Here is a 183990-nt window from a genome sequence, read left to right as displayed (position 1 = left end):
CGGTGTGATCGGCGGCAACGGTGATGTTTCGATCCAAGGCGCAAACGTTGTCAATCGCGGCGCGATTACATCCAATACGAATCTGCGGGTATCGGGGCAGTCAGTCGACAACGGTGGTGGCACGCTGCAGGCCGCGCAAAAGGTGGCTGTCGACGCGGGCGCGCGCCTGATCAACAACGGCGGCTCGGTCGTCGGTCGGACCGCCGCACTGACTGGTACGACGCTCGACAACAGCGCCGGCACCGTGCAGGCGGACCAGATGTCGTTGAACGCGACCGACCTCGTGAATCACGGCGGCACGATCACGCAGACCGGCGCCGGCGCGATGAGCGTGAACGTGTCGGGCACGCTGGACAATTCGAATGGCGGAACGCTGCAAACCAACAGTACCGATCTGACGCTGGCGCCGACGACGATCGTCAACGACGGCGGCACGATCACTCACGCCGGCAACGGCACACTGGCGCTCGGAGGTGGTTCGGGATCCGTATCGAATGTGGGCGGTTCGATCGCGAGCAACGGGCGCGTCGTCGCGCAAGCCGGCACGCTGAACAACACGGCGGGCTTGATCAACGCGCAGAACGGATTGACGGCAACGGTCGCGGGTACGCTGAACAATGCGAGCGGCAAGCTGTTGTCGAACACGGACGTCAGTGTCACAAGCGGTACTTTGTCGAACGACGGCGGCCAGATCGGTGCCAGCACGAACGCGACGATCCACACCGGCTCGATGACGAATCAGGGCGGCTCGATCGTCGCACCGAACCTGTCGCTCACCGCCGATTCGACGCTCGACAACAGCGGTGGCAAGCTCGAAGCCAATCAGCTTGCGCTGACGGCCGCAAACCTCGTGAACCACGGCGGTACGATCACGCAGTATGGATCGTCAGCGATGGCGATGAACGTCAGCGGCACGCTCGACAACTCGGCCGGCGGCGTAATCCAGACCAACAGCACGGACCTCACGCTCAAGCCGGCCGAGCTGAACAACGCGGGCGGCACCATTACGCACGCCGGCACGGGCACACTGACGATCGCACCGGGCAACGGATCGAGCGCGCTGAACAACACGTCGGGCACCATCGTGACGAAGGGACAAGCCATCGTCAACGCGGCTTCCTGGAACAACGCGAGCGGTATCCTCGCCGCGCAACGCGGCATCAACGCGACCATCGCAGGCGACGTGAACAACGCGCAGGGCTTGTTGCGATCGGATGCATCGTTGTCGTTGAAGAACGGGGGCGCTCTGTCAAACCGGGGCGGCCACATCCAGGCGGGGCAATCGGTTGCGGGCGACACCAGCACGCTCGACCTTCAATCGGCTTCGATCGACAACGCGGACGGCGCCATCGTCGACCTCGGCGCGGGCCGGATGTCGGTGCAAGGCGGCAGCCAGATCGCGAACAGCCACGCCGGCGGCGTAGCGGGCATGGGTGCGATTACCGGCAACGGCGATGTGACGGTCAGCGCAGCGTCGATCAGCAACACGCAAGGCGGTCAGCTCAGTGGTGCATCGCTGCGTGTTCAAGGCAAAACCCTGGACAATAGCGGCGGCACCATTGGTAACGTCACGAACTCGAACGGCGACGTGAATGTCACGACGACCGGCGCGATCACGAACACGAACGGTCAGATCGGCTCGACGCATGACCTGTCCGTCGCCGCGGCCACGCTGCAAGGCGGCGGTACATACAGCGCGAAGCATGATGCGAACGTGACCCTGCAGGGCGATTACACGGCGGCGGCCGATACGCAGTTCAACGTCGGTCACGATCTCGCCTTCACGTTGCCCGGCACTTTCACGAACAACGCGAACATGCAGGTGGTGAACGACCTGAGGGTGAGCGCGGGCAACATCGTCAACGTGGGTGCCCTGACTGCCGGTGGCCTGCTGCACACGCAATCGACGAACCTGACCAATATGGGCGCGCTCGTGGGCGCCAGCGTGTCGCTCAACGCGACGAACACGATCTCGAATCTCGGGCCGACCGCACTGATCGGTGCATCGGACAGCAACGGCACGCTCGAGATCCTCGCACGTGACATCGAAAACCGCGACGACGCGACTGCAACCGACTCGATGGCGACGACCGCCATCTTCGGGATGGGCAAGGTCGTGCTGGCTGGCGGCAAGGACGCGAACGGCAACTACACGAACGCGGCGCTGGTCAATAACGTGTCTGCGCTGATCCAGTCCCAAGGCGACATGGAACTGCACGCGGACAAGGTCACGAGCACGCGGCGGGTGATGAAGACGTCGACACGCACGATCGATCCCTCGCTGCTCAGCCAGTTCGGCATTCCGATCAGCGGCCGTACGGGCCAGATCGGCGTGAAGGATCCGGACAGCATCGGCGGCGTTTACACCGAGCCGCCTCACGGCGGTCAGTGGAACAGCACGTATCAGTTCACGACCTACTACGCGGACAGCGCGACGGCGACGACCGTGACGGACATCAGCCCGGCCGCGCAGATCGTGTCGGGCGGCAAGATCGATGCGTCGTCGGTCGGCACGCTGCAAAACTACTGGAGCAACATCGCGGCGGTCGGCGACATCAAGATGCCGGCCCGCTACGATGCCGACGGCTGGGCAGCGTCGGGGCAGAAACTGCCGGGTGTGTCGGTTTCCTACTCCGGGCAATATCACTACAACAACTACGACAATTCCGAACACGACTGGCAACTGCCGTTCGGCAACGCGCCATTCGTGACGGGGCGCCCGGGCGGTTACACGCAAGCCGCGCCGGCATCGATCAAGGATTACACGCTGCCCGGCTACTTCTCGACGATAAGTTCGAACGGCACGATTTCCGGCACGGGTGTCAGCGTCAACAACACGGCCGGCAACGCGTCGATTCCGTCACTCGGCTTGCTGCCGGGGCAGTCCGTGCCGGGTCTCACGCCCACCGACCTGAGCGGAAACGCGAGCGGAGTGAAGTCGGGGGCATCGTCGGTGCACGGCGGTCCGCCCGCGCCGGTCGATCCGATCATCGCGAGTGCGAGCGCGCTGAACGTGCTCAACAACCTCACGATTCCGCAGGGCGGGCTGTACCGGCCGACTACCGCGCCGAACGCGAACTACGTGATCGAGACGAACCCGGCGTTCACGAACCAGAAGAATTTCATTTCGAGCGACTACTTCTTCGGCCAGCTCGGCGTCGACCTCACGCATATTCCGAAGCGTCTCGGCGACGGCTTCTACGAACAGCAGCTCGTGCGCAACGAAGTCACGGCGCTGACCGGAAAGCCGGTGCTGGGGCCGTACGCGGACTTGCAGACGATGTATCAATCGCTGATGGCAGCTGGAGCGGATCTGTCGAAGTCGCTCGATTTGCCAATCGGCGCGAGCCTGTCGGTTGATCAGGTGTCGAAGCTGACCAGCAACGTGATCATCATGGAAACGCGCGTGGTCGACGGTCAGGCGGTGCTCGTGCCGGTCGTGTATCTCGCGCAGGCCAGCCAGCAGAATGTCAATGGCCCGCTGATCAGCGCGACGAACATCGATTTCCAGAACGCGCAGTCGTTCACGAACAGCGGCACGATCAAGGCGGACAACACGCTGGCGATTCAGGGCAAGCAGATCGACAACGCGTTCGGTGCGCTGCAAAGCGGCGGGCTGATGTCGCTGAAGACAGAGAACAACATCGATCTGACGTCGGCGAACGTGAAGGCCGGAAGCCTGCAACTGGATGCCGGTAAGGACCTGATTCTCAACACCGCGACGAACACCAGCACGCGCGTGAGCCGCGATGGCGCGACGAGCGTGACGACCACGCTCGGGCCGACTGCGAAGCTGGATGTCGCCGGCGATGCATTGATTGTGACCGGCGGCAACTTCCAGCAAAACGCAGGCACCCTGTCGGTGGGCGGCAACCTCGGGATGAACGTCGGCGGCAACTGGGATCTCGGAGCGGCGCAGACCGGCGAGCACAAGATCGTGCAGCGCGCGAACGGTGTGTCGAACACCGATATCAACAAGGTCACCGGTAGCTCGGTGCAGGTTGGCGGGCAATCGATGATCGGCGTGGGCGGCGACCTGACAGCCAAGGGCGCGCAGATCGAGCTCGGTCAGGGCGGCACGATTGCGGCCAAGGGCAACGTGACCCTCGGCACGGCAAGCACGACGTCGACGGTGAACAGCAACAGTTCGGGTAGCGACAGTCACGGCAGTTACGCGGAGACCCTGCACACCTCCGATCAGGCGCTGACCGGGACGACGCTCACGGGTGGTGACACGGTGAATATCGTGTCGGGTAAGGACATTACGCTCTCCGGCAGCGCGATCAGTCTCGACAAGGGCAACGCGAACCTGCTCGCGGCTGGCGACGTGAATATCGGCGCGGCAACCGAGACGCACGAATTGAATTCACACGAAACGCACAGCCACAGCAATGTCGTGAGCGGCGTGAAGGTCGCGAGCGGGATCGACCAGACGATGACGCTCAATCGCGGCAGTCTGGTGTCGGCGGACGGCGTGAACATTGTCGGCGGCAAGGACGTCAATGTTCAGGGCAGCACCATCGTCGGAACGAATGACGTGACGCTCACGGCAGCGCGCAACGTGACGGTTACGACGTCGCAGGATACGTTGCAGTCCTCGAGCTATTACGACAAGAAGGAGTCCGGGCTGATGTCGGGCGGGGGACTGTCGGTGTCAGTGGGCAGCAGTTCGCTGAAGACGACCAGTCAGACAACCGAGGTGTCGAACAACAGCAGTACGATCGGTTCGCTGAAGGGCAACCTCAGCATCACGGCTGGAAACGACCTGCACGTGACGGGCAGCGACCTGATCGCCGCGAAGAATCTCAGCGGGACAGGCGCGAACGTGACGATTGACGCGGCGCAGGACAAGAACCACCGCGGTGAAACGCAGGAAGTCTCGAAGAGCGGTCTGACGCTGGCACTGAAGGCGCCGGTGATCGACGCGGTGTCGAACGCTGTGGATCAATCTCGTGCGTCCAGCCGTAGCCAGGATGGCCGTGCGGCAGCGCTGCACGGGATGGCTGCGGCAAGCGCTGCGTGGGACGCGAACATGGCCGCGGGCGATCTGGTCAGGGCGCTCGGAGCGGGCGAGACGCCTCAGTTCAAGGTCGAAGTCAGCGTCGGCAGCAGTCACAGCAAGAGCGCGTTCTCCGAAGACAGCGTGACGAATCGCGGCTCGAATGTGAATGCGGGTGGGACGGTGGCGTTCGCGGCGACCGGCAATGGTCAGGCTGGCAGCGGCAATGTGACGATCGCCGGCTCGAACGTGAACGCGAATGATGTGATCCTGGCGGCGAAAAATCAGGTCAATATCATCAATACGACAGATACCGACTCGACGCGCAGCACGAACGAATCGAAGAGCGCGAGCGTGGGCGTGTCGGTCGGCACGGGCGGGTTCGGTGTTTCCGCTGCGATGTCGAAGGCCAACGGCGACGGCAACAGCGATCTGGCCACGCAGAACAACAGCCATGTGAATGCAGCAAACGGCGTGACGATCATCTCGGGCGGCGATACGAACATCATCGGCTCGAACGTGAAGGGTAATCAGGTGAACGCCGATGTGGGCGGGAATCTGAACATCGTCAGCGTGCAGGACACGCTGACGAGCGCGGCGCATCAGTCGAGTGCGGGCGGCGGTTTCAACATCAGCCAGGGCGGCGCCAGCGCGAGCTTCAGCCAGAGCAAGGGCAATGCGTCGGGCAGCTATGCGGGCGTCAATGAACAGGCTGGCATTCAGGCGGGTGATGGCGGCTTCAATATCAACGTCACCGGGAATACCGACCTGAAGGGCGGACTGATCGCGAGTGATGCGGATGCGTCGAAGAATTCGCTGACGACGGGTTCGCTGTCGTTCTCCGACATCCAGAACCAGTCGCACTACGATGCGAGCTCGAGCGGCTTCAGCGCAGGCGCGACGACCGGCGACGGCGGGATGAACTACAGCACGCACGGCAGCACGTCGGGCAAGAATGCGGGGGGCGCCGCGCCCATGCTTGGTCAGAACGACAGCGGCAGTGATAGCGCGACGACGAAGAGTGGTGTCGGCGCGGGAACGGTCACGATCACGGATTCGGCCAACCAGAAGCAGGATGTGGCGAGCTTGAACCGCGATACGACAGACACGAACGGTACGGTGGCGAAACTTCCGGACATGCAGAACCTGTTGGCCAAGCAGTCGGACATGATGGCCGCGGCGAGTGCGGCTGGGGAAGCCGTGTCGCGCCGGATCGGGGACTACGCCGACGAGATGAAACGGCAAGCAGAGAGGAACGGCGACCAGGTCGGCGTCGACGCGTGGAAGGAAGGCGGGGCGAACCGCGCACTGATGCAAGGTGCCGGTGCGGCGCTGGTGACCGGACTGGCGGGCGGCAACGCGGTCGGTGGCGCAGCCGGTGCGGCAATTGCATCAATCGCGTCGGGCAAGCTGAACGAACTCAGCAGGGCGATTGCAGGCAGCGACCCGACCGGGAACGCCAATATGAATCAGGCGCTGGGCAACATTGTGGCGAATGCGCTTGCGACGGGGGCGGGTGCGGCTGTGGGTGGGGAGTCTGGAGCGTTCTCTGGATACAACGTTGATCGGTTCAATCGGCAGTTGCACGATAATGAAAAGAAGGCGATTGCCGAGAAGGCTGGGAAAGACAATGTGGAACAAGAGAAGCTGACGCGCGCGGCGTGCTATGCGGTGAAGTGCTGGGCGGAATACCCGGAGGGAAGCGCAGAGCGGAACAAGAACTTTGTAAGTGAAGTCGAGGTGGCCTCGCTGGGTCCGGAATTGGATTGGGTAAATCGGCAGAAGGAATCGGGTTTGTTCGATTACAAGCCGATGCAGAAGGTTGGCGATGCGTTGAAGAACGATCCGGTTGGGGTTGCGAAGGATACTGCCAAGATCGTGATTGGTGGCGTGACGGTAAAGACGGGAGCGGGTCTTTGTACAAGCGGTCTGGGTTGTGCTCTCGGCGGTGGAGGAATGATCGCTTTTGGATTGGGTGATATGGCAGAAGGTGCGGATGGTCTTTACAATCGTTACAACGGCACTAGCTCTCCTGGTGTGAATCCTTTACGGTATGGGTTTAATGAGGCTTTGCCTGCTGGTTGGGGGAGCGTTGTATATGATGGGTTGAATTTGGCAGTCGCGATTGCGGCTTTGAAAGCGCCAGTCCCGCTCAAGATGGGTAATGCTGATGGTCTGAATCGTCCAGGGTCGATGTTTGGTGTGACCGTGCCGCGTGTCAATAACAACACATTGGTTCCATTCATTAACCAAGCGGCACCATACGGGACGACGCAGGGCATTCTGCTGTTTGGTGTTGGTTCGAAGGGGGCAACGGTTATCAACGATGTTCACCGTGCAGGAGAGCAGAAATGAATTGGCGGCGACTCTATGCGACGGCTCAAATATGGTTCATGGTTTTCCTGGTGTCGGTTTTTAGTACGGGGTGCTATACGGTCGTCGTGATTGGTATCTGTCGAAAACTGATGGGGCTGAGTGATGGCATCTCTGTATTTTCTATAGGTCTTCCATTCTTTATTGTTCTTCTGGTTTTACACATTCGATTGTTGCCGAACCCATTACGCAAGGCTGGGATGTTGAGCGACGATCCATCGAAATTTGGTCCCTGGTTCAAGTCTGAGAGCAAGAGCTGAAGCTAAAGCGACGGGGCCGACGAATGGCCGGGTTTTGACGATTCGAAGGTGTGCGCACTGATGCAAGGTGCCGGCGCGGCACTGCGGACCGGCGAGCGGCAACGCAGTAGGTGGCGCAGCCGGCGCGGTGATTGTATCAATCGCGTCGGGCAAGCTGAACGAACTGAGCAGCGCAATCGCAGGCAGTGATCCGACTGGCAACGCCAATATGAATCAGGCGCTGGGCAACATCGTGGCGAATGCGCTTGCGACGGGGGCGGGCGGTGTCGTGGGCGGTCAAGCGGACGCTTTCTCAGGGTACAACGTCGATCGGTTTAACAGGCAACTGCGATAGTGGCAGCGCCATGATTTCAGATCGCCTCTCTACAAAGCCTCCGCTAGCTAGTCCCGCGATCAATGAGGCTGCAAACAAGTTCAACGACAGTGGTTTTTCTAAATCTATTCAAGATTTCATAAATTCTTCTTGGAACCGCATCAGTAACCAATCGGCAAAAAAATGAAATTTATCGACGATGGCAACCTGACCGGATGGGTGTGTACGACCTTGATTGTGGTGGGTATTGGGATATCGTATGTGACATTCAAATATGCGCCTCCTTCGATTTGGAGTGTTTTTTTAGCGTTACTTGGATTCTTGATTATGGCTATCGGTGGTTTAAGTAGCCGTTCCCGTTTACTGAAAATAAAGCCTTTCGAAAATAGCTACAAGAAGGCACGGGATAGCTACAAAGTAAAGGAGGACGAATCAGATCATCCGAATTAGCCGCTAGTGTGAAAACAGAGCTCGATAGTTGCCGGGCTGGTTGTGTACGTTTCCATCATAGGCTGGAGGTGCTTTGGGCGGTGCTGCGCAAGAGAAGATCGGTGCGTGAACTTTCCGCAGGTCCCACAGAGCTCTGGTTGTTTAACGACATTCCATATCAATTACCGACATGGAACCGTGCGGGCTGAATGGCAGTGTTTGTAGTGCTGTTTAGTTTGTTCGCGGGCACTGTGACGTGGTTCGTCGAAAAAAAGAGATCGGGACGCTAGTATGAAAATGGATTGCGCGAGTTGCATGTAATTATGTGTTATCGAATTAAATAATGGGGTCGAATTTATGCGGAAATTTAAGATATTTGTTGCGTTGAATGCTTTTATTTTGATTGCTGCGTGTTCATCTTTTCCGGACACCCGGATGGAGTGGATGAAGAGAAAATATTCCGAGGTAAATACGGTGCTTTCTGGTACCGCGGAAGGTGATTTGCAGCGTCTTTATGGAACATATAAGGTGGTAGGGAAGTCGTCGAAAGCCAACCCCAATATTTCAATATTGAAATTGGTGCGTAGTGACCAAGGAAATCCTGTGCTGAGATTTTTTGATAAAAATGAAAAGGAATTTGAATTTTGGAGTGCGCCGCAAGAGTGTCGTGGATTACGGGCCAAGGATGGAGAATTTTCGTCGTTAACGTGCGGGAATCTGGAAACTCTGAAGGGGGTGGGGCAATTTACTCTTTCAAAAGAGTCAAAATTTGGTTTGAATGAAATTTATCCAAAAAATATTGAAATTACAGAAAAATCATATCACTACTCCTCATATGAAGGATACGGCAGACCTATCATCGATTTTTCGTTGCTGAGAGTTGAATAGATGATCGGTTTAACCGGTGGCTGCATCCGGAAGAAAAGACGCTCGCGAAGCAGCTGGTGGGTGGTTGTGGCATTTAGGCGATTTCGATAAAAAATCGCAGTTCGCGATTGAACGTATAGAAAAATATGAGAGCTAGTCGTCGGAGTAATTCTGCAGCGGTACTGCTGTTTATCGCGACCAGTGTGTCGGCACAAGAGGCTCCGCGCCCGATCATTCCGGGCAACGACCAGCAAACCCGACAGCAGGAAGAAGCACGAGAGCGGGAACGAGCAGTCTCCGCGCCCGGGGTGCGCTCGGAAGTGGTGGCGAATGCAGAATATCCGACGCTGCCATCGGAAACGCCGTGCTTTCGGATTGAGCGTTTCACCCTTGGCGTACCCGATGCGCTGCCCGCTTCCCTGAAATCGCAAGGCGCATCGGCATTACCCATGGATCGCTTCGCCTTCGCGCGCGAATGGCTCGACCATTCCTCGGGCGCGTGCGTCGGCAAGCAAGGCATTGACGTGTTGGTCAAGGGTCTGTCGCAAGCAATCCTGGCGCGCGGATATGTCACGACGCGGGTGCTGCTGCCCGAACAGGACCTGTCGACCGGCACTCTCAAGTTTTCGCTGATCCCCGGCGTGATCCGCCACGTGCGTTTCGCCGACGAGAAGCTCCGAGGCACGTGGAAAACCGCCTTCCCGACGCGCGACGGCGAACTGCTGAACTTGCGCGACCTCGAGCAGGGCCTCGAACAGATGAAGCGCGTGACGAGCCAGGACGTCTCGATGCAAATCGTCCCAGCCGACGTACCCGGCGAAAGCGACGTGGTACTCGACGTGAAGCGCAGCAAACCGTGGACAGTCGTCGCCTCGATCGACAACTCGGGCACGCGCGCGACCGGCCGCCTGCAGGGCAATCTGTCGCTCGGCATCGATAACCCGCTCGGCCTGAACGACATCTTCAACATCGGCGTGAGCCAGGATCTCGAATTAGGCGACAAGCGGCTCGGCTCGCATGGCTGGAACGGCTTCTACTCGATCCCGTGGGGCTACTGGACCGCGACGCTCTCCGCGTACACGAACACGTACTACCAACAGATCGCCGGCGTGAACCAGACGTTCATCGCGAGTGGCAATTCGAAGACGGTCGATTTCAAGCTGAACCGCGTGCTGTCGCGCAGCCAGAACGACGTGTTCGGCGCGCAGTTTCGCCTGTCGCGCCGGTTCGGGCAAAGCTTCATCGAAGACACGGAAATTCCGCAGCAGCGCCGTAACAACACGTTCGTCGAGTTCGGCCTGACCGATCGCCATTACTTCGGCAACGCGCAATTCGACGGCACGCTCGCGTACCGGCAGGGCATCGGCGCATTCGGCGCGCAGGACGACATTCTGGCGGCAGATGGCGGTCCGACCTACCGCTACAAAATGGCCGTGCTCGACGCAAATCTGTCGGTGCCGTTCGTAATCGCCCAGCAGCCGTTCCGCTACGTGACGACGTTCCACGGCCAGTACACGGGCAACACGCTGTACTACATCGACGACATGACGATCGGCAGCCGTTACACCGTGCGCGGATTCGACGGGGAGACGATGCTGGCTGCCTCCCGTGGTTTCTACTGGCGTAACGAACTGCAGGCGCCGATCGGTCAGACCGGGCAGGCGGTGTATGCGGGCATCGACTACGGCCGCGTGTGGGGCCCGCAGCCGGTCACACTCGTAGGCACGCAACTGGCAGGCGCGGTGATCGGCGTGAAGGGCAGCGTCGCGACGCGGTTGGGCGCCTACGGTTACGACCTGTTTGCCGGCACGCCGATCTACAAGCCGTCCGGGTTTCCTACGGCACGCGTGACGGTTGGCTTTCAGGTTACCGCACAGTTCTGATGAAGCAAGCGCAATCCGGTACTCGACCCGCCGTCGTCTGAGACGACGGCGGCGAGGATCGAGAACTGACGGCTTTTCCGACCGCATGGAACATGGCGCTCTTGTCGGAGAGCCACGAACGGCGACCCTGCTATCCAGACTGCGGCGGCGAAGCCCGAAACCGCCGCCTCACACCCCAATCCCGTAAACATCCCGCGCTGCCGCCCGAATCGCCTCCGCCATCACCTCGACGGCCGGCGAATGCAGCCGATCCGTGCGCGTGATGATCCCGAAATCGTCCATCCGGCAGTCCATCTCCAGCGGCAGCACCGTGACCATCCCGTGTCGCGCGTAGTACCGCGCGACGTCCTCCGCGAGCACCGCGATCATGTCGCTCTGCTCGATCAACTGCGTGATGAACAGCAGCGCGGCCGTCTCGACGACGTTCGCCGGCGGCGCGAGGCTCGCGCGCTGGAACACGAGCTCGAAGCGATGGCGCAGTACGCTGCCGGCCGGCGGCATTACCCACGCGGCGCGCTGCACGTCGGCCAGCGACAGCGGCGCCTGCGCGAGCAGCGGGTGGCCGGGCCGCACGACCGCGGCGACCGGCTCGCCGGTCAGCGGCTCGTAGCGCAGGTGCAGCTTGTCGTGTTCGGCGGACAGTCGGCCGAGCACGATGTCGAGCCGGTCCTGCGCGAGATGTTCGAGCAGCGCGTTGCTGGTGTCGATCGCGACCGACACGCGCACGTTCGCATGCGTCCCCTTTACGGCGGCCACGGCCGGCGGCACGAGCCGCAGCCCCGGCGACGTGATCGCACCCACCGCCACATGGCCAAGATGGCCGGCCTTCAGCGCGGCCAGTTCCTCGCGCGCCTGGTCGAGGCTGCCGAGCGCCGCGCGCGCGTGGCGAATCAGCGCGTCGCCATAGAGTGTCGGCCGCATCCCGCGCGGCAGGCGCTCGAACAGCACCGCGCCGATCGATTCCTCGAGCTCGCGCAGCAGCTTCGACGCGGCCGGCTGCGTCATGCTCAGCGCGGCCGCCGCGCGATGAATGCTGCCTTCGTCGGCGAGCGCGACGACCAGCAGAAGCTGGCGGGTCTTCAGGCGGTTGCGGTTTCCCCACGGGCTGGCTTCGGTCATCGTACGGGTTTATATCGATATCGGAATCGATATCGTAATCGCCTAAAACGTCATTAGCGAGTTATCAAAATTCTGCCCATACTGCGCCGGTATCCCGTCACCACAGGACTGACGATGTCGGCAACAAAACCCAGGCTGCGCTCCACCCAATGGTTCGGCACCAATGACAAGAACGGCTTCATGTACCGAAGCTGGATGAAGAACCAGGGCATCCCCGATCACGAGTTCGACGGTCGCCCGATCATAGGCATCTGCAACACGTGGTCCGAGCTGACGCCGTGCAATGCGCACTTCCGCAAGCTCGCAGAGCACGTGAAGCGCGGAATCTCCGAGGCGGGCGGGTTCCCGGTCGAGTTCCCGGTGTTCTCGAACGGCGAATCGAACCTGCGGCCGTCGGCGATGCTCACGCGCAATCTTGCCTCGATGGACGTCGAGGAAGCGATCCGCGGCAACCCGATCGACGCGGTCGTGCTGCTCGCCGGCTGCGACAAGACGACCCCCGCGCTGCTGATGGGCGCGGCGAGCTGCGACGTGCCGGCGATCGTGGTGTCGGGCGGCCCGATGCTGAACGGCAAGCTCGAAGGCAAGAACATCGGCTCGGGCACGGCCGTGTGGCAGCTGCACGAAGCGCTGAAGGCGGGCGAGATCGACGTGCACCACTTCCTGTCGGCCGAAGCCGGCATGTCGCGTTCGGCCGGCACCTGCAACACGATGGGCACCGCGTCGACGATGGCGTGCATGGCCGAGGCGCTCGGCGTCGCGCTGCCGCACAACGCGGCGATTCCGGCCGTCGATTCGCGCCGCTACGTGCTCGCGCACATGTCGGGCATCCGCATCGTCGAGATGGCGCTCGAAGGGCTCGTGCTGTCGAAGGTCCTGACGCGCGCGGCGTTCGAGAACGCGATCCGCACGAATGCGGCGATCGGCGGCTCGACCAATGCGGTGATCCATCTGAAGGCGATCGCGGGCCGCATCGGCGTGCCGCTCGAACTCGAGGACTGGATGCGCATCGGCCGCGACACGCCGACGATCGTCGACCTGATGCCGTCCGGGCGCTTCCTGATGGAAGAGTTCTACTACGCGGGCGGGCTGCCGGCCGTGCTGCGCCGGCTCGGCGAAGGCGGGCTGCTGCCGCACCCGGACGCACTGACGGTGAACGGCAAGTCGCTGTGGGACAACGTGCGCGAAGCGCCGAACTACGACGAAGAAGTGATTCGCCCGCTCGACAGGCCGCTGATCGCGGACGGCGGGATCCGCATCCTGCGCGGCAATCTCGCGCCGCGCGGCGCGGTGCTGAAGCCGTCCGCCGCGAGCCCCGAGCTGCTGAAGCATCGCGGCCGCGCGGTGGTGTTCGAGAACCTCGAGCATTACAAGGCGACGATCAACGACGAAGCGCTCGACGTGGACGCGAGCTCGGTGATGGTGCTGAAGAACTGCGGGCCGCGCGGCTATCCGGGCATGGCCGAGGTCGGCAACATGGGGCTGCCGCCGAAGCTGCTGCGCCAGGGCGTGAAGGACATGGTGCGGATCTCCGATGCACGGATGAGCGGCACCGCATACGGCACGGTCGTGCTGCACGTCGCGCCGGAAGCGGCCGCGGGCGGCCCGCTGGCCGCGGTGCGCAACGGCGACTGGATCGAACTCGACTGCGAGGCCGGCACGCTGCATCTGGATATTCCCGATGAAGAGCTGCAGCGCCGCCTGTCGGACGTCGATCCGACCGCCGCGCCGGGCGTGGCCGGCCAGCTCGGCAAGGGCGGCTACGCGCGGCTGTATATCGATCACGTGCTGCAGGCGGATGAGGGGTGCGACCTCGACTTCCTGGTCGGCACGCGCGGCGCGGACGTGCCGAGCCATTCGCATTGAGCGGCTGGCCGGCCGGCTGGCTGGCAGGCGTTGCGCGGGCAGCGATCCGCGCAACGCGAACGAAGTGGTGATGTGAAACCGTGAACGCTTGAGGGCCTCCCTTCGAGGCCGACGCAGGACCGAACCATGACATCGAGCAGCACGCCGCGCTATCGCGGCATCTTCCCCGTCGTTCCGACGACGTTCTCCGACAGCGGCGAGCTCGACCTCGCGAGCCAGAAGCGCGCGGTCGACTTCATGATCGACGCGGGCTCGGACGGGCTGTGCATCCTCGCGAACTTCTCCGAGCAGTTCGCGGTCACCGACGACGAACGCGACGTGCTCACGCGCACGATTCTCGAACACGTCGCCGGCCGCGTGCCGGTGATCGTCACGACGTCGCACTACAGCACGCAGGTGTGCGCGGCGCGCAGCCTGCGCGCGCAGCAGCTCGGCGCGGCGATGGTGATGGCGATGCCGCCGTATCACGGCGCGACGTTCCGCGTGCCCGAAGCGCAGATCTTCGATTTCTATGCACGCGTGTCGAATGCGATCGACATCCCGATCATGATCCAGGACGCGCCGGCGAGCGGCACCGCGTTGTCCGCGCCGTTCCTCGCGCGGATGGCACGCGAGATCGAGCAGGTCGCCTATTTCAAGATCGAGACGCCCGGAGCCGCGAACAAGCTGCGCGAGCTGATCCGGCTCGGCGGCGATGCGATCGAAGGGCCGTGGGATGGCGAGGAGGCGATCACGCTGCTCGCCGATCTGCATGCGGGTGCGACCGGGGCGATGACGGGCGGCGGGTTTCCGGACGGTATCCGGCCGATCCTCGAAGCGTTCCGCGAAGGGCGGCACGACGATGCGTTCGCGCATTACCAGACGTGGCTGCCGCTGATCAATCACGAGAACCGCCAGTCCGGGATCCTCACCGCGAAGGCGCTGATGCGCGAAGGCGGCGTGATCGCGTGCGAGCGGCCGCGGCATCCGATGCCGGAACTGCACCCGGACACGCGTGCGGAGCTGATCGCGATCGCGCGCCGGCTCGACCCGCTCGTGCTGCGCTGGGCGCATTGAGCCAATGGCGAATGGCAAAGGAGATACGCAAATGAGCAAGGTGATTTCGCTGGGCGTGGTCGGGATCGGCAAGATCGCGCGCGACCAGCATTTGCCGGCGATCGCGGCCGAACCGGGCTTCGCGTTGACCGCCTGTGCGAGCCGTCACGCGGAAGTCAACGGCGTACGCAATTATCCGGACCTGAACGCGCTGCTGGCCGCCGAGCGCGAGCTCGACGCGGTGTCGCTGTGCGCGCCGCCGCAAGTGCGCTACGCTCAGGCCCGCGCCGCGCTCGAAGCCGGCAAGCACGTGATGCTCGAAAAGCCGCCGGGCGCGACGCTGGGTGAAGTCGCCGCGCTCGACGCGCTCGCGCGCGAACGCGGCCTCACGCTGTTCGCGACCTGGCACTCGCGCTGCGCGAGCGCGGTGGAGCCGGCGCGCGCGTGGCTCGCGACGCGCACGATCCGCGCGGTGCAGGTGCGCTGGAAGGAAGACGTGCGCCGCTGGCATCCGGGGCAGCAGTGGATCTGGGAGCCGGGCGGCCTCGGCGTGTTCGATCCGGGCATCAACGCACTGTCGATCGTCACGCGGATCCTGCCGCGCGAACTCGTGCTGCGGGAAGCGACGCTCTACGTGCCGAGCGACGCGCAGATGCCGATCGCGGCCGAGCTCGATTGCGCGGATACGGACGGCGTGCCCGTGCGTGCGGAATTCGACTGGCGCCACGGCCCCGTCGAGCAGTGGGAGATCGCGGTCGACACGTCGGACGGCGTGCTCGCGATCAGCCGCGGCGGCGCGCAGTTGTCGATCGGCGGCGAGCCGGTCGAGATCGGGCCGGAACGCGAGTATCCGGCGCTGTATGCACATTTCCGCGCGCTGATCGCGCGCGGCGAAAGCGATGTCGACGTGCGGCCGCTGCGGCTCGTCGCCGACGCGTTCCTGTTCGGGCGGCGCGTCGGGACCGACGCGTTCGGCCGCTGATACCGTGCCGGCGCGCGCCGCAGCGAGCGCGGCCCGACACGACGGAAGTTGAAGACCCAAGCCAATAGACAAGGAGACACCGCATGAACCGCACGAACCAAACGATCCGCCGACACACGCTGCGCGCGCTCTTCGCCGCGCTTTGCATCGCGCCGCTCGGGATGCAGGGCGCCGCCCACGCCGACGCGCCGCTGAAGATCGGCTTCCTGGTGAAGATGCCGGAACAGGCATGGTTCATCAACGAACAGAACGCGGCGTCCGCGCTCGGCCAGAAGGAGAACTTCTCGGTCGTGAAGATCGGCACGCCGGACGGCGAGAAGGTGCTGGCCGCGATCGACAACCTCGGCTCGCAAGGCGCGCAGGGCTTCGTGATCTGCGCGCCCGACGTGCGTCTCGGGCCGGCGATCGCGTCGCGCGCGAAGCGCTACAACATGAAGTTCGTGACGGTGGACGACCAGCTCGTCGACTCGACCGGCAAGCCGCTGCCGAACGTGCCGCACCTCGGGATGTCGGCGACGAAGATCGGCAACCAGGTCGGCCAGGCAATTTCCGACGAGATGAAGCGGCGTGGCTGGAAGCCGGAAGAAGTCGGCGCGCTGCGAATCACCAACAACGAGCTGCCGACCGCGAAGCTGCGCACCGACGGCGCGACGCAGGCGCTGCTCGCGAACGGCTTCCGCAAGGACAACATCTTCGACGCGCCGCAGAAGACGACCGACGACGAAGGCGGCTTCAGCGCGGCCGCGCCGGTGCTCGCGCGCCATCCGAACATCAAGAAGTGGGTGGTCTACGCGCTGAACGAGGAAACCGTGCTGGGCGCGGTGCGTGCGACCGAACAGCTGCACATCCCGGCGGCCGACGTGATCGGTGTCGGCATCAACGGCGCGGGCGAGGCGTTCGCCGAATTCCAGAAGAAGGAGCCGACCGGCTTCTACGGGACGATCGCGGTCAGCTCGACGAACCACGGCAAGGACAGCACGCAGAACCTCGTCGAGTGGATCCGCAACGGCAAGACGCCGCCGGCGGATACGCAGACGAGCGGCAAGCTGATGACGCGCGCGAACTGGCAGGCCGTGCGCGCCGAGCTCGGCATCTGAGCGTGCGGGGCGACGACGCGATGACGATGCAGACGATCACGGCCGTATCCCGCGACGCCGCCGCGGCCACGCTGGGCGCCGCGGCGCCGCCGCCCGGGGACGCGCTGCTCGCGCTCGACGGCATCACGGTGACCTTCCCGGGCGTGCGTGCGCTCGACGGCGTGTCGCTGTCGGTGCGCGCGGGCGAGGTGCACGGGCTGATGGGTGAAAACGGCGCGGGTAAATCGACGCTGCTGAAGGTGCTGTCCGGCGTGAATCAGCCGCAGGCCGGCACGCTGACGCTGAACGGCACGGTGCAGCGCTTCGCGTCGACGCGCGCCGCGCTCGAGGCCGGCATCGCGATCATCTACCAGGAACTGCATCTGGTGCCCGAGCTGACGGTCGCCGAAAACCTGATGCTCGGCCAGTTGCCGAGCCGGCTCGGCGTGGTCGACGAGCGCGCCCTCGCGGTGCGCGCGCTCGATGCGCTGGAGCGGCTCGGCGAGCACATCGATCCCGACATCCCGGTGAAGTATCTGTCGATCGGTCAGCGCCAGATGATCGAGATCGGCAAGGCGCTGATGCGCGACGCGCGCGTGATCGCGTTCGACGAACCGACGAGCTCGCTGTCCGCGCGCGAGACGACGCAGCTGTTCCGCATCATCCGGTCGCTGCGCGCGGACGGGCGGGCGATCATCTACGTCACGCACCGGATGGAGGAAGTCGACGCGCTGTGCGATCGCGTGACGGTGTTCCGCGACGGCCGCCGCATCGAGACGTTCGAATCGGTCGCCGATCTCGATCGCGACCGGCTGATCGGCTGCATGGTCGGCCGCTCGATCGAGGACGTGTACGGCTATCGGCCGCGCAGGGCCGGCGACGTGCTCATCGAGGCGAAGGGGCTGACCGGGCCCGGCTTGTCGGAACCGGTGTCGTTCGCCGCGCGGCGCGGCGAGATCGTCGGCTTCTTCGGGCTGGTCGGCGCGGGCCGTTCCGAGCTGATGAAGCTGCTGTACGGCGCCGCGCGCCCGAGCGGCGGGCACGTCGAGCTGGGCGGCAAGCGCGTCGCGTTCGCGAGCCCGCGCCACGCGGTGCGCGCCGGCATCGCGCTGTGCCCGGAAGACCGCAAGCAGGAAGGCATCGTCGCGATCGCGTCGGTGGCCGACAACCTGAACATCAGTGCGCGCCGTCATTTCAGCCCGGCGCGCATGCTGCTCGACGCGCGGCGCGAACGCGAGCTCGCACAGAAATACATCGAGCGGCTTGCAATCAAGACGCCTCACGGCGACACGCCGATCGGCGCGCTGTCGGGCGGCAACCAGCAGAAGGTCGTGCTCGCGCGCTGGCTGGCCGAGCGCATCGACGTGTTCCTGATGGACGAGCCGACGCGCGGCATCGACGTGGGCGCGCGCGCGGAAATCTACAACCTGTTCTACGAACTCGCGGAAGCGGGCCGCACGGTGATCCTCGTGTCGAGCGATCTGGCCGAGGTGATCGGCGTGGCGGATCGCATCATCGTGATGAAGGAAGGACGGATCGCGGGCGAGGTGACGAAGGCGCAGGCGACGCCCGACGCACTGATCAAGCTCGCGCTGCCGCGCTAGCGGCGTGCAGTCAACCGGAAAGCAACTGAACTGATATGAGCCAGGCAATGCAACCCCAACGCACTTCCCCGTCCCCGGACGCCCCGGCCGTGCCCGCGCGCGCGCGCGGCGGCATCTGGCAGCTGATGAACCGCTCCGGCATCGTGATGGTGTTTCTCGTGCTGTTCGCGACGCTGTCGCTGACCGTGCCGGACTTCCTCACGCCGCGCAACATCCAGGGCCTGCTGCTGTCGGTCACGCTGATCGGCTCGATCGCGGTGACGATGATGTTCGTGCTCGCGCTCGGCGAAGTCGACCTGTCGGTCGCGTCGATCGTCGCGTTCTCCGGCGTGGTCGCATCGACGCTGATCACCGCGACGCACAGCGTGCTGCTCGGCACCGCGGCCGGCATTCTCGCGGGCGGCGCGGTCGGGCTCGTGAACGGCGTGCTGATCGCGCGCTGGCGGATCAATTCGCTGATCGTCACGCTCGCGATGATGGAAGTCGTGCGCGGGCTCGCGTTCATCACGTCCAACGGCGACGCGGTGATGATCTCCGAGGAGCGCTTCTTCGAGCTCGGCGGCGGGTCGTTCCTCGGCATCTCGTATCCGATCTGGAGCAACATCGTCGGCTTCGTCGTGTTCGGCTTCCTGCTGCGCAAGACGGTGTTCGGCAAGAACGTGCTGGCCGTCGGAGGCAACGGCGAAGCCGCGCTGCTCGCGGGGCTGCCGGTGATGCGCATCAAGATCGCGGTGTTCGTGCTGCAGGGGCTCGTGACCGGCTTCGCCGGCGTGATGCTCGCGTCGCGGATGAGCCTCGGCGATCCGAAGACGTCGGTCGGCCTCGAGCTCGGCGTGATCTCCGCGTGCGTGCTCGGCGGCGTGTCGCTGACGGGCGGGGTCGCGACGATCTCCGGCGTGCTGGTCGGCGTGCTGATCATGGGCTCCGTGCAGGACGCGATGAGCCTGCTGAACGTGCCGACCTTTTACCAATATCTGATACGCGGCGGAATTCTGTTGCTCGCGGTGCTGTTCGACCAGTATCGTCGCAACCAGCGCCGCGCGATGAAGATCTGACTTCGCCCCCCGCGCGGCCGCCTGTACATACGACCAATATCGGGAGACGGCATGCAACAGACTCAACCGGGCACGGCGGCGTCGCTGCTGGTCGACAGCCGCAATACGCTCGGCGAAGGCGCGACGTGGTGCGACGCGACGCGCGCGCTGTACTGGACGGACATCGAAGGGGCGCGGCTGTGGCGCTGCCGCGCGGACGGCTCGGCCCTCACGCAGTGGCCGATGCCTGAACGGCTCGCGTGCTTCGCACTGACGAACGCGCCGGACGTGCTGCTCGTCGGGCTGGCGACGCATCTCGCGTTCTTCGATCTGCGCAGCGGCGCGTTCACGCGGATCGTCGACGTCGAACCCGACCTGCCGACGCGGCTGAACGACGGCCGGTGCGATCCGGACGGCGCGTTCGTGTTCGGGATGAAGGACGAAGGCGGCGATCCGCCGCGCGCGGTCGGCGGGTTCTACCGGCTCAATCCGGACCTCACGCTCGAGCGGCTCGCGCTGCCGGCGGCGGCGATCGCGAACAGCATCGCGTTCTCGCCGGACGGCACGCAGATGACGTTCTGTGATTCGATGGTGCGCGAGATTTTCGTCTGTGATTACCGCGCGGGCGGCGACGTGTCCAACGTGCGGGCGTTCGCACGGCTGACCGATGCGCACGGCGATCCGGACGGCTCGACGATGGATCGCGACGGCGGGCTGTGGAATGCGCAGTGGGGCGGCTTGCGCGTGGTGCGCTATGGGCCGGACGGCATCGAGACGGATCGCGTGGCGGTGCCGACCGCGCAGCCGAGCTGCGTGGCGCTCGACGGTGACGGCCGGCTTTATGTGACGAGTGCGCGCGTCGGGTTGAGCGACGAGGCGCTGGCGAGCGATGCCGATGCCGGCGGCGTGTTCGTCGCGCAGACGCGCTACGCAGGGTTGCCGACTGCGCGGTTCATGGGCGCGCCGCGCCGCTGACCGCGGCTTCACGTACCGGGTGGGTCCCGTTCATGGGATCCCGCTCGAGCGCCGCGGGCCTCGTGGCCCGGTCCGCAGTCTTCCGCGCATGCATGAGCGCAGGGTGACGGTCCGGCTTCCTCGAACACCCCGACACCCCTGTTCTCCCCCGACCTGCTGGTAAGATGGCCCGCAATTCCATCCCGCCCGCACCATGAGTTCCGCACCGACCAAGCCCGCGAATTCGAAGAACGCTGCGAAGACCACCGCGAAGAACGCCGCCCGCGCCACGAGCGACAAGCCGAAGGCGCGCGCGCCGCAGCGCCTGACCTACGTGATCGGCGGCCTCGACCGGCTGCTGCGCCGTCACATGACCGACGCGCTCGCGCCGCTCGGCATCACGCTCGCGCAATACACGGCGCTGTCGGTGCTCGAGGCGCGCGGCGCGTCGTCGAACGCGCAACTGGCAGAGCGCTCGTGGATCACGCCGCAGTCGGCGAACGAGGTGATGAGCGTGATGGCCGCGCGCGGTTTCGTCACGCGCGAAGCCGACCCGTCGCACGGCCGCATCATCCTGCTGACACTGACCGACGCAGGCGCGGCGATGCTGCGCGAATGCGAAGCCGTGCTGCGCCCGCTCGAGGCACGCATGCTCGGCGACATCTCGGCCGACGACGCCGCGCACGTGCAGCGCGCGCTCGAACTGTTCTCGCGCAACCTGCGCGGCTGACCGCTTTCCACGATCTTCACGCGACGCGGGTGCGGGAGCAGGCCGCTCCGGCCGCGTTCGCTTCACAGGCGCCCTCGACGGGCGCCCCACCGTTCCCCGATTCTTCCGACGTTTCTCCGCGTTCCGCTGCGGGTTTACACCGGCGTTCGTGCCGCTTGCAATATCAGGTAGCCTGATATTAAATGAAGTCGTCCGCAGCAGGAATGCTGCGCACCGAATCGCATTGGATCGCACTGAAAACGAACGACAGGAACAGACATGAGCAAGTACGACAACCGCTGGCAGACCGTTGAAGTGAAAGTGGAGGCCGGCATCGCGTGGGTCACGTTGAACCGCCCGGAGAAGCGCAATGCGATGAGCCCGACGCTGAACCGCGAGATGCTGGACGTCCTCGACGCGGTCGAATTCGACGACGAAGCGAAGGTGCTGGTGCTGACCGGCGCGGGCGCCGCGTGGACGGCCGGCATGGATCTGAAGGAATATTTCCGCGAGATCGACGGCGGCTCCGACGTGCTGCAGGAAAAGGTGCGCCGCGACGCGTCGGAATGGCAATGGCGCCGCCTGCGGATGTACAACAAGCCGACGATCGCGATGGTGAACGGCTGGTGCTTCGGCGGCGGGTTCTCGCCGCTCGTCGCGTGCGACCTCGCGATCGCGGCGGACGACGCGGTGTTCGGGCTGTCGGAGATCAACTGGGGCATCCCGCCGGGCAACCTCGTCAGCAAGGCGATGGCGGACACGGTCGGGCATCGCCGCGCGCTGCACTACATCATGACCGGCGACACGTTCACCGGCGCGGAAGCGGCCGAGATGGGCCTCGTGAACAGCAGCGTGCCGCTCGCCGAGCTGCGCGACGCGACGATCGCGCTCGCCGCGCGGCTGATGGACAAGAACCCGGTCGTGCTGCGCGCGGCGAAGCACGGCTTCAAGCGTTCGCGCGAACTCACGTGGGAACAGTGCGAGGATTACCTGTATGCGAAGCTCGACCAGGCGCAGCTGCGCGATCCGGAGCGCGGCCGCGAGCAGGGTCTGAAACAGTTCCTCGACGACAAGACGATCAAGCCGGGCCTGCAGGCATACAAGCGCTGATACAAGCGCGGACGCAGCCGCCGGCGTCATTGCAGGTGCAATCGCCGGTGTAATCGCAAGAGAAAGGCAAGGCAGGAGACGACATGACCGACAGACGGATGCTGATCGCCGGCGAGTGGTGCACCGCCCGCGACGGGCGAACCTTTGACCGATTCAGCCCCGCGACGGGCGCGCTCGCGTCGCGCGCGCCGGCGGCCGGCGTGGCCGACGTCGACGCGGCGATCGATGCCGCGCACCGCGCATTCCCCGCGTGGGCCGCGCTCGCGCCGACCGAGCGGCGCCGCCGGCTGCTGAAGGCGGCCGACCTGATGGACGCGCGCATCGACGAGATCATCGCGACGGGTGTCGCCGAAACCGGCGCGACGCCGGGCTGGCTCGGCTTCAACGTGACGCTCGCGGCGAACATGCTGCGCGAGGCGGCGTCGATGACCACGCAGATCGACGGCGACGTGATCCCGTCCGACGTGCCCGGCAATTTCGCGCTCGCGCTGCGCGTGCCGTGCGGTGTGGTGCTCGGCATCGCGCCGTGGAATGCGCCGGTGATCCTCGGCACGCGTGCACTGGCGATGCCGCTCGCGTGCGGCAATACGGTCGTGCTGAAGGCGTCGGAAGCGTGTCCGGGCGTGCACGCGCTGATCGGCGCGGTGCTGGACGAAGCGGGGCTCGGCGCGGGTGTCGTCAACGTGATCACCCACGCAGCGGCCGATGCACCCGAACTCGTCGAACGGATGATCGCGCATCCGCATGTGAAGCGGATCAACTTCACCGGCTCGACGCACGTCGGGCGCATCATCGCGCGTCATGCGGCCGCGCACCTGAAACCTGTGCTGCTCGAACTCGGCGGCAAGGCACCGGTGCTCGTGCTCGACGATGCGGATCTCGATGCGGCGGTCGACGCGATCGCGTTCGGCGCGTTCTTCAACCAGGGGCAGATTTGCATGTCGACCGAGCGCGTGATCGCCGCGCGGCCGATCGCCGATGCGCTCGTCGAACGGCTGACCGAAAAGGCGCGCACGCTCGTTGCCGGCGACCCGCAGGCCGGGCATCCGCTCGGCACGATGGTCGATGCGTCGGCTGCCGCGCGCGCGGCGTCGCTGGTCGAGGATGCGCGTGCGCATGGCGCGCAACTGCCGCTCGGCTGCCGTGTGGAAGGCGCGACGATGCAGCCCGCGATCGTCGACGGCGTCACGCGCGACATGCGGCTGTATCGCGAGGAGTCCTTTGCACCGGTGGTGGCGATCCTGCGCGCGGACAGCGACGACGAAGCGGTCGCGCTCGCGAACGACAGCGAGTTCGGGTTGTCGGCGAGCGTGTTCAGCCGCGATATCGCGCGTGCGATGGCGGTCGCGCGCCGGATCGAATCGGGGATCTGCCACATCAACGGGCCGACCGTGCACGACGAAGCGCAGATGCCGTTCGGCGGCACGAAGGCGAGCGGCTACGGCCGCTTCGGCAGCCGTGCGTCGATCGCCGAATTCACCGAGCTGCGCTGGATCACCGTGCAGACCGCGCCACGGCATTACCCGATATGAGCGAGCCGACGATGAATGCAGAGAAGGCGCCGCCTCAGGTCGGACAACATGCCGACGCCGTGCGCTATCGCGCGGCCGCCGTCGCGGTCGGCGCGGCCGAGATTCGCCGCGACGACGACGGGACCTGGTACCTGCGCTCACGCGAACCGCTCGGCGCTTACCCGACGCGTATCACCGACTGCCTCGTGCGCGGCGCGCACGCGCATCCGGACCGCGTGCTGGCCGCGCGGCGCGGCGCCGACGGCCGGTGGATCGAAGTCACCTACGCGCAGATGCTCGAACGCGCCCGCGCGATCGGGCAGGGCCTCGTCGATCTCGGGCTGTCGGCGGAGCGTCCGCTCGCGGTGCTGTCCGGCAACGATCTCGAGCACCTCCAGATGATGTTCGCGGCGATGCTGGCCGGCGTGCCGTACTCGCCGATCTCGCCCGCGTATTCGCTGGTGTCGACCGATTACGGCAAGCTGCGTCACACGCTCGGCGTGCTGCGCCCGGGCGCGGTGTTCGTCGCCGAACGCGCGCCGTTCGCGCGTGCGCTCGACGCGACGTTGCCGGCCGATGCGGTGCTGATCGTCGCAAGCGATGCGGATGCCGATGCCGGTGCCGATGCCGATGCGAACACGGCCGGAAAGGGCCGCACGGTGCCGCTGTCGCGCCTGCTCGCCAAGGTCCCGCGCACGATCGACGACATCCACGCGGCGGTCGGCCCCGACCATCTCGCGAAGATCCTGTTCACGTCCGGTTCGACGAAGCAGCCGAAGGCCGTGCCGACCACGCACCGGATGCTGTGCAGCAACCAGCAGATGCTGCGCCAGACGATGCCCGAGCTCACGCGCGAGCCGCCGGTGCTGGTCGACTGGCTGCCGTGGAATCACACGTTCGGCGGCAGTCACAACCTCGGCATCGCGCTGTACAACGGCGGCACGCTGTACATCGACGACGGTCGCCCGGTGCCGGGCCGCTTCGACGAAACCGTGCGCAACCTGCGCGAGATCGCGCCGACGATCTACTTCAACGTGCCGAAGGGCTGGGAAGAGCTGACTACCGCGCTGGAGCGCGATGCCGAACTGCGCGACACGTTCTTCTCGCGCGTGAAGCTGTATTTCTTCGGCGGCGCGGGGCTGTCGCAGGCCGCGTGGGACCGTCTCGACCGCGTGACCGAAGCGCATTGCGGCGAGCGCATCCGGATCATGGCCGGCCTCGGGATGACGGAGGCGTCGCCGTCGTGCCTGTTCACGACCGGCCCGCTGATGCGCTCCGGCTATATCGGGCTGCCCGCGCCCGGCTGCGACGCGAAGCTCGTGCCGTGCGGCGGCAAGCATGAACTGCGCTTCAAGGGGCCGAACGTGATGCGCGGCTACTGGCACGCGGACGTCGATCCGCGCGACGTGTTCGACGACGAAGGCTATTACCGCAGCGGCGACGCGGGCGTGTTTGCCGATCCGGAGCGTCCGGAACTCGGGCTGCTGTTCGACGGCCGGCTGACCGAGGATTTCAAGCTGAGCAGCGGCACGTTCGTCAGCGTCGGGCCGTTGCGCGCGAACGCGGTGTCGAGCGGCGCGCCGTACGTGCAGGACGTGGTGGTCACCGGGATCAATCGTGACGACATCGGCTTGCTGGTGTTTCCGCGCGTCGATGCGTGCCGTGGGCTGGCAGGGCTCGGCGCCGATGCATCCGTGACCGACGTGCTGCGCGCGCCGGCCGTACGCGCGTCGTTCGCGGCGTGGCTGGCCGCGCTGAACCGGAACGCGAGCGGCGGTTCGACGTTCGTCGCGCGCATCCGGTTGATCGACACGCCGCCGTCGCTCGATCTCGGCGAAGTGACCGACAAGGGTTCGCTGAACCAGGCGGCCGTGCAGAAGCATCGCGCGGCGACGATCGATGCGCTGTACGACCCGGCGCGGCGCGATCCCGATGTGATTTACGCGTAACGCAGGTCCAGGCAGCAACCAGCAGCAAGCAGCAAGCAGCAACAAGGAGCCACAACGACCGGCCGGTCACGATACCGGCAGGCGCTTTTGCGGCCAGTGAATCAGGCTTCCTGATAAAGGAAGCCGTTCCGACGACACCTCGCGCGCCGTTTCGCCGTTGGCCGGCGGCGGCGCGCGGTGGTCGTTGCATGGCCGACCGACTACAAGACATCGGACTGGAGACAAGATGAACACCTACGTTGCCGAAAAACCCACGGTCGCGACCACGCTCGCGCTGTGTTTCGCGATCGCACTTCTCGAAGGGCTCGACCTGCAGTCGGTCGGCGTCGCCGCGCCGCGCATGGCGCGCGAATTCGGGCTGTCCGTGTCGCAGATGGGCATCGCGTTCAGCGCGGGCACCTTCGGGCTGCTGCCGGGCGCGATGCTCGGCGGCCGGCTCGCCGACCGGATCGGCCGCAAGCGCGTGCTGATCGCGTCGGCCGTGCTGTTCGGCCTGCTGTCGATCGCGACCGCGCAGGTATCGACGTTCGCGATGCTCGTCGTCGTGCGCGTGCTGACCGGCATCGGCCTCGGCGGCGCGATGCCGAACCTGATCGCGCTGTCGTCCGAAGCGGTCGAGCCGCGCTCGCGCAGCAGCGCGGTCGCGACGATGTATTGCGGGATCCCGTTCGGCGGCGTGATCGCGTCGCTGATCGGCGTGCTGCTCGCGGGCGACACCGAATGGCGGCACATCTTCTACGTCGGCGGCGTGGGGCCGCTGCTGCTCGTGCCGCTGCTGGTGTGGTTCCTGCCGGAATCGCGCGCGTATCTCGACGTCGCCGGCACGCAGGCCGCGCGCACCACCGTCGCCCGCACGCTATTCGGCGACGGCCGCACGACGTCGACGGTCGCGCTGTGGGTCAGCTACTTCTGCACGCTGATCGTCCTCTACTTCCTGCTGAACTGGCTGCCGTCGCTGATGGCGTCGCGCGGGCTCGATCGCGCGCACGTCGGCTTCGTGCAGATCGCGTTCAACGTCGGCGCGGGGCTGGGTGCACTCGGCATCGGCGCGGCGCTCGACCGGATGCGCGCGTCGCGCGTGGTCGGCGGCATGTATGTCGGGATCGTGCTGTCGCTCGCCGCGCTCGCGGCCGCGCCCGGTTTCGCGTCGCTCGCGGCGGCCGCGTTCGCGGCGGGGATGTTCGTGGTCGGCGGGCAGTCGGTGCTGTATGCGCTCGCGGCGATCTACTACCCGACCGCGATGCGCGGTACCGGCGTCGGCGCGGCGGTGGCCGTCGGCCGGCTCGGTTCCGTCGTCGGGCCGCTCGCGGCCGCGACGCTGCTGGCCGCGGGCCGCAGCGCGCCCGTCGTGATCGGCGCGAGCATCCCCGTCACGCTCGTCGCGGCCTTCGCCGCCTTCGTGCTGATTCGCCGCCCGCAAGCCGGCGACTGACGCTTCGTTTTTTCAATGCGCGCCGTCAGAGCGCGCTTACTCAAGGTCTGGAGACGCAACGACATGAAGACGAAGACAAGGAACGGCCTGCTGGCCGCCGGCGCGTGCTGCGCGCTCGCCGCGCCGGGCGCGCACGCGCAGTCGAGCGTGACGCTGTACGGGATCATCGATACGGGCGTCGAGTTCGTGTCGCACGCGAACGCGGCCGGCGATCACGTCGTGCGGATGCCGGGCGTGACGGGCGAACTGCCGTCGCGCTGGGGCCTGCGCGGCGCCGAGGATCTCGGCGGCGGCTACCAGGCGGTGTTCACGCTCGAAAGCGGCTTCAACGTGCGCGGCGGCGATCTCGGGCAGGGCGGCCGGCTGTTCGGGCGGCAGGCGTTCGTCGGGCTGAAGGGCGGCTTCGGCACGCTCGCGTTCGGCCGCCAGTACACGATGACCTATCTCGCGTTGCAGGGCGCGGACATCATCGGCCCCGACATCTACGGGCTCGGCTCGTTCGACGCCTACGTGCCGAATGGCCGCGCCGACAACGCGGTGACCTACATCGGCACGTATCGCGGCGTGACGCTCGGCGCCGCGTATTCGTTCGGCCGCGACGGCGCGGGCACCGGCAACTCGCCGGGGCAGGGCACGTGCGCGGGGCAGGTGCCGGGCGATGCCACGCAGTGCCGCAACTGGTCGGTGATGCTCAAGTACGACAGCGCGTATTTCGGTGCGGCGGCGTCGTATGAGGAACAGCGCGGCGGCACCGGCGCGGCCGCGAACTTCTTCGATGGCGTGGCGCCCGTCCCCTTCACGAGCAGCGGCGGCAAGGACGCGCGCACGCACGTGAGCGCGTATGCGCAGGCGGCCGGCGCGAAGATCGGCGCGGGCTGGATCGGGCGGCGCGTGTCGACCGGCTCGCCGGCCGCGCCCGGTGCGCATTCGGACTTGTTCTTCCTGGGCGCGTCGTATGCGGTGAAGCCCGACTTCATCGTCGACGGCGAAGGCTATCGGATCGTCAACAGTGCGCACGACACGCGCGCGACGATGGCCACGCTGCGCGCGACCTACCTGCTGAGCAAGCGCACGGCCGTCTACGCGCAATCGTCGTATCTGTGGAACAGCGCGCATGCGCGCTACGCGGTCAGCGGCGGCGGGGCCGGCACGACGCCCGGCGCAGGAATGGGACAGCTCGGCGCGATGGTCGGCGTGCGGCACATGTTCTGATCCATCGGCGCGACGAACTGAACGGGAGATACCGTGAACAGAAAATCTGCGTTCCTCTGTATTGCGCCGCTGTCCGCTGCGGCCGTGCTCGCCGGATGCGGCGGCGACGATTCGGTCAGCTCCGCGCCGACCCACCTCAGCGCCGCGACGCCGGCCGCGATGACGCAGACCTGCGACGCGCTCGCCGCGAAGCTGTCGTATGCGAACACGTCGTTCACGTCGGTGACGACCGCGGCCGCCGGCGCGCTGAAGGTGGCCGGCAAGCCGATCGCCGAGCACTGCGTGATCGAAGGGAAGATGAACGAGCGCGTGAGCGCGGTGGACGGCAAGACCTACGCGATCGGCTTCGAGATGCGGCTGCCGAAGGCATGGAACGGCCGCTTCTTCTACCAGGCGAACGGCGGGCTCGACGGCAACGTCATGACCGCGACCGGCGAGATCGGCGGCGGCGGGCCGCTCACCGACGCACTGAACATGGGCTTCGCGGTGATCAGCTCGGATTCCGGGCACAGCGCCGCGCAGAATCCGCTGTTCGGCCTCGATCCGCAGGCGCGGCTCGACTACGGCTACGGCGCCGTCGACGCGCTCACGCCGATGGCGAAGCAGGTGATCCGGCTCGCGTACGGGAAGACGCCCGATCGCAGCTATTTCGGCGGTTGCTCGAACGGCGGCCGGCACGCAATGGTCACGGCCGTGCGCAACCCGGGCGACTACGACGGGATCGTCGCGGGCGATCCGGGCTTCCATCTGCCGAAGGCGGCGATCGGCGAGATGTACGGCGCGCAGCAGTTCGCGAAGATCGCGTCGGCGACCGGAACGAACGGGCTGCCCGATATCCGCAGCGGCTTCACCGATACGGAGCGCCAGTTCGTCGGCGCGAAGATCCTCGACAAGTGTGATGCGCTCGACGGCGCGACCGACGGGATGGTGCAGGACGTCGCCTCGTGCCAGGCGCACTTCAGCGTCGAAGCGGACATCCCGACCTGCGCGAACGGCACGCGTACCGGCGCGTGCCTGACCACCGCGCAGAAGAGCGCGCTCGAGAACGTGTTCGCGGGCGCACGCAACAGCGCGGGCACGGCGCTCTACGCGAGCTTTCCGTACGATCCAGGCATGTCGGGCCCCGGCTGGGCCGCGTGGAAGCAGTCGAATTCCGTCGTGCTCGACCCGGCCGCGATGGCGTTCACGTTCATGACGCCGCCGAAAACCGCTTCGACGCTCGCGAACCTCGCCGGCTTCGCGCTCGGCTTCGACATGGACAATGACGCGCCGGCGATCTTCGCGACCAATAGTGACTACACGCAATCGTCGTGGTCGTTCATGACGCCGCCCGACGAGACCAACCTCGCCGCGCTGAAGTCGCGCGGCGCGAAGATGCTCGTCTATCACGGCACCGGCGACCCGGTGTTCTCGTTCAACGACACCGCCGACTGGTACGCGCGGCTCGCGCAGGCGAACGGCGGCGATGCGTCGAGCTTCGCGCGCTTCTATCCGGTGCCGGGGATGAACCACTGCTCGGGCGGGCCGGCGGCCGACCAGTTCGACATGCTGACGCCGCTCGTCGCGTGGGTCGAACAGGGGCAGGCGCCGACGGCGGTCGTTGCCACCGCGCGCGACACGACGAACGCGGTGCCGAACGCGGACGTGCCGTCGTCGTGGGGCGCCGGACGCACGCGGCCGCTGTGTCCGTATCCGCAGGTCGCACGCTACAACGGGTCGGGCGACGTGAATTCGGCGGCGAGCTTCAGTTGTCGTTGATGTAGAGGAAGGGGGATGTACCGATGCGCGCACGCATCGGTACATTCGCTGTGGCGGGCGGGAAGGTTGGGGAAGCGGCGATGTCGCACGCTCGACCACGGCGTTTTCCGGGTGGTGCCGCATCCGGATGTACTATGGCGCCTCTCCGTCGGAGCGACGCGTCCTGACCGACGTGCCGCGCCACGCATCTTTCCTCCGATTCGACCATGCAAACCGTAGCGGTACTCGACTTCGAAACAACGGGGCTTTCTCCGAACATGGGGGACAGGGCGACCGAAATCGCCGTGATTCTTCTCCGCGACGGCGAAATCGTCGACCGTTACCAGAGCCTGATGAACGCAGGGCGCCGCATTCCGTCCGACGTCGTCGCGCTGACCGGCATCACGAACGAGATGATCGCGTCGGCGCCGCCGGTGGCGAAGGTCATGAAGGAAGCCGCCGCGTTCGTCGGCAGCCATCCGGTCGTCGCGCATAACGCCGGCTTCGACAAGCGGTTCTGGCAGGCCGAGCTCGGGATGCTCGGGGTGGCGGCCGAGCATGCGTTCGCGTGCACGATGCTCGTTTCCAGGCGCATCTATCCGGACGCGCGAAGCCACCGGCTGTCGAGCCTCGCCGACATGCTGCGCTTGCCGCAGACGGGCCGCGCCCACCGGGCGATGGTCGACGCGGAGATCGCGAGCCACCTGTGGTGCCGCTTGCAGCGCGACATCGGCGAGACCTACGGGCTGCGGCACGTCGATCACGGGCTCATGTCGCGGCTGCAGACGACGAGCAAGGCGAAGGTCGCGACGTTCTTCGGTTCGTTGACCGCCGGCGCGCGCTGATAGCGGCTGACGTCGGCCGTCATTCGCCGGGATCCAATCGGCACCTTGAGTCGGTGCTCGCTTGCCCGGATTCACCGGCACCTCGAGCCCGACCTTCACGCGGCTCATGTTCACCAGCGTCTTGAACCGCTTCACGTTGTTGTTCGCGAAGAACAGCTCGCGCGCGAGCGGCGCGCGTTCAAGGCGGCATAGCAGGGCATGAGGCCGCCGGAACACGGCGGCCCTGACGAAACATCGCCGAAGCGTTACGCTTCGGCGGCGCGCTTGCCCGGCGCGTCGGCCGTGCTGGTGCGATCGAGGATCGCCAGCACTTCGCGCGCGGTGTTCTCCGAATGGCTGCGCAGCACCTGCGGCAGCAACGCATGGTCGGGATCGGCGAGCGCGGCCATGATCTCGTCGTGCTCGTGCAGCGATTCGGCCCAGCGCAGCGTGTCCGCGTTCGCGGCGCCGCGCGCGCGGTGCACCTTCGACATCAGCGATGCATAGACGCCCGACAGCACCGGGTTGCCGGCCGCGTCGATAATCATCTGATGGATCTGCTGGTTCAGCCGGAAATATTCGACCCGCTTGCCGGCTTCATGGCACTCGACCATCCGCCGGTGCTTCGCCTGTAGCGAGGCAAGCGTCGACGCGCCGATCCGCTTGCGCAGCAATTCTCCCGCCATCGCCTCCAGCCCGTGCAGCAGCTCGAACGTCGACACGAGATCGTCGATGTCGATCGACGCGACGCGATAGCCGATGTACTGGCGATGCGTGACGGCGCCTTCCGCGACGAGCACCTTCAGCGCTTCGCGCAGCGGCGTTTTCGACACGTCGAACGCGAGGCTCAGTTCCTTTTCGTCGATGCGCGCGCCGGGCGGCAATTCGCCCTCGTCGATCATCACGCGCAGGCGCGCGGCGATCTCGGCGGCCATGCCGCGCGTGCGCAGAAGCAGGGGATTGCGGGGTGTCTGGCTCATGGTGTGTGGAAGCTTATCACGATATCGGGGCTTACCCTGCGTCATCATATACACACAACAATCTCAATCAAACCAAGCGTTTACGCTAACGGTAATTATAAATTTCTAATCCTATACTCGACTCAACGTTGCGCGACGTCCCGACCATCCTCGTTCATCTGTGGAGTCCGTCCATGTCTTCAACCTCCGGTGTCGCCGGCCTGACGGTCGGCAAGTCCGCCGTCCGCTGGAAGATATTCGTCGTCATGCTGAGCCTCATCGCGATCAACTACGTCGATCGCGCGTCGCTGTCCGTCGCCATGCCTTACATCTCGCAGGAGTTCAACATCGGGCCAGCGATGGAGGGTCTGATCCTCAGCTCGTTTTTCTGGACCTACGCGGTGATGCAGATCCCGGGCGGAATGCTGGCCGACCGGTTCAAGCCGCGCATCGTGATCGCGACGGCGACCGTGTTCTGGGGCTTCTTCCAGGCGATCGCCGCGCTGTGCACGAACGCGCCATCGCTGCTACTCACGCGCCTCGGCCTCGGCGCATCGGAAGCGCCGATCTACCCGGCCGGCGGCAAGCTCAACGCGATCTGGATGACGCAGACCGAGCGCGGCCGCGGCGCCACGCTGCTCGACGGCGGCGCGCCGCTCGGCGCGGCCCTGGGCGCGGTGCTGATCGCCGGGCTGATCGCGCTGCTCGGCTCGTGGCGGCTCGCGTTCGCGGTGGCCGGGGTCGGCACGGTGCTCGCCGGCTTCCTCGCGTGGTACTACATCCGCAACACGCCGCGCGAGCATCCGGGCGTCAACGATCTCGAAGCCGACTACATCGAGGCGTCGCACGCGAGCGACCTCGCGGCCGAGCCGGCCGGTGCGTCGGGCCGTTCGCGCGACTTCTTCGAGTACCGCTCGGTGTGGTGCATGTTCTTCGGCTGGATGTGCTTCAACAGCGTGTTCTACGGGCTGCTCACGTGGATGCCGAACTACCTGCACAAGGTGCACGGCTTCGACATCAAGCAGATGGGCGGCTCGACCTTCATCATCTTTTTCTGCGGCTTCGTCGGCGAACTGCTCGGCGGCTGGATCGCCGACAAGTGGAAGGCCGCGGGCGGGCGCCCGAACGTCGTGATGCGCACGCTGTTCGGCATCGCCGCGGTGATCGCGACCATGTCGATCTTCTCGGTCGCGTATGTGAAGGATCCGGTCGTGTGCGTCGCGCTGCTGTCGACGACGCTGTTCTTCCTGCGCTGGTGCGGGCTGTACTGGTGCATCCCGTCGTCGCTCGGCACGCGCAACAAGATCGGCTTCCTCGGCGGCTTCATGAACCTCGGCGGCATCACCGTGCCGATCCTCGTCGGCGCGATCGTGCAATTCACCGGTTCCTACTTCCTTGCGCTGATGGTGTTCGCGGCGGCGGGCATCGGCCTGCTCGTGTGCTCCAGCGCGATCGACTACGAAAACAAGCTCCCGGTCTGACCGCCCCTTTCACGGCATTAATTGCATTCATTGGTAGAGAGAAACCCACATCATGAAGAAACGTACCCTGCTCGGCATGCTCACCCCTTCGTCCAACACGTCGCTCGAACCGCTGACGAGCGCGATGGTCGCCGGCCTGCCGGGCGTGTCCGCGCATTTCGCGCGCTTTCCCGTCACCGAGATCTCGCTGTCGGGCCAGGCGCTCGGCCAGTTCGACGACGACAAGATCATCCAGGCCGCGCTGCTGCTCGCCGACGCGAAGGTCGACGTGATCGCGTGGAACGGCACGTCGTCCGGCTGGCTCGGCTTCGAGGCCGACGAGCGGCTGTGCCAGCGGATCACCGCCGCGACCGGTATACCCGCCACGACTTCGGTGCTCGCGCTCAACGAGATCCTGAAGAAAACCAACGCACACGAGTTCGGCCTCGTCACGCCGTATCTCGACGACGTGCAGACGAAGATCATCGACAACTACGGCCGTTCCGGGCTGAACTGCATCGCCGAGCGTCACCTGAACCTGAAGGTCAATTTCTCGTTCTCCGAAGTAACCGGCGACGAGATCGGCGGGATGGTGCGCGACGTCGCGAAGGCCGGCCCGCGCGCGATCTCGATCTTCTGCACGAACCTCAACGCCGCGCACCTCGTGCCCGCGCTCGAGGAAGAGACGGGCATTCCGATCTACGACACGATCTCGACCGTCGTGTGGAAGTCGCTGCAGCTCGCCGACTACGACACGCGGCAGGTGAAGGGCTGGGGGCGTCTCTTCAGCGACGTGATCTGAGGCGCGCGCCATGTCGAACGATCTCGATTTCGTGATCCGTCACGCGGACGTCGTGACGGCGTCGGACCGGTTCTCGTGCGACATCGGCATTCGCGCGGGGCGCGTGGCCATGCTCGGCCACGGGCTGCCGCGCGCGCCGCGCGAGCTTGATGCGACCGGAATGCTCGTGATGCCGGGCGGCGTCGATGCGCACTGCCATCTCGACCAGCCGATGCCCGACGGGCTGAAGATGGCCGACGACTTCCTGTCCGGCACGCGTTCCGCACTGTGCGGCGGCACGACCACGGTCGTGCCGTTCGCCGCGCAGGCGAAAGGGCAGTCGCTGCAGGCGGCCGTCGACGACTATCACCGGCGCGCGGAAGGGCGCGCGCTGATCGACTACGGTTTTCACCTGATCGTCGCGGACCCGACGCCGCACGTGCTGGCAGAGGAATTGCCGCGGCTGATCGCGAACGGCTATACGTCGTTCAAGGTGTACATGACCTACGACGACCTGAAACTGAACGACCGGCAGATGCTCGACGTACTGTCCGTCGCGCGCGAGCACGGCGCGCTCGTGATGGTGCATGCGGAGAACTCGGACTGCATCGGCTGGCTGACCGAACGGCTGCTCGGCGATGGTCACACCGCGCCGCACTTCCATGCACACGCACGGCCATCCGTGGTCGAGCGCGAGGCGACGCATCGCGCGATCGCGTTCGCGGAACTCGTCGACGTGCCGATCCTGATCGTGCACGTGTCGGGCGCCGAGGCGATCGAGCAGATTCGCTGGGGGCAGTCGCGCGGGTTGCCGATTCTGGCTGAGACGTGCCCGCAGTATCTGTACCTGACCGCCACCGATCTCGGCCACGGCGGTCACGACGGCTACGAAGGCGCGAAGTGCGTATGCAGCCCGCCGCCGCGCGATCCGGCCAACCAGCAGGCCGTGTGGAAGGCGTTGAAGCAGGGCGTGTTCTCGGTATTCTCGTCCGACCACGCGCCGTTCAACTACGACGATCCGTGCGGCAAGCATCCGGGCGGTCATGCCGTGTCGTTCGACCATATTCCGAACGGAATTCCCGGTCTCGAAACGCGCCTGCCGCTGCTGTTCGACGGCGTGCGCAAGGGGCACCTGTCGCTGCATCAGTTCGTCGAGCTGACGTCGCTGCGGCCCGCGAAGCTGTACGGGCTGTATCCGCGCAAGGGGACGATCGCGGTCGGCGCCGATGCGGATATCGTCGTGTGGGATCCCGACAAGCGCGTGCGGATCGCGAATGCATCGTTGCATCATGCGGTCGACTACACGCCTTATGAAGGGATCGAGGTGACGGGCTGGCCGCGTCATTGCCTGTCGCGCGGCGACCTGCTGGTCGAGGACGGCCGGCTGCTGGCGGCTCCACCGGGGCGCGGGCAGTTCCTGCCGGCCGGCAAGCCGTGCCTCGATTGACGTCCATCGATGTGAGCGGCCGCTCCACGCAGCGGGCGCGGTTTCAACAGGAGCAAGCATGAGCGTTTCCCACGCAATGCGCGGCATCGCGGCTGCCGCGATCGTCGCCGGAACGTGCGGCGGCCCGGCGCTCGCGGCCGGCGGCACGCCGCGAGACCCGCCGAGCGTCGTGCCCGAGTCGGTCGGCGTCGATTCGGCGCCGCTCGTGCGGCTGTCCGAATGGCTGCGCCGCGACCAAATGGACGTGCGCAGCCTCGTCGTCGTGAAGGACGGCAAGATCGTGTTCGAGCGCTACGGCGACGGCCTCGCGCGCGACAACAACTACGAGCTGTATTCGGTGACGAAGACGATCACCGCGCTGCTCGCCGGCATTCTCGACGGAGAGGGCAAGCTCGGCCCGTCGACGAAGGTCGCGCCGCTGATCGCGGCCGCGCGCCCCGACCTCGCGAGCGAACTCGCGGACAAGCAGCACATCGAGTTGCGGCACCTGATGTCGATGTCGAGCGGACTGCGCTACACGACGCGCGAAGGCACCGATCCGCTGTACTACGACGCGCCCGACCGGCTGCACGTCGCGGTGACGAGCCGCGCCGCGCAGCCGCCCGGCACGCATTTCGACTACATCGACGTGAACCCGGTGCTGGCCGGCACGGCGGTATCGATCGCCGCGGGCGAGCGCGAGGACGACTTCGCGCGCAAGCGGCTGTTCGAGCCGCTCGGCTTCGCGCATTACCGCTGGAGCGGTGCGGACGGCACCGGCGCGGTGGCGGGCGGCTGGGGGTTGCGGCTGCGCGCGCTCGACATGGCGAAGCTCGGTATGCTGCTGCTCGACCAGGGCCGCTGGAACGGCCAGCAGATCGTGCCGGCCGGCTGGGTCCGGCAGATGACGACGCCGTCGCCGGCCGCGGCCGATTACGGTTACTACTGCTGGATCAGCCACGTCGTCGAGCATGGCACGCCGGAATTCGGCGCAATGGGCTTCAAGGGGCAGTTCATCACGGTGCTGCCCGCGCAGCGCGCGGTCGTCGTGATGACGAGCCTGCTGCCGACCGACGGCGGCTTGCGCGACGCGACCTACCTGAACCTGTATCGGCGAATGATCGGCGATTACATCCTGCCGGCGCTCACGCCCGCGCAGCCGCCGGTCGAAAGCGCGGCTGCCACGCAGGCGCTGCGCGACGAACTCGCGCGCAGCCGGCAGACGAAGGGCGTGCCCGGGACCGTCGCAGCATTCAATGATGCACCGGAGCTTTGATGAGGATCACGAACGTATTCGATCGCTCGCCTGCATGGCATCCCGATGCACGGCGGCCCGCCGCGCCTTTCATGCGCCGGCTGCTCGCGCGGGTGGCGGCGTTGCTGATCGGCGGCGGTACGCTGGCGTCGGCATCGGTGCCGGTGCTGTCCGCGGCGCACGCGGTCGACGCGTTGCCGCCGCTGCATGAAACCGGTATCGCGGCCGCCGCGCCCGAAGACGCCGGCGTCGATTCGCGCAAGCTCGTCGACCTGTCGCGCTGGATCCGCGAGCAGAAGCTCGACGTGTACAGCCTGCTCGTCGTGAAGGAGGGGAAGCTGATCTTCGAGCGCTACGGTGCGAACGCGTCGCGCGATTCGACTTTCGAGCTGTACTCGGTGACGAAGGCCGTGACGTCGCTCGTCGCGGGCATCCTGGTGGATCAGGGCACCGTGCAGCTCGACGAGCCGGTGGCCGTGCGGCTCGCCGCGTTGCGCCCCGACCTCGGCGGCATGCTCGCGGACAAGCACGGCATCGCGTTCAAGCACGTACTGTCGATGTCGAGCGGCCTGCATTACGACTTCAGCCCGAAGGACGATCCGATCTACTACACCGCGCCGGACCGGCTGAAGCTCGCCGCATCGGCCACGCCGAAGATCGCGCCGGGCAGCGCGTTCGAGTACACCGACGTGAACCCGATCCTCGCGTCGGCGATGTTGAGCGCCGCGGCTGGCGAACCCGTCGAGCGCTATGCGCAGACGCATCTGTTCGCGCCGCTCGACATGAAGCGCGCGGCGTGGGAGCGTGCGGACCGCACGGGGCTCGTGTCGGCCGGCTGGGGGCTGCGGCTGCGCGCGGTCGACATGGCGAAGATCGGCATGCTCGTGCTCGAAGGCGGGCGCTGGCAGGGCAAGCAGGTCGTCCCGCAAACGTGGATCGCGCAGATGACGGCGCCGCGCGTGTCGCCGCATTTCGGCTACTACTGGTGGATCAACAACATCGTCGATAGCGAGCCGGAATTCGACGCGATGGGCTTCAAGGGGCAATTCATCACGGTGCTGCCGAAGCGCAATATGGTGATCGTGATGACCGGCGTGCTGCCGGTGGACGGCGGGCTGCGCGATGCGGAGAACGTGAAGCTGTTCCGCCGGATGGTGAATGGCTACATCCTGCCGGCGCTCGATGGCGGGCGGGCGTCGGGGCAGGGTGCCGGTGGCGGCGATACGCGTGCGGCGCTGCGCGAGGAACTGGAAGTGAGTGCGCGCACTGCGGGTGTGCCCGGTACGCAAGTCGATCCGACGGATCTGCCGAAGTAGCCGCGGCGATACGCGCGGGGGCGCGGCGTGTGGAGCTGGAAGTGAGTGCGCGCTCCGCGGGTGTGCCGCGCATGCGGATCGATCCGACGGATCTGCCGAAGTAGCCGCGGCGATACGCGTGCGGCGCTGCTCGGCGAACTTGAAGTGAGCGCGGGCTCCCGGGGGCGTGCGTCCGGCACCGCCGCTGCGGGCGAGCCGGACGCGCGGTGCATCGCGTCACACCAATTCCCCCGCGCACGCGTCGAACTGCGCGACGAGCGTGTCGACGTTGTCGGCCGTCGTCTGCGGACACACGAGCATCATGTTGTGGAACGGCGTGATCAGTACGCCGCGGTTCAGCAGATACAGATGCACGATGTGCTCCAGCTCGCTGTCGAGCTGTTCGCCCGCGACCGTGCCGTTGCGCGGCGGGGTCGCGCTGAACTGAAACTCGGTGCGCGCGCCGATGCGCGTCACGCACCACGGCAGCCCGTGTTTCGCGATCGCCTGTTCGAGCCCGGTCGCGAGCCGCGCGGCCAGTTCGAACATGTGCGCATACGCGGCATCGGTCGCGACTTCGGCGAGCGTCGCGCGCATCGCATGCATCGCCAGCATGTTCGCGGTGAGCGTGGTGCCGATCCCGGAATGGCCGGGCGGCGCGTTCAGCTTCGCCTGCTTCGCGCGTTCGGCGAATTTGGCGCTGAATCCGTACACCGCACACGGCACGCCGCCGGCGATCGGCTTGCCGACCACCAGTGCGTCCGGTTCGAGGCCGTGCACGGCCGCGTAACCGCCGGGCCCGCTGCTGATCGTGTGCGTTTCGTCGATCACGAGCAGCGTGCCGTAGCGGCGCGTCAGTTCCCGTGCGGCATCCCAGAAGCCGGGCTCCGGGAGCACCATGCCAATGTTCGTCATCGCGGGCTCGGCGAGCACGCATGCGACGTCGCCATCCTTCAGCGCCGCTTCGAGCGCGTCGAGATCGTTGAACTCGACCACGCGCGTGTTCGCGAGCAGGTCGTACGATTGTCCGAGCAGGCTGTCGCGCTGCACCGGGCGGCCGTCGACGAGATCGACGAACACGTCGTCGACCGTGCCGTGATAGCAGCCGTTGAACACGACGATCGTGTTGCGGCCGGTGGCCGCGCGCGCCCAGCGCAGCACGAAGCGGTTCGCGTCGCTCGCGCTCAGCGCGAACTGCCAGACCGGCAGCTTGAAGCGGCGCGCGAGTTCACGCGACACCCAGGCGGAATCCTCGCTCGGCAGCATCGTCGTGTAGCCGCGCGTCGCCTGCTCGGCGAGTGCGCGCGCGACCGGCTCGGGCGCATGGCCGAACATCGCGCCGGTGTCGCCGAGGCAGAAGTCCGCGTAACGGTGCCCGTCGACGTCGATGAACGTGGCGCCGCGCGCTTCCTTCACGACCAGCGAGAACGGCGTCGACCAGTCCTGCATCCAGTGCAACGGCACACCGAAGAGCAGGTGCTCGGCCGCTTCCGCGGACAACGCGCGGGATGTCGGCATGGCTTCGGTGAATGCACGGCGCTCGCGATCGAACAGTGCGCGGGCGCGGGTGAGGTCGACTCCGTGGCGGGTCTGCAATTGTGGCTCCTGTGACGGGGATTGAATGGACGGGCAAGGCCTCCGCGAGCTTGTCATATTCCCCGCGCGCGGTCGATTCGGACTCGACCGCGTATTTGGTGGACATGAAGTTTGTGCGCATAAAGATACGACAACTTATGTCTTGGTTCCGCGCCAAGAATGTGAGTGTGCGCCCACATATGTCGCATTGCTTCATGAGAGCAGGGTAAAACGACAAATGCATCCGAGGCTTCGATCGCGTCCAGACTGCGCAAATGTAGTACGACGACGTATGAACGGGGGCCCATCTGGCGCGGCGCATCGATACCCCAACTACTGAAGGCGTGCCCCATGGCCGTCCACCGTCGCCGTTCGTGAATTCGGCACGCCGGTCGCGTCGGGCACGCCAGCCGTCACGTCGCCGGGGCCGGTCTATGCGTTCAACGTGAGCGCGATGACGCTGACGAACGTGACGATTACCGGGCAGGTGGTCAACACGACGATCACCGACAAGCGGTGACGTGACGTGACGGGGCGGGGCGCGCGAGCGTTCGCGTGCGGCCGGCGACGCACGCGAACGCGAAGCGGAAGACGGACGCGTCAAGCCAGCGTCTTGACCATGTGGTGTTCGTCGTAGAAGCGGCCGTCGACGAACAGCGAGCGCGGTTCGGTGCCGAACCGGACGAACCCTTGCGATGCGTACAGCCGTTCCGCGGTGCCGTTGATCTCGTTGACGCACAGCATCAGTTGCGTGCATTGCCACGCTTGCGACGCATGCGCGGTCGCGTGATCGAGCAGCGCTTGCGCGATGCCGTGCCCGCGATACGCGGGGTCGACGAAAACGCCCCAGATCGTCGCCTTGTGCGCGACCTTGGCCCGCGCATCGCGGCGTACGCCGGTGATGCCGACGAGCGTGTTGCCGTCGAAGGCGCCGAACACGGCCTGCATGTGCGTGGGCGCGATGCGCGTCGCGAATTCGTCGACCGACACGCCGGCTTCTTCGTCGCGCGTCGGCAGGAACGAAGTCGGCGACGTGTCGACCGCGCGCAGGCGGACGGACTGGAATTGCGCCGCATCGGCGGCGTCGAGCAGGCGGATCGTGGTCATCGGTCGGGTTGTTGTTGGCTTGCCGGGATTGCGAATCTGCGGCGCGATGGGCGGCAGTGCATCGACAATGCTAAGGGGAAACGCGTGCATTTGCTTGTGCGATCGACGAGCCGCATCGGCACCCGTGAAGCACGTTACCGACGTGTGAATGGCAGACGCGATGCCGCACGGGCCATCGATGAGCGTGGGTGTGACGAACCGGTGGCAATCGCGCGCGCGGCGCAGCACATAGGCACATGGAAGCGAACCGGACGAGCGCATACCTGTTGCCGCGTTCGACGCGCGGCCGGCCCGGGGGCGAAATGCGAGATGCGGGAAGTGATGGTGCAGTGTCGTGCGCGACAGCGATGCGGCGCCGACCGACGAGACCGAAGATGAAGCGATGCGCGCCAGCTGCCGCGCCGGCGCGCACGAAGTGCGCGTGATACGTGTCGCGCCTGCGGTGTGTGTGATGGAGCCCGCCGAGATACGGCAGCGCCGCACCGGCCAGCTCGACAATCGCGCCGATGGCCACGCCTTCCGGCGCGCCGATGCCCGATCAGGTCAGGCGCGCGCGACTCGCATCAATACCGCGACAGCTGATTCCCGTTGATCTGCACGCGATCGCCCGGGCGCAGGTCGCCGGGCGACTGCACGTCGAACGAGCGCGTCGAGCCGTCGCTGACCCGCACGTCGATCCGGTAGCTGCTCGGCGGTTGGGCCGCGCCCATCTGCTGGCCGATCTGGTTGCCGGCGACGGCGCCGCCGAGCGCGCCGATCACGGTCGCCGCATCGCGGCCGTGGCCGCGGCCGAACTGGTTGCCCACCAGGCCGCCGACCAGTGCACCGACGACGGTGCCGGCGACCCCCGACGTGCCGACCGAGCCGTTGACCGGCTGGATGTTCGCGACGGTGCCGTATTGCGTGCCGTAGCCGTTGCCGTACTGGCCGCCGTACGGCTGCGGGTTGCCGTACTGATCGTACTGCGGCGCCTGGTTCGGATACGCCGGCTGCTGCGGCTGCACGTAGCCCGGTTGAGAGTACGCGGGCTGCGCGTAGCCGGGCGTCGCGTATTGCTGCTGCGGATAGCCTGGTTGCGCGCCGTAGTAACCCGGCGCGACACAGGCGGTGAGCGGAAGCGCCGCCACGGCGACGAGCGAGGCGAACAGAACGGTCTTCGTGGAAGGCATGCGCATCATGATTGTTCCTGCATCGGCAACGTGTTCGCCGACGAATTCCGGGACGGGTGGCGAACTCGGCGTGAGTATAAGGAAAGGGTGAATGCGCGTCCGGTGCGGCCGGGTAACAACGTGTAAAGTCTGTTGCCGCGCAAATCGGCGTGCGAGTCGACGTGCAAATCGCTGCGCAAATCGCCGTGCAAATCCGGCCCGGACGGGAGCGCGGAGGCGGCACGCGGCAGCGGCGGAGCTCGCATTTGCACGCCCGCGTTCCGGCGCCGCGCCCGTTGTGCACACGCGCGCTGGACCGCGAAAGCGGCGTTCTGCAGCGGCACAAACGGGCCTTCGCACGCCACGTTCCAGCGCCGCAGCCGTTGCGCAACCGTCGGCGTTTCCGTCGATTCCGCGGCGATTGCGCCCCATCGCGGCTCCAGCCCACGCGGGCATCCGCGCCGCACATCGCGAAATCGAATGCGCGGCATCGCGACATTTAATTGGCCACTGGCCGGCCCGTCCGATATCGTGGCCGCATTCCCTGCCAACGGTCGCGCCGTGCCGCCCGCGGTTCCTTCCCGTGTCCGCGCCTGCGTCGCGCAGCGACCGCACCACCTCCATTTCGATTCATGACCGATCGTTTTTTCACCAACGCCGTCGATGCCGGCGGCCGGCCCATCAACCTCGTCGTCCATGACGGACGCTTCGTCGCGATCGGTGCCGACTGCACCGCCGCGCCCGGCGCGCAAACGATCGATCTCGGCGGCCGCGTCGTGCTGCCTGGCTTCGTCGACGGCCACATCCATCTCGACAAGAGCTTCGTCGGCGATCGCTGGGTGCCGCACGAACCGGTCGGCTCACTGCGCGAGCGGCTCGCGGTCGAGAAGCGCCAGCTCGCGGCCGCGCCCCCGATCGTCGAGCGTGCGAACGCGCTGATCGAGCAGGCCGCCGCGTTCGGCACGATCGCGATGCGCAGCCACGTCGACGTCGATGCAACGACGGGCCTGTCGAACATGCATGCCGTGATGGCCGCGCGCGAACAGTGGCGCGGGATCGTCGACATCGAACTGGTCGCGTTCCCGCAGGCCGGCGTGGTGACGTGCCCGGGCACCGCCGCGATCCTCGATGCCGCCGTGCGCGAAGGCGCGGACGTGGTTGGCGGGATCGATCCGACGACGCTCGACGGCGATGCGGATGGCCAGCTCGACATCGTGTTCGGCATTGCCGAGAAGCGCGGCGTGAAGATCGATATCCACCTGCACGAGCCGGGCGACACCGGGATCGAGCAACTGCTGCGGATCGCGGCGCGCACGCGTGCGACGGGCCTCGGCGGACGCGTGAACGTGAGCCATGCATATGCGCTCGGCCAGGTCGATCACGGCGACGTCGAGCGTGTGGCCGCGGCACTCGCCGACGCCGGCGTGTCGATCCTGACCAACGCGCCGGGCGACTGCGCATTCCCGCCGGTGCGGCAGCTGCGCGATGCGGGCGTGCACGTGTTCGCCGGCAACGACAACATTCGCGACGCGTGGTGGCCGTACGGCAACGGCGACATGCTGCAGCGCGCGATGATGGTCGGCTACCGCTCGGGCTTCTACACCGACGAAGCGCTTGGCATCGCGCTCGACATGGCGACGCACGCCGGTGCACGCGCGATCGGCAAGGCCGACTACGGCATTGCCGTCGGTTGCGACGCGAGCTTCGTCGCCGTGCGCGCGCCGAACGCGGCGGCTGCCGTCGCCGGCGTGCCGGCCGAACGCTGGGTGTTCCGGCGCGGCGAAAGCGATACCGGCGCGCCGTTTGCACCGGCGCTGCGTTTCAATCGATAACGGACGACCGCCGTTGCGGTGCGTGCATCGCGACGGCCTGGAACTGACCGACTCACTGACTCACCGACTGACCGACCACCCCGGAACCGACATGACGAACCTGCTGATCCGCAACGTCCGCACCCACGCCGACGAATCGCTCGACATCCTGATCGAAGGCGACCGCATCGCGCGCGTCGGCCCGTCGCTCGACGCGCCGGCCGGCTGTGCGATCGAGGAAGGCGCGGGCGCGCTCGCGCTGCCCGGCCTCGTCGAAGGCCACACGCACCTCGACAAGACCCACTGGGGGATGCCGTGGTATCGCAACGCGGTGGGGTCGCGCCTCGTCGACCGCATCGAGAACGAGCGAAGCTACCGCGCGACGAGCGGCCACGATGCGGGCGCCGCGTCGCTCGCGCTGTCGCGCGCGTTTCTCGCGGCCGGCACGACGCGCATCCGCACGCACGTCGACGTCGACACCGAAGCCGGGCTGCGGCACCTGCACGGCGTGCTCGCGACGCGCGAGACGCTGCGCGGCCAGGTGGAAATCCAGATCGTCGCGTTTCCGCAGTCGGGCGTGTTGAAGCGGCCCGGTACGGCCGCGCTGTTGTCCGACGCGCTGGCGGCGGGCGCCGACCTGCTCGGCGGCCTCGACCCGTGCGCGATCGAAGGCGATCCGGTCGAGGCGGTGGACGTGCTGTTCGGGATCGCCGAGCGCCACGGCCGCGGGCTCGATCTGCACCTGCACGAGCGCGGCTCGATGGGCGCGTACTCGCTCGACCTGATCCTGCAGCGCACGGCCGCGCTCGGCATGCACGGCAAGGTCACGATCAGCCACGGCTTCTGCCTCGGCGATATCGCCGACCGCGAGCGCGATGCGCTGCTCGCGCGAATGGCCGAGCTCGGCATCGCGATCGTCACGACCGCGCCGGCCGCGGTGCCGGTGCCGTCGGTCATTGCGTGCCGCGCGGCCGGCGTGACCGTGATCGGCGGCAACGACGGCGTGCGCGACACGTGGACGCCGTACGGTTCGCCCGACATGCTCGAACGCGCGATGCTGATCGGCATGCGCAACGATTTCCGCCGTGACGACGCGCTCGAAGTCGCGCTCGACTGCGTGACGCACAGCGCGGCACGCGGTTGCGGCTTCGGCGACTACGGACTGGAAGCGGGCAAGCGTGCGGACGTCGTGCTCGTCGATGCGCTGACGTTCGCCGAGGCCGTCGTCGCGCGGCCGACGCGACGGCTCGTGGTGTCGTCGGGGAAGATCGTCGCGCGCAACGGCGCGCTCATCTGAGCGCTGCATTGCCCCGGAGATGATCGGGCTGCTTTCAGCCTGATCTTTCGAGAGACGACGCATGCGATGCATGCGCACGTTGGCGGCGCGGACGGCGTGAGGGGGTGCCATTCCGAGCGAACGCAATGCGCGCGGTATGACCGGATTCCTTCAGTCTGGTCTCGCCACTCCGTTGAAGCAGCTCCGCATCGCTGCGCTCATTCCTGCTCGTCCTCGTGCTCCAGCAGCGCAGCGAGCGCTTTCGTCAGTTCGCTGACCATCGGATCGGCGGTCGGCCGATGCAGGATCGCGATGTCCATGTTCTCGATCGGCGCGAAGCCGCCGTGCGCCTCGGTCAGCACCACGTGCTCGTCGGTCACCACTCGCGCGGGCAGCACACTGATGCCGAGGCCGTCCGCGACGGCCGCCTGGATCCCGCTCAGGCTCGACGTCGTGAAGCTGATGCGCCAGCGGCGCCCGCGTTCCTCGATCGCCTTGATCATGTCGTCGCGATAGAGGCCGCGCGGCGGAAACACCACGATCGGCACCGGGTCGAGGTCGATCGTCGGATGCTGCGCGCTATCAATCCAGCGGAGCTTCTCCGGCCAGCGCACCACCGCTTCGCGGCTGTCGCGCCGCTGCTTGATCAGCGCGAGATCGAGTTCGCCGCGATCGTACGCCGCGCAGATGTCGCGGCTCAGCCCGCACATCACTTCGAGCTTCACCTGCGGATGATCGCGCTTGAACGCGGCGAGCGCGTGCGTTGTGCGGCCCGCCGCGAAATCGTCCGGCACGCCGAGCCGGATCGTCAGCGCGACGGTCGCGCCCGACAGCGCTTCCAGCATCTCGTCGTTCAGCGCGATCATGCGCCGCGCGTAGCTGAGCACCGTCACGCCGGCGTCGGTCGGCCGCACGTCGCGCGTGCCGCGATCGAGCAAGCGATGCCCGGCGATCTCCTCCAGCCGCCGCACCTTCTGGCTGACCGTCGACTGCGTCGAATGCAGGCGCGCGGATGCGGTCGTGAAGCTGCCGCAGTCGGCGACCATCACGAGCGCGCGCAACAGGTCGAGGTCGAATAAAGGTCTATTCATTTCCGCACTTTTTCGGATTCGAGCATTTCGTTTTCAAATGTGTGCGACGACTTTTAGCATGGCCCGAGCCGGCGGGCAATCGCGGTTTCGCCGGACCGGCGCGGGTGGGCGGCCGCACCTGCACGGAGGCACCGGATGTTTTTCGAACGGCTGGCGACCATCGGCTCGTGCCGGTGCTGGTCGACGCGAAGGCCGATGTGAACGTCGTCGATTCGAACGGCGGGACGCCGCCGCGGCATGCGCGCAGTGGCGGGTATGCGCGGATCGAGCGGGTTCTGATGGCGGCGGAGGGCGGTGGAGCTACCGGCGGCGCGATTTGTGCGTGGGCTTGGCATCGGGAAGTTGCTGGAGGAACTCGCCGGCCAGATTCACGCAGTAGTCGAACGAGGGCGTATAGCCGAGTGTCCGTATCTCGTCGAAGCGCGACCGCACGAACGCACCGTGCTCGTTGAGCAAACTGAGGAAGGTATCGCGATGGCGAACGAGAAATGCACTTGCCGCCATCAAGCTCTCAGGTTCCCGCTCGATGACCAGACAGAGATCGAACAGGTCCCGCGCAGTAGGGCGATCTCCGCGATGCCACATTTTCTTGGCCACGATTTCCGCTGAAGTCTCGACCTTGACGACGTGGTCCAGCAGCGTCCATTCGTCGTAACCGGGGGACATCAGGTTTCGGGAGACCACGAAATCGATTTCGCCGTCGGGCAACACCAGTTTCACGAAACCGGCGTGCTCATCGTACTCGGTCGTGATGTCGGATGCGGCGTCGCTGATGCGCGGGTTCACGTACCCGAGATACTGCGGATCGGGTACGAAGATGTCGATGTCCTTGCTGAGACGATGTCCGTGACGGAGCATAAGGACCGTGCCGCCACCGAATGTCCAGAACGGACGGGACGTGCCGTACTTCCGTATCTCGTCGATGAGCGTCAGCGCTTGACGGAAAAGGCCCTGCCAAGGGCCGTCGGGCAAGTCGACTGGTGCAATCATGCCCATACCTCCCGGTACAGATGAAGATCCTTCGACCACGCGGCAAGGTTTTTCCAGATGGAGCGAAGCGGCGTGCCGGAGCGTTCAGCAGCCTCTTCGGCCGCCTTGACCACCACCGGCAACGGTACTTCGTCGAGGATGACGGAGATTTGGGATTCGTATCCTGCCGGAATCTGTCCCGTGGTCAACGCGTCGGCCAGCAGTCGCTCGGTCAATTCGCCCTTGTAGCTGACGTTTGAGCCCACAACGGCTTTGTAGAGGCCACGTTGGGCCTGTCGCGGCTGCGCAAGGAGTTCAATGCCGAGCACGCTGAGCAGCGGAATCAGCTTGTTGATTCCAAGATCCTTCACTTTGCCGGTCTCGAGTTGGTTTACCGTGAGGCGAGACAACCCGGCGAGCTTTGCAAGTTGGGCCTGTGTGAGGTCGAGTTCAGCCCGCCGTTTGGCAACGGCCTGTCCGATTTCATAGAGTTGCATGTTGACCTCCCGGTGCCGATGGGGGCACGTCAATGTAAAGTATATTTTACATCTCGATAATTGCCATCGCCACTTTTGGTTGTGGTCGCAGTATAGGCCGCATGGGCTGGGCAGGCGAAATGAAGTCAGGGACGGCCATGGACGGCTGTGCCGTATAGACATACTCGCGCGCGGATATTCGCAAAAATTCGTTCTGCGCAGCCGAGCATCACCCCGGGTAAACACTCGAAATTTTAGAAAAATCCCGCTATACGGCCACCTTTCCGCCGCCGGTTTCACCCTTTTCCCCAAATTCGGCCTCTGGTCCACCGCAACCCGCAACCTCGCCCTTTCCCCCTCTTGCGCTCAAAAATTGAGCGGTCTAGACTGCATCGCAGTTTCATCGAAGTCCCCGTCTTTCGCGAACCCGCACGGGGCTTCCCGGCGCACCGCTCCCCACAGACGCCCGGCGCTTGCCCGCCACGTCGAGACCACAAGGACACACCATGAACCGCACTGCAAAGCTCGTCGTTTCCGCGCTGGCGTTCGCGCCGCTCGTCTCGTTCGCGCAGGACACAGCGACGATCCGCTGGGGCATCGATCCCACCTATCCGCCGTTCGAGGCGAAGCAGCCTGACGGCTCGCTCGCCGGCTTCGACATCGACCTGCGCAATGCGATCTGCGAGCAACTGCATGCGAAATGCGTGTGGGTCGAGCAGGGTTTCGACGGCATGATCCCGGCGCTGCGCGCGCGCAAGTTCGACGTGATCATGTCCGCGATGACGGCCACCGACGAGCGGCTCAAGCAGATCGACTTCTCGAACAAGCTGTATGCGTCGCCGGGTGCGCTCGTCGCGCCGGCCGGCTCGAAGCTGCTGCCGACCGCCGCGTCGCTGGCCGGCAAGCGCGTCGGGATCGACCAGGGCACCACGCAGGAGGCGTACGCGAAGGCCGAGTGGGCGACCAAGGGCGTGACGATCGTGTCGTACCAGAACCAGGATCAGGTGTATCAGGATCTGGTGAACGGCCGGCTCGACGCGACCTTCCAGGACAAGACGCAGGCCGGCTATTCGTTCCTGAAGACGCCGCGCGGCAAGGGCTACGCGTTCGCGGGCCCGGACGTGACCGACGTGCGCATCACCGGCTACGGCGTCGCGATGGGCGTGCGCAAGGGCGACGCCGACATGAAGAAGCGGCTGAACGACGCGATCGTCGCGATCCGCGCGAACGGTACGTACCAGAAGATCGCCGCGAAGTACTTCGACTTCGACATCTACGGCGCGAAGCAGCAGCTGACGTCCGCACCGTGAAACCGTGACCCCATGACCCCATGACCCCATGACCTCCACGGCCCCGTGATTCATTCAATCGACAGGCAACCCATGACGAGTATCCAGGACCGCGTCGCGCAAGCCGTGACGCCCGAACTGATCGCCGCGTTCCGCGACGAAGGCGCGGTGTGCATCAAAGGTATCTTCTCGCCCGACGAAGTGGCCGCGCTGCGCGCCGGCATCGATGCGAACCTCGCGCAGCCGAGCGAGCGCGCGAAGGTCGCGAGCCGGCCCGACGATCCGGGCTGGTTCTTCGAGGACTTCTGCAACTGGCAGCACAACGATGCGTACCGCGACTTCATCGTGCGTTCGCCCGCGCCGTCGGTCGCCGCCGCGCTGATGGGCACGCAGACGGTGCGGCTGCATCACGACCATCTGCTCGTGAAGGAACCCGGCACGCGGCAGCGCACGCCGTGGCACCAGGACCAGCCGTACTACAACATCGAAGGTGAAGACAACGTCAGCATGTGGATTCCGGTCGATCCGGTGCCGCTCGAATCGACGCTGGAGTTCGTCGCCGGTTCGCACCAGGGGCCGTGGTTGATGCCGCGCACGTTCATGGACAAGGAGGCGAAGTGGTTCCCGGAAGGCAGCCTCGCCGACTTGCCCGACATCGAAGCCGACCGCTCGGCGTTCCCGATCCGCCATTGGGCGCTCGAGCCGGGCGACATGGTGTGCTTCAGGATGCTGACGCTGCATGCGTCGGGCGGCACGCAGAACCGCCGGCGCGCGTTCTCGATCCGCTTCGTCGGCGACGATATCCGTCACGCGCCGCGACGCTGGAAGACGTCGCCCGATTTCCCCGGGCTGGCCGACGAATTGCCGGACGGCGCGCCGCTCGAGCATCCGCTGTTTCCTGTGGTGTGGTCGCGCGGCACGGGGCAGGTCGGGGCGATCTGAGCGGCGCAGCAGGACGTCACCACCACGCAGGATCATGTGCGCGGCGGCCGTTGCTTCATGAAGCGGCCGCCGCGCCTGATCGTTTTCACGCGCCGGTGAAGGTCGTTCAGGTCTGGTGACGCCCCGCACCCGGCTTGAAGCGCGAGCCGAGCCGGTAGCGGTTGCCCGGATGCAGGAAATGCACGAACGTGACGGGCAGCCCGTTCGTCCAGGTGCGGCGCGTGAGCGTGAGGCACGGCTCGTCGGCGCGCATGTCGAGGAGCCGCGCCTGTTCGCCGGTCGGCAGCGATGCGTCGACGACGTGCTCGATCTCCAGTTCGTAGTGCGACACATTGTTGAACAGGTATTCGGACGGCGGTTCCGTCTGGAAATCCTGATCGATGAAGTCGGGTGCGGCGGCCGGGTTTACGTAGCGATCCTCGAGCTGGATCGGGCGGCCGTTTTCCTCGTGCACGCACACCACGTGAAAGACCGGCGTGTTGACCGCGAGCCCGAACGCGGCCGCCACGTCGAACGACGCGGGTTCGCGCGACTGGCTGAGCACGCGGCAGCGGTACTCGTGGCCGCGCGCGCGGATCTCGTCGCGGATGTGCGCGATCATCAGCAGGTTCGATTGCGGCTTCGCTTCCGCGACGAAGGTGCCGACGCCCGCGATGCGTTTCAGCACGCCTTCCTCGGTCAGCTCGCGCAGCGCGCGGTTGACCGTCATGCGCGCGACGCCGAATTGCGCGGCGAGATCGAGTTCGGACGGGATGCGATCCCCGGGGCGCCAGTCGCCCGCATCGACATTCTGGCGAACGAGTGTCTTGATCTGCTGGAACGGTGCGGTGGTCTTCGTGACCATCGGGGGATCCTTGGGGGGAAGGCAATCGGGAAATTCTATCCCGGATCAGGTTGCCGGCAGTTCGCGAACGTCGGCCGTCGGTACCGAACCGAACGCATCGCTCAATGCATAGCCGATCAGTTGCCGCGCGGCGGCCTCGGGCGTCGACAGCGCGCCGCTCGCCTTCAGTTCGTCGAATTTCTCGCGCATCGGGAAGTTCGCTTCGCTGGCCGAGCGGATCGCCGCCTGCATCCCCGTATCGACGACACCCGGCGCGACGCTGCAGACGCGCAGCGCGCGGTTCGCGTCGAGCGCGACGGCACGCGCGTGGTGATCGAGCGCGGCCTTGGTCGCGCAGTAGACGCTCCAGCCCGCGTAGGCGTTGCGCGCGGCGCCGCTCGACACGTGCAGGATCCGGCATTCGGTCGGCGCCGATGCTGCCTGCACGAGCGCGGCTGACAGCATCAGCGGCGCCGCGCCGTTCACGCCGACTGCGCGCGCGACGAGTGCCGGGTCCTGCGCCGCGAGCGGCCCGATCGGGTCGACGATGCCTGCGTTGTTGAACAGCAGCACGATCGACGCGCCGTCGACGAAGCTGCGCAGCGTGTCGCCGGCGAGCCACGTCGCGACGGCAGACGTGTTCGACAGGTCGAGTTCGATTTCGGCGAAACGGTCGCCGGCCTGCGCGGCGAGCGACGGATGGCGGCTGCGCGACAAGCCGAGCACGGCGATGCCTTCCTGCAGCAGTTGTTCGGCGAGCGACGCGCCGAGGCCGCGCGTATGTCCGGTGACGATGGCGCGCACGTTCGGCGCTGAGGAGGATGCGGTCATGGCGATGGACGGGTGAACGGTTGAACGGTGTTGACGAGGCGAGTGCCGCACGATGCGCGCGGACACGACATGCAGGACGGGCGATGCGCTGCGACGGGGTTGCCTCCGAAGGTGTTCCTGCGAAGGCGGGCCGCGGACGGCGCCGCGTGTCCGGGTGAACGCGTATCGTAGCGCCGGCCTTGGCGGCGCGCAAACGCGAACGCGATACCGCACACGAAGCCCGAAGCCCGAAGCCCGAAGCCCGAAGCCCGAAGCGCCGAGCAGGCATTCGCAGCGCCGGACGCCTGCATCGCCTCACGACGCGGCGCGCCCGATACGTTGGACAAAAGCCGGCTGCGGCACGTGCGCGCGCCGTCGCGGCGAGTGGCGCCGGGCCCCCGCATCGCGAGCTATCATATGGCTCGCCCGTTCGCGACGCCGCACGGGCCGCGACCGTTTCCCTTCACCTGCTGCACGCTGCGACGCCACTCATGAACACCACGCCGGCCATGCCCACGCCCCGCGCCCTGCGCGAACTCACGCCCCTCGAGGCCCGCATTCTGGGTGTGCTCGTCGAGAAGCAGCACACAGTGCCGGACACCTATCCGCTGTCGCTGAACGCGCTGACCTCGGGCTGCAACCAGAAGACCGCACGCTCGCCGGTGATGAACGTCAGCGAGGACGAAGTCACGACCGCGCTCGACGGGCTCAAGCACCTGAGCCTCGTGATGGAGGGCAGCAGCAGCCGCGTGCCGCGCTTCGAGCACAACGTGAACCGCGTGCTCGGGATTCCGAGCCAGGCGATCGCGCTGCTGACGATCCTGCTGCTGCGCGGCCCGCAGACGGCCGCCGAGCTGCGCCTGAACAGCGCGCGCCTGCATGGCTTCGCGGACATCTCGTCGGTCGAGGCGTTCCTCGACGAACTCGCCGCACGTGCGCAGCCGCTCGTCATCCGGCTGCCGCGTGCGCCCGGCGCGCGTGAGAACCGCTGGATGCACCTGATGTGCGGCGAGGTCAACGTTGCCGACTACGCCGGTACGGACACGGGCAGCGGCGCGGATTCCGTTCCGCCGTCCGAGTTTGAGGCGCTGAAGGCCGAGCAGAAGCGGCTGGCGGATGAAGTGGCTCGACTGAACGCACTCGTCCAGCGGATGGCGGCCGAGCTCGGGATCGACGTCGACGCGCCGGGCGACGCGGGCTGACAGGCCGCTCGGGCCAGCCCGGCACCGGCGCGCGCACGTGCGCGCCGGGTGACAAACCCGCCCGACGCCGCCGCCTCAACCCGCGTTACCAGCGGCACCCTGCCTTCGCGGACGCATCGACGTCCTGTGCCCACGCGAAATCCATCTTCTTGCCGGTGCGAGCATTCGTATACGTCATCGAATAGACGATCGCACCCTGGCTCATCATCTCGTACTCGCCGTTGATCTTGCCGTCGACCATTTCCCACCACGTGGTCGTGAACTGGTACGGACGGCCTTCCGCAAGTGCTTCATGCTCCTCGTGCTTGAACAGCAGCGGGATCGCCGTCTTCGACTTCGCATACCGGACGACCCCGCCTTGCCACTTGGCGACGTCGTCGTAATACGTGCGCAACTCGAAGCGCACGGGCTTGTCGCCGGTCGTCCGAAAGCACAGCACTTCCGTGCTGACTTCGGCACACGCGGGCAATGCGCTGCACAGCAGCAGCAACGAGGCGAATGATTTTTTCATGTTGGTGTGCGAGTAGTGAAGAAGCGCTTCAGCCGATGCTGATGCGCGTGGCGCCCGCGTCGACGAGCCGGAACAGCAGATCCTCGACGGCCGCGCCCGGTGCCGAGCCGAGGTCAGCGTTCACGCGCCATCCCTGCTCCGTGCTCGCCGGCTCCGACAGATAGTGCACGATGCCGTGCAGGCCGTCTTCGGCCGGCTCGCCTGCGTCGTCGGCGTCGAACCACGCGAAGAACCAAGCGTTGAACGCGTCGGTGGCCGCGGCTTCGTCGACACCGTCGGCTTCGATCGTCACCCAGTCCCACACGAACGGCCGGATCGACACCGCCGCCGTTTCGAGTTCGAACGCGAACGGCTCGAAGTCCAGCTGCGTGGTCGAATCGACCATCGCCGGCTGGCCCGCCGATTCGCCTTCGGTATGGACGATGTCGGCGCGACACGGCAGCGCAAGCGGGCCTTCGGTGGCCAGCGTGCCGTCGGCTTTTCGGTAGGCCGGTTCGACGACGGCCGCCGGCTGCGCCGCCGCTTGCGCGAGCAGATCGGCATAGGGCTGGCGGATGGCGCAGAGCAGTTCGGATACGGTCATCGTGGCGGGTCGGGTCAGGTTGCGAACGATCGATCGCTGGCGAACGGCGCGGCGTGCCGCCTGCATCGAATGAAGGGCCGCGTCGATAGCGGACAGCCCTGATCGTACGGTACGCCCGTAACACGTGACCACTCCGCCGAACGGCCGGCGTACCTGGATAGCCTGCGGTTGCGGCCATCGTCTCGACACCGATCGCTGTCCCCCGTTGCGCCACGCTGCCGCCTCGCGCGAGTGCCATAATCGAGCCTGTCCATCATTCCAGACGTCCCCGGAGAATCCCCATGCAGAACCTCGACAATCCTTCCCACGATCGCGAGGTAGGCAGCGCCGACGCGACGCAGGACACCACGCGCATCGACGACGTCCGCATCGGCGCCGTGCGTCCGCTGATTTCGCCGGCGCTGCTGCAGGACGAGCTGCCGGTGCCCGCCGCGACGCAGACGCTCGTCGAGGACACCCGCCGCGCGATCGGCGACATCCTGCACGGCCGCGACGACCGGCTGCTGCTCGTCGTCGGCCCGTGCTCGATCCATGACCACGACCAGGCGCTTGACTACGCGCGCCGGCTGAAGGCCGCCGCCGATGCGCTGAAGGACGACCTGCTGATCACGATGCGCGTGTACTTCGAGAAACCACGCACGACGGTCGGCTGGAAGGGGTATATCAACGATCCGCGCCTCGACGGCAGCTTCCGCATCAACGAAGGGCTGCGCGCCGCACGCCAGCTGCTGCTCGACATCAACGCGCTCGGCCTGCCGGCATCGACCGAATTCCTCGACCTGCTGAGCCCGCAGTACATCGCCGACCTGATCGCGTGGGGCGCGATCGGCGCGCGCACGACCGAAAGCCAGAGCCATCGCCAGCTCGCGTCGGGGCTGAGCTGCCCGATCGGCTTCAAGAACGGCACCGACGGCGGCGTGCAAGTCGCGTCGGACGCGATCGTTGCCGCGCGCGCGAGCCACGCGTTCATGGGGATGACGAAGATGGGGATGGCCGCGATCTTCGAGACGCGCGGCAACGACGATGCGCACGTGATCCTGCGCGGCGGCAAGAACGGGCCGAACTACGACGCCGCGCACGTCGAGGCGACCTGTGCGGTGCTGCGCAAGAGCGGGCTGCGCGAGCAGGTGATGGTCGACTGCTCGCATGCGAACTCGAACAAGTCGCATGAACGGCAGATCGAGGTTGCGCAGGATCTCGCGCGGCAGTTGGGCCAGGGCGAGCACCGGATCGTCGGCGTGATGGTGGAGAGCCATCTCGAAGCCGGCAGGCAGGATCTGAAGCCGGGCGTGCCGTTGCAGTACGGCGTGTCGATTACCGATGCGTGCCTGAGCTGGACGCAGACGGAGCCGGTGCTCGACGTGCTGGCGGAGGCGGTGCGGCATCGCAGGGTGTATTCGCGGAATGCGTGAGGTAACGGCGGCGGGTTAGAGGCCGCCGTCGTCATGTGCGGCACTCCGACGACGATTGGTGCCAAACAGGTCGTTTCATCACGTCGGATGCGCGCTCGCTCGCGCGTCCGACATCACATCGCGCGCTGGCATCCTGCCCGCGCATCATCCCGCCTCGATTGCCCGGTGGCCATGGCCCGAGTCTCGTGCGCCACGCCATGCGGAAACTTATCGTGAGCGACTTTTGGCTGCAATCCGTCGTGTGTCGTCCCACAATGCGGATCGCGGGTGTTTGGGCCTTTATCGGCGAACTAGTCCTAGCAATTGGCGCAGAAGAATCAAATTTAGGACGAATCCTATATTCCTTGCCCCATCGATTAGTCAAAATCCTAATCAAGTAATGCGTTGCGATAGCTGGGGTGCTTGGCAGTGCACCGGATAGGCAAAACGCTGGAGATTCCGCAGGCGCTTGAGTGATCGGCTGCAGCGTGCAGCGCGCATCGACGAAGAGCGTCGTGACTCGCGCCGTAACTTCGGTGGAAGTGGCTGGTTGAGCCATTTCAGGCATGTCGCCAGTCATGAGTATGTCGCCTGGAATGTGACCCGAGCGACGTGCGACTGCCCGCGAATACGTGAAATGGATTCTGTATCGATAAGTTATGCAAATTATTTTCAATAAGAGAACCAGTACGCACTGGATGTCGCTTGCCGCAATCGCGATGTCGCTTGCCTCGTCGATAGCCAGCGCGAACATGCTGGTCTATCCGATGGCGGCGTCGATCGGGGCCGGCAAGGAGTCGGCCGCGGAGTTGCGCATCTATTCGAAATCCGATGCGACGCAATACGTGAAGGCGATCGCGAAGCGCGTGATCGATCCGGCAACGGATCACGAGCGCGAGCAGGCCAGCATGAATTCCGGCGATGACGCGATCGTGATCTCGCCGGCGAAGTTCGCGCTGCCGGCCGGCGGCACGCGGCTCGTGCGGGTGATTCCGCTCGGCGTGCCGCAGAAGGAGGTGCTGTATCGCGTCTACCTGCAGCCGGTGGCGGCGCCGTCCGACGACGAATCCACGGCGACGGACGACGTGTCCGGCAAGGTCAACTTCAGCCTCGTCTGGGCGCCGCTCGTCCGTGTGCTGCCGAAGACGCCCGTGCCCGATTTCGACGTGTCGAACGGCACGCTGACCAATACCGGCAACGTCCGGATCGGCTTGCTCGAAGCTGGCACCTGCCAGTCCGAGCAGGACGATTCGTCATGCCAGTGGACGAAATTCGACCGCAGTGTCTACCCGGACCAGCACTTCAGGCTCGAGGGGTTGCATTCCGCACCTTATGTGCGAATCCGATATCGAGTTGGGGGAATGGCAGATGTGCAGCAGAAGGTTGTGCGCACGCATTCCGCCGACGCGATGAACGCGCCGAGCGCGAATAACGAGGCCCGGACCGGCCATAACATTGTTTCAACCAACCAGAAGGACTAACCCATGCTGAAATACGTTCCGATCGCTGCCGCCGCTCTGATGTCGATGTCGGCCTACGCCGTCCAGAAGGACATTACCGTCACCGCCAACGTCGACACGACGCTCGAAATGCTGTCGGCGGACGGCTCGTCACTGCCGACGACCATGCAGATGCAATATCTGCCAGGCACGGGTCTTCAGGCAGCTGTAGTGAACGCGAAGATCTTCACGAACGACAAGGCGAAGGATCTGCAGATCCGCCTGGCGGCCGACGCGTCGCTGAAGAACCAGACGAGCCCGGGCGCGGCGGAGATTCCGCTGACGGTCAAGCTGGGCGACACCGAGTTGAGCACGACGGCGAAGACGGTGAAGACCGCGGACCTCTTCCTGGGCGAACTGGCACAGGGCTCGAACGTGCTGCCGCTGTCGATCGGCCAGAAGACTGTCGCGGCCGTCACGGCGTCCGGCAGCTATCAGGGCCTGGTCAGCGTGATCCTCACGCAGAGCGCGGCATCGGGTAGCTAAGCCCCTCCGCAGTATCGACGGGGCGCGCCTGAACGGCGCGCCCTGTTTTTTGTAGTACTCCTGCAAAACCATTTTCGATTCCCGCATGATTCCATTCGACCTCAAGAAGACCGTTGTCGCATGCCTGAGCGCTCTGTGTGTGATGGACATCGCGTCCGTTGCGCAGGCCGCTTCGGCCGTGCCGCCGGGCTTCGAGGACATCATGACGGGACACGACGAACGCATCAACGTCAATTTTCTCGGCAAGCCGCTTGGCTTGTTTCGCGTGTTCGTGACGCCTGACACAGTGCGATTCGAGGATCCCGCGCGCCTGTTGCAGGCGCTCGGCTCGCAGGTGAACCCGGCAGCGGACGTGTCGGCGATCGGCGACGCGCTGTCGATGACGATGGCGCGCAACGGCAATCTCGCTTGCGCGGGGCAGGCGGGCGTGAACGGCTGCGGGTATGTCGACACGGACAGCGCGGCCGTGATCTACGACGAAAGCGACGGGAACCTCGAGCTGTTCCTGTCGCGCGACTGGGTGAGCACCGAAGAACGCGACAAGCGGTTTCGCGAACCGTCGCCGCTGACGGAAAACGCGCTCATCCATCAGCAAACGATCAACCTGTCTGGCGGGCGCGGCTACGAGAGCCTGTCCGTGTCCGGCACAGGTGCGCTCGGCATCACGCCGAAGAGCTTCATCGGCGGGAACTGGAATTTTTCCCATACGGGTTATTCGAGGGGATCCGACAGCCATGTCCAGCTGCAGGATCTCTACTACCGCCACGATCTCGGCGCCGAGCACTACGCGCAGGCCGGCCGGATGGACAACCGCAACCTCGCGAGCGCGCTCGGCGGCAACTTCGGGTTCACGATGTTGCCGGTCGGCACGCTCGACGGCGTGCGCGTGGGCACGACGCTGGCCTATGTGAATCCGGAAGTCGCGCAGCAAGGCACGCCCGTCACGCTGCTGTTGCCGCGCGATTCGCGCATCGATGCGTATCGCGGGCATGAGCTGCTGGGCACGATCTACATGAAGGCCGGCGTCAATGCGCTGGATACGTCGCTCTTTCCGGAAGGCACCTATCCGCTGACGCTGCGCGTGTTCGAGAACGGCGTGCAGGTGCGCACGCAGACGACGCCGTTCACGAAGACCGGCGGCGGCATCAATTCGCGCATAGCGCAATGGTTCGCGCAGGCAGGCCGACCGTCCGACCGGGATGCACCCGACGGCATGGCCGCGGCAGCCGGTGTGCGGATTCCGCTGTTGCGGGAAATGGCGCTGACGAGCGGCATCGCGAGCGTTGGCCAGCACGTGTACAACGAAACGGCGCTGGAGTGGCGCCATGCTTTTCCGCTGGGCGTGCTCTCCGCCGGCGGTTCGTTCTTCGTTGGCAACGACGGTTCGCGCGGCAACACGCAGCAGATTTCGTTCGCCGACGGCGTGTCGTGGAGCGTGTACCGCTACCAGATGCGCGGTGCCGCGTGCAACGGCCCGGCCGTGTCGTATCGCGACATTGGCTGTTATGACATGCTGAACGCGACAGTGTCGTTTCCGCTCGGAAGCTGGTCGGCAATGCTCGGCTACACGTACAACAAGAGCGTCGGGCGGTCGCAGGACTGGCTGCCCGACACACCGGACCGTCCGTGGGCAACGCCCGTGTTCCGTCAGGGAGACCAGGTGTCGCGCGCCTTGCAGGCGTCGCTGTCGCGTTCCGTCACGTGGCGCAAGATCAGCGCGAACCTGCGCATTGGCGCGTACGCGAACCGCAACACCGGTGCCCGCGGCGAGTACGGCGGCTACGTCGGCGTGACGCTGTCGATGGCGGAGCCGGCGATGCGACCCGGGAGCGCGTCCGCGTATACGTCGGCGGGCGTCGACGTGCGCACGGATCGCAACAGCACGACGACGAACTACACGCTCGACCGCAACTGGAACTGGCAGGGCGACACCTACCGGGAACTCGCGCTCGGCGTGTCGGGATATGGAACCGACAGCCTGACGGGCACCATGCAGGGCCGCTGGAAGGGGCGCTACGGCGACGTCGCCGGGTCGGTCGCGAACAGTTACAGCCGCGACAGCGGCGGCAACAATCCTTCGGTGACGGCGAGCTATTCGTCGTCGTTCGCGGTGGCGAGACAGGGCGTGTTCCTCGGCGCATCCGCGTCGCAGTCGGATCCGCTCGCGGGTTTCGCCATCAGGGTAGGCAAGCGCGAGGATGCGAGCGGCATGGCGGCCGAAGTGCACAGCGATTCGAGCACGCGGATCAAGGTCGGGTTCGGGCAGCGCGCGCTGCTGCCGGTGTCGGCCTTCACACCGGTGACTACCGAAGTGAGCGACGCGGGCGCGCATGCTGCCGTGGGTGCAACGAGCGTGACCGAGGGGCTCGGCAAGCGCACGCTATTCATGGTGCCCGGGCAACTCGCGCTGCGCGACGTCAACGCGAAGGTGACGTACACCTATGTCGGCCAGGCATTCTCGAAAGGCGGTCTGCCGCTGTCGGACAGCGTGATTCTCAACGGCGCGATGCCGTTGATCGACAGCCAGGGCGGCTTTATTGCTGAACTGGACCATAAGGAAAACGAACTGTTTGTCGTGGATGGCCCGACGCTGATGCGTTGTCCGCTGCACGTCAAGCGCAAGCAGGACGTACTGATGATGGTCGGCAAGGTGCGCTGCGAAGTGGCCGGGCCGGATGCTTTGCCGGAGTCGCTGCGCAAGCAGGCGCGCGTGCGCAAGCTGCTGGAGCATCGCTACGTGATGTCGATGCGTGCGCGGACCACGGGCGTGACGGACTCGTCGCAGTGACGCATACGACGTCTGCCGGCAGGCACCGCGCGTTGCCGCTTGCGGTGCCGAAAACACAAGGAAACAACCATTCATATGCTTCAGCTCAATCGAATCCGCTGCCGGGAAATCGTCCTGGCGGCCATGCTGGGCGTGCTCTCGCTAAATGCATTGGCGGTCATGCAGGCGCCCGCGGATCGTAACGATACGGCGCAGGCCACACGGGATCGTGGCGCGCCGCTGGGCGATGTCGCGATCTTCGACAGCGCATTGGGCGGCTACGATTCGAGCGACGCCCCCAAGTGGGGGCGAAATGCGTGGACTTGCCAATCGTCCACCGACACGGCGACCGGTGCGTGCCCGACCGAACCGGTATGGAGCGTGTCGGGCGAGTCGACCGTCGTCAAGCTTTCGTTCAAGGAAGAAAAGACTGGGGCGACGGCCGTGCTGAATCTTCTCGGCGCAAACGGATACGTTCGTACCCGGGATTGCAGCGGCAACACCGTTGCGCCAGTCGTGTCGAAAGCCCGAAAACCGATGGAAATGGCGCAGTCCGCTACCGTCAGCGGTTGCGACACCATCACCTGGGACGGGCGCGCACTATTCGTCTGGATTCCCGCCGCGGAGCTCAAGAAGCTCCCGTCCGGCGGAGCCTGGAAGGCGAACCTGCGGCTGAACCTGAAACTGTGGAGCACAGGCGCGGCGACGACGCTCGCCGTTTTCAAGGCGGCGATCAAGCTGGACACCACCGACAAGAACAACATCCAGGTCTATCTGCCGGAGTTCACGAGCGCGACACCCTCCGTCGACCTCAAGCTGCGCAAGCTGCCGAACGGCAGCCGGATGTCGGGCACGTCGAACGTCGACATGTGCCTGTACGACGGCTACAACTCGCAGAGCACGTGGTTCGACGTGTCGGCGAGCGATGGTCTTACGATCGACCGCCGCGATAAAGGTCAGTATTCCACGTTGCTCGACAAGGACAAGAGCGGTGCCTACGAATCTCGTATCGACTACACCGCGAGCCTGACCTACGCAGGCAAGAAGATCGCGCTGCCGAACAACGAGACGGTGCGGCTTCAGGGCGTGAACAACAGCGCCGGTCGCTCGGTCACGCTGCCGGGAATTTCGGTGCCGGTCGTCTGCACGCCGACGCCACTGACACTCGAGACGCCGGAATTCCAGTCGGTCTGGAAGCGTCCCGGCAAGTACAGCCACAAGCTGACGATCACGTTTACGCCGTCGTCCGCCAGTCTCTAGCGCGATCGGCACCCGTGAAGCGGGTGCCGATCGCCTCTATCCCAAGCGAATCGATCATGGAAGCAAGGTTCTCCGCGCATCGCCCGGTGTGGCGCATGCTTCGCCACGTGTTGACGACGCTGCTGCTGACCGTCTCGGTCGGCACGGGCGCCGCGACCGCCTGCTGGAAGCCGATCTTCACCGACGAGGAACTCCGCTGGATCGGCGACCACCCGGTCGTCCATATCGCGGTCGAGGCGAACTGGCACCCCATCGAATACATGCGCAACGGCAGGCACGCGGGACTCGTCGCGGGTTATCTGAGTGCGATATCCAAGATGACCGGACTCGCGTTCCAGACGGTGCCCGGCACCGAATGGGGGCACGCGTACGATGCGCTCGCGGCCGGCAAGGTCGACTTGCTGCCGGGTGTCTGGCGCGAGCTGGTTCCGGATCGCGTCGGCTCCGGCGCGCTGGTCAGCGCGCCGTACCTGGTCGGGCGACTGACCGTCGTGACGCGCAACAATTCCGCGATGATCTTCGGCCTGCAACGGCTGAAGGACCGGCGCATCGCGATCAAGGGGCGCGGTGCGGTCGAATACTTCGTTCGCCACAGCGGCGTGCCGCTCCACGTGCTGACGTTCGACAGCGAAGAGCTCGCGCTCGCCGCAGTCGCGAACGGCGAAGCCGACGCCGCGCTCGGCATCGACGTCACGATCCTGCCGATCATGCGCCGGCAATTCACTGGGCAGCTCTACATGTCCGGCATGCTGGCCGACCGCCCAGTGTCGCTCGCGATGCTTACTCGGGCCGACCTGCCGATCCTCGCATCGATCATCGACAAGTCGCTCGCGGCCATTCCGGTCAGCGAGACGGCCGGGATCACGCGAGACTCGATCGAGCTGGGCGACTACGGCAAGCCGACGCTTCGCTCGATCGTGCAGTATCGCGCCCCGGTGGTGCTGGGGATCGCCCTTGCATTGCTGACGTTCGCGGTGCTGGCGTACCTGATGTGGAAATCCCGTGCGGCGGCCATCCGCAGCAAGCGCGACAAGGCGAAGTTCCTCGCTTTCGTCAGTCACGAGATCCGCACGCCGATGCAGACGGTCCTGTCGTCGCTCGAATTCCTGCAGCGTTCGCGGCTTTCCGTGCAGCAGGGCGGCCGGGTGGAGGCGGCCGCATCGGCTTCCGAAACGCTGCTGACGCTGCTCGACGATATCCTCGACTACTCGCGTCTCGAGTCGCGCAAGGTCACGCTGTCGCCGCAAACGGTCGAGCTCGACGCGTGGGCCAGTCAGACCGTCGACATGGTGCGCTGGCGTGCGGAGCGAAAGGGGCTGGCGTTGATGCTCGAGGTGTCGGGGCCGCCGTCGTTGCACGTGCTGATCGACCCCGTTCGCGTGCGCCAGATCGTGCTGAATCTGCTCGTCAACGCGATCAATTTCACGGCGGCCGGGGCCGTTGGGCTGCGCGTAAGCTATCTCGCCGCACGCCACGGGCGCAACGGTACGTTATGCCTCGAAGTGCGCGACACCGGCATCGGCATCGCGCCCGATCGCTTCGGCCATGTCTTCGAAACCTACTGGCAGGCCGATCGTGCGCCGCAACCCGGCATCGGCGGCAGCGGGCTCGGGCTCGCGATCTGTCGGGAACTCGTCGAGTTGATGCACGGCTCGATCGCGGTCGAAAGCACGCCGCACGTCGAGACGGTATTCACAGTGCAATTGCCGGTTCCGGCAGCGGAGGGCGTGCCTGCGGCACAGTCGGCCCCATCGGCGCCGGCACTGCCGGATGCAACGGCCGCGCCGGCGTATCGCGGCGCACCGCGCGTCCTGATCGTCGACGATCACGAGACCGTGCGGGCCGCGCTGCAGGATCAATGCGACGCGCTCGGCTGCATCGGCATCCTCGCCGGCTCGGGAGAGGACGCGTTGCGGCACCTCGCGCAGGGCCGGGTCGACGTGGTGCTGCTCGATTGCAATCTGCCCGACATCGACGGTTACGCACTCGCGCGGATGATCCGTCAGGAAGAAGCCGCGCGAAAGTCCCGGCGCGTTCCGATCATCGCGACTTCGGCGGAGTCCGGCGATACACACCGGATGCATTGCCTGGAAAGCGGCATGGACTGCGTGCTGGGCAAGCCGTTGCGGCTCGACACGCTGCGCCAGGCGATCGCGCGGTGGTGTCCGACCGATGCGGATAACACACTGGATGTGTCGACCGCGCCATAGGCGCGCGTCCCGTGGCCGGTTTTGGGCCACGCGGGCCGTCTAGGCGTTGCGGTCGCCCGATTCGCGCCCACCCGTATCAGGCCCGGCCATGTCGGCGCGATGCAGGCGCGACAGTTCGTCACCGAGCGCACGGATGCCAGGCGGCATGCCGCCGGATGCCAACTGCAGCCGGCGCTCGAGTTCGGCCGCCAGTTCGCTCGTCGCCGCGTGGCCGGCAACGGCTGCGGCGCCCTTGATCCGGTGCGACGCATGACGCGCGCGCTCGGTATCGCCATTCGACAACGCATCGCCGAGAACGGCGAGATCGGCGTCGACGCTTTGCCGATAGATCGCTCGGAAATCGCCTTTCGCCGATTGCGTGTCCTCCGCCGGTGGCGCGATCTCGTCCGCGACGCCGGCCGGACACCACAGGTCGATCATCTGGCGCAGCGCATCGAGCCGCAGCGGCTTGGCCAGCACGCCATCCATCCCGCTGTCGAAGCACCGTGCACGGTGCGCGTCGCCGGTCGACGCCGAGATCGCGATGATGGGCGTGCGCGCCCGCTGCCGCTGCCGTTCGTCCTCGCGCATGCGTTGCACGACCGTATAGCCGTCGATGTCGGGCAGGTCGCAGTCGAGCAGCACCATGTCGAACGTCGCACGCTCGAACTGCGCGAGTGCATGCTCGCCGGTGTCGGCAACCGTCGAACGGCACGCGAGCGCGTCGAGCTGGTGCTGGATCGCGTGTTGAACCGCTTCGTGGTCGTCGACGACCAGGATCATCGGGCCGTCGCCGGCCGACGGCGGCGTGTCGGCGTCCACCGGCGGCGACGGTTCGGGCGTCGCCTCGCGCGCGTCTGCCGTGCCGGCTGCCGGCGCGTGTGCGATGCGCCGCGCCGGCAGGATCACGGTGAAGACGGTGCCCTTGTCGGGGTTGCTGCTGACGGTAATCACGCCTTTCATCAGATCGACCAGTTCGCGGCAGATCGACAATCCCAGACCACTACCGGCGACGCGGCGGTTCCCGGCCTGCTCGACGCGCTGATAAGGCTCGAAGATGCGGCGCTGGCGTTCGGGCGGAATGCCGATGCCGGTATCGCGGACCTCGATCACGAGCGAGCCGGCACGGTCCGGCTTGCCGTCGAGATAGTCGATGCGCAGCGCGATCGAGCCGGCCGACGTGAACTTGATCGCGTTGACGAGCAGGTTCAGCACGATCTGCCGCGTGCGCACCGGGTCGATCAGCACGCACAGCCCGGGCCGGCACGCGAGTTCGAGCGCGAGGCCCAGCTTCTTCTCGTCGACCCGCCAGCGCACCATGTCGGCGCTGCGCTGCACCCAGGGTTCGACGTGCGTGGGTTCGGGCGCGAGCGTCACGTTGCGCGATTCGAGACGCGAGTAATCGAGGATGTCGTCGAGCAGCGTCAGCAGCGATTCCGACGCGGCCACCGCCGCGTCCGCGCGACCAGCCTGCTTCGGCGGCAGCTTCGCGCGTTGCAGCAATTCCAGCGACGACAGGATCGTGTGCATCGGCGTGCGGATTTCGTGGCTGATGAACGCGAAGAACATCGCCTTGTCGCGCTCGCTGCGTACCGCGGCGACGCGCGAGCGCCAGGAAGCGAATGCGATCGCCGCCAGCGCGAGCAGGCCGGCCCCTGCCGCCGCCACCTGCCAGCGCCGGTAGTAAAGGATCGAGTGCAGCGACGGCTTGCCGTAATCGGTCGATTCGATCCATTGGCGCGCAATGATTTCCGCGTCGCGCGCCGAAATTGCCGCGAGCGACTTGTCGAGAATGGACGCGAGCACGGGCATGTCGCGGCGCGTTGCGATCGCGAGCGCATACGGGTTGTCCGGCAGGCCGCCCGACACGAACAGCTGGTTGCGGTATTGCCGCTGCAGCAGCGGCAGGATCGACATGTCCGGGCCGACGGCGACATCCGCGTCCCCGTCGGAGACGGCCGCGAGCGCGTCGCGCTCGTCGTCATAGGTGAGCAAGGTCACCGGAATGTCGCCGTGGCGGAGCGCATCTTCCAGTGCGCCGCCGCCCTTGACCGCGACACGCCGGCCGGCGAGATTGCGGACGTCGACGAACAGGTTCAGGTGCTCGGGCGCGACGACCAGAACCGTGCCGACGAAATAGGGGCGGCTGACGATGACGTTGCTGCGCAGTGATGTGGCGTCCTCGCTCGCCGTCACACCGGCTTTGGCGCCCGGGGCATTTTTTTTCAGTGCGTTGTACGCGCTGCGCCACGTCACGTCGGGAACGATGTCGATTCTGCCGGCGCGCAATGCATCCACCGAATCGCGCCATGTGACGCCGTCGACATACTCGAAGCGCAACCCGCTGATTTGCGAGACGGCCGCGAGAAACGACGGCACCACGCCGACGACCTTGCCATTTTCCCGGAATTCGAACGGTCGCCATTTCGAATCGGCGCGGGTGCGCACGACGGGATGCGCGGCGATCCACGCCTTTTCTTCCGCCGTAAACTGCGGCGCGCCGATCGCCCGCCCGGGCGCCGGCATCAACCCGATCACCATGCCGATCAGGACGGCGCGACCCTTCCAACTCACCATGCTCACGTCCTTCTCTCGCGTTATCGGCCGGGTTGCAACCGGCCCGTTGCCCGAGCGGCGGTAGCGGTGCCGGCTAGCTCCGGTGTCGGGGTCCCCGTCGCTTGCGGCGCGCGGCGAGCGGCGGCCGGGCCGGCATTGGTCGACGCGACGCAGCCGGGAGCCGCCGAAAAACGGGCCCGCCATCATAGGTCGCGCGCAACGGAAGCGCAACGCCGCGCCGGGGACCGGCCGGAAAGATTCGGCCCCTTTTAGCCGAAGGGGTTAAAAATTAGCCGGAAAATCGGTAAGCTAATCCCAATAAACGATGGCATCGATGGCCGCGTGCGACCGCAAGCAAGGCGGCGCAGCCGGTCGCGGCCGTCCTGAAATAAAGAAAGGGTTAGCAATGAGGCCAGAGCACCAACCGATCCGTGTCGTGATCCTGGACGACCACGCCGTCGTCCAGCACGGGATCGCCAGTTACCTGACGGCGAAGATCGGCATCGAAGTGGCGGCAAGCTTCGCGAAGTCGCGCGACCTGATCCGCTGGCTCGAAGCGCGGGGCGCGGATGTCTTGTTGCTCGACTACACGCTCGGCCCCGGCGAGATCGACGGGCTCAATCTCGTCAAGCTCATCAATACGCGCTTCCCGGATTGCCGGATCCTGATGATGTCGAGCAGCGATACGCCCGCAACCGTCAACATGACGATGCGCGCGGGCGCGCTCGGCTTCTTCGGCAAGAGCGAGGATCTCGGCGAGCTTGCACATGCGATTCGCGTCGTGGCGAACGGCCGTCCGTACATCAGCGCCGAACTGGCCGCGCGGGTGGAGTCGAGCGCGACGCCCGACCCGCGGATGGCCGACACCAAGGCGGCGGCCGGCGACGGCACGCTGATACCCGAGTCGGGACCGTCAGCCGACCTGCGCCTTAGCCCGCGCGAGCACGAGGTGTTGCGCTGCTTTCTCGCCGGCATGTCCGTGTCCGATATCGCATCGAAGTTTTCCCGCAGTCCCAAGACGATCAGCGCACAAAAGCAGGCCGCATTTCGCAAGCTCGGCATTCGCAACGACGCCGAGCTGTTCGCGTCGCGCAAGCTGATCGAGGAAGGTTGAACACCTGATTCTTGTCGTCGGCATCGTGGCGTCGATTTCCGCGCCACATATTCACCCACGCATTGATCTTTCTCCCCCTCGCCCCAACAGTCATATCGCACTCCGAACGCACGATCCCGCGAATGCCGCTACCATGAAGCCGTGTTGCACGCTGCGGCCGGCCACGCCGGTCCGTCATGCACACACGCAGTGGCGGTGCGGCCGGCCGCCACGCGACCGACGAAGCACGGGGCGGCCATCCGCGGGGCGCTCACCGATCAGCCATTGCGCCCGCGTCGCTTCGCTCCCGGAATCAACAACAACCGAACCGGAGTGCAATACATGAAGTTCTACAAGACCCTCATCGCAGCAACCGTCCTCGCATCGAGCGTCAGCGCGCACGCGCAGATCGCCGGCGCGCAGCCGCTCAGCGTGACCGTCGAGCAATCGCAGGCGCTGCTCGAAGGCTGGAGCGTGAAGAAGAGCGTGCTCGGCAAGACCGTCTACAACGACGCGAACCAGAAGGTCGGCACGGTGCGCGACCTGATCGTCGCGCCGGACGGCTCGGTGTCGGCGGCGATCGTGTCGGCCGGCGGGTTCCTCGGCGTGGCCGCGCATGACGTCGCGGTGCCGATCGCGTCGCTCGACGTGCGCAACGGCAACATCTATCTGCCGGGCGCGACGAAGGAGGCGCTGAAGGCCACGCCGGCGTTCCAGTATGCGAAGGTGCCGTCGCCGCCGAAGCCGAAGAAGGTCGACGAGCAGCACTGATCCACATCGCCCGGCGCGCGATGTGCCGGGCCCGGCCGACCGCGCGCCCGGTGCGGCGCGCGTCGGTCCATCGCGGCCGCGCCGCGCTCCCGCGCACCCGTGCGCTACGTCTACGTAGTTCTACGTAGCCCCGCATACGTAGTTGTGCGCTTGTAAGCTTGCCCCATCGCGCGGAATACTACGGCCCACTGCCGCGGCTTCCACGAGACGCGACACGACGCATCGACGTCACGCGGGTTCGGCGCCTCGCCGCATCCACTCAAAAACACATTGGAGACCAGGAGACGCCATGAATCGGGCTTCCAGTACCCTGCTCTGGATCGCGGTCGCGCTGCTCGGCGCGTTCGCATTCGGCACGATCGCACTCGCACACGGCGAACGCGTCAGTGCCCTCTGGATCGTGATCGCCGCAGTCTGCGTATATCTGATCGCATATCGCTTCTACAGCCGTTTCATCGCCAGCAAGGTCATGCAGCTCGACGGGCTGCGAATGACGCCGGCGGTCAAGTACAACGACGGCCTCGACTACGTACCGACCAACAAGTACGTGCTGTTCGGCCATCACTTCGCCGCGATCGCCGGCGCCGGGCCGCTGGTCGGCCCCGTGCTCGCCGCGCAGATGGGCTACACGCCCGGCATGCTGTGGATCCTGGCCGGCGTCGTGTTCGCCGGCGCGGTGCAGGACTTCATCGTGCTGTTCATCTCGACGCGCCGCGACGGCCGTTCGCTCGGCGACCTCGTCAAGATGGAACTCGGCACGGTGCCCGGCGTGATCGCGCTGTTCGGCGCGTTCCTGATCATGGTGATCATCCTCGCGGTGCTCGCGCTGATCGTCGTGAAGGCGCTGACGAATTCGCCGTGGGGCACGTTTACCGTCGCCGCGACGATTCCGATCGCGCTGTTCATGGGCGTCTATACGCGCTACATCCGTCCGGGCCGCATCGGCGAAGTGTCGATCATCGGCTTCATCGGGCTGATGGCGGCGATCGCGTTCGGTCAGAACGTGGCCGCCTCGCCGGCGATCGCCGCCTGGTTCACGTTCAGCGGCACGCAGCTCACGTGGATCCTGATCGGCTACGGCTTCGTCGCGTCCGTGCTGCCGGTGTGGCTGCTGCTCGCACCGCGCGACTACCTGTCGACGTTCCTGAAGATCGGCACGATCCTCGGCCTCGCGATCGGCATCCTGGTCGTCGCACCGGAACTGAAGATGCCCGCGCTGACGAAGTTCGTCGACGGCACGGGCCCGGTGTGGTCGGGCAACCTGTTCCCGTTCCTGTTCATCACGATCGCGTGCGGCGCGGTGTCGGGCTTCCACGCGCTGATCTCGTCGGGCACGACGCCCAAGCTGATCGACAACGAAACCAATGCGCGCTTCATCGGTTACGGCGCGATGCTGATGGAATCGTTCGTCGCGATCATGGCGCTGGTTGCCGCGTGCGTGATCGAGCCGGGCATCTACTTCGCGATGAACGCGCCGGCCGCCGTGCTCGGCTCGACGCCGGAAGCCGTCGCGAACACCGTCACGCAATGGGGCTTCGTGCTGACGCCGGACATGCTCACGCAAACGGCGAAGGCCGTCGGCGAGACGACGATCATCGCGCGCGCGGGCGGCGCACCGACGCTGGCCGTCGGCATGGCGCACATCCTGCACCAGGTGATCGGCGGCGAAGCGATGATGGCGTTCTGGTATCACTTCGCGATCCTGTTCGAGGCGCTGTTCATCCTGACGGCCGTCGACGCCGGCACGCGTGCGGGCCGCTTCATGCTGCAGGATCTGCTCGGCACGTTCCACCCGGCGCTCAAGCGCACCGAGTCGCTGCCCGCCAACCTCGTCGCCACCGGGCTGTGCGTGGCCGCGTGGGGCTACTTCCTGTATCAGGGCGTGGTCGATCCGCTCGGCGGCATCAACACGCTGTGGCCGCTGTTCGGCATCTCGAACCAGATGCTGGCCGCGATCGCGCTGGTGCTCGGCACCGTCGTGCTGTTCAAGATGAAACGCGAGCGCTATGCATGGGTGACGATGGTGCCGACCGCATGGCTCTTGATCTGCACGCTGACGGCCGGCTGGCAGAAGATTTTCGACGCGAACCCGAAGGTCAGCTTCCTCGCGCACGCCGCGAAGCTGCAGGCCGCGGTGGATCAAGGCAAGGTGCTCGCCCCGGCGAAGTCGATCGCGCAGATGCAGCGGATCATCTTCAACGACTATATCGATGCGGCGCTCGCCGGCCTGTTCATCTTCGTCGTCGTGGCGATCGCGGTGTACGGCGTGCTCGCCGTGCTGCGCGCACGGCGCGAGGCGAAGCCGACCGTGCGCGAGACGCCGTACGAGCCGATGCCTGCGGCGCAGGCACTCGGTAGCGGACGCTGACGGGAGGCCGCGATGTTCACCGATCTTGGCAGCGACCTGCGCAGCGCGGGGCGTTACCTCGGGCAGGCGTTGCGGCTGATGGTCGGCCTGCCCGACTACGACACCTACGTCGCGCACATGCGCGAAACCCATCCGGACCGCGAGCCGATGACGTATGAGGAATTCTTCCGCGAACGTCAGAACGCGCGGTACGGGTCGGGGGCAGGGAAGTGTTGTTGAACCGTTGTTGAACCGGGCCGATGCAGCCTGAAGGTCAGGCTCCGGTGATGGACCAGAAAGCGCCGCGAAGCAATTCGCGGCGCTTTTTTCTTGTGGGGCGTTCGGTGGCGCGCGTGGTGCAGCCGCAGCGTTAGCGTTTGACTGGTTTCAGCGCGGCTTGATCCGCCCGCCGGTATCATAGAGTTGTGCCCTTTTTTTCGATGAATCCGCGCAGGAGAACCCGTCGTGCATGTCGGTGAGCGTTTCAACAGCATTTCCCATCTCGTCGGCGCGGTGCTGTCGGTGGCAGGGCTGGTCGCGCTGGTGACGATGGGCGCGCTCGACCATGATCCATACAAGATCGTGAGCTTCAGCGTGTACGGCGCGATGCTGATCCTGCTCTACGCGATCTCGACCGCGTATCACAGCGTGCGCAACCCGCGGCTCAAGGCGATCCTGCAGAAGTGCGACCATTCCGCGATCTATCTGCTGATCGCGGGCAGCTACACGCCGTTTACGCTCGTCACGCTGCGCGGCCCGTGGGGCTGGTCGCTGTTCGGCGTGAGCTGGGGGCTCGCCGCGTTCGGGATCGTGCAGGAGCTCACGCTCGGACGGCGCACGCGCATCGTGTCGATGGTGCTCTACGTATTGATGGGCTGGCTCGCGCTCGTCGCGATCCGCCCGCTGATCCATGCGCTGCCGCCGGTCGGCACCGCATGGCTGCTGGCCGGCGGCATCATCTACAGTCTCGGGATTTACTTCTTCATCAACGACGAGCGCATCCGTCACGGGCACGGTATCTGGCACCTGTTCGTGCTGGCCGGCAGCCTGTGCCAGTTCGTCAGTGTCGCGATGTATGTTGCGTGAGCGACGCAGGGCGGCGGCGCGTGCGCGGCCGCATGCTGCGGCTGTGGCAACGGCAGCCGGTGCGCCGGGCGTTCTTCGCGGGCGTCGGCGTCAGGCGCGACTGGTCGCCGGCGCGACGTTCCGCAGCGCGTTGAACCCGACCCACCCCCAGTAGACGCGATGATGCGCGATCAGCCCGTCGCGCAGATCCATCACCTCGACGAGATCGACCTGGTCGCCTTCCGGCGTTGCGCGCGGATATTCCCACGTGAGTTGCCGGCCGTTCGAAAAGAACAGGCCCGTCCGGTACCAGCGTCCGAGCCGGTTGCCCGGATTACGCAGGCCGGCCGCGAAGAATTCGCCGATCGCGGCCTTGCCGCGCAGCACGCCCGAGCCGTGCTCCGGCAGCGTGACGACGATCAATGGCGTTTCGAGGATCGCGTCGTCCGCGTACAGCGACATCAGCGCGTCGAGGTCGCGGGCGACGACGGCGGCGTGCCAGTCCTGATGGATGCGGTGCGCATCGGTGTCGGCATGTGTCATGGCGGGTTCCGGGTAACGTGAATAACGGAACGACTGTATCGACGCCATGCCGTCGGACGTTTCACCTCGACCCGAAACGTGGATGTCGCGCGCGGGGCGCGACCGCGATGGCCTCCGCCGCCTGCTTTTGCCACCGGCTTCGGCCACCCGCTTCAACTGCCCAGCGCGCCGAGATTCAGTTCATACGACTTGCCGATCCACACCGCGCTGTCGCGATGGTCGCGCAGTTCGTCGTGCGTATTCGGGTGCAGGAAGATGTCGAGCGCGCCGTGATTGAGCACGAGCCACGGCACGATCGTGTCGAATTGGGCGGCGCCGAATGCGATCTGATACGACCACGCCGGATGCGGGCCGACGAGCCGCTCGTGAAAGCGGCCGAGCTCGATGATCGCGCCGAAGCGTTCCTCGACGACGAGGCGAAACGCCCAGGCCGCGTCGCGGCTCGCGGCATCGAAGTAGACGTGTGCGTGCCAACTGTCGATGGCGGTGGTATCGATGTAGGACATGGCGGAGCTCGAGAAAAGGAAAGCGAAGACGTGCGGGCCGAGAAATACGGCGCGATGCGCAATTATCGCGCGTACGGGTTTGACGCGTCGTGTCGCGGAACGGTCAACCAGTGCGCAGGATTTGTCGTGCGTCAGAGAAACGCGCTGCTTCGATGAGACTTTTCAGGCACGCATGGATTCTTGCAGCATCGGGCGGAAAGCGCGCAGGCCCGTGCTCTGGCCGAAAACCCATCGGCAATATGCCATTTCGAAAACTGCAAAAGCGCTTCACGCTTCGCATCGAATCGTCTGAAAAAATGCGATCAGATAGTTGAATGAAATAAAGAAATTCCGGTCTGGAAGCATTCACGAAGCACGCGGATCGAGGCGCGTGAACCCGTGCCGAAAATATCAATTGCGGATTCGGCTATTCAAGCGCACGGCCATGCGACATACGATGATTGCACCGCATCGACGACGAGATCGATGCGGAAGCAACCATCTGGAGGCCAATATGCGATCCCTCGTTTCTCTTGCCGCGCTGTCCGTCACGCTTGCCGTGTTGCCCGCCGCGAGCATCGCGCAGTCCGTCGATACCGAGTGGCAGTCGAACGTCGCGCCGTTGAGCTGGTCCGCGGCGCGTGCCGAAACCGACATGCAATTGTTGCAGATGACGCGTGCCGGCTATCGTGCGACGACGGCCGGCAACCAGAACTATCCGCTCGCGATGCAGCGGGCGCTCGAACGCGTGAGGAACCCGATGCCCGATCGCTCGCGCGAGGAGAAAGCCGCGATGGAAGCGCGTGCGGCCAGCGCCGCGCAAAGCGGCCATCCGGTGCGGGCATTCTTCGTGAAGACCGCGTACTACCTGAAGGGCGAGAACACGTTTTGATGCCGGAGACGAGCATGGCATGCGCTAACCGACTTCCCGACACCTTGCGCGCGCCGACGCTCCGCCGGCTGCCGGACGCGCGCGCGATGCGCAGGAGGGCCGATCCGTACCGCGCGCGACGCCGCGCGACCGGCAATCGTGGCGCGAGCCGCGGCGCCGTCGCGTGTCGCCGCGCATGGCCGGGATCCGTCGCGGGCGACGCCTCCGCGAGCGAGGAGCAATCATGAAGGCGGCCCGAAAAGGCCGCCGCCACCCGCCGCTGACGCGCGAATGGCTGCTGCCGCTGCCGCCCGCGCATGTGCGCGACATCTCGCTCAAATGCCACATGGCACTCGTCGCGCTCCGCGGCGAGCACGGCAGCGAAGCATTGCTGATGCGGCTGCGCACGAGCGTCTACCTGGTGTTCCTCGCGCTCGACGATGCGGTCTCACCGGATGCGAGCATCGACCTGTGCGTCGACGCGGAGCGCGTGCTGGACGCGAGCGTGGCGCGCGCGGCTGAAAGCGGCGTCTGGACATTGCACGACGACGAATGCGCGGTGCTCGAACGCGTGCTCGCGGCGAACGACGCGTGTGTCGCGACCCTCACGCGGTACCGGCTCGCCGAGCTGTGGGATCACGTGTGCGCGTTCGCGTCCGCGGAGCAGCCGGCACTGGTCGCGCAGGCAGCGGCGAAGATGCGCGAACCGGCCGTTTTGCATTGAAGGGCTGCAGTACGATTCGCCGCGGGGCCGTGTTTCATACCAGTCCAATTCACAGGGACGAACGCTCGCCGTCTAATGTCATTACGGAAACCGAACGGGTTCGGTCGATGACGATCCATCCGCGCGTATGCGACGATCGTGCGTGTCGACGCGAACGCATTCGTTTCGGTCAGGAGGAGCGATGGCGCTATACAGGATCGGCGGCTACTTCACGTGCGGAAGCGGCCGCGCATTCAGCGAGAACCTGCCGCCCGGCAGCGAGGTGACGGTCGCGGGCATCTATCGATGCACCGTATGCGGTGACGAAATCGGCATTGCGAAGCGGCAGACGCTGCCGTCCGAGGAAGCCCATCGGCACGATCTCGATCCACCGTCCGACCCGCTGCTCGATCGCGGGCCGACCGCATGGCAACTGATCGCGGCGGCGGAGTCGCGCCACTAGGCGTTCACATTCGCTGCGTGCGCGGACGCGCATCGTGCGTCATTCGTGCATCACAATGACAGCTCACAAAACAAAAGCGCCACGGAGCGAACTCCGTGGCGCTTGCTGGCTGCCTGCTCGCGCGGACGCGTGAACCCGCGCCGCGCGGCGAAATCCGCTTAAGCCGCCGTTGCCGGCTTCGCCGGCTTCTGCAGCTTGCCCTTGCCGGCGCGCTGGATTTCCTCGAGCTTGATCTCGACGTGGCGCGAGAACACGTACTCGGCCGGGCGCTGCTTCGCGATCGAGATGTCCGGCGCGAACGCGCCTTCGGTCTTGATACCCTTCCGGCTCACGGCGAACGCCTTGAGCGGATGCGCGATCGTGTCCATCACGGCGGTGGCTTCGAAGCCGCAGTGGACCATGCAGTCCGCGCACTTCTCGTAGTTGCCGACGCCGTAGTTGTCCCAGTTCGTGTCTTCCATCAGTTCCTTGAAGGTCTTCACGTAACCTTCGCCGACCAGATAGCACGGCTTCTGCCAGCCGAACACGGTACGCGCCGGGTTGCCCCACGGCGTGCACTTGTACGTCTGGTTGCCGGCCAGGAAGTCGAGGAACAGCGACGACTGGCTGAACGACCAGCGCTTGCCGCCTTCGCCGCGCTTCAGGATTTCGCGGAACAGGTTCTTCGTCTTGTCGCGGTTCAGGAAGTGCTGCTGATCCGGCGCGCGCTCGTACGCGTAGCCCGGCGACACGGTGATGCCGTCGACGCCGATCGGGCCCAGCGTGTCGAAGAACTTCGCGACGCGCTCGGGGATCGCGTCGTTGAACAGCGTGCAGTTGATGTTCACGCGGAAGCCGCGGCGCTTCGCTTCCTTGATCGCCGCAACCGCCTTGTCGTACACGCCTTCCTGCGACACGGAATGGTCGTGCATGTCCTTGTCGCCGTCGAGGTGGACCGACCAGACGAAGTACGGATTCGGCTCGTAGTCGTCCATCTTCTTTTCCATCAGAAGCGCGTTCGTGCACAGGTACACGAACTTCTTGCGCTTCATGATGCCCTTGACGATCTCCGGCATCTCCTTGTGGAGCAGCGGCTCGCCGCCGGCGATCGACACGATGGGCGCGCCGCACTCGTCGACGGCTTCCAGGCATTCCTCGACGGACAGGCGCTGGTTCAGGATCGGGTCCGGATAGTCGATCTTGCCGCAGCCGTTACAGGCGAGGTTGCAACGGAACAGCGGCTCGAGCATCAGCGCGAGCGGATAGCGTTTGTTGCCGGACAGGTGTTGGCGCATGATGTATGCGCCGACGCGGACTTGCTGGAGCAGCGGAATAGACAAGAGATGTCCTCCTTAAACTTCGCGGGCGACAGCTTGCGTAAGCTTCGCCGGCAACTTGAATTCGACTTTTTCTTCGCGGCCCGCCATCGTCGTGACATCGACGGACCCCAGCGCGCGCAGCGCGCCGATCACATCCTCAACCATTTCCTCGGGTGCCGACGCGCCGGCGGTCAGGCCGACCGTCTGCACGCCTGCGAACCATTCGGCCTTCACTTCCGAGCCGTCGGCGACGAGATAGCTCGGTACACCGCTTTCGGTGCCGATCTCGCGCAGGCGGTTCGAGTTCGAGCTGTTCGTCGCGCCGACGACCAGCAGCACGTCGACCTGACTGCTCAGCTCGCGCACCGCGGCCTGGCGGTTCTGCGTCGCGTAGCAGATGTCGCGCGTGTCCGGGCCGACGATGTCGGTGAACCGGCGCTGCAGCGCTTCGATGATGCCGCGCGTATCGTCGACCGACAGCGTCGTCTGCGTGACGTACGCGACGGGCGTATCGACCGGCAGCGTCAGCGTACCGACTTCGGCTTCGCTCTGCACGAGGATGACCTCGGCCGGAATCTGGCCGATCGTGCCCTCGACTTCCGGATGGCCCGCATGGCCGATCAGGATCAGCCGGCGGCCTGCCGCAACGTACTGGCGGCCCTGCACGTGTACTTTCGTGACGAGCGGGCAGGTGGCGTCCAGCACGTCGAGCCCGCGCGTTTCCGCGTCGCGTTCGACCGTCTGGGCGACACCGTGTGCGCTGAAGATCGCCACGGCGCCATGCGGCACCTCGTCGAGCTCCTCAACGAATCGTGCCCCTTTATTACGCAAATTTTCGACGACATGCCGGTTATGGACGATCTCATGACGCACATAGACCGGCGCGCCGTGCTGTTGCAGCGCGCGATCGACGATCTCGATCGCACGGACAACCCCCGCACAGAAGCCGCGGGGTTGGGCAAGGATGACTCGCATAAGTGAGCGAACTCCGACGACAGACGCCGGGGTTCGAGGAGCTGGCACTGCTCGCTCGCCCCGGCTTGATGTTATTAAGGCAGGACACGAACCGGCCAGGCCAGGCCCCGGAACCCCGAATTAATCGCGCATTTTAACCCTATCGGGCCGTCCTTGCTCTGGTGGTGTTCGACCGTGTTGCATTCGGCGCAGAGCCGGCGCCGCGCCGCGTCGGCACTCGCGCGCGCGGAACCCGGTAAACTGCGCGGTTTCGCGGGCCGCCCGTCCGGCAGCCCGGCGTCGCGCTCATTTCAAGGCCATTCGATGACCGTCGATTCTTACGCGTATTGCCCTGCCGCCCGTGCGGTCATGGGCTTTTTTACTCCGACCCCCATTGATCGCGCCCGATCCATGGCGGCGCGCGCCGATCTCCGCCAGGAGGCCTGCCGATGATGCTGGCGATTACTTTCCTGGTGTCCGGCCTGTCGCTGCTGATCTGGATCGTGCTGCTCGTCGCGCGCGGCGGCTTCTGGCGCGCGCGGCCCGCGCGGCCGCTGCCGCCGCAGGCCCGCGGGGCGGCGGCGGAGGCCGGCTGGCCGGCCGTCGTCGCGGTCGTGCCCGCGCGTAACGAGGTCGACGTGATCGGGCAGGCGGCGACGTCGCTGCTCGAACAGGACTATCCGGGCGAGTTCCATCTGATCATCGTCGACGACCACAGCGACGACGGCACCGCCGACGCGGCCCGCGCGGCCGCGCTCGCGATCAACCGCGCCGACCGCCTGACCGTGTTGGCCGCGAAGCCGCTGCCGGCCGGCTGGTCGGGCAAGGTGTGGGCGCAGTCGCAGGGCATCGCCGCGGTGCGCACGCTCGGGCTGCCGGCCGACTACCTGCTGCTGACGGATGCCGACATCGGCCATCCGCCCGAGGCCGTCGCCCAGCTCGTCACACGCGCGCAGGCGGAACAGCGCGATCTGGTGTCGCTGATGGTGCGGCTGCGTTGCGATTCGTTCTGGGAGAAGGCGTTGATCCCGGCGTTCGTGTTCTTCTTCGCGAAGCTCTATCCGTTCTCGTGGATCAACAACCCGCGCAACCGGACGGCCGGCGCCGCGGGCGGCTGCATGCTGGTCAAGCGCAGCGCGCTCGAGGAAGCGGGCGGCATCGAATCGATCCGCGGAGCGCTGATCGACGACTGCAGCCTCGCCGCGCAGATCAAGCATCGCGGCAGCGGCCGGCATCCGATCCGGCTCGACCTGGCCGACCGCAGCGTGTCGCTGCGGCCGTACGACAGCTGGCGCGACATCTGGAACATGATCGCGCGCACCGCGTTCACGCAGCTTCACTATTCGCCGCTGCTGCTCGCCGGCACGCTGCTCGGGATGACGATCATCTACCTCGTGCCGCCGGTGGCCGCGCTCTCGTACGGCGCGCGCGCGTGGCCGGCGTGGCTCGCATGGGCGTCGATGTGCACCGCGTATGCGCCGATGCTGCGCTATTACCGGCGCTCGCCGCTGTGGGCGCCTGCGCTGCCGCTCGTCGCGCTGTTCTACGTCGGCGCGACGTTCGCGTCCGCGTTGCGTTACTGGCGCGGCAAGGGCGGCCAGTGGAAGGCGCGCGTGCAGGCACCGGTGGAACGCTGAACTGAACGACGCCGGCGGATGCCGGCCGCTTCCCCGGATGCCGGACAGCCAAAAGCCCGATCGGTTTGCAAGACCGATCGGGCTTTGTCATTTGTGACGCTGCCGCGCCCGCTTACCGCTGCGTCAGCATCATGTACATCTGGATCACGACGTCCGGCGAGAACGTGAACGGCACCCAACCGTAGCCGGTGTGGCGCGCGACCAGCAGGCGATCGCCGTTCGATTGCTTCTGCACGGCCATCATCGGGTTCTTCGTCGTCACGAAGCGCCAGCCGGCCGGGATACCCGGCGGCGGTTCCGGCTGCATCGTCGCACGCGCATGCGCGAGTTCCTCGATCAGCTGGCCCAGCTGCTCCGGGTGCAGCGTGATCGACTGGCCGTTGACGGTCAGCGTCAGTTCGTTCTGCGACGGGCGGGCGACGTGCAGCGTCGCTTTTTCAGCGGGCGCGTCCGTCGCTTCGGCGGCCGGGGCGACTTCGATCGCGGTGTCGGCGGCGGTGCTGGCAGTCGCGACGACACCGGTGATCGCGTCGGCCTGCGCCGCTGCGACTGCTTCGGCGGCGACCGGCTCGACTGCGGAGTCGACCGCAGCGTCGGCAGCGGACTCGGTGGCCGGTTCGACGACGTCAGCCACGACGGCCGTCGCGGTTTCCGGATGTGCGGCACCTGCCGTGTTCGTCGCGGCATCCTTCACGACCGCCTCGACGAGCGCTTCCGCATCGGCGATCGCCTTCGCGTGACGCTCGGCAGCGGCTTCGGCCTGCGCAATGGCTTCGGCGTGGCGCTGCGTGACGGCCTCGGCTTCGGCGGTCGCCGCTGCGTGACGTTGCGCGGCCGCGTCCGCTTGCGCGATCGCCTCGGTATGACGCTGCGTGATCGCTTCGGCTTCAGCGGTCGCCTCGGCGTGGCGCTGCGCGGCGGCTTCCGCGTCGGCGATCGCCTGCGTGTGACGCAGTGCGACCGCCTCGGCCTCGGCGATTGCAGCGGCATGACGCTGCGTCGCGGCCTCGGCTTCGGCGGTCGCTTCCGCGTGGCGCTTCGCGGCGGCTTCGGCCTCCGCCGCGGCAGCCGCATGGCGCTGCGCGGCTGCGTCGGCTTCGACGGCGGCGGCGTGATGGCGTTGCGCGGCGGCCTCGGCTTCGGCGATTGCCGCCGCATGACGTTGCGACGCCGCTTCGGCATCCGCGTGACGCTGCGCGAGCGCTTCGGTCAGCGCGGTCGCTTCGGTGTGCCGCTGGACCGCGGCTTCGGCTTGCGCGGTGGCTTCGGTGTGGCGCTGGGCGGCGGCTTCGGCCTGCGCGGTGGCGTCGGCATGGCGCTGTTGTGCGGCTTCGGCGTCGGCGGCTGCAGCCGTGTGGCGCTGCGCGGCGGCTTGCGCTTCGGCCTCCGCGGCGGCGTGACGTGCGGCGGCGGCCTGGGCTTCCGCCGCGGCGGCGCGCGCGAACGCTTCCGCGCTGCGTGCCGCCTGCTGCGCGGCGTGGTGATCGTGGAGGAGCTGATCGACGCCCGCGTTGAGCGAATCGATCTGATCGTTCAGGTTCATGCGTGTCTTCTCTGCGTAAGACCCGCGATTTTAACCGCTGCGCCGGTGCCGGACCGTCAGCGACGTGTAACAAAGTGCGCAAAGCGGCGTGAAATACGCCGCTCTGTGTTATTTCAGATAGCCCGCCGAGCCGAACCAGTCGAGCGCATCGCGCAGCCCTTCGCGGTACGGACGCGCGCGGTAGCCAAGCTCGCGTTCGGCCTTCGCGGACGTGAAATACATCTTGTTCTTCGACATCCGCAGCCCGTCGACGGTCACGAACGGTTCCTTCTTCGTGAACTTCGCGACGGCTTCGGCGCCGACCGCGAGCGGGTAGAGCGGCCAGCGCGGCAGCGCGATCGTCGGCGCCTTGCGGCCCGTCATCTGCGCGATGTCGGCGAGCATCTGCTGCAGCGGCAGGTTCTCGCCGCCGAGGATGTAACGCTCGCCGATCCGGCCGCGCTCGAGCGCGAGGAAGTGGCCGTGCGCGACGTCGTCGACGTGCACCAGGTTCAGCCCGGTATCGACGAACGCGGGAATCTTGCCGAGCGCGGCTTCGACGATGATGCGGCCGGTCGGCGTCGGCTTCACGTCGCGCGGGCCGATCGGCGTCGACGGGTTGACGATCACGGCCGGCAGCCCTTCGTCGGCGATCATCCGCTCGACCGCACGCTCGGCCAGCACCTTGCTGCGCTTGTATACGCCGATCGCCTGCTCGGCGGTCAGCGGCCGGTTCTCGTCGGACGGATCGCCGGCGCTCGTGACCTTCAGCGTCGCGACGCTGCTGGTGTAGACGATCCGCTCGACGCCTTCGGCCCGCGCGGCGCGCATCGTCGCGACCGCACCTTCGAGGTTCGCGCGCTCGATTTCGTCCGGATCCGGCGCCCACAGCCGGTAGTCGGCCGCCACGTGCAGCAGGTAGCGCACGCCGCGCAGCGCGGCGCGCATCGACGTCTCGTCGCGCATGTCGCCGGTGACGATCTCGGCGTCGAGATCCGCGACGTTCGTGCGCGGGCTGGTCGGACGCACCAGCACGCGCACCGCATAGCCTTTCTGCTGCGCGATGCGTGCGACGGCCGAGCCGACGAAACCGGACGCGCCGGTGACGAGAACGAGATCGCGGGTGGTATCAGTCATGCGTTTCCTTCAGGGCCGCGCGCGGGCGGCGCGGCGGTTGTGCGTCGGCGAGATTGTACGTGGTCGGCGCGCGCGGCGACGCGAGCGACGCCCTCCGGCACGCACGCCTAGGCGAGCAGCCAAGCCGGCGCCGCAGGTTCGCGCGGCGGCCGCAGCGCGCGACGGCGCCGAGTCGGGCAGCGGCGGCTGCCGCGGGCGGCCGGCGCGCCGGCCCGTGTGCGAAGCGGCCGACGCGACTACAATGCCGGGCTTGAATGGAATGCACGACGGGAGGGCGACGCGATGAGCCGCAATGAACTGGACGAACGGATCGAGACCTACTACGTACGGGTGCGCGGCGTCGTACAGGGCGTCGGGTTCCGTCATGCGACGGTGCGCGAGGCGCATGCGCTGAAATTGCGCGGCTGGGTCGCGAATCTGGAGGACGGCAGCGTCGAGGCGATGATCCAGGGCCCCGGCGCGCAGATCGCCCGGATGCTCGCGTGGCTGCGGCACGGGCCGCCGTCCGCGCGCGTGACCGAGGTGACGTTCGAGGAGCGTCCGATCGAAAAGCGCTTCGAGCGCTTCCAGCAGCAGTAAGGCGAAAACAACATGACGGGGTATCCGGAGGCCGGGCGCGGCATCGCGCTGTCGGTCATGGCGTCGACGCTGTTCGCGCTGATGTCCGCTTACGCGAAACTGCTCGCGCCGCTCACGGGGCTCGACATCTTCGCGTGGCGCATCTTGTGGACCGCGCCGGGCGCGCTGGCGCTGATCGCACTGCGCGGCCGCTGGCCGGCGCTCGCCGAGCTCGCGCGGCGCAGCGTGCGCGACTGGCGCCTGCTGATCGCACTGCCGGTTACCGCGGCGCTGCTCGGTCTGCAGCTGTGGCTGTTCCTGTGGGCGCCGCTGCACGGGCGCATGCTCGAAGTGTCGCTCGGCTATTTCCTGCTGCCGCTGACGATGGTGCTCGTCGGCCGCTTCTACTATCACGAGCGGCTCGACCCGCTGCAATGGGCGGCGGTCGCGTTCGCGGTGCTCGGCGTTGCGCACGAGGTGTGGGCGACGCGCGCGTTCGCATGGCCGACGCTCGTCGTCGCGCTCGGCTATCCGCCGTATTTCGTGCTGCGGCGCCGGATCAACGCCGATTCGCTGGCCGCGTTCGCGATCGAGATCGCGCTGCTGTGCCCCGTCGCGCTCGCGATGGTGTCGTCGAGCGCGACGTCGGTCGCCAATCACCCGCTGCTGTGGGCCGCGCTGCTGCCGGGGCTCGGCGTGCTCAGCACGCTCGCGCTCGCGAGCTACCTGAAGGCGAGCCGGATGCTGCCGATGGCGCTGTTCGGAATCCTCGGCTACGTCGAGCCGGTGCTGCTCGTCGCGGTGTCGCTGCTGTTGCTCGGCGAGACGCTGAGCGTCGCGCAGCTCGCGACCTACGGGCCGATCTGGGTCGCCGTCGCGCTGACCGCATGGCACAGCACGATGCTGATGCGGCGGCTGCCTGCGCGCGGCTGACATCGAACTGGCGTCGCGCTGACACCAGTCTGGCCGCGTTGCCAATTCTGTATCACGGGTGTCATCCGTGTAATCGAACACAAGATTCCGTTGCACTTTGTTACTTAGGGTATTCCCCGGCCGGCCGCTAGACTGATCTGACCGTCTTCTCTTCGTATGCAACGTTTCCATGAACGGTCATCTTCGTGCCCGGCCTGCCGGGTTGGCGCGATGCGAGCATACGCGTATCGCCGCTGACCGCGCTCGTCTGCTTCCTTCCGAATTCTCCCCTGGCGCATGCCGCGCCTTCGCCGCCCAGGTGCAGCCATGTCGATGAGCGCACCGTCGCCTTCCGCCACTGTCCCGCCGGCGCGCACCGGCCGCCTGATCGAAGTCGATTTCTTCCGCGGAATCGTGTTGCTGATGATCGTCGTCGACCACATCAACGCGAGCGTGCTGTCGCGCGTGACGCTGCACACATTCGCGCTGTGCGACGCGGCCGAAGTGTTCGTGTTCCTCGGCGGCTTCGCGACCGCGAGCGCGTACGGCGCGATCGCCGACCGTCACGGCGCGCGTGCCGCGCAGCGGCGGTTCGTGCACCGCGCGATGCAGATCTATCGCGCGTTTCTCGCGACGTCGACGCTGATGCTCGTCGTATCCGTCGTGCTCGACCATTACGGGATCGATGCGCCGAACCTCGCGCTCGACGACGTCAGCGTGATGCTCGCGTCGCCGCTCACGGGCGCAGCCGAGCTGCTCACGTTCCAGCGCCAGCCGTATCTCGCGGCGGTGCTGCCCATGTACGTGCTGTTCGCGCTCGCGTCGCCGGCGATCGTGCCGTTCGCGCGCCGCCATCCGCGCCTGCTCGTTGCGCTCAGCGCGGCATCGTGGCTCGCGGCCGGCTGGCTCGGCCCCGAACTGCTCGACAGCGATTCATTCCGCTGGAGCTTCAATCCGTTCGCATGGCAGCTGATGTTCGTCGCCGGCGTGCTCGCGCGCTGCCAGCCTTTCTACCGGCACGTCGCGCTCGGCCGCTGGGGCGCCGCGGCGACCGGCGTCGCTTGCGCGATCGTGCTCGGCTGTGCGAGCTACAAGCTGTTCTCGGGATTGCCGGTGCCGGAAGGGTTGCTCAAGCGCGATCTCGCGCTGCCGCGCATCGTGAGTTTCGCGGCGATCGCGTGGCTGATGGCCGATTGCGTGCGCCGCGGCTGGATCGCGCGCATCGCGCAGGCCGTGCAGCCCGTCGTGGCGGTCGGCCGGCGCGGGTTGATCTGCTTCGTCGCGGGCGCGGCGATCTCGCTCGTCATCGATTCGCTGCTGCATCCGGTGGCGAACGGCGCCGAGCTGCGGCACATCGGCGTGGGCCTCGCGGCCGACGCATGCGCGGTCGGGCTGATGATGGCCGTCGCGGGTTCGGGAACGTGGTTCGCGCGCTGGCGCGGCGCGGCCGCGTGAGCGGCGCGGGTGAGCGGGCTGGCGAGCGGACGAGCGGACGAGCAGACGAGCAGACGGAGCGGCACGCACGGTGCCGCGCGGCGTCTATGCGGTCAGTGAGGTGAGCCGATACGGGAGCGGGGGACGGCGGCCGCGTCGTCGGAGTCGGCGTCGTCAGGTTCGTCGGACTTCGGATCGTCCTTCTGCGCCAGCACCTCGTCGGCTTCGGCCGCGGCCCGGGCGGCGCGCAATGCGGTGCAACGCTGCGCGTGCCGGATGTCCGACAGTATTCTCAACAGCCGAGTCGTTTTGCTTTTCATGAGCTTCTCCCGCCAGTGCGCATCACTACGGAGCGAATGCGCCGTTGCAACCAGTGTAGGACGTGCTGGCCGTGCTGGCAGGAGAATGTGGCGTGCTCGCCGCACGCCGAGGGATAGTACTTACTGGACCGAGGCCAGCGCCTGCGCCTGACCGGCTTCTTCGTCGCGGCGCTCTTCCGCGCAACGCTGATGCTGGCGCGACAGGCGGTTCATCATCGGCAGCAGCAGCAGCGCGAGCAGCATGCCGATCGCGGCAAGCCAGCCGAGCTTCTCGAACAGCGACAGGTACAGCGGCAGCGATTCGGTGGCCGGCAGGTCGTGCGACGGCATCTGCGCGAAGTTCGCGACGACGCTGCCCAGATACTGCGACACACCCGTCGCGACGAAATACGCACCCATCATGAAGCCGCTCATGCGCGCCGGCACGTAGCGGGCGATCATCGCGAGGCCGAGGCCGCTCACCAGCAGTTCGCCGAGCGAGTAGAGGCCGTAGCCCCACACCATGAACCACGACGACACGCGACCGTCCACCGCGTAGCGGCCGCTGATCGTGAACACCAGATAGCCGGCGGCCACCGCGCCGAAGCCGAACGCGTACTTCGCCGCCACCGGTAGGTCACGGCCGCTCTTCGAGAACGCGTTGTACACCCACACGAGCACCGGGCTCAGCATCATGATCCAGATCGGATTCAGCGCCTGGAACTGCGCGGCGCTCCACGTGAACAGCGTCGTGCCGAACAGGATGAAGCGCGGATCGACGTTGCGCAGCGCGAACAGCGTCAGCGACGTCGACATCTGCACGTAGAAGATGAAGAACAGGATCACCTGGCCGATCAGCACGAGCGCCGCGATCAGGCCCGCGCGCTCCGAACGCTCCGACTTCGCGATCATGTACGCGAAGATCGCGAGGATCGCGAAGGCGGCCGTCCACACGCTCGCGACCGCGAGCTGCTTGTGCTGCAGCACGTACAGCGTGATCAGCGCGAGCCCGACACCGCCTGCCGCCACGCCGCCGAGGCGCTTCCAGCGGATCGGCTGGTCGTCCGGCTGCGAGCCGATGTGCGCGAGCGTGCGGTGCATCAGCATGAAGTTCAGGATCGCGAGCAGCATGCCGGCGCAGCAGACCGCGAACGCGGTGTGCCAGCCCCAGTGATCCTTGATCCACGGCGTCGCGAGCATCGACACGGTCGAGCCGATGTTGACCGCCATGTAGTAGATCGTGAACGCGCTGTCGATGCGCGCATCGTCGCCTTCATAGATGCGGCGCACGAGGTTCGCCGCGTTGGCCTTGAACAGGCCGTTGCCGACGACGATCACGCCGAGCGACGCGTACATGTACGCGAGCGCATCATTCGGCACCGCCAGCATCAGGTAGCCGGCGCACAGCACGGCCGCGCCGATGATCATCGTGCGACGGGCGCCGAGCACCTTGTCGCCGATCCACCCGCCGATCGACGGCGACGCGTAGACGAGCGCGGTAAAGGCGCCCCAGGTCAGGTTCGCATGGCTGTCGGTGAAACCGAGCCGGTCGACCATGAAGAGGACCAGGAGCGCGGCCATGCCGTAGTAGCCGAAGCGCTCCCACATTTCGATGAGGAAGACCGTCGTAAACGATCGGGTTTGTGAAACAGGTGCGTGCATCATCAATCTCGTTTGAAACGGACGGCGCGGATCGCGCGTCGCCTTGGGGTCGAACTGGCGCCGGAGCACGGTGGCCGGATAGGCTTTGCGTCGGCGATGGAGCAGTCGGGCGGGTTAGCCCGGGCCGGGGTCGGACTCCACCTCGTAAGGCGGCGCGCGGCCCCGACCGGCGCGCGAGTGGTAACGTTTGCCGGTCCGGTGCGTCAGGTCTGTGCCACTCAGGGAAACTCCCGATATGGCAGCAGCTTTCAGGAATATTCGTCTCATCATTTACTTGTAAGCTTGGCGCCCGATCTCCGCAGATTCCCGGAGAGCCGCTTGCAGCTTGCCTGTGAAGCCGGCGAGTCTGGCAAGATAGCGCGTCGTTTCGCTCGCTTCGTGCCCTGTTTAGTCGCACCGGGCTCAACACCGAAGACGTTGCGAACCCGAAGATTAAGCTATCTCGTATTAACTTAGTTACTTTCCATCAAACATTTTTTGACGACCACTTTTCGGCCTGCTATGGTTCCCCCCACTGAAAACACGCGAGCGGCAGACGCTGCCGCACTCGGCGGCAAGATTCGCGCGTTGCGCCAACGACTCAAGCGCACGCTCGACGACACCGCTACCGCCGCGGGGATTTCGAAGCCGTTTCTGTCTCAAGTCGAACGCGGGCTCGCGTCGCCGTCGCTGACGTCGCTGGCCGGTATCGCACAGGCGCTCGGCGTGACGGTGCAGTACTTCGTGGATACGCCGAGCGAGGAACGCTCGGTCTGCAGAGGCGAGCAGTTGCGCTTCTTCGGATTCGCCGATTCGGCGAATTTGTTCGCGAGGCTGACCAACGTGTCCGAAGGGCGTCAGCTCGAGGCGATCCTCGTGCGGTTGCCGCCGGGGCAGAAGCGGTCAGAGGTGACGACACATGCAGGAGAAGAGTTCCTGTATGTGATTGAAGGGGAAGTGTCGCTGACGCTGGAAGGCAAGACGTTCGTCCTGCAGGCCGGCGACAGTTCGCACTATCAGTCGACGGTCCCGCACAGCTGGGTCAACACCGCGAAGATCGAGTCGGTGGTGGTCTGGGTCGGTACGCCGCGACTGTTCTAACGCACGGGTATTCCTTCGTTCATTCGACGGGATGCCTGTCGAAAGAAACGTAAGGAATACTAACATGCAACACGAGAATCACGGGCCTCCTCAATCGCTGTACCCGTCAGCGTCTCACGCGTAACCGCGGCATCCGCCGCGCAACGCTCACCGAACAACTTTCTCAAGACTGCCACGATGAAATCCTTGCATGCCATGTCGGCCGTGCTGGCCGCGCTCGCCCTGACGACGCCCGCCGCTCACGCCGTGACCGTTCCGTCGAACGTCGCGCTTGCTCCTCAACAGGACCTGACGCGCCAGGTGCCCGCCGAAGTCGAGTCGCTCGATCCGGCGCACATCGAATCGTGGACCGGTAATACGATCGGCCTCGATCTGTTCGAAGGGCTCGCGCGCATCGACGCGGCCGGCCAGGTCGTGCCGGGCGTCGCGCAGTCGTGGGAGCGCAAGACGCCGCAGACGTGGATCTTCAAGCTGCGCCACGATGCGAAGTGGAGCAATGGCCAGCCGGTGACGGCCGCCGATTTCGTCTATTCGTGGCAGCGCCTCGCCGATCCGAAGACGGGCTCGAAGTACACGATCCTCGTCGAATTCATCAAGAATTCGAAGGACATCATCGCCGGCAAGGCCGCACCGACGACGCTCGGCGTGCGCGCGGTCGACCCGTACACGCTCGAAGTGACGACCGACGTGCCGGTCGCATTCTTCCCCGAGCTGACCGCGATGGCGCCGCTCGCGCCGGTGAACAAGGACACCGTCGCGAAGTTCGGCGACGCATGGACGCGCCCCGGCAACATCGTCAGCAACGGCGCGTACCAGCTCGCCGACTGGCAGCCGAACAACCGCATCGTGGCGACGAAGGATGCGAAGTACTGGAACGCGTCGAAGGTCGTGATCAACAAGGTCACGTACCTGCCGATCGAAAGCGACGAAACCGCGATGCGCATGTACCAGGCCGGCCAGATCGACTACAGCTACTCGATCCCGTCGGGCATCTTCCAGCAGGTCAGCAAGCAGTTCGGCGGCGAACTGCGCCCGGGCCTCCAGCTCGCGACCTACTACTACTACCTGAACAACAGCGACGCGGCGCTGAAGGACAAGCGCGTGCGCCAGGCACTGTCGATGGTGATCGATCGCGACGTGCTGACGTCGAAGCTCACGCAGGCCGGCGAGAAGCCGATGTACGGGCTGATGCCGAACGGCACGAAGGGCGTGCATCCGTTCACGCCGGAATGGGCGTCGTGGCCGATGGCCAAGCGCATCGCGACCGCGAAGGACCTGCTGAAGCAGGCCGGCTACTCGGACGCGAAGCCGCTGTCGTTCACGCTCACGTACAACACCAACGACCTGCACAAGAAGGTCGCGTTGTTCACCGCATCGGAATGGCGCACCAAGCTCGGCATCGATACGAAGCTCGAGAACGTCGAGTTCAAGGTGCTGATGAAGGAGCGGCATGACGGCAAGGTGCAGATCGCGCGCGACGGCTGGTTCGCCGACTACAACGACGCGATGACCTTCTTCGACCTGATCCGCTGCGGCAGCTCGCAGAATACCGTCGGCTACTGCAACAAGCAGGTCGACACGTTCGTCGACGACGGAAACCAGAAGCTCGACGACAAGGCCCGCGCCGCGCTGCTCACGCAGGCGCACGACACGGCGATGAACGACACGCCGATGGTGCCGCTGTTCCAGTACTCGGCCGACCGTCTCGTGAAGCCCTACGTGGGCGGCTACTCGCTGAAGAACGTGATCGACATGCGTGCTTCGCAGGACATGTACCTGATCAAGCACTGAGCGGAGCGATCATGCTGGCCTACGCATTGAGACGCACGTTGTGGGCGGTGCCGACGATTCTCGCCGTCATCACCGTCTGCTACCTGCTGCTGCACTTCACGCCCGGCGGTCCGTTCGATACGGAGAAGCAGCTGTCCGCGGCGACGCTCGCGAACCTGAACGCGAAGTACCACCTCGACGAGCCGCTGTGGAAGCAGTACCTGCTGTATCTCGGATCGCTGCTGCACGGCGATCTCGGCCCGTCGTTCCGCTACGTCGACTGGTCGGTGAACGATCTCGTGAAGAAGGCGTTGCCCGTGAGTCTCGGCGTGGGCGGCGTGTCGATCCCGATCTCGATCGTGTTCGGCGTGCTGCTCGGCACCGTCGCGGCCGTGCGCCGCGACAGCGTGATCGATCGTTTCGTGATGCTGATCGGCAACTTCGGCAACGTCGTGCCGCCGTTCGTGCTCGGCCCCGTCATGGTGTGGATCTTCGCGATCCTGCTGAAGACGTCGTCCGGCAACGGCTGGCTGCCGGCCGGCGGCTGGGGCGACGGCGGCTGGCAGTACCGGCTGCTGCCGATCGCGCTGCTGACCCTCATCAACGTGTCGCTGCTCGCGCGCGTGATGCGTGGCTCGATGATCGAGACGCTGTCGAGCAACTACATCCGCACCGCGCGTGCAAAGGGCCTGCCGGGCTCGACGATCGTGCTGCGCCATGCGCTCAAGCCCGCACTGATGCCGGTCGTGTCGCTGTTCGGCACGGTCTGCATCACGTCGATCACGGCGGCCGTCGTCACCGAATCGGTGTTCGCTCTGCCGGGCGTCGGGCAGCTCGTCGTGAACGGCGCGATCAATCGCGACTACACGCTGGTGCTCGGCCTCGTCGTGCTGACCACCGTCTTCGCGGTGCTGTTCAACCTGCTGGTCGACCTCGCGTACGCGTGGCTCGATCCGCGCATCCGTTATTGAGCGAGGCACCGCGATGACTCCGACTACTCCCGTCGTCAGTCTGCCCGTGCAGACCGACTCGCCGCCGCGTTCGCGCTCGCCGCTCGCGCTCGCGTTCGCACGCTTCCTTCACAACCGCGCAGCCGTGTTCAGCCTCGTGCTGCTCGCGCTGATCACGCTCGCGTGTTTCGTCGGCCCGTGGCTGCTCGCGGCCGATCCCGCCGCGAGCGACTGGGCCTCGATCAGCCTGCCTCCGACGCTCGCGAACCAGCACTGGTTCGGCACCGACGAACTCGGCCGCGACCTGCTCGTGCGCACGCTGATCGGCGGGCGCGTATCGATCGAGGTCGGCCTGCTCGGCACGCTGGTGTCCGGCCTGTTCGGCGTCGCGTGGGGCGCGACCGCCGGTTTCGCGGGCGGCCGCATCGACTCCGCGATGATGCGCGTCGTCGACATGATGTACGCGATCCCGTACCTGCTGATCGCGATCCTGATGATGACCCTGTTCGGCCGCTCGTTCATGCTGGTCGTGCTGACCATCAGCGCGTTCTCGTGGATCGACATGGCGCGCGTCGTGCGCGGCCAGACGCTGTCGCTGCGCAATCGCGAGTTCGTCGATGCGGCGCGCGCGATCGGCGTGTCGCCGGCGTCGATCGTGCTGCGCCACGTCGTGCCGAACCTGCTCGGCGTGGTCGTTGTGTACGCAACGGTCTCGGTACCGAACATCGTGCTGACCGAATCGGTGCTGTCGTTCCTCGGTCTCGGCGTGCAGGAGCCGATGACGAGCTGGGGCGTGCTGATTCAGGACGGCGCACAGAAGCTGGAATCGATGCCGTGGCTGCTGCTGGCACCGGCCGTCATGCTGTGCGTGACGCTTTACTGCGTGAACTTCGTTGGCGACGGCCTGCGTGACGCGCTCGACCCGAAGGATCGCTGAAATGGCCGCTCTGCTGGAAGTAGAAAACCTCGGCGTGCGCTTCTCGCGCAAGGATGCACCGCCGATCGACGCCGTCAACGGCGTGTCGTTCTCGCTCGAAGCCGGCAAGACGCTCGGCATCGTCGGCGAATCAGGCTCGGGCAAGAGCCAGACCGTGATGGCGCTGCTGGGCCTGCTGGCCGGCAACGGCACGACGACCGGCGCCGCGCGCTATCGCGGCGACAACCTGCTCGAGATGGATACGCGCGCGCTGAACGCCGTGCGCGGCGACCGGATCGCGATGATCTTCCAGGATCCGATGACGTCGCTCAATCCGTTCCTGACGATCGAGCGGCAGATGACCGAAACGCTGCAGCTGCATCGCAAGCTGTCGCGCAAGGAAGCGACCAGGCGCGCGATCGAGGCGCTCGAGTCCGTGCGGATTCCCGATGCGGCGCGCCGCATCCGCATGTATCCGCACGAGTTCTCCGGCGGCATGCGCCAGCGCGTGATGATCGCGATGGCGCTGCTGTCCGAGCCGGAGATCCTGATCGCCGACGAGCCCACCACGGCGCTCGACGTGACCGTGCAGGCGCAGATCATCGACCTGCTGCGCGAGCTGAATCGCGAGCGCGGCACCGCGATCGTGCTGATCACGCACGACATGGGCGTGGTCGCCGGTCTCGCGGACGACGTGATGGTCATGTATGCGGGCCGCACCGTCGAATACGCGCCGGCCGATTCGATCTTCGCGGCGCCGTCGCACCCGTACACGATCGGGCTGCTCAATGCGCTGCCGCGCCTGACCGATGCCGACGACGCGCCGCTCGTCGCGATTCCCGGCAATCCGCCGATGCCCGGCACCGCGCCGGCCGGCTGCGCGTTCGCGAAACGCTGCACGTATGCGGAGGCGCGCTGCGGTGACGCACGCCCCGCGCTCGAAACCTATGGCGCGGCGGGCGCGGTGCGCGCGTGCCACCGGCCGCTGGCCGATCTGACGGGAGGCCTGCGATGAGCGGCGATCAACACCGCCATGCCGGCGCGACGGACGACACGCTGCTGTCCGTCGACGATCTGAAGGTGCATTTCCGTGTGCCGCTCGGCGGCTATCCGTGGTCGCCGAAGGGCACGCTGCGCGCGGTCGACGGCGTGTCGTTCGACGTGAAGCGCGGCGAGACGGTCGGGCTCGTCGGCGAGTCGGGCTGCGGGAAGTCGACGCTCGCGCGCGCGCTGATCGGCCTCGTGCCGATGACGGCCGGCACGGTGCGCTGGCGCGGCCAAGCGGTCGCGCCCGACCACCTGCGCGGCACCGCGATGCGCCGCGAAGTGCAGATGATCTTCCAGGATCCGCTCGCGTCGCTCGATCCGCGCATGACGATCGAGCAGATCGTCGCGGAACCGCTCGTCACGCACCACGCGGGCCTCGGCCGCACCGAAGTGCGGCGCCGCGTGATCACGATGCTCGAGCGCGTCGGACTGAACGCACATCACCTGCTGCGCTATCCGCACGAATTTTCCGGCGGGCAGTGCCAGCGCGTCGGTATCGCGCGTGCGCTGATCAGCGAGCCGAAGCTCGTGATCTGCGACGAACCCGTATCGGCGCTCGACGTGTCGATCCAGGCGCAGATCGTGAACCTGCTGCGCGATCTCCAGCGCGAACTGTCGTTGTCCTATCTGTTCGTCGCGCACGACCTGGCGGTGGTGAAGGCCATCAGCCAGCGCGTGCTCGTGATGTATCTCGGCCGCGTGATGGAGTTCGGCACGCGGCATGACGTGTACGGCGTGCCGCAGCACCCGTACACGAAGGCGCTGCTCGATGCGGCGCCGACGCCGGAGCCGGCGCGCGAGCGTGCTCGCCGTCCGATGCTGCTGGCGGGCGAGATGCCGTCGCCGCTCAACCCGCCGTCGGGCTGCGCGTTTCGCACGCGCTGTCCGGTCGCGATCGACGCGTGCGCGCAGGACGTGCCGCTGCCGGAAGTCCGGCACGGGTCGGCGGCGCGGGTCGCATGCATCCGGGCGGGCGTGGCGGCGTGAAGTGCACTGAAGTGACGCAGCAAACATGACCAGCCAGGTCAACAGGGGCAGGGTGCGGCGCGAATGATCTTCGCGTCGTGTGTAAAGGCGCGTCCTTAGCCGGGCTCGCCGGGGGGCCGGAAGCGGATCGCAACCGGCGTGGACGACATCAACACAAGACGAGAATGACGATGAAAAAGCAGAAGACGATCGGGACGGCATCGAAGATGCTGCTTGCATGGGGCTTGCCGGCACTTGCCGGCGTATCGCTGAGCGGCGTCGCGCACGCCGACGACGCGGCCCCCGCACCGCTGACGGTCGCGCAGGCCGCACCGGCCGCGGGCACGAGCACGACCGTTGCGCAGGCAACGACCCCGAACGCCATTATCAACGCCGAGGCGAACCAGGCGGTCACGCCGCCCGACGAACCTTCGGCACAATCGAAGTCGAACGGCTTCATTGCCGACAGCCACCTGAATTTCCTGTTCCGCAACTATGCGGACACGCTCGACAACAAGGGCGGACCGCATCGTCACGCGTGGGTCCAGGGCGCGATGGCGAACTTCGAGTCGGGCTTCACGACCGGCCTGATCGGCATCGGCTTCGACGCGTCGCTGTATGCGGCGTTGAAGCTCGACGGTGGCGCAGGCGCCGGCAGCATGGTGCACATCGCGAAGGGCGGCGGCGGTTCGAACCAGCTCGCGTGGGCCTATCCGGGCATCTACGACGTGAAGGCGCGCATCTCGAATACGGTGGTCAAGTACGGTCTGCAGGCCGTCGACAACCCGTTCATGGAACAGCACGACAACCGCGCGTTGCCGCCGACGTTCCTCGGCGCGACGATCGTCAGCAACGAATTCAAGAACGTGATGCTCGAGGCCGGCAGCTTCACGAAGACCGATGCGCGCGGCCACACGACGCTCACCAACCTCACGACGCAATACGGCGGCACGCGCATCAATCGCCTGACCTACGTCGGCGGCACGTGGGACTATTCGCCGGACGGCGAAGTCGCGCTGTATGCAAACCAGGCCGACGACGTGTGGCACCAGTACTACGCGTCGGTGAAGCACAGCATCGGCGATACGAAGTCCATCAAATGGACCGGTTTTGGTAACGTTTACTCGACGCACGACACGGGCGACGCGCTGCAGGGCAAGATCAACAACAACGCATACAGCCTCTCGCTGGCCGCGCAGCACGGCCCGCACGAGCTGCTGCTCGGCTACCAGCAGATCCTCGGCGACCAGTTCTTCGACTACCTGAACGAAACGAACGGCATCTTCCTGACCAACTCGATGGACGTCGACTACAACGCGCCGCACGAAAAGTCGCTGCAGCTGCGTTATACGTTCTACGGCAAGGAAGCGGGCCTGCCGGGCTTCAAGGCGATGGTGTGGGGCGTGACGGGCTGGGGTTCGGACGGCAGTGCAGGGGCCGCGAACGATCCTAGCAAGTCGAGCATCTACTGGAGCAACGGCGCACCGGTGCAGGGCCGTCACCACGAGTTCGGCTTCATCCCGTCGTACACGTTCCAGAGCGGCAAGCTGAAGGACACGAAGGTCACGTTCATCGCGATGTGGCACGCCGGTTCCGCACACACCTCCGACGCGACCAACAAGGAGTACCGCCTGGTCGTGAACGTGCCGCTGCACGCGTTCTGATCGAACGGGGACGCAATGTCCCCTTCAGTCATTTTCGTCTCGCACGGCCGGCCTGCCATCAATTCGATCAGGCCGGCTTGTGCAATCCCGCCACCGGATCGTTCGCGGCGGGCATCTCTTCCACCAGCGACGTGAGCTGGCGCCCGGTATCGCGCCACGCATCGAGGCCGCCGCGCAGCGGCAGAGCATCGGTGAAGCCTGCGTCGAGCAGGCGCTTGGCCATCAGCGCGGCCGTCACTTCGTTCGGGCACGAGCAGTACACGACGAACTTCTGCGACAGCGGATAGCGTGCGACGATGTCCGTGATATTCCGCTCGTCGGCGAACTGCGCGCCAGGGATCGTGAACGGGTCGAGCTTGCGGTGCTCCGGCGAACGCACGTCGAGCACCACCGGCGCGGAAGAATCACGCAGCAGCAGGTCGAGCTCGTCGACGCCGATCCGCGCACTCGCGAGTTGCCGGATCAGCGCGCGGCGGCGCATCCAGCGCACGGCCGCATAGATCGCCAGCAGCGCGACGATCACCAGCAGCACCGCGCGGCCCAGCCGGCTCGCGCCGGCGAACAGCCAGTCGATCTGCCGATAGAACACGAGCCCCGCGAAGAGCCCGGCGATCGTCCACAGCGCGGCGCCCAGCGCATCGTAGCCGGCGAACGTGCGATAGCGCGTGCCGAGCGCGCCGGCCATCGGCACCGACACGAGCGACAGTCCGGGAATGAAGCGTGCTACCGCCAGCACGCGCACGCCGTAGCGGCCGAAGAACCGCTCGGTTTTCTTCACGCAGGTGTCGCGCGACAGCGACAGCCGGCAAATCGTTTTCAGCGTGGCGCCGCCGTAGCGGCGGCCGGCGACGAACCACACGGTGTCGCCGATCAGCGCGCCGAGCACCGACAGCGCCACCACCGTCACCAGTTGCGAGCCGATCGTCGCCGGATGCATCGCGGCCATCGCGCCGAACAGCACGAGCGTCGGCATTGCCGGCACGGGCAGGCCGACCGCCGCCGCAAGCACGTTGGCGAAGACGAGAAGCGGCCCGTATTGGGCGACGAGGTCACGGAGCATGACGGCTGGCCGATAAGGAAGCGCGGGAAGCGCGTGAGGGGGAATACACGGATGGGCCGATTATCGGCCATTTTCAATCGGACGGCGGGGAATGACGGAAAGCGCCTGACGGCGCCGGGGAAATGCGGGCGGATCGGTGAGCCGGTGTGTTCAGCACGGCTCACCGTTCGACATCAGGAAGGGGTGCGGGCGAGCGACGCGGCGCCGTGGTTCTCGCCGGGCAGCTCGGCGCCGTGCGAGCGGATTGCCGCGATCAGTTCGGCCGGCGTGATCTCGTAGCGAACCTCGCGGTGAATGCCGGGCTTGCGTTCGTCGATCTCGATCAGCAGCACGCTTTTGCCATCGCTGGTCGATTCGAGCCGGAGCGAGCGCAGTTCGCGGCCGTCGGCCGGGTCGTGTTCGGTGAGCAGGGTCATTGCCCCGGATGAGCCGGTAGTGCGCATCGAACCTATCCTCGTGTCGTGTGTGCCAGGTTGGCGAAGATGTCGTTGATGAATGCAGCTTGATGGAGTTTAACGCGAACGGACCGCGGCACGGAGCATTTTCGTGGGCATGAAATGAGGGATGCACCACCTATCCTTCTGATGTTAAGCCGCGCCGGGCGGGCGTTTCAGCCGGATCGGGCGCGCTGCGCCCGGCGGCCGGCCGAGGTTGCCGGCCGGGCTGGCGTAGCGGCAGTTCGCAGCGGTCGGCGAGGCTCATCGCCGGGTTGCTGACCGGGTGGTGACCCGGATCTCGGGATGCGGCGCCCGCGCGCCGGCGAGCCGCGCGGCGTCGTCGGTCAAGCGGCGGTGATAGCCGTTCGGGTCGCGCTCCCGCAGTCATATTTGTCTCCGTCGTCGGCCAGCGCCACGCAGGCGCCGCGCAGCGCCGTGCGCCGCTCGACGACGCCGAAGCGCTTCTCCGGGAAAAGCAGCGTCGATATATGGTCGGTGCCCGGCGCATGCATGGCTATCGGCGTGTATCTGCGATGCCGTCCGTCGTGTCTTGCCTGTGTCCGTGCACAGGACGGGCGGCATGACGGATCACTGTCGACGACGCGCGCGTGCAGCGCGGTGCGTCGTTGTGCCGGCCGCGCATGAACGCAGGGCAGCGATCGCGCCCGTCATATTCATTCGAGAATTCGTTCGTTTTCAACCAGCCGTGCGAATCGTATCGTCAAGAGATTTGCCGGCCGCCGCGGCCACCGCCGCCGGCATGGTCGCGTGGTGTGCGCAGACGATGGCCGGTCGCGGTTTTCTGCGTCGCTGCCTGCGTGACGCGTACGGCCGATTCGGGCCGTTGTCGCGCGCTTCCGTCAACGCGCTTCGTTGTTGCGTCGCTTCGTCGTGTTCGCTTTGCCGCTTCGCGCGCATCGGTCGGCCGTCGCTGACGTGCCGCCTCGAATCGTCGCGCGACGCGCTTCCTGCAACCGTCTTTTTCAACGGAACCCGTCTCGATGAAAATCGTTCTCCGTAACCTGACCGCCGCCTGCCTGCTCGCCGCCGCGGGTGCGGCGCTCGCCGTCACCGTGCCGCAGGGTGCCGCCGTATCGAGCCCGTCGGGCAATGATGCGCATCTGCCTCCCGGCATCGCGTGGCAGCACGGCGACGTGGACGCCGCGTTCGCGCTCGCGAAGCGCACCGGCAAGCCGCTGCTGCTGTACTGGGGCGCGGTGTGGTGCCCGTCGTGCAACCAGGTGAAGTCGACGATCTTCAGCCAGCAGGCATTCAAGACGCGCTCGTCGTTCTTCGTGCCCGTCTATCTCGACGGCGATACCGAAAGCGCGCAGAAGCTCGGCGAGCGCTTCAAGGTGCACGGCTATCCGACGATGATCCTGTTCCGCCCGGACGGCACCGAAGTGACGCGGCTCCCGGGCGAAGCCGATCTCGACCGCTACATGCAGGCGCTGTCGCTCGGGATGACGGCGGCGCATCCGGTGCGGCAGACGCTCGCGATCGCGCTGAACAACGGTGCAGCGCTGACGCCGGCCGAATGGCATCTGCTCGCCGACTATTCATGGGACACCGATGGTGCGTTGCCGGTGCCGGCCGATCGAGTCGCGGTGACGCTGCAGACGCTGTCGCAACGCGCGCGTGCGGCGGGCGCGAACGCGGATGCCGCGCGGTTCGCGCTGAAGTCGGCGGTGGTCGCGGCCTCTGACGATCCCGCGCAGGCCGGCGCGCTCGACAAGGCTGCTCTTGCCGACGCGCTGCGCGCGGTGCTGCGCGAGCCGGCGCTCGCACGGGCCGATTCGGACGTGCTCGTTGCCGCGCCCGCGCGCGTGGTCGCGTACCTCGGCGGCGACGCCGCGCAGCGCGCGAAGCTGCGCAGTGCATACGACACGGCGCTCGCACGGTTGTCGACCGACACGACGTTGTCGTCGATCGACCGGTTGATGGCGCTGCATGGCCGCGTGCTGCTCGCGCGCGGCGAGGCGCACGACGGCGCGCCGCTCGCGGCGCCCGCGCTGGTCGATACCGCGCGCAAGCAGATCGCCGCATCGGTGCAGGGGGCGGCGAACGCGTACGAGCGGCAGGCGCTCGTCAGCGAAGCGGCGGACACGCTGACCGACGCGGGGCTGTACGACGAGTCCGATGCATTGCTGAAAGCCGAGTTGCCGCGTTCGTCGACGCCGTACTACTTCATGTCGGGACTGGCCGCGAATGCGAAGGCGCGCGGCGACAAGGCCGCGGCACTGGACTGGTACCGGAAGGCATACGATTCGGCGAGCGGACCGGCGACGAAGCTGCGCTGGGGCGCCACTTATTTCGCGAACGCGGTCGCGCTCGCGCCGGACGATTCGGCGCGAATCGAAGCGATCGCCGCGAGCGTGCTCGCGCAGGCCGGCAAGACCAGGGATGCGTTTTATGGGGCTAATCTGCGCGCGCTGACCAAGGTCGTCGCGCAACTGAACCGCTGGCGCGACGCCGGCGCGCACGATGCGTCGGTCAGGTCGGTCGTGAAGCAGTTTGACGGCGTATGCGCGAAGCTGCCCGCCGGGGATCCGCAGGCAGCGGCCTGCGCGAAATTGATTCAGCCGGTGAAGGCGTAATGACGTGAGCGGACGTGGTCGGGTTCGGGCGCGGCGGCGATTACTGGCTCGACTCCGACGACGCGCCGCGATCGCTGCCGTACCCGGCGCGCTGCTCGCGGGCGATCTTCGCTTCGGCGGAAACGATGCTGGCCGGGTAGAACCAGTCGCTTGGCTCGAAGCCGGCCTGCTTGAGCGCCTTCACTTCGGCGTGGACCTGCGCGCGGGTCAGCGGCGGGTTCGACTGCGCTTGCGCCGCGAGCGGGGCCGATATGGCGAGAGCAATGGCAACTGCATGAATCAGGCGCTTCATGTTCGAGACCTCCATGTTTCCGACTGGGCGGCCGGACTTCGTTCGACGAAGCGGCGGCGGTTGAAAACAGTGTAGGCGCGGTCACGCGTGGGAAAAATGCGATCGCTCCCAACGCAGTGTTCTGCTGCCGGTAACAATGGGTCGTGGTAGCGGGGGCGGCGCATCATCGCGCTGAGCTTCGCGCGGCGTTGCCTGTCGCGGTGATGCCGGACCGCTCGGGCAGCCGCGATATGTGGGGGGAGGAGGAGGGCCGGCCGCGGCGATGCGGCCGGCGTGGTGCGGCGGCGTGCGGAACGCCGCGCGATGTCGCGACTTACACGAGCCCCGTCGTGTAGTACACGGCGATCACGAAGAACACCGCGAGCGTCTTGATCAGCGTTACCGCGAAAATGTCGCGATACGACTCGCGGTGCGTGAGGCCGGTGACCGCGAGCAGCGTGATGACGGCGCCGTTGTGCGGCAGTGTGTCCATGCCGCCGCTGGCCATCGCGACGACCCGGTGCAGCACCTCGAGCGGAATGTTGGCCGCCTGCGCGCCCTTGATGAACAGGTCCGACATCGCGGCGAGCGCGATACTCATGCCGCCCGATGCGGAACCGGTGATACCGGCGAGCGAGCTGACCGACACGGCCGCGTTCACGAGCGGGTTCGGAATGCTCTTCAGCGCATCGCTGACGACGAGAAAGCCGGGCAGCGCGGCGATCACGCCGCCGAAGCCGTATTCCGACGCGGTGTTCATCGCGGCGAGCAGTGCGCCGGCGACGGCAGCCTTCGAACCGTCCGCGAAGCGGCCGCTGACGCGCTTGAACGCGGTCAGGATGACCAGCACGATGCCGAGCAGCAGCGCAGCCTCCACCGACCAGATCGCGACGACCGTCTTGATCGACGTCGTGACGGGCGCGTGCACGCCGGGCAGCACTTCCGGCGCGACCGTGTACGACGCAGCGCCGTACCACTGCGGGATCAGCTTCGTGAACGCGAAGTTCGACACGCCGACGAGGATCAGCGGCAGGATCGCCAGCGCCGGATTCGGGAGTGACGTCGCTTCGACGCGTACCGGTTCGTTGACGAGCGACGTGCCGTAGCCTTCGCCCTTCGCCATTGCCGAACGGCGGCGCCATTCCAGATACGAGAGGCCGACGACGATGATGAACAGCGAGCCGATCGTGCCGAGCGCAGGTGCGGCCCACGCAGTCGTCTTGAAGAACGTGGTCGGGATGATGTTCTGGATCTGCGGCGTGCCGGGCAGCGAGTCCATCGTGAACGAGAACGCGCCGAGCGCAATCGCGCCGGGCATCAGCCGTTTCGGAATGTTGCTCTGGCGATAGAGTTCGGCCGCGAACGGATACACCGCGAACACCACGACGAACAGCGACACGCCGCCATAGGTGAGCAGCGCGCACACCGCGACGATCACCGCATTCGCGCGCGAGCGGCCGATGTAGCGGATCGCCGCATGGACGATCGATTCGGAGAACCCGGACAGTTCGATCACCTTGCCGAACACGGCGCCGAGCATGAACACCGGGAAATAGAGTTTGACGAACCCGACCATCTTCTCCATGAAGATGCCGGAGAAGACCGGTGCGACGGCGGCGGGTTCGGTCAGCAGGACCGCGCCAAGCGCGGCGATCGGCGCGAACAGGATCACGCTGTAGCCGCGATAGGCGGCAAACATCAGGAACGCCAGCGCGGCGAGGACGATCACGAAAGACAAGGGAGTCTCCTAAATGCTTGGAATGGCTTTGGTTGTTGTTCGATCGCGGAGCGCGCCGCGGACCGGCTCGGGTTCGTGCAGGTTTCGTGCCATCGGCCGGAGTGCGCCGCCGGATATAGGCCCGGCGCGCGCGGGCGGGCCCGCGCCGGCGAATGTCTGACGATTCTACATAAATCGTCTCCATCGGGAGACGAATTGGCCGTCAGGACAACCCGCCGAATCGGGCAGGGCTTTCCCCGACAAGGCACTCCGGCATGTCTCCAAAGTGAGATACTCCGTCTCGTTCCGGAGACATCCGGCCAAGCATATGCGGAGACGACGACACGATGATGAACGACTGGGCGCGGTTGCCCGTCAATTACGGCGACGTGCTGCGGCGCGCCGCCGAATCGCTGTTTCGCACGTTCGAGGATTCGAGTGCGGGCACGGTGGTCGTCGATCGCGACGCGCGCGTCGTGTGGATGAACGAGCGCTATGCGGCGCGCTTCGGCTTCGCCGATCCGCAGCAGGCGGTCGGCCTCGACTGCGAGGCGGTGATTCCGAACAGCCTGATGCGCGAGGTCGTGTCGACCGGACAGCCGATCCTGCTCGACATCATGGAGACGGGCCGCGAGCCGCTCGTCGTCACGCGCCTGCCGCTGAAGAACGAGGCGGGCGAGACGGTCGGCGCGATCGGCTTCGCGTTGTTCGACCAGTTGAAGACGCTCACGCCGATCTTTTCCCGTTACGCGCAGCTTCAGCAGCAACTGATCGCGACGCAGCGTTCGCTCGCACAGGCGCGCCGCGCGAAATACACGTTCGCGAGCTTCGTCGGCACGAGCGCCGCGAGCCTCGAAACCAAGCGCCAGGCACGCCGCGCCGCGCAGGTCGATTCGCCGGTGCTGCTGCTCGGCGAGACGGGCACCGGCAAGGAACTGCTCGCGCATGCGATCCACGCGGCGTCGGCGCGCGCGCTTCAGCCGCTCGTTACCGTCAACGTCGCCGCGATTCCCGACACGCTGCTCGAAACCGAATTCTTCGGCGCTGCGCCGGGTGCGTATACCGGTGCCGATCGCAAGGGGCGCGTCGGCAAGTTCGAGCTGGCCGACCGCGGCACGCTGTTCCTCGACGAGATCGGCGACATGCCGTTGCCGCTGCAGGGCAAGCTGCTGCGCGTGCTGCAGGACAAGGAGTTCGAGCCGGTCGGCTCGAACCGGATCGTGCGCGCGGATGTGCGGATCATCGCCGCGACGTCGGCCGACCTGCCCGCGCTGGTCGAGGCCGGCCGCTTTCGCGCGGATCTCTATTACCGGCTCAATGTGCTGACGATTCACGCGCCGCCGCTGCGCGAGCGCGCCTCCGACATCGCGGCGCTCGTGTACGCGACGCTCGAGGAACTGGCCGCGCAGCACGGCCGCGCCGCGCACTGCGAGCTGACCGACGATGCGCTGCGGATGCTGTGCGCGTACCCGTGGCCCGGCAATGTACGCGAGCTGCGCAATACGCTCGAACGGGCGCTGATGCTGTCGGATCGTGCGGTGATCGATGCCGGTGCGCTCGCAACGTTTCTCGGGCCCGTGCGGGTCGCGCCGGACGGCATGCCGGCCGGCACGCGGGCTGCTGCGTCGGCTGCGGGGTCTGTAGCCGGCCGGAACGCAGACGATGGGCCGGTGGCGTCGGGTAGCCCCGGTGCGCCAGTCGTTTCGTATACCGATGCATTGGCCGCGTGGGAGCGGCAGTTTTTGATCGATGCGCTTGCGGCTTGCGACGGGAAGGTGGTGGAAGCCGCCGCGCGCATCGGTATCGGCCGCGCGACCCTCTACAAGAAAATGACGGCGCTCGGGATCGACCGGTAGCAAGTCGCGATGGATGCGCGCTGGCCTCGGAAACGCCACCAATGAAGTGCCCGACAGGCGACAAAGGCAGCAAGGGCGACAAAGGAGACAACGATGAAGCGAATCGGCATCGCCGGATGGCTGGCCGTACTGGTGGCGACGTCGTCGTTCGCGCAGACGGGCGATGCCGACGCGCCCGCGGTGCGGCGCAACTGGTACAACGATCCGTTCGTCGCGCTGTCGCAGGAATTCGCCGAATGCCCGCTGCCGCTTGGCCCGTGGATGACGCGCGCGGAGATGGAAGACGACGCCCATTACCGTGTCGAGCGCGGGACCACCTGCTGGCTCGCGCACCGCTGCACGAAACCGAATTCCTATATGTATGACGCGCCGATCGCCGCGGCGGCGAAAGCGCATTTCGCGGGCGCCGATCATCTGCAGGGGACGAGCCTGTGGATCACCGTGCAGCGACGCTTCATCTATGTCGAAGGATGCGCCGATCCGGCATTCGATCGGCAGGCGCTGGCGCGCGAACTGGGCGCGCTTCCCGACGTCGAGCAGGTGTTCGTTCGCATCACCGACGATCCGCATCGGGCCGTGCCGTACAAGACGCGCGGACGGCCGGAGCGGACGCCTGACTGAACCGATGAAGGGCATGCATGGCATACTCGCGGCATCAAAAAATTGGTTGACGGAAAGAACAATGAAACACATGCTTGCGTCGGTCTGTCGGTGGCCTCGAACGCATTGGCGTCGGGCCGGATTGTTGGCCCTGGTTGCGGGGCTCGGCGGGTGCGGCGGCGGGGCGCCGCTGTTCACTTCGGACGGGCGCCCGACTACGCAGGTGCAGTGCACACGCAGCGACTGGAGCAATTGCACGGACAATGCCCGCGCCATCTGCAACGGGGAATACGACGTCCTCAAGCAATCGACCGATGACGCCGTGCGAAATCTTCTCTTCGCATGCAAGAAGAAAAGCGGTTATTGATCCCGACATGACCGGATGAGGAGACCATAATCGGGTGAAGCGCTTTTGTATTCGCTTGGAGTCGGCTATTTTTCATGAATAACACTCACGGAGTCCCATCCATATGGCGACCTACAGGCAACTGACCGCGCAGCTCGAAAAACTTCAGCAAAAGATCGACAAGGAACGCGAAAAGGCGATTGCCGATGCGATTGCCGCCATTCGGGCGAAAATCGAAGAGTTCGACATTACGGCGGAAGAGCTGGGTTTCCGCCCGATCGGTAGCGCCGCTGCCGCGAAACCGAAGCGTCCGTTGCCGCCGAAGTACCTGAACCCGAAGACGGGCGAAACATGGAGCGGCCGTGGGCGCGCGCCCGCGTGGCTCGGCAAGAATCGCGCGCGTTTCCTGATCAAGGACTGACTCCCGAAAATCCTCACCTTTCGTGCGCTGACTGACGGTGCGAACGGCCATGCGGCCGTCGCACCGTTTTGTTTTTGGGCAGCCGCAACGCAATTCGGAAGCTTCGATCGAGCGGCAATGCCACGCGCAATGCCACGCGATTAACGGATACCGTTCCGCGAATTGACCGCGATTCGACCGGATATCGCCGCGAATTGCGGTAAACAGCACCGTAATTACGCGGCACGTGCGCATTGCCATTCGCCTGGTTCGCAGTGCTGATGCAGCGCCGGCTTCGATCACCTGTCGCCCATTTGCGCGGCGCGCCGCGCAATTCCCGAACTTGCTCACCATTGCTCCTGTAAATCCTCACCTTTGACGTGGCGGGATGCGGCGGCCGGATCACCGCATCGTGGCGCCCGCGGACGTTGCGTCGTGCCGAAGGCGTCGGTTACCGGCCCATGTTGCGGGCATTGATGCACGTCGCACAGTCGGCCGTTCGGCATATAGGCAGCCGGATCGCGTTCGCCTATGCTTGGAGTTCGCGTCGACCGGCACATGGCCATCTGGCCCGGATGCCGGTCGGATCGTCGTTCATGAACGTAGGGAGCCGATGTGACAGTCCGCCATCTCGATGCGTTGTTCCAGCCCAAGTCCGTCGCGGTCGTCGGCGCATCGTCGCGCCCGGGCAGTATCGGCGCGATGGTGTGGGCCCGCGTGCTCGACGGCGCGTTCGAGGGGGCCGTGTGGCCCGTCAATCCGAAGTATCGCGAGCTGAACGGGCACACGGTCGTGGCCGATGTCGACCGGCTTCCCGCGGCGCCGTCTGTCGCCGTGGTCTGCACGCCGCCGGCCACGTGGGCCGGCATCGTGCGCAAGCTCGGCGCGCTCGGCACGCGTGTCGCGGTGATCGTCGGCGAGGCGCGCACCGATGCCGATCGCGCCGCGCTCGATCGCACGCTCAAGGCCGCGAAGCCCTTCGTGCTCCGTATCGTCGGCCCCGGCAGTGTCGGCGTGCTGTCGCCCGCGCGACATGCGCATTTCGGCGCGCCGGCCTATACGGCGCGCTCGGGCGGCGTCGCGTGGGTGTCGCAATCGAATGCGCTGACGAACGCGGTACTGGGCTGGGCCGATGCGCGAGGCCTCGGCTTTTCGCATGTCGTCGCATTGGGCGGCGAGGCCGACGTCGATGCGGGCGACGTGCTCGACTACCTCGCCAGCGATCCCGGCACGCGCGCGATCCTGCTCGAACTCTCCACCGTGTGCGCTGCCCGCAAGTTCATGTCGGCAGCGCGTGCGGCGGCGCGCAACAAGCCGGTGCTCGCACTGCGCACCGGCCGCGCCGATCCCGGCGACGCGCTTTACACGGCGGCGTTCCAGCGCGCGGGGATGGTGCGGGTCGACGCACTCGACGATCTGCTCGACGAGATCGAGACGCTCGGCGTCGGGCGCGTCACCGCGCGCGGCGCGGCGACGCTCGTGACGAGCGACGCCGGCGTCGCGAAACTTTCGGTCGATGCGGTCGCCGAGGTGCGCGACGTGCTGGCCGATTGGCCGGCGGCGGTAACGTCGGCGGTGGCGGCCGCGCTGCCGCATCTCGATGCGCCCGGCAATCCGCTGACGCTCGGCGACGATGCGCGTCCCGAGCATTTCGGCGCCGCGATCAAGGCGCTCGCGCCGTTTCCGCAAACTGGCACGCTGTTCGTCGTGCATTCGACGTCCCACAGCGCGCCGGCCGAGGCGGTCGCGCGCACGCTGATCGAATCGCGACAGTACGCATATCGAGGCATCCTCGCGTGCTTTTTCGGCGCGGTCGACGCGGTGACGCGCGACGCACTGCATGCAAACGGCATCCCGGTTCACACGACACCGCAGCGGCTTGCACGCGCGTACGCACGACTCGTCGACTACAACCTCGGCCGTCAATTGCTGATGCAGACGCCCGAGGGCACGCCGCCGCAGCCGGCAGCGTGCGTTGCGTCCGCGCAGGCCGACGCGCGCCGGATGGTCGAGGCCGGCGAGCACGAACTGGTCGGTGACGCGGCGTTGCGCTGGCTCGCTCACTTCAGTCTGCGCGGTGAGCCGGCCGATGCGTCGGCCGGCGCGAGAGTCGTCGACGTCACGGTCGACATGTACGACGATTCGAACTTCGGCCCGGTGTTCCGCTATGCCGTGCCATCTGCGGACGGCGTGTCGGCACCGTTCATCGTGTACGGGCTGCCGCCGCTGAACACGGTGCTCGCGCGGGCGGTGATGGAGCGTTCGCCGTATGCGCGCCGCGCGCCCGTCGAGCCCACGCTCGATGCACTGACGGCGCTGTCGCAGGTCGTGTGCGACGTGCGCGAAGTCGTCGCGATGTCGATCACGCTGCGCGTGCTGTCCGACCGCGTCTATATCGTCGCGCCGCGCGTCACGCTGGCGGCCGGGCGCAGCCGGCTCGCGATCATGCCGTATCCGCGTCATCTCGAGCAGACGCTCGAATGGCGCGGCGAAACCGTGACGATCCGCCCGATCCGTCCGGAAGACGAGGAAGCGCACAACGAGCTGCTTGGTGCGATGACGCCGGACGATCTGCGGATGCGCTTCTTCGGTGCGGTGCGCAGCTTCGATCATTCGCAGGTCGCGCGCATGACGCAGATCGACTACGACCGTGAGATGGCCTTCATCGTGTCGTTCACCGATGTGTCGGGCCGGTCGCACACGCTCGCGGTGGCGCGCGCGGTTGCCGATCCCGACAACGAGACCGCGGAGTTCGCGATCGCGGTGCGGCCCGATCAGAAGGGCAAGGGCCTCGGGCGGCTGATGATGACCCGCATCATCGACTACGCGCGCTCGCGCGGCACTGCATGGATGATCGGCGAGGCGCTGCGCGAGAACACCGCGATGATCTCGCTGGCGAAGGCGTGCGGCTTCGCGGTATCGACGACCGAGGAGCCCGGCGTCGTGGGCTTCAGGATGAAGCTGCAACCGTAATTGCGTCGGCGAGGCCGCTCGAGCGTGCAGCGGTATCGGGCGCAGTTGATACGGCGCGTACGATGTCGGCGATCACGGTCGCGGCCGAGCCGGTTCGACGTAGTCTGGATTGCAGAACATTCGATTTGGTCGATCGACTCGGCGAGTCGGTACGACTCTCGCGCCGGTGCCGACGACGAAAGGTAAGCGCGTCGACGCGTTCGATCCGCGAAGAGCGCGTTGCGGGTGCCGATGGCGGCTTGCGTACCGTCGGTTGCAACGGTTTTCCGCAATCAGTTTCGAACGCGCCACACCCGCATTTCGCACCCGCAGCATCGGTAAACGGCCCAAAGGTGAGGATTTTCGGGAGCCGCGCGTGAGCCTTTACGGGAGCAGGGGGTGAGCCGATACGGGAACCGTCGGTGAGCCTTCGCGGGAACTGCCGGTGAGCCCTTGCGGGAAGCCCCGGTGAGCCTTTCCGGGAGGGCTCGGTGAGCGTCTGCGGGAGGGCTCGGTGAGCGTCTGCGGGAGATGTTGGTGAGGACGTTCGGGAGGCGCGGGTGAGTATGTCCGGGAGCATCAGGTGAGCCTTTTCGGGACACTCGGGTGAGCGCTTACGGGACGCATCGGTGAGACTTTTCGGGAGTCTTCGAACGCAGAGCGCCGGTGGGCGCGGCGCCGGCGATGGCCGGCGTGCGCGCCGGTGCGGGCACGCATGAAACGTGCCCATGGCAGTGTTTACGCAGCGAGTTTCGACGCCGCGTCGTTCACCTGATCGCGCGAAATCGCGAGTTCCTCGAGGTGCGTGTCAGCATAGACGCCGCCGGTTTCGCGCTCGAGGCGGGCGATCGTCAGTGCGCAACGCGCGGTGTCCTTCGGCATCGCGATGAAGCGCTTGACCGATTCGCCGGACGTGAACGCATCGAACAGCGCGCCGCGCACGTCGTCCGGAAGCGTCTTGGTCCATTGGTACGGCTTGCCGTTGAACGTGATCGACGGCGGCAGTGTGCGTTCCTTCTTGGTGGCCGTGATGAGGCCATAGGTGCGTGCGGCGTCGCCGATCTGCTCGGGCGAGAAGAGTTCGTCCGGCGTGATGTCGAACTGCTCGATGTAGTTCTCGATCGCCTGCATTGCCGCGGCACGGTCGTCGCGCTTCTTCTGCGCGCGCGCGACGATGTCGCGCAGCTCGTCCGCTTCCTCGGGCGTGATCGTGAAGCTCGCCTGCTTCTGCTGAAGTTCGGAGAAACGCTGGAATTCTTGATCGTTCAGAAGTTTGGCCATGACATCCATCGGATACGACGGCCGCGACAGCCGGCCGCCGTAGTTTTTGAGAGGGCCGCTATTTTAGCGTAGCGCCGCATGCGCAGCGCGCGCGACAGTCGGGCGAATGGTCTGCCGAGTGCCGCGGCGAGCGTCCGGGACACCGCGGCGAAACCACGGTGCATCGCCCGCCGCAGCGGCGTCACCGCGCGCTCGCGGGTGCTTGCGCGACGCGTACGCAGCAAACGATGGATGGCCTGCCGGCGCCCAAGCGAAAGATGAAAGACCGATCGACCGCCTATCCGAGCGGCTTCCACGCCGTCGCGCGATCAGAAGGTTTCCGCGCGGCACATCGACAGCTGGCCCGCGGTGTCGCGCAGCCCGGTGACGACCACGTCGACGGACGGCGCCATGTGCGCGTCGATGCGGCGCATGTACGGGCAGGTCAGCACGGCGATTGCATGGCCGGACGGGCCGAGGATCGGCGCACTCAGGTCGGTCACACCATACGCCTGGCGACTGTCCTGGCGCACGTAACCCGACTGGCGGATCGGCTGGCACGCGTGCGCGAGTTCCTGCTCGTTCATCGCCGTTTCGCCCTTGACCTTGCGATGCTCGACCAGCATGTGCGCACGCTGCTCCGGACCCTGGAACGACAGCATCACGCGCCCGGACGCCGTATCGGCGAGCCCGACGCGCGAGCCGAGTCGCACCGACACGCCCCACGGACCGGGGCCGTCCACCTGCGCGATCACGAGCAGGTTGCCGCGATCGTAGACGCTCAGATGGCACGACTGTTCGGCCGCCTCGGCGAAGCGTTGCATCAGCGGCAGGGCTTCCGCGATCAGCCGGTTCATCGGTGGATGCCGGTGTGCAAGCGCGAACAGTTTCAGGCTGAGCGTGTAGCGGTCGCCGCTGCTCGAGCGCATCACGTAGCGGCGCGCAACGAGACGTTCGAGCATCCGGTAGATCTCGCTCGCGTTGCGGCCGAGCTCCTTCGTGATTTCGGTGCGGGTGAGTCCTTCCTTCTGTTCCGACAGGAGTTCGAGAATGTCGAGTCCCTTGTCGAGCGCGGGTGCGCGATAGCGTTCGGCTGCACCCATCGACTCCCGTGCGTCGCTGCCGGGAAGCGGATTATTGGTTGTTTGCATTATGGATAGGTAGTCCGGGTATCGCCAATCGGCGGGCGACGCACACTGGCTGCCTTTGCACGCGGTGTCGTGAAGCCGGGTTCGGATATGACTGCCATCCGGCCGAGCTTAACAACAAACATTCAGTGTGCAATGCAGCGTCTTTTTACCGATCATTACCCAGCAAGAACGGATCACCGGCCATTCCCGATGACAGGGTCATAAGAAATAATCGATATTCATCTTTCCGGATAGAAAGCGGGCGGGCCCGATGCTGCGGCGCAACCCCCGCAGGCGCACCAATAGTCGGTATCCGTCGCGCGCCATTTCTCGACGGGCAGCCGATGGTACAAAGAGCGGCGGGCCAGCGACGGTGCGGCCGCGTGTGAAGCCGCCGACATATGGGCCGGCCCATGTCGCGAACGCCGTGCCGTCGTCGCCGATGCGCAGACCGGCGGCCGCCCGCTCGACGCGCGTCGCACTTCGGTGCGGCGCCGCGATCGCTGCGCCAGCGCGAGCCTCGCGTGTCGAACGGCGTGCCGGATACGGCGCCGACGCGCGTCATCGACGATCGATTTTCAGTCCGGCGCGTGGCCGTCCGCGGCTGCGTCGGCCGGTATCCTGTCACATTCGACAATAGAGGTTGAGCACGATGAAACTGCTTCGCTATGGCCCGTCCGGCCAGGAAAAGCCCGGTATTCTCGACGCGGACGGCCGGATTCGCGACCTGTCCGCGCACGTGCCGGATCTGGCCGGCGACGCGCTGTCCGACGCCGGTCTCGCGCGCCTGCGCGCGATCGATCCGGCCACGCTCCCGCTCGTCTCCGGCGAGCCGCGCATCGGCGCTTGCGTCGGGCGCGTCGGCAAGTTCATCGGTATTGGTCTGAACTATGCCGACCACGCAGCCGAAGCCGGCATGCCGGTGCCGAAGGAGCCGGTGGTGTTCGGCAAGTGGACGAGTTCGATCTGCGGCCCGAACGACGGAATCGACATCCCGAAGGGTTCCGTGAAGACGGACTGGGAAGTGGAACTGGGCGTCGTGATTGGTGCGACGTGCAAGGACGTCGACGAAGGGCGCGCGCTCGACTACGTCGCGGGCTACTGCGTCGTCAACGACGTGTCCGAGCGCGAATGGCAGATCGAGCGCGGCGGCCAGTGGGACAAGGGCAAGGGTTTCGACACGTTCGGCCCGATCGGCCCGTGGCTCGTCACGCGCGACGAGGTGCGCGATCCGCAGCGCCTCGACCTGTGGCTCGAGATCGACGGCCATCGCTATCAGAACGGCAACACGCGCACGATGGTGTTCACCGTCGCGCAACTGATCGCCTATCTGTCGACCTGCATGACGCTGCAACCGGGCGACGTGATCACGACCGGCACGCCGCCGGGCGTCGGGATGGGCATCAAGCCGTCGCCGGTGTTCCTGAAGGCCGGCCAGACGGTGCGCCTCGGGATCGACGGGCTCGGCGAGCAACTGCAGAGCGCGCGCAACGCACGGTAAGCGCCTGCGCGAATCGGGTGGCGGACGCAACTAACCGCCACCCCCGCCGCCACTCGTCGCCACCCGCCACCCGCCACCCGCCACCCGCTGGTCCAGTACGATTTCCTTCAGCGATCGACACGCCCCGAACATCGACACAGCAAAGGACAAGGGCCCCGTTCCACCTCACGCGGAACGGGGCCCTTGTCCTTCATCCGCATCCGGATGCAGCGAATCAGACGACGTTGTCCAGCTCGCAATGGGCTTCGAGCCGATATCCATCCGGATCGACGACGAACGCCGCGTAGTAGCCGGGGCCGTAGCGCTCGCGTTTGCCCGGCCCGCCGTTGTCCTGCCCGCCGTGTTCCAGCGCGGCGCGATAGAACGCATCGACTTCCACCGGCGACGCCGCACGGAACGACACGTGCAACCCCGACTCGGGATCGGCGACGACGGGGCGCTTCGCGTGCTGCACCCACAGCACCGGTTCGGTGGTGCCGTAGCCGAGGGATCCGTCGTCGCTGTACAGCCGCTTGTAGCCGAGCGCGCCGAGCGTGTGGTCGTAGAACGACCGGCTGCGGTCGATATGGGCAACGCCGAACGAAAGGTGATCGATCATCTGTGGCTCCTTGAACTGAAGGGGACGTCAGTGCGACTAACCGGCTCCGCTTGCCGGCACCATGCCAGCGCTTGTAGCGCAGCGCGTGCTGCCTTGGAACGACCGGCCGCGGGCCGTGTGGATAACTCCTTGGAAAAGGCGATCGTTGGTCTGTGGCTCGTTGAAACGAGAGGGGCCCTCAGTGCAGCCCTCCGTTCTTAACCACCATGCTGGTTATGTTAGAAACCGCTCGACTGCTTGTCAACCGGCATGGTGGTTAGATACGATCGCGTCATGAGTAAAACGCAACCTTCTGTCACGGCGGACTGCCTGATTCCCGCACCGTCCGAGACGTTGAGCATCGACTTCGCGAACACGCTGTACTGGCGCGGCGCCGACGCGCCGACGGAGACTTTCGGCACGCTGGACGACCTGTTCGCGTGGTGCCGAGAGCAGGCGCGCGTGCCGGCCGGCCTGACCGACGCGTGCCGCGCACGGGAGAACGGGAAGGAGAAAGAGAACGGCGACGCGCCGGCGACGCTGGCGCGCGCGCTCGCGTTGCGCGAGGCGCTGTATCGGCTCTTTCACGCGCAGGCCGAGCGACGCGAGCCGCAAGCCGACGATCTCGCGCTGCTGGGCGGCTTTCTGGCGGAAGCGGCGCCGCGCGTCGCGCTCGCGCGGGTCGACGGCGGCTATGCGTGGCGGATCCCGCAAGCGCACGCCTCGCTCGCGCGGTTGTTGAGCCCGGTGCTGTGGTCGGCGACCGACCTGCTCGGCGGGGCGCGGCTCGCGAAGGTCAAGCGCTGCGCGAACGACGCATGCCAGTGGCTGTTCATCGACGACAGCAAGAACGCCAGCCGCCGCTGGTGCTCGATGTCGTCGTGCGGCAATCGCGCGAAAGCATACCGCCACTATCACAAGGCCGATTGACGGCGGCGCGCGTCCAGCGCATCCAGCGCATCCAGCGGGTCAGGCCGCGATCGCGCGCATCCCGCGCATCCCGCCCGAACCTATTTCGCCGACAACTTGCGCCACAGCGTCGTCTTGCTGATGCCGAGCATCGCGCACGCGCGATCGCGGTCGCCGCCGCACGCGTCGAGCACCGCGCGGATCTCGTCGGCTTCCGCGCGGCGACGGCGTGCCTGCAGCGTCTGCGCGTCATCGGCATCGGCCGCCTCGGGTGGCGGCGCGAACAGCTCGGGCGCGATCGCCTGCAGCGCGTCGGGCGCGAGCGCCGCGCATGCGGCGCCCGGATCGTCCTCGTCCGCTTCCTCGGCCAGCTCCACCGCGATCCGCTCGATCACGTTCTGCAGTTCCCGCACGTTGCCGGGCCAGCGGTAGCGCGCGAGCGTTGCCTGCGTCGCGTCGAGCACGCGCATCGCATCGTCGACCTCGCGCACGCGCTCGGCCAGCCGCGGCTCGCGCCGCGCGGCCTGCACGAGCAGCGTGGCCGCGAGCGCCGGAATGTCGGCGGCGCGCTCGCGCAGCGGCGGCAGGCCGATGTTCAGGATGTTGAGCCGGTAATAGAGGTCCGCGCGGAACGTGCCGGCCTCGACGGCCGCGAGCAGCGGCCGGTGCGTCGCGGCGATCACGCGCACGTCGATCCGGATCGGCTCGGTCGAGCCGAGGCGGATCACCTCGCGCTCCTGCAGCACGCGCAGCAGCCGGCTTTGCAGCGACGGCGGCATCTCGCCGATCTCGTCGAGAAACAGCGTGCCGCGATGCGCGGCCTCGAACAGCCCGGTCTTGCCGCCGCGCCGCGCGCCGGTGAACGCGCCTTCCTCGTAACCGAACAGCTCGCTCTCGAGCAGCGCTTCCGGAAACGCGCCGCAGTTGATCGCGACGAACGGATAGTTGCGTCGCACGGACAGCGCGTGCAGGCTCTGCGCGATCATCTCCTTGCCGGTGCCGCTTTCGCCGAGCACGAGCACGGTCGCATCGGACTTCGCGTAGCGGCGCACCAGGTCGCGCACGCGCGCCATCGGCGCGGATGCGCCGACCACATCGTCGAGCGCGTAGCGCGCTGCGAACTGTTGCGTGTTCGGCTGCGAACGCAATGCGCGATCGAGCCGTTCGACCGCGCGCGATTCCTGGAACGTCAGCACGCTGCCCGACGTGACGCCCCGATCGACGAGCGGCCCGCGATGCACGACGTAGCGCACGCCGCGCACGGTCGCGAGCGCGTCGCCGTCCTCGCCGCGCAGCGTGCGCAGCTCGGGCCGCAGGTCTACGAGCGCGCGGCCGACGGCCGCCGCCGGTTCGACGCCGAGCGCCGACGCGAGCCGCTCGTTGATCGCCTCGACGCGACCGCGCGCGTCGAGCGCGACCACGCCGTCGCGCAGATGCTGCAACAGGTTGTCGAGCCGCTGGCGGCGAAACGCCTCGGCGTGCGTCGCGTACGCGACTTCGAGCGCGGTCTCGACCGCCTTGCGTACCGATGCGTGCGAATACAGGAACACCGCGCCCATGCCGGCGCTCGCCGCCAGATCGGTCACGAGGCCCGGGCCGACGATCGTTTCGATGCCGCGATCGTGCAGGTCGTGCACGCAGGCTTCCGCTTCCTGCGCGGACTGATATGACGCAAACTGCACGTCGAGGCCGTACGCGGCGACGAAGCGGCGCACTTCGGGCGGCGTCTCGCCGGCGCTGACGAGCGCGATCCGCGTCGCGTCGCGCCGTGCGCGTGCGAGTGCCTGCATCACGTCGAAGCCGGTCGGCGACACGACCACGACCGGCACTTGCGCACGCGTTTTCAGGAAGCCGCCATTCGAGCCGGCCGCGACGATCACGTCGGGCCGCGCGGTACCGGCTTCCGCGATCGCGCTCAGCGCATCTTCATACGCGCGCGTGACGATGCGCACGTCGGCGCGTTCGTCGAATTCGCCGGCGATCTCGCGAAACAGGTCGCGCAGGCGGCTGATGCCCATCGCCCAGATGCGTGGGCGCACCGCGCGGTCGGCAGGGCCGACGGGCTTGGTCGAGGAGAGGTCCATGGCGACCGATTATGCGCGCGCGATTTCATTTTTGAAACACGAAATTGCCGAATTGAAATATCCGACCGGCGCGGCACGCGTGCCGGTTCGTTAAGAATCAGTGGGTTAGCGGCGCTTCGCAAGCTGGCCCGGTCCTTGCTGTCAATGGTCATTCCTTCAGGAGGCCGTTCATGAGCAACACGCATCTTCAGAGCGCCGGCGCGAAATTCCGCGCGGCAGTCGCGGCCGAGCAGCCGCTGCAGGTGGTCGGCGCGATCACCGCGTACGCAGCCAAGATGGCGCAGGCCGTCGGCTTCAAGGCCGTCTACCTGTCGGGCGGCGGCGTCGCCGCGAATTCGCTCGGGATCCCCGATCTCGGCATCAGCACGATGGAAGACGTGCTGATCGACGCGAGCCGCATCACCAACGCGACCGACCTGCCGCTGCTCGTCGACATCGATACGGGCTGGGGCGGCGCGTTCAACATCGCGCGCACGGTGCGCTCGTTCATCAACGCGGGCGTCGCGGCGGTCCACATCGAGGACCAGGTCGGCCAGAAGCGCTGCGGCCACCGTCCGGGCAAGGAAGTCGTGCCGATCGACGAAATGGTCGATCGCGTGAAGGCCGCGGTCGATGCGCGCACCGACGACCAGTTCGTGATCATGGCCCGCACCGACGCGGCCGCGGCCGAAGGGATCGACGCCGCGATCGAGCGCGCGATCGCTTATGTGGAAGCCGGCGCCGACATGATCTTCCCCGAAGCGATGAAGACGCTCGACGACTACCGTCGCTTCAAGGCCGCCGTGAAGGTGCCGATCCTCGCGAACCTGACCGAGTTCGGCTCGACGCCGCTGTTTACGGTCGACGAACTGCGCGAGGCGAACGTCGACATCGCGCTGTATTGCTGCGGCGCGTATCGCGCGATGAACAAGGCCGCGCTGAATTTCTACGAGACGCTGCGCCGCGACGGCACGCAGAAGGCGGTCGTTCCGACGATGCAGACGCGCGCCGAGCTGTACGACTTCCTCGGCTATCACGCGTACGAGCAGAAGCTCGACGAGCTGTTCGCGCAGGGCAAGAAGTAACGTGCCCGCGCGCCGGGACGCGGTTCCCGGAACGCTTTGCATGAAGCCGGGCCGCGCGCCGCAGCGCCGCCCCCGGCCGAGATAGATCCCCATTGGAGAACGGAAACATGAGCGAGACGAAAGACGCAGCAGCACCGGCCGCCGCAGGCGCATTCAAGCCGAAGAAATCGGTGGCGCTGTCGGGCGTGACGGCCGGCAACACGGCGCTGTGCACGGTCGGCAAGACCGGCAACGACCTGCACTATCGCGGCTACGACATTCTCGACGTAGCGGAATCGTGCGAGTTCGAGGAAATCGCGCATCTGCTCGTGCACGGCACGCTGCCGAACCTGACCGAACTGGCCGCCTACAAGACCAAGCTGCGCGCGCTGCGCGGCCTGCCGAACGCGCTGAAGGCCGCGCTCGAGCAGATCCCGGCGTCGGCCCACCCGATGGACGTGATGCGTACCGGCGTGTCGGTGCTCGGCACCGTGCTGCCGGAGAAGGACGATCACAACCTGCCGGGCGCGCGCGACATCGCCGACCGCCTGATGGCATCGCTCGGCTCGGTGCTGCTGTACTGGTATCACTTCTCGCACAACGGCAAGCGCATCGAGACGGAAACCGACGACGACTCGATCGGCGGTCACTTCCTGCACCTGCTGCACGGCAAGACGCCGTCGAAGTCGTGGGTCGAGGCGATGCACACGTCGCTGATCCTGTACGCGGAGCACGAGTTCAACGCATCGACGTTCACCGGCCGCGTGATCGCGGGCACGGGTTCGGACATCTACTCGGCGATCACCGGCGCGATCGGCGCGCTGCGTGGCCCGAAGCACGGCGGCGCGAACGAAGTCGCGTATGAAATCCAGAGCCGCTACAGCTCGCCGGACGACGCCGAAGCCGACATCCGCCGCCGCGTCGAGAACAAGGAAGTCGTGATCGGCTTCGGTCACCCGGTCTATACGATCTCCGATCCGCGCAACAAGGTGATCAAGGGCGTCGCGCACAAGCTGTCGAAGGAAGCGGGCGACCTGAAGCTGTACAACATCGCCGAGCGCCTGGAATCGGTGATGTGGGACGCGAAGAAGATGTTCCCGAACCTCGACTGGTTCAGCGCCGTGTCGTATCACATGATGGGCGTGCCGACCGCGATGTTCACGCCGCTGTTCGTGATCTCGCGCACGTCCGGCTGGAGCGCGCACATCATCGAGCAGCGCGTCGACAACAAGATCATCCGTCCGAGCGCGAACTACACCGGTCCGGAAGACCTGCAGTTCGTGCCGATCGAGAAGCGCTGATCGCCCGCCGCGCGCGCCCGCGCCCGAGATGCGGGCCGCCGGCGCGCGCGCAACGTCTTACCCCGAATTCCGCCCCACATCATGAATACCGCCAACCGCAAACCCCTGCCCGGCACGTCGCTGGACTATTTCGACGCGCGTGCCGCGGTCGAAGCGATCGCGCCCGGCGCGTACGACACGCTGCCGTACACGTCGCGCGTGCTCGCCGAAAACCTCGTGCGCCGCTGCGATCCGGCCATCCTCGCCGATTCGCTGAAGCAGATCATCGAGCGCAAGCGCGAACGCGACTTCCCGTGGTTCCCGGCGCGCGTGGTGTGTCACGACATCCTCGGCCAGACGGCGCTCGTCGATCTCGCGGGCCTGCGCGACGCGATCGCCGAGCGCGGCGGCGACCCGGCGAAGGTGAACCCGGTCGTGCCCGTGCAGCTGATCGTCGATCACTCGCTCGCCGTCGAGTGCGGCGGCTTCGATCCGGATGCGTTCGCGAAGAACCGCGCGATCGAGGATCGTCGCAACGAGGATCGCTTCCACTTCATCGAATGGACCAAACGGTCGTTCGAGAACGTCGACGTGATCCCGCCGGGCAACGGCATCATGCACCAGATCAACCTGGAGAAGATGTCGTCGGTGATCCAGGCGCACGACGGCGTCGCGTACCCGGACACCTGCGTCGGCACCGACAGCCACACGCCGCACGTCGATGCGCTCGGCGTGATCGCGATCGGCGTCGGCGGGCTGGAGGCGGAGAACGTGATGCTCGGCCGCGCGTCGTGGATGCGCCTGCCCGACATCGTCGGCGTCGAGCTGACCGGCAAGCGCCAGCCCGGCATCACCGCGACCGACGTCGTGCTCGCGCTGACCGAATTCCTGCGCAAGGAGAAGGTGGTCGGCGCGTATCTGGAATTCCGCGGCGAAGGCGCCGCGAGCCTCACGCTCGGCGATCGCGCGACGATCTCGAACATGGCGCCGGAATATGGCGCGACGGCCGCGATGTTCTTCATCGACGGCCAGACGACCGACTATCTGCGCCTCACCGGCCGCAGCGACGAGCAGGTGAAGCTGGTCGAGACGTATGCGAAGACGGCCGGCCTGTGGGCCGACACGCTGAACGATGCGCAATACGAGCGCACGCTGACGTTCGACCTGTCGAGCGTGGTGCGCAACATGGCGGGCCCGTCGAACCCGCACAAGCGGCTGCCGACGTCCGATCTCGCCGCACGCGGGATCGCCGGCCAGTGGGAAGAGAAGGCGGGCGAGATGCCCGACGGCGCGGTGATCATCGCCGCGATCACGAGCTGCACGAACACCAGCAACCCGCGCAACGTGATCGCCGCGGCCTTGCTCGCGCGCAATGCGAATGCGCGTGGCCTCACCCGCAAGCCGTGGGTGAAGAGCTCGCTCGCGCCGGGCTCGAAGGCGGTCGAGCTGTATCTGGAAGAAGCGAATCTGCTGCCCGAACTCGAGAAGCTCGGCTTCGGCATCGTCGCGTTCGCGTGCACGACCTGCAACGGGATGTCGGGCGCGCTCGACCCGAAGATCCAGCAGGAGATCGTCGATCGTGACCTGTACGCGACGGCCGTGCTGTCCGGCAACCGCAACTTCGACGGCCGCATCCACCCGTATGCGAAGCAGGCGTTCCTCGCGTCGCCGCCGCTCGTCGTCGCGTATGCGATCGCCGGCACGATCCGCTTCGACATCGAGAAGGACGTGCTTGGCCATGACAAGGACGGCAAGCCCGTCACGCTGAAGGACATCTGGCCGACCGACGAGGAAATCGACGCGATCGTCGCGTCGAGCGTGAAGCCCGAGCAGTTCCGCAAGGTCTACGAACCGATGTTCGCGCGCACGGCCGATGCGGGCGAGCGCGCGGCGCCGCTGTACGACTGGCGCGCGCAAAGCACGTATATCCGCCGTCCGCCGTACTGGGAAGGCGCGCTGGCCGGCGAACGCACGCTGAAGGGCATGCGAGCGCTCGCGGTGCTCGGCGACAACATCACGACCGATCACCTGTCGCCGTCGAACGCGATCCTGCTGGATAGCGCGGCCGGCGAATATCTCGCGAAGATGGGCTTGCCGGAAGAGGACTTCAACTCGTACGCGACGCACCGGGGAGACCACCTGACCGCGCAGCGCGCGACCTTCGCGAATCCGACGCTCGTCAACGAGATGGCGGTCGTCGACGGCGTGGTGAAGAAGGGCTCGCTCGCGCGTGTCGAGCCGGAAGGCAAGGTCATGCGGATGTGGGAGGCGATCGAGACGTACATGAATCGCAAGCAGCCGCTGATCGTGATCGCCGGCGCCGACTACGGCCAGGGCTCGTCGCGCGACTGGGCCGCGAAGGGCGTGCGGCTCGCGGGCGTCGAGGTGATCGTCGCCGAAGGGTTCGAGCGGATCCACCGCACGAACCTGATCGGGATGGGCGTGCTGCCGCTCGAGTTCAAGCCGGGCACGAACCGTACGACGCTCGGCATCGACGGCACCGAGACCTTCGACGTGATCGGCGGGCGCCAGCCGCGCGCCGATCTCACGCTCGTGATTCACCGCAAGAACGGCGAACGTGTGGAAGTGCCGGTGACGTGCCGGCTCGACACGGCCGAGGAAGTGTCGATCTACGACGCGGGCGGCGTGCTGCAGCGATTCGCGCAGGATTTCCTCGAATCGTCGCAGGCGGCTTGACCGCGGCACACAGGGACAACGCACAACATGGCTCACATTCCTCAAATCAGGATTCCCGCGACCTATATGCGCGGCGGCACCAGCAAGGGCGTGTTCTTCCGGCTGCAGGACCTGCCGGACGCCGCGCAGACGCCGGGCGCCGCGCGCGACGCGCTGCTGCTGCGCGTGATCGGCAGCCCCGATCCGTACGGCAAGCAGATCGACGGGATGGGCGGCGCGACGTCGTCGACCAGCAAGACGGTGATCGTGTCGAAGAGCACGCGGCCCGGTCATGACGTCGACTACCTGTTCGGGCAGGTCGCGATCGACAAGGCGTTCGTCGACTGGACCGGCAACTGCGGCAATCTGTCGGCAGCGGTCGGCCCGTTCGCGATCAGCGGCGGCCTCGTCGATGCCGCGCGCGTGCCGCGCGACGGCGTCGCGACCGTGCGGATCTGGCAAGCGAATATCGGCAAGACGATCATTGCTCATGTGCCGATCACGAACGGCGCGGTGCAGGAGACGGGCGACTTCGAGCTGGACGGCGTCACGTTCCCGGCCGCCGAAGTGCAGCTCGAGTTCATGGACCCGGCCGCCGAGGAAGAAGGCGCGGGCGGCTCGATGTTCCCGACCGGCAACCTCGTCGACGATCTGGCTGTGCCGGGCATCGGCACGCTGAGGGCGACGATGATCAACGCCGGGATTCCGACCATCTTCGTCGAGGCGGAAGCGATCGGCTATACGGGTACGGAGCTGCAGGACGCGATCAACGGCGACGCGAAGGCGCTCGAGAAGCTCGAGACGATTCGTGCGCACGGCGCGCTGCGCATGGGCCTGATCGACACGCTCGACGAGATCGCGACGCGTCAGCACACGCCGAAGGTCGCGTTCGTCGCGAAGCCGGCCGACTATGTCGCGTCGAGCGGCAAGCGCGTGAATGCGGGCGACGTCGACCTGCTCGTGCGCGCGATGTCGATGGGCAAGCTGCACCACGCGATGATGGGCACGGCGGCGGTCGCGATCGGCACGGCCGCGGCGATCCCCGGCACGCTCGTCAATCTGGCGGCGGGCGGCGGCGAGCGCAATGCGGTGCGCTTCGGGCATCCGTCGGGCACGCTGCGCGTCGGCGCGGAAGCGCAGCGCGAGAACGGTGAATGGACCGTCACGAAGGCGATCATGAGCCGCAGCGCGCGCGTGCTGATGGAAGGCTGGGTGCGCGTGCCGGGGGATGCGTTCTGATACGCGTCGGTTATCGCTCGCGTACCGGCGGCGGTGAGCAGCAACCGATCCCTGCACGGCGTACCGCGCTGTGCAGGGGTTTTTTGTTGATGCAGGCGTCGGTGCTGAAGGGCTGACGTGGGTCGACAGGAGAAATCGTATGTCGCTTGGTGCCCCGCTGTCCGGCGTCCATATCGTCGAATTCGAAGGTCTCGGCCCCGGCCCGCTCGCGGGCTGGATGCTCGCCGGAATGGGCGCGCGCATCACGCTGATCGCGCGCCCGGCCGGCCGCACCAGCGCACCGGACGCGCTGCAGGGCCGCGACGGCGACTTGCTGCGCGAAGGCAAGACGATCGTCGAACTCGATCTGAAAACCGCGGCCGGCCGCGACGCGGCGCTCGCGCTGATCGCACAGGCCGACGCGCTGATCGAGGGGCTGCGGCCCGGCGTGATGGAGCTCCTCGGCCTCGGTCCCGACGATTGCGCACGCGCCAATCCGAAGCTCGTGTACGGACGGATGACCGGCTGGGGGCAGGACGGCCCGCTCGCGTCGGCTGCCGGGCACGACCTGAACTACGTCGCGCTGACGGGGTTGCTTTCATTGTCCGCGCCGCGCGACGGACGACCCGGCGTGCCACCGACCGTCGTCGGCGACGCGGGCGGCGCGCTGGGGCTTGCATTCGGGATCGTCTGCGCATTGTTCGACGTGCGTGGCGGCGGCCCGGGGCGAGTGGTCGATGGCGCGATCGTCGACATCGTATCGATGCTCGGCTCGCTCGCGCTGTGGGCACGCGCGAACGGTCAGCTCGACGGCGCGCAGCCGAGCCTGTTCCACGATGCGCCGTTCTATGACGTCTATCGCTGTGCGGACGGCGAATGCGTGACGATCGGCGCGCTCGAACCGCCGTTCTATGCGTTGCTGGTCCAGCGGCTCGGGCTGACCGATGTCGATCCGGCGTCGCAGTACGACCGCGCGCGCTGGCCGGCGCTGAAGGCGCGTTTCGCGGAGGTATTCGCGCAGCAGCCATCCGCGCATTGGCGCGCGCTGCTCGAAGGAACGGACGCGTGCTTCGCGCCGGTGCTGAGCGTGGCCGAAGCGGCGGTGCATCCGCACAATGTGGCGCGCGGGATCTACCAGGCCGATGCGAACGGGAATATTCGGGCGAGGGTCGCGCCGCGGTTCTTGCCGTTGAAGGGGAATGACCCAGGCTGACGAAGCTGCGCGCATGCGGTCTGCCGCTTGCCGCTGCGCGTGCCCCGTCGAGTTGCTTCAGAGCGGATGCGGTGGCTCAAGCTGTTTCCTCCGGCGCATCCGGCATCTTGCCGTCGCCGACACGATTGATCGTGCCTTGCGCGATCGCGACGAGCCGCTCGTGATCGCCGTCGATGACGAACACATGGCACTGGCAGGTCGCCTGATGCCGACCCGCATAGACGACCTTTGCGCGCGCAACGAGCGTGCCGTTCACGGCCGGCCGCAGGTAGTTGATCTTGTATTCGGCGGTGATGACGCGCGGGCCGAGCACGAGCGCGCCGGCGAACGTCAGCGCATTGTCGGCGAGGTAGCCGACCACGCCGCCGTGCACGAAGCCGTGCTGCTGCCGCAGCTCTTCCCGCACGGGCAGGCACAGCGACACTTCGTTGTCGCCGATATGCATCAGCTCCGTGCCCAGCAGCATGCTGAACGGTTGCGCGCGCAATGCGCCGCGCGCGCGGTCCGTGATGTCCGTCATCAGAATTGCCTCGCAATGCGTGTCCGCTTGCGCTGAACTCTAGGAAGGGGGATGCGGATAAGCAAGGAAATTCGTCCGCTTTTCGTGCAATTGCCGGCGCGATGCGACGCGATTATTGCGTCGAACGTGGGAGTTGTCCTCGTTTGACCGCGATTCGACAGGAATGATGGGGCAGCGGATCTTTATACGTACATCCCTAGCCGGGCGTCTCTAGCCGGGCCCCCTAGCCGGGCGTCCCTAGCCGGGCGCCCCTAGCCGGGCGCCCCTAAAGTCCGACGAAGAAATGCCGCTAATGCCGTGGCATTCCTCATTGCACCATCGTCGGCTCTCCAGGAAATCTTCCCCATGTTCGGAAAAATCAAGCTCGCGTCGGGTCTGCTCGGCGTGTTGACCGTGTTTTGCCTCTTTCTATTCGCGATCGAGGCGCTCGGCTTCTGGGCGCTCGCGTCGACGCGCAGCGGTGTCGACGGTCTGTCGAACGTCGCGATCGCGCAGGTCGACGCAGCCAGCCAGGCCACCGAGCGCCTGCTCGACGCACGCGTGAACCTGTCGCGTGCCGGCACGCGGATGGTCCGCGGCGGCCCGAAGCCCGACGACATCATCCGCCATGCGAGCGCTTCGCTCGCCGAAGCGGACAAGGCGTTCGGCGCGCTGACGGCCGCGCAGGCCGTCGACGAAACGAACCGCGCGCGCGTCGCGGCGCTCGCCGAGCGCTATCGCGCGCTGCGCGGCGCGCTGGGGGAACTCGTGCAGTTCCTCGACGCCGACAACATCCAGGCGTTCCTCGATCAGCCGACGCAAGGCTTCCAGGATGCGTACATCGCCGAACTGCACCGCTTCGTCGAGTACGGCGGCGCGTCGAGCCGCGACGCGCTCGACACGATCGACAGCGGGATGCAGTGGTTCAAGTGGGTCGGCATCGTGCTGCTGGTGGCGATGCTCGCGGCGAGCGCGGCGATTTACGCGGCCGCGCGGCGCGCCGTGGTCGCGCCGCTCGATGAAGCCGGCCGCCATTTCGAGCGGATCGCGCAGGGCCGGCTGGACGAAGCCGTGCGCGCGGGCGGCGTGTTCGAGATCGACCGGATGCTGCGCGGCCTCGCCACGATGCAGGCGAGCATCGCGGACACCGTGCGCACCGTGCGTCACGCGTCCGACGCGATTCACCTCGGCGCGGGCGAAATCGCCGGTGGCAACGCGGACCTGTCCGCGCGCACCGGCACGCAGGCAGCGTCGCTCGAGGAAACCGCCGCGAGCATGGAGGAGCTGACCGCGACCGTTCGCCAGAACACCGACAGCGCACGCGCGGCCAGCGCGCTAGCCGACGCGGCGCTCGACGCGACGCGCCACGGCGGCGGCGTGGTCGACAGCGTGATCGACCGGATGCGCGGCATCGCGCAGAGCTCGGGGCGGATCGCGGAGATCATTTCGGTGATCGACGGCATCGCGTTCCAGACCAACATCCTCGCGCTGAACGCGGCGGTCGAGGCCGCGCGGGCCGGCGAGCAGGGCCGCGGTTTCGCGGTCGTGGCGGGCGAAGTGCGTTCGCTCGCGCAGCGCAGCGCGCAGTCGGCGAAGGAAATCAAGGCGCTGATCGAGGAATCGGTCGCGCAGATCGACGGCGGATCGGAGCTGGTCGAGCGTGCCGGCGACGCGATGCGGACGGTCTCGGCATCGATCACGCGCGTCGTGCAGACGATGTCGGAGATCACGGCCGCGTCGGTCGAGCAGAGCGTCGGTATCGAGCAGGTGAACCAGGCCGTCACGCAGATGGATCAGCTGACGCAGCAGAACGCGGCACTGGTGGAGGAAGTCGCGGCGGCGGCCGCGTCGCTGAACGACCAGACCGCGCACTTGATGCAGGCGGTGTCGGTGTTCGAGCTGGGCGACGCGCGTGCGGCTCGCGGGGTTCGCGAGCCGCGCGCGTCGTCGATGGCCGACGCCGGTTACGAAGCGGTCGGCAGCGCCGCGTAAGCGGTCGCGAGATGGTAGGGCGTCGTCGACGGCATGTCGGCGCGCGACACCTGCCCGTCGGCCGACTTGCACTCGAACCAGCCGCGCGGATGCAGGAAGCGCGCGGCGAAGCGATCGATCTGCTGCGCGAGCGGCGCGGACGCCGGCGTGCCGCCGTGCGTCGCGAGCGCGCGCAGGTATTCGGTCTGAGCCCAGATCCGTTGCGTGTCGTCGATGCATGCGCCTTGCGCGTCGACGGCCGCACAGACGGCGCCCGTGTGCGGATCGATCCCGTGCTGCTCGGCGAACACGAACGCGCGCGCGAGCGCGTCGGCAAGCCCGGTTGTCGCGAGGCGCGCGCCGGCCGCGTCGACCAGATAGAACCATTCGAACTGATGGCCGGGCTCGAAGCGGTTGTCGGCCGCGCCGAGCGGCAGCTCGGCGACGCAGCCGGTCGCCGGGTCGACGAACGTGCGCTCGACCGCCTGCGCGGTGCGCAGCAGTGCATCGTCGAACGCCGCGTCGCCGAACGCATCGGCCGCCGCGAGCCACGCTTCGGTCAGGTGCATCAGCGGGTTCTGCAGCGCGCCGCTGCCCGATGACGAGAAATCGGCGTGACGGGCGGCGTCGAGCAGTGCGTCGCCCGGCTGCGGCGCGAAGCGGTCCTGGATCAGCGCGGCGGTTTCTTCGGCGACCGTGCGCGCCGCGGCGTCGCCCGACGCCGCATGCCATGCGGCGCACGCGAACACGACGAACGCGTGCGTGTAGAGGTCCTTGGTCGTGTCGAGCGGCGCGCCTTGCGCGTCGACGCTGTAGAACCAGCCGCCGTGGCGCGGGTCGCGGAAGCGGCTGCACAGCGAGTCGAACAGCGTGGCCGCGTGCGCGGTGTTGCCGGCCTGCGCGAATACGAACAATTGCCGGGCGCACGCCATGGCGCGATAACGGGTGACGGGCAGCGGTGCGTGGGTGGCCGGATCGACGGCCTCGAACGGCAGCCGCAGCGTGTGGTCGAACCCTGAACCCTGCCAGATGGGCAAGATGACGTGCGCAAAATGGTCGCGCAATCGGGCGGCCTGGGCGGAAGCGGAAGCGGGAACGGACATGGCGGGGTTGAGCGCTTGGATCGAATTGGGTCGGCGCGGCCCGGAGAGGCGCGGCCGGGGCCAAGGATAAACCATTCCGCGCGGCCATTCTAAAAAGGAGAAAAACCGGATGCTCGGCAACCTGGAACTCGTGATGCGACTGGTTCTCGCGGCGGCGCTCGGCAGCGTGATCGGCTTCGAGCGCGAGCGCCTTTCATGGGCGGCCGGCCTGCGCACGCACATGCTCGTCTGTGTCGGCGCGACGCTGATCATGATCGTGTCGGCGTACGGTTTCGCCGACGTGCTCGGCAGCAGCGACCACGTCGTGCTCGATCCATCGCGGATCGCCGCGCAGGTGGTGTCGGGCATCGGCTTCCTCGGCGCGGGCTCGATCCTGCTGCGCGGCGAGATCGTGCGCGGGCTGACGACGGCGGCGAGCCTGTGGTCGGTCGCCGCGATCGGCCTCGCGGTGGGCGGCGGGCTGTACGTGGCGTCGATCTCCGCGACGATCATCATCCTGATCATCCTGGCCGGCATCAAGCCGCTCGAGCGGCGCTACTTCACGGTGCGGCAGCGCCGCCAGCTCGCGCTGACGGTGGTGAGCGGCGCGCTGACGTTCGATTCGCTGCACGCGGCGCTCGGCCCCGACAGCGCGCGCGTCAAGCAGTTCATCGTGCAGCGCGCCGACGACACGGGCGAGCGCGACGAGGTGCGCATCGCGCTCGGGCGCGTGTCCGAGCTCGAATACCGCGCGATCTGCGACAAGCTGCGCGCGCTGTCGTGCGTGACGCGATTCGAGGAAGGCAACGGGTTGTCGGGCGACGAATAGACGGCATCCGACCGGCCGGATCGGCGATCGGTCATGCGACAATGGCCGACACCGATTCCGTTCGACCTTCGGTCCCGCGTTCGCGGGCCGGTAATCCGACTCCATGACCGAATCCGTTTCCCTGCCTCGCGCCCGTTCCCGCTCCGACCGTTCATCGGCCCGTTCGCGTCCGCGCTCCGCCGCGGCCGCGGCAGACACCGCCGCCAGGGCAACCGCGCGGTCCGGCGGCGCGGCGAGCAGCGATGCGCCGCGGGACGAACGCACGCTCGACCTGTTCGGCGATCCGGTGCTCGACCCGGCTGCGCGTGCGCCGGGCGTTGCGCGCGATGATGCGGTGGCGGACGTCGAGACGGCGGCCGCGGTCGCGGATGGCGAGGACGGCGGTCGGCAGTCGACGCTCGAGGGATTCGCTGCGAGCGGTGGCGCTGGCGGTGAGGTGGCGCAGGGTGCCGGCGTTACGACGACGGCGGCGTCTGCGTCGACGCGCGGTAACGGGGAGGTGGTCAACGCCGATGTCGACGCCGATGTCGTGCGCGCGGCCGCTGCCGATGCAACGAGGCTCGACGATGCGCGGCAGTCCGATGGTGTCGCCGTGACTGCAGCCGGCCAGCCGGCAATTGTTGGCGGTCCGATGACGGCCGGCAATGTGTCTGTCGATGACAACGCGGCCGCGACGCAAACCAGTCGCTCTATGGCGATTGACGGTGCGGCACGCGGTGAGGTCGACACAGTCGTCGGCGATCGTGCCGTGAAAGCGGCCGACGAGGCTGTAGGTGCGGCGACGGCCGTCACACACGGTGAAGCGTCGCGAACGCGCGGCGAGACGCCGAAAGCGCGTCGCGCATCCTCGGGCGGTAAGCGACGTGCGGCTAGCGGCGCGCGCGAAGCGGCGGCCGTGCGCAATGCGCCGGCAGCGGCGGCGGTTGGCGGCGAGCCGGAATCGATTCCGTCGCTGGACGTCGCGCCATCCGCTGACTCGCAGCCGATCGGGGAACTCGTCGAGCCCGCGACTGCCGCGACTGCCGCGACTGCCGCGACTGCCGCGACTGCCGCGACTGCCGCAACCGCCGCAACTGCGCCGAATGCGCCGAATGCGCCGAATGCGCCGAATGCGCCGAATGCGCCGAATGCGCCGAATGCGCCGAGCGCCTCGAGCGCCCGCGATACTGCGCCGGAACCTGCAATGTCCGCATCGCCGGTCGCGCAACCGGTCGTGTCCGCGGCGTCGTTCGTGACGAAGCCCTCGGCCGATCACATGCAACCAGCCGCCGGGGCCAGCGCGCCGGCCTTCGATCCCGACACGCACCTCCGCCCACTATCCGAGCGACTCGCCACGCTGCAGGCCGAGACGGCAGGCATCAAGCAGGCGGCCGATCGCGAGATGCGTCGCGTCAACCGCTTGCTGCTGGCGTTGGCGGTCGTCGTGTTCGCGGGGCTCGTCGCGCTGGTGCTGCAAACAAGACAGATCGCGCATCTGAAGCAGGATCTGGAGGCCCGGCAACAGCGGATCGATCGGTTTGCCGCCGATCTGTCGACGCAGCAGGCAACGCTGATGACGCTCGAGGAACATCACGAAGCGATGCTGTCGCAGGTCGACCGGCTTCAGCGCAATGCGAACCGCGAGGCGACCGCCGTGAAACGCGCACGCCGAACGCATTAAATCGTCCGACCCTACCTGCAAACCCAGGCCCGAGCAGGCCGGTCAGGTTCGGCAGTTCTGGGGCGGTGGTGGGAGTGCGACAAACTGATGCGGTGCGCTGGCAGACTTCAGGGAAAACCCTTAGAATGGAGCTCGTATAAGGGAAAACCCTAGCGCCATCTGTCAGGAGTCTCACATGAGCTTCATTCTTGCCCTGCTGCAAAAGATCGACGACCTGTTCGTCTCCCCGCACCTTCCGCTCGACGCGGAATATTCGTACGCTGCGCGTCACGCCGAAGTCGAGCGCCTGCGTCGTTCGAACCTCGTCCCGATCGTCCTGTACCGTCGCTGATTCGCTGATTCGCTGATTCGCTGATTCGCCGATCCGCCGGTCCGGCGCCCGCCGCCACTGCCTGCCCGATATCCGCCGCCGCATCGCGCGCCGGTGCGACCGTCCCGCTACACTGGAAGTCCGACTTCCCTTGCGACATCCGGGCCATGCTGCAGATGCGGCCGATGACGGCCGGCGAATTCGACGCATACCGCACGCGCGCCATCGACGGCTACGCGCGCGATCTCGTGTCATCGGGGCAGAACGCGACCGACGACGCGGCGGTCCGTGCCCGCGCGTGCTTCGACACGCTGCTGCCCGACGGCCTGCACACTGCCGGCCAGACCCTCGTCCAGCTGATCGATGGCGCCAGCGGCGACACGGTAGGCGACCTCTGGTATGCGATCGTGACCGAAGGCCCGAACCGCACGCTGTTCATCTACGACCTCGACATCGGTCCGTCCCGGCGCCGCCAGGGCTGGGCCACGCAGGCGCTCGCCGCGCTCGAGGCCGAAGCGCGCGCCCACGGCATCACCGAGATCGGGCTGTCGGTGTTCAATCACAACACGGCTGCACGTGCGCTCTACCGCGCCTGCGGCTTCGCACCGATCACGACGACGCTGATCAAGCCGGTCGTTCCGGGCTGACGTCATTCGCGTGCATGCCGGCGACGCGTGTTTCTTCGTTTCTTCGTTCTGGCGCGGCACAGGCAACCGGCCCGGCACCTCACGGGCCGGCCAGCGCCACAAGCAACATTCCCTATATATGGACAAGCGCCGGACGCCCATCGGACGATCCGGCGCCCGTCACGACGCGCTTCAACGCGCGCGGCCTTTCCATCTCCTCAGCAACAACGCATTGGTCACGACGCTGACGCTCGAGAACGCCATCGCCGCCCCCGCGATGACCGGGTTCAACCAGCCGAGCGCCGCGAGCGGCACGCCGATCAGGTTGTAGACGAACGCCCAGAACAGGTTCTGCTGGATCTTCCGGTACGTCCGCTTCGAGATGTCGATCGCATCGGCGACGAGCGCCGGATCGCCGCGCATCAGCGTGATGCCGGCCGTATGCATCGCGACGTCGGTGCCGGTCGCCATCGCGATGCCGACGTCGGCAGCCGCGAGCGCGGGCGCGTCGTTGATCCCGTCGCCGACCATCGCGACGATCCCGCCGTGCGTGCGCTTCAGTTCGGCCACGACGCGCGCCTTGTCGTCGGGCAGCACTTGCGCATGCACTTCGCCGATCCCGAGCGACGCCGCGACGGCCGTCGCGCTGCCGCGGTTGTCGCCCGTCACGAGCACGCTCGCGACGCCGCGTGCCGACAGCGCCGCGATCGCGGCGCGCGCGCCCGCCTTCACGGTGTCGCCGAACGCGATCAGCGCGAGCGGTGCACGCGGCGCATCGGCGCGCATCAGCCAGGAAATCGTATTGCCCGCGCGTTCAAGTTCCGCGGCACGCGCGTCCAGTTCGGGCGGCACGACGACGCCGAGTTCGTCGCGCCAGCGGGTGCTGCCGAGCGCGAGCAATTGCCCGTCGACGCGCGCTTCGACGCCGCGGCCGGCCACCGCGCGCGCATCGGCCGCGACGGCCTCGGCTGAGCCGGCGGCGGCGCCCCGCGCCACGGCATCCGCATCGTGCGCGGCGACCACGGCACGCGCGAGCGGGTGATCGCTGTGCCGCTGGACCGCTGCCGCGAGAGCGAGCGCTTGCTCACGCGGGATGCCGACGGCGTCGAACGCCGTCACGGACGGCTTGCCTTCGGTCAGCGTGCCGGTCTTGTCGAACGCGATCACGGTTGTACGCTGCGCGAGCTCGAGCGCCTGCGCATCCTTGATCAGCACGCCATGGCGCGCCGCGACGCCGGTGCCTGCCATGATCGCGGCGGGCGTCGCGAGACCGAGCGCGCACGGGCACGCGATCACGAGCACCGCGACCGCGTTGAGAATGGCCGTTTCGGTGCCGGCGCCGGCGATCAGCCAGCCGATCAGCGTCAGCACGGCGATGCCGAGGATCGCCGGCACGAACACTTCGCTCACGCGATCGACGAGCCGCTGGATCGGCGCCTTCTCCGCCTGCGCGGATTCGACGAGACGGATGATGCGCGCGAGCGTCGTCTCCGCGCCGATCGCGGTGGTTTCGACGACGAGCGCGCCTTCGCCGTTGATCGAGCCGGCCGTGACCGGATCGCCGTCGTCCTTCGGCACCGGCAGGCTTTCGCCGGTGATCAGCGATTCGTCGATGTGCGAGCGGCCCGACACGATCCGGCCGTCGACGGGCACGCGCTCGCCGGGGCGGATGCTGACAGTCGTGCCGACACGCACCTGCGCGAGCGGCACGTCGCGTTCCACGCCGTGTTCGACGATGCGCGCGCGGTCGGGGCGCAGCGCGTTCAGCGCGCGGATCGCCTCGGTCGTCTGGCGCTTCGCGCGCGCTTCGAGCCATTTGCCGAAGCGCACCAGCGTGACGATGACGGCCGATGCCTCGAAATACAGATGGCCCGGATCGGCGGGGTCGCGCAGCAGCATCCACAGGCTCAGGCCGAACGCGGCCGACGTGCCGAGCGCGACGAGCAGGTCCATGTTGCCGGTGCGCGCCTTCACCGCATGCCACGCGGCGCGGTAGAAGCGCGCGCCGAAGCCGAACTGGACGAGCGACGCGAGCACGAGCTGCAGCCAGCCGTTCAGCATCGCGTCGATGCCGAATGGCGCGACGAGCATCGGCGCGATGAGCGGTGCGCTGAGCACGGCCGAACCGATCACCAGGTTGCGTTCGCGGATCGCCTCGCGGCGCTTGCGGGCGTCGGCGGTTGGCGCGGGGTCGCTGGCGCGGGCTTCGACGCCGAGCGTGGTGGTGGCGCCGGCGCCGGTGTCCGCGTCCGGCGCGGCGGCAAGCGATGCGCGGTAGCCGGCCGTCGTGATCGCGGCGATCAGCGTGGCGGCGTCGAGTGGGCCGGCGCCGTGCACCGACGCGCGCTCGGTCGCGAGATTGACTGATGCGTGCGTCACGCCCGGTACCGCGGCGAGCGCCTTCTCGACGCGGCCGGCGCAGGACGCGCAGGTCATCCCGTCGATGTCGAGCTCGATACTGGCGGGGGCGGCGGGCATCGTGGGACTGGCGGCTACGCCGGCGGCATCCGGGGCGGTCGGCGTCGCGCCATAGCCGGCTTGCTTGACGGCATCGACCAGTTGCGACGCGGAAACGTCCGTTGCGGCATCGACGGTCGCGCGTTCGGTCGCGAGGTTGACCGACGCGCGCGTGACGCCCGGCACCTTCGCCAGCGCTTTTTCAACACGCGAAACGCACGACGCGCAGGTCATCCCGTCGATCTCGAGTTCGATCGTGGTGGCGGGCGCCGTCGCCGCGGCCGTGGCTGGCGGCGCTTCGCTGCCCGTCACGTGCGCCGCATGCGCGCCCGCGGCGGCTTCGACCGCCGCTTCGCGCACGGCCGCGCGATAGCCGGCTGCGCCAACTGCATCGACGAGCTGCGCGTGCTCGACCGTGCCGCGTGCGGTGACCGTCGCGGCATTTGCGTCGAGATCGACCGCGGCTTCGACGACCCCCGGCACGGCGGCGAGCGCACGCTGCACGCGGCCCGTGCAGCCGCCGCAATGCATGCCGTCGACGCTCAGTTCGATTGTTTGCACGCCCGCGGAAGCGAGTGGTTCAGTCATGTCGGATTTCCCAAAAGCGCGGTTCGTACCGCGAATGACTCCAGTATCAACATTCCCATGATGGGAAGGTCAAGGGGGCGATGCAATACAGGATCGTGTCGACGGCCGCCGCATTTTCTTCTGTCATGCCGCTCGGCGTCGGCGGCTGGCGGTTCGACAAGGGGCCGGATCAATGGAGGTGGCCGGCGACACGCCGGCTACCGCCCCGTCCGTTATTCGGCATATTGGGGGATGCCCTTAGGCGCTATGATACCGGCCTGACATCAGCGCCCGCCGAGCGAAGCGGTGACCGGGCAGGCTGGGGTGCCTTGCTTTCGCCGAGCGTGAGTCGAACAAGGCGTTGACTGACAAGAACGATATTCGGCCAGTACTCAATGATTGAAAACCTACGAGAATCCATTTCTCCGCGGCGCGCGGCAGGCGCGTCGCTGGCCATCGCGGCGCTGCTGGCAGGATGCGCGTCGCAACCGGATGCGATCCAGCGCAAGACCGGCTGGATGCGCGCCGAAGTGGCCGACTCCTATGTGTATGCATATCCGCTCGTGCTGATGGACGTCGCGAAGGAAGCGGCGACCGGCGGCGACGGCGCGCAGCCGGGCCAGGCACCGCTCAACACGCTGCGTCACGCGCAGGCGCTGCCGCCCGTCGGCGCGCTCAACCCGCCGCTGCCGGGCGTCGACACGCTCGACTCGACCGGCTGGCTCGACGTCGGCGCCGAGCCGGTGATCGTCACGCTGCCCGATACCCAGGGCCGCTACTGGGATGCGCGCGCGCTCGACATGTGGACGAACGTGTTGTGGTCGTCGTCGAGCGTGGCAACGCGAGGCGCACGCGGCGCCGCGAGATCGCAAACGATTGCGTTTGCCGCGAAGGGCTGGCAAGGCACGCTGCCGAAAGGTGCGTTGCGGATCAACGTGCCCTCCGCCAACGCGTGGCTCGAAGTGCGGCTGCAGACGAGCGGCGGCCGCGACCTCACCAACGCGAAGAAGCTGCAGCGCGCGATCCGTGTGGTGCCGCTATCCGTCTATACGGGCAGCGCGCGCGGCGCGTCGGTCGCGGTCCACGCGGGCAGCGCGCCGTCGGAAGCCGTGAGCGGCGGCACGCCGGCCGAGCAGGTCGCAGCGCTCGACCCGAAGGCGTTCTTCACGCGCTTCGCGCAGGCGTTGCAGGACAACCCGGCACCCGCCGACGATGCACACGCGCAGGAACTGCTGACCGACATCGGCGTGTCGGCCGGCTACCCGGTGCTGTGGACGGGCGACCGGCTGAGCGCCGCGACGGCCGGCGTCGCCGAGGCGCGCGCACGGCTCGCGGCGCCGCCGCCGAATCTGCTGAACGCGAACGGCTGGAGCTGGCTCGGCGACACGGCCGGCAAGTACGGTCAGGACTACGCGCTGCGCGCGTACGCGGCCTACACGCAGTTCGGCACCGCGACGCGCGACGACGAGACGCTCGCGCTCGTGCACGTCGACAGCGACGGCCACCCGCTGAACGGCGCGAACCGTTACGTGCTGCACTTCGCGCCGGGCGCGCTGCCGCCGGTGCGCGGATTCTGGACGCTCACGCCGTACGCGACCAACGGCGCGCTGCCCGACGTCGGCTCCGCGCGCCGCTCGCTCGGCGATCGCGACCGGCTGCGTCGCAATCACGACGGGTCGATCGACGTGGTCGTAGCGGCGTCGCCGGGCACGCACACGGCCAACTGGCTGCCGGCGCCGCGCACCGACTTCGCGCTCGCGCTGCGCCTCTACGCACCGAAGCCGCAAGCGAGCGACGGCTCGTGGATGCCGCCCGCCGTCGTCCGGAAATGAACGGATAGGCGCCGCCGCTGTCCGATTCGCGGGCGCGGCGCTAGCGCCCGAACGCCGTTCCGTCACCACCTCAGCCTATACTTTCGGGATCGCGTGCGCGGCCGTGCCGGTTCTCCGGCGCGGTCCGGCATCCAATCCCCAGGCTCCAAGCATGTCAAGCGCAGACAAACAAACCGTACCCTCGACCCTCCATGCCCTAGGCGGCGTTGCACGCTCCCGCCGGACCCGGCGTATCGGCCTCGGCGTGCTGATCTTCCTCGTTTTGTTTGGACTGCTCGGGTTCTTTGCGGCGCCGCCGCTGATTCGCCACATCGCCGAACTGCAATTGAGCCAGCAGCTCGGCCGGCCGTCGACGATCCAGCGCATCGCACTGAACCCGTACACGCTGAATCTCGAAGCCGACGGCGTGCACGTCGGCGAGCGCGGCGGCCAGGGCGACTTCATCGACATCGGCAAGCTCGTCGTGAGGCCGTCGTGGTCGTCGCTGTTCCGCGGCGCGCCGATCGTCAACGAAGTGCGCGTCGACTCGCCGCGCTTTCATATCGTCCGCCACGACGCGCAGCGCTTCAACTTCACCGACCTGATCGAGAAGTTCTCGACGCCGTCCAAACCGGACAGCAAGCCGACGCCTTTCTCGGTGTCGAACATCCAGGTCAACGACGGCCGGATCGACTTCGACGACCGCCTGCTGAACGAAAAGCACGTGGTCGACAACTGGACGCTCGGCATTCCGTTCATCGCGACGCTGCCGTCGAAGACGGACATCTTCGTGCAGCCGAAGCTGCGCGCGCGGTTCGACGGCAGCCCGATCGCGATCGACGGCAGGACCAAGCCGTTCGCGGTGTCGCGCGAATCGGAAGTCGCGCTGAAGTTCGACCGGCTCGACGTGCCGAAGCTGATTTCGTACGCGCCGGCGAAGCTGCCGGTGATCGTCACGAGCGGGCTGTTGAGCAGCGACCTCACGCTGAACTTCGTGATGAGCGGCGACACGCCCACGTTGCGCGTGTCGGGCACCGTCGATTTCAACGACGCGAAGGTGACCGACCGCGCGTCCGCGCCGCTGTTCGCCGCGCGCGGCGTGCATGTCGCGGCAGCCGGCCTCGAGCCGCTGCGCAACGTGCTGCATTTCGACGAGATCCGGATCGACCAGCCGGTCGTCGATCTCGCGCGCGACAAGCAGGGCGTGCTGAACGTCGAGAAGCTCGCCGGCCAGCCGGCCGCCGCGCCGAAGGCGGCAGCGGGCAAGCCGGCCGCGTCGGGCGCCGCCGCATCGAGCGAAGCCACCGCGACCGCCGCGAGTGCCACCGCGAGTGCCGCCACCGTCGCGAGCGGCGCGAAAGCCGAAGCCGCCGCAAAGCAAGCGCCGCCGCTCGACCTGACGATCCGTCATTTCGCGATCGACGGCGGCACGATCAACCTCGACGACCGCGTACCGGCAACGCCGACCGCGATGTCGCTGACCAAGCTCGCCGCGACGCTCGACGGCTTCACGCTGCGGGGCAAGACGCCCGCGAAGTACACGCTGTCGACGTCGCTGTCGCGCGGCGGCGACCTGAAGGCCGAAGGCGCGTTCAATCTCGCCGCGAAGCAGGCCGACACGAAGCTCGCGGTCGACGCGCTCGCGCTGCCGGCGCTGCAGCCGTACCTCGGCGAAGCGACCCGTGCGCGCGTGCTCGACGGCACGTTCGGTGCGACCGTCAACGCGAAGGCCGACTGGGCGAAGACGCCGCTCGACGCGCAGGTCGCCGACAGCACGGTGAGCCTGAAGTCGCTGAAGCTCGCGACGCCGGACGCGAAGGCGCCCGCAATCGTGCTGCCCGACGCGAGCGCGAAGATCGCGAAAATCGACGTTGCCACGCGCACCGCGGAGATTTCGAGCGTCGACGCGACCGGGCTCGCGCTCGACGTGAAGCGCCTGAAGGACGGCCAGATCGACCTGGCGGCACTGGCCGAACCGGCGCAGCCGGCGGTGCCCAAGCGTACGGTCGCGCGCAAGGCCGAGGCGGCCGCGCCGTCGTGGCACTACCGGATCGACGCGCTGAACGTGAAGGAATCGTCCGCGAACTTCACGGACCTGTCGACACCGCGCCCGGTGAAACTCGCGATCAAGCCGCTCGACCTGTCGGTGCAGAAAATCAGCGACGACATGACGAAGCCGCTGCCGGTGCAGCTGAAGGCGACGCTGAACCGCAAGGGCTCGGTGAACGTGTCGGGCGACGTGACCGCGCAGCCGCTGAAGCTCGGCCTGAAGATCAACGGCAACCGCCTCGACGCGGCCGCGTTCGAGCCGTACTTCGGCAGCGCGCTGAACGCCACCGTCGCGAGCGCGCTGCTGAACGCGCAGGGCAACCTGACGTTCGCGCAGGTGAAGGACACGCCGTGCGCGACCTACCGCGGCGACGTCGCGCTGGTCGACGTGCGGATGCTCGACAAGGCGACGTCCGACCCGTTCGCGGGCTGGCGCTCGCTCGCGCTGTCGAACCTGAAGGTGAACTACGACGAGAAGGGTACCGACGTCGACGCCGCGCGCGTGACGTTCTCGAACTTCTACGGCCGCGTGCTGCTCGATGCGCAGGGCCGGCTCAACCTGAAGGACGTCGTCGCGAAGCAGACGGGCCCCGCGCAGTCGCTGACGCGCGACGCGAGCAAGACCGAGCCGGTGCCGCTGTCGCCGGGCATGACGCCGCCGGCCGCCGCAGAGGCTGCGTCCGCCTCGGTCGCGCAGCAGGCGTCGGCGCCGGCCGCTGCATCGGCCACCGTCGTCGTGAAGGCCGCGCCGCCGCCGCAGAATCCGGTGCGCATGCATTTCGGCCAGCTCGTGCTGCAGAGCGGCCGCGTGACCTATACCGACAACTTCATCAAGCCGAACTACACGGCGAACCTGGTCGCGATCAACGGCACCGTCGGCGCGTTCGGCACGGACTCGACGACGTCCGCGCCGGTCGACGTCGCCGCGAACCTCGCGGGCAACGGGCCGATCACGATCAAGGGCACGGTGAACCCGCTGATCGACAAGCCGGCGCTGGACCTCACGGCCACCGCGCACGACATCGAACTGACCAACCTGACGCCGTATTCGGCGAAGTACGCCGGCTATCCGATCACGAAGGGCAAGCTCAACGTCGACCTGCACTACCAGCTCGCGAACGACCAGCTGTCGGCGAACAACCACATCTTCATCGACCAGCTCACGTTCGGCGACCACGTCGACAACGACACGGCGACCAAGCTGCCGGTGAAGCTCGCGATCTCGCTGCTGAAGAACACGCGGGGCCAGATCGACGTGAACCTGCCGGTGTCGGGTTCGCTGTCGAATCCGGAGTTCAGCGTCGGCGGGCTGATCTGGCGCGCGGTGCTGAACCTGATCGCGAAGGCCGTCACGTCGCCGTTCTCGCTGCTCGCGAATGCGTTCGGCGGCAGCGGTGGCGAGGAGCTCGGCTACGTCGAGTTCGCGCCGGGCTCGTACCAGCTGACCGACGCGCAGCAGCAGAAGCTCGATACCGTCGTGAAGATGCTGACCGAGAAGCCGTCGATCCGGCTGGACCTGATCGGCCGCGTCGATCCGGCGGTGGACACGCCGGGGCTGCGCGATGCATACGTCGACCGGCTGGTGCGCCAGCAGAAGCTGAAGGACGTGATCGGCCAGGGCGAGAGCGTCGATCCGATGTCGGTGAAGGTCGAACCGGCCGAATACAGCAAGTACCTCACGCGTGCGTACAAGGCCGCCGACTTCAAGAAGCCGCGCAACCTGGTCGGCCTGCAGAAGACGCTGCCTGACGCCGACATGAAGCAGGCGCTCGCCGAGCACGCGCCGGCCGACGACAACGCGCTGCGCACGCTCGCGCAGCAGCGCGCGCAGGCCGTGCGCCAGTACCTCGACGGCAAGATCGATGCGAGCCGCATGTTCGTCGTGGCGCCGAAGCTCGATGCGAAGGGCATCGCGGACAAGGGTGCGACGACCCGCGTGGACTTCGGCCTGCAGTAAGCATTACGCCATCATCCGCCGCCGCCGTGCCCGATCGGAAATCGGGCGCGGCGGCGCGCTTCGTTCAGCGCCCCGCGGTTTCCGGCTCGCGCTTGTCCAGTTCCTTCCTCGCGGCCAGCGGCAGGCGCGCATCGTCCCACTGCGCGATCCATTCGACTTCCTTCGCGGTGAATACCTGGCCGTGATTGCGCAACGCGTACTGCAGCGCGTCGACGACGTGGTGGCGAATGATTTCGGGGGTGCGTGCATCGTCCAGCACGAACCGGAGAGCTTCCAGGGTCGACATACTCGTGCTCCGGGTCAGGGAAAACCCTTTATCACACGCCAATAGTCGCGCGCCAACCGGGAAAAAAATCCGGCGGCGCCCGGCCAGGCCCGGCAGCGCCTGGCCGCGCCCGAGCACGCACCGCGTTGCGACCGCGGGATGTCATTTGCGATTGGTTACGTTTGATAGAGAACAGAAAGCCGCGCTTCATCGGACCGCCGCACGACGCAGCGATATTGACGCGCCTGTTGGCAAGTCATGCGGTTCAACGTCAATCGATGAGGTGGGGTGATGATTTCCAGATTCGCCAAGCAACGGAAGATGGCAGTGATGGTGGCGGGCGCGCTGGCGCTCGCAAGCGTCGGCGCCCATGCCGGGCAGCAGGACGGCAACAGCCACGGCAACGGCCGGCGCGTCGTGAAGCACGTGCTGCTGATCAGCGTGGATGGCCTGCACGAGCAGGATCTGGCGCGCTGCATCGGCGCGAACACGTGCCCGAACATCGCGGTGCTCGCGCAAAGCGGCGTCACGTACACGAACGCCTATACGCCGGGCCTGTCGGACTCGTTTCCGGGCCTCGCCGCGCTCGTGACGGGCGGCTCGCCGAAGACGGCCGGCCTGTTCTACGACGTGTCGTACGACCGCAACCTGTACGCGCCGAGCGACACGACGTGCTCGGGCAAGCAGGGCTGGAACGTCGTGTTCGACGAGACGACCGGCATCGATGCGCAGAACGGCGGCGCGCTCGTGCATCTCGACGGCGGCGGCGCATTCAACCCGCAGGCGATTCCGCATGCGAAGGTCAACGGCCAGTGCGTGCCGGTCTACCCGCACAACTACGTGAAGACCAACACCGTGTTCGAGGCCGTGAAGGCCGGCGTGCCGAACGCGTACACCGCGTGGGCCGACAAGCACGCGTGGGGCTACGACTGGCTGAACGGCCCGTCGGGCACCGGCGTCGACGACCTGATGCGCACCGAGATCAACTCGATCGACCCGGCAACCAACACCGCCTACACCGACGTCTATTCGCACACCGCGCGCTTCGACAACCTGCACGTACAGGCGCTGGTCAACCAGATCGACGGCCGCGATTCGACCGGCACGAAGACCGCACCGGTGCCGACGCTGTTCGGCGCCAACTTCCAGACGCTCAGCGTCGCGCAGAAGGCGCCGGTCGCGAAGGGCGGCGGCTACCTCGACGCGAACTTCACGCCGAACGGCCAGGTCGCGAACGCGATCACCTACGTCGACAACTCGATCGGCCGCATCGTCAACGAGCTGAAGCAGCGCAACCTGTATTCGTCGACGGCCGTGATCGTCACGGCGAAGCACGGCCAGTCGCCGACCGACCACACGAAGCTCGTGAAGAACGGCGACACGCTGACGAAGCTGCTCGAAGCGAACAACTACATCGACCCGAACGGCAACTTCGGCCAGAACAACACGACGACGGGCAACCTGAACGACGGTTCGGGCCTGGTCGGCACGGGCTTCGTGCAGACCGACGACGTCGGGCTGATCTGGTTGCGCGATCGCAGCCAGCGCGCGGCGGTGGTGCAGACGCTGAACGCGAACCTCGGCTGCAACGCGCCGGGGATCTGCGCGGACGGCCCGCAGGCGTATGTGCTGTACGGCTCGGCGCTGGCCGACCGGTTCGGCGATCCGGCCAACGGCCGCACGCCTGACATCATCGTGCAGCCGAATCCGGGCGTGATCTACACGACGAGCACGAAGAAGGACGAGGAACACGGCGGCAACGCGCCGGACGACAGCCACCTCGGGCTGCTCGTGTCGTATCCGGGCCTCCATCGTGCGCGCACCGTCGCCGATCACGTCGGCACGAAGCAGGTCGCGCCGACGATCCTCGGGCTGCTCGGTGCCGATCCGAAGCTGCTGCACGCGGTCGTGGCCGAGAACACGCACGTGCTGCCGGCGCTCGGTATCGACCACTGAGGTTGCCTGCGCCGGATGCCGCCGTGGGGCGGTGTCCGGCGCGGGACGGGTGAGGGACGGGGCGGGCGGGCCGGCGGACGGGGGCGGAAGGAAGGAGCGAGCGGCTGCCCGCGTCCTGACGTTCCAGGCCGTGGTGGTCGACCGCCGTTACCCCGCCCATTACCCGCCCATTACCCACCCATTACCCACCCATTACCCACCCATTACCCACCCATCACCCACCCATCACCCACCCGTTGCTTCGTCCAGCATCCATTTCCTGAAACGCCGCAGCGCGTCGCTGGTTTCGAGGCGTTCCGGCGCGTAGCAGAGGTAATGTCCCTGCGCGTCCACGTCGACCGGCGCGTCGAACGGTTCGACCAGCGTACCGGCCGCGAGATTGTCGAGAATCAGGAAGCGCGGCACCAGCGCGATCCCGAGCCCGGCCTGGGCGGCCTGGATCAGCACCGAATACTGTTCGAAGCGGGGCCCGGCCAGCGCGTTCATCTGCGTCGCGCGATGGCGCTCGGCCCACGCGGCCCATGCGATCTCTGCCTGTTCGTGCACGAGGCGCGGCGCGGCCACGGTGTCGGCGGGTGTGCGCAACGCATGCCGTTCCGCGAATTCGCGCGTGCAGACCGGCACGAAGGTTCGGCCGTCCAGATAGTCGCTTCGTACGCCTTCCCATGTGCCGTCGCCATAGCGGATCGCCGCATCGAGCCCGAACGGAAACACATCGCCCGGCGCGAGATGACGACGAAAGCCGAGCGTGACGTTCGGCGCGGCCGCGAGAAAGCGCGTCAGCCGCGGCAGGAGCCACTTGGTCGTAAACGTCGGTACGCTCGCGATCGTCAGCTGGTCGCTGTTTTCGCGCGCGCTCAGCAGCTCGATCGACGCGTTGCCGATTTCGCGCAGCGGCGCGACGACGCGCGCTTGATAGACCTGCCCCGCACGCGTGAGCGCGAGGCCGCGCCCCTCGCGCACGAACAGCTTCACGCCGAACAGCGCCTCGAGGTTCGCGATCTGCCGGCTGACCGCGCTGGGCGTCAGGCCCAGTTCCCGCGCCGCATAGGAAAAGTTCAGGTACTTCGCCGAAGCGACGAACGCGTGCAGTTCCGCGACGTTCGGATACAGGTGTTTCATCGTCGGCTGTTCCGTTCTCGCATAGGTCGATGCGGGCTTTGTACGTTTTTTTCATGACGATGCCATGTCGGATCCGCACACTGCGCTCGTTCCGACTACGCGTGAGGCCCGATCCGACGGGCGTCGCGCGCTGTCTTCCTCATCGCCAGCGAGTGTGTCATGCATCCGTCCTCCGCCCCGGCAATGGCCGACGGTGTTCCGATTCGTCGTAACAAAGCGGCGCGCCCGCGCATCGGCCGGCTGTTGCGGCAGGCCCTCGTCGCCGTGTTCGCGCTCTATCTGCTGTTGCCGATCGCGTTGCTGCTGGTCGGTTCGGTCGGCGAGTCGTGGACCAACACGCTGCTGCCCAGCGGCTTCACCGCGCACTGGTTCACCGACCTGGCCGCGAACCGCAGCTTCACGCGGGCGTTCGGCGTGAGCTTCATGGTCGCGCTGGCCTGCTGTGCACTCAACGCGCTGTTCGGGCTGCCGCTCGCGTATGCGCTGCATCACCGGGCGCAGGCCGGCGGCGGATTCGCGACGCGCATCGTGATGCTGATGCCGGTCGCCGTGCCGGCGCTGACGCTCGGCTTCGGCTACATCGCGATCTTCGGCAGCGACGTGCTGCCCTGGCTCGGCACGCTGCCGCTGATGATCGCGGCGCACGCGGTGCTGACGCTGCCGTATCTGCTGCAGACGCTGCTGAGCGATTTGCGCCACCTCGGTCTTGCACGCCTGGAGGCCTGTGCAGCGACGCTCGGCGCGACGCCGCTGCGCCAGTTCTTCACGATCGTGCTGCCGAACCTGCGGCACAGCCTGTTTTCCGGTCTGGTGATGGTGGCCGCGCTGTCGATCGGCGAATTCCAGATCTCGAACCTGATCGCCGGCTTTCGCTACCGGAATTACCCGATCGTGCTGCTGCAGGCGTTCTACGGCGCGACGGGGATGGCGTGCGCGGCGACCGTCGTGCTGCTCGTCCTCGCCGTGCTCGCGACGCTCGTATCCGTCGGCACCGTGCAACGTCTGAAGTGAGTCCGTCATGAGCCTCGAATTCGAACACGTCAGCTTTCAGTATCCCGGTGCACGTCACGGTGTCGACGACGTCACGCTGTCCGCCGCGCAAGGCGAACTGCTCGCGGTGATGGGGCGCAGCGGCTCCGGCAAATCGACGCTGCTGCGGCTTGCCGCCGGGCTGCTCGACGGCTGGCGCGGGCGCATCGCGATCGGCGGCGACGACGTGGCCGGCGTGCCGGTATGGCGGCGCGAAGTCGGGATGGTGTTCCAGCACTACGCGTTGTTTCCGAACCTGTCGGTCGTCGACAACGTCGCGTACGGGTTGCGGATGCGCGGCGTCGCGGCCGGCGTGCGGCGCCAACGCGCGCTCGACATGCTCGAGCGCGTCGGCCTGGCGGCGCATGCGACGCGCGGCGTCGCGATGCTGTCGGGCGGACAGCAACAGCGCGTCGCGCTGGCGCGCGCGCTCGTGATCGAGCCGAAGCTGCTGTTGCTCGACGAGCCGCTGGCGGCGCTCGACGCCGGTATCCGTCATCAACTGCGCGACGAGATCCGCGCGCTGCAGCGCGCGTGCGGTGCGACGACGCTGTTCGTCACGCACGACCAGGACGAAGCGCTGAGCATGGCCGACCGCGTCGCGATCGTCGACGGCGGCCGCGTGCTGCAGGCCGGCACGCCGCGCGAGCTGTACGAGCGTCCCGCGAGCGCGCAGGTTGCCCGCTCGGTCGGGCATTCGACCTTGCTGCGCGGGCGCGTGCTCGCGCACGACACCATCGACGTGCGCTTCGCGACGCTGCGTGCGGACACGGGCGCGCACCGGCCCGGTGCCGAAATCGTGGTGCTGGTGCGGCCCGAGCACGTGCAGGCCGATCCGCCGGAGCACTGCGCGAACCGGGTCGACGGTCGTCTCGGCGAAGTGCGTTACTTCGGCGCGACGCAGCGCTACGACTTCATTCCGGACGGATCGTCCGGCCCGCTGCTGTGCGAAGGGCGCGAGCCCGCCGCGCGCAGCATCGCGATCGACCCGCGCCATCTGCTCGTGCTGCCGGCGCTGCCCGACGCGCAATGATTCCCTTACGTTCAACGGAGATTCACCATGTTTGCAGGCTCCCCTTTCGTGAAGGCCGTGCGCGCCCGCGTGCTGGCGATGTGCGCGCTCGCGGCGCTGTCGTGCGCGGCCGCGCATGCCGCGCCGCTGTATCCCGGTGAAGACGCGCTGTACGCGAAGGCCGCCGACGAAGGGCTCGTCGTGTCGTTCGACACCGGCCCCGAATGGGCGAACTGGAAGGCGCTGTTCGCCGAATTCCGCAAGCGCTACCCGAAGGTCGAGATCACGTACAACGACATCGGCTCCGCGGCCACCGTCGTCGCGCTCGACAAGTCGCGCCGCCGTCCGCAGGCCGACACCGCGTACTACTTCGCGGCATCGGCGCTCGATGCCGAGGGCAAGGACGTCGTCGCGCCGTTCAAGCCCATCAACTTCGACAAGCTGCCGGGCGTGTTCCGTGCGACCGACGGGCGCTGGTTCGCCGTGCATTCGCTGAACATCGCGTTCCTCGTCAACCGCAAGCTCGTCAAGAACGTGCCGCAGCGCTGGGCCGATCTGCTGAAGCCCGAATACCGCAACGCGGTGGTCTATCTCGACCCGCGCTCGACCGGGCAGGGCCAGGTCGCGGTGTTCGCCGCCGCGTATGCGAACGGCGGCAGCGTCGAGAATCCGAAACCGGGCGCCGAATTCTTCGGCAAGCTCAAGCGCGCGGGCAACGTGCTGCGCGTCGAGGGCACGACGCCGTATGCCAAGTTCGTGAAGGGCGAGATCCCGATCCTGATCGGCTACGAGAACGACGGCCTCAAGGCGAAGTATGCGGACGGCATGGGCGACGCGGCCGACGTCGTGATTCCGCAGGACGGCAGCGTGTCGGCGCCGTATGCGATGAGTCTCGTGAAGAACGGCCCCAATCCGTCCGCCGCGCAGCTCTGGCTCAACCTCGTGATGAGCGATGTCGGCCAGGCGCTGTTCGCGCAGGGCTATGTGCGTCCGGCCGTGCCCGGCACGCCGGTGGCGCCGGAGGTCGCGGCGAAGCTGCCGAATGCGCCGCAGGTGCGCCCGCTCGACGTCGCGAAGGCAGCCGCGCGCAAGGCCGAAGTCGACCAGCTGTGGTCGCAGGCCACGCTCGGCAACTAAGGGGCTCGCGATGCAGGCTTCGTTACCGGAACGCGGCGTGCTGCGCCGCTTCGGCGCGATTCCCGCCGCGGCACTGCTCGCGGTGTGTTTCGTGCTGCCGCTCGCGGCGCTGGTCGATGCGGCCTGCGCGGACGGCGGCCGCGCGTTCGCGGCGGTGCTGCGCGACCGGCTCGTGATCGATGCGATCGTGCACTCCGTTGCGCTGGCCGTCGGCGCGGGGACGTTGTCGGTCGGCGTGGGCGTGCCGCTCGCGTTTGCGCTGGCGGAGCAGTCGCCTGCCCGTCGCCGCTGGTCGCTCGCGCTGCTCGGCGTGCCGCTGGCGTTCTCCGGGCTGGTGATCGCGTACGGCTTCATCCTCGCATTCGGCCGCGCGGGCTTCGTCACCACGCTGCTGGCCGCGCTCGGTGCGGATTCGAACGTGATCGGCGGCGCGATCTACACGATGCCGGGGCTCGCCGTCGCGTATGCGTATTACTTGATTCCGCGGGTCGCGCTGATGATCTATCCCACCCTCGCCAATCTCGATCGGCGGCCGCTCGAAGCCGCGCTGACGCTGGGTGCGCAGCCGTGGCGCGCGTGGCTCGACGTTGCGTGGCGCGAGCTGTGGCCGTCGATCGCGTCCGCGTGGTGCCTCGTGACCGCGATCGCGCTCGGCACGTACGGCACGGCCCTCGCGCTGGCCGGCACGCAGATCAACATCCTGCCGCTGCTGATGTACCTGAAGCTGTCGGACGGGCAAACCGATTTTTCGCAGGCAGCCGTGCTGTCGATCTTGCTGACGGCGATCTGTACCTGCGTTCTTGCACTGGGGGAAGGCCTTGTTCGGAATCGACGGCATTGAGTGGTCGGAGCCGGCGCGCGATACGCTCGCGCGGCTGGCGCAGCGGCAAACCGGCGTGCGCAGGCACCGGATGCCGGTCGGCGTGATCGGCCCGCGCGACGCGACCGACGAACAGATGCGGGTCGCGGAACGGATCGCGCATGCGTTGGCGACGGCGGGCGTCGCGCTCGTCGGCGGCGGCAAGCAGGGCGTGATGGAGGCGGCCGCGCGCGGCGCGCATGCGGCGGGCGGCTGTGCGATCGGCTTGCTGCCCGAAGACGACGCGACGCAGGCGAATCCGTATCTGAGCGTGGCGCTCCCGACCGGGCTCGGCATCACGCGCAACGCGCTGGTCGCGCGCGCGTCGGTGTGCCTGATCGCGGTCGGCGGCGGGCTCGGCACGCTGTCCGAGATCGCGCTCGGGCTCCAGTGGGGCAAGCCGGTGTTCACGATTTGCGACGCGCCGGCGGTCGCGGGTGTCGAGTGCTTCGATCAACCGGACCGGCTGATCGCGCGTGCGGCGCAGTGGCTGAGCGATTCGGCATAGGCGGGCGATGCGGGCAGCGGCGTCCGGTGCGGCGGGCATCGGGCCCGGACTTGAAACGGCGCGAGCGACCCGCCATATTGGTCGGGTATCACCCGTTCAACGACGTACCGAGAGGATCGTTCATGCGCCTGCTGCTTGCCCTGCTGTTGCCGTGGTTCCAGTTCTTCACGATCGGCCGGCCGATCGCCGGGATCATTTGCCTCGTCCTGCAACTGACGATCATCGGCTGGCTGCCGGCCGCGATCTGGTCGGTCTATGCGCTGAGCCAGTACAAGACCGATCGCAAGATCGAGGCGGCGTTGCGCGGGCGGGGGTAGACGCGCAGTGCGCGGTCAGGTGATGCAGCGGCGTGGTTTGTATCCGAAACCGCGCCCCAACGACAAAACGGCCGCCGCGATCGTCGTTCGACCTGGGCGACCGTGCCGCTTACTTCACCGCAAACAGCGTCAGGTTCATGAAGATCTTGAACGCATAGCCGAGCGTGACGGCGCCGAGCACGCCGCCTGCCCACAGCACGACGAACCACATCCAGCCGCGCATCCGCGGCCGCGGTGCATGGGGCGGGCCGGACTGGCCGGGCTGGCCAGCCGTGGTATCAGTGGTGGTAGTAATGCTGGTCTTCATGGCGCACCTTGCCTCGGAATACCCAGTAACCCATCGTCGTGTAGGCGATGATGATCGGCAGGATAACCGCTGCGCCGACCAGCGTGAAGGTCTGGCTCGAACGCGGCGCTGCCGCTTCCCAGATCGTCATCGTCTGAGGAATCGCATACGGGAACATCGTGACGAGCAGCCCGACGTAGCCGAGCAGCACGAGCGCCAGCGCGAGCACAAACGGCGTCATGTCGTGCCGGTCGCGCACCGCGCGACGCATCCACACCGCGCACCCGGCAACCAGGAACGGCACCGGCAGCAGGCGCCAGAACAGCCCCGAATCGAACCAGCGCTGCGCGATGGCCGGATCCTGCAGCGGCGTCCACAGGCTGACCACCGCGATGAAGCCGAGCAGCACGACGGTCAGCGGCCACACGACGCGATGCAGGCGGCGCTGCAGGTCGCCTTCGGTCTTCGCGACGAGCCAGCAGCAGCCGAGCAGCGCGTACGTGACAATCAGGCCCAAGCCCGTCAGCAGGCTGAACGGCGTGAGCCAGTCGAATGCGCCGCCGGCGTACACGCCGTCCTTCACGTCGATGCCCTGCAGGAACGCGCCGAGCGCGATCCCCTGGAACAGTGTCGCGCCGGCCGAGCCGCCGATGAACGCGAGATCCCACAGCTGCTTCGTGCGCCGCGCCTTCGCGCGGATCTCGAACGACACGCCGCGGAAGATCAGGCATACCAGCATGAAGATCAACGGCAGGTACAGCGCCGACAGCACCGTCGAATAGACGATCGGGAACACCGCGAACAGCCCGGCGCCGCCGAGCACGAGCCAGGTCTCGTTGCCGTCCCACACGGGCGCGACGGTGTTCATCATCAGGTCGCGTTCCTTCTCGTCCGGGAAGAACGGGAAGACGATGCCGATGCCGAGGTCGAAGCCGTCGAGCACGACGTACATGAAGAGCCCCAATGCGATGATCGCGGCCCAGATTACGGTGACGTCCATAGGTTTTCTCGTTTGCGAAGGGGGGGCTCAGACGGTCTCGATCAGCTCGTCGACGGCCGACAGCGGGCGGCGCGCGGTGTGATCGGGGCGCGTGTCGGGCAGGTCGTGCTTCGCGTCGTGCTTGACGTCGGGCAGCGCGGGGCCGGCCTTCATCAGCTTCAGCATGTAGTACACGCCGGTGCCGAACACGAGGAAGTACACGATCACGAACGTCATCATCGACAGGCTGACCTGCTGCACCGACAGCGGCGACACGGCCTGCGCGGTGCGCATCACGCCATACACGACCCACGGCTGGCGGCCCGCTTCGGTCGTCACCCAGCCCGCGAGCAGCGACACGAAGCCGGTCGGGCCCATCACGAGCGCGAAGCGCTGGAACCACTTCGATTCATACAGGCGGCCGCGGCGGCGCAGCAGCCAGGCGAGCGCGGCGAGGCCGATCATCGCGAAGCCGAGCCCGACCATGATCCGGAAGCTCCAGAACACGACCGTCGAGTTCGGGCGGTCTTCGGGCGGGAAGTCCTTCAGCCCGCGGATCTCGCCGTCCCAGCTGTGCGTGAGGATCAGGCTGCCGAGGTGCGGCACCTTCACCGCGTAGCGGGTCGTTTCGGCCTCCATGTCCGGAATGCCGAACAGGTTCAGCGCGGTACCGCCCTTTTCCGTTTCCCACAGCCCTTCGATCGCGGCGATCTTCGCGGGCTGGTGCTTCAGCGTGTTGATGCCGTGCTGGTCGCCGATCACGGCCTGCAGCGGCGCGAGCACCAGCAGCAGCCACAGCGCCATCGAGAACATCTTCTTCACGCCCTTGTCGCGGCGGCCCTTCAGCAGGTGCCATGCGCCGGTCGCGGCCACCACCAGCGCGGCGACGATGAACGCGGCGATCGCCATGTGGAACAGGCGGTACGGGAACGACGGGTTGAAGATGATCGCGAACCAGTCGGTCGGCACGACGCGGCCGTCGACGATCTCGAAGCCTTGCGGCGTCTGCATCCAGCTGTTCGACGCGAGAATCCAGAAGGTCGAGATCAGCGTGCCGATCGCGACCATCAGCGTCGCGCCGAAGTGCGCGCGCGGGCTCACGCGATTCCAGCCGAACAGCATGATGCCGAGGAAGCCGGCTTCGAGGAAGAACGCGGTCATGACTTCGTACATCAGCAGCGGGCCCGTGACGGAGCCGGCGAAGCTCGAGAAGCCTGACCAGTTCGTGCCGAACTGATAGCTCATCACGACGCCGGAGACGACGCCCATGCCGAACGCGACCGCGAAGATCTTTGACCAGAACAGGCACAGGGTCTTGTAGTACTGCTTGCCGGTCTTCAGCCAGCGATATTCGAGCACGGCGATGAAGCTGGCGAGGCCGATGCTCAGCGCCGGGAAGACGATGTGAAAGGAGACGGTGAACGCGAATTGCAGGCGGGCCAGATCGAGGGCCGAAAATGCGGTGTCCATACCAGTTGACCGAAGCTTGACGATACCCGCCGGCGGGTGCCGGCGGCCCCCGGACGACCAAGCATCGGGGTTGGCTGGAGTATGGATCGCGATGTTGCGCCGCGAAATGTGCCAACTCGTCGCAGATGTCCAGCCCGCCGCGCCCGTTTTCGGGATAAATCGTTGATTCGTATCAAGAACGCGGCGCGCGGCGCATGCGGTCGCGGCGTGGCGGTCTGCCGCACGTGCGGCAATATGGCGCGTCGCATCATCGGAACGAGGCGGCGGGCGCGGGGTTCGATCGCTGCACCAGAGGCGCGGCGCGCGTGGCCGGCCATCATCGGCAAGCGCCGCGTGAATTGCGTACACTCTGAGTCTCGTTTCGGCAGGACCGGGCGCATTGGTTCCGGCCTGCGTTTATTCAGGGCAGACCATGATCGATTTACGCAGCGATACCGTGACACGTCCGAGCCAGGCGATGCTGGCCGCGATGACTGCCGCCGAAGTCGGCGACGACGTATGGGGCGACGACCCCACCGTGCTGCGCCTGCAGGCGGTCGCGGCCGAGCGGGCCGGCAAGGAAGCCGGCCTGTTCTTCCCGAGCGGCACGCAGAGCAACCTGGCCGCGCTGATGGCCCACTGCGAACGCGGCGACGAATACATCGTCGGCCAGCTCGCGCACACCTACAAGTACGAAGGCGGCGGCGCGGCCGTGCTCGGCAGCATCCAGCCGCAGCCGATCGAGAACGCGCCCGACGGCACGCTGCCGCTCGCGAAGATCGCAGCCGCGATCAAGCCGCTCGACAATCACTTCGCCCGTACGCGCCTGCTCGCGCTCGAGAACACGATCGGCGGCCAGGTATTGCCGGAAGGCTATGCGCAGGAAGCCGTCGCGCTCGCGCGCAGCCGCGGGCTGGCTACGCACCTCGACGGCGCGCGCGTGTGCAATGCGGCCGTCGCATCGGGCCGCTCGATTGCCGAGCTGTGCGCGCCGTTCGACACGATCTCGATCTGCTTTTCGAAAGGGCTCGGCGCGCCGGTCGGCTCCGTGCTGGTCGGCAATCGCGCGCTGGTCGAGCGCGCGCAGCGCTGGCGCAAGGTGCTCGGCGGCGGGATGCGGCAGTCGGGCATCCTCGCGGCGGCTTGCCTGTATGCGCTCGATCACAACGTCGAGCGGCTCGCCGACGATCACGCGAATGCCGCGCGTCTTGCTGAAGGCCTTGCGCGCATCGAGCCGGTGAAAGTGCTGTCGCATGCGACGAACATGGTGTTCGCGCAATTCCCCGAAGCCGACTGTGCGCCGCTCGAGGCGTGGCTGAAGGAGCGCGGGATCCTCACGCAGATGCTGTACTCGTCGCGCTTCGTCACGCACTGCGACGTGTCGCGTGCGGACATCGACACCTTCATCGACGCGGTCGGCGCGTATTTCGCGCAGCGCCGCGCGTAACGTGGCATGCGGCATGCGCCGCCCGGCGACGGGCCGGCGCGATGCGGCATGGTGCAAGACGCAAAGAGGTGACGCGGCGCGTTGTCGGCCGAGCGTTGCCGTGCCGACGGATTACGCTTGCGGCGGCCTGTCGGCGGGCGGCGTGCCGTCGTGGAACAGCGATTTCAGCTGCGTGCGCAGTTCGGCGCTGTCGGTGTGCTGGTGCACCGAGACCGCATGTTGCACGGCGGCTTCCAGCAGTTCGCTGTCGGAGTCGGCGGAAATTGCGACCGAGCAATTCATCGCGCTGGGAAACTCGCGGCAATCGATATAGCGGCGGGACATGATGTTCTCCTCACAGGAAAGGGACCGGCCGGACTTGCATGATCGGCCGCGCGGCGCGTTCGCGAGGCCGATGGAAAAAGTATAGGCGGCACGGCTCAGTTTCTCGTCGCGGTGCTTACCGCGCCGGCAGTGTCGATCAACCACCCGTCCACCCGCGCGCGCGCTCGTTACGGCAGCGGCGCGAGCAACCGGCGCGCCGCTTCGACCACCCGCGCGGACAGCGACGCCATCGTCGGCGACTGCACCGTCCACGCGTGCCAGTACAGCGTGACGTCGGTCGGATGCGCGGGCGCGAGATCGACGAGCCCCTGCGCGTCGAGCGGCGCACCGCCGATCAGCGGCTCCGGCACCATCGCGTAGCCGAGCCCGTGCCGCACCGCCGCGAAGTGCGCGTGCGTGCCCGGCACGTAGTGGCATGGGTACGCGCCTTCGGGCAACCCGAACTTCTCCTTCAGGAACGCTGACTGCAGCGTGTCGCGCCGCGAATACGCGACGACGGGCGCGGCGCGCGCGCTCGTGCGATTCAAGCCGCGCGGGAACCAGCGCCCCGCGAACGCGGCCGCCGCGAGCAGCCGGTAGCGCATCGTGCCGAGCGGCGTCGCGACGCAGCCGCGCATCGGCTTCGGCTCGGTCGTCACGCAGCCGACGGCCATCCCGCTTTCGAGCAGCGCGAACGTGTGATCCTGATCCTCGACGATCAGCTCGAACAGGATGCGCTCGCCGGCGAGCACCGACGTCAGCGCGGGCAGGAACCAGGTGCCGAGGCTGTCGGAATTCAGCGCGATCGTGACCGAGATCGGTGATTCGCGCTCGGCCGCGAGCGTGCTTTGCAGGTCGGCCTGCAGCAGCGCGACGCGGCGCAGGTGCTGCAGCACGCGCTGTCCGGCCACCGTCGGCCGGCACGGCCGCGTGCGCAGCACGAGCGGCGTGCCGAGGCTCGCCTCCAGCGCGCGGACTCGCTGCGTGATGGCGGATGCGGTCACGTGCAGGCGCACGGCGGCCTGTTCGAAGCTGCCGGTGTCGGCGACGGCCAGCAGCGCGGCGGCCTGCTTCGGATCGATCGTCAGAGACATGTACTAGATTGCCCGAGACAGATTGTGATGCTCAAATCAATATAGCCTTGCCAGCTATCGTGCTACGGGCGATCACGACACGGAGCAGGCGAGCCCGACATTGAAATTGGGCACATCCTGAGACCAAAATGTGACCGATTCGGCATGTTGCGCCAGATGGTCGGGCGCAAGGTGCGCATACCGGAGAACCATGTCGTAACTGGACCATCCACCAAGTTCCTTCAGACGTTCAAGGGGCGTGCCACTCTGAACATGCCAACTTGCCCACGTGTGGCGCACATCGTGAAACCGAAAATTTTCGATGTTTGCCCGCGCACAGGCTGCGAGCCACTGTTCCCGATCCCACGACCTGATCCGTTTGCCATTTCGGACGAATACAAACCGGTGGTGCTTGCCGATCTGCTTGCGGATCAGTGCGATCGCCTCACTATTCAGGGGGACGCCGATCGACTTGCCGGCCTTTGCTTGATCCGGATGGATCCATGCGCGCCGGGCGACCAGATCGAGCTGCGACCATTCGAGCCCGAGAATGTTCGCTTGTCTAAGCCCGGTCGCAAATCCGAATGCCGCAACATCGCGCATCCAGTCACGGTTGATCGCGCGAAGCAACCGCTGCGCCTCCTCCTTTGTGATCCAGCGAATCCGTTTATTTGACTCTCTGGAACATTTCAGGATTGGCGCCCGGTCAATCCACTCCCACCTCACGGCTGCATTAAGCATCCCGCGAATCGTTGCGAGATACCGATTTCGCGTCGCTACGGAGGCGGGTTTGTCAGCGGACCACCGCCCACATTTTTCCGGAAGAGCCTCGATGATCTCGGCAGACGTCAGGGCGTCAATGTACCGCCCCTGGAAATACGTGCCGAAGTGTCTCAAGTGACCCACGAAGTTGATGTAATTCCGCTTCAGGGTCTGCTCTTTGAGGTATCTCACTACGGCCTCTTCGTAAACGTAGCGGCGTCGCTCCCCGAGCTTGTGCACGCGCCACAGTTCCGCTTTCAGCTTGTCGTGATACTCCTCAGCTTCCTTCCGGTCGGAAGTCCCACAAGAGCGGCGTATTCTTTCTCCGCTTGGCGTGCGGAGATCGAGGTAATAGACGCCGCCGCGCTTTCGGATGGACATTGAAAACTCTCCTTTCTTTCCGTCCGCGCCGGTCGATCGGCATTGTAACCGGACGATTTCGATTTCAGGATTTCAGGCCAGATTCGCCAAACGCCTCCGATCTTGAAGAACCCGAGGGCTTGGCGATTGGCATAAACAGTTGAGTACGAAACAGCTAGCAGTTCCGCAGCTTCTTTGAGGGTTAAAGCCCGGGTAATGGGTGTTGTCATCTCATTTATACCTATGGGAGCATGCGGCCTCTGCTCAACGCCGCGCGAGCGGCTCATCGTTCTTCTGTATTACTTTTGCGGGCGTTCGCCCGCCGCTATGCGACTGCATTGAAGTGCCGCCAACGCTTGCCAGCGCGATAGCCGGGCGCGTCTTAGCGTGTTCCCGCTTTCGCGGCAGCGGATGTGGGGTAGAAAGGGCCGGGTGAGGGGTCATTTACCCGTCTCCTGCCACGAGGCGCGGGGGCAACCCATTGCATCGAGCCCAAGTCGATCGCGGAGGTCCGCAAGCTCGATCGGCTTGAACGCGGCTGGCAGGTCGCGCAGCGCACTCGTCAGATCCGGATCGTGCTTCGGCGCGACGCGTTCTGCCCAGCGAATGACCTTATCGGCCACCGCGCGGGCGTGGGCGGACGTATGGTGCCGATTTGCGAGTGTGTCGATCAAACAGCGTGCGCCGTGGCTCAGAGCCTGATTGCGCGTGCGAAATACGCGTGTGCTCGCGAACAGCTTGAGCTGGCCGGTCCAGCCACCGTGGCCGTCGAGGTATTCAGTGTCATAGATCCAGGCGTTGGCTTCTACCTGAGCCAGCTTGATCACGGCGAGTGGACCTCGCGCATCTTTCTTGGCGCTCGGCAATTCGAATCGATTCGTCTCGCTGAATAGGCCTCTGTCGTTCAGCGTGCTGATCGGCCAAGTCCGTGCGCCAGACGGCACGTCCACCATGTCAACGAGCGGCAACAGGGCGCGATGCACCGCTTCGCGTGTGCTGAGCGTTAGGGTGCCGAAACCGCTGTCGTGCAACACTGCCTGCAGCGCCAGCAAAAGTTGCTTTGCCTGTTTTTCGCTGATCTTATTGGGGGCGCTCTGGCGCAGGAGCCTCTGCGCCGCTGCCTGCGTCTCGACCGCAACTTCCTCGACCGTCGGCACGGCAAGCGGTACAGCGTTGGTATCGGCTGTCGCAGGTGCTGCTCGCTCGGACGACAACGCTGGCTCCCCGTGTGCGTCGACCAGAGGAACGGCTTCGAGATATTTCTTCGTCACCTTCGACTTCCCGGCTTCTGCTGCCTTCGAGATCCCGACGACGATACGCTCAAGCGCCTTTTCACCGCCGTGCAGGCGGATCTGTTCGATCGCGAGCGTTCCGGTGCATCGCCCGTCGCGGACAAGCTGGTGCAGTTCAGCTGGCGCTCGTTCGAGCAGGGCAACATCGCGAACGGTCTGGTCGGTGATATGCAGTCGCTTGCAGATTGCCGCGAGGGTCATCCCGTGGATGTCGCGCAGCTCGGCGACGGCGGCAGCGAGATCGAGCGGCGACGATCGTTTGCTGTCGTTGCTGAGGTACCCGTCGATCACCATTTCGGCGCGGTTGACGGTGTCGGCGGCACGAACGACGACCGGGATCTTGCCGAGCTTCTTCCCAGCTTCGATCGCTTTGCCCGCCGCGAGGTAACGATGTTGTCCCTTGTAGACGTAGAGCAGATCCTTACCGTCGACCTTTCGGGCGTAACAATGAAGTGGTGATCCCTTGTCGTAGCCGTTTTCGATCATCAGGGCAGTGAGGTGCGTTACCCATGCGGGATCGACCGGGCGAATGTTGTCCGCCGGGTCATAGTGCAGTTGCTCGTAGGGGACCATCCACAGGTCTGCGGACGTCGCACCGGCTGCAGCTGCTGCTGCCTTGGTGTTCCCGGTTGGGATTGGAGCGGTCAGATCGAAGTGTTGCGTGCGGTCGTCCATTACGCGACCTCCTTCGCTGCGGCCTTGCGTGGCTTCTTCGCTTTATTGATCGCGTTCGATGCTGCGGTGGCTGCTGCGCGCTTCGCGTCGCGCAATCGCTTGATCGCGTTGGCGCAGTCCCATTCGTCGGGGATCGAGATCTGAGTACCGGCGATTTCTGCGCCGTCGAGGATCATGTAGAGCGTATGGACGCTGTCGGCGAGCGGCCGACGGTTCACGATGTACTTGCCGACAAGGATCGGTGTCGTCGGGCGGCGTACGTTACGGTCGTATCGTGCGACGGTGCGGAGAGAGAGGGTGTCCCGACGGGCGACGTCGTCGACAAGTAGGCTTGTGGTTCGCGACATGGTGGTCTCCATGACGCCGGGGTCGCTCACCCCGGCCGATTTCGGGGCTGATTAGACGGCGACGTGGTACGCGGTCGTCGGTGCGACGACCGGATCGTCTTGAAACACATTTACGGCGACAAACAGAAGGGCCGCGACGGCGGTCCAGCGGAAGATCGCGGACTTCTCAAAGTTACTTTGGCGGGCCGGCTCGGATGGCGTGATGCGATGTTGTTGCTCTTCGCGGAGCCATTCGCGGCGAGCGGCGGATTGATGGTCGAACAGTTTCATGGGCTTCTCCGAAAGCTGCCGGAGGGCAGCGTCGGAGAAGAATGTTAGGCATTCCTTTCGTATAACGCAATAGGAATGCCTAACTTTTTTGAGGGAGGATTCCGACGTCAGTCGGATTGCCAGCGCTCTCCAACCCCGAAATCTCGTTGAAAGGTCTTGAATTATTCTGACAAAATACTGTATGTTTATACAGTATTAAGCGTAAATATTACCGAAAGGAGGTTGTTGCGGGGTTATGACAACGGGAGAACTGCGCTGCAAACCAGGCGATGTGGCGATCGTCAGTCGATGCCTCAACCGGTCACGTATCGGGATGCTCGTGCGGGTTATCGGCCCGCACGGCACAAAGGATTTCGATTGGGATGTGGAGCTTCTCGGCGGCCCGATCAAAGGACGGGGCGTTCGTTCCGGGCAGGTGGGGTCGCCCCGGCGGGCCGCACTATTCGACTGGAACCTTACCCCTCTTGCGGGTCTGGGGCGTTCAGGTCGAGAAGATCATCGCGTTGCTGTTGGCCCCGCAGATCTTCAAACACCTTGAGGGTTTCGAGCAGCGCGGCGAAGGCGGTCGAGGGCATTCCAACCTTGTCCGCTTTCGTCAGCGCATCAACAAGAGCCTGAGCATGCGTGCCCAATGTTTCCTGCCGCTGTGGGGCAGGGGCATTGGGGCGGCGGTCCATATGTCCTTCACCCGTCGCAAGCCACCAAGGATCAACGTTCAGGAATTCCGCAGCCAGCAGCAGATTCGCCCCCTCCATCTTTTTTGTCTTGCCGCTGAGCCAGTCGCTAACCGACGGGGCACGGACGCGGCAGGCTCGCGCCAAATCCGCCGCCTTTTTTTCGGGCGGCAACTTCATGGCCTGTTCCAGGCGTTCGGCTAGTGTCGTCATTAGGAAAGCCTAACTGATCGGGCATTAGGTATGCCTTGCATTTCGTGTAAGGAGCGCCTAACATGGCGGCATGAATACGCAACAGAAACGAGACCCGTACGCGTGTGCCGTGATCGATGCATTCGGAGGGACGGCGGCAACCGCTCACCTTTGCCAAGTTCGCATGCCATCGGTATCGGAATGGCGACGAAACGGCATCCCGCGCGCACGTCTTCTGTTCTTGAAACTCGCGCGTCCCGACCTGTTTGCGTCTCTGGACTCACACGGCGAAGCGTGTGAAGCGTCTCCCGCTGCGTGACGGTAGCCGTCACGCACCTCAGATCATAGTTGCGTCCCGATCGGCGCAACAGGATGAAAGCCAGCGTCTACCAATCTCCGCTATGACCTGCCGATACGACAGTACCGAATGGCTGGACGTGCTCTATACGTCCGTTCGCAACACGCCCGGCGGCGTCGCCGACGCGGCCAACTATCTGACCGTCCGACGCGGTAAGAACGTCACCACCGAATCGTTGCGTCTGCGCCTGCGTGGAGTTGGCGACAGCCGCTTGTCGATGGAAATGTTCGAACTGCTCGTCGAGTGGATGCAGGAAAAGTCCGAGGCGAAAGCGCACGCGCTCGATGCACTGCACGCGCTCAACGCGCGCTTCGGACTGGTCGCGGAGCATGTTGAAGACCACGGGGCCGACGAAGCGCTCGAGCCGGAAACGATGCATCTCGTCTCCACTACGCTTCACCTGCAGGCACACGTCGGCCGCGTCGCAGATGACGTAACGCGAGCGCTCGAAGATCAGCGGATCGATGACCGGGAGGCCGAGCAGATCATCGCGACAGGCCGCAAGGGGCAGCGATTGTTCCAGAGGCTGATCCACGCGGCACGCACCCTCGCTGCTAAACGCAGGCGCCGCTGAGATGGAGCGATTCAAGCCTGACATGGGGTGCTGCCGTGTTGCGCGCGAGCAGGCCGAGCTGTGCTGCGGGCATGCGCAACAGCTGGCTTGCGCCACTGCAGCGCTCGCGCACCGATTTGATACGGCGCCGGATCAGGCCGGCCGCATCCTCGCTGACGTGATGTCGACGTTTCCAGATCGCATCGCCGTATTCCTCGCGGAAGCGCTACGCGTCCGTCGGTTCGACGTGTTCAGCGCGTCTGCTGCGCGTATATGCGCATCGCTTCCAACCAAGGCGGAACGTCATGCGTTTCGCGATCAGATCGTCGGTTCGCTCTGCGCGGCCGACCTTTCCACATTCGACGAGCGCATGTCGGCCGAGTGGCGTCGCCTGCGCGGCAAATAACCGGAGACCGAAGTGAAGGTGAGTGCAACGAGTAGCGGCCTGCGACAGGGTGCGTCGCACATTCGCCGCAGGCCGAGCGGGCTGAATTGCTACGCAGCCGGGCGCGGTGCTTGGCGCAGCTTTTCCCACCGAGCCGAACGGGATCGACGGCTGCTCGAATTGCTCAACGAACGAGTGAATCGGTAGCGGTGGGTGCGCTACTGAAGGCATTGGGATCGGGCCGCCGACAGTGATTCAGGCGGCCAAAGTTATTTTGACGGAGGGCAGATTTTCGTATGGCAACACTCGACCAGATCATCCAGCAATTGCGCGCGGCCGGGCATCCGGACCTGCCTGCAGGGCACCCGGTTGCTGATGGCAAGCACCATCGCTACGGCCCGCGCAAGAAGTACTGGTATCAGCTGCGCGAAGTCGTCAGCAAGGGCGCAGTGATCGGCTACGGCGGTACGTTCGGCCATTTCTCGGGCGACGATCCCGGCACCGAGCGATTCGAATGGAGCGGCGCACCGTTGAGCGAAGAGACGCTGGCGGAAACCCGTCGCCGACAGGAAGCAGCCGAGCGCGAGCAGGCCGAGCGTGATGCCCGGCAGGCGAAGCTCGCAGCGAACCGCGCGCGGGATCAGTGGAACCGTGCGGCGGAGGATGGCAAGTCCGCCTATCTTGACCGCAAACACATCACGGCCGAAGGCGTGCGTTTCGACGCAGACGGCACGATCTTCGTGCCGATGTATCAGTATGGCGATGGCGCTCGTCTCGTCGGCCTGCAGAAAATCACGCCGGACGGTGCGAAGCGCTTCAACAAGGGCATGGAAAAGAAAGGCGCATCGTATCTGCTCGGCGAGGTCGGCGCAGACGACCAGATCGTGCTGGTCGCCGAAGGCTATGCAACCGCGCGAGCGATTCGCATGGCGATCGACGACGCGTTCGCCGTCAATATTTGTTTCGACGCGGGGGGCATCCTCCCGGCCGTGCGCTACCTGCGTGCGACGTACCCGGATGTGCATGTGCTGGTCTGCGCCGACGACGACTGGAAGATCGAGCAACGCATGCGCGAGTGGCTCGCCGACGAGTTCGCTTTCCTGGGTGAACTGGTGTTTGGTGCCGACCCGGTGCGGATCGAGGCGAAGAATACGTGGTACATGGTCGCCGCAGCACGCCGTCGTGACGACAACGGTGTGCCGTACGTCGAAGTGAGTTACGGCAACGATGTGATGCCGGTTCGCCGCAAGCGTTTCGAAAACACGGGCCTGAAGCGCGCGTACGAGGCGGCAGCCGAGGTTGATGACGTGAGCGTCGTCTATCCCGTGTTCGCCAATCGCGGCGAGCGCAAGCTGACCGATTTCAACGACTTGCACGTCGAAGAGGGCTTCGAGGCTGTCGAGGCGCAGGTGCAGGCAGCAATCTTGCGCGTCCTCGCGCCAGCGAACGATGACATCCGGCCGGCGACGGTGGCACCGTCGACCGCGGACGTACCGCAATCGAAACCTGCCGCGACGTCCGCTGCCGCAGAGAAGCCGCAATGGGATGGCCGCGAATCGGAGAACGGCGCCCATACGTGGGAACAGGATCTCGCGCGCTCCGACAAGGGCACGCTGCTGCCAACGCTCGGCAATGTGCACATGATCCTGTCAAACCACAAGGCGTGGAAGGGTGTGATCGAGCAGGACGACTTCGGTGGCCGCGTGATGAAGCGAAAAGCGCCGCCGTTCCCGCAAGGTGTGACGGGGGAGTGGACCGACATGGACGATCAGCGCTGCGCCTTGTGGTTGTCGCAACGATACGGCCTTTCGGTGCGCACCGACATCGTGATGAACGCGGTGCTGCTGGTGGCGGACGCGACCCACTTCCATGATGTGCGCGAATACCTCGAAGGGCTCAAATGGGACGGCGTGCCCCGCGTGCGATCGATGCCGTCGACGTACCTGCGCGTGGCCGACAGCGAGTACGTGCAGCTGGCGCTCATGAAGTGGATGATCGCGGCCGTGGCTCGCGTGATGGAGCCCGGCTGCAAGGTCGACAACGTGCTGATTCTCGAAGGCAAGCAGGGGCACCGCAAGTCGACCGCGCTGAAGGTGCTGGCGGGCGCTCCGTGGTTCACCGACACGCCGATTCAGATCGGCAACAAGGATACGTATGCGGTGCTGGCGGGCAAGTGGGTGATCGAGCTGGCTGAGCTGGATTCGCTGAACAAGGCCGATTCGTCGGCGGTGAAGAGCTTCTTCGCGACCGCCGTCGACCGGTTCCGAAACTTCTATGGCAAGCGGGCGACCGACGTACCGCGCCAGTGCGTGTTCGCCGGCTCGGTCAACTTCGATACGTACCTCAAAGACGAGTCTGGCAACCGGCGGTACTGGCCGCTGCGTGTCGGTGGTTTGGTCGACATCGACGGCATCGTCGCCGTCCGCGATCAGCTGTGGGCGGAAGCCGTACACCTGTACCGCTCGGGCGTCGTGTGGCACGTGACGGAGCAGGAGCGCCCCCTGTTCGAGATCGAGCAGGCAGAGCGCTATGAAGGCGACGTGTACGAAGACAAGATCGCCAAGGCCCTGGAATACGTTGCACGCACGACGATGGAAGAAATCCTCGCCGACGTCCTGAAGCTCGATACGTCGAAATGGACGCTGCCGGAGCAGCGCCGTATCGGCAAGGCGCTGAAGTCGCTCGGGTGGGTGCGCAAGCGCGAATCGACCGGTTCGCGCGGCTGGTACTACGTGCGCGAAGAGCAGGAGCCTGAAGTCGAGCGCGAACTGGTTGCGGCGGGCGATGACGACAGTCCGCTGTAACGCGTTGGCGCGCTGTGCCGGTATGGCTGGCGCGCCAGAGAGCCACCTTTGGCGCGCCGTGGACGTCCCATGTCCCGACGTCCCAAGGCGTGGCCTCGGGCGCGGGTGCAGGGGCGCGACATGCGCGACGTGAGCGCCGCATGTCGCGCATGTCGCAGGCGCGCACCCCTGCAAGCCTTTTCCCTTGGGACATTGAGACATTAGGACGAACAGGAGCGAGTCATGATTGATTTGATGGAGCGAGCAGGCATCGCAATGAGCGTTCGTGGTCAGTTCACCGACCCGATTGCCGATCCGAAAGTTACTTTGGGCGCACTCGCATTTTCGAACGATCTCGGTCGGTTGCTGGTTCGGATCAAGGCAGGCCAAGAGACGAAGCCCGCGACGATCCGCAAAGCAACGTTGCTGTTTGCGCAGATGATCCGCTTGTCGGGACGTTTCAAGCGCAGTCGATTCACGGGCCTGAAGCGTGACGAACGACGCGATCAGCGGGCAGGGTATGAAGTCGAGCGCGCAAAGGCCGATATCGTCGAGCGCTTCGCGTTGCGCGTGCTGGACGAATGGATCAACGATCAGTGCGCGCGGTGCGAAGGGCGCGGCATCGTACGCCGAGACGGCCGCTACATTTGCCCGGATTGCGCGGGATCGGGCAAGCGGCCGATTGACGAAGCGGCGCGTGCGCAGGCAATCGGTGTGCCGCTGGATGAATACCGCCGCCACTGGTCACGTCGCTTTCACGACATGCACGCGCTGCTCGATCAGGTGAATGGATCGGTGTCCGACACAATGCGCCGCCAATTGCGAGAATGAAACGTCTTCCATTCCAAGAGCGGATCGCGTAAACTTCGAACATCCTTTACCGCTGCACTGGATATTCGCTGGCACCGCGCGTTAGTCGTGCAAACCTCTCGGGACATAAGAACACATAGTGGAGCCCGTTAGGTCGTGTGGGGGCGTTCGTCCCTACGAAATGAATTCTGAAGCCCTGAGTGCGAAAGCGCTCGGGGCTTTTTGCATTGGGGCGCTGAAATGCGAATCGAGTCGACGAGTGCCGGGCCGAGTGAGGTCTGGTCGACGTGGGATGAAGATCGAAGCATGGGGCGCGTGACTGCGCGGTGCTTCGTGTTTGACGACGCGATGGACCGTGTCGTGTGGGCGATGGACCGTGCCGGCGATCGCGAGATCACGGATGTCACGGTCGGTGCGGGTACGTCCAATAGTTAGGTCCTTCGGGGACTCCCGCGGACGTCTCTTGCGGTCCCGGAGGAATACGTCATCTACATGCACCGTGCGGCATAGAACCGAGTTGAATTGATGGTACAGCCCTATCGGTGCATCGTTCGCGTCAATAGGAATCTATGTGCGCGGCTTCGTGACAAGAGACTGCACGGTTTGCGCGACCTTGGGCCAAGAAACAGGTTTCTGAAGGAATGCTTGCCATAGCCCTTCGTCCGTGGGAGCCTGATTTGCAGACATCAACACGATCGGAAGCCGGGAAAATGTGGGATTAGTGCGGAGTGTCCGACAAAGCGTTACCCCATCCATGCCGGGCATTGACCAATCGGTTATCACGAGGTCCACTGCAATTTCCGATATTTTGGCAAGGGCATCCTGACCGCTCCGAGCCAAAATAACTTGGTAGCCGGAGCGTTCAAGAAGCAGTCTAAACGCATGCAGCGTTGCGTCGTCGTCTTCAACAAGAAGGATCGTCGCCATAATCGACATCCATGGTTGCGAGAGTGCAAATGCGGCCCTTTGGCCCGCAGCCAGACTCAAGTTTGCCTCGTCGATTGCGCGCGTACTAGTTCTGATATCTACGCGATCGATTAGCAGTGTGTACACGTTACCGAGCCGCAATATTTGGGCCCGGTTACGTCTGTACGTGGGTGGGCGTCATACGCTCGATGCGAGTGCATTTTGCAAAGCGCCGCCCATTTCGATGCGTCCGTTATGGGCCCTGCCGCGACTGCGCGTAATCGGCGACGCGTTCGGACAACGCGTGGCGGCCGCACGTATACATCTCTTCCGACATTCCCGCGGAAGTCCACGATGAACCATTGATAAGCGAGCGGGGACCCTGTAAGTGGCACGGCATGCGGGGCCTCAGACCCGCGTTTTTTCTCTACTGCCGAATCTCCATAGGGGGTCATATTCATGCCGACCCAACAACAGATCGCCGAACACCTCGACCTGGACCAGTCGGCCGTTTCACGGTTCGTCGACAAGGTCCAGCTCGACTATCGCGAGGCGACGCTCGATGCGATCCGCATCGCGTATATCCGGCACCTGCGCGAGATGGCTGCGGGCCGCGCGAGCGGCACCGGCATCGATCTGGTTGCCGAGCGTGCGAAGACCGAAATCGTCGATCGCGAGATCAAGCTGCTGACTCTGGCCGAGAAGAAAGGCCAGCTGGTGAACGTCGCGCAGCTGGAACAGGCGTTTGGCCAGATGGTCGGCGCATTTCAAACGGAACTGCTGGCGCTGCCCGACAAGTTGGTGCAGGAGCTGCGCGCACTGTACGACGTCGAGGTGGACGTCGAGTGGTTGAACGAGCATATGTATGGATGCCTTGAGCAGCTATCTCAATACGATCCAGACCGTCCACGCGGTGATCCGCCGGATCGCGCAGCTGCTGCGCCCGCCGGAACGGATTGGCACGACGGACTGGGCGCGGCAGTATCGGCGGATGAGCGCGAAGGCGACCGCTAGTCCCGGCCGCTATAACCCGAACATCACGCCGTGGGTGTTCGGCATGCACGAGGCGCTCGATGATCCGCGCGTGCAGAAGGTCGTCTGCATGAAGTCGGCGCAGGTCGCGTGGACCGACGGCGTGTTGCTGAACTACATCGGCCGACGCATCGACGTCGATCCGTGCCCGATGATCGTGATGTTCGCGAAAGAGAAATCGGCGAAGAAGTTCAACCTGGAGAAGTTCGAGCCGATGGTCGAGGTGACACCTCGCCTCGCGGCCAAGGTGCCGGTGCACGCCGGCCGCGACAAGAACAACCTGTGGGACCACAAGACCTTCCCGCGCGGCTTTCTGAAGTTCATCACGTCGAACGCACCGGATGACGTGAAGTCGACGCCGGCGCCGGTCGTCGCGGTCGAGGAACCGGACGACGCGAACACCAACGTGCGTGATCAGGGCGATTCGATCACGCTGCTGGAGGAGCGCAACAAGAGCTATTCGGACAGCCGCCGCAAGGTGATCTTCGGGGGCACACCGACAGTCGACGGTTTCTCTCGGATCCAGCAGGCGTTCGAATCGTCGGATCAGCGCGTTTATCTGGTGCCGTGTCCGGACTGCGGCGAGGAACATGAACTGGCGTGGGAGAACGTGACCTGGTCGGAGAGGGCCGAGGTCGAGCACGAAGTGTTCGGCCGTGCGCAGCCGGAGACCGCACGTTACACCTGCCCGCACTGCGGCAGCCTGTGGGACGACAACGCGCGCATTCGCGCCGTGCGGCGCGGCCGGTGGGTCGCGACCGCGCCGTTCTACGGCGTGGCCGGCTTTCGGCTAAACGAGCTGGTGTCGCCGTTTCCCGGCTCGCGCATGGGCGAGCTGGTCAAGAAGTGGTTGACGGCCGAGCGGGCGCTCCGCGCGGGCGACGACACGAAGATGCGTTCGTTCGTGAACAACACGCAGGGCCGGCCGTACAAATACAAGTCGGACCTACCGGAGCTGGATCTGCTGGCCGAGCGTGCGCTGCCGTATGCGCCGTTCACTGTGCCATCGCGCGGCCTGCTGCTGACGATCGGCGTCGACGTGCAGCACGATCGCATCGCGGTCGTCATCCGTGCGTGGGGCCGAGGTGAGGAAAGCTGGCTGGTGCTGTGGGACGAGCTGCACGGCAACGTGCTCGAGCAGGGCGAAAATCCGCTCACGGGCGGCGTATGGGGCGCACTGACAGAACTGCTAACGCAGGCGTACCGGCACGAATCCGGGGGCCTTGCACGAATTCGCGCGGCGTCGATCGACTCGTCGGACGGCTCCACGTCGGACGCCGTATACAAGTATGTGCGGGCGGCGCAACGTGTGGGTCTGAACGTAATGGCGATCAAGGGCAGTACAGACGCGGGAGCCGAGATTTTCAGCGTGCCGAAGGCGTCGATCGACTCGACGCGCAACAACAGCAAGGCTGCGAAATACGGCCTGCGGCCGTTCATGGTCGGTGTCAGTAAGGCGAAAGACCTGATCCTCGACAACCGGCTGAAGCTGGATGGCGACGGACCAGGACGGATGCACTGGTACGTCGGCGTACGTTCCGACTACCTCACGCAGGTCACGGCCGAGGTGAAGGTGCCGGGGCGCGTCGGCGGCAAGCGGGTTTGGCAGAAGAAGGCCGGTGCGCGAAACGAAGCGCTCGATTGCGAAGCATACGCGCTGCATGCGGCGCGTAGCCTCAAGACGCACCTGTTGACCGAACAGCACTGGTTGCTGGAACAGCATCGCATCTCGCAGGTGTCGCTGTTCGATGCGGTGCCGGTCATCGAAACGGTACCGCTCGCACGACCATTCGAGCAACCACCGGATCCGCCGGACGAACCGGCCACCGAAACGGCTGCAGTCGTCCAGATGGCACCGAAACCACCCGAAACCCCGCCACCGAGCGGGGTTTCGCGCATTCAGGGCCGGCGTGTCGGTCGTTCGACGTACCTGAAGCGTCGCTAGGAGAAACACATGGCATACACGATGGCAGACCTGCAACGCATCCAGTCGGCGATCGCGAAGGGGGAGCTGGAGGTCCAGTACGCGGATCGCAAGGTGCGTTACCGGTCGATTGCCGAGCTGCGCGACGCGCAGACCGAGATCATCCGGGCGCTCGACGGCGCGACCGGCCGCTCACGGCTCATTCGCCTGCGCCACGCCGGCAAGGGGGTGCGATGAGCCGCGCGTATCCGGTTCTGGCGCAACGCGGCTTTGTCGTGCCGACCCGGCTGAACGCGGCTGCGTACGAATCGGCCGGCACGCGCGGAGCACGGGCGAAGTCGTGGCACGCATCGAGCGCGGGGCCGAATGCATCGGTTGTGCAGAACCTGCCGCTGATGCGTCACCGCGCGCGGGACGCGATCCGAAACGACCCGTGGGCAAAGACCGCGATCGCGCGGCTCGTGTCGAACACGATCGGCACCGGCATTCAGGCGCATCCGCAGCATCCGGACGCGGACGTGCGCCGCGCGCAAAAGCAACTTTGGGATGACAGCTCGGGCGAGCTGGACACGGACGGCGTGCATGACCTGTATGGATTGCAGACGCTCGCGGCGCGGGCGTTCTTCAGCGACGGCGAGGTGCTGGTGCGCCGACGCCTGCGTTCACCGCATGCGGGATTGGCCGTGCCGATGCAGATTCAGTTGCTCGAAGGCGACATGCTGCCGGTCACGAAGAACGAGCCGATACCGGGCGGCGAAATCATCAACGGCGTCGAGTTCAACGACGACGGCGAGCGGGTCGCGTATCACCTGCTGCGCCGGCACCCGGGCGAATACAACCGGTATGCGGGCGATGCGGTGCAGACCGTGCGCGTGCCGGCCGCCGATATCGCACACGTGTTCCACGCGCTGCGCCCGGGCCAAGTGCGCGGTGTGCCGGAGCTTTCGACCGTACTGGTGCGGCTGCATTCGCTGGACAACTTCGATGACGCGGTGCTGTTCCGCCAGGAGGTGAGCAATCTCTTTGCCGGGTTCATCGTCAAATCGAACGTCGAGGTCGGCCCGCTGGGCGATCCGGTCTCCGGTGCGCCGATCGAGTTCGATGCCGACGGTTTCTCGCCGGTGGTGTCGCTGGAGCCGGGTGGGATGCAGGAGCTGGCGCCGGGTGAGGACGTGAAGTTTGCGACGCCCCCGGGTGCGGGGGGAGATTACGCGCCGTTCATGCGCCAGCAACTGATGGCCGCTGCCGCTTCAGTCGGCATGCCCTACGAGGTGCTCACGGGCGACCTGCGCGACGTGAGCGACCGGGTGCTGCGGGTGCTGCTCAACGAGTTCCGACGCTCGATCGAGCAGCTGCAGCAGAACGTATTCATTCACCAGTTCTGCCGCACGGTGTGGCGCTGGTGGGTCGACGCGTGCGCGTTATCCGGTGCGCTGCCGATGCCCAACTATCACCGCACGCGGCGCGTGTATTTGCGGGTGCGCTGGGTCGCGCAGGGCTGGCCGTATATCCATCCGGTGCAGGACGTGGCTGCCAAGCGCGCGGAGATCCGTGCCGGATTGACGAGTCGCACCGGCGCGATTCTGGCGAAGGGCGAGGACCCCGAGCAGGTCGACGACGAGAACGCGACCGATCAGCAGCGCGCGCAGCGGCTCGGCTTGCAGTACGACACGCATGCGGCAGGAGGTCCCGATCCACTCGGGCACACGAATGGGGAGTGAGTGAGATGAAACGCAATCGAAAGTGGTGGGATATCCGGGCGCAGGCGAACGCGGCCGGCGAAGCCGAGATCCGGATCTATAACGAGATCGGGTTCTGGGGCACGGACGCGCAGACGTTTGTGACGCAGCTCGACGCGGTGGCGGCCAACGCATCGGCGATCGTGGTGGCGCTCAACTCGATGGGCGGTGATGTGTTCGACGCATTCGCGATCTACAACGCGCTGCGCCGACATGCGGGCAAGGTGAGGGTGCGCGTGGATGGCGTCGCAGCGTCGGCCGCATCGCTCATCGCGATGGCCGGCGACGAGATCGTGATGCCGGAGAACGCGCTGCTGATGATCCACAACGCGCACACGGTGACGGCGGGCGAGGCGAAAGACCTGCGGCGCGTTGCCGATCTGCTCGAGAACGCAGGCGACGGGATTCTGGCGGCTTATGCGGCCAAGAGCGGCCAGTCGGTGGACGAGATCCGGGCCATGATGGACGCGGAGACGTGGCTGACGGCGGCGCAGGCCAAGGAGAAGGGATTCTGCGACACGATCGAGGCGGCGGTGAAGCTGTCGGCGTCGGCCAGCTCGACGGCGCTGCTCGCGCGGTTCTCGGCCGTGCCCGAAGTCGTGCGGGCGCTGGTCGACGAGGATGAGTCGAGCGAACCGCCGCAGCCCGATACGCCGCCCAATACACAGCCAAATACGCCGCCTGAGCCGAACTCGGAACCGCAGCCGGTGCCGCCAGCCCCGGATGTCACGGCGTTGGCGTCGCATGTGTTCGCGGCATGCCGCGACGCGCGTCTGTCGCATTGCGCCGAGGCGATCGTGACGGCGACCGGCCTGAAGGATCGGGCAACCGTTGACGTCGCGATCCAGCAGGCCGCGGACATCGCGGGGATTTGCCTCGCGGCGAACGTGCCCGAGCTGACCGCGCAGTTCGTCGCTGACGGGCTGACGCCCGATCACGTACGCGCGCGGCTGTTCGAGCGCGTGACGGCATCGCAATCGCGCATCAATCCGCGCGCACAACCGGCGGCACAAGACGAGCCGCCCGTAGTCGCGAACGCGCCGCGTGCGGCGTCCATCTACGCGGCTCGCAAGAGCGGCAAGTAACTTTGACGATACCCGAGGAGGGGAATACTCATGTCGAACGTGAAGGTACAGGGCAGCCAGACGGCGGAATTTCTGGTGTCGGAGGGCAATGGGCAGATTTCGCGCGAACACATCATCGTCAAGGCAGGGCCGGCGCTGCCGGCCGGCCAGGTGCTCGGGGTGACGAGCACCGGCGAGTATGCGCCGTACGACATCACCGCGAACGACGGTTCCGAGGTTGCTGCAGCGGTGCTGTACGCGCCGTTGCCGGCGTCCGAGGCATCGCGCTCGGCGACCGGCATCGTGCGAGTTGCCGAGGTCGCCGCCGCACGCCTGACCGGTCTGGATGCCGCCGGCCGTGCTGATCTCGCCGAGCGGCACGTGATCGTCCGCTGATCGCAGCACAACTCATTCCGAAGGCTACGCACGCGCGTGGCCTTTTTTGTATCCATTTCCCTGTTGGAGGTTGTATGGCGGACATCGCCCTGTTTCAAGATGACGCGTTCTCGCTGTCGTCGCTCACGGCTGCGATCAACGACCAGCCGCACGTGCCCGGCCGCGTCGGTGCGCTCGGCCTGTTCGAAGAGGACGGCATCACCACGACGACGATCCAGATCGAACGCGACGGTGACACGCTGTCGCTCGTGTCGGCCGGCGAGCGCGGCTCGCCGTCGGCGATCGTGGTCGGCAGCAAGCGCAGCATGATCCCGTTCAACACGGTGCACCTGCCGCAGCGTGCGTTCGTCAAGGCCGACGAGATCCAGAACCTCCGCGCGTTCGGTTCCGAAACGGAGCTGGAGGCGCTGCAGACGGTCGTGAACCGGCGGCTCGCGAAGCTGCGCCGCCAGCTCGACGCGACGCATGAATTCCACCGCATCGGTGCGATCAAGGGCGCGGTGCTCGACGCCGACGGTAAGACGGTGCTGATCGACCTGCTCCAGTACTTCGGCATCGAGCAGACCGTGATTCCGTTCGAACTGGGCAAGGCCGACACCGAGATCCGCGTGAAGTGCGTCGAAGTCCAGGACGCGATCGAAGACGCGCTGGGCGCGACGACGTACACGGGCGTGCGCGTGCTCTGCGGCCGGGCGTTCTGGAACAAGCTGATCGTCGCGAAGACGGTGAAGGAAACGTATCTGGCGACCGCGATGGCGGCGTCGCTGCGCGGCGATGCGCGCGACGCGTTCGACTTCGGCGGCTGCACGTTCGAGCGTTATCGCGGTCGCGTCGGCGACATCGGCTATGTGGCAGATGACGAAGCGTATGCGGTGCCCGAAGGCGTGCCGGAACTGTTCATCACGCGCTTCGCGCCGGCCGACTACGTCGAGGCGGTGAACACGACGGGCCTGCCGTACTACGCGAAGCAGGAACTGGCGCAGTTCGGCAAGGGCGTCGACATCGAGGCGCAGTCGAACCCGGTGCACCTGTGCACGCGCCCGAAGGCGATCGTCAAGCTGAAAGCCTGACATGGCGTTCCGGGATCTGATCGCGGACGTCGATGCAGCGGTGCTGCGTGATCTCGGCGACGCGGACATCACGATCGATGGTCGGCCCGTCGAGGGGATGTTCACGTCGCCGTGGCTCGGTCCGGATCTCGGAACGCAGCGCACGCAGCTCGTGGCGCCGGTCCTGCATATCACCGACGCCGACGCAGTCGACGTCACCGAGGGGAGCATCGTCGTGACACCGAGTGGGCGCTATCGTGTGTTCGAGCTGCATCCCGATGGCACGGGCTGGACGATTCTGATTCTGAGGTGACGATGGATCTGCTGAAGGTCGAGATCGACGTAAAAGGGGCGCTCGAAGCGCTCGCCGGCCTGCCGCCTGCCGCCATGCAGGCGGCTTGGCGGCGCACGCTGCGCAAGACCGGTGCATGGATCAGGAGCCAGACGGCGAAAGAGGTTGGCAACGCGACGGGCATCCAGCAGAAGCTGCTGCGGCAGCGGATGTACTTCTTCATGCGGTCGCTCGATACGGGCAAGGTGTGGCTCGGGTTGAACCCGATCGAGGCGCATCGGCTCGGAGCGGTTAGGCGGACGAAGACGGGCATGCGGGCCGGCAAATCGCTGTTCGAAAGCGCATGGCGTAAGACGAATCGGCAGCCAGACGGGCCGATCTATCGACGCATCGGCAAGGCGCGCACGCCGTTCGAGGTGGTGAAGGTCGAATGGTCGCACACGGGCGACCCGGCGTTTCGCCGGGCCGCGCAGGCGTGCGAGGCGAGGCTGATGACCGTGCTGCGGCAGGAGGTCAACTATGAACTGCAGAAGGCGATAAACCGTGCTCGATAGTGTGAATTTACTGAGCCTGAAACAACTGCATGAGGGCGTCGAGTCCGGCCTGCGCGCGAAACTGCCCCATGTCGAACGCATTCATGCGTATCCGAAGATCGGCAAGGCGATCGACACGCCGTTTATTGCGATCGAGTTGTCGGAGCTGGAGCCGGGGCACGATGACGGCACGGGGCGTGTGCCGCTTGTCGGACGGTTGCAGGCGCGTGTGATCGTCGACCCGATCGTGCCCGGTGCCGAGCTGCTGGTGCGCGAGCTGTCCGCACGCGTGCTGCAGGCGGTGCACGGTGCGACGTGGGATCTGCCCGTGACGCCCGGTAAGCAGGTCGGCTCGGCCGGCGAGGATCCGTTCCGTCCAGAGCTCGATACGTACCTCGTCTGGCTCGTCGAATGGGAGCACGAGTTCGACCTGGGCGACGTGTTCGAACCGCCGGCAAAGGGGCGCACGGTGTTGTGGGGCGTTGATCCTGAGACTGGGCCTGGACACGAAGACCGGTATTGGAATCCGGCCGACCACGATGCAGGGTGATGTATGAGCGACTTCGAGCTGGGCGAGATGGATCGTCGCATGGCGTGCCTGACGCAGTCCGCCGTGGTCGAGGCGGTCACGTACGATCCGCCGCGCGTGAAGGTGCGCATCGGCGATTGGGTGAGCGACTGGCTCAAATGGCAGGCCGGTGCGGCCGGGAAGGTCCGGCAGTGGCGTCCGCCGTCGGTCGACGAGGAGGTCGCGCTTTGGGCACCGTCCGGCGATCTCGCAGGCGCGTTCGTCGCGCCGGGCTACTACACGGAGCAGCACGGTGGCTCGGGGCGGTCCAGCCCGGACGAGACGGCGACCGACTACCCGGACGGCGCGTTTGAGCAATACAACCACGCGAGCCATGAATACGTGCTGTCGGTGCCGGCCGGCGGCCGGATCGTGTTTCGCATCGGCAGGACGGAGTTCGAGCTGAAGGCGGACGGCGCAGTGCTGCGTACGGAGAAGCTGCTCGCCGACGTGCCCGACTCGACGTTCACCGGCAACACGACGACCGAGCAGTTGCTGACCTTCAACGGCGGCATGCAGGGCAATGCGGGCGAGGGCGGTGGCGTTGCGGTGAAGGTCAAGGGCGGCGCTGACTTCACCCACGACGTTGTCGCGGCCGGAAAGTCGGTCAGCAAACACAGACACCGCGAGCAGGGCGACGGCGAGCTGGTCAGTCCGCCGCTCTGATCCATTCAAAGTGACTTTGAACCCCGCCGCGTGCGGGGTTTTTCGTTTGTAGAGGGCGCTATGGCGAAAGACGCACAGCAAGACAGGGCGGCGACGCCCGTCACATTCATCGATACCGAGTTCCGCAGCCGCGTGATCGTATTTCCCGACGGCTCGCACGTCGCGGTCCTGGCCGGCAAGACGCAAGTCACGCAGCCGGAGCACATCGCGTATCTCGAATCGCGGGGGTGCTTCAAGCGCGTGCCGACGAAGGTGCAGTAATGCCCGCACTGTTCGGAATGTGCCGTCGCACGGGCCGTTTGATCGGTGGCGTTGACCATCTCGTCCAGAGCATCGCGGACATTCTGAGCACGCGCAAGGGCACGCGCCGCGAGCGGCCCGAGTATGGATCGGACCTCCCGGCGATGGTCGACTTGCCGATCACGCGCGGATGGATTTCAGCGGCACAGGCCGAATCCGCACGCGCGATCGCCCGATGGGAACCGCGCATTGCGCTGGACCGCGTCAACGTGCTGTCGGTCGTGGACGGCAAAGTAACTTTTCGAATCGCCGGGCAGTACAACGGCGATGACGTCGTATTCGAGGTGACGACATGACAGTCATCGATCTGTCGGCGCTTGATCCGCCCGATCTCGTCGAAACGCTGGACTTTGAGGCCGCGTATCAGCTCAAGCTCCAGCATTTCAAGAGTATCTATCCCGACTGGACGGCCGCGCTTGAATCCGATCCGGCCGTGAAGCTAATTGAGCTGGCCGCATACGACGAAGTGCGGTTTCGTGCGCGTGTGAACGATGCAGCGCGTGCGGTGTTACTGGCCTACTCGACCGGCGCGGATCTTGAACACCTTGCGGTGCTCTGGAATCTGAAACGGGAGACGGTCGACCCTGGCGACCCCGAGGCACATCCACCCGTTCCAGCGACCAACGAGCGCGATGACCGGTTGCGATTGCGCACCCAGATGGGCATTGAGCGATCGTCGACGGCCGGCCCGTTCGGAGCGTATCGATCGCTTGCGATGGATGCGTCGCCGGACGTTGCCGACGTGCGCGTCGACCGGCCCGAGGCCGGTGTGGTTCGCGTGGTCGTGAAGTCGTATTCGAACGATGGCGTGGCGAGCGCAGCCTTGCTCGACACCGTGCGCCGGGCACTTTCGCCAGAAGACTGTCGACCGCTGAACGACACGCTGCGGGTCGTCGCGGCCCGGCCCGTGAATTACACAATCGTCGCCGATGTGCACGTTGGGCGGGGACCGGATCCGGGTGTCGTGATCACTGCCCGTCGGCAGGATCTGGATATTGCTGTTGCGGCAGGCGAAGCGTTGCGTGTCGGCATGCCGCGCTCGGCCGTAACCGGTGCATTACATCCGAAAGCGTCGGGTGTCGTGCGCGTCGACCTGAAGTCACCGGCCGCCGATGTTGTATGTGCGATCGACCAGTTCGCACGGTGCACGTCGATCGTGCTCAATCCAAAGGTGGCCGATGACGACTGAAGCACTGCTGCCAACCAACCAGACGAGTCTCGAAGCGGCGCTCGCGCAGGTGATGCGCCCGAGCGTCAATCCGGAATTGATTCGGACGCTTTGGGATGCGGATCGCTGCCCGGCCGCGTTCCTGCCGTGGCTCGCATGGTCGCTCGCGGTCGACGGGTGGGAGCTCGCGGAGTCCGAAGACGCCCGCCGAGCGCTGATCAAGTCGTCGCTGGCGATCTACCAGAAGAAGGGTACGCCGTGGGCGATTCGCGAGATCGTGCGGCGGCTCGGTTTCGGCGAGATCGATATTCAGGAGGGGCGGCAGATCAAGCGCCGTGACGGATCGGCCACGCGCAACGGCCGATATCTGCACGGCGGCTCGACCGCGTGGGCCGAGTACATCGTGAAGCTGCGTCGGCCGGTGACGCGCGATCAGGGCGAGAACCTGAAGCGGGCGATCGAACGCTACGCGCCGGCTCGCAGCCGGCTCGCGTGGCTCGACTTTTCTGAGGTCGCGATCCGACACAACGGTGTCGCGACGCGCAATGGTCAATTTACGCGAGGGGTGATCGGTACATGGCCAATCTGAAAGAAGAAAGTAAGTGGGAGGACGGCGTCTATCAGTTTGAGACGTCCGATCCCGTGCAAGGCGGCCCGGATGGCGTCGACAACGTGCCGACCAAGCAACTTGCCAACCGCACGCGTTACCTGAAGGATCGTGCCGATTCGGCCGACAAGGCGATTACCGGGCTCGGTAATCGGGCGGATGCGACGGACAAGAAGATCGCTGATCTCGGCACCGACAAGATCGCGAAAGCTGGCGACGCGATGAAGGGGAAGCTGCTCGGCAAGGCCGGCGCAATGACGCCGAACAACACGAACAACGCCGGTTTTGCGTTCGACGGCGACCCGGACTCCGGGATGTTTTCTCCGGGAGACGGGCACGTCCAGCTCGGTGCACAAGGTGTTCCGTACGTTGTCATGCTCGGCAACAACCTGACGCTCGGCGCTGCTGGGTGGCTCTCGCTGATTGCGGGCGGGACCGAACGTGGCCGGATCACGCCGGAAGGCCGATGGTTGATCGGCGGTGCCGCCGATAACGGTCAAGATGCAGTACGCGTGCAGGGCTCGATCGGTGCAAACGGGGGTATTCGTAGCGCGGGCTACGATGCGAACGGCACTGGTGCGCAATTTCGTGCGGTAGGTACCGACTACGGCGTCATGCTGCGCAATGACAACAAGAGCGCATGGTTTTTGTCGACGAACAAGGGCGACGCGAACGGCACGTACAACGACTTTCGACCGTTCTCGTGGTCGCTCGATACCGGCGCTGTCCGTATCGATGGCACCGGTTGCGGCACGATCTTCGGTGGCTATGCGCGGTTCGCCGGCAACGTGGAATCCGCGGGCGTCGGCTATTTCGGCGGCGGTGCCGGTAAGGCGAAGGATTACGGCTCCGGGGTCACGCTCGGTGCCAACACCGGTGGCGATATCGTCCTCAAATCGGCGAGCGCTGACAAGGACATGAAGCTGTGGGACATCCAGTCGAACAACGACAGCGTGAGCATCCGCGCGGTCGACGACGAGTGGACGACCGGCATCCCCGCCGTGCGTATCACGCGGGCCAATCTCAGCACGTCGATCAAGACCGTTGAGCTGGCCCCGAACAGCGGGCGCGTGTTGTCCGGGGGCGCGTGGGATGACGGGCGTTCGTCGTTTCAAAACAAGGGCGCGCTCAAGAGCAGCCATTCGGCAGGTGCGCTCGTTGCATCGAACGGGGGAGGTGCCGGGCAGACATCGGTGCAGCTGGTGCGGGAAGGTGCGCCGACCGATCAGAAAACGTGGGAAGTGATCCACGGTGCGGATGGCTCGCTGGCCGTTCGAACGGCCAGTGACGCGTACACCAACTCGCAAGCCGCGATCAACGTCACTCGCGGTTCGAGCTACGCGCTCGGCACGTTGCAATTGATGCCGCAGGGCGGACGCGTCGTGGTCGGGAAGGTCGGCGATGACGGGTCCACGCAACTGCAGATCGGGGGCATGGTCACGGCCGTGTCTCCGCCGGCAGGCGACAACTCGAACAAGCTGATCACGTCGGCATGGTTCGCAGCGGCGGTCGCCGATGTGCAGATCGGACAGATTGTCTGGGAGGCCCGAACTGCGCCGCGCGCGGGATTCCTGAAGCTGAACGGCACCGAGCTGAAACGGGCCGACTATCCGCTGTTGTGGGCGTATGCGCAGGCAAGTGGTGCGATCGTCGCGGACGTCGATTGGGGTAAGGGCCGACACGGTTGCTTTTCCACGGGCGACGGCAACACGACGTTCCGACTGCCGGATCTTCGCGGCGAGTTCATTCGTTGCTGGGATGACGCGCGCGGCGCGGATGCACAGCGACAGATCGGCAGTTGGCAGGACAGCTTGAACCGCTCGCACGCGCACGGTGCGTCTGCCGCCGCTGTCGGCGATCACTCTCACAGTGCATGGACGGACGCCCAAGGTGTTCACGCTCACGGGGTCAACGATCCGGGGCACGCGCACAGCACGCGGATTGGTCGTGTCGGTGTCGTCGGAACGAGCTACGGGCAGGGCAGCGGCCCGTACAACTGGGATCAGGGTGACAACTTCGGATCGTCCGGCTCTGGCACGGGGATCTCGATCGCGGCGGACGGCAACCACGCGCACAACGTCGGAATCGGCGCGGCCGGTGCTCACTCTCACACGATCAGTATCGGGGCGGACGGCGGCAACGAGAGCCGCCCGCGCAACGTTGCGTTGCTCGCCATGATCCGTGCTTACTAAATCGAGGTAGAACATGCTTTGCAATCAGTACGACAACCTGACGGGACGCTACGTGGTGAGCTTTCTCGCCGAGCGCGATCCGATGAGCGCAGATCGGTATCTCGTTCCGGCATTCTGCACGCTCACACCTTTGCCGGAAGTGCCGACGCGTTCGTGGCCATTCTGGCAGGACGGCAAGTGGACGATGCAGCCCGACTATCGCGGTGTCCGCTTGTATCGAACCGATACGGGTGAGCCGGGCGAGATCACGGTCGCAGGCGTTAGCCCCGAAGATGCGGGATTGACCGAGGTACCGCGCCCGTCCGACGAGTACGTCTGGCGGGATGGCGCGTGGGTCGTTGACGAGGCGATTGTTGCGGAGCGGGTGCGAGCCGCCGCGATGTCGGACTTCTACGCGCGCATGGAACAAGCGCGTCAGCGAAATCTCGGCAAGATGGACGCGCGTGCAGCGGGGCTGCTCACCGACGTCGACGAGGCGATGTTCGACGCTTGGGCCGCGTACCAGGTCGCACTTGTGCGCGTCGTGGATCTGCCGAGCTTCCCGAACGACATCGTATGGCCGGACGAACCTGATCCGCAGGCGGTGCTTGCCAAGGTAGAGGCCGAGCGCGAGGCGAAAGCTGCTCGCGAAGCTGAGGAAGCCGCGCCTCGTGAGGAGGAAGCCGCTCGGTCACGCGGCCCGGACGAAGCGCCGGCCGATGCCGAGCCCACGGCGCCGGCCGATAGCGAAAGCCTGAGCGATACCGCACCGGCAGTCGACGTCGACGCAAAGTAACTTTCCCGGCGCAATGATGCGCCGCCCCGTTTTCGTAAGCCGCTCAATCGAGCGGCTTTTTTCATTTCTGGAGATCCGCATGGCAGCGACTTCCTTTTTCCACGGCGTCACGACGACGCTCGTTGATACCGGCCCGCGCACGATCGCGGTGCCGTCCTCGTCGGTTGTCGGTATGACAGCCACCTACACGCCCGGCCCGGATCTGGCACAGCCGAATGTCCCCGTGCAACTGACCAGTTATCGCGAGGCGGTGCAGGCGTTTGGTGAGCAGAGCGCGATTGCGCGTGCGGCCCGTGCGATCTATGCGCAGAGCAGCGCTGTCGTTATCGCGGTGGGTGTGCCGGCAGCGGCCGACGTGGCGCAGCTCACGTCGGCGGTTATCGGCGGGGTCTCGGCCGGTGGTGCGCGCACCGGCATGCAGGCGTTGCTCGATGCGAAGTCGCGATTCAACACGCAACCGCGACTGCTGATCGCACCTGGGCACTCGTCGAAGCAGCCCGTCGCGACGGCGGCCGATTCGCTCGCCGGCAAGCTGCGCGCTGTTGCCGTCATCGACGGGCCGAACACCGATGACGAGGCCGCGCTCGCGTATGCCAAAAACTTCGGCAGCAAACGCCTGTACTTGGTCGATCCCGGCGCGAAGGCATGGGACAACGCGACGAACGGCGAGATCGCCATGTCGGCATCGGCGTATGCGGCGGGCCTGTTCTGCCAGACCGACGCGAAGATCGGCTTTTGGGCGTCGCCGTCGAACAAGGAGATCGTCGAGATCACTGGAACGGCCCGACCGATCGAATACCTGGACGGTGATGCGACGTGCCGCGCGAACCTGCTGAACAACGCGAACATCGCGACGATCATTCGCGACGGCGGGTATCGGCTCTGGGGCAACCGCACGCTGTCGAGCGACGCGAAATGGAAGTTCGTCACGCGCGTGCGCACACTCGACATCGTGATGGACGCGGTGCAGGCCGGGCACAAATGGGCGGTCGACCGCGGCATCACGTCGACCTATGTGAGCGACGTGACCGAAGGGCTGCGCGCGTTCATGCGCGACCTGAAGCGCCAGGGCGCGCTGATCAACTTCGAGGTCTACCCGGACCCGGAGCTGAACGCGGCGAGCCAGCTCGAAGACGGCAAGGTGTACTGGAACATTCGATTCACGGATGTCCCGCCGGCCGAGAACCCGATTTTCCGCTTCGAGGTCACGAATCAGTGGCTGACCGAAGTGCTCGATAACCAGATCTAAGGGAGCGACGATGATTCCGGAAACGCTGTACAACTGCAGCGCGCACGTCGACGGGCGCGGATATGCGGGGCGCGTCATGAGCGTGACGCCGCCCAAGCTGAAGATCAAGACGGACGACTACCGCGCAGGTGGCATGGACGCAGCAGTCAAGGTCGATCAGGGGATGGAACCGCTCGATGCATCGTTCGCGATGGCGACGATGGAGTATGAGGTGCTGCGCTTTTTCGGGCTGGTGGATCAGGGTGCGTTCAACGGCGTGTTTCGCGCGGTATTCATGGACCGTAGCGGCAAGACGAAGAACGTCGCCGTGTATTTGCGCGGCATGCTGCACGAAGTGGATCCTGGCGACTGGAAGCCCGGCGACAAGGTCGAGGCGAAGTTCAGCGTGTCGTGCGACTACTACAAGCTGGAGGTCGCGGGCGCGATCTTGCACGAGATCGACATCTTCGCGTGCAAGCGCGTGATCAACGGTGTCGACCAGCTCGCCGAAGTCCGGAAGGGACTCGGTATGTAGCCGTCATCCGATGGACACGCAGCAAAGCTACTTTCTTCAATCAATGGCGAGCCGACGGCTCGCCATTTTTCATTTCAGGAACTGCAATGGAAAAGGTCACGGTCAAGCTTACCTATCCGATCAAACTCAATGGTGTGGAGTGCGACAGCTTCACGCTGCGCCGGCCGAAGGTGCGCGACATGCGCGGTGCGCAGAAGCTCGCACCGAACGATGCCGAGCAGCAGGAGCTGATCCTGTTCGCGACGCTGGCCGACGTCTCGCCGGACGACATCGAAGAGATGGACATGGCCGACTACGAGCGCGTGCAGGACGCCTACTACTCCTTTCGATCCGTACGCAAAGCTGGACCGAAAGACGCTCAAGGCGCTGGCGAAGCGCCTCGCGCATGAATACGGCATGTCGCCGACGTCGATCGACGAGATGACGGTCGACGACATGCTCTGGTGGCTGACGGATTGAGGGGGCCGGGATGGCGAAGGATTTAGCGCTTGGTATCGTGATCGGCGGGGCCGTGTCGGCGACGTTCGGCAAGGCGATCACCGACACGTCGTCGAAGATCGATGCGATGAAGAAGCGGGCGAATGACTCCCGGCTCTGGCAGCGCCAGATCGGCGAGACGATGCGCCTGCAGGACGAGTTTCGGCGGCTGCAATCGACGGGAGATAGCGCAGCGGACGGAATCCGTCGCAAGCTCGACAGCAATCTGAAATCGCTGAGGGACGCCGGCATCGAGGTCGACCGGCTCGATCGCGCGTATGCGCGGCTCGGCCGGACGACGCGCGGACTCGAACTGAAAACGTCCGGATACGAGCGGCTGGCGGCCGGTCAGGAGGCCGGGCGCGGGGTGATCGGCGACGCGGTGAAGCTGACGGCTGCGGTTGCGGTGCCAGCGACGATCGCGGCGAACTATCAGGCGATCATTCGCGACATCGCGATCAAGGCCGGCATCGCGCGTACGCAGGAAGAGGCGGCGATGGGGACGCGGATCAGGCTCGACGCCGGCGCGAACGGTATCGGCCGCAACGAGCTGGCGGACGCCGTCAACCAGATGGTTGCGGGCGGCATGGATCTGGATCGCGCGCTCAACTTCGCGCCGCTCGTCGCGAAGTTCTCGATCGGCCAAGGGGCGACGACGGTCGAGACCGCAAAGATGATCCAGGCGCTGCAGCAGAACGCGGAGATCGTCGACCCGCGCCAGATGGCGAAGGCGCTCGAAGCGATTGCGTATCTCGGCAAGGAAGGATCGTTCGAATCGGTCGACATGGCGCGATGGTTCCCGGTCCTGCTCGCCGAAATGAAGAAGATCGGCATCACGGGGCAGGACTCGGTGACGCAGCTCGGCGCGATGCTCCAGGTGCAGATGAAGACGGCGGGCAGCTCCGACGAAGCGGCGAACAACCTCAAAAATTGGTTCTCAAAGATCGGCTCAGGCGAGACCGAGCGCAATTACGAGAAGGCTGGCGTCGACTACCAGGCGAAGATGCGGGAGGCGATCGGCAAGGGCTGGTCGACGCTCGAAGCGTCGTTCGTGCTCGCACGCGCGTACATCGAGCGCGTCGACCCGGCGAAGGCGAAGCAGCTCGCTGCAGCGGCCAAGCAGTTCAATTCGGAGATGGATCCGGCCAAGCGTCAGGCGCAGATGGCCGCGTTCGCCGAAACGATGAAGACCGGAGACTTGTTCAACGACATGCAGGTCAAGGCGGCGCTGACCGCGTACATGCAGAACGCGGACCTGTACGCGAACCTGAAGCGCAATGCGCAGCAGGCAAGCGGCGAGATCGAGAAGGATCTGGCGGCCCGCCGCGAGACGTCGAAGCAAATCTGGAGCGAGGTCGGGCAGCGGTGGGACGACGCGATGCGCAGCATTGGCGATGCGCTGCGTCCGATCACGGATCGCGTCGGCGAGGGCGCGAAGGCGCTCGGTAGCAGCATCCAGTCCGTCGCCGACGGTGCACCGAAAGCGACGGCAGCTGTCGTCGGCATCGCGAGCGCCGTGCTTGCGTTTCGTGGAGCAAAGGCACTTTGGAGCATTGGCCGAGGCGCGATCGACATCGCGCGCGGCACCGTGCTCGCGCGGGGCAGCCGAGCAGCGTCTGAACGGGCCGGTGGGGCACGCGGGGCCGTGGGCCGGGCGCTCGATGCGCTCGGTGGGGGCGCTGGTGCAGCGGGGGGCGTGCAGCGCGTGTTCGTCGTCAATATGCCCGGCGGTGGAACCGGCAGCGGGCAGCTTTGGCGATCTGGTCGGCGGTGGGCGAGCCGGACGTGTGGCGCGTGGTGCTGCGCGGGGCGGGCGCATCGGGCGAATGATCGGCGCAGGCCGAGCATTGTTCGGTCGTGTTGCACCGTATGCCGGAAAGCTCGCGGTGGCCGGCACCGTGCTGAAACTCGGCCTTGCCGCGCGTGAAGCGTACGCCGTTGCGTCGAGCACCGACACGAGCACGCAGAAGGCGAACCGATTTGCGGGCATCGCAGGCAGCCTTGCTGGTGGTGTTGCGGGCGCGAAGATCGGTGCGATGGTGGGGGCGCTCGGCGGGCCGATCGGCTCGGCGGTACTGGGCGTCATCGGTGGCGCTGTCGGCACGTTTGCCGGCGACAAGCTGTTCAGTGCGATCTCGCGCAAGGTGCTGGATCACAAACCTGACGAGACGCCGGCGAACGCAGCCGCGCTCGCGAAGGCGAAGACGCTCGTGCCCGATGGTGCGGGTGTCGGCGCTCGGCCGGGACCGCGTATTGAGCAGGCCAACACGTTCGCGCCGGTCTTTCACGTGAAGATCGAAGCGAGCGACACCGACATGGCGAACAGGTTCCTCGCGCAGGTCAGTCCGGCGCTGACCCGCATGATGGACGAGCATCAACGCAAGGCGAACGCGCGAACGGCCATGTTCGATGCGCCGCATATGTAACGGGAGGGCCGATGGAAGTCATTCGACAAATTACGGGCGCAGCAACGCAGGCGGGGATTGCGACCGAGCGCGTGCGTCAGATGGTTCGCATATTCGACCGGAACCGCACGGCGAGCATGTCGACGGTCGACATGCTCCAGCGTCTCGCGTCCGGCAATCTGAGCAGCGCGGCCGAGCTGCTGACCGGCGCATCGGGTGCGCTGTCGGTGGCGGGTGACTTGCTCCCGCAGGTCGGCACGGTGCTGCGCAGCTTCAACGCGACGCAGGCATCGATCGGCTCGATCCTGAAGGTCGTTGACGGGCCGAGTTTCCCCCTTGTGCGGGCTGCCGCTGACAGCGTGAAGTCGGCGCTCGGAGGCGCGTGGAATCAGTTCAACGCGGCGGTCGGCATCAAGGACTCGGCGGTGCTCGGTGTAGTGAAGTCGACGGGCGTCGGCTCGATGCTCTCTGGCCTGGTCGGCGGGGCGGCGTCTAGTACGCCGCACCTGATGTCGATGACGACCGATGCCGGCGACGCGTTCCACTTCAACCTGTCGACGGCCGCGTACGACAAGCTGCGACGGGCGACGCGGTATCGGGTTGCCTCGCAGGAGCGCCTGAATCGGCAGGAGGCGCTGCAGGCGGTGAGCGTTGGGGGCGAAACGATCACGCTATCGGGCGTCGTGTTTCCGGCGCTCGGGGCCGGCACGAAGCAGATCCACCGGTTGCGCGAGATCGGCGGACGCATGAAGCCGGTGCAGCTCACGACGGGTGACGGCGACGTGCTCGGCCGGTGGCTCCTGCAGTCGATCGAGGAGGAGCAGGACGCGCTGCTCGTAGACGGCTTGCCGCGCAAGCAAACCTTCTCTGTGGAGTTCGGCCGCTATGGCGAAGACTTTACGAACGTCTGACGGTGACGTGCTCGACACGCTGTGCTTTCGTTACTACGGGACGTTGCAGGGCACGGTCGAGGCGGTGTACGACGCGAATCCGGGGCTGGCGGCTCGAGCGCAGCCGTTCCCGGCTGGCGTCGAGATCGTGCTGCCGGATCTCGATGCGCCGCGTGTTGAATCGGTCCAGCTCTGGACGTAGTAAGTGAGATGAGTGAGGGGCGATGGAAGCGATATTTCAAATCATCGCGAACGGCGCGGATGTGACCAAGGTGATTCAGGACCGCGTGCTCGAAATCCGGTCGGTCGACAAACCGGGGCTGGACGCGGATGAATGCACGATCACGCTCGACGATCGCGACGGCCGCATCGAGTTTCCGCCGAAAGGCGCGACGCTGAAGGTGTCGATCGGATGGGAAGGTCAGGGGCTGTCGATGCTCGGCGAATATGCCGTCGACGAGGTCGGTGTGCGTGGGCCGCCGGCCAGTGTGGTGATTCGCGGCAAGCCCGCGAACATGCGGGCGACGTCGAAGACGCAGCGCTACGGGAGCTGGTCGAACGCGAAGCTGGCCGACATCGTCGGCGACGTCGCGCGGCGGAACAAGTGGTCGGCCGCGTGCGACGTCGATGTCGTAGTGCCGCGTATCGACCAGTTCGGCGAGAGCGATCTGCACTTCATCACGCGCGTGGCTCGTCAGTACGGTGCGACGGCGACGGTGAAGGCCGGCAAGCTGATCGTGTTGCCGCGTGGTGGCGGCAAGAGCGCGAGCGGCAAGCCGCTGCCGATCGTCACGCTCACGCCCGGCGATCTGCTCGACTACGACATCAATTTCCCGGATCGCGCGAGCTTCGCGGCCGTTCGCACGAAGGTCCACGACCGCAAGACCGGGAAGAAGATCGACCTGACGATACCGAATCCCGATGCGCCGCCAGGTGCGTCCGCCGTGCATACCGAGCGACATGCGTTCGCAAGTCCGGAAGCCGCGAAAGCCGGTGCGACCTCGCGACTGGCTACGCTCAATCGGCACACGTCGACGAGCAGGCTCACGATGCGCGGCCGGGCAGACCTGTCGGCCGAAAAGACGATCGCGCTGAAGGGCTTCAAGACCGGCGTCGACGGCGAGTTTCTGATCGAGTCGGTCGAACACACGTTCGCATCACGCGGATGGATCACGGTGGTCACATTGAACGGAGGGAACAAGGGGAAAGCGAAGGTCGGGCACGGGAAGAAGAAGGGCAAGAAGATCGATCTGGTGGTGCCGGCGCCGAAGTAAAACGTCGCGCATCGTACTGAAGGCCGCTCACGGGTAACCGGAGCGGCCTTTGTTTTTATCGGGCAAAGGGGAACCGATGCAGGACCACGAAAAGACAATTCTGGAGCTGATCATCATGGGCGGATTGATCGGGATCGCGAAGGTGTTGGTGGGTAGTGAACATTTGACGTTTCGGCTCGTCGCTGGCCGTGCGGTGTTGGGGTCTGCAACGTCGATGGTGGCAGGGCTCGCGTTGCTGCAGATCCCGGATCTGCCGCCGATCGCGCTGCTCGGCCTCGGGAGCGCGCTTGGCATTGTCGGATCGCAGTACCTCGAAGTGCTGCTGCGCCGGAACGCAAAGCGTCTGTTTGGGGAGAAGTGACGATGGCGCGAATCAGTGTTGCCGCCGCTGGGGGAAAGAACCGTGTGGCGTTTCTCGACACCATCGCGGTAAGCGAGATTGGCTCGGCGTTGCTGGCGAAGTCGGACGACGGCTACAACGTGCTCGTCGGCTCGACGCCGTCGCGCCCGCTGCTGTTCTCCGGCTATGCGACGCATCCGAACGTGCTCAACCGGCAGATCCCGGTGGCGTCGACGGCCGCCGGCCGCTATCAAATCCTGGCGCGTTGGTGGCGGATCTATCAGGCGCAGATGAAGCTGCCGGACTTCGGTCCCATCTCGCAGGACCGATATGCACTCCAGCAGCTGCGCGAGCACGGCGCACTGCCGTTGATCGACGCCGGCCGGTTCCGCGAGGCGGTGGCGAAGGTGTCGAACGTTTGGGCCAGTCTGCCGGGGGCCGGGTACGGCCAGCACGAAAACAAGATCGAACATTTGCTGGCTGCGTACCGCGCGGCAGGCGGGGAGGTGGTCGCATGACATGGATCGACGCGCGTATCTGGCTGCTCGTCGTTGCCGGCGTCATTGCCGGTTCGGCGTGCGGGTATTTCAAGGGGCACCGGGATGCGGACCAGTCCGCCAAGATCGCCGATCAGGCTAAGCAGATCGGCGATCTGCGGGCCGAACGTGACGAATTTGGCCGCCTGGTGGCGGCTCAACAGGAGATCGCAACCAATGCTGCGAAAGAACGTGATCAGGCACGCGCTGATGCTGCTGTTGCCGATGGTGTGGCTGACAGCATGCGTAAGCGGGTCGCCACACTCGTTGCCGACGCTCGACGTACCGGCGCTGCGGCCGGAAGCCCGGCAACCGGCGACGCCCTCGATTTGCTTGCCGACTTGTTCGGCCGGGCTGACGAGCGCGCGGGGGAGCTGGCGAAGATCGCTGACGAGCGGGGTATCGCCGGCCAGCAGTGCGAGCGCAGTTACGACGCGTTGATCGGCGAGGCACACATCACACTGCCGCAGTAACGCGGCGTTCGAGACCGAGCGGTCTTGAAGAAACAGGGCGACCGGGGGAATGTTCGCGCATTTACCCGGTCGCCTTTCCACTGAGCTAGCCAGTGAATCTATATGAACGCG

At 66.3% G+C, this 183990-nt stretch carries 161 protein-coding genes and 3 pseudogenes; 115 read left to right on the top strand and 49 right to left on the bottom strand.

Annotated features, from left to right (window positions below; translation table 11 throughout):
- The 4 genes from C7H84_RS29690 to C7H84_RS29680 all read left to right on the top strand — a co-directional run.
- Nucleotides 1-7354: hemagglutinin repeat-containing protein (locus C7H84_RS29690; protein ID WP_121862144.1), on the top strand; the 7354-nt coding region annotated here is incomplete at its 5' end.
- A 774-nt stretch (nucleotides 7355-8128) separates the two neighbouring features.
- Nucleotides 8129-8395 carry a hypothetical protein gene (locus C7H84_RS29685; protein WP_121862130.1) on the top strand — a complete coding sequence of 89 codons (267 nt, stop codon included), beginning with the start codon at nucleotides 8129-8131 and terminating at the stop codon, nucleotides 8393-8395.
- 414 nt (nucleotides 8396-8809) lie between these two features.
- On the top strand, nucleotides 8810-9262 hold the full coding sequence (locus tag C7H84_RS36615; protein WP_162999405.1) for a hypothetical protein: 453 nt from the start codon (nucleotides 8810-8812) through the stop codon (nucleotides 9260-9262).
- Nucleotides 9263-9387: 125 nt separating this feature from the next.
- On the top strand, nucleotides 9388-11124 hold the full coding sequence (locus tag C7H84_RS29680) for a ShlB/FhaC/HecB family hemolysin secretion/activation protein (RefSeq protein WP_121862129.1): 1737 nt from the start codon (nucleotides 9388-9390) through the stop codon (nucleotides 11122-11124).
- A 168-nt stretch (nucleotides 11125-11292) separates the two neighbouring features.
- Here C7H84_RS29680 and C7H84_RS29675 read toward each other — a convergent pair whose 3' ends face one another.
- Nucleotides 11293-12243 (bottom strand): LysR family transcriptional regulator, encoded by a 951-nt coding sequence (locus C7H84_RS29675; protein WP_121862128.1) that lies wholly within the window; start codon nucleotides 12241-12243, stop codon nucleotides 11293-11295.
- 114 nt (nucleotides 12244-12357) lie between these two features.
- On the opposite strand from C7H84_RS29675, the gene C7H84_RS29670 reads away from it, so the two are divergent.
- The 15 genes from C7H84_RS29670 to C7H84_RS29600 all read left to right on the top strand — a co-directional run bounded on the left by C7H84_RS29670 (nucleotide 12358) and on the right by C7H84_RS29600 (nucleotide 31299).
- Nucleotides 12358-14109: an IlvD/Edd family dehydratase gene (locus C7H84_RS29670; protein ID WP_121862127.1), complete on the top strand. Its 1752-nt coding sequence runs from the start codon at nucleotides 12358-12360 to the stop codon at nucleotides 14107-14109.
- 126 nt (nucleotides 14110-14235) lie between these two features.
- Entirely contained in the window at nucleotides 14236-15165 is a 930-nt protein-coding gene (locus C7H84_RS29665; RefSeq protein ID WP_121862126.1) for a dihydrodipicolinate synthase family protein, read from the top strand.
- Nucleotides 15166-15196: 31 nt separating this feature from the next.
- Entirely contained in the window at nucleotides 15197-16126 is a 930-nt protein-coding gene (locus tag C7H84_RS29660; protein ID WP_121862125.1) for a Gfo/Idh/MocA family oxidoreductase, read from the top strand.
- An 83-nt stretch (nucleotides 16127-16209) separates the two neighbouring features.
- Nucleotides 16210-17223 (top strand): arabinose ABC transporter substrate-binding protein, encoded by a 1014-nt coding sequence (locus C7H84_RS29655; RefSeq protein WP_121862124.1) that lies wholly within the window; start codon nucleotides 16210-16212, stop codon nucleotides 17221-17223.
- Between the two features lie 20 nt (nucleotides 17224-17243).
- Nucleotides 17244-18806: an L-arabinose ABC transporter ATP-binding protein AraG gene (gene araG, locus C7H84_RS29650; RefSeq protein ID WP_121862143.1), complete on the top strand. Its 1563-nt coding sequence runs from the start codon at nucleotides 17244-17246 to the stop codon at nucleotides 18804-18806.
- A gap of 35 nt (nucleotides 18807-18841) precedes the next feature.
- Entirely contained in the window at nucleotides 18842-19861 is a 1020-nt protein-coding gene (gene araH, locus C7H84_RS29645; protein ID WP_121862123.1) for an L-arabinose ABC transporter permease AraH, read from the top strand.
- A gap of 51 nt (nucleotides 19862-19912) precedes the next feature.
- Nucleotides 19913-20815 carry an SMP-30/gluconolactonase/LRE family protein gene (locus C7H84_RS29640; RefSeq protein WP_121862122.1) on the top strand — a complete coding sequence of 301 codons (903 nt, stop codon included), beginning with the start codon at nucleotides 19913-19915 and terminating at the stop codon, nucleotides 20813-20815.
- Nucleotides 20816-21008: 193 nt separating this feature from the next.
- Nucleotides 21009-21524, top strand: coding sequence for a MarR family winged helix-turn-helix transcriptional regulator (locus tag C7H84_RS29635; protein ID WP_121862121.1), 516 nt, complete (start codon nucleotides 21009-21011; stop codon nucleotides 21522-21524).
- A 258-nt stretch (nucleotides 21525-21782) separates the two neighbouring features.
- Entirely contained in the window at nucleotides 21783-22613 is an 831-nt protein-coding gene (locus tag C7H84_RS29630; RefSeq protein ID WP_121862120.1) for a p-hydroxycinnamoyl CoA hydratase/lyase, read from the top strand.
- Between the two features lie 83 nt (nucleotides 22614-22696).
- Nucleotides 22697-24145 carry an aldehyde dehydrogenase gene (locus C7H84_RS29625; RefSeq protein ID WP_121862119.1) on the top strand — a complete coding sequence of 483 codons (1449 nt, stop codon included), beginning with the start codon at nucleotides 22697-22699 and terminating at the stop codon, nucleotides 24143-24145.
- A gap of 11 nt (nucleotides 24146-24156) precedes the next feature.
- A complete protein-coding gene (locus C7H84_RS29620) occupies nucleotides 24157-26073 on the top strand; it encodes a feruloyl-CoA synthase (protein ID WP_121862142.1) in 1917 nt (638 codons plus the stop codon).
- Between the two features lie 226 nt (nucleotides 26074-26299).
- On the top strand, nucleotides 26300-27505 hold the full coding sequence (gene mhpT, locus C7H84_RS29615) for a 3-(3-hydroxy-phenyl)propionate transporter MhpT (RefSeq protein WP_121862118.1): 1206 nt from the start codon (nucleotides 26300-26302) through the stop codon (nucleotides 27503-27505).
- A gap of 63 nt (nucleotides 27506-27568) precedes the next feature.
- Nucleotides 27569-28717 (top strand): porin, encoded by a 1149-nt coding sequence (locus C7H84_RS29610; protein ID WP_121862117.1) that lies wholly within the window; start codon nucleotides 27569-27571, stop codon nucleotides 28715-28717.
- A gap of 33 nt (nucleotides 28718-28750) precedes the next feature.
- Nucleotides 28751-30475: a tannase/feruloyl esterase family alpha/beta hydrolase gene (locus tag C7H84_RS29605; protein WP_121862116.1), complete on the top strand. Its 1725-nt coding sequence runs from the start codon at nucleotides 28751-28753 to the stop codon at nucleotides 30473-30475.
- 206 nt (nucleotides 30476-30681) lie between these two features.
- Nucleotides 30682-31299: a 3'-5' exonuclease gene (locus tag C7H84_RS29600; RefSeq protein ID WP_121862115.1), complete on the top strand. Its 618-nt coding sequence runs from the start codon at nucleotides 30682-30684 to the stop codon at nucleotides 31297-31299.
- A 60-nt stretch (nucleotides 31300-31359) separates the two neighbouring features.
- Here C7H84_RS29600 and C7H84_RS37265 read toward each other — a convergent pair.
- Together C7H84_RS37265 and C7H84_RS29590 are read right to left on the bottom strand one after the other, a co-directional pair.
- Nucleotides 31360-31467, bottom strand: a pseudogene (locus C7H84_RS37265) (AsnC family transcriptional regulator); the annotation flags it as partial.
- A 77-nt stretch (nucleotides 31468-31544) separates the two neighbouring features.
- Nucleotides 31545-32258, bottom strand: a complete 714-nt coding sequence (locus C7H84_RS29590) for a GntR family transcriptional regulator (protein ID WP_121862114.1) — start codon at nucleotides 32256-32258, stop codon at nucleotides 31545-31547.
- A gap of 173 nt (nucleotides 32259-32431) precedes the next feature.
- Between C7H84_RS29590 and C7H84_RS29585 the strand changes: the two genes are divergently transcribed.
- From C7H84_RS29585 to C7H84_RS29565, 5 genes are read left to right on the top strand one after another with little or no spacing between them, the layout of a single operon-like run.
- Nucleotides 32432-33718 (top strand): MFS transporter, encoded by a 1287-nt coding sequence (locus tag C7H84_RS29585; RefSeq protein ID WP_121862113.1) that lies wholly within the window; start codon nucleotides 32432-32434, stop codon nucleotides 33716-33718.
- Between the two features lie 52 nt (nucleotides 33719-33770).
- Nucleotides 33771-34499: an aspartate/glutamate racemase family protein gene (locus C7H84_RS29580; protein ID WP_121862112.1), complete on the top strand. Its 729-nt coding sequence runs from the start codon at nucleotides 33771-33773 to the stop codon at nucleotides 34497-34499.
- A gap of 10 nt (nucleotides 34500-34509) precedes the next feature.
- Nucleotides 34510-35925, top strand: a complete 1416-nt coding sequence (hydA, locus tag C7H84_RS29575; protein ID WP_121862111.1) for a dihydropyrimidinase — start codon at nucleotides 34510-34512, stop codon at nucleotides 35923-35925.
- A 58-nt stretch (nucleotides 35926-35983) separates the two neighbouring features.
- Nucleotides 35984-37180, top strand: coding sequence for a serine hydrolase (locus C7H84_RS29570; RefSeq protein ID WP_121862110.1), 1197 nt, complete (start codon nucleotides 35984-35986; stop codon nucleotides 37178-37180).
- A complete protein-coding gene (locus tag C7H84_RS29565) occupies nucleotides 37180-38475 on the top strand; it encodes a serine hydrolase (RefSeq protein WP_205611474.1) in 1296 nt (431 codons plus the stop codon). The genes C7H84_RS29570 and C7H84_RS29565 overlap by 1 nt, the downstream gene beginning before the upstream one ends.
- Nucleotides 38476-38691: 216 nt before the next feature.
- On the opposite strand, the gene C7H84_RS29560 is transcribed toward C7H84_RS29565, so the two are convergent.
- The gene (locus tag C7H84_RS29560) at nucleotides 38692-40050 is read right to left on the bottom strand and encodes an aspartate aminotransferase family protein (RefSeq protein ID WP_121862109.1); all 1359 of its coding nucleotides are present in this window, start codon (nucleotides 40048-40050) and stop codon (nucleotides 38692-38694) included.
- A gap of 340 nt (nucleotides 40051-40390) precedes the next feature.
- Between C7H84_RS29560 and C7H84_RS37260 the strand changes: the two are divergent.
- Nucleotides 40391-40549: pseudogene (locus C7H84_RS37260) on the top strand (glycoside hydrolase family 28); the annotation flags it as partial.
- 80 nt (nucleotides 40550-40629) lie between these two features.
- Here C7H84_RS37260 and C7H84_RS29550 read toward each other — a convergent pair.
- Complete coding sequence (locus C7H84_RS29550) at nucleotides 40630-41136, bottom strand: GNAT family N-acetyltransferase (protein WP_121862108.1); 507 nt, start codon at nucleotides 41134-41136, stop codon at nucleotides 40630-40632.
- A 334-nt stretch (nucleotides 41137-41470) separates the two neighbouring features.
- Between C7H84_RS29550 and C7H84_RS36610 the strand changes: the two genes are divergently transcribed.
- Nucleotides 41471-41728 carry a hypothetical protein gene (locus C7H84_RS36610; RefSeq protein ID WP_162999404.1) on the top strand — a complete coding sequence of 86 codons (258 nt, stop codon included), beginning with the start codon at nucleotides 41471-41473 and terminating at the stop codon, nucleotides 41726-41728.
- On the opposite strand, the gene C7H84_RS29540 is transcribed toward C7H84_RS36610, so the two are convergent.
- Nucleotides 41700-42314, bottom strand: coding sequence for a glycine zipper 2TM domain-containing protein (locus C7H84_RS29540; RefSeq protein WP_121862106.1), 615 nt, complete (start codon nucleotides 42312-42314; stop codon nucleotides 41700-41702). The two genes, C7H84_RS36610 and C7H84_RS29540, sit on opposite strands and share 29 nt — an antisense overlap.
- Nucleotides 42311-42982, bottom strand: coding sequence for a hypothetical protein (locus tag C7H84_RS29535; protein WP_162999396.1), 672 nt, complete (start codon nucleotides 42980-42982; stop codon nucleotides 42311-42313). The genes C7H84_RS29540 and C7H84_RS29535 overlap by 4 nt, the downstream gene beginning before the upstream one ends.
- On the opposite strand from C7H84_RS29535, the gene C7H84_RS29530 reads away from it, so the two are divergent.
- Nucleotides 42917-44116 carry an amidohydrolase family protein gene (locus tag C7H84_RS29530; protein ID WP_121862104.1) on the top strand — a complete coding sequence of 400 codons (1200 nt, stop codon included), beginning with the start codon at nucleotides 42917-42919 and terminating at the stop codon, nucleotides 44114-44116. The two genes, C7H84_RS29535 and C7H84_RS29530, sit on opposite strands and share 66 nt — an antisense overlap.
- 91 nt (nucleotides 44117-44207) lie before the next feature.
- Complete coding sequence (locus C7H84_RS29525; RefSeq protein ID WP_121862103.1) at nucleotides 44208-45392, top strand: amidohydrolase family protein; 1185 nt, start codon at nucleotides 44208-44210, stop codon at nucleotides 45390-45392.
- A gap of 197 nt (nucleotides 45393-45589) precedes the next feature.
- Here C7H84_RS29525 and C7H84_RS29520 read toward each other — a convergent pair whose 3' ends face one another.
- The 3 genes from C7H84_RS29520 to C7H84_RS29505 all read right to left on the bottom strand — a co-directional run bounded on the left by C7H84_RS29520 (nucleotide 45590) and on the right by C7H84_RS29505 (nucleotide 47928).
- Nucleotides 45590-46462, bottom strand: coding sequence for a LysR family transcriptional regulator (locus C7H84_RS29520; protein WP_121862102.1), 873 nt, complete (start codon nucleotides 46460-46462; stop codon nucleotides 45590-45592).
- Nucleotides 46463-46762: 300 nt separating this feature from the next.
- A complete protein-coding gene (locus C7H84_RS29510) occupies nucleotides 46763-47458 on the bottom strand; it encodes a nucleotidyl transferase AbiEii/AbiGii toxin family protein (RefSeq protein ID WP_162999403.1) in 696 nt (231 codons plus the stop codon).
- Entirely contained in the window at nucleotides 47449-47928 is a 480-nt protein-coding gene (locus C7H84_RS29505) for a helix-turn-helix domain-containing protein (RefSeq protein ID WP_121862101.1), read from the bottom strand. The genes C7H84_RS29510 and C7H84_RS29505 overlap by 10 nt, the downstream gene beginning before the upstream one ends.
- 485 nt (nucleotides 47929-48413) lie before the next feature.
- Here C7H84_RS29505 and C7H84_RS29500 point away from each other — a divergent pair, with 485 nt between their 5' ends.
- Both C7H84_RS29500 and C7H84_RS29495 read left to right on the top strand, forming a co-directional pair.
- Nucleotides 48414-49217: an ABC transporter substrate-binding protein gene (locus C7H84_RS29500; protein WP_121862100.1), complete on the top strand. Its 804-nt coding sequence runs from the start codon at nucleotides 48414-48416 to the stop codon at nucleotides 49215-49217.
- 72 nt (nucleotides 49218-49289) lie between these two features.
- Nucleotides 49290-50138 carry a phytanoyl-CoA dioxygenase family protein gene (locus C7H84_RS29495; RefSeq protein WP_121862099.1) on the top strand — a complete coding sequence of 283 codons (849 nt, stop codon included), beginning with the start codon at nucleotides 49290-49292 and terminating at the stop codon, nucleotides 50136-50138.
- Between the two features lie 106 nt (nucleotides 50139-50244).
- On the opposite strand, the gene hutC is transcribed toward C7H84_RS29495, so the two are convergent.
- Nucleotides 50245-50982 carry a histidine utilization repressor gene (hutC, locus tag C7H84_RS29490; protein WP_121862098.1) on the bottom strand — a complete coding sequence of 246 codons (738 nt, stop codon included), beginning with the start codon at nucleotides 50980-50982 and terminating at the stop codon, nucleotides 50245-50247.
- Between the two features lie 45 nt (nucleotides 50983-51027).
- A complete protein-coding gene (locus C7H84_RS29485; protein WP_121862097.1) occupies nucleotides 51028-51792 on the bottom strand; it encodes an SDR family oxidoreductase in 765 nt (254 codons plus the stop codon).
- A gap of 470 nt (nucleotides 51793-52262) precedes the next feature.
- On the opposite strand from C7H84_RS29485, the gene C7H84_RS29480 reads away from it, so the two are divergent.
- Nucleotides 52263-52973, top strand: coding sequence for a YceH family protein (locus tag C7H84_RS29480; protein WP_121862096.1), 711 nt, complete (start codon nucleotides 52263-52265; stop codon nucleotides 52971-52973).
- Nucleotides 52974-53058: 85 nt separating this feature from the next.
- Here C7H84_RS29480 and C7H84_RS29475 read toward each other — a convergent pair whose 3' ends face one another.
- Both C7H84_RS29475 and C7H84_RS29470 read right to left on the bottom strand, forming a co-directional pair.
- Nucleotides 53059-53484, bottom strand: coding sequence for a hypothetical protein (locus tag C7H84_RS29475; protein ID WP_121862095.1), 426 nt, complete (start codon nucleotides 53482-53484; stop codon nucleotides 53059-53061).
- Nucleotides 53485-53512: 28 nt separating this feature from the next.
- Nucleotides 53513-54067 carry a hypothetical protein gene (locus C7H84_RS29470; protein ID WP_121862139.1) on the bottom strand — a complete coding sequence of 185 codons (555 nt, stop codon included), beginning with the start codon at nucleotides 54065-54067 and terminating at the stop codon, nucleotides 53513-53515.
- Between the two features lie 281 nt (nucleotides 54068-54348).
- Here C7H84_RS29470 and C7H84_RS29465 point away from each other — a divergent pair, with 281 nt between their 5' ends.
- The 6 genes from C7H84_RS29465 (at nucleotide 54349) to C7H84_RS29440 (ending at nucleotide 63680) form a co-directional block, all read left to right on the top strand.
- Nucleotides 54349-55479 (top strand): 3-deoxy-7-phosphoheptulonate synthase, encoded by a 1131-nt coding sequence (locus tag C7H84_RS29465; RefSeq protein ID WP_121862094.1) that lies wholly within the window; start codon nucleotides 54349-54351, stop codon nucleotides 55477-55479.
- A gap of 638 nt (nucleotides 55480-56117) precedes the next feature.
- The gene (gene cblB, locus C7H84_RS29460) at nucleotides 56118-56939 is read left to right on the top strand and encodes a cable pilus chaperone CblB (protein ID WP_121862093.1); all 822 of its coding nucleotides are present in this window, start codon (nucleotides 56118-56120) and stop codon (nucleotides 56937-56939) included.
- A 3-nt stretch (nucleotides 56940-56942) separates the two neighbouring features.
- The gene (gene cblA, locus C7H84_RS29455) at nucleotides 56943-57443 is read left to right on the top strand and encodes a cable pilus major pilin CblA (RefSeq protein WP_121862092.1); all 501 of its coding nucleotides are present in this window, start codon (nucleotides 56943-56945) and stop codon (nucleotides 57441-57443) included.
- 85 nt (nucleotides 57444-57528) lie between these two features.
- Nucleotides 57529-60231 (top strand): cable pilus usher protein CblC, encoded by a 2703-nt coding sequence (cblC, locus tag C7H84_RS29450; RefSeq protein WP_121862091.1) that lies wholly within the window; start codon nucleotides 57529-57531, stop codon nucleotides 60229-60231.
- Between the two features lie 75 nt (nucleotides 60232-60306).
- Complete coding sequence (locus tag C7H84_RS29445; protein ID WP_121862090.1) at nucleotides 60307-61470, top strand: CfaE/CblD family pilus tip adhesin; 1164 nt, start codon at nucleotides 60307-60309, stop codon at nucleotides 61468-61470.
- A gap of 56 nt (nucleotides 61471-61526) precedes the next feature.
- Nucleotides 61527-63680 (top strand): ATP-binding protein, encoded by a 2154-nt coding sequence (locus C7H84_RS29440; RefSeq protein ID WP_121862089.1) that lies wholly within the window; start codon nucleotides 61527-61529, stop codon nucleotides 63678-63680.
- 39 nt (nucleotides 63681-63719) lie between these two features.
- Here the strand turns inward: C7H84_RS29440 and cblT are convergent, their stop codons facing one another.
- Entirely contained in the window at nucleotides 63720-66236 is a 2517-nt protein-coding gene (cblT, locus tag C7H84_RS29435; protein WP_121862088.1) for a cable pilus system hybrid histidine kinase CblT, read from the bottom strand.
- A gap of 385 nt (nucleotides 66237-66621) precedes the next feature.
- Here cblT and cblR point away from each other — a divergent pair, with 385 nt between their 5' ends.
- From cblR to C7H84_RS29405, 5 genes are all read left to right on the top strand, one after another.
- Nucleotides 66622-67329, top strand: coding sequence for a cable pilus system response regulator transcription factor CblR (gene cblR, locus C7H84_RS29430; protein ID WP_162999402.1), 708 nt, complete (start codon nucleotides 66622-66624; stop codon nucleotides 67327-67329).
- Nucleotides 67330-67650: 321 nt separating this feature from the next.
- Entirely contained in the window at nucleotides 67651-68079 is a 429-nt protein-coding gene (locus C7H84_RS29420; protein ID WP_121862138.1) for a PRC-barrel domain-containing protein, read from the top strand.
- A 289-nt stretch (nucleotides 68080-68368) separates the two neighbouring features.
- Nucleotides 68369-70447, top strand: coding sequence for a carbon starvation CstA family protein (locus tag C7H84_RS29415; protein WP_121862086.1), 2079 nt, complete (start codon nucleotides 68369-68371; stop codon nucleotides 70445-70447).
- A 12-nt stretch (nucleotides 70448-70459) separates the two neighbouring features.
- On the top strand, nucleotides 70460-70666 hold the full coding sequence (locus C7H84_RS29410; protein WP_027781714.1) for a YbdD/YjiX family protein: 207 nt from the start codon (nucleotides 70460-70462) through the stop codon (nucleotides 70664-70666).
- A gap of 225 nt (nucleotides 70667-70891) precedes the next feature.
- The gene (locus tag C7H84_RS29405; RefSeq protein WP_121862085.1) at nucleotides 70892-71512 is read left to right on the top strand and encodes a hemolysin III family protein; all 621 of its coding nucleotides are present in this window, start codon (nucleotides 70892-70894) and stop codon (nucleotides 71510-71512) included.
- 90 nt (nucleotides 71513-71602) lie between these two features.
- Here C7H84_RS29405 and C7H84_RS29400 read toward each other — a convergent pair whose 3' ends face one another.
- Complete coding sequence (locus tag C7H84_RS29400; protein WP_121862084.1) at nucleotides 71603-72034, bottom strand: nuclear transport factor 2 family protein; 432 nt, start codon at nucleotides 72032-72034, stop codon at nucleotides 71603-71605.
- 152 nt (nucleotides 72035-72186) lie between these two features.
- Nucleotides 72187-72540 (bottom strand): DOPA 4,5-dioxygenase family protein, encoded by a 354-nt coding sequence (locus tag C7H84_RS29395; RefSeq protein WP_121862083.1) that lies wholly within the window; start codon nucleotides 72538-72540, stop codon nucleotides 72187-72189.
- Between the two features lie 493 nt (nucleotides 72541-73033).
- Between C7H84_RS29395 and C7H84_RS29390 the strand changes: the two genes are divergently transcribed.
- From C7H84_RS29390 to C7H84_RS29375, 3 genes are all read left to right on the top strand, one after another.
- Nucleotides 73034-73411, top strand: a complete 378-nt coding sequence (locus C7H84_RS29390; RefSeq protein WP_121862082.1) for a hypothetical protein — start codon at nucleotides 73034-73036, stop codon at nucleotides 73409-73411.
- 223 nt (nucleotides 73412-73634) lie between these two features.
- Entirely contained in the window at nucleotides 73635-74114 is a 480-nt protein-coding gene (locus C7H84_RS29380) for a hypothetical protein (RefSeq protein WP_121862080.1), read from the top strand.
- Between the two features lie 181 nt (nucleotides 74115-74295).
- Nucleotides 74296-74556, top strand: coding sequence for a hypothetical protein (locus C7H84_RS29375; protein WP_121862079.1), 261 nt, complete (start codon nucleotides 74296-74298; stop codon nucleotides 74554-74556).
- Nucleotides 74557-74714: 158 nt separating this feature from the next.
- On the opposite strand, the gene hpnH is transcribed toward C7H84_RS29375, so the two are convergent.
- Nucleotides 74715-75875: an adenosyl-hopene transferase HpnH gene (gene hpnH, locus C7H84_RS29370; RefSeq protein WP_121862078.1), complete on the bottom strand. Its 1161-nt coding sequence runs from the start codon at nucleotides 75873-75875 to the stop codon at nucleotides 74715-74717.
- Nucleotides 75876-75887: 12 nt separating this feature from the next.
- A complete protein-coding gene (gene ispH / locus C7H84_RS29365; protein ID WP_121862077.1) occupies nucleotides 75888-76829 on the bottom strand; it encodes a 4-hydroxy-3-methylbut-2-enyl diphosphate reductase in 942 nt (313 codons plus the stop codon).
- A gap of 428 nt (nucleotides 76830-77257) precedes the next feature.
- Between ispH and C7H84_RS29355 the strand changes: the two genes are divergently transcribed.
- Nucleotides 77258-78445, top strand: a complete 1188-nt coding sequence (locus C7H84_RS29355; protein ID WP_121862076.1) for a glycosyltransferase — start codon at nucleotides 77258-77260, stop codon at nucleotides 78443-78445.
- Between the two features lie 112 nt (nucleotides 78446-78557).
- Here C7H84_RS29355 and C7H84_RS29350 read toward each other — a convergent pair whose 3' ends face one another.
- Nucleotides 78558-79988: a phage tail protein gene (locus C7H84_RS29350; RefSeq protein ID WP_121862075.1), complete on the bottom strand. Its 1431-nt coding sequence runs from the start codon at nucleotides 79986-79988 to the stop codon at nucleotides 78558-78560.
- A 108-nt stretch (nucleotides 79989-80096) separates the two neighbouring features.
- Nucleotides 80097-81104 carry a hopanoid-associated sugar epimerase gene (hpnA, locus tag C7H84_RS29345; protein ID WP_121862074.1) on the bottom strand — a complete coding sequence of 336 codons (1008 nt, stop codon included), beginning with the start codon at nucleotides 81102-81104 and terminating at the stop codon, nucleotides 80097-80099.
- Nucleotides 81105-81386: 282 nt separating this feature from the next.
- Between hpnA and C7H84_RS29340 the strand changes: the two genes are divergently transcribed.
- The 3 genes from C7H84_RS29340 to C7H84_RS29330 all read left to right on the top strand — a co-directional run bounded on the left by C7H84_RS29340 (nucleotide 81387) and on the right by C7H84_RS29330 (nucleotide 84029).
- Nucleotides 81387-81683, top strand: a complete 297-nt coding sequence (locus C7H84_RS29340) for an acylphosphatase (protein ID WP_121862073.1) — start codon at nucleotides 81387-81389, stop codon at nucleotides 81681-81683.
- 12 nt (nucleotides 81684-81695) lie between these two features.
- On the top strand, nucleotides 81696-82595 hold the full coding sequence (gene rarD, locus C7H84_RS29335) for an EamA family transporter RarD (RefSeq protein WP_121862072.1): 900 nt from the start codon (nucleotides 81696-81698) through the stop codon (nucleotides 82593-82595).
- A gap of 306 nt (nucleotides 82596-82901) precedes the next feature.
- Nucleotides 82902-84029: an OpgC domain-containing protein gene (locus C7H84_RS29330; protein ID WP_121862071.1), complete on the top strand. Its 1128-nt coding sequence runs from the start codon at nucleotides 82902-82904 to the stop codon at nucleotides 84027-84029.
- 92 nt (nucleotides 84030-84121) lie between these two features.
- Here C7H84_RS29330 and C7H84_RS29325 read toward each other — a convergent pair whose 3' ends face one another.
- The gene (locus tag C7H84_RS29325; protein WP_121862070.1) at nucleotides 84122-84328 is read right to left on the bottom strand and encodes a hypothetical protein; all 207 of its coding nucleotides are present in this window, start codon (nucleotides 84326-84328) and stop codon (nucleotides 84122-84124) included.
- A gap of 120 nt (nucleotides 84329-84448) precedes the next feature.
- Nucleotides 84449-85972 (bottom strand): oligopeptide:H+ symporter, encoded by a 1524-nt coding sequence (locus C7H84_RS29320; RefSeq protein WP_121862069.1) that lies wholly within the window; start codon nucleotides 85970-85972, stop codon nucleotides 84449-84451.
- A 498-nt stretch (nucleotides 85973-86470) separates the two neighbouring features.
- Here C7H84_RS29320 and C7H84_RS29310 point away from each other — a divergent pair, with 498 nt between their 5' ends.
- The 7 genes from C7H84_RS29310 to C7H84_RS29280 all read left to right on the top strand — a co-directional run bounded on the left by C7H84_RS29310 (nucleotide 86471) and on the right by C7H84_RS29280 (nucleotide 94362).
- Nucleotides 86471-87049: a cupin domain-containing protein gene (locus C7H84_RS29310; protein ID WP_121862068.1), complete on the top strand. Its 579-nt coding sequence runs from the start codon at nucleotides 86471-86473 to the stop codon at nucleotides 87047-87049.
- A 177-nt stretch (nucleotides 87050-87226) separates the two neighbouring features.
- Nucleotides 87227-88840 carry a peptide ABC transporter substrate-binding protein gene (locus C7H84_RS29305; RefSeq protein WP_121862067.1) on the top strand — a complete coding sequence of 538 codons (1614 nt, stop codon included), beginning with the start codon at nucleotides 87227-87229 and terminating at the stop codon, nucleotides 88838-88840.
- An 11-nt stretch (nucleotides 88841-88851) separates the two neighbouring features.
- A complete protein-coding gene (locus C7H84_RS29300; RefSeq protein ID WP_121862066.1) occupies nucleotides 88852-89790 on the top strand; it encodes an ABC transporter permease subunit in 939 nt (312 codons plus the stop codon).
- Nucleotides 89791-89803: 13 nt separating this feature from the next.
- Entirely contained in the window at nucleotides 89804-90706 is a 903-nt protein-coding gene (locus C7H84_RS29295; RefSeq protein WP_121862065.1) for an ABC transporter permease subunit, read from the top strand.
- A gap of 1 nt (nucleotide 90707) precedes the next feature.
- A complete protein-coding gene (locus C7H84_RS29290) occupies nucleotides 90708-91700 on the top strand; it encodes an ABC transporter ATP-binding protein (RefSeq protein WP_121862064.1) in 993 nt (330 codons plus the stop codon).
- Nucleotides 91697-92719: an oligopeptide/dipeptide ABC transporter ATP-binding protein gene (locus C7H84_RS29285; protein ID WP_121862063.1), complete on the top strand. Its 1023-nt coding sequence runs from the start codon at nucleotides 91697-91699 to the stop codon at nucleotides 92717-92719. The genes C7H84_RS29290 and C7H84_RS29285 overlap by 4 nt, the downstream gene beginning before the upstream one ends.
- 170 nt (nucleotides 92720-92889) lie before the next feature.
- On the top strand, nucleotides 92890-94362 hold the full coding sequence (locus tag C7H84_RS29280) for an OprD family porin (RefSeq protein WP_121862136.1): 1473 nt from the start codon (nucleotides 92890-92892) through the stop codon (nucleotides 94360-94362).
- Nucleotides 94363-94429: 67 nt separating this feature from the next.
- Here the strand turns inward: C7H84_RS29280 and C7H84_RS29275 are convergent, their stop codons facing one another.
- The 3 genes from C7H84_RS29275 to C7H84_RS36605 form a co-directional block, all read right to left on the bottom strand.
- Nucleotides 94430-95422 (bottom strand): DedA family protein/thiosulfate sulfurtransferase GlpE, encoded by a 993-nt coding sequence (locus C7H84_RS29275; protein WP_121862062.1) that lies wholly within the window; start codon nucleotides 95420-95422, stop codon nucleotides 94430-94432.
- 173 nt (nucleotides 95423-95595) lie between these two features.
- Nucleotides 95596-95865: a hypothetical protein gene (locus C7H84_RS29265; RefSeq protein WP_006753639.1), complete on the bottom strand. Its 270-nt coding sequence runs from the start codon at nucleotides 95863-95865 to the stop codon at nucleotides 95596-95598.
- A 338-nt stretch (nucleotides 95866-96203) separates the two neighbouring features.
- The gene (locus C7H84_RS36605) at nucleotides 96204-96371 is read right to left on the bottom strand and encodes a hypothetical protein (protein WP_162999401.1); all 168 of its coding nucleotides are present in this window, start codon (nucleotides 96369-96371) and stop codon (nucleotides 96204-96206) included.
- Between the two features lie 489 nt (nucleotides 96372-96860).
- On the opposite strand from C7H84_RS36605, the gene C7H84_RS29260 reads away from it, so the two are divergent.
- A complete protein-coding gene (locus tag C7H84_RS29260) occupies nucleotides 96861-98456 on the top strand; it encodes a thioredoxin family protein (RefSeq protein ID WP_121862060.1) in 1596 nt (531 codons plus the stop codon).
- 40 nt (nucleotides 98457-98496) lie between these two features.
- On the opposite strand, the gene C7H84_RS29255 is transcribed toward C7H84_RS29260, so the two are convergent.
- The gene (locus C7H84_RS29255; RefSeq protein ID WP_121862135.1) at nucleotides 98497-98748 is read right to left on the bottom strand and encodes a DUF4148 domain-containing protein; all 252 of its coding nucleotides are present in this window, start codon (nucleotides 98746-98748) and stop codon (nucleotides 98497-98499) included.
- A gap of 313 nt (nucleotides 98749-99061) precedes the next feature.
- Nucleotides 99062-100465: a GntP family permease gene (locus C7H84_RS29250; protein WP_121862059.1), complete on the bottom strand. Its 1404-nt coding sequence runs from the start codon at nucleotides 100463-100465 to the stop codon at nucleotides 99062-99064.
- A gap of 326 nt (nucleotides 100466-100791) precedes the next feature.
- On the opposite strand from C7H84_RS29250, the gene C7H84_RS29240 reads away from it, so the two are divergent.
- From C7H84_RS29240 to C7H84_RS29220, 5 genes are all read left to right on the top strand, one after another.
- Nucleotides 100792-102300, top strand: coding sequence for a sigma 54-interacting transcriptional regulator (locus tag C7H84_RS29240; RefSeq protein ID WP_121862058.1), 1509 nt, complete (start codon nucleotides 100792-100794; stop codon nucleotides 102298-102300).
- Between the two features lie 93 nt (nucleotides 102301-102393).
- Nucleotides 102394-102921 (top strand): BON domain-containing protein, encoded by a 528-nt coding sequence (locus C7H84_RS29235; RefSeq protein ID WP_121862057.1) that lies wholly within the window; start codon nucleotides 102394-102396, stop codon nucleotides 102919-102921.
- A 61-nt stretch (nucleotides 102922-102982) separates the two neighbouring features.
- Complete coding sequence (locus C7H84_RS29230) at nucleotides 102983-103267, top strand: hypothetical protein (RefSeq protein WP_205611473.1); 285 nt, start codon at nucleotides 102983-102985, stop codon at nucleotides 103265-103267.
- Between the two features lie 103 nt (nucleotides 103268-103370).
- On the top strand, nucleotides 103371-103667 hold the full coding sequence (locus C7H84_RS29225) for an H-NS histone family protein (RefSeq protein ID WP_121862056.1): 297 nt from the start codon (nucleotides 103371-103373) through the stop codon (nucleotides 103665-103667).
- A gap of 594 nt (nucleotides 103668-104261) precedes the next feature.
- On the top strand, nucleotides 104262-106619 hold the full coding sequence (locus C7H84_RS29220; RefSeq protein ID WP_121862055.1) for a GNAT family N-acetyltransferase: 2358 nt from the start codon (nucleotides 104262-104264) through the stop codon (nucleotides 106617-106619).
- Nucleotides 106620-107336: 717 nt separating this feature from the next.
- Here C7H84_RS29220 and C7H84_RS29215 read toward each other — a convergent pair.
- Nucleotides 107337-107888 (bottom strand): hypothetical protein, encoded by a 552-nt coding sequence (locus C7H84_RS29215; RefSeq protein WP_121862054.1) that lies wholly within the window; start codon nucleotides 107886-107888, stop codon nucleotides 107337-107339.
- 299 nt (nucleotides 107889-108187) lie between these two features.
- Nucleotides 108188-109009, bottom strand: a complete 822-nt coding sequence (locus C7H84_RS29210) for an IclR family transcriptional regulator (protein ID WP_240462128.1) — start codon at nucleotides 109007-109009, stop codon at nucleotides 108188-108190.
- A 631-nt stretch (nucleotides 109010-109640) separates the two neighbouring features.
- Between C7H84_RS29210 and C7H84_RS29200 the strand changes: the two genes are divergently transcribed.
- Entirely contained in the window at nucleotides 109641-110489 is an 849-nt protein-coding gene (locus tag C7H84_RS29200; RefSeq protein ID WP_121862052.1) for an ureidoglycolate lyase, read from the top strand.
- 214 nt (nucleotides 110490-110703) lie between these two features.
- On the opposite strand, the gene C7H84_RS29195 is transcribed toward C7H84_RS29200, so the two are convergent.
- Nucleotides 110704-111087 carry a VOC family protein gene (locus C7H84_RS29195; protein ID WP_121862051.1) on the bottom strand — a complete coding sequence of 128 codons (384 nt, stop codon included), beginning with the start codon at nucleotides 111085-111087 and terminating at the stop codon, nucleotides 110704-110706.
- A gap of 249 nt (nucleotides 111088-111336) precedes the next feature.
- Between C7H84_RS29195 and C7H84_RS29190 the strand changes: the two genes are divergently transcribed.
- Nucleotides 111337-111996: an ABATE domain-containing protein gene (locus C7H84_RS29190; RefSeq protein ID WP_121862050.1), complete on the top strand. Its 660-nt coding sequence runs from the start codon at nucleotides 111337-111339 to the stop codon at nucleotides 111994-111996.
- An 80-nt stretch (nucleotides 111997-112076) separates the two neighbouring features.
- On the opposite strand, the gene prpR is transcribed toward C7H84_RS29190, so the two are convergent.
- On the bottom strand, nucleotides 112077-114059 hold the full coding sequence (gene prpR, locus C7H84_RS29185) for a propionate catabolism operon regulatory protein PrpR (protein ID WP_121862049.1): 1983 nt from the start codon (nucleotides 114057-114059) through the stop codon (nucleotides 112077-112079).
- 170 nt (nucleotides 114060-114229) lie between these two features.
- On the opposite strand from prpR, the gene prpB reads away from it, so the two are divergent.
- The 5 genes from prpB (at nucleotide 114230) to C7H84_RS29160 (ending at nucleotide 121489) form a co-directional block, all read left to right on the top strand.
- Nucleotides 114230-115123, top strand: a complete 894-nt coding sequence (gene prpB / locus C7H84_RS29180) for a methylisocitrate lyase (protein WP_121862048.1) — start codon at nucleotides 114230-114232, stop codon at nucleotides 115121-115123.
- A gap of 107 nt (nucleotides 115124-115230) precedes the next feature.
- Nucleotides 115231-116403, top strand: coding sequence for a 2-methylcitrate synthase (gene prpC / locus C7H84_RS29175; protein ID WP_121862047.1), 1173 nt, complete (start codon nucleotides 115231-115233; stop codon nucleotides 116401-116403).
- A gap of 81 nt (nucleotides 116404-116484) precedes the next feature.
- On the top strand, nucleotides 116485-119079 hold the full coding sequence (gene acnD / locus C7H84_RS29170) for a Fe/S-dependent 2-methylisocitrate dehydratase AcnD (RefSeq protein ID WP_121862046.1): 2595 nt from the start codon (nucleotides 116485-116487) through the stop codon (nucleotides 119077-119079).
- A 27-nt stretch (nucleotides 119080-119106) separates the two neighbouring features.
- Complete coding sequence (gene prpF / locus C7H84_RS29165) at nucleotides 119107-120297, top strand: 2-methylaconitate cis-trans isomerase PrpF (protein WP_121862045.1); 1191 nt, start codon at nucleotides 119107-119109, stop codon at nucleotides 120295-120297.
- A gap of 139 nt (nucleotides 120298-120436) precedes the next feature.
- Nucleotides 120437-121489: a CaiB/BaiF CoA-transferase family protein gene (locus C7H84_RS29160; protein ID WP_121862044.1), complete on the top strand. Its 1053-nt coding sequence runs from the start codon at nucleotides 120437-120439 to the stop codon at nucleotides 121487-121489.
- Between the two features lie 76 nt (nucleotides 121490-121565).
- Here the strand turns inward: C7H84_RS29160 and C7H84_RS29155 are convergent, their stop codons facing one another.
- Nucleotides 121566-122009: a PaaI family thioesterase gene (locus C7H84_RS29155; RefSeq protein ID WP_121862043.1), complete on the bottom strand. Its 444-nt coding sequence runs from the start codon at nucleotides 122007-122009 to the stop codon at nucleotides 121566-121568.
- Between the two features lie 345 nt (nucleotides 122010-122354).
- On the opposite strand from C7H84_RS29155, the gene C7H84_RS29150 reads away from it, so the two are divergent.
- On the top strand, nucleotides 122355-123980 hold the full coding sequence (locus C7H84_RS29150; RefSeq protein WP_121862042.1) for a methyl-accepting chemotaxis protein: 1626 nt from the start codon (nucleotides 122355-122357) through the stop codon (nucleotides 123978-123980).
- Here C7H84_RS29150 and C7H84_RS29145 read toward each other — a convergent pair.
- Nucleotides 123953-125062, bottom strand: coding sequence for an AGE family epimerase/isomerase (locus C7H84_RS29145; protein ID WP_121862041.1), 1110 nt, complete (start codon nucleotides 125060-125062; stop codon nucleotides 123953-123955). The two genes, C7H84_RS29150 and C7H84_RS29145, sit on opposite strands and share 28 nt — an antisense overlap.
- A 109-nt stretch (nucleotides 125063-125171) precedes the next feature.
- Here C7H84_RS29145 and C7H84_RS29140 point away from each other — a divergent pair, with 109 nt between their 5' ends.
- Nucleotides 125172-125870, top strand: a complete 699-nt coding sequence (locus C7H84_RS29140; protein WP_121862040.1) for an MgtC/SapB family protein — start codon at nucleotides 125172-125174, stop codon at nucleotides 125868-125870.
- A gap of 151 nt (nucleotides 125871-126021) precedes the next feature.
- On the opposite strand, the gene C7H84_RS37685 is transcribed toward C7H84_RS29140, so the two are convergent.
- Nucleotides 126022-126666 carry a hypothetical protein gene (locus C7H84_RS37685; RefSeq protein WP_346428399.1) on the bottom strand — a complete coding sequence of 215 codons (645 nt, stop codon included), beginning with the start codon at nucleotides 126664-126666 and terminating at the stop codon, nucleotides 126022-126024.
- 387 nt (nucleotides 126667-127053) lie between these two features.
- Between C7H84_RS37685 and C7H84_RS37680 the strand changes: the two genes are divergently transcribed.
- The 3 genes from C7H84_RS37680 to C7H84_RS29125 all read left to right on the top strand — a co-directional run bounded on the left by C7H84_RS37680 (nucleotide 127054) and on the right by C7H84_RS29125 (nucleotide 128487).
- Entirely contained in the window at nucleotides 127054-127530 is a 477-nt protein-coding gene (locus C7H84_RS37680) for a hypothetical protein (protein ID WP_121862038.1), read from the top strand.
- A 175-nt stretch (nucleotides 127531-127705) separates the two neighbouring features.
- On the top strand, nucleotides 127706-127861 hold the full coding sequence (locus C7H84_RS36595) for a hypothetical protein (RefSeq protein ID WP_162999399.1): 156 nt from the start codon (nucleotides 127706-127708) through the stop codon (nucleotides 127859-127861).
- A gap of 146 nt (nucleotides 127862-128007) precedes the next feature.
- Nucleotides 128008-128487 (top strand): GNAT family N-acetyltransferase, encoded by a 480-nt coding sequence (locus tag C7H84_RS29125; protein ID WP_121862037.1) that lies wholly within the window; start codon nucleotides 128008-128010, stop codon nucleotides 128485-128487.
- A 171-nt stretch (nucleotides 128488-128658) separates the two neighbouring features.
- On the opposite strand, the gene C7H84_RS29120 is transcribed toward C7H84_RS29125, so the two are convergent.
- A complete protein-coding gene (locus tag C7H84_RS29120; protein WP_121862036.1) occupies nucleotides 128659-131511 on the bottom strand; it encodes a heavy metal translocating P-type ATPase in 2853 nt (950 codons plus the stop codon).
- 374 nt (nucleotides 131512-131885) lie between these two features.
- Here C7H84_RS29120 and C7H84_RS29115 point away from each other — a divergent pair, with 374 nt between their 5' ends.
- On the top strand, nucleotides 131886-133322 hold the full coding sequence (locus C7H84_RS29115) for a DUF1254 domain-containing protein (RefSeq protein WP_121862035.1): 1437 nt from the start codon (nucleotides 131886-131888) through the stop codon (nucleotides 133320-133322).
- 151 nt (nucleotides 133323-133473) lie between these two features.
- The gene (locus C7H84_RS29110) at nucleotides 133474-137307 is read left to right on the top strand and encodes a DUF748 domain-containing protein (protein ID WP_121862034.1); all 3834 of its coding nucleotides are present in this window, start codon (nucleotides 133474-133476) and stop codon (nucleotides 137305-137307) included.
- Between the two features lie 64 nt (nucleotides 137308-137371).
- On the opposite strand, the gene C7H84_RS29105 is transcribed toward C7H84_RS29110, so the two are convergent.
- The gene (locus C7H84_RS29105; RefSeq protein ID WP_121862033.1) at nucleotides 137372-137593 is read right to left on the bottom strand and encodes a hypothetical protein; all 222 of its coding nucleotides are present in this window, start codon (nucleotides 137591-137593) and stop codon (nucleotides 137372-137374) included.
- A gap of 270 nt (nucleotides 137594-137863) precedes the next feature.
- On the opposite strand from C7H84_RS29105, the gene C7H84_RS29100 reads away from it, so the two are divergent.
- Nucleotides 137864-139528 (top strand): alkaline phosphatase family protein, encoded by a 1665-nt coding sequence (locus C7H84_RS29100; protein ID WP_121862032.1) that lies wholly within the window; start codon nucleotides 137864-137866, stop codon nucleotides 139526-139528.
- Nucleotides 139529-139753: 225 nt separating this feature from the next.
- On the opposite strand, the gene C7H84_RS29095 is transcribed toward C7H84_RS29100, so the two are convergent.
- A complete protein-coding gene (locus C7H84_RS29095; protein ID WP_121862031.1) occupies nucleotides 139754-140650 on the bottom strand; it encodes a LysR substrate-binding domain-containing protein in 897 nt (298 codons plus the stop codon).
- 159 nt (nucleotides 140651-140809) lie between these two features.
- Between C7H84_RS29095 and C7H84_RS29085 the strand changes: the two genes are divergently transcribed.
- From C7H84_RS29085 to C7H84_RS29060, 6 genes are all read left to right on the top strand, one after another.
- Entirely contained in the window at nucleotides 140810-141661 is an 852-nt protein-coding gene (locus tag C7H84_RS29085; protein WP_121862029.1) for an ABC transporter permease subunit, read from the top strand.
- Nucleotides 141662-141668: 7 nt separating this feature from the next.
- A complete protein-coding gene (locus tag C7H84_RS29080) occupies nucleotides 141669-142712 on the top strand; it encodes an ABC transporter ATP-binding protein (protein WP_121862028.1) in 1044 nt (347 codons plus the stop codon).
- A gap of 27 nt (nucleotides 142713-142739) precedes the next feature.
- On the top strand, nucleotides 142740-143828 hold the full coding sequence (locus C7H84_RS29075) for an extracellular solute-binding protein (RefSeq protein ID WP_121862027.1): 1089 nt from the start codon (nucleotides 142740-142742) through the stop codon (nucleotides 143826-143828).
- A 10-nt stretch (nucleotides 143829-143838) separates the two neighbouring features.
- The gene (locus C7H84_RS29070) at nucleotides 143839-144669 is read left to right on the top strand and encodes an ABC transporter permease subunit (RefSeq protein WP_121862026.1); all 831 of its coding nucleotides are present in this window, start codon (nucleotides 143839-143841) and stop codon (nucleotides 144667-144669) included.
- A gap of 70 nt (nucleotides 144670-144739) precedes the next feature.
- Nucleotides 144740-145195, top strand: coding sequence for a TIGR00725 family protein (locus C7H84_RS29065; RefSeq protein WP_121862132.1), 456 nt, complete (start codon nucleotides 144740-144742; stop codon nucleotides 145193-145195).
- Nucleotides 145196-145317: 122 nt separating this feature from the next.
- Nucleotides 145318-145512, top strand: coding sequence for a YqaE/Pmp3 family membrane protein (locus C7H84_RS29060; protein ID WP_121862025.1), 195 nt, complete (start codon nucleotides 145318-145320; stop codon nucleotides 145510-145512).
- A gap of 109 nt (nucleotides 145513-145621) precedes the next feature.
- Here C7H84_RS29060 and C7H84_RS29055 read toward each other — a convergent pair whose 3' ends face one another.
- The 3 genes from C7H84_RS29055 to C7H84_RS29045 are packed head-to-tail and all read right to left on the bottom strand — an operon-like array spanning nucleotide 145622 to nucleotide 148247.
- Nucleotides 145622-145819: a hypothetical protein gene (locus C7H84_RS29055; protein WP_121862024.1), complete on the bottom strand. Its 198-nt coding sequence runs from the start codon at nucleotides 145817-145819 to the stop codon at nucleotides 145622-145624.
- Entirely contained in the window at nucleotides 145791-146798 is a 1008-nt protein-coding gene (gene cydB / locus C7H84_RS29050; RefSeq protein ID WP_121862023.1) for a cytochrome d ubiquinol oxidase subunit II, read from the bottom strand. The genes C7H84_RS29055 and cydB overlap by 29 nt, the downstream gene beginning before the upstream one ends.
- Nucleotides 146799-146825: 27 nt before the next feature.
- On the bottom strand, nucleotides 146826-148247 hold the full coding sequence (locus C7H84_RS29045; protein ID WP_121862022.1) for a cytochrome ubiquinol oxidase subunit I: 1422 nt from the start codon (nucleotides 148245-148247) through the stop codon (nucleotides 146826-146828).
- 412 nt (nucleotides 148248-148659) lie between these two features.
- On the opposite strand from C7H84_RS29045, the gene ltaE reads away from it, so the two are divergent.
- Nucleotides 148660-149673, top strand: a complete 1014-nt coding sequence (gene ltaE, locus C7H84_RS29040) for a low-specificity L-threonine aldolase (protein ID WP_121862021.1) — start codon at nucleotides 148660-148662, stop codon at nucleotides 149671-149673.
- A 111-nt stretch (nucleotides 149674-149784) separates the two neighbouring features.
- Here ltaE and C7H84_RS29035 read toward each other — a convergent pair whose 3' ends face one another.
- The 7 genes from C7H84_RS29035 to C7H84_RS29000 all read right to left on the bottom strand — a co-directional run bounded on the left by C7H84_RS29035 (nucleotide 149785) and on the right by C7H84_RS29000 (nucleotide 155642).
- A complete protein-coding gene (locus tag C7H84_RS29035) occupies nucleotides 149785-149997 on the bottom strand; it encodes a DUF1059 domain-containing protein (RefSeq protein WP_121862020.1) in 213 nt (70 codons plus the stop codon).
- A 167-nt stretch (nucleotides 149998-150164) separates the two neighbouring features.
- A complete protein-coding gene (locus C7H84_RS29030; RefSeq protein ID WP_121862019.1) occupies nucleotides 150165-151070 on the bottom strand; it encodes an HTH-type transcriptional regulator ArgP in 906 nt (301 codons plus the stop codon).
- Between the two features lie 72 nt (nucleotides 151071-151142).
- Nucleotides 151143-152192, bottom strand: a complete 1050-nt coding sequence (locus C7H84_RS29025) for a site-specific integrase (protein ID WP_121862018.1) — start codon at nucleotides 152190-152192, stop codon at nucleotides 151143-151145.
- 419 nt (nucleotides 152193-152611) lie between these two features.
- Complete coding sequence (locus C7H84_RS37255) at nucleotides 152612-154138, bottom strand: pyridoxal phosphate biosynthetic protein PdxJ (protein WP_240462127.1); 1527 nt, start codon at nucleotides 154136-154138, stop codon at nucleotides 152612-152614.
- Nucleotides 154138-154485: a beta-hexosaminidase gene (locus C7H84_RS29010; RefSeq protein ID WP_240462126.1), complete on the bottom strand. Its 348-nt coding sequence runs from the start codon at nucleotides 154483-154485 to the stop codon at nucleotides 154138-154140. Before C7H84_RS29010 ends, C7H84_RS37255 begins: the two co-directional genes overlap by 1 nt.
- Nucleotides 154486-154536: 51 nt before the next feature.
- Nucleotides 154537-154755, bottom strand: coding sequence for a hypothetical protein (locus C7H84_RS29005; protein WP_121862015.1), 219 nt, complete (start codon nucleotides 154753-154755; stop codon nucleotides 154537-154539).
- Between the two features lie 455 nt (nucleotides 154756-155210).
- Nucleotides 155211-155642: a transcriptional regulator gene (locus C7H84_RS29000; RefSeq protein ID WP_121862014.1), complete on the bottom strand. Its 432-nt coding sequence runs from the start codon at nucleotides 155640-155642 to the stop codon at nucleotides 155211-155213.
- Nucleotides 155643-156022: 380 nt separating this feature from the next.
- Between C7H84_RS29000 and C7H84_RS28990 the strand changes: the two genes are divergently transcribed.
- The 4 genes from C7H84_RS28990 to C7H84_RS28975 all read left to right on the top strand — a co-directional run bounded on the left by C7H84_RS28990 (nucleotide 156023) and on the right by C7H84_RS28975 (nucleotide 160531).
- Nucleotides 156023-156553, top strand: a complete 531-nt coding sequence (locus C7H84_RS28990) for a phage regulatory CII family protein (RefSeq protein WP_121862013.1) — start codon at nucleotides 156023-156025, stop codon at nucleotides 156551-156553.
- 1 nt (nucleotide 156554) lies between these two features.
- Complete coding sequence (locus C7H84_RS28985; RefSeq protein ID WP_121862012.1) at nucleotides 156555-156938, top strand: hypothetical protein; 384 nt, start codon at nucleotides 156555-156557, stop codon at nucleotides 156936-156938.
- 275 nt (nucleotides 156939-157213) lie between these two features.
- Nucleotides 157214-159721 carry a VapE domain-containing protein gene (locus C7H84_RS28980; RefSeq protein WP_121862011.1) on the top strand — a complete coding sequence of 836 codons (2508 nt, stop codon included), beginning with the start codon at nucleotides 157214-157216 and terminating at the stop codon, nucleotides 159719-159721.
- Nucleotides 159722-159943: 222 nt separating this feature from the next.
- On the top strand, nucleotides 159944-160531 hold the full coding sequence (locus C7H84_RS28975; RefSeq protein ID WP_121862010.1) for a hypothetical protein: 588 nt from the start codon (nucleotides 159944-159946) through the stop codon (nucleotides 160529-160531).
- 546 nt (nucleotides 160532-161077) lie between these two features.
- Here the strand turns inward: C7H84_RS28975 and C7H84_RS28965 are convergent.
- Nucleotides 161078-161437, bottom strand: a complete 360-nt coding sequence (locus C7H84_RS28965) for a response regulator (RefSeq protein WP_162999397.1) — start codon at nucleotides 161435-161437, stop codon at nucleotides 161078-161080.
- Between the two features lie 438 nt (nucleotides 161438-161875).
- Between C7H84_RS28965 and C7H84_RS28960 the strand changes: the two genes are divergently transcribed.
- From C7H84_RS28960 to C7H84_RS28830, 27 genes and pseudogenes are all read left to right on the top strand, one after another.
- Nucleotides 161876-162430 carry a MarR family transcriptional regulator gene (locus C7H84_RS28960; protein ID WP_205611472.1) on the top strand — a complete coding sequence of 185 codons (555 nt, stop codon included), beginning with the start codon at nucleotides 161876-161878 and terminating at the stop codon, nucleotides 162428-162430.
- A complete protein-coding gene (locus tag C7H84_RS28955) occupies nucleotides 162330-164393 on the top strand; it encodes a terminase gpA endonuclease subunit (RefSeq protein WP_346428400.1) in 2064 nt (687 codons plus the stop codon). Before C7H84_RS28960 ends, C7H84_RS28955 begins: the two co-directional genes overlap by 101 nt.
- 9 nt (nucleotides 164394-164402) lie before the next feature.
- Nucleotides 164403-164609 (top strand): hypothetical protein, encoded by a 207-nt coding sequence (locus tag C7H84_RS28950; protein ID WP_011657129.1) that lies wholly within the window; start codon nucleotides 164403-164405, stop codon nucleotides 164607-164609.
- Entirely contained in the window at nucleotides 164606-166093 is a 1488-nt protein-coding gene (locus tag C7H84_RS28945; protein WP_121862006.1) for a phage portal protein, read from the top strand. The genes C7H84_RS28950 and C7H84_RS28945 overlap by 4 nt, the downstream gene beginning before the upstream one ends.
- Nucleotides 166094-166098: 5 nt before the next feature.
- Nucleotides 166099-167196: a head maturation protease, ClpP-related gene (locus C7H84_RS28940; protein WP_121862005.1), complete on the top strand. Its 1098-nt coding sequence runs from the start codon at nucleotides 166099-166101 to the stop codon at nucleotides 167194-167196.
- 30 nt (nucleotides 167197-167226) lie between these two features.
- A complete protein-coding gene (locus tag C7H84_RS28935) occupies nucleotides 167227-167571 on the top strand; it encodes a head decoration protein (protein WP_121862004.1) in 345 nt (114 codons plus the stop codon).
- Nucleotides 167572-167645: 74 nt separating this feature from the next.
- The gene (locus tag C7H84_RS28930; protein ID WP_121862003.1) at nucleotides 167646-168641 is read left to right on the top strand and encodes a major capsid protein; all 996 of its coding nucleotides are present in this window, start codon (nucleotides 167646-167648) and stop codon (nucleotides 168639-168641) included.
- A gap of 1 nt (nucleotide 168642) precedes the next feature.
- A complete protein-coding gene (locus C7H84_RS28925; RefSeq protein WP_059511145.1) occupies nucleotides 168643-168933 on the top strand; it encodes a hypothetical protein in 291 nt (96 codons plus the stop codon).
- A 2-nt stretch (nucleotides 168934-168935) separates the two neighbouring features.
- On the top strand, nucleotides 168936-169466 hold the full coding sequence (locus tag C7H84_RS28920; protein ID WP_121862002.1) for a phage tail protein: 531 nt from the start codon (nucleotides 168936-168938) through the stop codon (nucleotides 169464-169466).
- A complete protein-coding gene (locus C7H84_RS28915; RefSeq protein ID WP_240462125.1) occupies nucleotides 169456-169995 on the top strand; it encodes a hypothetical protein in 540 nt (179 codons plus the stop codon). Before C7H84_RS28920 ends, C7H84_RS28915 begins: the two co-directional genes overlap by 11 nt.
- A gap of 3 nt (nucleotides 169996-169998) precedes the next feature.
- Nucleotides 169999-170679: a phage baseplate assembly protein V gene (locus tag C7H84_RS28910; RefSeq protein WP_121862000.1), complete on the top strand. Its 681-nt coding sequence runs from the start codon at nucleotides 169999-170001 to the stop codon at nucleotides 170677-170679.
- Between the two features lie 60 nt (nucleotides 170680-170739).
- Nucleotides 170740-170940 carry a hypothetical protein gene (locus tag C7H84_RS28905; RefSeq protein WP_121861999.1) on the top strand — a complete coding sequence of 67 codons (201 nt, stop codon included), beginning with the start codon at nucleotides 170740-170742 and terminating at the stop codon, nucleotides 170938-170940.
- Entirely contained in the window at nucleotides 170940-171275 is a 336-nt protein-coding gene (locus C7H84_RS28900; protein WP_121861998.1) for a GPW/gp25 family protein, read from the top strand. The genes C7H84_RS28905 and C7H84_RS28900 overlap by 1 nt, the downstream gene beginning before the upstream one ends.
- The gene (locus tag C7H84_RS28895; protein WP_121861997.1) at nucleotides 171272-172168 is read left to right on the top strand and encodes a baseplate J/gp47 family protein; all 897 of its coding nucleotides are present in this window, start codon (nucleotides 171272-171274) and stop codon (nucleotides 172166-172168) included. The genes C7H84_RS28900 and C7H84_RS28895 overlap by 4 nt, the downstream gene beginning before the upstream one ends.
- On the top strand, nucleotides 172158-172736 hold the full coding sequence (locus C7H84_RS28890) for a phage tail protein I (protein WP_121861996.1): 579 nt from the start codon (nucleotides 172158-172160) through the stop codon (nucleotides 172734-172736). Before C7H84_RS28895 ends, C7H84_RS28890 begins: the two co-directional genes overlap by 11 nt.
- Nucleotides 172724-174946 (top strand): phage tail protein, encoded by a 2223-nt coding sequence (locus C7H84_RS28885; RefSeq protein ID WP_121861995.1) that lies wholly within the window; start codon nucleotides 172724-172726, stop codon nucleotides 174944-174946. The genes C7H84_RS28890 and C7H84_RS28885 overlap by 13 nt, the downstream gene beginning before the upstream one ends.
- Nucleotides 174947-175001: 55 nt before the next feature.
- Complete coding sequence (locus tag C7H84_RS28880) at nucleotides 175002-175721, top strand: tail fiber assembly protein (protein WP_346428398.1); 720 nt, start codon at nucleotides 175002-175004, stop codon at nucleotides 175719-175721.
- A 79-nt stretch (nucleotides 175722-175800) separates the two neighbouring features.
- Nucleotides 175801-176970 carry a phage tail sheath family protein gene (locus tag C7H84_RS28875; RefSeq protein ID WP_121861993.1) on the top strand — a complete coding sequence of 390 codons (1170 nt, stop codon included), beginning with the start codon at nucleotides 175801-175803 and terminating at the stop codon, nucleotides 176968-176970.
- A 10-nt stretch (nucleotides 176971-176980) separates the two neighbouring features.
- Nucleotides 176981-177484, top strand: a complete 504-nt coding sequence (locus tag C7H84_RS28870; RefSeq protein ID WP_121861992.1) for a phage major tail tube protein — start codon at nucleotides 176981-176983, stop codon at nucleotides 177482-177484.
- A gap of 86 nt (nucleotides 177485-177570) precedes the next feature.
- Nucleotides 177571-177873, top strand: coding sequence for a phage tail assembly protein (locus tag C7H84_RS28865; RefSeq protein ID WP_121861991.1), 303 nt, complete (start codon nucleotides 177571-177573; stop codon nucleotides 177871-177873).
- A gap of 80 nt (nucleotides 177874-177953) precedes the next feature.
- Nucleotides 177954-180387 (top strand): annotated as a pseudogene (locus C7H84_RS28860) (phage tail tape measure protein).
- Between the two features lie 11 nt (nucleotides 180388-180398).
- The gene (locus tag C7H84_RS28855; protein WP_121861990.1) at nucleotides 180399-181277 is read left to right on the top strand and encodes a phage tail protein; all 879 of its coding nucleotides are present in this window, start codon (nucleotides 180399-180401) and stop codon (nucleotides 181275-181277) included.
- Nucleotides 181252-181458 (top strand): tail protein X, encoded by a 207-nt coding sequence (locus C7H84_RS28850; protein WP_121861989.1) that lies wholly within the window; start codon nucleotides 181252-181254, stop codon nucleotides 181456-181458. The genes C7H84_RS28855 and C7H84_RS28850 overlap by 26 nt, the downstream gene beginning before the upstream one ends.
- A gap of 22 nt (nucleotides 181459-181480) precedes the next feature.
- A complete protein-coding gene (locus C7H84_RS28845) occupies nucleotides 181481-182530 on the top strand; it encodes a contractile injection system protein, VgrG/Pvc8 family (protein ID WP_121861988.1) in 1050 nt (349 codons plus the stop codon).
- 76 nt (nucleotides 182531-182606) lie between these two features.
- Nucleotides 182607-182891 carry a phage holin family protein gene (locus C7H84_RS28840; RefSeq protein WP_121861987.1) on the top strand — a complete coding sequence of 95 codons (285 nt, stop codon included), beginning with the start codon at nucleotides 182607-182609 and terminating at the stop codon, nucleotides 182889-182891.
- Between the two features lie 2 nt (nucleotides 182892-182893).
- Entirely contained in the window at nucleotides 182894-183388 is a 495-nt protein-coding gene (locus C7H84_RS28835) for a glycoside hydrolase family 104 protein (protein ID WP_121861986.1), read from the top strand.
- Entirely contained in the window at nucleotides 183385-183879 is a 495-nt protein-coding gene (locus C7H84_RS28830; protein WP_121861985.1) for a DUF2514 family protein, read from the top strand. Before C7H84_RS28835 ends, C7H84_RS28830 begins: the two co-directional genes overlap by 4 nt.
- Nucleotides 183880-183990 lie beyond the last annotated feature (111 nt).

The sequence above is a fragment of the Burkholderia sp. Nafp2/4-1b genome, assembly GCF_003635165.1.
Taxonomy (GTDB): Bacteria; Pseudomonadota; Gammaproteobacteria; order Burkholderiales; family Burkholderiaceae; genus Burkholderia.
Note: the sequence above shows the minus strand (reverse complement) of the source record. Positions and strands in the feature narration are given on the sequence as shown.

What these genes read in the sequence shown, in the direction of transcription:
- C7H84_RS29685 (WP_121862130.1), top strand. Translation starts at nt 8,129, where the DNA reads ATGAAATTTATCGACGATGGCAACCTGACCGGATGGGTGTGTACGACC.
- C7H84_RS36615 (WP_162999405.1), top strand. Translation starts at nt 8,810, where the DNA reads ATGGAGTGGATGAAGAGAAAATATTCCGAGGTAAATACGGTGCTTTCT.
- C7H84_RS29680 (WP_121862129.1), top strand. Translation starts at nt 9,388, where the DNA reads ATGAGAGCTAGTCGTCGGAGTAATTCTGCAGCGGTACTGCTGTTTATC.
- C7H84_RS29675 (WP_121862128.1), bottom strand. Translation starts at nt 12,243, where the DNA reads ATGACCGAAGCCAGCCCGTGGGGAAACCGCAACCGCCTGAAGACCCGC.
- C7H84_RS29670 (WP_121862127.1), top strand. Translation starts at nt 12,358, where the DNA reads ATGTCGGCAACAAAACCCAGGCTGCGCTCCACCCAATGGTTCGGCACC.
- C7H84_RS29665 (WP_121862126.1), top strand. Translation starts at nt 14,236, where the DNA reads ATGACATCGAGCAGCACGCCGCGCTATCGCGGCATCTTCCCCGTCGTT.
- C7H84_RS29660 (WP_121862125.1), top strand. Translation starts at nt 15,197, where the DNA reads ATGAGCAAGGTGATTTCGCTGGGCGTGGTCGGGATCGGCAAGATCGCG.
- C7H84_RS29655 (WP_121862124.1), top strand. Translation starts at nt 16,210, where the DNA reads ATGAACCGCACGAACCAAACGATCCGCCGACACACGCTGCGCGCGCTC.
- araG (WP_121862143.1), top strand. Translation starts at nt 17,244, where the DNA reads ATGACGATGCAGACGATCACGGCCGTATCCCGCGACGCCGCCGCGGCC.
- araH (WP_121862123.1), top strand. Translation starts at nt 18,842, where the DNA reads ATGAGCCAGGCAATGCAACCCCAACGCACTTCCCCGTCCCCGGACGCC.
- C7H84_RS29640 (WP_121862122.1), top strand. Translation starts at nt 19,913, where the DNA reads ATGCAACAGACTCAACCGGGCACGGCGGCGTCGCTGCTGGTCGACAGC.
- C7H84_RS29635 (WP_121862121.1), top strand. Translation starts at nt 21,009, where the DNA reads ATGAGTTCCGCACCGACCAAGCCCGCGAATTCGAAGAACGCTGCGAAG.
- C7H84_RS29630 (WP_121862120.1), top strand. Translation starts at nt 21,783, where the DNA reads ATGAGCAAGTACGACAACCGCTGGCAGACCGTTGAAGTGAAAGTGGAG.
- C7H84_RS29625 (WP_121862119.1), top strand. Translation starts at nt 22,697, where the DNA reads ATGACCGACAGACGGATGCTGATCGCCGGCGAGTGGTGCACCGCCCGC.
- C7H84_RS29620 (WP_121862142.1), top strand. Translation starts at nt 24,157, where the DNA reads ATGAATGCAGAGAAGGCGCCGCCTCAGGTCGGACAACATGCCGACGCC.
- mhpT (WP_121862118.1), top strand. Translation starts at nt 26,300, where the DNA reads ATGAACACCTACGTTGCCGAAAAACCCACGGTCGCGACCACGCTCGCG.
- C7H84_RS29610 (WP_121862117.1), top strand. Translation starts at nt 27,569, where the DNA reads ATGAAGACGAAGACAAGGAACGGCCTGCTGGCCGCCGGCGCGTGCTGC.
- C7H84_RS29600 (WP_121862115.1), top strand. Translation starts at nt 30,682, where the DNA reads ATGCAAACCGTAGCGGTACTCGACTTCGAAACAACGGGGCTTTCTCCG.
- C7H84_RS29590 (WP_121862114.1), bottom strand. Translation starts at nt 32,258, where the DNA reads ATGAGCCAGACACCCCGCAATCCCCTGCTTCTGCGCACGCGCGGCATG.
- C7H84_RS29585 (WP_121862113.1), top strand. Translation starts at nt 32,432, where the DNA reads ATGTCTTCAACCTCCGGTGTCGCCGGCCTGACGGTCGGCAAGTCCGCC.
- C7H84_RS29580 (WP_121862112.1), top strand. Translation starts at nt 33,771, where the DNA reads ATGAAGAAACGTACCCTGCTCGGCATGCTCACCCCTTCGTCCAACACG.
- hydA (WP_121862111.1), top strand. Translation starts at nt 34,510, where the DNA reads ATGTCGAACGATCTCGATTTCGTGATCCGTCACGCGGACGTCGTGACG.
- C7H84_RS29570 (WP_121862110.1), top strand. Translation starts at nt 35,984, where the DNA reads ATGAGCGTTTCCCACGCAATGCGCGGCATCGCGGCTGCCGCGATCGTC.
- C7H84_RS29565 (WP_205611474.1), top strand. Translation starts at nt 37,180, where the DNA reads ATGAGGATCACGAACGTATTCGATCGCTCGCCTGCATGGCATCCCGAT.
- C7H84_RS29550 (WP_121862108.1), bottom strand. Translation starts at nt 41,136, where the DNA reads ATGACCACGATCCGCCTGCTCGACGCCGCCGATGCGGCGCAATTCCAG.
- C7H84_RS29540 (WP_121862106.1), bottom strand. Translation starts at nt 42,314, where the DNA reads ATGATGCGCATGCCTTCCACGAAGACCGTTCTGTTCGCCTCGCTCGTC.
- C7H84_RS29530 (WP_121862104.1), top strand. Translation starts at nt 42,917, where the DNA reads ATGACCGATCGTTTTTTCACCAACGCCGTCGATGCCGGCGGCCGGCCC.
- C7H84_RS29535 (WP_162999396.1), bottom strand. Translation starts at nt 42,982, where the DNA reads ATGGACGACGAGGTTGATGGGCCGGCCGCCGGCATCGACGGCGTTGGT.
- C7H84_RS29525 (WP_121862103.1), top strand. Translation starts at nt 44,208, where the DNA reads ATGACGAACCTGCTGATCCGCAACGTCCGCACCCACGCCGACGAATCG.
- C7H84_RS29520 (WP_121862102.1), bottom strand. Translation starts at nt 46,462, where the DNA reads ATGAATAGACCTTTATTCGACCTCGACCTGTTGCGCGCGCTCGTGATG.
- C7H84_RS29510 (WP_162999403.1), bottom strand. Translation starts at nt 47,458, where the DNA reads ATGGGCATGATTGCACCAGTCGACTTGCCCGACGGCCCTTGGCAGGGC.
- C7H84_RS29505 (WP_121862101.1), bottom strand. Translation starts at nt 47,928, where the DNA reads ATGCAACTCTATGAAATCGGACAGGCCGTTGCCAAACGGCGGGCTGAA.
- C7H84_RS29500 (WP_121862100.1), top strand. Translation starts at nt 48,414, where the DNA reads ATGAACCGCACTGCAAAGCTCGTCGTTTCCGCGCTGGCGTTCGCGCCG.
- C7H84_RS29495 (WP_121862099.1), top strand. Translation starts at nt 49,290, where the DNA reads ATGACGAGTATCCAGGACCGCGTCGCGCAAGCCGTGACGCCCGAACTG.
- hutC (WP_121862098.1), bottom strand. Translation starts at nt 50,982, where the DNA reads ATGGTCACGAAGACCACCGCACCGTTCCAGCAGATCAAGACACTCGTT.
- C7H84_RS29485 (WP_121862097.1), bottom strand. Translation starts at nt 51,792, where the DNA reads ATGACCGCATCCTCCTCAGCGCCGAACGTGCGCGCCATCGTCACCGGA.
- C7H84_RS29480 (WP_121862096.1), top strand. Translation starts at nt 52,263, where the DNA reads ATGAACACCACGCCGGCCATGCCCACGCCCCGCGCCCTGCGCGAACTC.
- C7H84_RS29475 (WP_121862095.1), bottom strand. Translation starts at nt 53,484, where the DNA reads ATGAAAAAATCATTCGCCTCGTTGCTGCTGCTGTGCAGCGCATTGCCC.
- C7H84_RS29470 (WP_121862139.1), bottom strand. Translation starts at nt 54,067, where the DNA reads ATGACCGTATCCGAACTGCTCTGCGCCATCCGCCAGCCCTATGCCGAT.
- C7H84_RS29465 (WP_121862094.1), top strand. Translation starts at nt 54,349, where the DNA reads ATGCAGAACCTCGACAATCCTTCCCACGATCGCGAGGTAGGCAGCGCC.
- cblB (WP_121862093.1), top strand. Translation starts at nt 56,118, where the DNA reads ATGCAAATTATTTTCAATAAGAGAACCAGTACGCACTGGATGTCGCTT.
- cblA (WP_121862092.1), top strand. Translation starts at nt 56,943, where the DNA reads ATGCTGAAATACGTTCCGATCGCTGCCGCCGCTCTGATGTCGATGTCG.
- cblC (WP_121862091.1), top strand. Translation starts at nt 57,529, where the DNA reads ATGATTCCATTCGACCTCAAGAAGACCGTTGTCGCATGCCTGAGCGCT.
- C7H84_RS29445 (WP_121862090.1), top strand. Translation starts at nt 60,307, where the DNA reads ATGCTTCAGCTCAATCGAATCCGCTGCCGGGAAATCGTCCTGGCGGCC.
- C7H84_RS29440 (WP_121862089.1), top strand. Translation starts at nt 61,527, where the DNA reads ATGGAAGCAAGGTTCTCCGCGCATCGCCCGGTGTGGCGCATGCTTCGC.
- cblT (WP_121862088.1), bottom strand. Translation starts at nt 66,236, where the DNA reads ATGGTGAGTTGGAAGGGTCGCGCCGTCCTGATCGGCATGGTGATCGGG.
- cblR (WP_162999402.1), top strand. Translation starts at nt 66,622, where the DNA reads ATGAGGCCAGAGCACCAACCGATCCGTGTCGTGATCCTGGACGACCAC.
- C7H84_RS29420 (WP_121862138.1), top strand. Translation starts at nt 67,651, where the DNA reads ATGAAGTTCTACAAGACCCTCATCGCAGCAACCGTCCTCGCATCGAGC.
- C7H84_RS29415 (WP_121862086.1), top strand. Translation starts at nt 68,369, where the DNA reads ATGAATCGGGCTTCCAGTACCCTGCTCTGGATCGCGGTCGCGCTGCTC.
- C7H84_RS29410 (WP_027781714.1), top strand. Translation starts at nt 70,460, where the DNA reads ATGTTCACCGATCTTGGCAGCGACCTGCGCAGCGCGGGGCGTTACCTC.
- C7H84_RS29400 (WP_121862084.1), bottom strand. Translation starts at nt 72,034, where the DNA reads ATGACACATGCCGACACCGATGCGCACCGCATCCATCAGGACTGGCAC.
- C7H84_RS29395 (WP_121862083.1), bottom strand. Translation starts at nt 72,540, where the DNA reads ATGTCCTACATCGATACCACCGCCATCGACAGTTGGCACGCACACGTC.
- C7H84_RS29390 (WP_121862082.1), top strand. Translation starts at nt 73,034, where the DNA reads ATGCGATCCCTCGTTTCTCTTGCCGCGCTGTCCGTCACGCTTGCCGTG.
- C7H84_RS29380 (WP_121862080.1), top strand. Translation starts at nt 73,635, where the DNA reads ATGAAGGCGGCCCGAAAAGGCCGCCGCCACCCGCCGCTGACGCGCGAA.
- C7H84_RS29375 (WP_121862079.1), top strand. Translation starts at nt 74,296, where the DNA reads ATGGCGCTATACAGGATCGGCGGCTACTTCACGTGCGGAAGCGGCCGC.
- ispH (WP_121862077.1), bottom strand. Translation starts at nt 76,829, where the DNA reads ATGCGAGTCATCCTTGCCCAACCCCGCGGCTTCTGTGCGGGGGTTGTC.
- C7H84_RS29355 (WP_121862076.1), top strand. Translation starts at nt 77,258, where the DNA reads ATGATGCTGGCGATTACTTTCCTGGTGTCCGGCCTGTCGCTGCTGATC.
- C7H84_RS29350 (WP_121862075.1), bottom strand. Translation starts at nt 79,988, where the DNA reads ATGAACCTGAACGATCAGATCGATTCGCTCAACGCGGGCGTCGATCAG.
- hpnA (WP_121862074.1), bottom strand. Translation starts at nt 81,104, where the DNA reads ATGACTGATACCACCCGCGATCTCGTTCTCGTCACCGGCGCGTCCGGT.
- C7H84_RS29340 (WP_121862073.1), top strand. Translation starts at nt 81,387, where the DNA reads ATGAGCCGCAATGAACTGGACGAACGGATCGAGACCTACTACGTACGG.
- rarD (WP_121862072.1), top strand. Translation starts at nt 81,696, where the DNA reads ATGACGGGGTATCCGGAGGCCGGGCGCGGCATCGCGCTGTCGGTCATG.
- C7H84_RS29330 (WP_121862071.1), top strand. Translation starts at nt 82,902, where the DNA reads ATGTCGATGAGCGCACCGTCGCCTTCCGCCACTGTCCCGCCGGCGCGC.
- C7H84_RS29325 (WP_121862070.1), bottom strand. Translation starts at nt 84,328, where the DNA reads ATGAAAAGCAAAACGACTCGGCTGTTGAGAATACTGTCGGACATCCGG.
- C7H84_RS29320 (WP_121862069.1), bottom strand. Translation starts at nt 85,972, where the DNA reads ATGATGCACGCACCTGTTTCACAAACCCGATCGTTTACGACGGTCTTC.
- C7H84_RS29310 (WP_121862068.1), top strand. Translation starts at nt 86,471, where the DNA reads ATGGTTCCCCCCACTGAAAACACGCGAGCGGCAGACGCTGCCGCACTC.
- C7H84_RS29305 (WP_121862067.1), top strand. Translation starts at nt 87,227, where the DNA reads ATGAAATCCTTGCATGCCATGTCGGCCGTGCTGGCCGCGCTCGCCCTG.
- C7H84_RS29300 (WP_121862066.1), top strand. Translation starts at nt 88,852, where the DNA reads ATGCTGGCCTACGCATTGAGACGCACGTTGTGGGCGGTGCCGACGATT.
- C7H84_RS29295 (WP_121862065.1), top strand. Translation starts at nt 89,804, where the DNA reads ATGACTCCGACTACTCCCGTCGTCAGTCTGCCCGTGCAGACCGACTCG.
- C7H84_RS29290 (WP_121862064.1), top strand. Translation starts at nt 90,708, where the DNA reads ATGGCCGCTCTGCTGGAAGTAGAAAACCTCGGCGTGCGCTTCTCGCGC.
- C7H84_RS29285 (WP_121862063.1), top strand. Translation starts at nt 91,697, where the DNA reads ATGAGCGGCGATCAACACCGCCATGCCGGCGCGACGGACGACACGCTG.
- C7H84_RS29280 (WP_121862136.1), top strand. Translation starts at nt 92,890, where the DNA reads ATGAAAAAGCAGAAGACGATCGGGACGGCATCGAAGATGCTGCTTGCA.
- C7H84_RS29275 (WP_121862062.1), bottom strand. Translation starts at nt 95,422, where the DNA reads ATGCTCCGTGACCTCGTCGCCCAATACGGGCCGCTTCTCGTCTTCGCC.
- C7H84_RS29265 (WP_006753639.1), bottom strand. Translation starts at nt 95,865, where the DNA reads ATGCGCACTACCGGCTCATCCGGGGCAATGACCCTGCTCACCGAACAC.
- C7H84_RS36605 (WP_162999401.1), bottom strand. Translation starts at nt 96,371, where the DNA reads ATGCATGCGCCGGGCACCGACCATATATCGACGCTGCTTTTCCCGGAG.
- C7H84_RS29260 (WP_121862060.1), top strand. Translation starts at nt 96,861, where the DNA reads ATGAAAATCGTTCTCCGTAACCTGACCGCCGCCTGCCTGCTCGCCGCC.
- C7H84_RS29255 (WP_121862135.1), bottom strand. Translation starts at nt 98,748, where the DNA reads ATGAAGCGCCTGATTCATGCAGTTGCCATTGCTCTCGCCATATCGGCC.
- C7H84_RS29240 (WP_121862058.1), top strand. Translation starts at nt 100,792, where the DNA reads ATGATGAACGACTGGGCGCGGTTGCCCGTCAATTACGGCGACGTGCTG.
- C7H84_RS29235 (WP_121862057.1), top strand. Translation starts at nt 102,394, where the DNA reads ATGAAGCGAATCGGCATCGCCGGATGGCTGGCCGTACTGGTGGCGACG.
- C7H84_RS29230 (WP_205611473.1), top strand. Translation starts at nt 102,983, where the DNA reads ATGAAACACATGCTTGCGTCGGTCTGTCGGTGGCCTCGAACGCATTGG.
- C7H84_RS29225 (WP_121862056.1), top strand. Translation starts at nt 103,371, where the DNA reads ATGGCGACCTACAGGCAACTGACCGCGCAGCTCGAAAAACTTCAGCAA.
- C7H84_RS29215 (WP_121862054.1), bottom strand. Translation starts at nt 107,888, where the DNA reads ATGGATGTCATGGCCAAACTTCTGAACGATCAAGAATTCCAGCGTTTC.
- C7H84_RS29210 (WP_240462128.1), bottom strand. Translation starts at nt 109,009, where the DNA reads ATGCAAACAACCAATAATCCGCTTCCCGGCAGCGACGCACGGGAGTCG.
- C7H84_RS29200 (WP_121862052.1), top strand. Translation starts at nt 109,641, where the DNA reads ATGAAACTGCTTCGCTATGGCCCGTCCGGCCAGGAAAAGCCCGGTATT.
- C7H84_RS29195 (WP_121862051.1), bottom strand. Translation starts at nt 111,087, where the DNA reads ATGATCGATCACCTTTCGTTCGGCGTTGCCCATATCGACCGCAGCCGG.
- C7H84_RS29190 (WP_121862050.1), top strand. Translation starts at nt 111,337, where the DNA reads ATGGTGGTTAGATACGATCGCGTCATGAGTAAAACGCAACCTTCTGTC.
- prpR (WP_121862049.1), bottom strand. Translation starts at nt 114,059, where the DNA reads ATGGACCTCTCCTCGACCAAGCCCGTCGGCCCTGCCGACCGCGCGGTG.
- prpB (WP_121862048.1), top strand. Translation starts at nt 114,230, where the DNA reads ATGAGCAACACGCATCTTCAGAGCGCCGGCGCGAAATTCCGCGCGGCA.
- prpC (WP_121862047.1), top strand. Translation starts at nt 115,231, where the DNA reads ATGAGCGAGACGAAAGACGCAGCAGCACCGGCCGCCGCAGGCGCATTC.
- acnD (WP_121862046.1), top strand. Translation starts at nt 116,485, where the DNA reads ATGAATACCGCCAACCGCAAACCCCTGCCCGGCACGTCGCTGGACTAT.
- prpF (WP_121862045.1), top strand. Translation starts at nt 119,107, where the DNA reads ATGGCTCACATTCCTCAAATCAGGATTCCCGCGACCTATATGCGCGGC.
- C7H84_RS29160 (WP_121862044.1), top strand. Translation starts at nt 120,437, where the DNA reads ATGTCGCTTGGTGCCCCGCTGTCCGGCGTCCATATCGTCGAATTCGAA.
- C7H84_RS29155 (WP_121862043.1), bottom strand. Translation starts at nt 122,009, where the DNA reads ATGACGGACATCACGGACCGCGCGCGCGGCGCATTGCGCGCGCAACCG.
- C7H84_RS29150 (WP_121862042.1), top strand. Translation starts at nt 122,355, where the DNA reads ATGTTCGGAAAAATCAAGCTCGCGTCGGGTCTGCTCGGCGTGTTGACC.
- C7H84_RS29145 (WP_121862041.1), bottom strand. Translation starts at nt 125,062, where the DNA reads ATGTCCGTTCCCGCTTCCGCTTCCGCCCAGGCCGCCCGATTGCGCGAC.
- C7H84_RS29140 (WP_121862040.1), top strand. Translation starts at nt 125,172, where the DNA reads ATGCTCGGCAACCTGGAACTCGTGATGCGACTGGTTCTCGCGGCGGCG.
- C7H84_RS37680 (WP_121862038.1), top strand. Translation starts at nt 127,054, where the DNA reads ATGTCCGCATCGCCGGTCGCGCAACCGGTCGTGTCCGCGGCGTCGTTC.
- C7H84_RS36595 (WP_162999399.1), top strand. Translation starts at nt 127,706, where the DNA reads ATGAGCTTCATTCTTGCCCTGCTGCAAAAGATCGACGACCTGTTCGTC.
- C7H84_RS29125 (WP_121862037.1), top strand. Translation starts at nt 128,008, where the DNA reads ATGCTGCAGATGCGGCCGATGACGGCCGGCGAATTCGACGCATACCGC.
- C7H84_RS29120 (WP_121862036.1), bottom strand. Translation starts at nt 131,511, where the DNA reads ATGACTGAACCACTCGCTTCCGCGGGCGTGCAAACAATCGAACTGAGC.
- C7H84_RS29115 (WP_121862035.1), top strand. Translation starts at nt 131,886, where the DNA reads ATGATTGAAAACCTACGAGAATCCATTTCTCCGCGGCGCGCGGCAGGC.
- C7H84_RS29110 (WP_121862034.1), top strand. Translation starts at nt 133,474, where the DNA reads ATGTCAAGCGCAGACAAACAAACCGTACCCTCGACCCTCCATGCCCTA.
- C7H84_RS29105 (WP_121862033.1), bottom strand. Translation starts at nt 137,593, where the DNA reads ATGTCGACCCTGGAAGCTCTCCGGTTCGTGCTGGACGATGCACGCACC.
- C7H84_RS29100 (WP_121862032.1), top strand. Translation starts at nt 137,864, where the DNA reads ATGATTTCCAGATTCGCCAAGCAACGGAAGATGGCAGTGATGGTGGCG.
- C7H84_RS29095 (WP_121862031.1), bottom strand. Translation starts at nt 140,650, where the DNA reads ATGAAACACCTGTATCCGAACGTCGCGGAACTGCACGCGTTCGTCGCT.
- C7H84_RS29085 (WP_121862029.1), top strand. Translation starts at nt 140,810, where the DNA reads ATGCATCCGTCCTCCGCCCCGGCAATGGCCGACGGTGTTCCGATTCGT.
- C7H84_RS29080 (WP_121862028.1), top strand. Translation starts at nt 141,669, where the DNA reads ATGAGCCTCGAATTCGAACACGTCAGCTTTCAGTATCCCGGTGCACGT.
- C7H84_RS29075 (WP_121862027.1), top strand. Translation starts at nt 142,740, where the DNA reads ATGTTTGCAGGCTCCCCTTTCGTGAAGGCCGTGCGCGCCCGCGTGCTG.
- C7H84_RS29070 (WP_121862026.1), top strand. Translation starts at nt 143,839, where the DNA reads ATGCAGGCTTCGTTACCGGAACGCGGCGTGCTGCGCCGCTTCGGCGCG.
- C7H84_RS29065 (WP_121862132.1), top strand. Translation starts at nt 144,740, where the DNA reads ATGCCGGTCGGCGTGATCGGCCCGCGCGACGCGACCGACGAACAGATG.
- C7H84_RS29060 (WP_121862025.1), top strand. Translation starts at nt 145,318, where the DNA reads ATGCGCCTGCTGCTTGCCCTGCTGTTGCCGTGGTTCCAGTTCTTCACG.
- C7H84_RS29055 (WP_121862024.1), bottom strand. Translation starts at nt 145,819, where the DNA reads ATGAAGACCAGCATTACTACCACCACTGATACCACGGCTGGCCAGCCC.
- cydB (WP_121862023.1), bottom strand. Translation starts at nt 146,798, where the DNA reads ATGGACGTCACCGTAATCTGGGCCGCGATCATCGCATTGGGGCTCTTC.
- C7H84_RS29045 (WP_121862022.1), bottom strand. Translation starts at nt 148,247, where the DNA reads ATGGACACCGCATTTTCGGCCCTCGATCTGGCCCGCCTGCAATTCGCG.
- ltaE (WP_121862021.1), top strand. Translation starts at nt 148,660, where the DNA reads ATGATCGATTTACGCAGCGATACCGTGACACGTCCGAGCCAGGCGATG.
- C7H84_RS29035 (WP_121862020.1), bottom strand. Translation starts at nt 149,997, where the DNA reads ATGTCCCGCCGCTATATCGATTGCCGCGAGTTTCCCAGCGCGATGAAT.
- C7H84_RS29030 (WP_121862019.1), bottom strand. Translation starts at nt 151,070, where the DNA reads ATGTCTCTGACGATCGATCCGAAGCAGGCCGCCGCGCTGCTGGCCGTC.
- C7H84_RS29025 (WP_121862018.1), bottom strand. Translation starts at nt 152,192, where the DNA reads ATGTCCATCCGAAAGCGCGGCGGCGTCTATTACCTCGATCTCCGCACG.
- C7H84_RS37255 (WP_240462127.1), bottom strand. Translation starts at nt 154,138, where the DNA reads ATGGACGACCGCACGCAACACTTCGATCTGACCGCTCCAATCCCAACC.
- C7H84_RS29010 (WP_240462126.1), bottom strand. Translation starts at nt 154,485, where the DNA reads ATGTCGCGAACCACAAGCCTACTTGTCGACGACGTCGCCCGTCGGGAC.
- C7H84_RS29005 (WP_121862015.1), bottom strand. Translation starts at nt 154,755, where the DNA reads ATGAAACTGTTCGACCATCAATCCGCCGCTCGCCGCGAATGGCTCCGC.
- C7H84_RS29000 (WP_121862014.1), bottom strand. Translation starts at nt 155,642, where the DNA reads ATGACGACACTAGCCGAACGCCTGGAACAGGCCATGAAGTTGCCGCCC.
- C7H84_RS28990 (WP_121862013.1), top strand. Translation starts at nt 156,023, where the DNA reads ATGACCTGCCGATACGACAGTACCGAATGGCTGGACGTGCTCTATACG.
- C7H84_RS28985 (WP_121862012.1), top strand. Translation starts at nt 156,555, where the DNA reads ATGGAGCGATTCAAGCCTGACATGGGGTGCTGCCGTGTTGCGCGCGAG.
- C7H84_RS28980 (WP_121862011.1), top strand. Translation starts at nt 157,214, where the DNA reads ATGGCAACACTCGACCAGATCATCCAGCAATTGCGCGCGGCCGGGCAT.
- C7H84_RS28975 (WP_121862010.1), top strand. Translation starts at nt 159,944, where the DNA reads ATGATTGATTTGATGGAGCGAGCAGGCATCGCAATGAGCGTTCGTGGT.
- C7H84_RS28965 (WP_162999397.1), bottom strand. Translation starts at nt 161,437, where the DNA reads ATGGCGACGATCCTTCTTGTTGAAGACGACGACGCAACGCTGCATGCG.
- C7H84_RS28960 (WP_205611472.1), top strand. Translation starts at nt 161,876, where the DNA reads ATGCCGACCCAACAACAGATCGCCGAACACCTCGACCTGGACCAGTCG.
- C7H84_RS28950 (WP_011657129.1), top strand. Translation starts at nt 164,403, where the DNA reads ATGGCATACACGATGGCAGACCTGCAACGCATCCAGTCGGCGATCGCG.
- C7H84_RS28945 (WP_121862006.1), top strand. Translation starts at nt 164,606, where the DNA reads ATGAGCCGCGCGTATCCGGTTCTGGCGCAACGCGGCTTTGTCGTGCCG.
- C7H84_RS28940 (WP_121862005.1), top strand. Translation starts at nt 166,099, where the DNA reads ATGAAACGCAATCGAAAGTGGTGGGATATCCGGGCGCAGGCGAACGCG.
- C7H84_RS28935 (WP_121862004.1), top strand. Translation starts at nt 167,227, where the DNA reads ATGTCGAACGTGAAGGTACAGGGCAGCCAGACGGCGGAATTTCTGGTG.
- C7H84_RS28930 (WP_121862003.1), top strand. Translation starts at nt 167,646, where the DNA reads ATGGCGGACATCGCCCTGTTTCAAGATGACGCGTTCTCGCTGTCGTCG.
- C7H84_RS28925 (WP_059511145.1), top strand. Translation starts at nt 168,643, where the DNA reads ATGGCGTTCCGGGATCTGATCGCGGACGTCGATGCAGCGGTGCTGCGT.
- C7H84_RS28920 (WP_121862002.1), top strand. Translation starts at nt 168,936, where the DNA reads ATGGATCTGCTGAAGGTCGAGATCGACGTAAAAGGGGCGCTCGAAGCG.
- C7H84_RS28910 (WP_121862000.1), top strand. Translation starts at nt 169,999, where the DNA reads ATGAGCGACTTCGAGCTGGGCGAGATGGATCGTCGCATGGCGTGCCTG.
- C7H84_RS28905 (WP_121861999.1), top strand. Translation starts at nt 170,740, where the DNA reads ATGGCGAAAGACGCACAGCAAGACAGGGCGGCGACGCCCGTCACATTC.
- C7H84_RS28900 (WP_121861998.1), top strand. Translation starts at nt 170,940, where the DNA reads ATGCCCGCACTGTTCGGAATGTGCCGTCGCACGGGCCGTTTGATCGGT.
- C7H84_RS28895 (WP_121861997.1), top strand. Translation starts at nt 171,272, where the DNA reads ATGACAGTCATCGATCTGTCGGCGCTTGATCCGCCCGATCTCGTCGAA.
- C7H84_RS28890 (WP_121861996.1), top strand. Translation starts at nt 172,158, where the DNA reads ATGACGACTGAAGCACTGCTGCCAACCAACCAGACGAGTCTCGAAGCG.
- C7H84_RS28885 (WP_121861995.1), top strand. Translation starts at nt 172,724, where the DNA reads ATGGCCAATCTGAAAGAAGAAAGTAAGTGGGAGGACGGCGTCTATCAG.
- C7H84_RS28875 (WP_121861993.1), top strand. Translation starts at nt 175,801, where the DNA reads ATGGCAGCGACTTCCTTTTTCCACGGCGTCACGACGACGCTCGTTGAT.
- C7H84_RS28870 (WP_121861992.1), top strand. Translation starts at nt 176,981, where the DNA reads ATGATTCCGGAAACGCTGTACAACTGCAGCGCGCACGTCGACGGGCGC.
- C7H84_RS28865 (WP_121861991.1), top strand. Translation starts at nt 177,571, where the DNA reads ATGGAAAAGGTCACGGTCAAGCTTACCTATCCGATCAAACTCAATGGT.
- C7H84_RS28855 (WP_121861990.1), top strand. Translation starts at nt 180,399, where the DNA reads ATGGAAGTCATTCGACAAATTACGGGCGCAGCAACGCAGGCGGGGATT.
- C7H84_RS28850 (WP_121861989.1), top strand. Translation starts at nt 181,252, where the DNA reads ATGGCGAAGACTTTACGAACGTCTGACGGTGACGTGCTCGACACGCTG.
- C7H84_RS28845 (WP_121861988.1), top strand. Translation starts at nt 181,481, where the DNA reads ATGGAAGCGATATTTCAAATCATCGCGAACGGCGCGGATGTGACCAAG.
- C7H84_RS28840 (WP_121861987.1), top strand. Translation starts at nt 182,607, where the DNA reads ATGCAGGACCACGAAAAGACAATTCTGGAGCTGATCATCATGGGCGGA.
- C7H84_RS28835 (WP_121861986.1), top strand. Translation starts at nt 182,894, where the DNA reads ATGGCGCGAATCAGTGTTGCCGCCGCTGGGGGAAAGAACCGTGTGGCG.
- C7H84_RS28830 (WP_121861985.1), top strand. Translation starts at nt 183,385, where the DNA reads ATGACATGGATCGACGCGCGTATCTGGCTGCTCGTCGTTGCCGGCGTC.